This is a genomic window from Micromonospora sp. NPDC050187, from assembly GCF_044459745.1.
GTDB lineage: Bacteria > Actinomycetota > Actinomycetes > Mycobacteriales > Micromonosporaceae > Micromonospora.
This window is the reverse complement of record NZ_JBITJH010000009.1, coordinates 87951-287907: the sequence shown is the minus strand read 5'-3', so window position 1 is coordinate 287907 and position 199957 is coordinate 87951. Positions and strand designations below refer to the sequence as shown.

177 protein-coding genes, 2 tRNA genes and 4 pseudogenes (1 of these 183 running past the window's edge) are annotated in these 199957 nt (G+C 73.1%); 119 read left to right on the top strand and 64 right to left on the bottom strand.

What is annotated here, in order from left to right:
- Window positions 1-417: 417 nt before the first annotated feature.
- From ACIBJE_RS17290 to ACIBJE_RS17280, 3 genes are all read left to right on the top strand, one after another.
- Window positions 418-927, top strand: coding sequence for a hypothetical protein (locus tag ACIBJE_RS17290; RefSeq protein ID WP_396749272.1), 510 nt, complete (start codon window positions 418-420; stop codon window positions 925-927).
- Between the two features lie 125 nt (window positions 928-1052).
- A complete protein-coding gene (locus ACIBJE_RS17285) occupies window positions 1053-2459 on the top strand; it encodes a class II 3-deoxy-7-phosphoheptulonate synthase (RefSeq protein ID WP_396749243.1) in 1407 nt (468 codons plus the stop codon).
- A gap of 146 nt (window positions 2460-2605) precedes the next feature.
- The gene (locus tag ACIBJE_RS17280; protein WP_396749241.1) at window positions 2606-3628 is read left to right on the top strand and encodes a threonine aldolase family protein; all 1023 of its coding nucleotides are present in this window, start codon (window positions 2606-2608) and stop codon (window positions 3626-3628) included.
- Window positions 3629-3734: 106 nt separating this feature from the next.
- Here the strand turns inward: ACIBJE_RS17280 and ACIBJE_RS17275 are convergent, their stop codons facing one another.
- Window positions 3735-4598: a deoxyribonuclease IV gene (locus ACIBJE_RS17275; protein WP_396749239.1), complete on the bottom strand. Its 864-nt coding sequence runs from the start codon at window positions 4596-4598 to the stop codon at window positions 3735-3737.
- A complete protein-coding gene (pknB, locus tag ACIBJE_RS17270; RefSeq protein ID WP_396749237.1) occupies window positions 4599-6605 on the bottom strand; it encodes a Stk1 family PASTA domain-containing Ser/Thr kinase in 2007 nt (668 codons plus the stop codon).
- Window positions 6606-6737: 132 nt separating this feature from the next.
- Here pknB and ACIBJE_RS17265 point away from each other — a divergent pair, with 132 nt between their 5' ends.
- The 3 genes from ACIBJE_RS17265 to ACIBJE_RS17255 are packed head-to-tail and all read left to right on the top strand — an operon-like array spanning window position 6738 to window position 7890.
- The gene (locus tag ACIBJE_RS17265; protein WP_396749234.1) at window positions 6738-7118 is read left to right on the top strand and encodes an Rv2175c family DNA-binding protein; all 381 of its coding nucleotides are present in this window, start codon (window positions 6738-6740) and stop codon (window positions 7116-7118) included.
- Window positions 7119-7120: 2 nt separating this feature from the next.
- On the top strand, window positions 7121-7534 hold the full coding sequence (locus ACIBJE_RS17260) for a lycopene cyclase domain-containing protein (RefSeq protein ID WP_396749231.1): 414 nt from the start codon (window positions 7121-7123) through the stop codon (window positions 7532-7534).
- On the top strand, window positions 7531-7890 hold the full coding sequence (locus ACIBJE_RS17255) for a lycopene cyclase domain-containing protein (protein WP_396749229.1): 360 nt from the start codon (window positions 7531-7533) through the stop codon (window positions 7888-7890). Before ACIBJE_RS17260 ends, ACIBJE_RS17255 begins: the two co-directional genes overlap by 4 nt.
- Before the next feature lie 14 nt (window positions 7891-7904).
- Here ACIBJE_RS17255 and ACIBJE_RS17250 read toward each other — a convergent pair whose 3' ends face one another.
- Window positions 7905-8987, bottom strand: coding sequence for a polyprenyl synthetase family protein (locus tag ACIBJE_RS17250; protein WP_396749226.1), 1083 nt, complete (start codon window positions 8985-8987; stop codon window positions 7905-7907).
- Window positions 8984-10375 (bottom strand): helix-turn-helix domain-containing protein, encoded by a 1392-nt coding sequence (locus ACIBJE_RS17245; protein ID WP_396749223.1) that lies wholly within the window; start codon window positions 10373-10375, stop codon window positions 8984-8986. The genes ACIBJE_RS17250 and ACIBJE_RS17245 overlap by 4 nt, the downstream gene beginning before the upstream one ends.
- 363 nt (window positions 10376-10738) lie before the next feature.
- Here ACIBJE_RS17245 and metF point away from each other — a divergent pair, with 363 nt between their 5' ends.
- Together metF and ACIBJE_RS17235 are read left to right on the top strand one after the other, a co-directional pair.
- Complete coding sequence (metF, locus tag ACIBJE_RS17240; RefSeq protein WP_396749221.1) at window positions 10739-11656, top strand: methylenetetrahydrofolate reductase [NAD(P)H]; 918 nt, start codon at window positions 10739-10741, stop codon at window positions 11654-11656.
- A gap of 140 nt (window positions 11657-11796) precedes the next feature.
- Entirely contained in the window at window positions 11797-12510 is a 714-nt protein-coding gene (locus ACIBJE_RS17235; RefSeq protein WP_396749218.1) for a CDP-alcohol phosphatidyltransferase family protein, read from the top strand.
- Between the two features lie 144 nt (window positions 12511-12654).
- On the opposite strand, the gene ACIBJE_RS17230 is transcribed toward ACIBJE_RS17235, so the two are convergent.
- The 7 genes and pseudogenes from ACIBJE_RS17230 to ACIBJE_RS17200 form a co-directional block, all read right to left on the bottom strand.
- Window positions 12655-14142 carry a phytoene desaturase family protein gene (locus ACIBJE_RS17230; RefSeq protein WP_396749216.1) on the bottom strand — a complete coding sequence of 496 codons (1488 nt, stop codon included), beginning with the start codon at window positions 14140-14142 and terminating at the stop codon, window positions 12655-12657.
- A gap of 13 nt (window positions 14143-14155) precedes the next feature.
- A complete protein-coding gene (locus ACIBJE_RS17225; RefSeq protein ID WP_396749213.1) occupies window positions 14156-15295 on the bottom strand; it encodes a glycosyltransferase in 1140 nt (379 codons plus the stop codon).
- Window positions 15292-16224, bottom strand: coding sequence for a carotenoid biosynthesis protein (locus ACIBJE_RS17220; protein ID WP_396749211.1), 933 nt, complete (start codon window positions 16222-16224; stop codon window positions 15292-15294). Before ACIBJE_RS17220 ends, ACIBJE_RS17225 begins: the two co-directional genes overlap by 4 nt.
- 68 nt (window positions 16225-16292) lie before the next feature.
- Window positions 16293-16847: pseudogene (locus tag ACIBJE_RS17215) on the bottom strand (GNAT family N-acetyltransferase); the annotation flags it as partial.
- Complete coding sequence (locus tag ACIBJE_RS17210; protein ID WP_396749209.1) at window positions 16844-17590, bottom strand: monooxygenase; 747 nt, start codon at window positions 17588-17590, stop codon at window positions 16844-16846. The gene ACIBJE_RS17210 and the pseudogene ACIBJE_RS17215, both read right to left, overlap by 4 nt.
- Window positions 17587-18075, bottom strand: a complete 489-nt coding sequence (locus ACIBJE_RS17205; protein WP_396749207.1) for a YbaK/EbsC family protein — start codon at window positions 18073-18075, stop codon at window positions 17587-17589. Before ACIBJE_RS17205 ends, ACIBJE_RS17210 begins: the two co-directional genes overlap by 4 nt.
- A 162-nt stretch (window positions 18076-18237) precedes the next feature.
- Window positions 18238-19248: an EamA family transporter gene (locus tag ACIBJE_RS17200; protein ID WP_396749204.1), complete on the bottom strand. Its 1011-nt coding sequence runs from the start codon at window positions 19246-19248 to the stop codon at window positions 18238-18240.
- 423 nt (window positions 19249-19671) lie between these two features.
- Here ACIBJE_RS17200 and ACIBJE_RS17195 point away from each other — a divergent pair, with 423 nt between their 5' ends.
- The 7 genes and pseudogenes from ACIBJE_RS17195 (at window position 19672) to ACIBJE_RS17165 (ending at window position 27558) form a co-directional block, all read left to right on the top strand.
- The gene (locus ACIBJE_RS17195) at window positions 19672-20115 is read left to right on the top strand and encodes an SAV_6107 family HEPN domain-containing protein (protein WP_396749202.1); all 444 of its coding nucleotides are present in this window, start codon (window positions 19672-19674) and stop codon (window positions 20113-20115) included.
- Between the two features lie 73 nt (window positions 20116-20188).
- Window positions 20189-20929 (top strand): hypothetical protein, encoded by a 741-nt coding sequence (locus ACIBJE_RS17190; RefSeq protein ID WP_396749199.1) that lies wholly within the window; start codon window positions 20189-20191, stop codon window positions 20927-20929.
- A gap of 149 nt (window positions 20930-21078) precedes the next feature.
- A pseudogene (locus ACIBJE_RS17185) lies at window positions 21079-22311 on the top strand (DNA polymerase Y family protein); the annotation flags it as partial.
- Between the two features lie 159 nt (window positions 22312-22470).
- A pseudogene (locus ACIBJE_RS17180) lies at window positions 22471-22809 on the top strand (DNA polymerase Y family protein); the annotation flags it as partial.
- 63 nt (window positions 22810-22872) lie between these two features.
- Window positions 22873-26235: an error-prone DNA polymerase gene (locus tag ACIBJE_RS17175; RefSeq protein ID WP_396749196.1), complete on the top strand. Its 3363-nt coding sequence runs from the start codon at window positions 22873-22875 to the stop codon at window positions 26233-26235.
- Between the two features lie 74 nt (window positions 26236-26309).
- Window positions 26310-26525 carry a hypothetical protein gene (locus tag ACIBJE_RS17170; RefSeq protein WP_396749194.1) on the top strand — a complete coding sequence of 72 codons (216 nt, stop codon included), beginning with the start codon at window positions 26310-26312 and terminating at the stop codon, window positions 26523-26525.
- Window positions 26526-27309: 784 nt separating this feature from the next.
- Window positions 27310-27558 carry a hypothetical protein gene (locus ACIBJE_RS17165; protein WP_396749192.1) on the top strand — a complete coding sequence of 83 codons (249 nt, stop codon included), beginning with the start codon at window positions 27310-27312 and terminating at the stop codon, window positions 27556-27558.
- Window positions 27559-28022: 464 nt separating this feature from the next.
- Here ACIBJE_RS17165 and ACIBJE_RS17160 read toward each other — a convergent pair whose 3' ends face one another.
- On the bottom strand, window positions 28023-28742 hold the full coding sequence (locus ACIBJE_RS17160; RefSeq protein ID WP_396749190.1) for a sulfite exporter TauE/SafE family protein: 720 nt from the start codon (window positions 28740-28742) through the stop codon (window positions 28023-28025).
- 174 nt (window positions 28743-28916) lie between these two features.
- Here ACIBJE_RS17160 and ACIBJE_RS17155 point away from each other — a divergent pair, with 174 nt between their 5' ends.
- The 5 genes from ACIBJE_RS17155 (at window position 28917) to ACIBJE_RS17135 (ending at window position 33028) form a co-directional block, all read left to right on the top strand.
- Window positions 28917-29093 carry a hypothetical protein gene (locus ACIBJE_RS17155; protein ID WP_377662208.1) on the top strand — a complete coding sequence of 59 codons (177 nt, stop codon included), beginning with the start codon at window positions 28917-28919 and terminating at the stop codon, window positions 29091-29093.
- A 176-nt stretch (window positions 29094-29269) separates the two neighbouring features.
- Window positions 29270-30052, top strand: coding sequence for a class I SAM-dependent methyltransferase (locus ACIBJE_RS17150; RefSeq protein WP_396749188.1), 783 nt, complete (start codon window positions 29270-29272; stop codon window positions 30050-30052).
- On the top strand, window positions 30049-31224 hold the full coding sequence (locus ACIBJE_RS17145) for an alkaline phosphatase family protein (RefSeq protein ID WP_396749186.1): 1176 nt from the start codon (window positions 30049-30051) through the stop codon (window positions 31222-31224). Before ACIBJE_RS17150 ends, ACIBJE_RS17145 begins: the two co-directional genes overlap by 4 nt.
- A gap of 30 nt (window positions 31225-31254) precedes the next feature.
- A complete protein-coding gene (locus ACIBJE_RS17140; protein WP_396749183.1) occupies window positions 31255-32514 on the top strand; it encodes a DNA polymerase IV in 1260 nt (419 codons plus the stop codon).
- Window positions 32515-32629: 115 nt separating this feature from the next.
- On the top strand, window positions 32630-33028 hold the full coding sequence (locus ACIBJE_RS17135) for a DUF3040 domain-containing protein (RefSeq protein WP_396749181.1): 399 nt from the start codon (window positions 32630-32632) through the stop codon (window positions 33026-33028).
- Between the two features lie 213 nt (window positions 33029-33241).
- On the opposite strand, the gene ACIBJE_RS17130 is transcribed toward ACIBJE_RS17135, so the two are convergent.
- The 3 genes from ACIBJE_RS17130 to ACIBJE_RS17120 are packed head-to-tail and all read right to left on the bottom strand — an operon-like array spanning window position 33242 to window position 38080.
- Entirely contained in the window at window positions 33242-35716 is a 2475-nt protein-coding gene (locus ACIBJE_RS17130) for a DUF3488 and DUF4129 domain-containing transglutaminase family protein (RefSeq protein WP_396749179.1), read from the bottom strand.
- A gap of 10 nt (window positions 35717-35726) precedes the next feature.
- The gene (locus ACIBJE_RS17125; protein WP_396749270.1) at window positions 35727-37025 is read right to left on the bottom strand and encodes a DUF58 domain-containing protein; all 1299 of its coding nucleotides are present in this window, start codon (window positions 37023-37025) and stop codon (window positions 35727-35729) included.
- Between the two features lie 2 nt (window positions 37026-37027).
- Window positions 37028-38080 carry an AAA family ATPase gene (locus ACIBJE_RS17120; protein WP_396749177.1) on the bottom strand — a complete coding sequence of 351 codons (1053 nt, stop codon included), beginning with the start codon at window positions 38078-38080 and terminating at the stop codon, window positions 37028-37030.
- 564 nt (window positions 38081-38644) lie between these two features.
- Here ACIBJE_RS17120 and leuS point away from each other — a divergent pair.
- Together leuS and ACIBJE_RS17110 are read left to right on the top strand one after the other, a co-directional pair.
- Window positions 38645-41479, top strand: a complete 2835-nt coding sequence (gene leuS, locus ACIBJE_RS17115) for a leucine--tRNA ligase (RefSeq protein WP_396749175.1) — start codon at window positions 38645-38647, stop codon at window positions 41477-41479.
- Window positions 41480-41646: 167 nt separating this feature from the next.
- Window positions 41647-42030: a hypothetical protein gene (locus ACIBJE_RS17110; protein ID WP_396749173.1), complete on the top strand. Its 384-nt coding sequence runs from the start codon at window positions 41647-41649 to the stop codon at window positions 42028-42030.
- Between the two features lie 61 nt (window positions 42031-42091).
- Here the strand turns inward: ACIBJE_RS17110 and ACIBJE_RS17105 are convergent, their stop codons facing one another.
- From ACIBJE_RS17105 to ACIBJE_RS17070, 8 genes are all read right to left on the bottom strand, one after another.
- Window positions 42092-42646 carry a gluconokinase gene (locus ACIBJE_RS17105; protein ID WP_396749171.1) on the bottom strand — a complete coding sequence of 185 codons (555 nt, stop codon included), beginning with the start codon at window positions 42644-42646 and terminating at the stop codon, window positions 42092-42094.
- Window positions 42636-43865, bottom strand: a complete 1230-nt coding sequence (manD, locus tag ACIBJE_RS17100; protein WP_396749168.1) for a D-mannonate dehydratase ManD — start codon at window positions 43863-43865, stop codon at window positions 42636-42638. The genes ACIBJE_RS17105 and manD overlap by 11 nt, the downstream gene beginning before the upstream one ends.
- A 35-nt stretch (window positions 43866-43900) precedes the next feature.
- Window positions 43901-44854 (bottom strand): sugar kinase, encoded by a 954-nt coding sequence (locus tag ACIBJE_RS17095; RefSeq protein ID WP_396749165.1) that lies wholly within the window; start codon window positions 44852-44854, stop codon window positions 43901-43903.
- Window positions 44851-45489, bottom strand: a complete 639-nt coding sequence (locus tag ACIBJE_RS17090) for a bifunctional 4-hydroxy-2-oxoglutarate aldolase/2-dehydro-3-deoxy-phosphogluconate aldolase (protein ID WP_396749162.1) — start codon at window positions 45487-45489, stop codon at window positions 44851-44853. The genes ACIBJE_RS17095 and ACIBJE_RS17090 overlap by 4 nt, the downstream gene beginning before the upstream one ends.
- A 4-nt stretch (window positions 45490-45493) precedes the next feature.
- Window positions 45494-46642, bottom strand: coding sequence for a galactonate dehydratase (gene dgoD, locus ACIBJE_RS17085; RefSeq protein WP_396749160.1), 1149 nt, complete (start codon window positions 46640-46642; stop codon window positions 45494-45496).
- 7 nt (window positions 46643-46649) lie between these two features.
- On the bottom strand, window positions 46650-47465 hold the full coding sequence (locus tag ACIBJE_RS17080; RefSeq protein ID WP_396749158.1) for a carbohydrate ABC transporter permease: 816 nt from the start codon (window positions 47463-47465) through the stop codon (window positions 46650-46652).
- Window positions 47462-48259, bottom strand: a complete 798-nt coding sequence (locus ACIBJE_RS17075) for a carbohydrate ABC transporter permease (protein WP_396749156.1) — start codon at window positions 48257-48259, stop codon at window positions 47462-47464. Before ACIBJE_RS17075 ends, ACIBJE_RS17080 begins: the two co-directional genes overlap by 4 nt.
- A gap of 231 nt (window positions 48260-48490) precedes the next feature.
- Complete coding sequence (locus ACIBJE_RS17070; protein WP_396749154.1) at window positions 48491-49777, bottom strand: ABC transporter substrate-binding protein; 1287 nt, start codon at window positions 49775-49777, stop codon at window positions 48491-48493.
- 168 nt (window positions 49778-49945) lie between these two features.
- Here ACIBJE_RS17070 and ACIBJE_RS17065 point away from each other — a divergent pair, with 168 nt between their 5' ends.
- On the top strand, window positions 49946-50707 hold the full coding sequence (locus ACIBJE_RS17065; RefSeq protein WP_396749151.1) for a FadR/GntR family transcriptional regulator: 762 nt from the start codon (window positions 49946-49948) through the stop codon (window positions 50705-50707).
- Between the two features lie 98 nt (window positions 50708-50805).
- Here the strand turns inward: ACIBJE_RS17065 and ACIBJE_RS17060 are convergent, their stop codons facing one another.
- Both ACIBJE_RS17060 and ACIBJE_RS17055 read right to left on the bottom strand, forming a co-directional pair.
- Complete coding sequence (locus ACIBJE_RS17060; RefSeq protein WP_396749148.1) at window positions 50806-51696, bottom strand: ABC transporter permease; 891 nt, start codon at window positions 51694-51696, stop codon at window positions 50806-50808.
- Window positions 51693-52607, bottom strand: a complete 915-nt coding sequence (locus tag ACIBJE_RS17055; protein WP_396749145.1) for an ABC transporter ATP-binding protein — start codon at window positions 52605-52607, stop codon at window positions 51693-51695. Before ACIBJE_RS17055 ends, ACIBJE_RS17060 begins: the two co-directional genes overlap by 4 nt.
- Before the next feature lie 133 nt (window positions 52608-52740).
- Here ACIBJE_RS17055 and ACIBJE_RS17050 point away from each other — a divergent pair, with 133 nt between their 5' ends.
- Both ACIBJE_RS17050 and ACIBJE_RS17045 read left to right on the top strand, forming a co-directional pair.
- Window positions 52741-53922, top strand: coding sequence for a sensor histidine kinase (locus ACIBJE_RS17050; RefSeq protein ID WP_396749143.1), 1182 nt, complete (start codon window positions 52741-52743; stop codon window positions 53920-53922).
- Window positions 53919-54611: a response regulator gene (locus ACIBJE_RS17045; protein WP_396749142.1), complete on the top strand. Its 693-nt coding sequence runs from the start codon at window positions 53919-53921 to the stop codon at window positions 54609-54611. Before ACIBJE_RS17050 ends, ACIBJE_RS17045 begins: the two co-directional genes overlap by 4 nt.
- A 45-nt stretch (window positions 54612-54656) precedes the next feature.
- On the opposite strand, the gene ACIBJE_RS17040 is transcribed toward ACIBJE_RS17045, so the two are convergent.
- The 3 genes from ACIBJE_RS17040 to ACIBJE_RS17030 are packed head-to-tail and all read right to left on the bottom strand — an operon-like array spanning window position 54657 to window position 57314.
- Entirely contained in the window at window positions 54657-55361 is a 705-nt protein-coding gene (locus ACIBJE_RS17040; protein ID WP_396749140.1) for a TVP38/TMEM64 family protein, read from the bottom strand.
- Entirely contained in the window at window positions 55358-56077 is a 720-nt protein-coding gene (locus ACIBJE_RS17035; protein ID WP_396749138.1) for a type 1 glutamine amidotransferase, read from the bottom strand. Before ACIBJE_RS17035 ends, ACIBJE_RS17040 begins: the two co-directional genes overlap by 4 nt.
- Window positions 56067-57314: a MurT ligase domain-containing protein gene (locus tag ACIBJE_RS17030; RefSeq protein ID WP_396749268.1), complete on the bottom strand. Its 1248-nt coding sequence runs from the start codon at window positions 57312-57314 to the stop codon at window positions 56067-56069. The genes ACIBJE_RS17035 and ACIBJE_RS17030 overlap by 11 nt, the downstream gene beginning before the upstream one ends.
- 419 nt (window positions 57315-57733) lie before the next feature.
- Between ACIBJE_RS17030 and mraZ the strand changes: the two genes are divergently transcribed.
- From mraZ to ACIBJE_RS16905, 25 genes are all read left to right on the top strand, one after another.
- Window positions 57734-58165, top strand: coding sequence for a division/cell wall cluster transcriptional repressor MraZ (mraZ, locus tag ACIBJE_RS17025; protein ID WP_396749135.1), 432 nt, complete (start codon window positions 57734-57736; stop codon window positions 58163-58165).
- A gap of 207 nt (window positions 58166-58372) precedes the next feature.
- Window positions 58373-59485: a 16S rRNA (cytosine(1402)-N(4))-methyltransferase RsmH gene (rsmH, locus tag ACIBJE_RS17020; RefSeq protein ID WP_396749132.1), complete on the top strand. Its 1113-nt coding sequence runs from the start codon at window positions 58373-58375 to the stop codon at window positions 59483-59485.
- Entirely contained in the window at window positions 59482-60090 is a 609-nt protein-coding gene (locus ACIBJE_RS17015; RefSeq protein WP_396749130.1) for a hypothetical protein, read from the top strand. Before rsmH ends, ACIBJE_RS17015 begins: the two co-directional genes overlap by 4 nt.
- Before the next feature lie 3 nt (window positions 60091-60093).
- Complete coding sequence (locus tag ACIBJE_RS17010; RefSeq protein WP_396749128.1) at window positions 60094-62373, top strand: penicillin-binding transpeptidase domain-containing protein; 2280 nt, start codon at window positions 60094-60096, stop codon at window positions 62371-62373.
- 118 nt (window positions 62374-62491) lie between these two features.
- Window positions 62492-64009, top strand: a complete 1518-nt coding sequence (locus ACIBJE_RS17005; protein WP_396749126.1) for a UDP-N-acetylmuramoyl-L-alanyl-D-glutamate--2,6-diaminopimelate ligase — start codon at window positions 62492-62494, stop codon at window positions 64007-64009.
- Entirely contained in the window at window positions 64006-65403 is a 1398-nt protein-coding gene (gene murF, locus ACIBJE_RS17000) for a UDP-N-acetylmuramoyl-tripeptide--D-alanyl-D-alanine ligase (protein ID WP_396749124.1), read from the top strand. The genes ACIBJE_RS17005 and murF overlap by 4 nt, the downstream gene beginning before the upstream one ends.
- Entirely contained in the window at window positions 65400-66524 is a 1125-nt protein-coding gene (gene mraY, locus ACIBJE_RS16995; RefSeq protein WP_396749121.1) for a phospho-N-acetylmuramoyl-pentapeptide-transferase, read from the top strand. Before murF ends, mraY begins: the two co-directional genes overlap by 4 nt.
- A 266-nt stretch (window positions 66525-66790) precedes the next feature.
- On the top strand, window positions 66791-68203 hold the full coding sequence (locus ACIBJE_RS16990; RefSeq protein WP_396749266.1) for an FtsW/RodA/SpoVE family cell cycle protein: 1413 nt from the start codon (window positions 66791-66793) through the stop codon (window positions 68201-68203).
- A complete protein-coding gene (gene murG / locus ACIBJE_RS16985) occupies window positions 68203-69309 on the top strand; it encodes an undecaprenyldiphospho-muramoylpentapeptide beta-N-acetylglucosaminyltransferase (RefSeq protein ID WP_396749119.1) in 1107 nt (368 codons plus the stop codon). The genes ACIBJE_RS16990 and murG overlap by 1 nt, the downstream gene beginning before the upstream one ends.
- A 112-nt stretch (window positions 69310-69421) precedes the next feature.
- The gene (gene murC, locus ACIBJE_RS16980; protein WP_396749117.1) at window positions 69422-70969 is read left to right on the top strand and encodes a UDP-N-acetylmuramate--L-alanine ligase; all 1548 of its coding nucleotides are present in this window, start codon (window positions 69422-69424) and stop codon (window positions 70967-70969) included.
- A complete protein-coding gene (locus ACIBJE_RS16975; protein WP_396749114.1) occupies window positions 70966-71781 on the top strand; it encodes a cell division protein FtsQ/DivIB in 816 nt (271 codons plus the stop codon). Before murC ends, ACIBJE_RS16975 begins: the two co-directional genes overlap by 4 nt.
- A gap of 241 nt (window positions 71782-72022) precedes the next feature.
- Window positions 72023-73138 carry a cell division protein FtsZ gene (gene ftsZ, locus ACIBJE_RS16970; RefSeq protein ID WP_396749111.1) on the top strand — a complete coding sequence of 372 codons (1116 nt, stop codon included), beginning with the start codon at window positions 72023-72025 and terminating at the stop codon, window positions 73136-73138.
- 9 nt (window positions 73139-73147) lie between these two features.
- Entirely contained in the window at window positions 73148-73894 is a 747-nt protein-coding gene (locus ACIBJE_RS16965) for a YggS family pyridoxal phosphate-dependent enzyme (RefSeq protein ID WP_396749108.1), read from the top strand.
- Between the two features lie 185 nt (window positions 73895-74079).
- Window positions 74080-74790 (top strand): cell division protein SepF, encoded by a 711-nt coding sequence (locus ACIBJE_RS16960; RefSeq protein ID WP_396749105.1) that lies wholly within the window; start codon window positions 74080-74082, stop codon window positions 74788-74790.
- A gap of 29 nt (window positions 74791-74819) precedes the next feature.
- Window positions 74820-75119, top strand: a complete 300-nt coding sequence (locus ACIBJE_RS16955) for a YggT family protein (RefSeq protein ID WP_145836246.1) — start codon at window positions 74820-74822, stop codon at window positions 75117-75119.
- A 52-nt stretch (window positions 75120-75171) separates the two neighbouring features.
- Entirely contained in the window at window positions 75172-75972 is an 801-nt protein-coding gene (locus ACIBJE_RS16950) for a DivIVA domain-containing protein (protein ID WP_396749103.1), read from the top strand.
- A 48-nt stretch (window positions 75973-76020) separates the two neighbouring features.
- Window positions 76021-76662: a hypothetical protein gene (locus ACIBJE_RS16945; protein WP_396749101.1), complete on the top strand. Its 642-nt coding sequence runs from the start codon at window positions 76021-76023 to the stop codon at window positions 76660-76662.
- A 9-nt stretch (window positions 76663-76671) separates the two neighbouring features.
- The gene (locus ACIBJE_RS16940) at window positions 76672-76977 is read left to right on the top strand and encodes a DUF167 domain-containing protein (RefSeq protein ID WP_396749099.1); all 306 of its coding nucleotides are present in this window, start codon (window positions 76672-76674) and stop codon (window positions 76975-76977) included.
- Between the two features lie 22 nt (window positions 76978-76999).
- Window positions 77000-78502, top strand: a complete 1503-nt coding sequence (locus ACIBJE_RS16935) for a potassium/proton antiporter (protein WP_396749097.1) — start codon at window positions 77000-77002, stop codon at window positions 78500-78502.
- A gap of 221 nt (window positions 78503-78723) precedes the next feature.
- Window positions 78724-79140 carry a TraR/DksA family transcriptional regulator gene (locus ACIBJE_RS16930; RefSeq protein WP_396749095.1) on the top strand — a complete coding sequence of 139 codons (417 nt, stop codon included), beginning with the start codon at window positions 78724-78726 and terminating at the stop codon, window positions 79138-79140.
- Window positions 79141-79206: 66 nt separating this feature from the next.
- Entirely contained in the window at window positions 79207-79884 is a 678-nt protein-coding gene (gene lspA / locus ACIBJE_RS16925; protein WP_396749093.1) for a signal peptidase II, read from the top strand.
- Window positions 79881-80822: an RluA family pseudouridine synthase gene (locus tag ACIBJE_RS16920; RefSeq protein WP_396749090.1), complete on the top strand. Its 942-nt coding sequence runs from the start codon at window positions 79881-79883 to the stop codon at window positions 80820-80822. Before lspA ends, ACIBJE_RS16920 begins: the two co-directional genes overlap by 4 nt.
- Before the next feature lie 54 nt (window positions 80823-80876).
- Window positions 80877-81887 carry a hypothetical protein gene (locus ACIBJE_RS16915; RefSeq protein ID WP_396749088.1) on the top strand — a complete coding sequence of 337 codons (1011 nt, stop codon included), beginning with the start codon at window positions 80877-80879 and terminating at the stop codon, window positions 81885-81887.
- A 75-nt stretch (window positions 81888-81962) separates the two neighbouring features.
- Complete coding sequence (locus ACIBJE_RS16910) at window positions 81963-83690, top strand: AAA family ATPase (RefSeq protein WP_396749085.1); 1728 nt, start codon at window positions 81963-81965, stop codon at window positions 83688-83690.
- A gap of 56 nt (window positions 83691-83746) precedes the next feature.
- The gene (locus ACIBJE_RS16905) at window positions 83747-84649 is read left to right on the top strand and encodes a DUF2567 domain-containing protein (RefSeq protein WP_396749082.1); all 903 of its coding nucleotides are present in this window, start codon (window positions 83747-83749) and stop codon (window positions 84647-84649) included.
- Here the strand turns inward: ACIBJE_RS16905 and ACIBJE_RS16900 are convergent.
- Window positions 84564-85259, bottom strand: coding sequence for an LON peptidase substrate-binding domain-containing protein (locus ACIBJE_RS16900; protein ID WP_396749080.1), 696 nt, complete (start codon window positions 85257-85259; stop codon window positions 84564-84566). The two genes, ACIBJE_RS16905 and ACIBJE_RS16900, sit on opposite strands and share 86 nt — an antisense overlap.
- A 103-nt stretch (window positions 85260-85362) precedes the next feature.
- On the opposite strand from ACIBJE_RS16900, the gene hisD reads away from it, so the two are divergent.
- The 11 genes from hisD (at window position 85363) to hisF (ending at window position 93414) form a co-directional block, all read left to right on the top strand.
- Complete coding sequence (gene hisD / locus ACIBJE_RS16895; RefSeq protein ID WP_396749078.1) at window positions 85363-86688, top strand: histidinol dehydrogenase; 1326 nt, start codon at window positions 85363-85365, stop codon at window positions 86686-86688.
- A 14-nt stretch (window positions 86689-86702) separates the two neighbouring features.
- Window positions 86703-87812 (top strand): histidinol-phosphate transaminase, encoded by a 1110-nt coding sequence (locus ACIBJE_RS16890; RefSeq protein WP_396749264.1) that lies wholly within the window; start codon window positions 86703-86705, stop codon window positions 87810-87812.
- A 46-nt stretch (window positions 87813-87858) separates the two neighbouring features.
- The gene (gene hisB / locus ACIBJE_RS16885; RefSeq protein ID WP_088982917.1) at window positions 87859-88470 is read left to right on the top strand and encodes an imidazoleglycerol-phosphate dehydratase HisB; all 612 of its coding nucleotides are present in this window, start codon (window positions 87859-87861) and stop codon (window positions 88468-88470) included.
- The gene (locus tag ACIBJE_RS16880) at window positions 88460-88666 is read left to right on the top strand and encodes a hypothetical protein (protein WP_396749274.1); all 207 of its coding nucleotides are present in this window, start codon (window positions 88460-88462) and stop codon (window positions 88664-88666) included. The genes hisB and ACIBJE_RS16880 overlap by 11 nt, the downstream gene beginning before the upstream one ends.
- Complete coding sequence (gene hisH, locus ACIBJE_RS16875) at window positions 88663-89283, top strand: imidazole glycerol phosphate synthase subunit HisH (protein WP_396749075.1); 621 nt, start codon at window positions 88663-88665, stop codon at window positions 89281-89283. Before ACIBJE_RS16880 ends, hisH begins: the two co-directional genes overlap by 4 nt.
- Before the next feature lie 58 nt (window positions 89284-89341).
- Complete coding sequence (locus ACIBJE_RS16870) at window positions 89342-89668, top strand: hypothetical protein (RefSeq protein WP_396749073.1); 327 nt, start codon at window positions 89342-89344, stop codon at window positions 89666-89668.
- Window positions 89669-89683: 15 nt separating this feature from the next.
- Entirely contained in the window at window positions 89684-90409 is a 726-nt protein-coding gene (priA, locus tag ACIBJE_RS16865) for a bifunctional 1-(5-phosphoribosyl)-5-((5-phosphoribosylamino)methylideneamino)imidazole-4-carboxamide isomerase/phosphoribosylanthranilate isomerase PriA (protein WP_396749071.1), read from the top strand.
- A gap of 87 nt (window positions 90410-90496) precedes the next feature.
- A complete protein-coding gene (locus ACIBJE_RS16860; protein WP_396749069.1) occupies window positions 90497-90943 on the top strand; it encodes a MarR family winged helix-turn-helix transcriptional regulator in 447 nt (148 codons plus the stop codon).
- Between the two features lie 5 nt (window positions 90944-90948).
- Entirely contained in the window at window positions 90949-91374 is a 426-nt protein-coding gene (locus ACIBJE_RS16855) for an organic hydroperoxide resistance protein (RefSeq protein WP_396749067.1), read from the top strand.
- The gene (locus tag ACIBJE_RS16850; RefSeq protein WP_396749064.1) at window positions 91371-92369 is read left to right on the top strand and encodes an NADP-dependent oxidoreductase; all 999 of its coding nucleotides are present in this window, start codon (window positions 91371-91373) and stop codon (window positions 92367-92369) included. Before ACIBJE_RS16855 ends, ACIBJE_RS16850 begins: the two co-directional genes overlap by 4 nt.
- Before the next feature lie 238 nt (window positions 92370-92607).
- Window positions 92608-93414, top strand: coding sequence for an imidazole glycerol phosphate synthase subunit HisF (gene hisF, locus ACIBJE_RS16845; RefSeq protein ID WP_396749061.1), 807 nt, complete (start codon window positions 92608-92610; stop codon window positions 93412-93414).
- Window positions 93415-93586: 172 nt separating this feature from the next.
- On the opposite strand, the gene ACIBJE_RS16840 is transcribed toward hisF, so the two are convergent.
- Both ACIBJE_RS16840 and ACIBJE_RS16835 read right to left on the bottom strand, forming a co-directional pair.
- Window positions 93587-94057: a hypothetical protein gene (locus tag ACIBJE_RS16840; RefSeq protein ID WP_396749058.1), complete on the bottom strand. Its 471-nt coding sequence runs from the start codon at window positions 94055-94057 to the stop codon at window positions 93587-93589.
- A 67-nt stretch (window positions 94058-94124) separates the two neighbouring features.
- Entirely contained in the window at window positions 94125-94769 is a 645-nt protein-coding gene (locus ACIBJE_RS16835) for a YitT family protein (RefSeq protein ID WP_396749055.1), read from the bottom strand.
- Between the two features lie 60 nt (window positions 94770-94829).
- Between ACIBJE_RS16835 and ACIBJE_RS16830 the strand changes: the two genes are divergently transcribed.
- Window positions 94830-96284, top strand: a complete 1455-nt coding sequence (locus ACIBJE_RS16830; protein ID WP_396749052.1) for a PLP-dependent aminotransferase family protein — start codon at window positions 94830-94832, stop codon at window positions 96282-96284.
- A 139-nt stretch (window positions 96285-96423) separates the two neighbouring features.
- Here the strand turns inward: ACIBJE_RS16830 and ACIBJE_RS16825 are convergent, their stop codons facing one another.
- The 3 genes from ACIBJE_RS16825 to ACIBJE_RS16815 form a co-directional block, all read right to left on the bottom strand.
- Entirely contained in the window at window positions 96424-98250 is a 1827-nt protein-coding gene (locus tag ACIBJE_RS16825; RefSeq protein WP_396749049.1) for an AMP-dependent synthetase/ligase, read from the bottom strand.
- 129 nt (window positions 98251-98379) lie between these two features.
- Window positions 98380-99330 (bottom strand): terpene synthase, encoded by a 951-nt coding sequence (locus tag ACIBJE_RS16820; RefSeq protein WP_396749047.1) that lies wholly within the window; start codon window positions 99328-99330, stop codon window positions 98380-98382.
- A gap of 160 nt (window positions 99331-99490) precedes the next feature.
- Window positions 99491-100120, bottom strand: coding sequence for a TIGR03085 family metal-binding protein (locus tag ACIBJE_RS16815; RefSeq protein ID WP_396749045.1), 630 nt, complete (start codon window positions 100118-100120; stop codon window positions 99491-99493).
- 155 nt (window positions 100121-100275) lie between these two features.
- On the opposite strand from ACIBJE_RS16815, the gene ACIBJE_RS16810 reads away from it, so the two are divergent.
- The 3 genes from ACIBJE_RS16810 (at window position 100276) to ACIBJE_RS16800 (ending at window position 104930) form a co-directional block, all read left to right on the top strand.
- Complete coding sequence (locus tag ACIBJE_RS16810; RefSeq protein WP_396749043.1) at window positions 100276-102162, top strand: ABC transporter ATP-binding protein; 1887 nt, start codon at window positions 100276-100278, stop codon at window positions 102160-102162.
- Window positions 102163-102357: 195 nt separating this feature from the next.
- A complete protein-coding gene (locus tag ACIBJE_RS16805; protein WP_396749261.1) occupies window positions 102358-104085 on the top strand; it encodes an ABC transporter ATP-binding protein in 1728 nt (575 codons plus the stop codon).
- Between the two features lie 89 nt (window positions 104086-104174).
- Entirely contained in the window at window positions 104175-104930 is a 756-nt protein-coding gene (locus tag ACIBJE_RS16800; RefSeq protein ID WP_396749041.1) for a DUF2470 domain-containing protein, read from the top strand.
- 104 nt (window positions 104931-105034) lie between these two features.
- On the opposite strand, the gene ACIBJE_RS16795 is transcribed toward ACIBJE_RS16800, so the two are convergent.
- From ACIBJE_RS16795 to ACIBJE_RS16785, 3 genes are read right to left on the bottom strand one after another with little or no spacing between them, the layout of a single operon-like run.
- The gene (locus ACIBJE_RS16795; RefSeq protein ID WP_396749039.1) at window positions 105035-105643 is read right to left on the bottom strand and encodes a TetR family transcriptional regulator; all 609 of its coding nucleotides are present in this window, start codon (window positions 105641-105643) and stop codon (window positions 105035-105037) included.
- 18 nt (window positions 105644-105661) lie between these two features.
- A complete protein-coding gene (locus tag ACIBJE_RS16790) occupies window positions 105662-106417 on the bottom strand; it encodes an ABC transporter permease (RefSeq protein ID WP_396749037.1) in 756 nt (251 codons plus the stop codon).
- The gene (locus tag ACIBJE_RS16785; protein WP_396749035.1) at window positions 106414-107151 is read right to left on the bottom strand and encodes an ABC transporter ATP-binding protein; all 738 of its coding nucleotides are present in this window, start codon (window positions 107149-107151) and stop codon (window positions 106414-106416) included. Before ACIBJE_RS16785 ends, ACIBJE_RS16790 begins: the two co-directional genes overlap by 4 nt.
- 204 nt (window positions 107152-107355) lie before the next feature.
- On the opposite strand from ACIBJE_RS16785, the pseudogene hisI reads away from it, so the two are divergent.
- The 3 genes and pseudogenes from hisI to ACIBJE_RS16770 all read left to right on the top strand — a co-directional run.
- Window positions 107356-107775, top strand: a pseudogene (gene hisI / locus ACIBJE_RS16780) (phosphoribosyl-AMP cyclohydrolase); the annotation flags it as partial.
- 101 nt (window positions 107776-107876) lie between these two features.
- Window positions 107877-109430, top strand: a complete 1554-nt coding sequence (locus tag ACIBJE_RS16775) for an anthranilate synthase component I (RefSeq protein WP_396749032.1) — start codon at window positions 107877-107879, stop codon at window positions 109428-109430.
- A 114-nt stretch (window positions 109431-109544) separates the two neighbouring features.
- A complete protein-coding gene (locus tag ACIBJE_RS16770) occupies window positions 109545-110150 on the top strand; it encodes a Trp biosynthesis-associated membrane protein (RefSeq protein ID WP_396749030.1) in 606 nt (201 codons plus the stop codon).
- Here the strand turns inward: ACIBJE_RS16770 and ACIBJE_RS16765 are convergent.
- Entirely contained in the window at window positions 110143-110406 is a 264-nt protein-coding gene (locus ACIBJE_RS16765) for a hypothetical protein (RefSeq protein ID WP_145836219.1), read from the bottom strand. The two genes, ACIBJE_RS16770 and ACIBJE_RS16765, sit on opposite strands and share 8 nt — an antisense overlap.
- 509 nt (window positions 110407-110915) lie before the next feature.
- On the opposite strand from ACIBJE_RS16765, the gene trpC reads away from it, so the two are divergent.
- Genes trpC through trpA form a run of 3 tightly spaced genes read left to right on the top strand, consistent with a single transcriptional unit; the run spans window position 110916 to window position 113800 of the window.
- A complete protein-coding gene (trpC, locus tag ACIBJE_RS16760; protein WP_396749259.1) occupies window positions 110916-111719 on the top strand; it encodes an indole-3-glycerol phosphate synthase TrpC in 804 nt (267 codons plus the stop codon).
- A gap of 46 nt (window positions 111720-111765) precedes the next feature.
- Window positions 111766-113001: a tryptophan synthase subunit beta gene (gene trpB / locus ACIBJE_RS16755; RefSeq protein ID WP_396749028.1), complete on the top strand. Its 1236-nt coding sequence runs from the start codon at window positions 111766-111768 to the stop codon at window positions 112999-113001.
- A gap of 1 nt (window position 113002) precedes the next feature.
- Entirely contained in the window at window positions 113003-113800 is a 798-nt protein-coding gene (gene trpA / locus ACIBJE_RS16750) for a tryptophan synthase subunit alpha (RefSeq protein ID WP_396749026.1), read from the top strand.
- Window positions 113801-114076: 276 nt separating this feature from the next.
- Here trpA and ACIBJE_RS16745 read toward each other — a convergent pair whose 3' ends face one another.
- Entirely contained in the window at window positions 114077-114667 is a 591-nt protein-coding gene (locus tag ACIBJE_RS16745) for an NUDIX hydrolase (protein WP_396749024.1), read from the bottom strand.
- 102 nt (window positions 114668-114769) lie between these two features.
- Here ACIBJE_RS16745 and lgt point away from each other — a divergent pair, with 102 nt between their 5' ends.
- Window positions 114770-115900, top strand: coding sequence for a prolipoprotein diacylglyceryl transferase (lgt, locus tag ACIBJE_RS16740; RefSeq protein WP_396749022.1), 1131 nt, complete (start codon window positions 114770-114772; stop codon window positions 115898-115900).
- A 13-nt stretch (window positions 115901-115913) separates the two neighbouring features.
- Window positions 115914-117110, top strand: a complete 1197-nt coding sequence (locus tag ACIBJE_RS16735) for an FAD-dependent oxidoreductase (protein ID WP_396749256.1) — start codon at window positions 115914-115916, stop codon at window positions 117108-117110.
- 102 nt (window positions 117111-117212) lie between these two features.
- Here ACIBJE_RS16735 and ACIBJE_RS16730 read toward each other — a convergent pair whose 3' ends face one another.
- On the bottom strand, window positions 117213-118058 hold the full coding sequence (locus ACIBJE_RS16730; RefSeq protein ID WP_396749020.1) for a GNAT family N-acetyltransferase: 846 nt from the start codon (window positions 118056-118058) through the stop codon (window positions 117213-117215).
- A 145-nt stretch (window positions 118059-118203) separates the two neighbouring features.
- On the opposite strand from ACIBJE_RS16730, the gene gltB reads away from it, so the two are divergent.
- The 7 genes from gltB to ACIBJE_RS16695 all read left to right on the top strand — a co-directional run bounded on the left by gltB (window position 118204) and on the right by ACIBJE_RS16695 (window position 131906).
- Window positions 118204-122895: a glutamate synthase large subunit gene (gene gltB, locus ACIBJE_RS16725; protein ID WP_396749018.1), complete on the top strand. Its 4692-nt coding sequence runs from the start codon at window positions 118204-118206 to the stop codon at window positions 122893-122895.
- Window positions 122888-124363 carry a glutamate synthase subunit beta gene (locus ACIBJE_RS16720; protein WP_396749016.1) on the top strand — a complete coding sequence of 492 codons (1476 nt, stop codon included), beginning with the start codon at window positions 122888-122890 and terminating at the stop codon, window positions 124361-124363. Before gltB ends, ACIBJE_RS16720 begins: the two co-directional genes overlap by 8 nt.
- 167 nt (window positions 124364-124530) lie before the next feature.
- Window positions 124531-124905, top strand: a complete 375-nt coding sequence (locus ACIBJE_RS16715) for a hypothetical protein (RefSeq protein ID WP_396749014.1) — start codon at window positions 124531-124533, stop codon at window positions 124903-124905.
- Entirely contained in the window at window positions 124902-127496 is a 2595-nt protein-coding gene (locus ACIBJE_RS16710; RefSeq protein WP_396749011.1) for an ATP-binding protein, read from the top strand. Before ACIBJE_RS16715 ends, ACIBJE_RS16710 begins: the two co-directional genes overlap by 4 nt.
- Window positions 127497-127651: 155 nt before the next feature.
- On the top strand, window positions 127652-128449 hold the full coding sequence (locus ACIBJE_RS16705) for an SGNH/GDSL hydrolase family protein (RefSeq protein ID WP_396749008.1): 798 nt from the start codon (window positions 127652-127654) through the stop codon (window positions 128447-128449).
- 116 nt (window positions 128450-128565) lie between these two features.
- Window positions 128566-131115, top strand: a complete 2550-nt coding sequence (locus ACIBJE_RS16700) for an FtsK/SpoIIIE domain-containing protein (RefSeq protein WP_396749005.1) — start codon at window positions 128566-128568, stop codon at window positions 131113-131115.
- Window positions 131112-131906 carry a hypothetical protein gene (locus ACIBJE_RS16695; protein WP_396749002.1) on the top strand — a complete coding sequence of 265 codons (795 nt, stop codon included), beginning with the start codon at window positions 131112-131114 and terminating at the stop codon, window positions 131904-131906. Before ACIBJE_RS16700 ends, ACIBJE_RS16695 begins: the two co-directional genes overlap by 4 nt.
- Before the next feature lie 449 nt (window positions 131907-132355).
- On the opposite strand, the gene ACIBJE_RS16690 is transcribed toward ACIBJE_RS16695, so the two are convergent.
- Both ACIBJE_RS16690 and ACIBJE_RS16685 read right to left on the bottom strand, forming a co-directional pair.
- Window positions 132356-133150 (bottom strand): hypothetical protein, encoded by a 795-nt coding sequence (locus ACIBJE_RS16690; protein WP_396749000.1) that lies wholly within the window; start codon window positions 133148-133150, stop codon window positions 132356-132358.
- Window positions 133147-133326 carry a hypothetical protein gene (locus tag ACIBJE_RS16685; RefSeq protein WP_396748998.1) on the bottom strand — a complete coding sequence of 60 codons (180 nt, stop codon included), beginning with the start codon at window positions 133324-133326 and terminating at the stop codon, window positions 133147-133149. Before ACIBJE_RS16685 ends, ACIBJE_RS16690 begins: the two co-directional genes overlap by 4 nt.
- A gap of 269 nt (window positions 133327-133595) precedes the next feature.
- Here ACIBJE_RS16685 and ACIBJE_RS16680 point away from each other — a divergent pair, with 269 nt between their 5' ends.
- The 3 genes from ACIBJE_RS16680 to ACIBJE_RS16670 all read left to right on the top strand — a co-directional run bounded on the left by ACIBJE_RS16680 (window position 133596) and on the right by ACIBJE_RS16670 (window position 135195).
- Entirely contained in the window at window positions 133596-133841 is a 246-nt protein-coding gene (locus ACIBJE_RS16680; protein WP_088982951.1) for a winged helix-turn-helix domain-containing protein, read from the top strand.
- 350 nt (window positions 133842-134191) lie between these two features.
- Window positions 134192-134440, top strand: coding sequence for a DUF6244 family protein (locus ACIBJE_RS16675; RefSeq protein WP_088982953.1), 249 nt, complete (start codon window positions 134192-134194; stop codon window positions 134438-134440).
- 311 nt (window positions 134441-134751) lie between these two features.
- Window positions 134752-135195: a hypothetical protein gene (locus ACIBJE_RS16670; RefSeq protein WP_396748995.1), complete on the top strand. Its 444-nt coding sequence runs from the start codon at window positions 134752-134754 to the stop codon at window positions 135193-135195.
- A gap of 435 nt (window positions 135196-135630) precedes the next feature.
- Here the strand turns inward: ACIBJE_RS16670 and ACIBJE_RS16665 are convergent, their stop codons facing one another.
- Window positions 135631-137790: a hypothetical protein gene (locus ACIBJE_RS16665; RefSeq protein WP_396748993.1), complete on the bottom strand. Its 2160-nt coding sequence runs from the start codon at window positions 137788-137790 to the stop codon at window positions 135631-135633.
- 46 nt (window positions 137791-137836) lie between these two features.
- Window positions 137837-137968 (bottom strand) — tRNA-OTHER (locus tag ACIBJE_RS16660).
- Between the two features lie 187 nt (window positions 137969-138155).
- Between ACIBJE_RS16660 and ACIBJE_RS16655 the strand changes: the two genes are divergently transcribed.
- On the top strand, window positions 138156-138470 hold the full coding sequence (locus tag ACIBJE_RS16655) for a hypothetical protein (RefSeq protein WP_143740299.1): 315 nt from the start codon (window positions 138156-138158) through the stop codon (window positions 138468-138470).
- Window positions 138471-138542: 72 nt separating this feature from the next.
- On the opposite strand, the gene ACIBJE_RS16650 is transcribed toward ACIBJE_RS16655, so the two are convergent.
- Entirely contained in the window at window positions 138543-138731 is a 189-nt protein-coding gene (locus ACIBJE_RS16650; RefSeq protein ID WP_088982964.1) for a hypothetical protein, read from the bottom strand.
- 309 nt (window positions 138732-139040) lie between these two features.
- On the opposite strand from ACIBJE_RS16650, the gene ACIBJE_RS16645 reads away from it, so the two are divergent.
- From ACIBJE_RS16645 to ACIBJE_RS16625, 5 genes are all read left to right on the top strand, one after another.
- Window positions 139041-139475, top strand: coding sequence for a hypothetical protein (locus ACIBJE_RS16645; protein WP_396748991.1), 435 nt, complete (start codon window positions 139041-139043; stop codon window positions 139473-139475).
- Window positions 139476-139679: 204 nt separating this feature from the next.
- The gene (locus ACIBJE_RS16640) at window positions 139680-140501 is read left to right on the top strand and encodes a TerC family protein (protein WP_396748989.1); all 822 of its coding nucleotides are present in this window, start codon (window positions 139680-139682) and stop codon (window positions 140499-140501) included.
- Window position 140502: 1 nt separating this feature from the next.
- Window positions 140503-141045, top strand: a complete 543-nt coding sequence (locus ACIBJE_RS16635; RefSeq protein WP_396748987.1) for a dihydrofolate reductase family protein — start codon at window positions 140503-140505, stop codon at window positions 141043-141045.
- A 194-nt stretch (window positions 141046-141239) separates the two neighbouring features.
- Window positions 141240-142085, top strand: a complete 846-nt coding sequence (locus ACIBJE_RS16630; protein ID WP_396748985.1) for a lipase family alpha/beta hydrolase — start codon at window positions 141240-141242, stop codon at window positions 142083-142085.
- Window positions 142086-142251: 166 nt separating this feature from the next.
- Window positions 142252-142818 carry a hypothetical protein gene (locus ACIBJE_RS16625; RefSeq protein ID WP_396748983.1) on the top strand — a complete coding sequence of 189 codons (567 nt, stop codon included), beginning with the start codon at window positions 142252-142254 and terminating at the stop codon, window positions 142816-142818.
- A gap of 91 nt (window positions 142819-142909) precedes the next feature.
- On the opposite strand, the gene ACIBJE_RS16620 is transcribed toward ACIBJE_RS16625, so the two are convergent.
- Entirely contained in the window at window positions 142910-144505 is a 1596-nt protein-coding gene (locus tag ACIBJE_RS16620) for a GMC family oxidoreductase (RefSeq protein WP_396748980.1), read from the bottom strand.
- A 322-nt stretch (window positions 144506-144827) separates the two neighbouring features.
- Between ACIBJE_RS16620 and pyk the strand changes: the two genes are divergently transcribed.
- Genes pyk through ACIBJE_RS16605 form a run of 3 tightly spaced genes read left to right on the top strand, consistent with a single transcriptional unit; the run spans window position 144828 to window position 147670 of the window.
- On the top strand, window positions 144828-146276 hold the full coding sequence (gene pyk, locus ACIBJE_RS16615) for a pyruvate kinase (protein WP_396748978.1): 1449 nt from the start codon (window positions 144828-144830) through the stop codon (window positions 146274-146276).
- Window positions 146273-147151: an acyl-CoA thioesterase gene (locus ACIBJE_RS16610; protein WP_396748975.1), complete on the top strand. Its 879-nt coding sequence runs from the start codon at window positions 146273-146275 to the stop codon at window positions 147149-147151. The genes pyk and ACIBJE_RS16610 overlap by 4 nt, the downstream gene beginning before the upstream one ends.
- A 51-nt stretch (window positions 147152-147202) precedes the next feature.
- Entirely contained in the window at window positions 147203-147670 is a 468-nt protein-coding gene (locus tag ACIBJE_RS16605; protein ID WP_396748972.1) for an RrF2 family transcriptional regulator, read from the top strand.
- A 166-nt stretch (window positions 147671-147836) separates the two neighbouring features.
- Here ACIBJE_RS16605 and ACIBJE_RS16600 read toward each other — a convergent pair whose 3' ends face one another.
- Window positions 147837-149285 (bottom strand): pyridoxal-dependent decarboxylase, encoded by a 1449-nt coding sequence (locus tag ACIBJE_RS16600; RefSeq protein WP_396748970.1) that lies wholly within the window; start codon window positions 149283-149285, stop codon window positions 147837-147839.
- Window positions 149286-149695: 410 nt separating this feature from the next.
- Here ACIBJE_RS16600 and ACIBJE_RS16595 point away from each other — a divergent pair, with 410 nt between their 5' ends.
- Window positions 149696-151933 carry a cellulose binding domain-containing protein gene (locus ACIBJE_RS16595; RefSeq protein ID WP_396748968.1) on the top strand — a complete coding sequence of 746 codons (2238 nt, stop codon included), beginning with the start codon at window positions 149696-149698 and terminating at the stop codon, window positions 151931-151933.
- 102 nt (window positions 151934-152035) lie between these two features.
- On the opposite strand, the gene ACIBJE_RS16590 is transcribed toward ACIBJE_RS16595, so the two are convergent.
- Both ACIBJE_RS16590 and ACIBJE_RS16585 read right to left on the bottom strand, forming a co-directional pair.
- Entirely contained in the window at window positions 152036-153046 is a 1011-nt protein-coding gene (locus tag ACIBJE_RS16590; RefSeq protein ID WP_396748965.1) for an LLM class flavin-dependent oxidoreductase, read from the bottom strand.
- A 132-nt stretch (window positions 153047-153178) separates the two neighbouring features.
- On the bottom strand, window positions 153179-153658 hold the full coding sequence (locus tag ACIBJE_RS16585; RefSeq protein WP_396748963.1) for an Lrp/AsnC family transcriptional regulator: 480 nt from the start codon (window positions 153656-153658) through the stop codon (window positions 153179-153181).
- 83 nt (window positions 153659-153741) lie between these two features.
- Between ACIBJE_RS16585 and ACIBJE_RS16580 the strand changes: the two genes are divergently transcribed.
- The 3 genes from ACIBJE_RS16580 to ACIBJE_RS16570 all read left to right on the top strand — a co-directional run bounded on the left by ACIBJE_RS16580 (window position 153742) and on the right by ACIBJE_RS16570 (window position 156683).
- Complete coding sequence (locus ACIBJE_RS16580; RefSeq protein ID WP_396748961.1) at window positions 153742-154932, top strand: trans-sulfuration enzyme family protein; 1191 nt, start codon at window positions 153742-153744, stop codon at window positions 154930-154932.
- A 170-nt stretch (window positions 154933-155102) separates the two neighbouring features.
- Window positions 155103-155444: a YciI family protein gene (locus ACIBJE_RS16575; RefSeq protein WP_396748959.1), complete on the top strand. Its 342-nt coding sequence runs from the start codon at window positions 155103-155105 to the stop codon at window positions 155442-155444.
- A gap of 21 nt (window positions 155445-155465) precedes the next feature.
- Window positions 155466-156683 (top strand): RNA polymerase sigma factor, encoded by a 1218-nt coding sequence (locus ACIBJE_RS16570; RefSeq protein ID WP_396748957.1) that lies wholly within the window; start codon window positions 155466-155468, stop codon window positions 156681-156683.
- Window positions 156684-156744: 61 nt separating this feature from the next.
- Here ACIBJE_RS16570 and ACIBJE_RS16565 read toward each other — a convergent pair whose 3' ends face one another.
- Together ACIBJE_RS16565 and ACIBJE_RS16560 are read right to left on the bottom strand one after the other, a co-directional pair.
- Window positions 156745-157380: a transcriptional regulator gene (locus tag ACIBJE_RS16565; RefSeq protein WP_396748955.1), complete on the bottom strand. Its 636-nt coding sequence runs from the start codon at window positions 157378-157380 to the stop codon at window positions 156745-156747.
- 147 nt (window positions 157381-157527) lie between these two features.
- A tRNA-Leu gene (locus ACIBJE_RS16560) sits at window positions 157528-157600 on the bottom strand.
- Between the two features lie 96 nt (window positions 157601-157696).
- Here ACIBJE_RS16560 and ACIBJE_RS16555 point away from each other — a divergent pair.
- From ACIBJE_RS16555 to polA, 11 genes are all read left to right on the top strand, one after another.
- Complete coding sequence (locus tag ACIBJE_RS16555; protein WP_396748952.1) at window positions 157697-158317, top strand: ANTAR domain-containing response regulator; 621 nt, start codon at window positions 157697-157699, stop codon at window positions 158315-158317.
- Between the two features lie 54 nt (window positions 158318-158371).
- Complete coding sequence (locus ACIBJE_RS16550) at window positions 158372-159556, top strand: hypothetical protein (protein WP_396748950.1); 1185 nt, start codon at window positions 158372-158374, stop codon at window positions 159554-159556.
- Window positions 159557-159817: 261 nt separating this feature from the next.
- Window positions 159818-160978, top strand: coding sequence for a branched-chain amino acid ABC transporter substrate-binding protein (locus tag ACIBJE_RS16545; protein ID WP_396748948.1), 1161 nt, complete (start codon window positions 159818-159820; stop codon window positions 160976-160978).
- Between the two features lie 105 nt (window positions 160979-161083).
- On the top strand, window positions 161084-162034 hold the full coding sequence (locus ACIBJE_RS16540) for a branched-chain amino acid ABC transporter permease (protein ID WP_396748946.1): 951 nt from the start codon (window positions 161084-161086) through the stop codon (window positions 162032-162034).
- A complete protein-coding gene (locus ACIBJE_RS16535) occupies window positions 162031-163140 on the top strand; it encodes a branched-chain amino acid ABC transporter permease (RefSeq protein ID WP_396748944.1) in 1110 nt (369 codons plus the stop codon). Before ACIBJE_RS16540 ends, ACIBJE_RS16535 begins: the two co-directional genes overlap by 4 nt.
- Window positions 163133-163978, top strand: coding sequence for an ABC transporter ATP-binding protein (locus ACIBJE_RS16530; protein ID WP_396748942.1), 846 nt, complete (start codon window positions 163133-163135; stop codon window positions 163976-163978). The genes ACIBJE_RS16535 and ACIBJE_RS16530 overlap by 8 nt, the downstream gene beginning before the upstream one ends.
- Window positions 163968-164678: an ABC transporter ATP-binding protein gene (locus ACIBJE_RS16525; RefSeq protein ID WP_088982987.1), complete on the top strand. Its 711-nt coding sequence runs from the start codon at window positions 163968-163970 to the stop codon at window positions 164676-164678. The genes ACIBJE_RS16530 and ACIBJE_RS16525 overlap by 11 nt, the downstream gene beginning before the upstream one ends.
- Before the next feature lie 37 nt (window positions 164679-164715).
- Window positions 164716-165624, top strand: a complete 909-nt coding sequence (locus ACIBJE_RS16520) for an ABC transporter substrate-binding protein (protein WP_396748940.1) — start codon at window positions 164716-164718, stop codon at window positions 165622-165624.
- Window positions 165625-165626: 2 nt separating this feature from the next.
- A complete protein-coding gene (locus tag ACIBJE_RS16515) occupies window positions 165627-166610 on the top strand; it encodes an amino acid ABC transporter permease (RefSeq protein WP_396748938.1) in 984 nt (327 codons plus the stop codon).
- Window positions 166611-166674: 64 nt separating this feature from the next.
- A complete protein-coding gene (locus ACIBJE_RS16510; RefSeq protein WP_396749253.1) occupies window positions 166675-167427 on the top strand; it encodes an amino acid ABC transporter ATP-binding protein in 753 nt (250 codons plus the stop codon).
- 134 nt (window positions 167428-167561) lie between these two features.
- Window positions 167562-170261: a DNA polymerase I gene (gene polA / locus ACIBJE_RS16505; RefSeq protein ID WP_396748935.1), complete on the top strand. Its 2700-nt coding sequence runs from the start codon at window positions 167562-167564 to the stop codon at window positions 170259-170261.
- Between the two features lie 441 nt (window positions 170262-170702).
- Here polA and ACIBJE_RS16500 read toward each other — a convergent pair whose 3' ends face one another.
- The 4 genes from ACIBJE_RS16500 to ACIBJE_RS16485 all read right to left on the bottom strand — a co-directional run bounded on the left by ACIBJE_RS16500 (window position 170703) and on the right by ACIBJE_RS16485 (window position 172511).
- Complete coding sequence (locus ACIBJE_RS16500; RefSeq protein ID WP_396748933.1) at window positions 170703-171134, bottom strand: DUF3140 domain-containing protein; 432 nt, start codon at window positions 171132-171134, stop codon at window positions 170703-170705.
- Window positions 171121-171339 carry a DUF2945 domain-containing protein gene (locus ACIBJE_RS16495; RefSeq protein WP_088982992.1) on the bottom strand — a complete coding sequence of 73 codons (219 nt, stop codon included), beginning with the start codon at window positions 171337-171339 and terminating at the stop codon, window positions 171121-171123. The genes ACIBJE_RS16500 and ACIBJE_RS16495 overlap by 14 nt, the downstream gene beginning before the upstream one ends.
- Before the next feature lie 46 nt (window positions 171340-171385).
- Window positions 171386-171631, bottom strand: a complete 246-nt coding sequence (locus ACIBJE_RS16490; protein WP_396748931.1) for a hypothetical protein — start codon at window positions 171629-171631, stop codon at window positions 171386-171388.
- A gap of 73 nt (window positions 171632-171704) precedes the next feature.
- A complete protein-coding gene (locus ACIBJE_RS16485) occupies window positions 171705-172511 on the bottom strand; it encodes a class I SAM-dependent methyltransferase (protein WP_396748929.1) in 807 nt (268 codons plus the stop codon).
- A gap of 347 nt (window positions 172512-172858) precedes the next feature.
- On the opposite strand from ACIBJE_RS16485, the gene rpsA reads away from it, so the two are divergent.
- On the top strand, window positions 172859-174349 hold the full coding sequence (gene rpsA / locus ACIBJE_RS16480; RefSeq protein WP_396748927.1) for a 30S ribosomal protein S1: 1491 nt from the start codon (window positions 172859-172861) through the stop codon (window positions 174347-174349).
- A 111-nt stretch (window positions 174350-174460) separates the two neighbouring features.
- Window positions 174461-175639, top strand: a complete 1179-nt coding sequence (gene coaE, locus ACIBJE_RS16475) for a dephospho-CoA kinase (protein WP_396748924.1) — start codon at window positions 174461-174463, stop codon at window positions 175637-175639.
- Between the two features lie 36 nt (window positions 175640-175675).
- Here the strand turns inward: coaE and ACIBJE_RS16470 are convergent, their stop codons facing one another.
- Window positions 175676-177220, bottom strand: a complete 1545-nt coding sequence (locus ACIBJE_RS16470) for a hypothetical protein (protein WP_396748922.1) — start codon at window positions 177218-177220, stop codon at window positions 175676-175678.
- A 300-nt stretch (window positions 177221-177520) separates the two neighbouring features.
- On the opposite strand from ACIBJE_RS16470, the gene uvrB reads away from it, so the two are divergent.
- Together uvrB and ACIBJE_RS16460 are read left to right on the top strand one after the other, a co-directional pair.
- Window positions 177521-179629, top strand: coding sequence for an excinuclease ABC subunit UvrB (gene uvrB, locus ACIBJE_RS16465; RefSeq protein ID WP_396748920.1), 2109 nt, complete (start codon window positions 177521-177523; stop codon window positions 179627-179629).
- Between the two features lie 129 nt (window positions 179630-179758).
- Window positions 179759-180625 carry a helix-turn-helix domain-containing protein gene (locus tag ACIBJE_RS16460; RefSeq protein ID WP_396748917.1) on the top strand — a complete coding sequence of 289 codons (867 nt, stop codon included), beginning with the start codon at window positions 179759-179761 and terminating at the stop codon, window positions 180623-180625.
- A gap of 33 nt (window positions 180626-180658) precedes the next feature.
- Here the strand turns inward: ACIBJE_RS16460 and ACIBJE_RS16455 are convergent, their stop codons facing one another.
- Both ACIBJE_RS16455 and ACIBJE_RS16450 read right to left on the bottom strand, forming a co-directional pair.
- Window positions 180659-181420 carry an SDR family oxidoreductase gene (locus tag ACIBJE_RS16455; protein WP_396748915.1) on the bottom strand — a complete coding sequence of 254 codons (762 nt, stop codon included), beginning with the start codon at window positions 181418-181420 and terminating at the stop codon, window positions 180659-180661.
- Between the two features lie 93 nt (window positions 181421-181513).
- The gene (locus ACIBJE_RS16450; protein ID WP_088983001.1) at window positions 181514-181807 is read right to left on the bottom strand and encodes an antibiotic biosynthesis monooxygenase; all 294 of its coding nucleotides are present in this window, start codon (window positions 181805-181807) and stop codon (window positions 181514-181516) included.
- A 541-nt stretch (window positions 181808-182348) separates the two neighbouring features.
- On the opposite strand from ACIBJE_RS16450, the gene ACIBJE_RS16445 reads away from it, so the two are divergent.
- The 3 genes from ACIBJE_RS16445 to ACIBJE_RS16435 all read left to right on the top strand — a co-directional run bounded on the left by ACIBJE_RS16445 (window position 182349) and on the right by ACIBJE_RS16435 (window position 186745).
- Window positions 182349-183347: a TerC family protein gene (locus tag ACIBJE_RS16445; RefSeq protein WP_396748912.1), complete on the top strand. Its 999-nt coding sequence runs from the start codon at window positions 182349-182351 to the stop codon at window positions 183345-183347.
- A 333-nt stretch (window positions 183348-183680) separates the two neighbouring features.
- Window positions 183681-184100 carry a hypothetical protein gene (locus ACIBJE_RS16440; RefSeq protein WP_396748910.1) on the top strand — a complete coding sequence of 140 codons (420 nt, stop codon included), beginning with the start codon at window positions 183681-183683 and terminating at the stop codon, window positions 184098-184100.
- 35 nt (window positions 184101-184135) lie between these two features.
- A complete protein-coding gene (locus tag ACIBJE_RS16435) occupies window positions 184136-186745 on the top strand; it encodes a tetratricopeptide repeat protein (protein ID WP_396748907.1) in 2610 nt (869 codons plus the stop codon).
- A 99-nt stretch (window positions 186746-186844) separates the two neighbouring features.
- Here ACIBJE_RS16435 and ACIBJE_RS16430 read toward each other — a convergent pair whose 3' ends face one another.
- Together ACIBJE_RS16430 and ACIBJE_RS16425 are read right to left on the bottom strand one after the other, a co-directional pair.
- Window positions 186845-187807 (bottom strand): NlpC/P60 family protein, encoded by a 963-nt coding sequence (locus tag ACIBJE_RS16430; RefSeq protein WP_396748906.1) that lies wholly within the window; start codon window positions 187805-187807, stop codon window positions 186845-186847.
- A 60-nt stretch (window positions 187808-187867) separates the two neighbouring features.
- Window positions 187868-188965, bottom strand: coding sequence for a mandelate racemase/muconate lactonizing enzyme family protein (locus tag ACIBJE_RS16425; protein WP_396748903.1), 1098 nt, complete (start codon window positions 188963-188965; stop codon window positions 187868-187870).
- Between the two features lie 42 nt (window positions 188966-189007).
- Here ACIBJE_RS16425 and ACIBJE_RS16420 point away from each other — a divergent pair, with 42 nt between their 5' ends.
- Entirely contained in the window at window positions 189008-189805 is a 798-nt protein-coding gene (locus ACIBJE_RS16420) for a tyrosine-protein phosphatase (RefSeq protein WP_396748901.1), read from the top strand.
- Here the strand turns inward: ACIBJE_RS16420 and ACIBJE_RS16415 are convergent.
- The 3 genes from ACIBJE_RS16415 to typA all read right to left on the bottom strand — a co-directional run bounded on the left by ACIBJE_RS16415 (window position 189774) and on the right by typA (window position 193292).
- Window positions 189774-190451 (bottom strand): lysoplasmalogenase, encoded by a 678-nt coding sequence (locus ACIBJE_RS16415; protein ID WP_396748899.1) that lies wholly within the window; start codon window positions 190449-190451, stop codon window positions 189774-189776. The two genes, ACIBJE_RS16420 and ACIBJE_RS16415, sit on opposite strands and share 32 nt — an antisense overlap.
- A 63-nt stretch (window positions 190452-190514) precedes the next feature.
- Window positions 190515-191360 (bottom strand): serine hydrolase, encoded by an 846-nt coding sequence (locus tag ACIBJE_RS16410; protein ID WP_396748897.1) that lies wholly within the window; start codon window positions 191358-191360, stop codon window positions 190515-190517.
- A gap of 63 nt (window positions 191361-191423) precedes the next feature.
- Window positions 191424-193292, bottom strand: coding sequence for a translational GTPase TypA (gene typA, locus ACIBJE_RS16405; RefSeq protein WP_396748895.1), 1869 nt, complete (start codon window positions 193290-193292; stop codon window positions 191424-191426).
- A gap of 134 nt (window positions 193293-193426) precedes the next feature.
- Here typA and ACIBJE_RS16400 point away from each other — a divergent pair, with 134 nt between their 5' ends.
- The 3 genes from ACIBJE_RS16400 (at window position 193427) to ACIBJE_RS16390 (ending at window position 197467) form a co-directional block, all read left to right on the top strand.
- Window positions 193427-194902, top strand: a complete 1476-nt coding sequence (locus ACIBJE_RS16400; RefSeq protein ID WP_396748892.1) for a DedA family protein — start codon at window positions 193427-193429, stop codon at window positions 194900-194902.
- Window positions 194903-194949: 47 nt separating this feature from the next.
- The gene (locus ACIBJE_RS16395; RefSeq protein ID WP_396748890.1) at window positions 194950-195825 is read left to right on the top strand and encodes a lytic transglycosylase domain-containing protein; all 876 of its coding nucleotides are present in this window, start codon (window positions 194950-194952) and stop codon (window positions 195823-195825) included.
- Window positions 195826-195991: 166 nt separating this feature from the next.
- Window positions 195992-197467 carry an alkaline phosphatase PhoX gene (locus ACIBJE_RS16390; protein WP_396748888.1) on the top strand — a complete coding sequence of 492 codons (1476 nt, stop codon included), beginning with the start codon at window positions 195992-195994 and terminating at the stop codon, window positions 197465-197467.
- Between the two features lie 55 nt (window positions 197468-197522).
- On the opposite strand, the gene ACIBJE_RS16385 is transcribed toward ACIBJE_RS16390, so the two are convergent.
- A complete protein-coding gene (locus ACIBJE_RS16385; protein WP_396748886.1) occupies window positions 197523-199649 on the bottom strand; it encodes an MMPL family transporter in 2127 nt (708 codons plus the stop codon).
- Window positions 199650-199787: 138 nt separating this feature from the next.
- Here ACIBJE_RS16385 and ACIBJE_RS16380 point away from each other — a divergent pair, with 138 nt between their 5' ends.
- A protein-coding gene (locus tag ACIBJE_RS16380) for a MarR family winged helix-turn-helix transcriptional regulator (protein ID WP_396748883.1) crosses the window boundary here: on the top strand, window positions 199788-199957 show its start. The gene runs 346 nt beyond the window's last position; the window shows 170 of its 516 coding nt (coding positions 1-170); it begins with the start codon at window positions 199788-199790; its stop codon lies beyond the right edge, outside the window.

Below are 199957 nucleotides of genomic sequence, written 5' to 3'. Positions count from 1 at the left end.
GGGGGGTTTGTTGGCCAAACGCCCCCCCCCCCCCCCCCGGTGTTGCGCTGTGGCCCCCCCCCGGCCCCCGGCGGGGGCCCCCCCCCCCCCCCCGGGGGGGGGGGGGGGGGGGGGCCCCCCCCCCCCCCCCCCCCCCACGCCGTTCTGGTGGTTGGCCCGCCGCGTCGGGTGTTTGCAGGGGTCCCCTGTTCCGCAAAACGCGGTAACAGGGGCCCCTGCTACCACGCGGAGGAGGCGCCGAAGCGGCCGGCCGGTGGCGACGGCGGGGACGCTGGGTCGTTGATCCATCAGGTGCTCCGGCCGGCGACGGGCGGAGGCGGCCGAACACCCGAGTCGGCGGTGACGTCGCCATGCAGGAGGGTCGATGTGACAGACTCGCGGCTCGGTCGGCTCGACGTGGCGTGCGAGGAGGCTCTGATGGCGGTGAAGCGGGGGGCGCTGCCCCTGGCGGTCGTACTGGCCGCGCTGACGTTCGCCCTGTCCGGCTGCGGGATGGGCGACGACGAGCCGGCCGACAAGCCGGACCGCGCCCCCGCCGAGGAGGCGGCCACCCGGTCCCGGGAGCGGGTGCAGGCGTATCTCGACGCGATGGTCGCGAAGGACGTGGCCGCCGGGCGCAGCCAGTTCTGCGCCACCGCGCACGCGGCCTTCGACGCCGCCGCGACCAGCCCGAACGGCGACTTCGCGGAGCACTTCACCGTCCCGGCCGCGACCGTCACCGACGTCCGGCCCGGGGCGCGCGGGCAGGAGGTCAGCACCTCCGTGACGGTCTCTGTGGGCGGACAGTCGACCACCCGCGCGCTGCTGTTCACGGTGACCCGCAGTGGCGCCGACTGGTGTATCGCCGACGAGGTCCCGGGCGACCCGACGGCCCCGAGCGCCCCGTCGACGCCGACTGTGGCGCCGAGCCCGTCGTCCGCGCCGTAAGACTCTTCGGGTCCGCCCGCGCGTGCCCCTGAGCACGGCGGGCGGGTCGTCGGGGCGGCTCCCAACCACCGGAACCCGCCCCCTCGGCGGGGACCCTTCGCCGTCGTCGCCGTAGGCTTTCGGGCATGCGCCATGAGTGGCATCAGCTGACCCACCCCGCCGTCGGTGGCCCCGGACTCCAGACCAGTCGCCCGACCGCGGACTCCGCCGAGGACGCCGCGCTCGGTCTGGACAACTGGCGGAGCCTCCCGCGCGCCCAGACCCCGCCGTGGCCCGACCCGGCGGCGGTCGCCGAGGTCTGCACGGTGCTCGACACCGTCCCGTCGGTCGTCGCCCCGTACGAGGTCGACCAGCTGCGCCACCGGCTGGCGCTGGTCTGCGAGGGGCGGGCGTTCCTGCTCCAGGGGGGCGACTGCGCGGAGACCTTCGCCGACAACACCGAGAGCCACCTGCTCGCCAACGCCCGCACCCTGCTCCAGATGGCGATCGTGCTGACCTACGGCGCGTCCCTGCCGGTGGTCAAGGTCGCCCGCGTCGCCGGGCAGTACACCAAGCCCCGGTCGTTGCCGACCGACGCGCGTGGCCTGCCGGCCTACCGCGGCGACATGATCAACTCGCTGGAGGCGACGCCGGAGGCCCGGGTCGCCGACCCGCAGCGCATGATCCGGGCGTACGCGAACTCGGCCGCCGCCATGAACATGCTCCGGGCGTACCTGGCCGGCGGGCTGGCCGACCTGCACGCGGTGCACGACTGGAACAAGGACTTCGTCAAGCACTCCCCGGCCGGTGAGCGCTACGAGGCGATCGCCCGGGAGATCGACCGGGCGCTGGCCTTCATCCGCGCCTGCGGGATGACCGACGAGGAGGCGCTGCGCACCGTCACGCTCTACTGCTCCCACGAGGCCCTCGCCCTGGAGTACGACCGGGCGCTGACCCGGGTCTCCGACAACCGGGCGTACGGGCTCTCCGGCCACTTCCTCTGGATCGGCGAGCGGACCCGGCAGATCGACGGCGCGCACGTCGACTTCATCTCCCGCATCGCCAACCCGATCGGCGTCAAGCTCGGCCCCACCACCACGCCGGACGAGGCGCTGGAACTCTGCGAGAAGCTCAACCCGGAGAACGTCCCCGGCCGGCTCACCCTGATCAGCCGGATGGGCAACCACAAGGTCCGGGACGCGCTGCCGCCGATCGTCGCCAAGGTCGACGCCGCCGGGGCGAAGGTGGTCTGGCAGTGCGACCCGATGCACGGCAACACGCACGAGTCCTCCAACGGCTACAAGACCCGGCACTTCGACCGGATCGTCGACGAGGTTCTCGGCTACTTCGAGGTGCACCGCAACCTGGGCACCCACCCCGGCGGGCTGCACGTCGAGCTGACCGGTGAGGACGTCACCGAGTGCCTCGGCGGTGCGCAGAACATCGCCGACCTCGACCTGCCCGGCCGGTACGAGACCGCCTGCGACCCGCGACTGAACACCCAGCAGTCGCTGGAGCTGGCCTTCCTGGTGGCGGAGATGCTGCGTGGCTGACGCGAGGAGTGAGCTTGCGAGCCCCGCAGTCGGCAGCGGAAGGGGGGCACGGTGGCTGACGCGAGGAGTGAGCTTGCGAGCCCCGCAGCCAGCAGCCGAAAGGGGACACGGTGGCTGACCACCGAGTGCGAGACGCGAGCGAGGACATGACAGTCGACCTGCGCTCGGACACCGTCACCCGGCCCACCGCCGGGATGCGGGAGGCGATGGCCACCGCCGACGTCGGCGACGACGTCTACGGCGAGGACCCGACCGTCAACGCGCTGGAGGCCGAGGTCGCCGCGCTCTTCGGGCACGAGGCGGCGCTCTTCGCCCCCAGCGGGTCGATGGCCAACCAGATCGCCCTGCAACTGGTGGTGCCCCCCGGTAACGAGCTGCTCTGCGACGCGGACGCGCACGTGGTCACGTACGAGATCGGCGCGGCGGCGGCGTACGGCGGCATCTCGTCGCGGACCTGGCCGGCGGTCGGCGGGGACGTCGACCCGGACGTGGTCGCCGCGATGGTCCGCCCGGACGGCTACTGGGCGGTGCCCACCCGGGCCATCGCCGTGGAGCAGACCCACAACCGGGGCGGCGGCGGGGTGGTTCCGCTGGACACCCTGCGCGCGCTGCGCCGGATCGCCGACGACGCCGGGGTGGCCCTGCACTGTGACGGCGCCCGGATCTGGCACGCGCACGTCGCCGACGGGGTGCCCCTGGCCGAGTACGGCGCACTCTTCGACACCCTGTCGGTCTGCCTCTCCAAGGGGCTCGGCGCGCCGGTCGGTTCGTTGGTGATCGGCAGCGCGGAGCAGATCGAGCGGGCCCGCTACCTCCGTAAGCGGATGGGCGGCGGCATGCGGCAGGCCGGCATCCTGGCCGCCGCCGGCCGGTACGCGCTGGCCCACCACGTGCCGCGGCTCGCCGAGGACCACGCGAAGGCCGCCCGGCTGGCCGAGGCGATCGCCCCGTTCGGGCTGCTCGCCGCCACGGTCCGCACCAACATCGTGCCGCTGGACCTGACCAAGGTGTCGCTGGACGCGCACGCGCTGGCCGCCGCCGCCCGTGCCGAGGGGGTGCTGGTGTCGGTGCTCGGGCCGCGTGTCGCCCGCCTGGTCACCCACATGGACGTCGACGACGCCGGCATCGACCGCGCCATCGCCGTGCTGACCCGGATCCTGGCCGGCTGACCCGGGCGGCGTCTGGCCCTGGCCCGTCCAGTGCGAGCGGGTGGGTCGTGAACTGCCACGCGACGGACGACTCGTGGCCGGCTGCGGTGGAGTGGGGCCGGCGGCCTCAGGGACGCAGGCGGCGGAGGGTGGCGATGTCGGCGGCGTGGCCGACGTGCTTCTCGGTCGGGGTCTCCACCACGACCGGGACGCCGGTGGTGGCGGGGTGCGCCATCAGCTCGGCGAACGCCGGCTCGCCGATGGTGCCCTTGCCGATGTTCTCGTGCCGGTCCCGGGTCGAGCCGCAGAGGTCCTTCGAGTCGTTGGCGTGCACCAGCCGCAGCCGGTCCGCCCCGACGGTGGCCACCAACGTGTCGAGGGTCGCGGTCATCCCGCCCTCGGCGGCCAGGTCGTGCCCGGCCGCCCAGGCGTGACAGGTGTCGAAGCAGACCCCGAGCCAGGGATGCCGGTCCACCGCGTCCAGGTACGGCCCGAGCTGCTCCACCCGTGACGCCAGTGACCGGCCGCCCCCGGCGCTCGGTTCGACCAGCAGCATCGGTCCACCGGCCGCCCCGGCGGCGTCGAGCAGCGGCAGCAGCGACTCGCGTACCTGTCGCATGGCGGCCGCGTCGTGGGCGGGGTCCACCGAACTGCCGGCGTGGAACACCACCCCCCGGGCGCCGATCGCCCGGCCCCGCCGCAGCGCGTGGTCCAGGGTCTCCATCGACCGGGCCACCGTCGCCGGGGTGGGGGAGCCGAGGTTGACCAGCAGCGACGCGTGGATGAAGACCGGGATGTTCCGGGCCGCGCAGCCCTCGAGGAAGAGGGCGTCCTGGACCGGGTCACCGGGTGGCAGCGCCCAGCCCCGCGAGTTGGAGACGTAGACCTGCACCACCTCGGAGCCGGCGGCGTCGGCGTACGGCAGGGCCGCCTTCGCCAACCCACCGGAGGTGGGCGTGTGTGATCCGACGGGCCGGTCGGTGCCGGCCATCTAGAAGCATCCGATGGTGACCGGGGTGCCCGGGGCGACCTGCGAGTTCTCGGGCGGGTTCTGGAATCGGACCACGCCGTTGGGGTTGAACTGCACCACCACCGGGAAGCCCTGGCTCTCCAGCACCTGCTTGCCCTGGGGGCAGGGCATGTCCACCACCCGGGGTACGGCCACCGGGGCCGGCCCCTTGCTGATCTCCAGCTTGACGTCGGTGCCCTTCTCCACGCCGGCGCCGTCGACGGGCGACTGCCCGATCACCTCGTCCTTCGGGCGGTCCGAGTCGCGGTAGGTCTCCACCGGCACCAGGCCGAGCTGCTGGAGTGCCCCCCGGGCGTCGGTGACGCTCTTGCCGACCAGGTTCGGCACGGTGATCGGGGCACGTCCCCGACTCAGCACCACGGTGACCTTGGTGCCGACGTTGACCTCGGCGCCCACCTTCGGGTCGGTGTCCAGCACCACCCCGGCCGGCAGGTTGTCGTCGTAGCGGGCCTTGCCCTTGACCACCTCCAGGCCCAGGTGGCGCAGGTCCGCCTCGGCGAGTTCGTACTCCTTGCCCACCACGTCCGGCACCGGGAAACGATCCGGCCCGAGGGAGAGGGTGAGGGTGATGGTGCCGCCCCTGAGGATCCGGTCGGTCGACGCCGGATCCTGCGTGAGGACGCTGTCGCGGGGCACCTTCGCGTCGTACCTCGGGTCGGCGTAGGTGAGGGAGAGCCCGGCGCGGGACGCCTCCGCCTCCGCCTCGGCCTTGGTCAGGCTGACCAGCTCGGGAGCGGCCGTGTACCGCCCGATGCCGAACCACCAGCCACCGCCGGCGAGGAGCAGCGCGACCACCACCACGGCGGCGATCAGCGGCAGCCGGCCCGACGTGGCCTCCGACAGCTGCCGGCGCAGCCGGGTCCACGGGTTGTCCTCCTCGGGCACGGCCCGACGCCGGTGCGGTCGGTCCGGCGCGGTGGTGTCCCGCGACCGGCGGCCGGTCTTCGGCTCGGGCAGTCGGGCCCAGGAGGGCCGCTCGGCTGGGCGGATCGGCGCGACGGCCATGGTGGGCTGGGCGACGGCCGGGAGGACGTCGTCGGTGACCCGGCGCAGCACGGCGGTGTGCGCGTTGCTGCCGAGGTCCTCCCGGGCCATCTGCACCTCGGCCAGGAACGCCCCGGCGTCCGTCGGACGGGCCCCCGGCTCGCGGCGGGTGGCCCGGGCGACCAGTTCGTCGAGCACCTTCGGCGTCCCCGGTACCAGGGTGGACGGGGCCGGCACGTCCCGGTCCACGTGCTGCCAGGCGACGTCGACCGGGCGGTCGCCGTCGTACGGCACCCGACCGGTGAGCATCTCGAACAGCACGATGCCGGCCGAGTAGACGTCGGTCCGCGGGTCCGCGTGCCCGTCGGTGACCAGCTCCGGCGCGACGTACGCGACGGTCGCCATCAGCTGGTTGCCCTGCTCCTCGCTGCCGCTCGCCTCGACCGCGCGGGCCAGGCCGAAGTCGGCCACCTTCACCACGCTGTCGACCAGGTTCGCCGCGCCGCCGGTGGGGGCCTCGGCGACCAGCACGTTCTCCGGTTTCACGTCCCGGTGCACCAGACCGGCGCGGTGTGCCGCGGCGATCGCCGCGAGCATCTGCTCGGTGATGGCCAGCGCCTCGTCCGGGTTGAGCCGGCGGCGCTCGGCCAGCACGTCCCGCAGGGTCCGGCCCCGGACGTACTCCATCACCAGGTAGGGCAGGCCACGGTGGGTGCCCTGGTCGTACACGGCGACCACGTTGGGGTGGGTGAGCCGGGCGATGGTCTTGGCCTCGTCGGTGAACCGCTCGACGAAGCCCGCCAGGGGGGACCGGGGGTCCGGCGCCTGGGTGGGATGAATGATCTTGACGGCGACCGTGCGCTCGAGACGTTCGTCCGTGGCGGTGTACACGGTCGCCATGCCGCCCCGGGCGACGCGACCGCGAATGCGGTAGCGCCCCTCGATCAGCGAGCCCAGCAACGTGTCGGCGACCTGTGTGTCCATCGGGGGGCAGTCTATGTCTCCGGGAGGCGACGGCAGAACAGGATGCCACAGTGCCGCCGGATCGTCACCTGACGCACCCTTCGTCGCCAGTCCCGTTGGCCGGTGGACGGCACGACGTGGCAGGGTGATCGGGTGAGTGAATCCGTACCCGCCGACCGGGCCGTTCCGGGCCCCGGTCCCGCCGCCGACGACGCCTGGCTGAACCTGCCCGACGTCGCCGAACGCCTCGACGTGTCGATCAGCAAGGTCCACCAGATGATCCGTGACCGGGAACTGGTCGCGGTCCGCCGGGACGGCATCCGGAAGATCCCCGTCGACCTGGTCGCCAACAAGACCGTGCTCAAGCACCTGCCCGGGGTGCTCAACCTGCTCGCCGACGCCGGCTACGACGACGACGCCGCGCTGCGCTGGCTGTACGAGCCGGACGACACCCTGCCGGGCACCCCCGCCGTGGCCCTCGGCGGTGACCTGGCCCGCGAGGTCAAGCGGCGGGCCCAGGCACTCGGGTTCTGACCGTGCGGCAGTTCGCCTACCTCGGGGTGCTGGCCGGGTGCCTGGTCTGCGCGCTCTGGCTGGAGCCGGTGTTCCGGGTCAACGTGCTGCGCCGCTGGCGTCGGCTGCTGCTGACCCTGGTGCCGGTGGTGCTGATCTTCGCGCTCTGGGACCTCGCGGCGATCGCCGCCGGGCACTGGACCTTCGATCCGGAACAGACCACCGGAGTGCTCCTCCCCGGCGAACTGCCCCTGGACGAACTGCTCTTCTTCGTCGTCGTACCGATCTGCACGATCCTCGGCTTCGAGGCGGTACGCGCGGTCAACCGTTGGCCGGCGGGGGACGAACCCGCCGGCCCGCCGGTCGAATCGGCCCGGGGCGCGGACGGCGCGGCGTCGCCCGCCCGGGTGCCGCCGGGCCGGGGGGAACGGACATGACGTACACCGTCGCCGCCCTGCTCGGCGCGGTCTGCGCGGCCGTGGCCGACCTGTACGTGCTGCGGACCCGGCTGCTGCTACGGCCGGTCTTCTGGGCCACCTACCCCATCATCGTGTTCTTCCAGCTCATCTCCAACGGCATCCTGACCGGCCGGAACATCGTCCGGTACGACCCGGACACGATCATCGGCGTCCGGCTGGCGTACGCGCCGGTGGAGGACCTGGTCTTCGGCTTCGCGCTGGTCCTGCTGACCCTGTCGGTGTGGGTCTGGCTCGGTCGCCGGGGCGTGCAGCGCACCCCGACCGCCGGCGAAGGCAGCCGGCTGCTCCGCCTCCTCCGTCGCCCCCGCCCCTGACCGGAGCCGGTGGGTCAGTCGGCGCGGCGGGTGGCCGCGATGGCGAGGTCGACCAGGGCCTGGCGGGCCTCGGTCTCCAGGTCGACGGTGGCGAGCGCGGCCAGCGCGGTCTCGGTGAGGGCGGCGATCCGCTCCTCGGTACGCGCCAACGCTCCGCTGGCGGTGATCACCTCGCGGAGCCGGGCCACCCCGTCCTCGTCCAGCCCGGGATCGCCGAGATGCCGGTCGACCAGCGTCCGCCCCGCGTCGTCCGTCCCCGCGACAGCCGCCGCCACCAGGTACGTCCGCTTCCCCTCGCGCAGGTCGTCGCCGGCCGGCTTGCCGGTCTGCGCCGGATCACCGAACACCCCGAGCACGTCGTCGCGGAGCTGGAACGCCTCGCCCAGCGGGAGCCCGTACGCCGCGTAGGCCGCCTCGACCTCCGTGGTCGCCCCGGCGAGGGCGGCGCCGAGCAGCAGCGGCCGCTCGACGGTGTACTTGGCCGACTTGTATCGGGCCACCTTCCCGGCCCGCTCCAGCGAGGTGTCCCCGGTGGCCTGGGTCAGCACGTCCAGGTACTGCCCGACGGTGACCTCGGTACGCATCTCGTCGAAGACCGGCCGGGCCCGGGCCAGGGTCCGCGCGTCCAGGCCGGCGCCGTGCAGCATCTCGTCGGACCAGACCAGGCAGAGGTCGCCCAGGAGGATCGCGGCGGCGTCGCCGAAGCCCTCCGCGTCCCCGGTCCACCCGGCGGCGCGGTGCCGGGAGGCGAACCGCCGGTGCACCGCCGGCTCGCCCCGCCGGGTGTCCGACCGGTCCATCAGGTCGTCGTGGATCAGCGCGCTGGCCTGGACGAACTCCAGCGCGGCGAGGGTGGCGACCACCTGGTCGGAATCCACCCCTCCGGCGCCCCGGTAACCCCAGTAGGCGAACGCGGGCCGTAGCCGCTTGCCGCCCCGCAGCACGAACTCCTCGACCGCCTCGGCGACCGGTGCCAGCGCCTCGTCGACCCCGGTCAGCCAGCCGCGCTGGTTGGCCAGGAATCCGGTCAGGGCCTTGTCGACGCGTTGACGCAGGCCGGCACGGTCGACAGGGGATACGGGAGCTGCGTGGGTCACGCCACGACGCTAGCCGGTCGCCGTCGACGACCGCGCACCACCGGGGGTGTGACGCGCCGGGGAAGGTACGGACGAGCGGCCGTGACCAGCGCCGCGTGCCGGCGTACGGCGGGTTCCGCCCGGTGCGGGGCCAGCCGGCGTCCCACCTCGATGAGGTGACCCGCCGCCCGGACGGACCCGGCCCGGACGGCGGCGAGCAGGGCGTCACCGGCCACCGCGCAGGCCTGCTCGACCTCGCCGAGATCGAGGTAGGCGCGGGCCAGCCAGCCCCCGTAGACCGCGGTGGCGCGCGGCTGCCCGGGGCGGCAGCCGGCGCGCAGCAGCGGCTCGGCGCGCAGCGGTCGGCCGAGCACGGCCAGCGTCCGGCCGGTCATCGCGGCCAGTTCCGCCGGGTCGAGCCAGTAGAGCCAGGGCGGTTCCCGGAGCGGGTCGTGCCGGTCGGCGACGCGTCGGGCGGCGGTGAGCGCCTGCCCGGCGGTGACGTGCCGGCCGTCGAGCGCGGCGGCCAGCGCCGTCCGGTGCAGCAGCACCGCCCGCAGCCCGGCCGGGGCGCCCGGCCCGGCCCCGGTGTACGCGGCGCGGGCCAGCAGCAGCGCGCCGGACGGATCACCGACCCCGGCGAGCAGGTGGCTCGCCGAGCCGAGCACGTGCCCGGCCAGCACCCGGTCACCGGCCGCCGTGGCGGCCCGCAACCCCAGCCGGTACGCGGTCAGTCCACCGGCCGGATCACCGGCGTCGGCGGCGAGCCACCCGGCGAGCTGTGCCGCCTCGGCCAGCACCGGCAGCAGCCGGCGCCGCCCGGACGGGCCGGCCAGTCGGACGGCCCGGGCCACCCGCCCCAGCCGGGACGCGCCCAGCCCGGCCAGGTCCGCGCCGCCGGACAGGTCGTCGAGCCGGCGCAGCCCGTCCAGCCATTCCGCCGGGTCGTCCCGCCACCGCGTCGGGTCGTCCGGTGCCGCGCGATCCCCGCACGGAGCGGGGAGGCGCGTGGCCCCGCCGACGATCGGCAGGCCGGCGGTCGGTGGACCGGGCGGCAGCAGCGACCCGTCCGGGTCGGCCAGCCACCGCTGGGCCAGGGCCAACAGCGCCCGTCGCGCCCGGGATCCGTCCGTCACCGGATACGCGTCGGCGCGGCGGCTCGCCACGGCGGCCCCGGACAGCCGCTCCCGGGGGACCTCCAGCACGAGGGCGAGCCAGCCGAGCCAGAACTCCCCGGGTATGCGTGCCTGCCGCTCCCAGCGGGAGACCTCGTGCCGGCTGAGCGTGGCGACCCCGGCGGCGGCGCAGAGCCGGGCGGCGAGCTGGGCCTGACTCCAGCCACGGGCCAGCCGCAGCCGGGCGAGCAGGGGCCCGGACAGCTCCGGGCCGGGCGGCGTGGGCGGGATCATGGGGCCTCCGGAGGGTCGCGGCGGCTCCCGGCGGCCGGGAGACCCGGACCGGTGCGCCGTCGATCGGACTGCGGACCCCCGCACGGCTGGCGACCGACCCCCACCGGCTCACCGCGCTGCCCCACTGCCTACCCGAGGGGTACGACGATTCCGCAGCGGGAGGATCCGCTTCCTCGACCGGGGCCCGGCGTTCCTCGACCGAAGCAACGGCGTTCCTCGACCGAAGCAACGGCGTTCCTCGACCGGAGAGCGGTAGGGCCTCGACCGGGAGACCGGCGTTCCTCGACCGGGAGACCGGCGGGCCTCGACCGGTCCGCACATCGGCGGGCCGCCGGGAACGCCCCCGCCCGGTAGAGTCGTGGAGTGGCGCTCGGTCTTCCCTCGGTCCTTCCCAGCTCCCAGCCGTCGATCGGGGAGCTGATCCGCGACTGCCAGCCGACCTTCTCGTTCGAGTTCTTCCCGCCCAAGACCCCGGCCGGCGAGACTCTGCTCTGGCAGGCGATCCGCGAGCTGGAGTCGCTGCGTCCCTCGTTCGTCTCGATCACCTACGGCGCGGGCGGTTCGACGCGGGACACCACCGTGGCGGTCACCGAACGGATCGCCACCGAAACCACCCTGCTTCCGATGGCGCACCTGACCGCGGTCAACCACTCCGTCGCCGAGCTGCGGCACGTGATCGGGCGGCTGGCCGGGGTGGGAGTACGCAACGTGCTGGCGGTGCGGGGCGACCCGCCCGGAGACCCCACCGGGGAGTGGGTCCCGCACCCCGAGGGAGTGCACTACGCCGAGGACCTGGTGCGGCTGGTCCGCGACTCCGGAGACTTCAGCGTCGGGGTCGCCGCCTTCCCGTACCGGCATCCCCGCTCGCCGGACGTCGTCTCCGACACCGAGCACTTCGTCCGTAAGTGCCGGGCGGGGGCCGACTTCGCGATCACGCAGATGTTCTTCGACGCCGACGACTACCTCCGGCTGCGCGACCGGGTGGCGGCCGTGGGTTGCGACACCCCGATCCTGCCGGGGGTGATGCCGGTCACCCAGCTCGCCACCATCGCGCGGTCCGAGCAGCTCTCCGGCGCGCCCTTCCCGCCCGCGCTCGCCGAGCGGTTCGAGCGGGTCGGTGACGACCCGGAGGCGGTCCGTCGGCTCGGCATCGAGCAGGCCAGCGAGATGTGCCGACGGCTGCTGGACGAGGGCGTTCCGGGAATTCACTTCATCACCCTGAACCGCTCCACCGCCACCCGGGAGGTCTGGCGGAACCTCCAGGTCGGCGCGCGGGTGTGACGGGGGGACCATCCGTCACCTCGTTGCCGTGCCGGGTGTCGGGAGCGGTGCGTGGGTGTGCCGGGCCCCGCGTGTCTCGGCGCGGCCCACGACTGGGTTCCGCCGCCGCGACACCCGACGTGCCCTCCTACGGTTGATCCGTGGTGGGCACTCCGCTGAGATGGGACGACTACGCGACCGCCTGGGCCCGACTGCACGGGGGCTTCGACCCCCGGTCGGCCGCTCCGGTGGTCCGAGGCTGGCTGCGTTTCGCGTACCACGTCGGTTACCTGCTGGGCCGGCTGCGGGTCACCCCGACGGCGGTCACCGTCGCCGGGGTGCTGCTCTGCTTCTGCGTGCCGCTGCTCGCCGTGCGCCCCTCCGACGGCCCGTTCCTCGCTGCGCTCTTCGTCCTGCTCGCCGCGGTGGCCGACAGCGTGGACGGCGCGGTGGCGGTGGTGACCGGCCGTAGCACCCGCCTCGGCTACGTCTACGACTCGCTGGCCGACCGGCTCGGTGAGATCGCCTGGCTGTTGGCGTTCTGGCTGGTCGGGGCACCGGGTGCGCTGGTGGTGGCCGGTGGCGCGCTCTCCTGGTTGCACGAGTACGTCCGTGCCCGCGCCATCGCCGCCGGCATGCGCGAGATCGGCGCGGTGACGGTGGGGGAGCGGCCGACCCGGGTCAGCGTCGCGTTGGTCGGATTGCTGGTGGCCGGGCTGGCCGGGCTGATCCGGCCGGAGCTGGTCGCCGGCACGATCACCCTGGCCACCGCCGTCTGGGTGCTGCTCGCCGGGTTCGGGCTGGGACAGCTGCTCTCCGCCGTCCGCCGAGCCCTGCTCGCCGCCGACGCTCCCACGCCGGCCCGGACCCGCTGAGGCCGTCCGCCCGTCGGGTGGTGGGGTGGGGTGGTTGCAGGGGACCCTTCCTCATCAAGAAGCGGTGACAGGGGACCCCTGCTACCAAAGCTGCTACCAACAAAGCGCTAGCAGCAAACCACCTACCAGCAGAGCGCTACCACCTCAGGCGGGGCCGATCCGGTCGGCGACGATGCGGGCGGAAAGAGTCACCATGGGCAGGCCGCCGCCCGGGTGGGTGGAGCCGCCGACCAGGTGCACGCCGTGCGCCGGGGCACGGTTGGCCGGGCGCAGCAGTCCGCCGGCCGTGCCGTAGATCGCGCCGCCCGGTGCCCCGGTGGCGCTGTCCAGGTCGGCCGGGGTGCGGATCTCGCGGAACAGCAGCCGGTCCCGTACGTCGACCCCCCGCTCGGCGAGCACGTCCAGGACCCGGTCCGCGTACGCCTCGGCGAGCCCCGGCCGACGCCAGTCGACGGCGGACGCGGCGGTGCCGTGCCGGGCCGCGTTGACCAGCACGAACCACGCCTCGTGGTCGGCCGGGCGGACCAGCGGGTCGTCGGCCACGGTGACGAAGACCGTCGGGTCGACCGCCGGCCGGGCCCGGACACCGCGTCCCGGATCGCCGAAGACCGCGTCGAACTCGGCGTCGTTGTCGTGGGGGAAGAACACGTTGTGGTGCGCCAGGCCGGTCGGCCCGCGTACTCCGAGCAGCAGCACGAACCCGGCCAGGCTGCGGTCGGCGAGCCCGGCCAGCCGGCCGGGGCTGGGCAGCAGGTCCCGGTAGACGGTCAGCGCGTCGACGTTGGCCACCACCACGTCGGCGGGGACCGGCGTGGCGATCCCGCGCAGGCGTACCCCGTGGACCCGGCCGCCGGCCGCGTCGATCCGGGTGACCGCGGCGCCGGTCTGCACGACCACGCCGAGATCCAGGCAGCGCGACAGCAGCGCGTCGGCGAGCGTGCCCAGCCCGCCGCGCAGGTACCAGCCGCCGAAGGCCAGCTCGGCGTAGGGGACGGCGACCAGCGCGGCCGGGGCCCGGCGCGGGTCGGCGCCGGTGTAGGTGGCGTACCGGTCGAGCAGCATCCGCATCCGGCGGTCGCCCAGGTGGCGGCGGCCCAGTCCGCGCAGCGTGCGGCCCGGCGCGATCGCAGCCAGGTCGCCCAGCCGCCAGGCCAGCGCCGCCAGGTCGCGGGGGGAGTCGACCGGCCGGCGCAGGATGTCCCGCCAGGACGCCTCCCACACCCGCCCGGCGCGTCGCCACAGGCCCCGCCAGTCGGCCGCCGACCGATCCCCGAACGCCGCCCCGATCCGCTCGGTGAACTCCACCGGGTCGGCGCAGGAGTCGAGGACGGTCCGCCCCTCGTCGGGGAAGACGTGCCGGACGATCGGGTCCAGCGGGACGAGGTCCAGGTACTCGTCGAGCTTCGCCCCGGTCGCCTCGAACAGCTCGGTGAAGACCTCGGGAAGGGTGAGCAGGCTGGGGCCGGTGTCGAAGTGGAACGACCCGGCGGGTGTGTCGTGCGTGTACCGGCCGAGCTTCCCGCCGACCGTGTCGGCCCGCTCGAAGACGGTCACCTCGTGCCCCACGGCGGCCAACCGGGCGGCGGCGGCCAGTCCACCCACCCCGGCACCGACGACCACAACCCGAGCCATGTGTCGCGCCCTCCTAGCCGACCGGACGCCCGCGCCAGGAGAGGCGGCGTCGCTTCCGCAGATGGTACGACCGGACGGTCAGCCAACCGAGGACCACGACCGACACGGGGTGGGCGAGCGCGTCGGGCCACCACCGGCCCCCGGTCGACCGGGCGCTGACCACCCGTCCGGTGACGCCGAGGAGATAGCCGGCTCCCGCCAGCGCGGCGACCGTCGGCGCGCCGACCAGCAGCGCGGCCACGACCAGCAGCGGCGGCGCCATGTAGAGCAGACCGAGCAGGGCCACCACGGCCGCCGCCGCGCCCGGGTGGCCGAACGTCGCCCAGAGCGACTTGGTGTAGCCGTCACGCAGTTGCGGCCAGGTGTCGTACATCCGGCAGTCGGCCAGCCGGGAGCCGTCGGCGAGGGCGATCCGGCCCCCGGCCCGCTTGACCGCGCGGGCCAGCTCGATGTCCTCCAGCACCCGGTCCCGTACGGCCGCGTGCCCGCCGGCGGCGGTGTAGCCGGCCCGGTCCACCACCAGGAACTGCCCGCCCGCCGCCGCCAGCGACGGCCGGGGCGAGCGTTCCATCGCGCGCAGCGGCAGGAAGGTCAGCCACAGCCACTGCAACAGCGGCTGGACCAGCCGGTCGCCCACCGTCGTCACCAGGATCCTCGGGTACGGCGACAGCAGCGTCACCCGCGCGGCCCGCAGTTCGGTGACGGCCGCCGCCACCGCGTCCGGGGCGAGCACGACGTCGGCGTCGACGAAGACCAGCGCGGTGGCCGCCGGGTCGGCCCGCCGGGCGAGCTGGTGGCAGGCGTGCGGCTTGCCCAGCCAGCCCGGCGGCGGCGCGACCCCGGTCAGCAGGGTGACCCGGGGGTCGCCGTCGACCACGCCGCGCACCACCTCGGCGGTGCCGTCGGCGGAGCCGTCGTCGAGCACCACGATCCGCATCCCCGGCACGCCCCGCTGGGCGAGCAGCGCCCGCAGGCACGGGGTGACCCGGCCGGCCTCGTCCCGCAGTGGCAGCAGCACCGCCACCGGCTCGCCGACCACGGCCGGCCGGTCGGCGGGGCGGCGCAGCCAGCGGGTGGCGTTGACCAGGGTGTGCCCGGTCAGCGCGGCGAGCACGGCCAGCAGGACCAGCACGGCGACGACCGGAACGGTCATGCGGTGGCGTCCACCCACCGGGCGGCGGATCCGTCCTTCCGGCCGGCCGGTGGCCGCTGCCGCCGGTGGCCCCGGGTGAGCGTGACCGCCAGCGGCACCGCCGCCACCGCCATGCCGGCCGCACCCCACAGCGCCGAGGCGGGCAGTCCGAGGAAGACCGCGTGGGCCAGCACGCTGGAGAAGTACGTCCACAGGTACAGCGCGTACATCGGGTGGTCCGCCGGGCCGGTCCGGTCGGCCGGCGCTCCGGCCAGCGGCCGCAGCAGCGTCATCATCAGCACCCCGAACAGCAGCCAGCCGAGGTAGTTGCTGGCCGGGATGCCGGGCAGGCCGGGCAGGGCCGGGGTGGCGTCCCGCCAGCGCCAGTACCCCTCGGCGACCATCTGCGGGTCGAGGAAGAGATCCCAGGTGGCCAGGCCGACGGCGGCCAGCGCGATCCGCCGTACGCCGGGCCGGACCAGGCGCACCGCAGCGAGCCACGCCGGCCAGGCCATCCAGGTCCAGGCCAGCGGAATGATCAGGGGCACCCCGGCGAGCTTTGGCCCGAGTTCGCCGGAGTAGTCGTAGCTGCCGAACGGGAAGCCGGTGGTCACGCCGAGCGCCTCGATGGCGAAGCCGCCGCCGGTGGCGACCGCGACCAGTGCCGCCGCCGTCCGGGGACCCCGGGTGAGCAGCGCGTGGCCGACCGAGAGGAGGTAGCCGAGGACGACCGTGGCCACGGTCAGCGCCGCCCGGGTCCCCCCGCCGGTCAGCGGGTAGCCGATCTGGGCGAGGACGAGGACGCCGAGCAGCACCCAGGTCAGCCGGGGCGGCCGGGTTCCCTCGCCGGCACCCCGTCCCGGCCGGAGGCTGGCGACGGGCCGGCCGTCGGGCGCGACGGGTGCGGACCGGTCGCTGGCCATGGCGGGTGGGGGCCGGTCACCGGTCATGACGGGTGGGGCCGGTCGCGGGGCGCGACGGGTGCGGGCGCGACGGCCGGGCCGGCGGCTGCCGGGGAACCGGAGGGGGTCGGCGGCGGAAGGGGGAGGGGCCGGCCGAGCACGCCGAACGCGCGTTCGTCGCCGGGGAAGTGGAAGTTCCGCAGGACGTCGACGAAGCCGAACCGGCGGTAGAGCCGCCAGGCGCGGGAGCGTTCCTCGTCGGCCTCCGGGGTGGACAGCAGCGTGCTGCTCCCCTCGGCCATGGTGAGCAGCGCGCGCAGCTGCCCCGCGCCGAGGCCGTGCCCCTGCGCCGGGGGCCGGACGTGCAGTTCGACGACCTCGAAGCAGTGGGTCAGCCAGATCCCACGCCGGGTCGGGTCCAGCGCCCGGCTGACCTGGTCGTGCCACCACTGTCCGGGTACGCCGAGGTAGCCGTACCCGAAGCCGGCCAGGTGGCCCTCGGTGGTCAGGCTGGCCACCGCGCGGAAGCCCGGCCGGCGGACGTGGGTGGCGATGTAGCCGCGCCGGGACTCCAGCAGGTCAGGCCGGTACCCCATCGCCTCGCCGTAGACGGCGACCACGTCGTCCAGCCGCCGGACGAGATCGTCCGGGGTCCACCGCACCAACCTCATGCGCGTCCGCCCTCCACCGTCTCCGTGTCGTCGTCACCGGTCCAGTCCAGCACCGCCCGGTCACCCACCACGGCACGCACCTCGAACCGGGCGAACAGTTCCTCCGCGTACCAGCCCTCGGTGGGGGTGCGGGTGATCGCGGCCCGGTGCTCCGGGTGACGGTACGCGAACTCGACCAGGCTCGCCGGGTCCCGCCACACGCTGACCGTGCCCTGCCAGCCCAGCGGTGCCTCCCCGACGCCGAACCGGGCGAGCAGGCCGGGGGCGTGGCGCAGCGCGGCGGCCACCGGGGGGACCGCCCGCCAGAAGGTGGCGGCCCGCCGGGGGCGCAGTCGGGCGCGGGTCAGCGCCAGCACCGGCCCGGTCACCCGACCGCCGGCCGGGTCGCCGAACGGTTGCCGGCCGGACCACGCGCCCCGGCTGGTCACCGGACACAGGTCGAGCCGGACGGCCGCGCGGGCGAGCCGGGCCCAGGACCGGCCGACCGGGGACTCGTCGAACCCGGCCGCCGCCTCCGCCGAGGCCCAGACGGTCAGCGCGGCCCAGCGGGTTGGATCGACGTCGTTCGGGCCGAACCCGGTACCCGTCCCGGTGCCGAGCAGCTTGGCGAAGCGCACCCCCTCGGTGGCGCGCAGCCGGCGCGGGCCGAACGCCATCCGGGGCAGCACCCGGGGCAGGTCGGTCCGACCCACCCGCCAGACGTGCAGGGTGACCAGCTCGGGGACGGGTTCCGGCCGGCTCACGCCACTCCGGCCGGGATGCCGGCGGTGATCCGCAGCAGCTCCGCGTACGTGGTGGGGAAGACCGCCCGGGGCACCCCGCCGGCGGCCCAGACCTCGGCGTGCCCGGCCAGCGTGGTGTCGACCAGGGTGCGCAGCGGGGCGGGGTGCCCGAGCGGGGCGACCCCGCCGATGACCTGCCCGGTGTGTTCCCGGACGAACTCCGGGGTGGCCCGGCGCAGCCGGGCGGCCCCGACCGACGCGGCCACCCGGGGTACGTCCACCCGGTGCGCGCCCGAGGTGAGCACCAGCAGTGGCGCACCGTCGGCGTCGAAGACCAGCGAGTTGACGATCGCGCCCACCGGCACACCGAGCGCCTCCGCCGCCGCAGCGGCGGTGTGCACGGCCTCGGGCAGCAGGCGGACGGTGGCGGGTCCGCCGGAACCGTCGCGCGCCGTCGCGGCGTCGAGCGCGGCCTGCACCGCCCGCACCTTGGGGTGTGGCTGCATGCTGGTCATTCTCCCCGGTACGCCACCGCCCGTCCCACCGGCCACGCCAGACCGACCCCCACCCCCACCCCCACCCCCACCCGCCGTCCCGCCCGTTGATCAAGAAGTTCGCGTCATCCGGAGCCGGGAAGCCTGACGTGAACTTCTTGATCAACGCCGCTGTCAGGTGTGGTGGCCGGGGCCGGCCGGGCCGGTGGTGACCACGGCGACCACGTCCGGTGGGCCGGGCTGGTCGGTCTTCGCCGGTGGGGGCGGTCCACCCGGGGCGACCCGGGCCGTCTCGGCCAGCGCGACCCCGACCAGCACCAGCAGGCCCCCGCCGAGCTGGGCGGCGTTGAGCGCCTCGGTCGCGCCGAGGGTCACCCAGGCGACCGCCGAGGCGATCACCGGTTCGACCATGCCGATGATCCCGACGCTGGTCGCCGGGAGGTGCCGCATCGCCCCGGCCACCAGCAGGTACGGCACCACCGAACCGAGCACCACCACGTATCCGAGCAGCAGCACGACCGGTACGCCCCGGCTGGTGCCGGCCAGTGGCGTCCAGTCGCCGACCCCGGTGACCGCCCGGGTGAGCAGGCCGGCGACGGCGGCCGCGCCGAACGCCCAGGTGCAGAGCGAGACGGTGTCGCGTCCCTCGACACCGCGTGCGCCGAGCACGTAGTAGATGGCGAGGAAGAACGCGGCTCCGAGACCGGCCAGCACCCCGAGTCCGTCCAGCGAGAACTCGCCCCAGATCTCGGCGACGCAGGCCAGCCCGACCAGGCTCAGTGCCAGGCCGGACCAGAGCCGGGGCCGGACCGGGTGTCGCTGGCCGAACCGGGCCCAGAGGGCCACCAGCAGTGGGGCGGAGTACTCGAAGAGCAGCCCGATGCCGACCGGCAGCCGGGAGATGGCGACGAAGTAGAGCATCGGCACCAGGAAGAAGCCGGTCAGTCCGTACCCGACCAGCAGCGGGACCTGCCCGGCGGTGACCCGTAGCCGCCGGACGCCGGGGCGGACCAGCACGCTCAGTGCCAGCAGGACGGTGAACGCGCCGGCCGCGCGGAGCAGGGTGAGCTGGGGTGCGTCGATGCCGGTGCGGAGCACCAGCTTGGAGACGGTGCCGTTGACGGCAAAGAGGATGCCCGAGGCGAGCACCATCACGACACCCAGAGCGGGGCGGGGGTTGATCACGCCTGCGAGGTTACCGATTCCGGGTCGTGCCACACGTTGCGTTTTCCCCGGCGGAAGGGTGTACTGTCAGCAGTGGTTAGAACGGGTGTTCGATTGAGTCGGGCGCCGGTTCCCACCACCCGGGAGGGGTGTTTCGCGGCGCTGCTCCCGGGACGGTGCGGTGACGCGGACCGCACCGGGCACCGGGCAGTCGCGAGCCCGGTCCCGTCAAGGCAGGATCGCCGTCCGCCGCCCACGACCCCCGGGCGGCGGACGGCGAACCCGCCGGTCAAGCCGGCCGGGTGTGGTGTGGGGAAGCGTCCACACCCGGCCGGCCGCACCCGGTGCGTCTTCCTCCGCACCACCCCAGACCCGGGCCCCGCTGCCGGACGGATTCGTCTCCGCCGGTGACGTGGCCGCCTCGGCGACGCGGAGGAGACAGTCATGCCGTCCCACCCGGCACCCACGGTGCCCACGCACGTGCTGCCGCACCGCACCCCGGCCCAGCTTCTCGCCGTGGCCCGTCGTGGACTGGCCGAGGCCGCGCAGACCCGCCCCGACGGCCTGCGCTACGCCGCCGCCCACCTGGCGGCGCTGCGCGCGGCGGCGGCCCTGCTGGCCGCCCGGGCCCGTCCCGCACCCGCCCGGCGCAACCGGATCACCAGCGTCTGGGTCCTGCTCGCCGGGGTCGCCCCCGAGTTGGGCGAGTGGGCCACCTTCTTCGCCGCCGGTGCCGGTAAGCGGGCCGCCGCCGAGGCCGGCATCCCCCGGGTGGTGACCGCCCGCGAGGCCGACGACCTGCTCCGCGCCGCCGAACAGTTCGTCCTGGTGGTGGAGACGGCGCTCGGCCTGGCGCACCAGCCGGCCCTGGAGGGGCTCGCCGCCTGACCCGGTCCGCCATCCGACCCGGTCCGCCTGCCACACACCACTGATCCAGTACGACACGACGGGGGGCTTGTCCATGGCGGGCCGGATGGTGCTCGGTTCCGCCGCGCTGGCCGGTCTGGTCCGGCCGGCCAGCGCGCCCGACCCGGCGGACGCCCAGCGGGTGCTGCCGGTCCTGCCCGAACTCACCGGGCTGCTGCCCAACCGGGGTCTGCGCCGGGGCAGCACGGTCTCGGTCGCCACCGGGCAGCCCCGGCGAAGCGGTGGGACGTCCCTGATGCTGGCGCTGCTCGCCGAGGCGTCCCGGTCCGGCTCGTGGTGCGCCGTGGTCGGGGTGCCGACCTTCGGCGCGGTGGCGGCGGCCGAGGCGGGTATCGCCCTGGACCGGCTCGCCCTGGTGCCGCATCCCGGTCCGGAGTGGGCCACCGTCGTCGCCGCCCTGATCGACGGCGTCGACGTGGTGGTCACCGCGGTCCCCGCCGCAGTCTCCGCCTCGGTCGCCGGTCGGCTGGCCGCCCGGGCCCGGCAGCGCGGCAGCGTCCTCGTCCCGTACGGCCGGTGGGCGGGAGCCGACGTCACGTTGCAGGTGGTCCGGGGGGTCTGGGAGGGGATCGGGCCGGGGCGGGGCCGGCTCCGCCGGCGGGAGGTGACCGTCTCGGCACGGGGCCGGGGCGCGGCGGCCCGGCCGAAGGAGATCACCGTCTGGCTGCCCGGCGACGGCCGTACCCGGGTCGTGCCCCGCTCTGCCACCACCCGCCCGGCCGCGTCCGCGACGGTGCCCCGACGGGGCCCGTTGACCCTGGTCGGGTCGGCGTGACCCCGGCGTCCCGTCGCCCCACCCCCGCAGTGGCCGGGGCCGCCGGTCAGCGGGCCACCGATCCGTCCCGTGCTGTCGGTCAGCGGGCCGTCGATCCGTCCCGTGCCGTCGGCCAGCCGGCCGTCGACCCGTCCCGCGCCACCCGGACCCTGCTGCTCTGGTGCCCGGACTGGCCGGTGATCGCCGCCGAGATCGTCGAGGGGGTGCCCGCGACCGGGCCGGTCGTCGTCCTGCACGCCAACCGGGTGGTCGCCTGCTCGGAACGCGCCCGCGCCGACGGGATCCGGCGCGGTCTGCGTAAACGGGAGGCACAGGGGCGCTGCCCCGGGCTGACCGTCGTCGAGTACGACCCGGCCCGGGACACCCGTGCGTTCGAGCCGGTGGTCGCCGCCGTCGAGGACCTGGTCGCCGGGGTGGAGGTGGTCCGACCCGGGGCCTGCGCGGTGGCCGCCCGGGGACCCACCCGGTATCTCGGCGGTGAGGAGGCAGCGGCCGAGCGGATCATCGAACACGTCGCCCAGACGTGCGCGGTGGAGAGCCAGGTCGGTATCGCCGACGGGGCGTTCGCCGCCGGGCTGGCCGCCCGTACCGGGCAGGTCGTGCCGCCCGGCGGCACACCGGGTTTCCTGGCCGACCTGCCGGTCGAGGCGCTCGGCCGGCCGGCCCTGGCCGACCTGCTGCGCCGGCTCGGCATCCGGACGCTGGGCGACTTCGCCGCGCTGCCCGCCGGGGACGTGCTGGCCCGCTTCGGCTTCGACGCGGCGCTGGCCCACCGCCTCGCCGCCGGGCGGGACCACCGTCCGCTCGCCGTCCGGGTGCCCCCGGCCGAGCTGACCGTCAGCGCCGACTACGACGAGCCGCTCGACCGGGTGGACGCCGCCGCGTTCGCCGCCCGGGCACTGGCCGAACGGCTGCACGACCGGCTGGCCGCGCACGGCCTGGCCTGCACCCGGCTCGGGGTCGAGGCGGTCACCGCGCACGGCCAGGAACTGCACCGGGTCTGGCGGCACGACGGCCTGCTCACCGCCACGGCCATCGCCGACCGGCTCCGCTGGCAACTCGACGGGTGGCTCTCCGGCGCCCCGGGCCGGCCGGGCCGCCCGACCGCCGGGATCATCCGGCTGCGGCTGGTTCCGGACGGGGTTCTCGCCCAGGTCGGGTTGCAGCCCGGCCTCTGGGGCGCTACCGGCGAGGAACGCGAGCGGGCGCACCGGGCCCTGAGCCGGGTGCAGGGCCTGCTCGGCCCGGAGTCGGTGGTGACCGCGGTGCTCGGCGGTGGGCGTTCCCCGGCCGACCAGGTCCGTCTGGTGCCGTGGGGCGACGAACGCCTTCCCGCGCGTCCCGGTGAGCCGGGCTGGCCGGCGGCCGACCGGTCGCCGGGTTCCGGTTCCGGCGGGTCGGCGGCTTCCGGGCCGGTCGGTACGGCGGATCCCGGTGGTGCGTCGGTGTCCGGCTCCGGACCGGCGTCGGACCGGACGGTGCCGACGCCCGGCCCGGGTGGTCGGGTGCGACGACGGTCGGGCACGGGTGGCCGGACGACGCGCCCGGAGCTGCCGCCGTGGCCGGGGCGACTCCCGCCGCCCGCGCCGGCCGTGGTGCTGCCCGCCCCGCTCGCCGCGACCGTGCACGACGCCACCGGCGAGCCGGTCGGGGTCAGCGCCCGGCTCCAACTGACCGCCGCGCCGGCCCGGGTGGCCGTCGGTTCCGCCCCGCCGGTGGAGATCGTCGGCTGGGCCGGGCCGTGGCCGGTCGACGAGCGGTGGTGGGCCCCGGCCGAGGCGCGGCGCGCGGCCCGTTTCCAGCTCCTCCTCGCCGACGGTGCCGCCCTTCTGCTGGCGGTCGAGGCCGGCCAGTGGCTGGTGGAGGCGATCTATGACTGAGCGCGGGACCGGAGTTCGGCCTTCCGGTCCCCGCCAGGATCTCCACCGGGCCGGAGTGGTCCGGTGAGTTTCCACAATCCGAAGCTGCCCTGGTCGGAGCTGGAGCGGGTGCTCTCCGGGCGGTCTGGCGGCGACGGCCGCCCCGGGGAGCGGCACCTGCATGTGGTGGACCCGCTCGCCGTCGACGGCGACGGCGGGGACGCCCCCGCCTGGACCCGGAAGCGTTCGCACTACGAGGCGCCCGAGCTGCCCCGCCCCGACGGCGTGGTGCCCTACGCGGAACTGCACGCGCACACCAACTTCAGCTTCCTCGACGGGGCCAGCCACCCGGAGGAACTGGCCGAGGAGGCGGCCCGGCTCGGGCTCACCGCACTCGCCGTCACCGACCACGACGGCTTCTACGGGGTGGTCCGCTTCGCCGAGGCGGCCCGTGCCCTGCGGCTGCCCACCGTCGTCGGCGCGGAACTCTCCCTCGACCTGCCCGGCCCGCAGAACGGCGAACCGGATCCGCTCGGCCGTCACCTGCTGCTGCTCGCGCACGGCCCCGAGGGGTACGCCCGGCTCGCCACCACCATCTCCCGGGCCCAGCTGCGCGGTGGCGAGAAGGGCCGCCCGGTCTACGGCACGCTGGAGGAGGTCGCCGAGGGGCTGCGTGACCACGTGCTGGTGCTCACCGGCTGCCGCAAGGGGCACGTGCCGGCGGCCCTGCTCACCGAGGGCGTCGACGCCGCCGCCCGGGAGCTGGACCGGCTGACCGCCCTGTTCGGCCCGGAGACCGTCGCGGTGGAGCTGACCGACCACGGGCACCCGGTCGACGCCGACCGCAACGACGCCCTCGCCGAGCTGGCCGCCGTCGCCGGCCTGCCGACGGTCGCCACCAACAACGTGCACTACGCGACGCCGGGACGGCGTCGGCTGGCCACCGCGCTCGCCGCCGTACGGGCGAGACGCAGCCTGGACGAGATCGACGGGTGGCTGCCCGCCGCCGGCACCGCGCACCTGCGCAGCGGAGCCGAGATGGCCGCCCGGTTCGCCGCCTACCCGGGGGCGGTGGCGCGGGCCGCCGAGTTCGGCCGGGAACTCGCCTTCGACCTCCAGCTCGTCGCGCCGCAGCTGCCGGCGTACCCGGTGCCGGCCGGGCACACCGAGATGAGCTGGCTGCGCCACCTCACCGAGCAGGGCGCGCGGGAGCGCTACGGGCCGCGCGCGGCGCACCCCGAGGCGTACGCGCAGATCGACCACGAGCTGGGCATGATCGAGAATCTCGGCTTCCCCGGCTACTTCCTGGTGGTCTACGACATCGTCACGTTCTGCCGGGAGCAGGACATCTACTGCCAGGGGCGGGGCTCGGCGGCCAACTCGGCGGTCTGCTACGCGCTACGGATCACCAACGTGGACGCCGTCCGGCACCGGCTGCTCTTCGAACGTTTCCTCGCCCCGGAACGCGACGGCCCGCCCGACATCGACGTGGACATCGAGTCCGACCGCCGGGAGGAGGTCATCCAGCACGTCTACACCCGCTACGGCCGGGAGCACACCGCCCAGGTCGCCAACGTCATCTCGTACCGGCCCCGGTCGGCGGTGCGGGACGTGGCGAAGGCGTTCGGTTTCTCCCCCGGTCAGCAGGACGCCTGGAGCAAGCAGATCGACCGGTGGGGGTCGGTCGCCGCCGTCGACGCCGAGGGCATCCCCGAGCAGGTGGTGGCGTACGCCAACGAACTCCAGACCTTCCCGAGGCACCTGGGCATCCACTCCGGCGGCATGGTGATCTGCGACCGGCCGGTGATCGAGGTCTGCCCGGTGGAGTGGGGGCGGATGCCCGGCCGCAGCGTCCTCCAGTGGGACAAGGACGACTGCGCGGCCGTCGGCCTGGTCAAGTTCGACCTGCTCGGCCTCGGCATGCTCTCCGCCCTGCACTACGGGTACGACATGATCGGCATGAGCCTGGACCTGGGCGACATGTCACTGGACGACCCCGAGGTCTACGACATGCTCTGCCGGGCCGACTCGGTCGGGGTGTTCCAGGTGGAGAGCCGCGCCCAGATGGCCACCCTGCCCCGGCTGAAACCGACCTGCTTCTACGACCTGGTGGTCGAGGTGGCACTGATCCGTCCCGGCCCGATCCAGGGCGGCTCGGTGCACCCGTACATCCGGCGCAAGAACGGCCAGGAGCCGGTGACCTACCCGCACCCGCTGATGCGCAACGCGTTGGAGAAGACCCTCGGCGTGCCGCTGTTCCAGGAGCAGTTGATGCAGCTCGCCATCGACCTGGCCGGCTTCGACGCGGCCGGGGCCGACCAGTTGCGCCGGGCGATGGGGGCGAAACGCTCGGCGGAGCGGATGGCCCGGATCGCCGACCGGCTCTACGCCGGCATGGCCGAGCGCGGCATCACCGGCGAGCTGGCCGACGACGTCTACCGCAAGCTCTCCGCCTTCGCCAGCTACGGCTTCCCGGAGAGCCACGCGATGAGCTTCGCCTACCTGGTGTACGCCAGCTCGTGGCTCAAGCGCTACCACCCGGCCCCGTTCCTGGCCGCCCTGCTCAACGCCCAGCCGATGGGCTTCTACTCGCCGCAGACCCTGGTCGAGGACGCCCGCCGGCACGGCGTCGAGGTGCGCCGCCCGGACGTCAACGCCAGCGGCGCGAAGGCCACCCTGGAGTCCACCCCGCAGACCCGGTGGGGGAGCGGACCGGGGGAGCCCCCGCACGCCTGGGGGCTGGGCGGCCCGGCGGTCCGGCTGGGCCTGTCGAGCGTACGTACCCTCGGCGACGGGGTGGCCGAGCGGATCGAGGCCGAACGCGCGCACGGACCGTACCGGGACATGCCGGATCTGGCCCGGCGGGTCGGTCTCACCGCCGCGCACCTGGAGGCCCTGGCCACCGCGGACGCCTTCGCCGGTTTCGGGCTGAGCCGGCGGGAGGCGCTCTGGGCGGCCGGCGCGGCGGCCCAGGAGCGGCCCGACCGGCTGCCCGGCACGGTGACCGGCGTGACCGCGCCCACCCTGCCCGGCATGGACGCGGTGGACCGCCTGGTCGCCGACGTCTGGGCGACCGGCCTCTCCCCGGAGAGCCACCCGGCCCGCTTCCTCCGGGACCGGCTGGACGCGCTCGGCGCGGTGCCGGTCGCCCGGCTCGGCCGGGTCGAACCGGGCCGGCGGATCCGGGTCGGCGGCATCGTCACCCACCGGCAGCGTCCCGCCACGGCTGGCGGGGTGACCTTCCTCAATCTGGAGGACGAGACCGGCATGCTCAATGTGAGCTGCTCACCTGGGCTCTGGCAGTGCTACCGGCGGGTGGCGAAGACGAGCAACGCCCTGGTGGTGCGGGGCATCCTGCACCGGCACGAGGGGGTCACCAGCCTGACCGCCGATCGCCTCGACCCGATCGACGCCCCGGTCACCCCCGCCTCCCGCGACTTCCGCTGACCCAGCACCCCGCCGACTGAGGGCGGAGGACGTGTCGACCGGCACGACAACGGGCATCGGCAAGGAGTCCCCCGTTGAACGTCAAACAGCCCTGGTACTACTACGCGATCCTCCAACACCTCGCCGTCTGTCTCGCGGCGGTAGCCCTCATCGTCGGCGTGTTGCTCACCCTGCCCGAGCCGAGCGAGCCCAAGGCCATCCATTGGCGACCGGCCATGGCTGACGAGCGGCGGGCGTACGAGGTCAAGCAACTGTTCGACCTCATGGAAGCGCAGAGGTTGCAGGGGTAGTCATGCCCAAGATTGATCACAGTATGTGCGACCATCCCCGTACCCAGAAGGCCCGTGCACTGTGCCGTCGAGCAAGGGCCAGGCTGCCTCCCCGGCTAAGCGCAAGGCATCCATTGCCGATGAGGCGGTGTGGGCTGAAGACGGGCCGGTAGTGCTTGAAGACCTCAGCGACCCCGACGTACGCGCCAAGGTCCGGCGCATTGCGGCAGAGCAAGAAGCCCGGCTAGAGGTGCGGTTGCTCGCCGCTGGCCTCCAGATCACGCAGCAGACGGCTTCGCGGGCGATCCGGTGGCCGGAACCTTCGGACGAAGACGAGGCCGTCACCGAGACACCTCGACGCGCCGACAAGAAAGCTACCGATCGGGGTGGAAGGGGTGGACGTCTCAAGGGTGAGCAGAACCACCAGGCCAACTCACCACGCATACACACCCCGGTTTCGTCATTATGGTGCGCCCCATATCGGGCAAATCGAATCATAGTTAAGTTGCCCGGTGAGCGCGAAGCCAGGGCCGTTCAAGTGCCACTAGCCTTTAACCGCTCTGTCTAGGTTGGATCGGGAGACGGAATGACAGGATTATTGGTCCTCTGCCTGGTGCTCTGCGGGGCCGGCCTCTTCGTGCTTACTCTTGTCCAGATTGTCCGCGCTGTTCGGCAGCTACACGAGGACGATGCAGGGCCCTTGCCCTGGGGTGGCCAGGGCAAGCCCGGCGGAGGCGGCTCGCCGCCAGATGGGGGTAGCCCGGCGACTGATGCGCCACCCCCACTTCACCGAGGTGTTCCCGTCGTGGTCGGCGACGTTTGGCGGGCGCCCTTCGGCTTCAGCGACAAGCCCGGCCAGAAGGTAAGACCTTGCCTCATCATGGAAGTCGCGAGCGGCAGTGTTCGCGTCGCGAAAATCACATCAACCAATCTGGATCACCGTTGGCGCTGTGAGCGCATCGTGGTTCCGGGATACAAGAAGACCAGCTGGGTCAATTTCGATGAACAGCGATGGATGCCTATCTCGGACTTGCAGGAGCCGTGTAAGGCGTGACCTCGCGCGCCCTGCTGCTGCCAAGGACGGAGCGGCGGAGTCAAGCCAGATGTGCGCGGGTCCCTCCACCGCGCCTTCCTGCCCGCACCGCAGGCGCTCCTGGCGTTAGAAGTGCTTAGCTGCGCGCTGCGAAAACAGTTCCCGTGCCTTGATAGTGAGAACTATTGCGGCCTGAACTCCGGAGTAAAGCAGCGGTGTGGGCGCGGTGACCCGGTAAGCGCTGACGCCGGACTTAAGCGGGCGCACCATCTTCAGGTCGAACAGGGGAATGATCCGAGCGCATCAAGGTCTTCGTTCTGCCGACCAATACCCAGCTTGCGACCCTCTCGGTCGTCGCTGATGCGTCGGTATTTCGCTGCACGTCAAGGGATCATCCGGGGGCCGTAACGGGGGTGCTCGTTATCATGCAACACGTCTTCACTCCACCCTCAGCCTTGCAGTCACCGAGAGCCGACGGTGTCGGCTCAGGCGGCGACGGCGGCGAGGGCCGCGCCCGCGCTGCCGAGCAGTCCGACCAGGACGATCCGGCGGAACACCGCCGGGGCGATCCGGTCGAACACCAGGTTCCCCAGCCACCAGCCGAGCGGCACGGCGGGCAGCGCCGCCAGGCTCAGCCGCAGCACCTCGGCATCGATCCGGCCGGCCAGGGCGAACCCGGCCAGCGCGATCAGCCCGGCACCGGAGAAGACCGCCGCCAGGGTGGCCCGGAAGGTGCGCGGGTCGTAGCCGAGGGAGTGGAAGGCGGCGACCAGCGGCGGACCGTTCGTGCCGGTGGCGGCGGTGAGCACCCCGACCAGGACGCCGACCGCGCCGATGCCGGCTGCCCCGGTGCGCAGCCGGGCGCTCGACCAGACCAGTGCGACGCAGCCGAGCACGACGACCGCGATCAGCGCGCTGAGCAGCCGTTCCGGGAGGGTCACCAGGACCAGCAGGCCGATCGGCACGCCGACCAGGGCGGCGGCGGTGAGCGCGCCGGTCACCCGCCACCGCACGTATCGGCGGTCCCGGACGGTGGCGACCACGGTCAGCCCGATGTCGGTCAGCGCGGTCACCACCACCGCGGTACGCGGGTCGATGACCGTGGCCAGCAGCGGGACGGTCACCAGGGCGAACCCGAAGCCGCTCACCGACTGGGCGAAGGCGCCGAGCAGCACGATGCCGAAGGCGGCGATCAACAGAAGCACCCGCAGAGCGTGACGCATCGACATACGGCGAGCAACGGGCGCGGCTGGAGAGCAGCTCAGCGGCGAAGAACACACCCGGCGGATGTTTCAGGGCAGACCCGGTGGAGAACATCCCCACCGCTCTTTGTGATCATGCTTAATCAGCAACTTTCGTCTACCACAGGGGGATCAATGATGATTCGCCAGTCGGCACAGGCCGTGGCGAACGCCCGACGGACCCGCCTCGGCGCGGGCTGGGTGCCCAGCCACCACGCCGAACCGCGTGAGTACCCGGTCACCGCCGGCCCGGTCGCCAACGACCGGCGGGCGCAGGTCGTCGACGACGAGATCGGGGCGACGGAGTCCTGCTGACCCACCCGCCCGGGTGGTAGGAGGGGTCCCCTGTTCACGTTTTCTGTCGAACAGGGGACCCCTGCACACACCGTAGGGGCGGCGCAGGGCGGCGCCTGCACGCACCCGACGCGGCGGTGCAGCAGTGGCGGAGGGGGTTCCTGCGTACGCCGTCCGGCGGCACTAGGCTCGACCGGGTGGAGCAGACACGAGGCCGGTTCACCGGGCCGCCGCTGACCCCCCGTACCGCCGTCATCTGGTCGGTGCTCCGGGCCGAGCTGGACCGTCGTGGCGACGAGGAGCTGACCGTGCTCGACGTCGGCGGCGGCACCGGCGGGTTCGCCGTGCCCCTGGCCCAGGCCGGGCACCGGGTGACCGTGGTCGACGCCAGCCCGGACGCGCTCGCCGCGCTGACCCGGCGGGCCGCCGACGCCGGCGCGGGCGACCGGGTGCACGCGGTGCAGGGTGACGGCGACGCGCTCGCCGGCCTGGTCGAGCCGGCCAGCGTCGACCTGGTGCTCTGCCACGCCGTCCTGGAGGTGGTGGACGATCCGGCGCCGGTGGTGGCGTCGCTGGCCGCCGCTTTGCGTCCGGGCGGCGCGGCCAGCGTGCTGGTCGCCGGGCGGGCCGCCGCGGTGCTCGGCCGGGCGATGAACGGCCACCTCACGGCCGCCGCGACCCTCGCCGCCGACCCGTGCGGCAGCACCGGCCCCCGGGACACCCTGCGCCGACGCTACGACGCCGACACCGCCGCCGCGCTCCTGCGCGCCGCCGGGCTCGCCGTCGAGGAGATCCACGGGGTACGCGTCCTCGCCGACCTGCTCCCGGCGGCGGTCGCGGACGGTCAGCCGGCCGCCCTGCTGGAACTGGAACGGGCCCTGGCGGCGCAGCCGCCCTACCGGGACCTCGCCGCCCAGCTGCACCTCTTCGCCCGCCGGCCGGCCACCCCGCCCGACCGACCCGTCCGGCCCCGGGCATGACCGGAGCGCAGAGTCCGGACGTGACCGGACCGCTGGACCCGGTGGTTCCCCGCTACGGTGCCGGCAGCCTCGCCGACGTGCTGCCCAGCGCGTTGGCCGTGCTCGGTGTGCCCGGCAGCCCCGACCCGCTGGGCCTCACCGCCGACCTCGACGGGATCCGCCGGGTGGCCGTGCTGCTCGTCGACGGGCTCGGCTGGTACCAGATCCCCACCGCGCGCCCGTACGCCCCGACCCTGTTCGGGTTCTACTCCCTGCTCGGCCGGCGGCTCACCGCCGGCTTCCCGTCGACCACCCCGGTCAGCCTGGTGAGCCTGGGCACCGGGGCGGCGCCCGGCGCGCACGGGGTGCTCGGCTTCCGGGTCCGGCTGCCGGAGACCGACCGGCTGCTCAGCCACATCGAGTGGGGCCGGGAGCCGGAGCCACGGCACTGGCAGCCGGTCCCCACCCAGCTCGAACGGGCCCGCGCGGCCGGGGTGGCCGTGACCGTCGTCAGCCGCCCCGAGTACGACGGCAGCGGCCTGACCGTGGCCGCGAACCGGGGCGGCGACTACCGGGGCGCGGCCGGCGCGGACGCGGTCGCCACCGAGATGCTGGCCGCGCTCACCGCCGGGGACGGGCCCACCCTGGTCTCCGGCTACCACCCCGACCTGGACCGGCAGGGCCACCTGCACGGGGTGGACTCGCCGCCCTGGCGGATCGCCGCCGCCGAGGTCGACCGGCTGCTGGCCCGCCTGGTCGACGGTCTGCCCGGCGACGCCGCCCTGCTGGTCACTGCCGACCACGGGCAGCTGAACGTACCCGAGGACCGTCGCGTCGACCTGGACGCCGATCCCCGGCTGCTGGCCGGGGTGCGGGTGGTGGCCGGCGAGCCGAGGGTCCGCTACCTGCACGTGGCGCCCGGCGCGGTCCCCGACGTGGTGGACACCTGGTCGGCGGTGCTCGGCGACGCGGCCCGGGTGCTGACCCGCGACGCGGCGGTGGCGACCGGCTGGTTCGGGCCGGTGCCGGAGTCCCACCTCCAGCGGATCGGCGACGTGGTGGCGGTCTGCCGGGACACCTGGGCGATCGTGGCCACCCGCTCGGAGCACCCGATGGAGTCGCGGCTGGTCGGCTACCACGGCTCGGACACCGCCACCGAGATGACCATCCCGTTGCTGGTGGTCCGCGGCTGAGGCGTCGTACCCGCCGGTTAACCTGCGGGGATGGGGCGTAGCCAGTCGTTGCCGCGCGGCGGTGATCCGCGTTTCGGCCCGGACGCCGACGACACCGACTGCCCGATCCTGCACGTCGACATGGACGCCTTCTTCGCCTCGGTGGAGGTCCGCCGCCGTCCCGAGCTGCGCGGTCGGCCGGTGGTGGTCGGCGGCGTCGGTCCGCGCGGGGTGGTCAGCTCCGCCAGCTACCCCGCCCGGCGGTACGGCGTCCGCAGCGCCATGCCCACCGCGCGGGCCCGGTCCCTCTGCCCGAACGCGGTCTTCCTCCCGCCGGACTTCCCGGCCTACTCGGCGGCCTCCCGGGCGGTGATGCGGATCTTCCGGGACGTCACCCCGCTGGTCGAGCCGCTCTCCCTGGACGAGGCGTTCCTCGACGTGGCCGGCGCGCGACGCCTCTTCGGCCGTCCCGCCGAGATCGCCCGGCTGATCCGCGCCCGGGTCGTCGATGAGCAGGGGCTCACCTGCTCGGTGGGGGTGGCGCCGACGAAGTTCGTGGCCAAGCTGGGCTCCACCCGGGCCAAGCCGGACGGGATGCTCGTCGTCCCCGCCGCCCGGGTGCTGGAGTTCCTCCACCCGCTGCCGGTGGACGCGCTGTGGGGCGTCGGCGAGCGCTCCGCCGCGACCCTGCGCCGGCTCGGCCTGGCCACCATCGGCGACCTCGCCGAGGCTCCGGCGGGCATGCTGCGCCGGGCGGTGGGGGAGGCCGCCGCGGCGCACCTGCGCGAGCTGGCGCACGGGCGGGACCCGCGCCGGGTCAGCCCCGAGCAGGTGGAGAAGTCGATCGGCGCGGAGACCACCTTCGACACCGACGTCGACGATCCCCGGCAGATCCGCCGGGCCCTGCTCGCCCTCGCCGAGAAGGCGGGTGCCCGGCTGCGCCGGGCCGGTCAGGTGGGGCGGACGGTGTCCCTCAAGGTCCGGCTGGCCGATTTCACCCTGGTGAGCCGGTCCCGCACCCTGGGCGCGCCGACCGACGTCACCCGGGAGATCTTCGACACGGTCTGGGCGTTGTATGCCGCTCTCGACCCGGCGCAACCGGTCCGGTTGGTGGGCGTACGGATCGAGGGGCTCAGTGCCGTCGAGGCCACTCCGCAACAACTCGCCCTGGGTGCGCCCGAACACGGGTGGCGTGAGGCGGAAGCGGCGGCGGACGCCGCCGCTGCCCGTTTCGGGCGGTCCGTCATAGGTCCGGCCAGTCTTCTGGAGACCCGTGATCGGCGCCGACGGGAAAATCCGTCCCACCCATAGGTCGTCCCGCTTTCCGACGCGCGAGGGCCCTCGTAGACTTGCGGGTAAGCAGCCGGTTGGCTGCCACGGTCTGTCGGTCCGAACGGGCCGACCAACGTGACCGGGGAGGAGTGCCGTGCCGCTCTCGGAGCACGAGCAGCGGCTGTTCGAGCAGATCGAGCGGTCGCTTGCCGAGGACCCCAAATTCGCCTCGGCCGTGCGCGCCAGCGACCCGCGTTTCCATACGCGGCGTCGTCTGCTCGTCGCTGCCGGCGTGATCATCGCTGGCCTGGCCCTCGTGGTCTACGGCGCGGTGATCAAGACCCCGCCGCTCGCGGTGGCGGGTTTCGTCGTGATGCTGGCGTCAGCGGCGTTCGCGGTGCAGTCGCATCGCCGGGCGCAGTCGCCCGACCTGCACGTGGTCGGCGGCACCACCAGTCGACGGCGTCCCCGGGCGGGGCGCACCGGCCGCCGGTCGTCGCTCCTCGACCGGCTCGAGGACCGGTGGCGGCAGCGCCCGGAGGGGCACCGCTGACCATCGGCTGACGGGGTGGGGCCAGCGGCGTCCCGCCCCACGTCGTATCACCGTGCCCAGAGTCGCCGGCAGCACCCTGCCGGGGACCCCTGGGCTCCTCGTCGGTGCCGCTTCCGCATCTGGGCGGCTCTCCTGAAACGAGGCGGGGGCGTATCGCCCGACGCCCGGTCGGCCAGTGATGGGCCGACCGGGCGTCGCTTGCCGTAGCCCGGGTCAGCGGGCCGGTCGGCCCGCCAGGAGCCGTCGGGGGTTCCACCGCAGCAGTCGGGTCCGGACCCGACCGGTCGCCGCCACCAGCCGGGACGAGGTGTCGGTGACGGTCGTGCGCCAGCGCAGCAGCACCGACGGCGGCAGGGTCGCCGCGACGAACCGGGTACGCCGGTCGGCCCGTGCGCCGAGCGCGTGCCGGACCGTCCCGAGCGCCGGGTGCAGCTCGCCGCCCACCATCGGGTCCCGCGCGTAGCGGGCCCGTTCCTCGGCCCGCCCGAGGAGGCGGACCGCCGTGGCGGCCGGCTCGTCCGCGGTGAGGGTCTCCCGAACCAGCCGGTCGGCGGTGGCCCGGGGGGTCTCCGTCCGGTCCACCCGGACCCGGTAGTCGACCAGGGTGTCGAGCAACTCGTCCCAGGCGGCGTGCGCCCGGGCGCGGGCGCTGTCGGCGTCCGCTCCGATCACCACCGGACGACCGGTCCCGCCGGCCGACCCACCGGCCGCGTCGACCGCCGTGGCGACCGGCGCGGCGGCCGGGGCGGTTCCGCGTCGGCGACGCAGCGTCATCCGGCGCAACGCCGGCACGGCCAGCAGCACCAGCAGCGCCAGGGCGGCGGCCACCCACCACGGCCAGACCGGCGCCTGTTCCGTCGGGGTGCCCGTGGTCGGGACCAGCCCCTCCTCGATGTTCCGGTCGGCCTGGTCCGGCCCGGTCGGCCCGGCCGACGGGTCGGTCTCGCCCGGCGCAACCGGGGCACCGGCCGACGGGGTGACCGGGTCGGGCGCGTCAGTGTCCGGGGCCCAGTCCGAGCGGGCGTTGCCCGGCACCCCGTACGCCGGGGTGGCGTCGAACGGCACCCAGCCGATGCCGCCGAAGTAGACCTCGGTCCAGGCGTGCAGGTTCCGGTTGGTCAGGACGTAGGTGTCCCCGTCCCGGCTGGTGCCGTTGGTGAACCCGAACGCCACCCGGGCCGGGATGCCGGCCGCCCGGACCAGCCAGGCCATCGCGGCGGCGTACTGCTGGCAGAAGCCGGCCTTGTTGTTGAGGAAGTCGACGATGTCCCGGCCGCTGGTGCCCCCCTCGGTGCTCAGCGAGTAGCGGAACCCGTTGCGGGCGGAGAAGTGGTCGTAGATCGACCGGACCCGGTCGTAGTCCGTGTCCCGCCCGGTGACCAGCTCCTCGACCAGGGCGTCCACCTCGGGTGCCGGCGGCGTGTCGGTGAACCGCTGCACCATCGGGTCCGACGCGGACAACGACGGGGACTGGCGCAGCAGCTCCGGTGTGTAGAGGGAGCGGACGTAGTCGAACTCGTACCGCTTACCGCGGGAGTTCTCCCGGTTGGAGAAGACGATCTGGAGGTTCGGGTCGTACAGCCAGTTGCCGTTGAGGCCCTCGGCGCGGACCGGTTCGGCGTACACCGGCATCAACGGCATGTTCAGGTCACGGGTGGTCTCGACGGTGGCCCGGTACCGCTCCTGCTGGACCTGGGGCGTCACCCCCTCCGCGGGGTCGGGCAGGTTGCGGGTGACCGCCCGGCCGGACGGGTTACGCACCCGGAAACCGTCCGGCCGCAGGTCGTCGGCGACCCCGAAGCGTAGGTAGAACGGGTTGGGCTCGGTGGTGGTGACCTTGACCAGGTCGGCCACCTCGGACTGGTTGAGCTCGCCGCTGAGCGCGGCGAACAGGTCCACCCGGCCAGGACTGCCCCCGACCCCGGCCCGCCCGTTGCCGTCGCCGTTGCCCGACTGGAGACTGTCCAGCAGTCCACCGGTCATCCCGGGCACCGCCAGCGGCGCGAGCACCGCGAGCACCACCCCGACCACGGCCAGCCGACGCCCGGCGCTGGCCAGCGGGGATGCCTCCCAGACGTCGACGTCCCGGCCGTCACCGGTGAACCGACGGCCGAACCGACGCACCCGGTCGATGTTGTCGCTGACCAGCAGCCAGAGGTAGCCGGCCGCACCGATCACGAAGGGCACCGGCGGGACGCTCTCGACGTAGACCGCGACCGGCACCGAGTAGATGGCGAGCATGGGCAGGCCGGCCAGCGCGGGCCGGCGCAGACCCACGGCGAGCAGGTCGACCACCACGGCCACCCCGCCCACCCCGAGCACGGTGATGAAGAGCAGCGGGTCGGTGTCCGGCACCTTCACCCCGTACGAGCGCATGTCCTGCACCGAGCCGCCGACCAGCTCGCCGAAGTGGGCGATGGTGCCCGGCGTGGGCAGCACGGCGGCCAGCTCGCTGCCGCTGGGGAACATCCAGGTCAGGGCGATCAGCAGCCCGGCGGACATGCCGAGCGCCTGACCCCACAGTGGTGCCCGGACCAGCCGCAGCAGCGCGGCGACCCCGGCGACCACCGCCACCGCGATGGCCGACTGCACCAGCCACGTCCAGCGTTGGAAGATCGCCGACAGCGGCGCGGCGGCGAGTAGCGTCGCGGCTGCCGCCACCAGGCCGAGCCCACGGTTCGCGATCACTCGTCCCCCCTCACTTCACGCCACCGGCCACGGTCTCGGCCAGCGCGGCGCGCATCGCGAACCCCTGCGAGCCGCGGGCCGCCTGCGGCCAGAGCGCCGGAAGCTGGCTGCCGTGTTCCACCCCGATCACCCGCCACCCGCTCTGCAACAGGGCGAGCGCGGCGGCACCGTGGGCCTGCTGCGCGTCCGCGCGGGCCCGCTCCGGCAGGTTGAGCCAACCGGCGCTGTCCAGCAGGAAGGCCACGCAGGTGGCGCCGTTGCCGCGCAACGCGGCCAGCAACTGCGCCTCGGCGGTGCTGAGCGAGCCGAGCAGCGCGATGATCAGCCCGCCGTCGGCGCGCTGGCGGACCCGCTCCACCAGGGTGGTGAGCTCGCCCCGCTGCTCCAGCCGGACCTCGGCGAGATGGTCGAGGAGCACGCCGTCACCGGCGGCCTCGGCCGCGTCGACGTCGGCGCCGGAGCCGGTCACCAGGCGCAGCTTGTAGCCGGCCTGGCGCAGGTGCACGGTGATGCTCGCGGCGGCCGACACGGCCCACTCGAAGCTCGCCGTCGGCCCCTCGCCCCGGTGCCCGTACGCGCGGGTGTCCAGCACCACCGTCGCCCGGCTCTCCCACGGCTGCTCCTCGCGCCGCACCATCAGCTCCCCGGTGCGCGCGGTCGACTTCCAGTGCACCCGGCGCAGGTCGTCGCCCATCCGGTACTCGCGGGTCGCCGCGTCGTCCTCGCCGTGCACCGCCACCGAACGGGCCCGGCTGTCGCCGCTGCCGGCGTACTCACCGGGGAGCCGGATCGACGGCAGCGGCGTGACCTGCGGGATCACCGTGAGCCGGTCGGTGCTGGGGAAGGCCCGGCTCAGCTCGCAGAGGCCGAACGGGTCGGTCATCCGCACCCCGAGCGGCCCCACCGCGTACCGGCCGCGCACGTCGGCGCGGACGGTGTACGCGACCGAACTGGCCTGGAACGCGCCGAGCCGCTCCAGCACCACCCGGGGACGGCTGCCCAGCGCGTACGGCAGCCGGTCCTCCAGCAGCAGCGTGCCGGTGGGCAGGCGGGACATGTTCTGCAACCGCAGCACCACCCGGGAGCTGGCCCCGACCGGTGCCCGGTGCGGGTCCAGCGACCGGACGCAGGCGAGCTTGTAGCGGCTGCGCCCGACGTACGCGGCGGCGAGCAGCGGCAGCACGGCCAGCAGCACCGCGACCCGGAGCAGGTCCCGCTCCCCGAGCAGCAGCGCCGAGATCGCGGCGGCCACGGCGGCGGCCAGGAAGGACCGGCCACGGGTGGTGAGCCCGCGCAGCCCGTCTCGCACGGTCACCGCCTCCGCGGCTCGTACGCGGAGCGACCGTTCCCGCCGGCCGGCCGGGTGTCGTACGAGGAGCGTTTGCGGTCCTGCGGCACGTTGAGCCGGTGCACCAGGTCGGAGACGATCGCGTCGGTGGTGCGCCGGGCGAGCTGCGCCTCGGCGGTCGGGATGATCCGGTGCGCCAGCACCGGCACCGCCAGAGCCTGGAGGTCGTCGGGGAGGACGTAGTCGCGCCCCTCCAACGCGGCGACCGCGCGGGCGGTGCGCAGCAGTTGCAGGGTCGCCCGGGGGGACGCGCCGAGCCGCAGCTCGGGGGCCTCCCGGGTAGCGGTGACCAGGTCGATGGCGTACTGCTTGACCGCGTCCGCGACGTGCACCTCGCGGACCGTGGCGATGAGCTGCCGCACGGTCGCCGCGTCGGAGACCGCCCGCAGGTCGTGCAGCGGGTCGACCGCGCCGTGTCCGTCGAGCATGGCCAGCTCGGCCTCCGGGCCGGGGTAGCCCATGGCGATCCGCGCGGTGAACCGGTCGCGCTGCGCCTCGGGGAGCGGGTACGTCCCCTCCATCTCGATCGGGTTCTGCGTCGCGATCACCATGAACGGCGTCTGGAGCTGGTAGGTGACGCCATCGACGGTGACCTGCCGCTCCTCCATGCACTCCAGCAGCGCCGACTGGGTCTTCGGCGAGGCCCGGTTGATCTCGTCGCCGACGACCAGGTTGGCGAAGACGGCACCCGGACGGAACTCGAAGTCGTGGGTCTCCTGGTTGTAGACGCTCACCCCGGTGACGTCGCTGGGGAGCAGGTCGGGGGTGAACTGGATACGTCGTACCGAGCAGTCGATGGAACGGGCCAACGCCTTGGCGAGCTTGGTCTTGCCGACCCCGGGGACGTCCTCGATCAGCAGGTGCCCCTCGGCCAGCAGCACCGCGAGCGCGAGCCGCACGGTGGCTGTCTTACCCTCGATGACCTGCTCGATGTTGGCGACGATGGCTTCACTGGCGGCGCGGAACTCGTCGTGCGGCAGGACGCCGCCCACCTCGTCCCAGGTCTGTTGTGTCAACGGGCCTCCCTCTCGTCGCCTGGACGGCAGCTCTGTATAGAGCACCTGGACCCGCCGTGGGGTTCGCGCGTCGAGCCTCTGATGCCGCAGGAATCACTGATATCTCAGGCTAACCATGTTTCCCGCCCACGCCGAACGCCGCAGGTAGACGGTCGGTTACGTACCGAATAACCGTCCGACGGGGGATCTGCCTGGTTGCCGGACGAACCGCCCGCCCGCGCGGGCATGCCGCCGTCCCGCCCGCGTCCCGCCCGGTGGAAGCCCCCGACACGCTCCGGCCGCCAGGCGGTACACTCCCGGTCATGGCCGGTTTCGTGCTGCTCCTTACCGGGCCGTGCTGATGCGCTGAACGCGCGACGGCACGGCTGCCCCTCCTGCGCGAGGGGCTTTTTTGTGCCCACGGGCCGACCACCGCGAACACCGACCCGGCGCCCGTCCCCGCGACGGAGCGTCACCAGGACGGCGTCCCCACCGGACGCCGACGAGGACGGCGTCCCCACCGGGGCGTCACCAGCACGGCCGAGGCGTCGGCCCCGGCGGCCACGAGCGAAGCGAGGACACGCGATGACTGAGGCAGCCGCGAGCGACATCCCCCCGTTCCGGTACACCGCAGCGCTGGCCGGTGAGATCGAGCGGCGCTGGCAGGACACCTGGGAGCGGGAGGGGACGTTCCGCGCCCCGAACCCGACCGGCCCGCTGGCCGACCCCGGGCACCCCCGGGCCGGCGCGGAGAAGCTCTACGTGCTGGACATGTTCCCCTACCCGTCCGGCGCGGGCCTGCACGTCGGCCACCCGCTGGGCTACATCGGGACCGACTGCTACGCCCGCTACCAGCGGATGGCCGGGCGCAACGTGCTGCACGCGATGGGCTTCGACGCGTTCGGCCTGCCCGCCGAGCAGTACGCGGTGCAGACCGGCACCCACCCGCGTACCACCACCGAGGCGAACATCGAGCGGTACAAGGCGCAACTGCGCCGGCTGGGCCTGGCTCACGACGACCGGCGCTCGGTGGCCACCATCGACACCGGGTTCTACCGCTGGACCCAGTGGATCTTCCTGCAGGTCTTCAACTCCTGGTACGACACCGAGGCGCGCAGGGCCCGCCCGGTCGCCGACCTGGTCGCCGAGTTCGCCGCCGGCACCCGGCCCACCCCGGACGGCCGCCCCTGGGCGGAACTGACCGCCGTCGAACAGCGCCGCATCGTCGACGACCACCGCCTGGCGTACGTCTCGGAGGCCCCGGTCAACTGGTGCCCGGGGCTGGGCACCGTGCTGGCCAACGAGGAGGTCACCGCCGACGGGCGCTCGGAGCGGGGCAACTTCCCGGTCTTCAAGCGCAACCTGAAGCAGTGGATGATGCGGATCACCGCGTACGCCGACCGGCTGGTCGACGACCTGGACGCGCTGGACTGGCCGGAGCCGATCAAGCTGATGCAGCGCAACTGGATCGGCCGCTCCACCGGCGCGCACATCGACTTCCCGACCCCGGCCGCCCCGGTGCGGGTCTTCACGACCCGTCCGGACACCGTCTTCGGGGCCACCTACATGGTGCTGGCCCCCGAGCACGAGCTGGTCGACGCGCTGGTGCCGGCGGCCTGGCCGGCGGGGACGAAGGAGGTCTGGACCGGCGGGCACGCCAGCCCGCGTGCGGCGGTCGAGGCGTACCGGAAGGCGGCGGCGGCCCGGACCGACGTGGAGCGGCAGGCCGAGACGAAGGAGAAGACCGGCGTCTTCGTCGGCGCGTACGCCACCAACCCGGTCACCGGCGGGCGGATCCCGGTCTTCATCGCCGACTACGTGCTGGCCGGCTACGGCACCGGCGCGATCATGGCGGTGCCGGCGCAGGACGAGCGGGACTGGGACTTCGCCGAGGCCTTCGACCTGCCGATCGTCCGGACCGTGCAGCCGCCGGAGGGCTTCGACGGCAAGGCGTACACCGGGGACGGGCCGGCGGTCAACAGCGCCGCGCCCGACCGCGGCCTGGACCTGGACGGCCTGGGGGTCGCCGAGGCCAAGGCCCGGATCGTCGAGTGGCTGGAGGCGAACGGGCACGGCACCGGCGCGGTCACCTACCGGCTGCGCGACTGGCTGTTCAGCCGGCAGCGCTACTGGGGCGAGCCCTTCCCGATCGTCTACGACTCCACCGGCGCCGCCGTCGCGCTGCCCGAGTCGATGCTGCCGGTCGAGCTGCCCGAGGTGGACGACTTCTCCCCGAAGACGTTCGCGCCGGACGACGCCGCCTCGAACCCGGAGACCCCGCTGTCGCGCCGCCGCGACTGGGTCGAGGTCGAGCTGGACCTGGGTGACGGTCCCCAGCGGTACACCCGGGAGACCAACGTGATGCCGCAGTGGGCCGGCTCCTGCTGGTACGAGCTGCGCTACGTGGACCCGACCAACACCGAACGGTTCGTCGACGCGGAGAACGAGCGGTACTGGACGGGCCCGCGTGGCGAGGGCGACTGCGGCGGCACCGACCTGTACGTGGGCGGTCAGGAGCACGCCGTGCTGCACCTGCTGTACGCCCGCTTCTGGCACAAGGTGCTGTACGACCTGGGCCACGTCTCGTCCTTCGAGCCGTTCCGCAAGCTGTTCAACCAGGGCATGATCCAGGCGTACGCCTTCACCGACGACCGGGGCGTGTACGTCCCCGCCGAGGAGGTCGTCGAGGTCGACGGCCGGTTCTTCCACGGCGAGGCGGAGGTGCGCCGGGAGTACGGCAAGATGGGCAAGTCGCTGAAGAACGTGGTCACCCCGGACGACATGTGCGCGGCGTACGGCGCGGACACCTTCCGGGTGTACGAGATGTCGATGGGTCCGCTGGAGGTGTCCCGGCCCTGGGAGACCCGGGCGGTGGTCGGCTCGTACCGGTTCCTGCAGCGGGTCTGGCGGACGGTGGTCGACGAGTCCACCGGTGCGCTGCGGGTCACCGACGACCCGGCCGACGAGGCCACCCGCCGGCTGCTGCACAAGGTGATCGACGGGGTCCGCGCCGACATGGAGGGGATCCGGTTCAACACCGCGATCGCCAAGCTGATCGAGCTGACCAACGGGCTGACCCGGCTGACCGCCACGCCGCGCGAGGTGGCCGAGCCGCTGCTGCTGATGCTGGCTCCGTTCGCCCCGCACGTCGCCGAGGAGCTGTGGCAGCGGCTGGGCCACACCGGTTCGCTGGCGTACGTGGACTTCCCGACCGCCGACCCGGCCCTGCTGGTGGCCGAGACGGTCACCTACCCGGTGCAGATCAACGGCAAGGTCCGGGGCCGCGTCGAGGTGCCCGCCGACGCCTCGGAGGATGCGGTCCGGGCGGCGGCCCTGGAGGCGGTGGCCGCCTCGCTGGCCGGCAAGGAGCCCCGCAAGGTCATCGTGGTCAAGGGGCGCATGGTGAGCGTGGTCGCCTGACCCGGGTCCGGGAAGGGGACGGCCGGTCCGCCGGTGCCGGCCCCTTCCCGTCCGCGTGGGCGACGGCAGCGGATCGGACGGTGCCGGGCCCGGCGCGCCCGGCCGGCGTTTGACCGCCGGGGCCGGGGGAAGACCCTGCGCCCAGGGCAGCTTCCCGAGGAGCGACGATGGCGGACGCAGGACGGGCCAGGAAGGCAACCGGGGCATCCAAGGCCCCGATGAAACGGGCGACGGCGGCGAAGAAGGTGGCCACGGCCACGAAGCGCGCCGCCGGGGCGACCGCGGCCAAGTCTCCGGGTGGGAAGCCGACGCCGACGACCGCCCGCGTCGCCCGGAAGAAGGCCACCTCCGCCACGGCGGCGCCCACCCGCGGCCAGAAGGCACCGGCCACGATCGCGCCAGCGAAGAAGACGCCCCGGAAGGCGGCGGTGAAGAAGGCGGCGGCGAAGAAGACCGCCCCCGCCTCCACGACCGCGAGGACGCCGGCCCGCAGGGCCACGACCATGGAGTCGTTCGGCAGCCGGCGGTCGCCCCGCGCGAGTAGCCGCTGAACCGACCGGCGTGGCCGGCGCGGCGGCCCGCCGTGGGGCGGGCACCGCGACCGGGCCACGGCTACCCGTCGACGTCGACGTCGGTCGACAGGCCGAGCCCGGCGAGCGCCGCCGAGACGAGTTCGTGCGGGGTCAGCGACACGTCGAGCACCAGCACCGACTCGTCCGGATGGTGCCGTTCCAGGGTGGCCAGTTGGGACTCCAGCAGGCTCGTCGGCATGAAGTGCCCGGCCCGCCGGGACATCCGCTCCCGGATCACCTCGGCCGACCCGTCGAGGTGGACGAACTCGACGTTCGGCGGCCCCTGCCGGAGCACGTCGCGATAGGACCGCCTCAGCGCCGAGCAGGCCAGCACGGTCGACACGCCGGCGGCGGCGCGGTCGGCCATCCACCCGGCCAGGTCGCGCAGCCAGGGCAGGCGTGCCGCGTCGTCGAGCGGCACGCCGGCCCGCATCTGGGCCACGTTGGACGGCAGGTGGAAGTCGTCGGCCTCGGCGAAGGCGAAACCGGCCCGGGCGGCGATGCCCCGGGCCACGGTCGTCTTGCCGGCCCCGGACACCCCCATCACGACCACGTGCCGGGTCGGGGGCGGGCCGCCCGGACCGTCACCAGTCATGGACCGTCCCGTCCTTGAGGCGGTTGAACGGCAGGTAGGCCGGCACGTACGGGAACTTCGCGGCGGTGGCCTCGTCGAGCTCCACCCCGATTCCGGGCTGTTCACCCGGGTGCAGGTAGCCGTCGGTGAAGGTGAACGACTGCCGGAACACCTCGTTGGTGAGCGGCCCGTGCTGCATGTACTCCTGGATGCCGAAGTTGTGGATGGCGAGGTCCAGGTGCAGCGCGGCGGCCATGCCGACCGGCGAGATGTCGGTCGGACCGTGGATACCGGACTTGATCTGGTACTGGGCGGCGAAGTCGAGCAGCTTGCGCATGGCCGTGATGCCGCCGGTGTGGGTGACGGCGGACCGGACGTAGTCGATCAGCTGCTCGCGGATGAGGGTCTGGTAGTCCCACACGGTGTTGAAGACCTCGCCGATGGCGAGTGGTGTGGTGGTGTGCTGCCGGACCAGCCGCAGCGCCTCCTGGTTCTCCGCCGGGGTGCAGTCCTCCAACCAGAACAGGTCGTACGGTTCGAGGGCCTTGCCCAGTTTCGCGGCCTGGATCGGGGTCATCCGGTGGTGACCGTCGTGCAGCAGCGGCAGTTCCGGACCGAACTCGTTGCGGACCGCCTCGAACACACCGGGCAGGTGGCGCATGTACGAGCGGGTGTCCCAGTCCTCCTCGGCGGGCAGCGGGGTGCGTTGGGCCGGTTCGTAGTCGTACCGCGTGCCACCGGTGCTGGGCTGCGAGGCGACCCCGTACACGGCGTTGATGCCGGGCACCGAGGTCTGGACGCGGATCGACCGGAAGCCGAGTTCGAGGTGCCGACGGATCGAGTCGAACAGCTCCGGCAGGTCCCGGCCGGAGGCGTGCCCGTAGGCCATGATGCCGGTCCGGGACGCCCCGCCCAGCAGTTGGTACAGCGGCATGCCGGCGGCCTTGGCCTTGATGTCCCACAGGGCGACGTCCACCGCGGCGATGGCGGCCATGGTGACCGGCCCGCGCCGCCAGTAGGCCGAGCGGTACAGGAACTGCCAGGTGTCCTCGATGCGGTGCGGGTCGCGGCCGATCAGCAGCGGGGCGACGTGGTCCTTGAGGTACGAGGCGACGGAGAGTTCCCGTCCGTTGAGGGTGCCGTCGCCCAGACCGGTGACGCCGTCGTCGGTGGTGATCTTCAGGGTGACGAAGTTGCGGTCGGGGCTGGAGACGATGACGTCAGCTGCGACGATCTTCACGGGATGCCTTTCTTCCTTGAGGGGTGGTCGGGCGGCTAACGGATGACGCTTCCCGCCTCGTGGCCGTCCAGGAGGGACAGTTCGGCGCGACGCGGCAGCCCCTCCCAGTCGCCCGGACCGGAGACCGCGAAGGCGCCGAGGGTGGCCGCGCGGCGCAGGCGACCGGGCAGGTCGAGCCCGTCGAACCAGCCGGACAGGTAACCGGCGGTGAACGCGTCCCCGGCGCCGACGGTGTCGACGGCGGTCACGGTCAGCGCTCCGGCGTGCCGGACGCCGTCCGGGGTGTGCGCGCGGGCGCCGTCGGCGCCCAGCTTGACCAGCACCGTGTGCACGCCCCGCCGGAACAGGTCCGCCACGACGGTGGACTCGTCGGCCCCCGGCTCACCGAGGAGGTCCAGCTCGTCGGCGGAGGCGACGACGATGGAGACGTGGCCCGCCAGCGGGGTGAGCACCTCACGGGCGGTGTCGCGGGACCAGAGCCGGGCGCGGTAGTTGACGTCGAGGCACACCGGGATTCCCGAGTTCGCGGCGGTCTCGGCCGCCCACCGGGTCGCCGCGCGGGCGGTGTCGGAGAGCGCCGGGGTGATTCCGGTCAGATGCAACAGCCGCGCTCCGGCGGCCAGTGGCGCCCGCAGGTCGTCGACGCGCAGCGCGGACCCGGCCGATCCGGCCCGGTGGTACTGCGCCCGGATCAGGTCGGCGGTGCGCCGCTCCAGCACCATCAGACCGGTCGGCCGGTCGGGGTCGCGGGTCACCCCGTCGACACCGACGCCCTCGGCGCGCAACTGCCGCAGCACGTACTCGCCGAACTCGTCGGTGCCGACCCGGCCGACCCAGGCGGTCCGGTGGCCCAGCCGGGCCACCCCCACCGCCACGTTGGACTCCGCGCCGGCCAGGTGTGTGGTCAGCGATCCCCCGACGGCGAGCGGTCCGGTCGAGCGCAGTGAGACCAGGGCCTCGCCGAGGGTGAGCAGATCCGGCGCGCTCATGCTCCGGCCGATTCCCGGACGGTGGCGAGGTAGGTGCGCGCCCGCATCCGCAGGGCGGCCAGGTCACCGCCGGACGCGGCGTCGCCGACCAGCGGCCCGCCGACGCCGACCGCGATCGCGCCGGCCCCGAGGTAGCCGGGCACGTCGGCCAGGCCGACGCCGCCGACCGCGACGAACGGGATGTCCGGGAACGGGTCGCGCACCGCCCGGAGGTACGCCGGCCCGCCGACCGACGCCGGGAACAGCTTGACCGCCGATGCCCCCATCCGCATCGCGGTGTACGCCTCGGTCGGGGTGAGCGCCCCGGCGGCGACCGGGAGGCCCCGGCGCGCCGCCTCGGCGATCGACTCGACCACGGCCGGCGTCACCACGAACTGCGCTCCCGCGTCGGCCACGTCGGCCACGTCGGCGGCGGTGAGCACCGTGCCCGCGCCGACCAGAGCCCCGGCGGGGGCGACCGCGCGTAGCGCCGCGACGGCCCGGACCGCGTCCGGTGTGGTGAGGGCGACCTCGACGAGGCGTACGCCCTCCTCCAGCAGGGCGGTGCCGGCGGCGATCGCACCGGCGGTGTCGGTGCCCCGGATCACCGCGAGGAGACGGGCGGCGGCGAGTTCGGCGCCGAGATTGACGGTCATCTGATCACCATTCCGCGTAGGAGCCGTCGACGTGCCGCCACGTGGGGCTGCGCCAGGCGTGCCCACGCTTGTCGGCCGTCCGTACGGCGTGTTCGTCGATCTCGATGCCGAGGCCGGGCCCGGTGAGCCGCTCGACGTACCCGTCGACGAACGTCAGCGGAGTCTTGTCGAGGCAGTAGTCGAGCACCTCGGCGCCGAGGTTGTAGTGGATGCCGATGCTCTGTTCCTGGATCAGGTAGTTCGGCGTGGCGAAGCCGACCTGCAGGCAGGCGGCGAGCGCGATCGGCCCGAGCGGGCAGTGCGGAGCGAGCTGTACGTCGTACACCTCGGCCAACGCCGCGATCTTGCGTACCTCGGTGATGCCACCGGCGTGCGAGAGGTCCGGCTGGGCGACCGCGATGCCGGCCTGGAGCACGGGGAGGAACTCCTGCCGGTTGTAGAGCCGCTCACCCGTCGACACCGGCGTGGTGGTGGACCGGACGAACTCGCCGATGAGGTGCGAGTTCTCCGGCACCACCGGTTCCTCCAGGAAGAACGGCCGGTACGGTTCGAGCAGCGGGGCGACCCGGCGGGCGGTGGCGAGGGTGAACCGGCCGTGGAAGTCGACCGCTACGTCCCGCTCGTCGCCGAGCACCTCGCGGGCGGCGGCCACCCGCTGGACCACCCCGTCGAGTTCGGCGACCGAGGCGACCGCGCTCATCCGGCCGGACGCGTTCATCTTCACCGCGGTCAGACCCGTCTCGATCGCGGCGCTGATCTGGTCGCGGACCTCGTTCGGCTCGTCGCCGCCGACCCAGCCGTAGACCCGGATCCGGTCCCGGACCGGACCGCCGAGCAACTGGTGCACCGGTGCCCCGTACCGCTTGCCGGCGATGTCCCACAGCGCCTGGTCGAGCCCGGCCACGGCGCTGGCCAGGATCGGCCCGCCCCGGTAGAACGAGCCCTTGGTCATGACCTGCCAGTGGTCCTCGATGCGCAGCGCGTCCCGGCCGACCAGCAGTTCGCTGAGCTGCTCGACGGCGGTGCGCACGGTCTCGGACCGGCCCTCGCAGGTCGCCTCGCCCCAGCCGACGATGCCGGAGGAGGTCTCGACCCGCACGAACAGCCACCGCGGCGCGACCAGGAAGGTCTCCACCCGTGCGATCTTCGTCATGGTGTCCTCAGCCCTTCGTGGCGCCGGCGGTGAGGCCGGAGACGACGTATTTCTGCACGAACAGGGCGATCAGCATGATCGGCAGGGTGACCACGGTGGCCGCCGCCATCAGGCCGCCCCAGTCGATGCTGGCGTAGCCGACGAAGTCGAAGATCGCCACCGGGAGTGTCTTGGTGTCGGCGCCGGAGAGTACGAGGGCGAACATGAAGTTGTTCCAGGAGAAGATGAAGGACAGGATGCCCGCCGTGGCGATGCCGGGCACCGACAGCGGCAGGGTGATCCGCCGGAACGCGCCGATGTGGGTCAGCCCGTCGACGAGCGCCGCCTCCTCGAGTTCGGTCGGCAGGCCGTCGAAGTAGCCCATCATGATGTAGACGATCAGCGGCAGTGACACGAACATGTGACTGAGGACCAGCACGGTGAACCCGCCGACCATCTGCAGGTTCGAGAAGACGTAGTACCAGGGCACCAGCAGCGAGACGCCGGGGATGACCCGCGCCATGAGCACGACCAGCGCGGACTTCTTCATGTTGAACCGGCTCATCGAGTACGCGGCGGGCACCCCGAGCAGGAGCGAGAGCACGGTGGCGGCGAACGCCACCCAGAGGCTGTTGCCGATGAACTGGACGTAGTTCGCCTGCTGGAGCACGTTGGTGTAGTTGTCCAGCGTGGGGGAGAAGACGAACGCCTTGTCGGTGTCGTAGATGTCGACGTTCGTCTTGAACGACGCGGCGATCATCCAGATCAGCGGCGCCATCAGCGACAGCACCACCAGGGTGAGCGCCGCCGTCCGGAAGGTCCTGTACGGCCTGCGCAGCTTCATCGGTCCAGCCCCTTCTTGCGGTAGGTCAGGGCCCACATCACCCCGATGATGATCAGGAAGAAGATGATGAGGACTGTCGATGAGACGCCGTACTCGTTGTAGTCGAAGCTCAGGCCGTAGGCGTACACGTTGAGGGTCTCCACCTCGTGGAAGGAGCCGCCCCCGCGTCCCTTGGTGGCGTAGAGGATGTCGAAGGTCTTCAGCGCGTCGATGCCGCGCAGCAGGATCGCGACGATCACGGTGGGCATCAGCAGCGGCAGCGTGACGTGCCGGAACCGCTGCCAGGTGCTGGCGCCGTCGATGAGCGCCGCCTCCTGCGGCTCGTCGGAGAGCGACGTCAGGCCGGCGAGCAGGATCAGCACCACCATCGGGGTCCACTGCCAGATGTCGATGAACATCGTCGTCGGCAGGGCCGAGCCCTGACCGGCCAGCCAGGGCTGGGGGCCGACCCCGAACCAGCCGAGCACCTGGTTCGCCATGCCGATGTTGGGATCGAAGATCAGCCGCCACATCATGCCGACCGCGACCGGGGTGGCCACCAGCGGCAGGAGGATCGCGACCCGGACCCACTTCTCGCCCCGGAACGGTCGCCACAGCAGCAGCGCGATCGCCATGCCGAGCACGACCTCGAAGAAGAGCACGACCCCGGTGAAGGCGGCCGTACGCCACACCGCCGGCCAGAACCGGTCGGTGTCGCCGAGTACGTCGAGGTAGTTCTGGAAGCCGATGAACTCGGACTCGGCGCGTACGGAACCCTCGGCGTCGGTCAGGCTGAGGTATCCGGTCCACGCCACCGGGAATACGATCAGAACGGCGACGAACGCCATCGCGGGTGCCGCGAAAAGCCACTTGCGGTGCTCGTTTGCCCAGCGCGACCAGGCCGACGTCTCCGGGGACGCCGAATGGCTCTCGGGCGATCTGGTGACTGGTGTGGTGACGGCTGACATGAGGTCTCCCGGTGGGTCAGGGCCAGGTCCCGGCGCTCGGGTGGCGGGGCCGGGCGGCCCCGCCACCTGCGCTTCGGGCTACTTCGCCTCGTCGTCGAGGAACTTCTGGAACGCCTCGTTGGCCGCGTCCGCCGAGGCGGCCGGGTCCTTGCCGGTGATCGCGTCGACGATCGGCTGACCGACGATCTCCCGCGCCTGGGCGACCTTCACCACCAGCGGGCGGTCGTGTCCGATGCCGTTGGCGGTGCTGACCGTGGTGGCCTCGGCGAGGTCCTTCGGGTAGGTCGCCGTGCCCTCCGGGTTCGCCCACACCGAGGTACGGGCGCTGGGCACGCCGGCCTTCTGCTGCGCCAGCGCCTGCTCCTTGCCGGCCGCCCACTGGATGAACTTCCAGGCGTTGTCCTTGTTCTCCGAGGCGTCGTTGACGCCGAGCGCCCAGGAGGGGATGTTGTACGGCTTGGAGCCGGCCGGCCCGGCCGGGAAGGCCGCGAAGCCGACCGTGTCCGAGACCTTCGACTTGGCCGGGTCGGTGGCGTTCTTGTAGAGCGAGTTGGCCTCGGTGTAGAACGCCGCCTTGCCCTGGGTGAAGATCGCCATCGCCTCGGACCAGCTCATGTCGGTGCTGATGTTCTCCGGGCCGTGCTCCCGCAGCAGCCCGCCGTAGTAGGCGTACGCCTGCTTGGCCTGCTCGGTGTTGACCGAGGCATTGCCGCTGGCGTCGACGAAGTCGCCGCCGAAGCTGTAGAGGAAGCTGGAGAACTGGGTGACGGCGGCGGCCTTGCCGGTGCGGGACACGAAGCCCGCCACGCCCGGGTTGTCCGCCTCGACCTTCGCCGCCTGCGCCTTGAGCTCGTCGAGGGTCTTCGGCGGGGCGGTGAAGCCGGACTTCTCCAGCAGGTCCTTGCGGTAGTAGAGGACCTCCTGCTCGGTGATGATCGGCACGCCGACCACCTTGTCCTCGTACGTGGTCGCCTGCACCGGTCCGGACTGGAAGTCACCGACCTCGAACGCGCTGTCCGACTTGCTCTTCTCGGTCAGGTCGGCGAGGTACCTGTTCTTGGCGAACAGCTTCCCCTCCTGCAGCGGCCGGTACATCATCACGTCCAGGTCCTTGGACCCCGCGTTCAGCTTGACGTTGTACTGGTCGGAGAGCTGGTCCTCACCGAGCTGGGTGACCTCCACCTTCAGGCCCGACTGCTTCTCGAACTCCGGCAGGGCCTTCCTGATGTTCTCGCTCCACACGTGGTTCACCAGCGTCACGCGCACGGTGTTCGACGCTGCGGCGTCGTCCCCGCCGCCGCAGGCGGTCAGGCCGAGGGTGACGGCCACCGCCAGGGTGGTGCCGATGACTGATCGACGTCTCACGTCCATCTCTCCTTTGCCGTGGCCGTTACCGGGGCCGCATGCCGGGGGGGGGCGTGTCCGTCGTCTCGACGGTCGCCACCTGGCGTTTTACGTCCGCTTAACATCGGGATGCTAGGCGGAAAAAGCAGATTTATTCAAGGGGTTGACCCAACTGATATGCTCCAAACCGTGGAACCGTCCTCTCCAGGGGTTGCAGTCGCCCTCGTCGCCCCGGTCGAGGCTGGTTTGCACGCCCAGGTCCTCGACCACCTCGGCACGGCCATCTGCGGTGGCGAACTGCGGCCCGGGATGGTCCTCAACATCGACGAGCTGGTCGACCGGTACGCGGTGTCCCGATCGGTCGTCCGCGAGGTGCTGCGGGTGCTCGCCTCGATCGGGTTCATCGAGACCCGTCGCCGCGTCGGGGTCATGATCCGGCCGAGCGGCGCCTGGAACGTCTTCGATCCGCAGGTGATCCGCTGGCGGCTCGCCTCGTCCGGTCGCATCGCCCAGCTTCGCTCGATCACCGAGCTGCGCACCGCCGTCGAGCCGCATGCCGCCCTGCTCGCCGCCGAACGGGTCGGTCACGACGAGGCGAGCGACCTCGTCGGGCTCGCGGCCAAGATGTGGGCCGCCGGCAAGGCCGGGGACGAGGAGCGCTTCCTCGAACTGGACATCGACTTCCACCGGCGGATCCTGGTGGCCTCCGGCAACGAGATGTTCGTCCGGCTACAGGACCTGGTCGCGGAGGTGCTGACCGGCCGCCATCAGCACCACCTCATGCCGCACCATCCGCACGAGCAGGCCCTCCAGTTGCACGCGGAGGTGGCCCAGGCGATCCAGCGACGCGACGGCGAACGTGCCCGCCGGGCCATGGTGCAGCTCATGGAGCAGGCCTTCGGTGAGATGAGTTCGATCTGGGAGCAGACCGGCGAGCCTGAAGGCCGCTGACCGCCGCCGGAGAGCCCCGGTACGGCTCCGCCTCGTCGATCGTGGCGGTGGGCCGCACCGGGGCGTGAGACCGCCGGTCGCCGTCCTGACCCGGTCGGTCAGGGCTCGCGCCGGCGGACCACCAGCACCGTGACCAGGGTGGCCAGCACCGCCCAGCCGGCGTACGTGGCCCACGCGCCACCGACCGTGGCCCGGTGGGCGACCTCCACCCAGGGCGGCGCGTCGCCGCGCTCGATCAGGCGCTGCCAGGCGGGCACCGGCATGGAGTGCCGGAGCAGGGCGGTCCAGCGTTCGTCGTCGTCGACCACGGTCGGCAGCAGGAGCAGGACGGTCGCGGCGGTGACGATCGCGGGCGCGGTGTGGCGCACCAGCGCGCCGAGCCCGGCGCCGACGAGGGTGCAGAGCGGGACCAGCAGCGCGGACGCGACGATCGCCCGCAGCGCGCCCGGCTCGGTGACCGACATGCCACCCCGTCCGGTCAGGATCGCCTGGGAGACGCCGAAGGCGGTCGCCGAGCCGAGCAGCCCCAGGACCGTGGTGGCGGCGGTCAGCACGACGAGCTTCGCGGCGGCCACGGACCCCCGCGCCGGGACCGCCGCGAAGGTCGTCCGGAACAGCCCGGAGGCGTACTCGCCGCCGACCGCGACCGCGCCGAGGCTGCTCGCAGCGAGCACCACGAAGAGCTGCGTCTGCTGGGGGAACGCGTCCCACAAGGGGTTCAGCACGTCCCGGCGGTCGGCCGGCCAGTCCGCCCAATGGCGGCGCGTGTCGAGACTGGCGTGGACGGCGAAGCCGACCGTGGCGAGCAGGATCAGCCCGAAGGCGCCCCAGGTCGACCGGAGCGACCAGAGCTTGATCCATTCGGCGGCGACCAGGTCCCGGAAGCGGACCGCTCCGGTCGCCGTGGCCGGGTGGGTGTCGCCGCGGCCCCGAGCGGCGTCGACGCCACCCTGGCCGGCGTCGGTGGCCCGGTGGTCGGCGGCGGTCATCGGGCCACCTGCCCGGCGCGGTGCTCGACGCTGGTCGCGGTCAACGCCATGAACGCCTGTTCCAGCGAGGGGGTACGGGTCACCAGCTCGTGCACCGGGATCCGGTGGGCGGCGGCGAGGTCGCCGACCCGTGCCGCGCTCAGGCCGGTCACCGTGACCGTCCCGTCGTCCTCGGCCCGAACCAGGCCCCCCTCGGCGGTCAGCCGGGCGGTGAGCGTGGTCTCCTGCGGGGTGCGGACGGACACGGTGGTCCGGCCGCTCGCCGCGGCGAAGTCGGCGAGGCTCTGGTCGGCGAGGAGCCGTCCCCGGCCGATGACGACGAGCCGGTCGACGCAGTGCTCCATCTCGCTCATCAGGTGGCTGGAGACGAAGACCGTCCGTCCCTGACCGGCCAGTTCCCGGAACAGGCCGCGCACCCAGCGCACCCCCTCCGGGTCCAGCCCGTTGAACGGTTCGTCGAACAGCACCACCGGCGGGTCACCGAGGAGCGCGGCGGCGATTCCGAGCCGCTGCCGCATACCGAGTGAGAATCCGCCGACCCGGCGCCGGGCCACCCCGGCGAGACCCACCTCGCGCAGCGTCGCGTCGACCCGGGAGCGCGGAATGCCGTTGCTGCGGGCCAGGGCCCGCAGGTGTGCCTCGGCGCTGCGTCCGCCCTGGACGTCGGCGGCGTCGAGGAGCGCGCCGACGTGGCGCAGCCCGCGCGGCCGGTCCCGGAACCGGACACCGTCCACCGTGACGGTGCCGCTGGTCGGCGGGGTCAGACCGAGGATCATGCGGAGCGTGGTGGACTTGCCGGCCCCGTTGGGGCCGAGGAACCCGGTCACGTGACCGGGGCGCACGGTGAGGGTCAGGTCGTGGACGGCCGTCGTGCGGCCGTACCGTCTGGTCAGCGAGGTCAGTCGGATCACGTGGTCCAGGCTGTCGGGCCGCCCCCGCCGGGTCGTCGTGCCGGCGGCCACATCCGACCGCCGGCGGTACGCCCCGGGGCGTACGCCCACGGGCCGATGTCCACCCGGTTCCGGCCTGGCTACCGTGTGCGGCATGCCTGCCGCCCTACCGCCGCGCCGCCTGCCGGCCCTCCTGTCGTCGGTGCTGCCCTGGGTGGGCGTCGCCGCGCAGCCCGTCGTCGTGCTCTACGCCCCCGTGGCGGAGGCCGGCGGCGGCGGGCTCGGCTTCGGCGGCTGGTGGATCCCGCTGCGCTACCTGCTGCCGGCCCTGGTGGTCGCCCTTCCCGCCGGCCTGCTGCCGCGCCGCCCCCTGGTGGCCCTCGGGCTGATGCTGGCCGGAGCGACCGTGGTCACCGCGACGGTCAACTCCGGCGAGGACAGCTACCTCTCCGACATCTGGTACCTGCAGTTCCTCGTGGTGGACGTGACGGTGGGGGTGGTCGCCGCGAGCCGTTCCCGCCGGCTCGCCCTGCCGGCCACCGCGCTGGTGCTCGTGGCGCAGGTCGTCGTGGCCTTCGTCAACCCCGGCGGGGACCCGGTGAACCGCGCAGTCCTCTCGGTCCTGGCGGTCGTCACCTCCGCCACGGTGGGCAGTTCGGTACGCGCCCGACGCCGTTACGCCGCCACCCTGCGGTCGCATGCCGCCGCCGAGGCGGTCACCGCCGAGCGGCTGCGCATCGCCCGGGAACTGCACGACATGGTGGCCCACAGCATCGGGGTCATCGCCATCCAGGCCGGCGTGGGCGCCCGGGTCATCGACACCCAGCCGGCGCAGGCGCGGGCCGCGCTGCGGACCATCGAGGCCACCAGCCGGGACACCCTCGCCGGACTCCGGCGTACGCTCGGCGCGCTGCGTCGCCCGGAGTCCGCGTCGTCGCTCGACCCGACGCCCGGCCTGGACGACCTGGACCGGCTGGTCGCCGCCGGGGCGGACGCCGGGGTCCGGGTCGAGCTGCGCCGGGTCGGGCGGGCCGAACCCGTTCCGGACGACATCGGCCTCGCCGTGTTCCGCATCGTGCAGGAGGCGGTCACCAACGTGGTGCGGCACGCCGGCACCGACACCTGCCGGGTGGTGGTCGAGCAGCGCCCGGACGAGGTGGGCGTGGAGGTGGTGGACGGCGGTCGGGGTGGGCCGGTCGGTGGTGAGGGGCACGGCATCGTCGGCATGCGGGAGCGGGTCGCGTTGCTGGGCGGCCGGTTCACCGCGGCTCCCCGTCCCGACGGCGGCTTCCGGGTCGCCGTACGGCTGCCCCTGCCGGCGGCGGTGACGCGGTGACCGCGCCGGGGGAGACCGCCGGGACCGGGTCCGGTCGGATCCGGGTGCTGCTCGTCGACGACCAGCCGCTGGTCCGCGCCGGCCTGCGGGTGCTCATCACCGACGCGGCCGACATCGAGGTCGTCGGCGAGGCGGGCACGGGCGCGGACGCCGTCCGACTGGCCGGTGACGTGCGGCCCGACGTGGTGCTGATGGACCTGCGGATGCCCGGGATGGACGGCATCCGGGCCACTGCGGCGATCACCGCGCAGGGCGGGCCGAGCCGGGTCCTCGTCCTCACCACCTTCGACGACGACGACCACGTGCACGCCGCGCTGCGGGCCGGGGCGAGCGGCTTCCTGGTCAAGGACATGGCCCTCGACGACATCCTCGCCGCGATCCGGGTGGTGGCCGCCGGAGACGCCCTGCTCGCGCCGGGCGTCACCCGCCGGCTGGTCGCCGAGTTCGCCCGACGTGCCGCGCCGGCCGCCCGCCCCCGGCCCCTCGACGGGGTGACCGGGCGGGAACGGGAGGTGCTGACCCTGGTCGGTCGGGGCCTGTCCAACGGCGAGATCGCCGCCGAACTGGTGATCAGCGTGGCCACCGCGAAAGCGCACGTCGGACGCCTGCTCACCAAGCTCGGCGCCCGGGACCGCGTGCACCTGGTCATCGCCGCCTACGACGCCGGACTGGTGACTCCGGCGGGCTGACCCGCGACGCCGGAGCTGGTCGGTCGACCACCCCGACGGAGCCGGTCACCCCGGTGGGCTGACCACCCCGACGTCGGTGCGGCGGCGCCGTCGTTCCGCCCGCCACCAGGTGTGACCGAGCGCGACGGTGGCGACCAGGCCGAGCCCGGCGGGGGCAACGGTCAGCCAGTTCACCTCGTCGGGGGTGCTTACCGCCGCGCCGAGGGCCGCGTAGCCGAAGGCGGTGGGCGCGGAGGCGAGCACGCTGCCGACCAGGAACGGCAGCAGTCGCGCGCCGGTGGTGCCGTAGCCGTAACTGACCAGCCCGAACCCGGAGATCGGCAGCAGCCGGACGGTCATCACGCCGAGCACGCTCTGCCGGGCGAACCAGCCGTCCAACCGGGCGAGCCGGCCCCGGACCCGTTCGGCGACGAACTCCCGGCCGAGGGTCCGACCGACCGCGAAGCCGAGCGCCGCCGCGAGCAGGGCTGCGCCGAGGGCGTACGCGGCCCCTTCGAGGGCACCGAAGAGCGCCCCCGAGGCCAGCGTGACGAAGGTCCGGGGCACCAACGCGACCAGCAGCACCGCGCCACCGACGACGGCGGCCACCGGGGCGGCCCCGCCGAGGCGGTCGGCGTGCGCCGGCAGTTCGGCCAGCTCCGGCCGGGGCACCAGCACCAGCACCAGCGCGAGACACCCCAGCAGGAGCAGCAGGGCCGCGAAACGGACGGCCGACCGCTGCGCGAGCAGCCGCCGGGCCGCCGGGATCATGGCCGGGCGGTGGCCACCGCGGCCTGGCGCTCGGCGCGCAACCGGTCGGGCCAGGTGTCGTTCAGCGGAGGGAGCTGGTGCGCCCCGGTGGCCCACTTCAGCAGCAGGTCGGCCAGGGCCGGGTTGCGGGCCAGCGCCGGACCGTGGGAGTAGGTGCCGAGCAGCTTGCCCCGCCAGGCCCCCTCGGTCTGGCCGTCGTTGCCCACCCCGGCGGTGACCCGGGCCAGCGGCGCGACGCCCGGCCCCAGGTGGGTACGCCCGCCGTGGTTCTCGAAGCCGCTCAGCGGGGGCAGACCCAGCCGGGGGTCGACGTCCCCGGCGAGCTCACCGACGGCCCGCGACGGGCCCCGGTCGGACTGCAGGTCGAGCAGGCCCAGTCCCTGGCAGCGGGTGCCCTTGGCGAAGAACGAGGTGCCGAGCAGTTGGTAGCCGGCGCAGACGCCGAAGACCACCGAACCCTGGGCGACCGCCTGGTGCAGCCCGCCGTCGGCGAGTAGCCGCTGCGCGCCGAGCGCCTGCGGGCCGTCCTCGCCGCCGCCGATGAGGTAGATGTCGGCGGCCGTGGGCAGCCGCTGGTCGGAGCGGACCTCCAGCACCTCGACCGGCATTCCGCGCTGCTGCGCCCGGCGGGCCAGGATCAGCACGTTCCCCCGGTCGCCGTAGGTGGAGAGCAGGTCGGGGTAGATCCAGACGATGCGCAGGCTCTCAGTTGACACGGTCCAACTCCGCTCGGATGTCCTGGAACGCGGTGTAATTGGCGATGACCTCCAGGCGGCCCGGCGGGACGCTGCGGATCGCCTCGTCGAACGACCGGACGTGCTGGAACGGCACGTCGTTGACGTCGAGACGGACGGCCAGGTCGAAGGCCCGGTCGCCGGTGATCAGCACCTGCCGGCCGCGCAGCGGGGCGAAGTCGACGTCGAACAGCCAGGAGGTGTCCAGGCCGTCGGGGTCACGGGCGTTGATGGAGAGCAGTGTCGGGGCGTGGTCGGCCATGTCGAAGGCCTCCAGCCAGCTCGCCGGGTTCTTCGCCAGCAGCAGCCGGATGTTGCGCCCGTCCCGGTCGACCTGCGCGTACCGGCCGGCGACCGAGGTGACCCCGGAGAGCCGGGAGACCGCGTCGACCGGGCGGACGCCGAACTCGGCGGCGACGGCGAGCGCGGTGGCCGCGTTGCCGAGGTTGACCCGGCCGGGCAGTTGGAGGACGACCTTGTGCCACGCGCCGGTCGGGTCGACCACGCCGTCGTCCTCGACGAGCCAGTGCGGCTGGGGGCGGCGCAGCGGGCAGCCGGAGCACCACCACTGCTCGCCGGAGCGTTGGATGGACGAGCCGCACTCGGGGCAGACCCAGGAGTCGTCGTGCCACCGCTGGCCGGCGCTGAACCAGGTCACCGCGGGCGGGGTGAGCCGGTGGTCGTGGCTGGCCGGTGGGGTGGCCGCCCAGACCACCATCGGGTCGTCGGCGTTGGCGATCACGCGCAGCTCCGGGTGGCGCACCAGCGCGGCCCGCCAGAGCTGCGCCATCATGGCGACCTCCTTGGCCCGGTCGAGCTGGTCGCGGGAGAGGTTGAGCAGGGCCACCACGTGCGGCTCGGTGGCCTCCATGACCTGGGCCAGGTAGTGCTCGTCCACCTCGAGCACCGCGTACGGGGTGCTGCCGGCCTTGGCCAGCGCGGAGGTGTGGCCGGTGGGCATGTTCGCCCCGAAGGAGTTGGTGGCGACGGTGCCGAGCACGCCGACCGCCGCGGTGGTGAGCCGGGTGGTGGTGGTCTTGCCGTTGGTGCCGGAGATCAGGGCGATCGCCCGCCCCGACGAGAGGTGGGCCAGCAGGTCGGGGTCGATCTTCAGGCCGATCCAACCGCCGATCACCGAGCCGTCCCCACGGCCCGCGGCCCGCGACAGTGCCGCGGCCGTACGCGACACGGAGCTGGCCACCTTTGCCCGTAGGGGCATCTTCGCGTCCGTCACGCGAGCGAGGTTACCGGACCGGTCGCTCCGTCAGATCGCCGCCGACGGCGAACCGTTCGGGCGGGGGGCTCCACCTGCCGGGGTGGCCGGTCGGCCGGGCGGGCGCGCGGCACCCGCCGCCCGGGGGCGGCCGGTGCGCCGGCCGGGTGGATCTTGATCCACCGGATGGAGTCGATCTATGTCGGAAAACGGACGCCGGCTGGGAGGCCTTCCGACACTCCACTCCGCTCCACCCCCTCTGACGTGCGGTTTTGTCGTCCGGCGCGGCGCGCCGAAGGGTCGTTTCCGGTTGCAGGTGGAGGGAAGTGGAGTAGAGTGGAGCGCAATGGTGAGGCCGGGAGGGCCCACCGGCCCGGGGGGTCAGCGGCGCCGCGAACGCCGCCGAAGGGCGAGGGGGTTGGGCCGTGTTCCTCGGCACCCACACTCCACGCCTCGACGACAAAGGCCGGTTGATTCTCCCGGCGAGGTTCCGGGACGGACTGGCGGGGGGTGTCGTGATAACCAAAGGGCAGGAGCACTGCCTCTACGCCTTCCCGACGCCCGAGTTCCAGCGCATCGCCGACCAGTTGCGTCAGCAGCCGATGACGCACAAGGCCGCGCGGGCGTACAGCCGGGTCTTCTTCGCCAGTGCCCACGACGAGGTTCCCGACAAGCAGGGGCGGGTCACCGTCCCCGCCCACCTCCGTGCCTACGCCGGTCTTGACCGCGACCTCGCGGTGATCGGCGCGCACACCCGGGTGGAGATCTGGGACCGGGTCGCCTGGGAAACCTACCTCGCGGAGAGCGAGGAGGGGTTCTCCGACATCTCCGAGGGGGTGTTGCCCGGCGGTCTGTAGGGCGTGACGACGCCCGACGTACTGCGAGATCTCCAGCCGCTTCGCGTTCCTGGCGCCCCTTCCCCGGTGCCAGGGGCACGATCCGGTCTCCTCGAGCCGCGGTCGGGGAGCGGGCGGGAGCGGATGGGGATCTGGCGGTACGACGGGGTGTCGTGACGACGACGCAGACAACACGAGAGAGAAGGTCCGGTACCAGTGGGGGTCGACATGGGGGAGCTACGCGGCACGCACGTGCCGGTACTGCTCGAGCGGTGTCTTGAGCTACTGGCCCCCGCGCTGGACCGGCCCGGGGCCACGGTCCACGTCGACGCCACGCTGGGTCTGGCCGGACACGCCGAGGCGGTGCTCGAGGCGCATCCCCGGACCACCCTGGTCGGTCTCGACCGGGACACCGAGGCCCTGGCGCACGCCAGGGCCCGGCTGGCCCGGTTCGCCGACCGGATCCACCTGGTGCACGCCGTCTACGACGAACTGCCCGAGGTGCTCGACCGGCTGGGTGTCCCGGCCGTCGACGGCATCCTCTTCGACCTCGGGGTCTCCTCGCTGCAACTGGACGAACCCGACCGAGGGTTCGCCTACGCGCGGGACGCCCCGTTGGACATGCGGATGGACCAGACCCGGGGCACGACCGCGGAGGAGGTGGTCAACACCTACTCCCATCCGGACCTGGCCCGTGTCCTGCGGACCTACGGCGAGGAGCGCTTCGCCGGCCGGATCGCCTCGGCGATCCTCCGGGAACGGCAGCGGGCGCGGATCACCTCGACGGCACGGCTGGCGCAACTGGTCCAGGAGGCCATTCCGGCGCCGGCCCGACGAACCGGCGGTCACCCCGCAAAGAGAACGTTTCAGGCTTTACGGATCGAGGTAAACAGGGAACTGGCAGCGCTGGAGACGGCGCTGCCGGCCGCGCTCGACGCACTGACCGTGGGTGGCCGCATGGTGGTCCTGTCCTACCACTCGCTGGAGGACCGGCTCACCAAGGCGGCGCTCGCCGAGCGGACCCGACGTCAGGGTCCGGTCGACCTCCCGGTCGAACTGCCCGGCACCGGCCCGACGTTCCGGCTGCTCAGCCGGGGCGCCGAGCTGCCCGGGGAGACGGAGGTCACGGCGAACCCACGGGCCGCGTCGGTGCGGCTGCGTGCCGCGGAGCGGATCGACCCCGACGCGGAACGCCCAGGCGGTGCCGAACGCGAACGGTGCCGCCGGCGGGTCAGGGCGATGCACCAGGGGGTGGGGTTGCCGAAGGGTTCCACAGTGGACCTGCGGGCGACCCCGGACGACGGCACGACGACGGACGACGAAGAGGGGGAGGGATCATGAACGTCAACAAGCGCGACCGCCGGGACCTTTCCGGCGCGGGGCAGCGTACACCGCGGTCGGGGGGCCGGACCGCGGCGGCGCGGACCGCGTCGGTGGGCACCGGCGTGACCGGACCGGACCGGGCCCGGCGACAGGGTGAGAACCGCGCCCGGGGGGCGCGCGAGTTCCCGACCCAGGGCAGTGCCGCGCTGCAACCGGCGGAGCGGAGCACCGGCTCCACCCGGTCGACCGCGCCGCGACTGCGGGTCGCGCCGCCGCCGCCGGTCTCCGTGCCGCGGGCGCCCTTCGTGGGGCTGGTCCTGGTCCTGGTGGTCGGCGGGGTGCTCGGCATCCTGCTGGTCAACACCAAGATCAACGAGAACGCCTTCCGGCTGGAGAAGCTCCAGCAGCAGCAGGCCAAGCTCGACGTCGACGAGCAGCAGCTGAAGAAGCGGATCGCCGAGCACGAGGCGCCGGGCAACCTGACCGCCGAGGCCCGCAAGCTGGGCCTGGTCGAGTCGGACGATCCGGCCTTCATCCAGCTGCCGGACGGACGGATGATCGGCGTGCCCCGCCCGGCGGGTGGCCAGCCGGCCATCACCAGCCAGCAGGGCGCGGGAGACTGACCCGTGGCCCCGAGACCAGAGGAACCGCGCCGGGACGCCACAGGCTCCCGGCGCGGTTCGTCGCGTGCCGCCGGGAACCGGGGTGGCGAGCCGCGTGAGCCGGGCGTCGGCGGGATCTCCGACGCCCGGTCGTACACGCCTCGGGGCCGCACCGTCCGGGAAAGCCGCGAGGAGCGCGCCGGAGCCGCGCGGGGGACCGGCCGGGACGACCGCGGCGCCCGCCAGTCGGGGCTGCCGGGTCGCAGCGAGCGTGAGGAACGCACCGCCGCCGCCCGCCGCACCACCGGCGCTGACCAGCGCCGCAACCCGCGTGGCACACGTTCCGCCGACCCGTTCCGCCCGGCCCTCCAGGTGGTCGACGGGGGCCGGACCGGGGCCGGGCGTACCGGTCGCCGGGCCGCGCCGGCCGCCCGTACCACCGTGATCCGCACCGTCGACCCGGCCGGCACCCGGGGTCCGGGCGCCGAGGAGGCCACGCCGCCCCGTCGCCGTACCCCACGGCCGGCGACCGCCGCGCGACGGCCCGTCCGCAAGCCGCGCCGTCCGCCGCTGCTCGCCGACCCGCGCCGACGGCTGCGGCTCGGCACCGTCCTCACCCTCGCCCTGTTCGCCGTCATCGGCATCCGCCTGGTCGCGCTCCAGGCCGTGGAGGCTCCCGCGTACGCCGGCGGCGGCGTCGCCGACCGGCTGCGCAAGGTGACCCTGCCGGCGGCGCGCGGCGCGATCTACGACCGGGACGGCAACCCGCTGGCGCACAGCGTCGAGGCCCGGTACATCTTCGCCGACCCGACCCGAGTCAAGGACGTCCCGGCCACCGCCAAGGCCCTCTCCCCACTGCTCGGCATCCCCGCCTCCAAACTGGCCGAGCGCATGGCGCCGCGCGTCCGTGACGACGGCAAGGAGTCCGAGTTCGAATACCTCGCCCGGGGCGTCAGCATCGACACCGCCAATAAGATCATGGAGCTGGAACTGCGCGGCATCGGCGCGCACCGGGACGAGCGCCGCGAGGTGCCCGGGGGCGACCTGGGGGCGAACCTGATCGGCTTCACCAGCCAGGACATGGTCGGGCTGGAGGGGCTGGAGGCGCGCTACGACGATCTGCTCGGCGGCGAGGACGGCAAACGGATCTTCGAGGTCGGCGCGGGCGACCTGAACGCGCCGATCCCCGGCGGCCGCAGCGAGACCACCGAGGCGCAGCCGGGCAGCTCGGTCAGGCTCACCATCGACCGGGACCTCCAGTACCGGACGCAGGAGATCCTCAGCGACCAGGTGGCGAAGGTCAGCGGCAGCACCGGCGCGGCGGTCGTCATGGAGATCCCGTCCGGCGAGATCCTCTCCCAGGCCAGCCACCCCACCTACAACGCCGCCGACCCGACCAAGAGCAAGCCCACCGACCGGGAGGACGCCGCCACCAGCTTCGTGGTCGACCCCGGCTCGGTGCACAAGGCGATCACCTTCGGCGCGGCGCTCCAGGAGGGCGTGATCACGCCGCAGACGACGTTCCCGGTGCCGAACTCCATCCTCAGGGGGGACACCTGGTTCTCCGACACCCACCGCGCCAACGGCCAGCGGATGAGCCTGCCGGGGATGATGGCCTACTCCTCCAACGTCGGCACCATCACGATCGCCGACCGGCTCGGCAAGGAGAAGCTGTACGAGTACCAGCAGCGCTTCGGGCTGGGCAAGCGGACCGAGGTGGGCATGCCCGGCGAGGCGCCCGGCCGGCTGCTGCCGCCGTCGGAGTGGAGCGACTCGTCGTACGGGTCGGTGCCGATCGGGCACAGCGTGGACGCCACCCCGTTGCAGATGGCCGCCGTGTACGCGGCGATCGCCAACAACGGCACCTGGGTCCAGCCCCGCCTGGTCAAGGAGACCATCGACCCGGACGGCAGGCGCACCCCGACCAAGCCGCCGGTCACCCGGTCGGTGCTCAGCCCGGAGAACGCCGCGGCGCTGCGTACCATCCTGGAGGCGGTGACCACCGTCGAGGACGCCACCGGCGTCACCGCCGCCATCCCCGGCTACCGCGTCGCCGGCAAGACCGGCACCGGCTGGCGACTGGTCGACGGGAAGAAGCAGCCCGGCGAGGTCGCCTCGTTCATCGGGATGGCCCCGGCGGAGAACCCGCGCTACGTGATCGCCGTCTTCGTGCACACCCCCGGCGGTGGCGGTGGCGCGATCGCCGGTCCCGCCTTTCGCGACATGATGGGGTTCACCCTGCGTCACTACAAGGTGCCCCCGACCGGCGATAAGCGACCGGAGTTCACGGTCTATCCGCGCTGACCAGGCAGACCGGGACATCATCGGTGAGTGGGGACGAACCACCGGGGCGGCTGTGCGGCCCCCGCCGACCGACCGGGTAGGGTCTGACGCCGTGCCCGGCAATCCACGCCCTCGTACCGTGATCGGAATCCGGCTCGGCGCGCTCGCCGCGCGACTCGGTGTCGAGCCGCCGGCGCAGGCCGCGGACGTGCCGGTGACCGGGGTGACCCACGCCAGCCAGGAGGTTCGCCCCGGCGACCTGTACGCCGCGCTGCCCGGCGCCCGCCGGCACGGCGCGGAGTTCGCCGCCGGTGCGGCGGCGGCCGGGGCGGTGGCCGCGCTGACCGACGAGGCCGGGCGGGCGGCGGTGGCCGCCGCCGGACTGCCGGCGCTGGTCGTCGCCGACCCGCGCGACGCGCTCGGCCCGCTCGCCTCCGCCGTCTACGGCGACCCGACCGAGGGGCTCACCGTCATCGGGGTGACCGGTACCGCCGGCAAGACCTCCACCGCCTACCTGGTCGAGTCCGGGCTGCGCGCCGCCGGACACACCACCGGCCTGATCGGCACCGTGGAGACCCGCCTCGGCGACCTGGTGGTGGACAGCGTGCGGACCACCCCGGAGGCCACCGACCTGCACGCCATGCTCGCCGCCGCCCGGGAACGCGGGGTGACCGCGGTGGTCATGGAGGTGTCCAGCCACGCGCTGGCCATGGGGCGGGTCGGCGGTGTCCGGTTCACCGTCGGCGGGTACACCAACTTCGGCTCCGACCACCTGGACTTCCACACCGACACCGCCGACTACTTCGCCGCGAAGGCCCGACTCTTCGACGGTCGCTGCGCGACCGAGGTGCTCAACCTCGACGACCCGGCGCTGCGTCCGCTGTTCACGCCGGCCACGGTCAGCTACTCGGCGGCCGGCGACCCGACCGCCACCTGGTGGGCCTCGGACGTCGACGAGGCCGGCTACGCCCAGCGGTTCACCGCGCACGGCCCGGACGGGCTGACCGTTCCCGCCGGGGTGGCGCTGCCCGGCCGGCACAACGTCGCCAACGCCCTGCTCGCCCTCGCCAGCCTGGTGTCGGTCGGGGTGGACCCGCGCACCGCCGCCGCCGGGGTGGCCGACTGCCCGGGCGTGCCGGGGCGGCTGGAACTGGTCCGGGCGCCCGGCCCGGTGAAGGGCGTGGTCGACTACGCGCACAAGCCGGACGCGATCGTCGCGGCCCTGGCCGCCCTGCGTGAGCTGACCGTCGACGGCGGCCGGCTGATCTGCGTCATCGGGGCCGGCGGGGACCGGGACCGGGGTAAACGCCCGGTGATGGGGGCAGCCGCCGCGCAGGGGGCCGACGTGGTCCTGGTGACCGACGACAACCCCCGCACCGAGGATCCGGCGGCGATCCGGGCCGAGGTCCGGGCCGGTGCCGAGACGGCGGCCGGCGCGCCCGCCGCCCGGCCGGTGACCGTTCGCGACGTGGCCGGCCGGCGTGCCGCCATCGACGAGGCGGTCCGGACGGCCGGTCCGGGGGACGTGGTGGCCGTGCTCGGCAAGGGCCACGAACGCGGTCAGGAGGTCGGCGGCGAGGTGTTGCCGTTCGACGACCGGACGGAACTGGCGGACGCGCTGCGCGCCCGCTTCGGCGACCGGGTGGAGCAGCCATGATCGCGCTGACGCTGGCCGAACTCGCCACCGCCGTCGACGGGCGGCTGGTCGGCGCCGACCCGACCGCCACGGTGCGCGGCCCGGTCGAGTTCGACTCCCGCAAGGTCCGCCCCGGCGGGCTCTTCGTCGCCTTCGACGGGGAGAAGGTCGACGGGCACGACTACGCGGCCCGGGCGGTCGCCGACGGCGCGGTCGCCGTCCTGGGCACCCGGGAGGTTCCCGGCGTGCCGATGGTGCTGGTCGCCGACGCGCTCGCCGCGATGGGCCGGCTCGCCCGTGCCGTGGTGGACCGGCTGCCGGAGCTGACCGTCGTCGGCATCACCGGCTCCTCCGGCAAGACCACCACCAAGGACCTGATCGCCCAGCTCACCGTCCGGCTCGGCCCGACGGTGGCCCCGCCCGGGTCGTTCAACAACGAGCTGGGTCACCCGTACACGGCGTTGCAGGCCGGGCCGGAGACCCGGTTCCTGGTGCTGGAGAAGGGCGCGCGGGGGGTGGGGCACGTCCGCTACCTCTGCGACGTGGTGCCGCCCCGGATCTCGGTGGTGCTCAACGTCGGGGTGGCGCACATCGGGGAGTTCGGCTCCCGGGAGACGATCGCCCTGGCCAAGGGGGAACTGGTCGAGGCGCTGCCGGTCGACGGGCTCGCCGTGCTCAACGCCGACGACCCGCTGGTCGCGGCGATGGCGGACCGCACCCGGGGCCGGGTGGTCCGCTACGGCGAGGCGGTCGACGCGGACGTGCGCGCCGCCGACGTGACGCTGGACGAGCGTGGGCGTCCCTCGTACACCCTGGTCACGCCGGAGGGAAGCGTCCCGGTGCGGCTCGGGCTGACCGGTCGCCACCAGGTCTCCAACTCGCTGGCCGCCGCGGCGGTGGCCCGGGAACTGGGCATGCCCCTGACCGAGCTGGCCGAGGCGCTCGGTGGGCTGGGGCTGGTCTCGACCCGGCGGATGGACGTCTTCGACCGCCCCGACGGGGTGACGGTGATCGACGACTCGTACAACGCCAACCCGGCGTCGATGGCGGTCGCGCTGCGCGCGCTGGCCGGCATGCGCCGGGACGGGCGGACGATCGCGGTGCTCGGCTACATGGCCGAACTGGGCCCGTTCGAGGTCGACGGGCACCGGGAGGTCGGCCGGCTCGCGGCCGAACTGGGTGTCGACCGGCTGCTCGTGGTGGACGCGGCGGCGGCACCGATCCAAGCAGGCGCGACAGCGGTAGGAAACTGGGGAGGAGAATCGGTGCTGCTCACCGATCAGGCAGCGGCCGTCGAGGTGCTGCGCAGTGAGCTACGGCCAGGGGACGTGGTCCTGGTCAAGGGCTCCCGGTACCGCACCTGGGAGGTAGCCGACGCGTTGCGCGTCGACACCGGGGGTGGGGACGCCTCATGAGGGCCGTCATCGTGGCCATCGGGGTGGCCTTCCTCGTGTCGCTCCTCACCACCCCGATCGCGATCAAGGTGTTCACCCGGCTCAAGGCCGGCCAGCCGATCCGATCCATCGGGCTCGCCAGCAACCAGGGCAAGAAGGGCACGCCCACGATGGGCGGCGTGGTGTTCATCGTCGCCACGGTCATCGCGTACGTCGCCGGGCACCTCGCCCTGACCACCCTGCCGGACCAGCAGATCGCCCAGGTCGAACCGACCATCACCGCGCTGGTGCTGCTGGGGCTGATGGTCTTCTCCGGCGCGGTCGGCTTCGTCGACGACTTCGTCAAGGTCCGCAAGCGCAACAGCGGCGGCATCAGCGCGCGGGCAAAGCTGATCGGCCAGATCCTGGTGGGCGCGGTCTTCGGGGTGGTGGCGCTCTACTTCCCCAGCAGCATGACCGACGCGAGCGGCGCGATCACCAACGTCGAGACCGTCGGCAGCACCACCCTGAGCTTCATCCGGGACATCCCGGCGCTGGAGGTCGGCAAGGTCGCCTCGGTGGTCATCTTCATCTTCGTGGTGATGGCGGCCACCAACGGCGTCAACCTCACCGACGGTCTGGACGGTCTCGCCACCGGCGCGTCGGTGATGGTCCTGGCCGCCTACGCGCTGATCGCGTTCTGGCAGTACCGGCACTGGTGCGCCGACCCGAACTACACCGAGGACTACTGCTACACCGTCCGGGACCCGCTGGAGATCGCGCTGATCGCCGGCGCGGCGGCCGGGGCGTGTGTCGGCTTCCTCTGGTGGAACACCTCGCCGGCCCGGATCTTCATGGGTGACACCGGCGCGCTCGGCCTGGGCGGGCTGATCGCCGGCATGGCGATGTCCACCCGTACCGTGCTGCTGCTGCCGATCATCGGTGGGCTGTTCGTGATCATCACCATGTCGGTGGTCATCCAGATCATCTCCTTCAAGACCACCGGTAAACGGGTGTTCCGGATGTCCCCGCTCCAGCACCACTTCGAGTTGGCCGGCTGGAGCGAGGTCAACATCGTGGTCCGTTTCTGGATTATCGCCGGGATCGGGGTGGCCATCGCGCTCGGCCTCTTCTACAGCGAGTTCCTCGCCAACGTCGGCTGACGCCCGTCGGGCCCGTCGGGTGGTAGCAGGGGACCCTTGTTACGCGAAAAGCAGTAGCAGGGGACCCCTGCAACCACCCGGGCGACAACCCGACACGCCGAGAGTCGGGGGTTCCGCGCGAAGCGGGCGACGCCAGCGGCGATGATGGGCGGGTGGGGGAGGACCGAGGAAACACCAGGACGGTCGACGGGCAGCTGCGGGGAGCCGCCGCGGGGCGTACCGCCGACCCGCCCGCGCCGCTGCGCGGCCTGGACGCCGCCGGTGGGCTGGCGGCGCTGCGCGGCCTGCTCGCCCGACCGCTGGCCTCCTACTACCTGCTGATCTCCAGCGCCGGCCTGCTGCTGGTCATCGGGTTGACCATGGTCTTCTCCGCGACCAGCGTGAAGGCGTACGCCGAGGAGGGGAACGCCTTCGCCGCGCTCACCAAGCAGGCGATCTTCGCGGTGATCGGCATCGTCGCCTTCTGGGCCTGCCAACGGCTGCCGGCCCGCACCTTCCGGGTGCTCGGCGGGCCGGTGCTCGGCTTGTCGGTGGCGCTGCTGGTGCTGCTCAACCTGTTGCTGGTCTACGGCAGGCTGTTCGACACCGCGTCGAAGATCGGTCCGTTCGAGGCGGAGCTGCTCTGGCTCTACCTGGGACCGATCGGGTTGCAGCCCTCCGAGTTGGCCAAGTTCGCCATGGTGCTCTGGGGCGCCGACGTGGTGGCCCGCAAGGGCGTCCGGCTGGGCTGGTGGAAGGAGTTGGCGACTCCGCTCTTCCCGGTGGTCGGGCTGCTCTTCGTCCTGGTCGGCTACAACGACCTGGGCACCATGCTCTGCCTGTTGGCCCTGGTGATCGGCCTGCTCTGGGCGGCCGGGGTCCGCAAGCGGGTCTTCGCCGTGCTCTCCGTGGTCGGCCTGATCGGGGTCGGCCTGCTGGTGGCGGTCGCCTCGCTCGGCGCCGGCTCCGGCGAGCGGGGCGAGGAGAACTACCGCCTCGCCCGGCTGACCATGTTCATCGACCCGCCGCCGCCCGACGAGTGCAAGATCGATGGCTGCTACCAGATCGCGCAGGCCCGCTACGCCATCGACCTGGGTGGCTGGTTCGGCACCGGGCTCGGCCAGAGCCGGACCAAGTGGGACTGGTTGCCCGCCGCCAACAACGACTTCATCTTCGCGGTCATCGCCGAGGAGCTCGGGGTGGTCGGCTGCGTCGTGGTGCTGGTGCTCTTCGCGGTGCTCGCGTACACCGGGCTGCGCATCGCCCGGCGGGTCGAGGACCCGTTCCGGCGGCTCGCCGCCGCCGCCGTCACCACCTGGCTGGTCAGCCAGGCGGTGATCAACATCGGTGGGGTGGTGGGGCTGCTGCCGATCACCGGCCTGCCGCTGCCGTTCATCTCCGACGGCGGCAGCGCCCTGGTGGTCACCCTCGCCGCGATCGGGATGCTCGCCTCCTTCGCCCGTGCCGAGCCGGACGCCGCGCGGGCCCTGCACGCCCGTCCGCCCGCCCGATGGGTCCGACTAGTGTGGGCCCCGTTGCCGCCGCTTCCCGGCCGGCGGCGCCGGCCGGCGACGCCTCCGGCCGACCGTGGGTCCGTACCCCGGGCGCGGACGCGGCGGAAGGACGACGACGAGACCGCGCCGCGCGGTGGCCGGGGCACCCGGACCCGCGCCGGGTCGGCCAGTGAGAGGAGACGCTGATGGGTCCGCTGCGTTCGGTGGTGCTCTGCGGAGGGGGCACCGGGGGACACATCTACCCGCTGCTCGCCTTCGCCGACTGCCTCCGCCGGCACGACCCGAACGTCCGGATCACCTGCCTGGGCACACCGAAGGGCCTGGAGAACGAGCTGATCCCGCCGCACGGCTACGATCTGCGCACGATCCCCGCCTACCAGCTGCCGCGCTCGGTCAACATGAACCTGGTCCGTACCCCCGGTCGGATGTGGACCGCGGCCCGCGCCGCCGGAGCGGTGATCGACGAGGTACGCGCCGACGTGGTCGTCGGCTTCGGCGGATACGTCTCGGTGCCCGGTTACCTCGCCGCCTGGCGGCGGGACCTGCCGATCGTCATCCACGAGGTCAACGTGCCGCCAGGGGTGGCGAACCGGCTCGGCATGAGGTTCACCCGGCACGTGGCGGTGGGCTTCCCGCACCAGCCGCAGCAGGCCGAGGCGCTGCGGGAGGCCCGGGTGGTCGGGGTGCCGCTGCGGCGCGGCATCGCCGGACTGGACCGGGTCGCGTACCGCAACGCCGCCCGGGCCCGGTTCGGGCTCCGTCCCGACCTGCCGGTGCTCTTCGTCGCGGGTGGCTCGCAGGGGGCCCGCTCGATCAACCTGGCGGTCTCCGGGGCGGCGAAGGAGCTGGCCCGCTACGGCGTGCAGGTGCTGCACGTGATCGGCGCCCGCAACGAGCCGGTGCCGGTCCCCTCCGACCTGCCGGTGCCGTACGTCACCTTGCCCTACCTGTCCGAGATGGAGCTGGGCTACGCCGCCGCCGACCTGATGCTCGGCCGGGGCGGCGCGATGACCTGCGCCGAGGTGGCCGCGATCGGCCTGCCCACCATCTACGTGCCGTACCCGCACAGCAACCAGGAACAGAAGCGCAACGCGCTGCCCGTGGTCGAGGCCGGCGGCGGGCTGCTGGTGGACGACGCCGAGCTCACCCCGGACTGGGTCGAGCGGACGGTCATCCCGCTGATCCGCGACCCGCACCGACTCGCCGCGATGGGCGCCGCCGCCGCCAACTACGGCCGGCGCGACGGCGACGAGGCGCTGCTCCGATTCGTCTACGAGGCGGTGGCCCGGTGAGCCGGGCGACCACCATGGGCCTGGTGGGCCGGGCGGCCCTCGTGGACATGGTGAGCCGGGCGAATACCACAGGTCCGGTGACCCGGGCCGCCGCGACGGGAAGGTACCTCCCATGAACACCGCGCAGTTCTCCCCGGCCGGCACACTGACCGCCGAGGACCTGGGCACCATCCATCTGATCGGCGTGGGCGGGGTCGGCATGAGCGGCCTCGCCCGGCTCTTCCTCACCCGGGGCATCCGCACCACCGGCAGCGAACTGCGGGAGTGGCCCTCGCTGGCCGGCCTGCGCGCGCTGGGCGGCACCATCCACATGACCCACGAGCCGACCAACCTCGACGGTGTGGACACCGTCGTCTACTCGTCGGCCATCCCGGCGGACCACCTGGAGATGGTGGAGGCCCGGCGGCGCGGCCTGCGGGTGCTGCACCGTTCCGAGGCGCTCGCGGCGGCGATGACCGGCCGGCGGGCGGTGGCCATCGCCGGCACCCACGGCAAGACCACCACCACCTCGATGGCGACCATGGTGCTCCAGCAGGCCGGGGAGGATCCGTCCTTCGTCATCGGCGGGGAGATCTCCGAGGTGGGCTCCGGTGCGCACCACGGCACCGGGCAGTACTTCGTGGTGGAGGCCGACGAGAGCGACCGGTCGTTCCTGATCTACCGGCCGTTCGTCTCGGTGATCACCAACATCGAGCCTGACCACCTCAACACCTACGGTGACTTCGCCACGCTGAAGGAGGCCTTCGCCGAGTTCGCCCGGCTCACCGACCCGGCGGGTTTCATCGTCACCTGCGCCGACGACCCGGCCACCCGGGACCTGGCCGCGACGCTGCGGGCCGAGGGCCGCCGGGTGTACACGTACGGCGAGTCGCCCGACGCCGACCTGCGGCTGACCGGCATGTCGTCGTCGGCCCGGGGGGTCCGCTACCTGGCCGAGGTGGACGGACGCGGGCTCGGCGAGATCCGCCTGCCGGTGCCCGGCCGCCACATGGGACTCAACAGCGCCGCCGCGGTGCTCACCGCGTACCTGCTGGACCTGCCGCTGACCGCCAGCACGGACGCGCTCGCGGCCTTCCCCGGCGTACGGCGGCGGTTCGAACGCAAGGGCGTCGCCGACGGCGTCCTGGTCTACGACGAGTACGCCTACCACCCGACCTCGATCACCCTGGCGCTGCGGACGCTGCGCGAGGTGGCCGGGGAGGGCCGGCTGATCGTGGTGTTCCAGCCCTACCGGCTCTACCGCACCCGTGACCTCCAGGCGGAGATCGCCGAGGGGCTGGCCGTCGCCGACGAGGTGGTCCTGCTGGAGGTCTTCGGCCCCGGTGAGCTGCGCCAGCCGGGGGAGGGGTCGGCCGCCCTGGTCGAGGCGATCGACCTGCCGGCCGAGCGGAAGGTCTTCGTCGACTCGTGGGACGAGGCGCCGGTGGAGGTGGCCCGGCGGGCCCGACCCGGCGACGTGGTGGTCACCATGGGCGCGCCGCCGATCTCGCTGATGGGCGACCAGCTCCTCGACGCGCTGCTGGCCCGGACCGGCGATCCCGGCGCGGCCGGCCCGACGGTCTCCGAGGCCCCGGTCGGCACCACCACCGCCCCGGTGACCGACGCCGTCGGGGACGCCCCGGCCGCCGGTCCGGACGGCACGTCGCCCACGGCCGGATGAGTCCCGGCCCGGCGCGGGGACGGACGGCCGGCACGGAGCCCGGCGGACGGCGCGGACCGGTCCGCCGGTGGCAGCTGGTCCGGGCCGGCACCGACGCGGTGCCACCGTCGACCCGCCGGTTCATGCAACGGGCCCGGCAGCGCCGGCTGCGCGCCGCACTGCCGTGGGCGGTGGCGGGCGGGGTGCTGGTGCTGGCCATGCTGGTCGCCTGGGTGCTGCTCGGCACCGGCCTGTTCGGGGTGCGCGAGGTGCGGGTGGTCGGGGCCGAACTGGTCACCCCGGTGCAGGTCCGGCAGGCGGCGGCGGTGCCGGACGGCGTCCCGCTGGCCCGGGTCGACCTGGCGGCCATGTCGGACCGGATCGGCGAGCTGCCACCGGTGGAACGGGCCACGGTGACCCGGGACTGGCCGGGTGCGCTGGTGGTGCGGGTGGTGGAGCGGACGCCGGTGGCGGTGATCCCCCAGGGCGAGCGGTTCGTGGTGGTGGACCGGTTCGGGGTGGCGTTCCGGACGGAACCGAGGCGCCCGGAGGGCCTGCCGCTGGCCCGGGTGGCCCGCCCCGGCCCGGACGACCCGGAGACCCGGGCGGCGCTGGACGTGCTCGCCGTGCTCACTCCGCAGCTGCGCGAAGCGCTGGTGGACGTCACGGTGGAGGGGCTGGCCCGGATCACGGTCCGGCTCTCCGAAGGGCGGACGGTCGTCTGGGGCGACGCGACCCGGGGCGAGGACAAGGCCCGGGTGGCGACCACTCTGCTCGGTCGGGATGCCGACACCATCGACGTCAGCGCCCCCGACGTGGTGACCTTTCGGTGAACTGGGAGGCCGGAGAGGGTGAGCCTGCCCGCTCTCCACGGCGACACGCCGGTCAGGTCCTTGGCTCATCGCGCGGGGACGCTTACGTTGCCCGGAAGAGGATCAATAGTTGACATAACTGTAAGCCTCTAGTAGAGGGTGAAGGTTAGCCCTTCGTCTTCACGGGTGATAGTTGACGTCGACGGCGATCCGGGGCGAGCCGTCGGTCGGCGTGGCCAATCTCGAAGGGAAAGGACCGGAGATGACACCTCCGCACAACTACCTGGCGGTCATCAAGGTCGTCGGCATCGGGGGCGGCGGGGTCAACGCCGTCAACCGGATGATCGAGGTTGGGCTCAAGGGCGTCGAGTTCATCGCGATCAACACCGATGCGCAGGCGCTGCTGATGAGTGACGCCGACGTCAAGCTCGACGTCGGCCGGGAGCTGACCCGGGGGCTCGGCGCGGGCGCCAACCCCGACGTGGGCAAGAACGCCGCCGAGGACCACCGCGACGAGATCGAGGAGGTGCTCAAGGGCGCCGACATGGTCTTCGTGACCTGCGGCGAGGGCGGCGGCACCGGCACCGGCGGCGCGCCCGTGGTGGCCAACATCGCCCGCAAGCTGGGTGCGCTGACCATCGGTGTGGTAACCCGGCCGTTCTCCTTCGAGGGCAAGCGGCGGCAGGTGCAGGCCGAGGCCGGTATAGAGGAACTGCGCAACCAGTGCGACACGCTGATCGTCATCCCGAACGACCGGCTGCTGGCCCTCGGTGACCGGGGTATCAGCATGATGGACGCCTTCCGCCAGGCGGACCAGGTGCTCCTCTCCGGTGTCCAGGGCATCACCGACCTGATCACCACGCCCGGTCTGATCAACCTGGACTTCGCCGACGTCAAGAGCGTGATGAGCGGCGCGGGTAGCGCGCTGATGGGCATCGGCAGCGCCCGGGGCGAGAACCGCGCGGTCGAGGCGGCCGAGGCGGCCATCTCCAGCCCGCTGCTGGAGCAGAGCATGGACGGGGCGCGCGGCGTGCTGCTCTCCATCGCCGGCGGCTCCGACCTGGGCCTGTTCGAGATCAACGACGCGGCCCAGCTGGTCACCGACGCGGCCCACCCGGACGCGAACATCATCTTCGGCGCGGTCATCGACGACGCGCTCGGCGACGAGGTGCGGGTGACCGTGATCGCCGCCGGCTTCGACGGTGGTACGCCGGCCTACAAAGCGGTCGAGTCGGGACGCAAGTCCAACCAGAACCAGCCGACCACCCCGCCCGCGCCGACCCCGCAGCAGGCCACGATGCCCCCGTCCAGCCAGTCGCCGCGTCGGGTGCTCTTCGACGACGTCGACGTGCCCGACTTCCTCAAGAACGGGTCCTGAGACGCGCCCATGACCGAACGAACCACCCCGGTACGCCCCGACCGCCGCGCCGAACTCGCCGCCGGGTTGGCCCGCGTCCGGGCGAGGATCGCCGAGGCCTGTGCCGCCGCCGGGCGGAACCGCGCCGAGGTGACGATGATCGCGGTGACCAAGACCTACCCGGCCGGTGACGTGCTCGCGCTGGCCGGGCTCGGTGTCGTGGACGTGGGGGAGAACCGCGACCAGGAGGCGTCCGCCAAGGCCGCCGAGGTGGCGGCGGCCGGGGCGCACCCCCGGTGGCACTTCATCGGGCAGCTCCAGCGCAACAAGTGCCGGTCGGTGGTCCGTTACGCCGACGTGGTCCACTCGGTGGACAGCGTCCGGCTGGCCGACGCGCTCGGTGCCGCGGCCGGGTCGGAACGGGACCGGCCGTTGGACACGTTGGTGCAGGTCAGCATCGACGGGGACCCGGCCCGGGGTGGGGTGCTGCCGGACTCCGCCGACCCGGACCGGGGCCTGCTCCGGGTGGCCGGGGCGGTGGCCGGGGCCGCGCCGCTGCGACTGGCCGGGCTGATGGCGGTGGCGCCGCTGGGGTGGGAGCCGGAGCGGGCGTTCGCCCGGCTCGCCGAGGTGGCCGAGGGATTCCGGGCCGTCCATCCGGGAGCCACCGCGCTCTCCGCCGGCATGAGTGGCGACCTGGAGGTCGCGATCGGATACGGCGCGACACATGTCCGCGTCGGCAGCGCATTGCTCGGAATGCGTCCCACGCTGCGGTAGCCTTCGCGGGAAGGCAAATTACATCGGTGTTGTTTGGGCCGGCGTCCCAGGCCGGGGGTCAGGCGGACGACCGCGAATCGTCCGCTGCGGTTGCCGGCCCGGTCCGGTGGGCAAAGGGGAGTCCCACACGCGACACGCGACACGGGCACGGGGGCGTGCCGCACGGCGGACGGAAGGGCGCGGCGATGGGTGCACTGCGCAAGGCGGGGGTCTGGCTCGGTCTCGTCGAGGAGGACGACGAGCGGGGCTACGACGACGGTGGCTACGAGAAGGGTGGCTACCGCGAGTCGCGGTACCGGCAGAGCCGGTACGCCGAGGAGTTCGCCGACGACGATGACGACGACACCGACGACCCGCCGGCCCCCCGGCCGCGCGCGGGCGAGCGGAGCCGGCTGACCGAGCGGGCGACCGCCCGTACGGAGAGTGACCGAGCCGACGCCGACCGGCTGGAGCGTGCCGATCGGTCGGAGCGTGCGGAGCGGGCCAGTGTCCGCTCGATCACCCGGTCCGGCGGTGGGGGCGAGACCTCCGGCGTGGCGTACCACACCCGGGACAATCTCGCCCTGGCGCCCCAGACGCAGCCCCGGGAACGGACCGTGGTCGCCGAGGAGGAGCAGCGTTACCAGATCACGACGCTGCACCCGACGACCTACCGCGAGGCCCGGACCATCGGCGAGCACTTCCGGGACGGCGTTCCGGTGATCATCAACCTCACCGAGATGGACGAGGCGGATGCCCGCCGTCTGGTGGACTTCGCCGCCGGTCTGGCGTTCGGGCTGCGGGGTACGATCGAGCGCGTGACCAACCGGGTGTTCCTGCTCTCGCCGGCCAATGTCCAGGTCACCGCGGAGGACAAGGCCAAGATCGCTGAGGGTGGCTTTTTCAGCCTGGGTTAACACCCCCCGACCGAGGGACGTCGCCTACCGTGTTGTCGATCCTGCTCCAGGTGCTGTATCTGATCCTGTACGTCTTCCTGCTCCTCCTCCTGGCCCGCTTCGTGCTCAGCGCCGTCCTTCAGTACGGTCGCCGCTGGCAGCCCGGTCGGGGAGCGTCGGCGGGACTGGAATCCGTGTGGAGCGTCACTGATCCGCCTCTCAAGGCGTTGAGGCGGGTGATCCCTCCGCTGCGGATTGGTACCGTGAGCATCGACCTGGCTTCCCTTGTGCTCCTGGTTATCCTGTTCGTGCTGATGGAGTTCGTGTTAAGGCGGCTGATCCTCGGGTGAACACCCGGTGACCCAGCCCGCTACGCGGCCGCAACTGACCCGAGGAGTTTCGATGCCGCTGACCCCGGCCGACGTCCACAACGTCGCCTTCAAAAAGCCGCCGATCGGCAAGCGGGGGTATGACGAGGAGGAGGTTGACGCTTTCCTGGACGAGGTCGAGCGCGAGCTGGCCCGTCTGATCGAGGAGAACAACGAGCTCCGCGCCCAGGTGGAGCGCGGTGGTCGTGGTGCCGCCCCGGCCGGCCCCGGTGCCGACCCCCGGCTCGCCGCCGAGCTGAACGACGTGAAGGCCCAGCTCGACCGGATCCAGCGGGACAAGGCCGCCGCCGAGCAGGCCGCCCGCGCGATGCAGGCCGAGCTGGAGCAGGTCCGCTCCCAGGGTGCCCCGGCCGCTGGCGGGGACGGCGAGCAGCAGGCGCTGCGGGTGCTGATGATGGCCCAGCGCACCGCCGACGACCACCTCTCCGACGCCCGCCGCGAGGCCGACCAGCTCCTCTCCGAGGCCCGGACGAAGGCTGAGGAGGTCACCCGCGAGGCTCGCAACAAGGCCGACGCGTTGGAGCGGGACGCCCGCCAGCGGCACCAGGAGGCGATGGGCGGACTGGACGCCAAGCGCACCTCCCTGCAGAAGCACATCGAGGAGCTCAAGCAGTTCGAGCGCGAGTACCGCACCCGGCTCAAGGCCTACCTGGAGAGCCAGCTGCGTGACCTCGGGGCCCGGGGCCAGGACCTGGAGGCGGACATCACCCGCACCGAGGGTGGCCGCAGCGTCGGCAACGGTGGCCTGGCCGCCGCCGGCCTCGGCGGGTCGTACAGCGGGGGCCGCTCCAACGCCCTCGAAGCCGGCCACTGAGCCCGGCGCCCAGCTGACCCGGATCGGACGACGCGACGGGGGTGAGCCGTGATAGTCGGTAGTCTCCTGCTCATCTTCGTCGCCGTCGTGCTCCTGGTGGCTGGCCTCGTCAGCGGATCCAGCGTCCTGCTGGTCGCCTCCATCGGGGCCAGCCTCCTGGCTGCTGTGGCTCTCGTGGTGGGTGCCCGCCAGGTGGCCACCGCACGCGCCGCGGCGGATCCGGCAGGCTCGACCGACCGTCGGCGTGAGCCGGCGGCGGCCGGAGCGACAGCGACCGACTCCCGGCGGACCGCCGGGCAGACCGTACCGGCCCAGTTCGCCCCCGCGACGGACGGCACCGGTGGCAGCGGGTGGCGGCAACCGCCCGGGTCACCGGTGGCCGGACGGGAGCAGCCGCCGGACCCGTCCGGTTCGTCGGTCCCCGAGACGCGGGACGACGACCCGGAATCGGCGGACGACGAGCCCGCCGTGCAACAGGTCTCCCCGACCGACGCGGCCCGGGTGGCCCGGCTCGACACCGAGGTCCTGGTGGTCGACGGCCGGCCCCGCTACCACGTCGCCGACTGCCCGCACCTGCTCGGCCGGGAACCCGAGCCACTGCCCGCCTCCGAGGCGGTCGAGTTGGGTTTCACCCCCTGTGCGGACTGCACGCCGGACACCGTCCTGCTCGCCGACCCTCGTCCGTCCTGACCGGTCGCCGTGGCCGGGGAGGAGACGCTGACCGTCGCGGTGCGGGTCAAGCCCGGGGCGTCCCGCGCGCGGGTGGGTGGGCGGTTCGACGGTCCACACGGTCCGGCCCTGGTCATCGCGGTGAACGCCCCCGCAGTGGACGGCCGGGCGACCGAGGCGGCCCGGAAGGCGCTGGCCCAGGCGCTCGGCGTACGACCGGCGGTGGTGTCACTGCGCGCCGGCGCGGCGAGCCGCGACAAGCTCTTCCTGGTGGCGCGCGCCGAACCGGCCGTGTCCGCGCTGCTGTCCCGGCTGCGCGACGGACCGGACGGGTGACGGCCCTCCAGGGCGGACGTTCGTGACGCACGACCTGGACGTCGCGCTGTTGGTCGGCGCGGCGGTCCTGCTGGTCGCCATCGGGGCAGTCCGGTTCTCCTCCCGACTGGGTGTGCCGAGCCTCCTGGTCTACCTGGCGCTCGGCATGGTGATCGGCCGGTCCGGCCTGGGCATCCGGTTCGACGACGCCGAGCTGACCCGGATGCTCGGCTTCTGCGCGCTCATCGTGATCATCGCGGAGGGTGGACTCACCGCCCGGTGGAGCACCCTGCGTCCGGTGCTCGGGCTGGCCACCGCGCTCTCCACGGTGGGAGTGCTGGTGAGCATCCTGGTGGTGGGGATCGCCGTCCACCTGCTGCTCGGCCTGGACTGGCGGCTCGCGCTCCTCTACGGCGCGGTGCTCTCCTCGACCGACGCGGCGGCGGTCTTCGCCACCCTGCGCCGGCTGCGCCTGCCGCCGCGCCTGGTGGCCACTCTGGAGGCCGAGTCGGGGATGAACGACGCCCCGGCGGTGCTGCTGGTGGTGCTGCTGTCCCGGGGCTTCCCGCTGCCCCACCCGTGGTGGTACGAGTTGCTCCTGGTCGGCTACGAGCTGACCGTCGGGGCGGCGGTGGGCTTCGCGGCGGGACACCTCGGCCGCCTGGCGCTGCGCCGGGCCGCGCTGCCCTCGGCGGGGCTCTACCCGATCGCGGTGGTGGGGTTCACCGTGCTGGCGTACGCGGTCGGGGCGTCGGTGCACGCCTCGGGGTTCCTCGCCGTCTACGTGGCCGGGGTGCTGCTCGGCAACGCCCGGCTGCCGCACCGGCAGGCGATCCTCGGTTTCGCCGACGGACTGGCCTGGCTGGCCCAGATCGGCCTCTTCGTGCTGCTCGGGCTCCTGGTGACCCCGGCCCGGTTGGACGAGGCGATCCTGCCGGCCGTGGTGGCGGGTCTGGCGCTGCTCTTCCTGGCCCGGCCGCTCAGCGTGGCCGCCGCGGCGCTGCCGTTCCGGTTCGGAGTACGGGAGCAGGCCTTCCTCTCCTGGGCCGGGCTACGGGGCGCGGTGCCGATCGTGCTCGCCACCATTCCGCTCTCCGCGCGGGTGCCCGGTGCGGACCGGCTCTTCGACTCGGTCTTCGTGCTCGTGGTGATCTTCACGCTGGTGCAGGCCGGGACACTGGCCCCGGTCGCGCGCCGGCTGCGGGTGACCGCGCCGGCCGAGCCGGCGGAGATCCGGGTCGAGACGGCCCCGTTGGAGCGGATGCGGGCGGACCTGCTCCAGTTGGAGGTGCCGGCCGGCTCCCGGCTGGCCGGGGTGCACGTCGACGAGTTGCGGCTGCCGCTCGGAGCGTCGGTGACCCTGGTGCTGCGGGACGGCACCGGTTTCGTGCCCGGCCCCGACACCCGGCTGAAGGTCGGGGACAGCCTGTTGATCGTGGCGACGGCCGAGGTGCGGGACGAGACGGAGCGGCGGCTGCGGGCGGTCAGCCGGCGGGGCCGGTTGGCCCGGTGGTTCGGCGAAACCGGCGACGATGGCGGCGATTGACCTGCTATCGTCCTTTTGCTCCGATTGAGGATTGTTCGGGGATGAAATACGGGATATCGGTGCGGCACGTTGTCGGACGCCTGTACGTTCCGTATTCTTGCGAATCTCTGGAGTGCGCGACCGCTGTCGCGCGCCCCTTTTGTTCATGGGGGACGCCATCGTCGGCGACCCCCGTCCAGGCACCGGGAACCGCCGCGGGTGCCGCAGCCGAGGGAGTGACGATGGCGAAGCCAGACACCAGGACCGCCGGCCGGAAGTCGACGGCGAAGTCCTCCCGCAGCGCCGCCGAGACCGAGAAGATCCGGGCGGCTCTGGCGGCACGGCGTGACGAGTTGCGCGCCGAGTACGATCAGACCCTGAGCGAGATCACCGAACTCCAGCGCGACCGGTTGACCGACTCGGCCGGCGACGATCCGGCCGACACCGGCTCCCGGACCTTCGAGCGGGAGCAGGAGATTTCTCTCGCCAACAGCATCCTGGAGCGGATCACGCAGGTCGAGCGGGCACTGGAGCGGCTCGACGAGGGCGGTTACGGCTGGTGCGAGCGGTGCGGCAACCCGATCCCGGTGGAGCGGCTCGCCGCCTTCCCGTCGGCCACCCTCTGCGTGACCTGCAAGCAGCTGGAGGAGCGGCGCTGAGGCGTGCTCCCCGGCGACCGGGTCGAGGTCGGTGAGCGATCACCGCAGAGCGTCGATGGGGAGCACATGACGGCAGCAGGGCCGGACGGGCCCGGAACCGCCGAGCCGGGCGGTGGCGGGCCCGGACGCCGCGCGATCGTGGTCCTCGCCGGCACCGCCGGGCTCGCCTTCCTGGCCGACCTGTCCACCAAGCACCTCGCGCTGGCCACACTGGACGACCGTGACCCGGTCCGCCTGCTCGGTGGGACGGTCTACCTCACCATCACCCGCAACAGCGGTGCCGCGTTCGGCCTCGGTGCCGACCACACGTGGGTCTTCTCGCTGATCACCATCGCGGTGGTCGGCTGGATCGGCTGGATGGCGCTGCGGCTGCGGTCGGTGCCCTGGGGGCTCTCGCTCGGCTTGGTGCTCGGTGGCGCGTTCGGTAACCTCGCCGACCGGATCTTCCGGGCACCGGGGCACTTCGTGGGCCACGTGGTCGACATGGTGAGCCTCTTCGACCCGTACGGCCGGGTGTGGCCGGTGTTCAACCTCGCCGACAGCGCGCTGGTCTGCGGGGTGGCGCTGGCCGTCGTGCTCGAACTCACCGGCCGGCAGCGCGACGGCACCCGGCTCCGCGCGGGCGACCCCGCGCCGGCCGCCGGAAGCCCGAAGGAGACGACCGACGGTTCCGCGCGGCGGGAGACGACCCCGACCGAGGACCGCCGGGAGAGCACCGACGTCGAGTTGGGGGAGCGGGCATGACGACTGCGTACGGTGGCGGTGACCAGCGGTCCCTGCCGGTTCCCGACGGCCTCGACGGCATGCGGCTGGACCAGGCCGTGGCCCGGCTGTTCGGGCTTTCCCGTACCGCCGCCGCGGCCCTGGTCGACGCGGGCGACGCGCTGGTCGACGGGGTGGTCCGGGCCAACTCGCACAAGGTCAAGGCGGGCTCCTGGCTGGAGGTGACCCTGCCCGCGCCGGCCGCCGCGCCGACCGTGGTGCCGCAGGCGGTGCCGGGGCTGCGCGTGGTCTACGCCGACGACGACATCGTGGTGGTGGACAAGCCGGTGGGGGTGGCCGCCCATCCCAGCCCAGGCTGGACCGGTCCGACCGTGATCGGCGGGCTCGCCGGGATCGGTCACCGGATCTCCACCAGCGGCGCGGCCGAGCGGCAGGGGGTGGTGCACCGGCTGGACGTGGGCACCACCGGGATCATGGTGGTGGCCAAGAGCGAGCAGGCGTACACCGCGCTGAAGCGGGCCTTCAAGTACCGCGAGGTCGACAAGCAGTACCACGCGGTGGTGCAGGGGCACCTCGACCCGCTGAGCGGCACCGTCGACGCCCCGATCGACCGGCACCCGCACCACGACTACCGCTGGGCGGTGGTCTCCGGCGGTAAGCCGAGCGTCACCCACTACGACACCATCGAAGCGTTCCCGGCGGCCAGCCTGGTCGACGTCCGGCTGGAGACCGGCCGGACCCACCAGATCCGGGTGCACTTCTCGACGCTGCGCCATCCCTGCGTGGGCGACCTAACCTACGGCGCCGACCCCACGTTGTCGGCCCGCCTCGGCCTGTCCCGGCAGTGGCTGCACGCCCGCGCGTTGAGCTTCCTGCACCCCCGAACGGGGGACGAGGTCCGCTTCGTCAGCGACTACCCTGACGACCTGGATCGCGCGCTGGGACGCCTGCGCGACTGACGTGCCGGCCACGGGCGGTCCACCGGTAACCCATCCGACGAGGGGCGGTCACCCGTGCGTGCCGGTGAGCTGTTGCGCCGACTGGACCAGCGGTTCCTGCCGCCGCTGGTCCGGGCCCTGACCGGCCGGGACAGTCCCCGGCCGCGGCTGTTGGGCTGGGTCGCGCTCGTCTCGGTGGGCGCGGTCCTGCTCACCGCGGTCTGGGCCACCGGCCGCCCGCCGGTCGGCGACCGGACGGTGGGGGAGGTGACCCGGGTCGGGGTGGGCGAGGGCGACTCGATCCCCGGCTACCTCCGCTCCGCCGGTGACGAACTCGCCGCGCTGCCCGACCCGGCTCCGTCGGCGCCCGCCGGGTCGACCTGGGCGCTGGTGTCCCTGGCGGAGTACCTGCCGCCCGAGCGGCTCGCCCCGGTGCTCGGGGACGTCCCGGTCTCCGCGGTCTTCGGACGGGTGCCGCTGCCCGGCCGGCAGACTCAGATCGTGCGTATTCCGGCACTACGCGTGCCCGAGGACGTGCGTGCCGGCATGGTCGAGCTCGCCGACCGCAAGGACCGGGAAGCGGCCGACTACCGGGCCCGCGGCGCGGAGTTGACCGGCGACGGGCCGCGTGAGCGGGAGTTGCGCCAGCTCTACGACAGTGGAGCGGAGGTGGCGGCGGTCGAGGCGGCGGCGTACCGGGCCGGCTGCTCCTGCGTGTACGCGGCGGTCGTCCGGGCCGAGCCGGCCCGGCTGCGGACGGTGGCGGCCCGCCCGGGCGTCCGGGCGGTGGACCCGGCACCGGAGATCGAGCGGCTGGACCGGACGGTCTTCACCCCGCCCCTGCCCGAGCAGGAGGACCTGGTCCGCCCGCCCGCCGACGAGCGGCTGCCGACCGCGCCGCCGTCCCCGACCACCGGCCGCCCCGCACCCATCGCGACGCCGGGAGGTACCGTGACCAGCGCCCCGGCTTCGACCGCGCCGACCAGTCCGGCCGGTTCGGGCGGGGCGACCACGCCTGGGTCGGAGCGGTCCGGGGCCGACACGTCCCGGCCGATCGACGGGCACGATTCCGAACCGACGCCGTGAGACCGGCGACGGGGAGGTGCGCGTACCGGTGTGGTCCGAATAGGGTTGGCTTCGTAGCCTGTCAGGCGGAGATCGATGGCGCTGGGAGGGCGAGCCTTGGACGGCACCGAGACCGGTTGGGGTCGGTCAGCCGAACCAGCACCGCGTTGGCGCACGCTGCTCGACCGGGCCCGGCTCGGTGGCCGCGGCAGCGGGGAGCAGGTCGAGGCCGACCGGGAGGTGGACGAACCGTTCCTGCCGCCGGCACCGGACCCACTGCCCCGACGGGGTGGCGGCAACGGTTACGCCGGGCGGGCGCGGGCGGTCGAGCCGGTGTACGGCGGGGAGTACCGGTCGGAGCCGGGGTATCCGGCGGAGCCCGTTCACCCGGTCGAGTCGGCGTACCGTGCCGACCCCGGCTACCGGTCCGAGCCCGGGTATCGCGCGGAACCGGTCTACCAGGGCGGAACGACCTATCCGGCCGAGTCGCCCTACCTCGCCGAGCCCGGCTATCGCGCCGACGCCGAGCCCGGCTACCACGCCGACGCCGAGCCCGGCTATCGCGCGGGTTCCGGCTACCGGTCCGACGACGGCTACCAGGCCCCGCAGGCCTACCGGCAGCCCGAACCGGCATACCCTGTCGAGCCGGCGTATCCGGCTGAGCCGGCGTACCCCGTCGAGCCGGCTTACCCGGCGGAACCGGCCTATCCGGCCGAGCCGGGCTACCGGGCGGAGCCGGCCTACCCCACCGAACGGACCTACCAGCCCGAGCCGGCCCCAGCGGTCGAGCCGGGGTACCGCGCGGAGCCCTCCCCGCCGGTGCAGTCCCGCTACGCGCTGCTGGAGCAGTACCGGCACAACCCCTACCCCGCCGAGGGCCGCTACCCGGCGCTGGAGAGCGGCCACCGCCCGCCGGAGCCCGCGTACCCGCCGCCGGTGGCCCGGGCGGCGGTGCCGGCGGTCGTCGACCGGGGTTACCCGGCCCGGCTGGAGTGGCGCCCGCAGACCGTCGAGAGCGAGCAGGAGCGGGCCGCGGCGATCCTGCGCCGCGACTTCGGCACCCCGCGGGTGCTCGCCTTCGCCAACCCGAAGGGTGGGGTGCACAAGACCACCGCCACCGTGCTGGCCGCCGCGACCGTGGGCAGCGTGCGCGGGCGTGGCGTGCTGGCGTGGGACGACAACGAGCTGCGCGGCACCCTCGGGCTGCGCGCCGGCAGCGCCCGGCACGCCCGGACCATCCGGCACCTCATCGCCGACCTGGCCTCGATCGAGATCAGCCAGGGCCCCGACCTGGTGGAACAGCTCGACGACTACCTGCGGCACGCGTCCGACGGCTCGTACGACGTCCTGGCCGGGGAGGAGAGTCCCCGCTTCGCCCAGAAGCTCGACAAGTACACCGTCCAGCGGGTGCTCGACCTGCTCCGCCGCACCCACGACGTGATCTGCGTGGACACCGGCAACAACGTGGAGAGCCCCAACTGGCGGGCGGTCATGCACGCCGCCGACCAGCTCGTGCTGACCACCGTTCCCCGGGAGGACGCGGCGTTCAGTGCGGACTGGATGCTGGACCTGCTGCACGAGGTCGGGATGGGCGAGCTGGCCGACAACGCCATCACCCTGCTCTCCTGTCCCAACCCGGACCGTTCCCCGCTCCTGGACGACCTGCAACGGCACTTCGCCACCCGCACCCGGGCGGTCGCCGTGGTGCCGTACGACCCGGCCCTGGAGACCGGCTCGTCGATCGAGTACCACCAGCTCCAGCCGGCGACCCGCGAGGCGTGGCTGCGCGCCGCTGCGGCGATGCTGGAGCCCTTCGCCCGGTGACCTCGTGGTCGGCCACCGGCGTGCCACCACGTCGGGCTGCCTGAGAGGATCACCGGGTGAGCCCGGCCGTCCCCGATCCCGACCGCCCCGTCGACCCCGCCGACGCGGCGCACCCTCCGCCTGCCGGCGCCGCCGGCTCGCCGGCCGCCGCGCCACCCGCTGGCGCCAGCGGAGCGGCCGGGGCCGACGTGCCGGCCGACCCCGGCGGACAGCACGACCCCGGCGGACCGGACGACCCCGACGTGCCGGCCGACCCCGACGGACCGGACGGCACCGGCGGACAGCACGGCACCGGCGTGGCACCCGACCCCGACGGGACGGACGGCACGCCCGTGCGGCGGGTGCTGACCCGGACGGCCGGCACGATCGGGCTGCTGACCCTGCTGGGTGTTCCCCTCGGGCTGCTCTGGGCCGCTCTCGCCCCGGGCACACCGGTGATCAAGACTTCCGACGGGGCGGTCTACGCCGAGGCCCAACCGGAGCAGCCGATCGCGGCAGACGGCTGGTTCAGCCTCCTCGGGCTCGGGTTCGGGGTGCTCGTGGCACTCGGCCTGTGGTTCCTGCTGCGCCGGCACCGGGGCCCGCTGGGGCTGCTCGCGGGCGTCCTGGGCAGCCTGGGCGCGGCCGTGGTGGCCTGGCAGCTGGGCCGGCGGATCGGGCTGGAGAAGTTCCAGCGGCTGTTGGTCGAGGCACCCGCCGGGCGGCACTTCGACAAGCCGGCCGACCTGCGTGCGGGCGGCGTCGACCAGCTGCTCGGCGTGCTGCCGGTGCCGCACGGCAACCTGCTGCTGCCGGCGTTCGCCGTCGCCGTGACGTACACCCTGCTGGCCGGCTGGTCGCGGTGGCCGTCGCTGCGTCCGGAGCCGGACCAGGTCAGTTGGGTGCCGGCGGGGACGCCAGCTCCCGCAGCGGCACCGGAACCGCCCGCACCTGACGCAGCAGAGCCGCCTCGCGGTTGAGCAGCCGCAGCTCGGCGCGGAGCCGGCCGGCGGTGTCGTCGATCGCGAGCAGCCGCTGACGATCGGCCACGGTCAGCGCGGCGGTCGCCGCGACCAGGTGGGAGAGCACCGTCGGGTCGTCGGGCAACTGCTCGGCGATCGCCTCCGGGTCGGGCCGGATCAGCGTGAGGTACTGCCGGAAGACCGCGATCACCCGGGCGGCGAGCAGGCCGGTGCTCTCGTCGGCCTCCTCCGGTTCGGGCAGCCACTCCACGTCGGCGGTGAGGTACGGCGCGGCGTGTTCGTCGATCCCGGCCAGCCGGAACCGTCGTCGGCCCACGGTCACCACGTCGAAACCGCCGTCGGCCAGCTCGGTGATCTGCCGTAGCTCCGCCGTGCAGCCCACCTCGTGCAGCGTCATCCCGGCCAGCCCCGGCGGTGACCCGCCGGGCGGGGCCACCTCGGAGCCCCGCTCGATCGCCACCACCCCGAACTCCCGGGGCGTGCCCTCGGGGCGGGCGACCAGGTGACGGATCAGCGCGCGGTACCGTTCCTCGAAGATGTGCAGCGGCAGCACCAGCCCGGGGAAGAGCACCGTCTGGAGTGGGAACACCGGCAGCCGTGCGGTCACGCCGTCGAGGGTAGCCCGATCCGGTGGGGCGTGGCTCGCCTCACCGTCCCGGCGTTCGGACGCCTCACCGGCGTCCCGCGCACGGCCGCCTAGACTCGCAGGTGTGCTGAATCGGATCGACCTGCGGGGGAGCGACACCGACCCGCGCCGCCTGCTGCCCCGTGCCCGACTCGACGTCTCCGTGGCGGTCGAGCGGATCCGCCCGCTCGTCGAGGCGGTGCGGGAGCATGGTTACCCGGCGATCCGGGAGGCGAGTGAACGCTTCGACGGGGTGGCCCCGGATCGGCTGCGGGTGCCGGCCGAGGCCATCGCCGCCGCCGAGGGGACGCTCGACCCGGCCGTGCGCGCCGCGCTGCTGGAGTCGATCGCTCGGGCCCGGCGGGTCCACGACGACCAGCGACGCACCGACCACGTCACCCGGGTGGTGCCCGGCGGTACGGTCACCGAACGCTGGGTGCCGGTCGACCGGGTCGGTCTCTACGTCCCCGGCGGCCTGGCGATGTACCCGTCCACCGTGGTGATGAACGTGGTCCCGGCCCAGGCCGCCGGGGTCCGCTCGCTGGTCGTGGCGAGCCCGCCGCAGCAGGACAACGGCGGCCTGCCCGACGCGCGGGTGCTGGCCGCCTGCGCGCTGCTCGGCGTCGACGAGGTGTACGCCGTCGGCGGCGCCCAGGCGGTGGCGATGCTGGCGTACGGGTCGACCACCGACGCCGACGGGGCGACCCGCTGCGCGCCGGTCGACATGATCACCGGGCCGGGCAACATCTGGGTCACCGCCGCGAAGCGGTTGCTGCGCGGGGTGGTCGGCATCGACGCCGAGGCCGGCCCGACCGAGATCGCCATCCTCGCCGACGACACCGCCGACCCGACGCACGTCGCCGCCGACCTGGTCAGTCAGGCCGAGCACGACCCGCTGGCGGCGAGCGTCCTGGTCACCTGTTCGGTGGCGCTGGCCGACGCCGTGGACCGCGAGCTGACCCGCCAGGTGGCCGCCACCAAGCACGTCGAGCGGGTCACCACCGCGCTGACCGGTGAGCAGAGCGGAATCGTCCTCGTCGACGACCTCGAAGCCGGGCTGCGGGTGGTCGACGCGTACGCCGCCGAGCACCTGGAGATCCAGACCGCCGACGCCCGCGAGTGGGCGTTGCGGGTGCGCAACGCCGGGGCGGTCTTCGTCGGCGCCTGGTCGCCGGTGTCGCTCGGCGACTACTGCGCCGGCTCCAACCACGTGCTGCCCACCGGTGGCTGTGCCCGGCACTCCTCCGGCTTGTCCGTGCAGTCCTTCCTGCGCGGTATCCACCTGGTGGAGTACACCGAGGAGGCGCTGCGCGAGGTGGCCGGGCACGTGGTCACCCTGGCGACCGTGGAGGACCTGCCCGCGCACGGCCAGGCGGTGCGGGCCCGCTTCCCCGGGGAGGCCCTGTCGTGACCGCCCCCGACGACCTGCCGGTCGGCACCGCGCCGGCCGCCGCGCCGACCCCGGTCAGCCTGGACGACCTGCCGATCCGCGACGACCTGCGCGGCCTGCGCCCGTACGGCGCGCCGCAGCTCGACGTGGCGGTGCGGCTGAACACCAACGAGAACTCCTACCCGGTGCCGGAGCCGGTGGTCGAGGCGATCGGCAAGGCCCTCACCGCCGAGTTGCGTGACCTCAACCGCTACCCGGACCGGGACGCGGTGGCGCTCCGCGCCGACCTGGCCGGCTACCTGGGGCACGGGCTCACCGTCGACGGGGTCTGGGCGGCCAACGGCTCCAACGAGATCCAGCAGCAACTGCTCCAGGCCTTCGGCGGCCCGGGGCGGCTGGCGCTGGGCTTCACCCCCGCGTACTCCATGCACCCGCTGCTGGCGCTGGGCACCGGCACCGCGTGGCAGCCGGCCCGGCGCGGCGCGGACTTCGGGCTGACCGTGGACGACGCGGTGGCCCAGGTCCGCGAGCACCGCCCGGACGTGGTCTTCCTCTGCTCGCCGAACAACCCGACCGGCACCGCGCTCGACCCGGAGGTGGTGTCCGCCGTCCTGGACGTCGCGTCCGGCATGGTGGTGGTCGACGAGGCGTACGCCGAGTTCGCCCGACCGGGCACGGTCAGCGCGCTCGCCGTGCTCCCCGGCCACCCGCGCCTGGTGGTGACCCGGACGATGAGCAAGGCGTTCGGGTTCGCCGGCGGACGCCTCGGCTACCTGGCCGCCGACCCGGCCGTGGTGGCGGCGGTGCAGTTGGTGCGGCTGCCGTATCATCTCTCCGCGCTGACCCAGGCCGCCGCCCGCGCGGCGCTGGCCCACCGGGACGCCCTGCTCGGCACCGTGGCGGCGATCATGGCCCAGCGGGACCGGATCGTCGCGACGCTGCGCGATCGGGGGCTGCGGGTCGCCGACAGCGACGCGAACTTCGTGCTGTTCGAGGTCGGCGGGGACCAGTCCGTGGCGTGGCGGGCGTTGCTCGACCGGGGGGTGCTGGTGCGCGACGTCGGCCTGGCCGGCTGGCTGCGGGTCACCGCCGGGACCCCGGCCGAGACCGACGCCTTCCTGGCCGCGATGGAGGACGTCCGGTGAGGACAGTGTTGCGAGCCCCGCAGTCGCGAACGAAAGGTAATCCCGCATGAGCCGGACCGCCCGGGTGGAGCGGACCACCAAGGAGACCAGGGTGCTCGTCGAGATCGACCTCGACGGCACCGGCGCGGCGGAGATCAGCACCGGCGTCGGCTTCTACGACCACATGCTGCACCAGATCGCCCGGCACGGCGGCTTCGACCTCACCGTCCGGACGGTCGGCGACCTGGAGATCGACGCCCACCACACCATGGAGGACACCGCGCTCGCCCTGGGCAGCGCGTTCGACCAGGCGCTGGGGGACAAGGCCGGCATCCGGCGGTACGGTTCGGCGACCGTTCCGATGGACGAGGTGCTGGTCCGCGCCGCGGTCGACCTCTCCGGCCGGCCGTACGTGGTGCACGACGAGCCGCTGCTCACCCCGTACATCGGGCCGGTCTACCCGACCAGCATGACCCGGCACATCTGGGAGTCGTTCGGGCAGGCCGCCCGGATCACCCTGCACGTGGACGTGCTCCGGGCGGCCCGTCCCGGCGGCCACCCGGACGCGCACCACGTGGTGGAGGCGCAGTTCAAGGCGGTCTCCCGGGCGTTGCGCGAGGCCACCGCGATCGATCCTCGCTCGGCCGGCGTGGTGCCGAGCACCAAGGGTGCGCTGTGACCTCCGGGACGGGGCGCCGCTGATGGGCGCGGTGCTGCCCTCGCTGCTGTTGATCCTCGCCGGCCTCCTGGTCGGCGGGGCGGTCTCCCTGCACCGGCAGGGCGCCTCCCGGGGCGTGGTCGTGGTGACCGCCCTGCTCGCGCTGCTCGCCACCGCCGGGGGCGTGCTCTGGCTGATCCCGGAGGTGACGTCGTGAGCCGCGTCGTGGTGCTCGACTACGGGTCGGGCAACCTGCGGTCCGCCGAGCGGGCGTTGCAACGGGCCGGTGCCGACGTGACGGTCACCGACGACCTGGCCGCCGCGGCCGCCGCGGACGGGCTGGTGGTGCCGGGGGTAGGGGCCTTCGCCGCCTGTATGGCCGGGATCGAGGCGCTCGGCGCCGGCCCGGTGATCGCCGACCGGGTCGCCGCCGGGCGGCCGGTGCTCGGCATCTGCGTCGGCATGCAGGTGCTCTTCTCCCATGGCGAGGAGCACGGGGTGGTGACCAGGGGGCTGGGCCTGCTGCCGGGCGGGGTGACCCGGCTGGCCGCCACGCGGCTGCCGCACATGGGCTGGAACACGCTGCGGCCGCCGGCCGGCTCGACGCTGTTCGCCGGGCTGCCCGAGGGGGGACGGTTCTACTTCGTCCACTCGTACGCCGTCGCCGACGTGGCCGCGCTGACCGCCGCCGGGGCCGTGGTGACCACCGCGCGCCACGGGCAGGACTTCGTCGCCGCCGTGGAACGGGGCCCGCTCTCGGCCGCCCAGTTCCATCCGGAGAAGTCGGCCGACACCGGCGCCCTGCTGCTGCGCAACTGGTTGGCCGCGCTGTGACCGGCCGCCGTGGCGGCGCACCGGGCGGCACCGTCACCCGGGGTCGGCGGGCGGGCCGGTGAGCAAGGAACGGGCCCGACTGCGGGCCGTCCGGGAGGCCGAACGCGAGCGGGAGAAGGCCGTCCGGGCCCGGACGGTGGCCCGCCGGGAACGCCGCCGGGCCCTCCTGCGCGGGCTGCGGCCGGGCTGGCGGCGTCGGCACACCGGCCGTCTCCTGGCCCGTCGGAGCCGGGCCGAGCGCGCCGGCATCGTGGTGCTGACCCTGGCCGTGCTGGCGTCGATCTGGACGCTGGTGCCGGATCCCGCGCTGCGGGTGCTGCTGATGGTGCTGCTCCTGCTCGTACTCCCGGCGATCGTGGTGATCGCCCTGGACCGTCGTACCTGATCCGAGGAGAACACGTTGAGTCTGACCCTGCTGCCCGCCGTGGACGTCGCCGACGGGCAGGCCGTCCGTCTCGTGCAGGGCGCCGCCGGTAGCGAGACCACCTACGGCGACCCGCTGGAGGCGGCGCTGGCCTGGCAGCACGACGGCGCGGAGTGGATCCACCTGGTGGACCTCGACGCGGCCTTCGGCCGGGGGTCGAACGCCGGGCTCCTCGCCGAGGTGGTGCGTCGGCTGGACGTCAAGGTGGAACTCTCCGGCGGCATCCGCGACGACGCCTCGCTGCGCGCCGCGCTGGCCACCGGGGCGGCCCGGGTGAACATCGGCACCGCCGCGCTGGAGGACCCCGAGTGGTGCGACCGGATCTGCGGCGATTACGGCGACCGGGTGGCGATCGGGCTGGACGTGCGCGGTCGTACCCTCGCCGCCCGGGGCTGGACCCGCGACGGCGGTGACCTCTACGAGGTGCTGGAGCGGCTGGACAAGGCCGGGGCGTCCCGGTACGTGGTGACCGACATCACCAAGGACGGCACCATGCGCGGGCCGAACCTGGACCTGCTGCGCGAGGTCTGCGCCCGTACCGACGCCCCGGTGATCGCCTCCGGCGGCGTCTCCACCCTGGACGACCTGCGGGCCCTGGCCACCCTGGAACCGGTCGGGGTGGAGGGGGTCATCGCCGGCAAGGCGCTGTACGCCGGCGCGTTCACGGTGGCCGAGGCGCTGCGGGTGCTCGCCGACGCCTGACCCGGCACCCGGCCCGGCGCGTGCCGGGCCGGGTACTCGCCGCCCGATTCGGTTGTGCGCAATCGAATTGCGGGCTACCTTTTCCGGGTGGACGACGACCTGACCCTGCGCCGACAGGTGTGCTTCGCGCTCTACGCCGCCTCCCGGGCGGTCACCGACGTCTACCGGCCGATCCTCGACGGGCTGGGGCTGACCTACCCGCAGTACCTGGTGCTGCTGGTGCTCTGGGAACGCGGCGACGCCGCCCCGACCGTCTCCGAACTCGGCACCGCCCTGCGACTCGACTCCGGCACCCTCTCCCCGCTGCTCAAACGGCTGGAGGGGGCCGGGCTGGTGGTCCGCCGTCGGGCGGCCCGCGACGAACGGCGGGTGGAGGTCGAGCTGACCGACGCCGGCCGCGCGCTGCGGGAGCCGGCCTGCGACGTGCCGCACCGGGTCGCCGCGTCCACCGGTCTCACCCTCGACGAGCTGGTCGCGCTCCGCGACACCCTCACCCGGGTGACCGAGACCATCCACCGACACAAGGGAGACTGACCACCATGCAGGTGCTCTACACCGCCGCCGCGCACGCCACCGGCGACGGCCGCGACGGCCACGTCCGCACCTCCGACGGCACGGTCGACCTCGACCTGGCCGTCCCCAAGGAGATGGGTGGCGCCGGCGGCGCGGCCAACCCCGAGCAGCTCTTCGCGGCCGGGTACGCCGCCTGCTTCCACTCGGCGCTGCGCCTGGTCGCCCGGAAGGCCCGGGCCGACGTCAGCGGCTCGGTCGTGGACGCCGAGGTCGGCATCGGCCCGAACGGCGACGGCGGATTCACCCTCACCGTCGCCCTGGTGGTCGACCTGCCGTCGGTGCCGCGTACCGCCGCCGAGGAACTCGTCGCCCAGGCCCACCAGGTGTGCCCGTACTCCAACGCCACCCGGGGCAACATCGAGACCACCCTGACCGTGCGGGACGCCGCATGACGACCAACCGGGAGATCCACCTCGCGTCCCGGCCCGACGGCTGGCCCACCCCGGAGAACTTCCGCCTGGTCGCCGCGCCCGTCCCGACCGCCGGTGACGGTCAGCTCGTGGTGCGCAACCTGGTCATGTCGGTCGACCCGTACATGCGCGGGCGGATGAACGACGTGAAGTCCTACGTCCCGCCGTTCCGGCTCGACGCCCCGCTCGACGGAGGCGCGGTCGGCGAGGTGGTGCAGAGCCGGGCCGAGGGCTTCGCCCCCGGTGACGTGGTGCTGCACGGCCTCGGCTGGCGGGAGTACGCCCGGCTCGACGCCGGCTCCGCCCGCAAGGTCGACCCGACGCTCGCGCCGGTCAACGCGTACCTGAGCGTGCTCGGGATGACGGGTCTGACCGCGTACGCCGGCCTGCTGGAGGTCGCCGGCATGCGCGAGGGCGAGACGGTCTTCGTCTCCGCCGCCGCCGGTGCGGTGGGCAGCCTGGTCGGGCAGATCGCGAAGCTGCGGGGCGCGGCGCGGGTGATCGGCAGCGCCGGCTCACCCGCCAAGGTCGAGCGCCTGCGCACGCTCGGCTTCGACGCCGCCTTCGACTATCACGACGGCCCGGTACGCGACCAGCTCCGCGCCGCCGCGCCGGACGGGATCGACGTGTACTTCGACAACGTCGGCGGCGACCATCTGGAGGCGGCGATCGCCGCGCTGCGCCCGCACGGCCGGGCAGCGATCTGCGGCATGATCGCCCAGTACAACGCCACCGAGCCGCCGGCCGCCCCGCGCAACCTGGCCCTGGTGATCGGCAAGCAGCTCACCCTGCGCGGCTTCCTCGTCAACTCGTACGGCCACCTGCGCGAGCAGTTCGTGCGGGAGGCGTCCGGCTGGCTGCGCGAGGGCCGGCTGCACCAGGACGAGACCGTGGTCGACGGCATCGAGAACGCCCCGGCCGCCTTCCTCGGTCTGCTGCGCGGCGAGAACCTCGGCAAGATGCTCGTCCGCCTGTGAACTCCGCCACCTCGCCTGCGATGGGTGGGGTGGGGTGAGGTGGTAGCAGGGGACCCTTGTTACCGCTTTTTGCGTAGCAGGGGACCCCTGCAGGCACCTCGGGGCGCCAGCAGCAGGGCGCCCGCAGGCACCCGGGCGGCGGCGTCGTGGTGCTGAGCGAGTCGTTGCCGGGGTGGCGTGCGGTCCGGGCCGCTGGACGTCGGCGGGCGGGTGCCCGAGCGGGCGGTAGGCTCGCGACATGACGGTGGCGGTACGGGTCATTCCCTGTCTGGACGTGGACGCCGGACGCGTGGTCAAGGGCGTCAACTTCGTCGACCTGCGGGACGCCGGCGACCCGGTCGAGCTGGCCGCGGCGTACGACCGGGCCGGCGCGGACGAGCTCACCTTCCTCGACGTGACCGCCTCCTCCGACGACCGGGGCACCATGCTCGACGTGGTCCGCCGGACCGCCGAGTCGGTCTTCATCCCGCTCACCGTCGGCGGGGGCGTCCGCCGGGTCACCGACGTGGACGTGCTGCTCCGGGCGGGCGCGGACAAGGTCGGCGTGAACACCGCCGCCATCGCCCGCCCCGAGCTGATCGCCGAGATCGCCGAGCGGTTCGGCCGGCAGGTGCTCGTGCTCTCCCTCGACGTGCGGCGGGCACCGGCCGGCACCACCGGCAGCGGATTCGAGGTGACCACCCACGGCGGCCGGCGTGGCACCGGCCTGGACGCGGTGGAGTGGGCGCACCGGGTGGCCGGGCTTGGCGCGGGCGAGATCCTGCTCAACTCGATGGACGCCGACGGCACGAAGGCCGGCTTCGACCTGGAGCTGATCCGTGAGGTGCGGGCGGTCGTCGACGTACCGGTGATCGCCTCCGGCGGGGCCGGGGCGGTGGCCCACTTTCCGCCGGCCGTGGCGGCGGGTGCCGACGCGGTGCTCGCGGCCAGCGTCTTCCACTTCGGCGAGCTGAGCATCGGCGACGTGAAGGACGCCCTGCACACCGCCGGGCACCCGGTCCGACTGCCCGTGGCCGCGCCGGCCGTGGTGCCCGCCGAGGCCTGACGCCCAGCCACCGGGGGCGGGCGCACGGCAGAACGTCAGTCTGCTGTGCGGCCGGGCCGCCGGGCCGGGGAGTCCTCTCGGCGTCGGCGGTCAGCGCGGACACGTCTCGGGTCCGTCGGGCGCCACCGGCTGTCGGGTCACTCGATGGCGCGGATCCCGCCCGACCTGCCGGTCAGCTCCGGTCGCGGTCCGGACCGCCGCCCTCCGGCGAGCGGCGCGGGGTCGGAATCGACCGCTTGACGTACTCGTGGACCGCGGCGGCGTGCTCCTCCTCCGGCAGCACCCAGTCGGCGTGCCCCGGCGCGTGTCGCCGGCTCAGCGCGGTCTGTACCGTGTCGACGGCGGTGGAGAGTCCGGCCGGCGGCCGGGTGCGCCAGAGCTGCTCACCCTCGGGCGTGATCCGGAACCAGCCGTCGGTGACGCTCACCAGTCCCGCGCCGGCCAGGCGACGCACCGCCGTCTCCACCTCGTGCCGCTGCGGAATCGCCTGGTTGAGGTGGTCGGCGGTGGAGAGCACGTCGGTGAGGCGGACCCCCTCCGGCCGTCGACTCGACGGGGCCCGGCGGTGCCGTCCGGCGCCGCTGGCGATCACCAGTGCCACGAAGATCCAGGCGTCCGACCAACGCCATCCCTCAGCCCCCATGGGGAAATGATGCCGGCTGAGTGGCCCGGAGTAAAACATCCGCTTCCGCGCTCGCGGGACGCCCAGCTCAGACCGGTTCGGCCAACGGTCGCACCGGCGAGTCGGCCGGGGCGACGGTGACCAGTGGCAGGAACGCCTGGGTCAGCGGGCCGATACCCAGCGCGTAGGCGACCGTCCCGACCCCGACCGTGCCGCCCAGCAGCCAGCCCAGCGCGAGCACGGTCACCTCGATGACCGTCCGGACCAGGCGGACCGACCGGCCCGGGTGGCGGGCGACGTACCCGGTCATCAGCCCGTCGCGCGGCCCGGGGCCGAACCGCGCGCCGAGGTAGAGCGCGGTGGCCAGGCCGTTGAGCAGGACACCGGCGACGAGCAGCGCCCCCCGGGCGGCGATCGGGCGTACGTCGGGCAGCAGCGCGAGGCCGGCGTCGATCACCAGGCCGACGACGAGGACGTTGCTCACCGTGCCGAGGCCGGGACGTTGCCGCAGCGGCACCCAGAGCAGCAGCACCAGGATTCCGGCGAGGATGGTGACGGTGCCGAAGGAGAGCCCGGTACGCCGGGCCACGCCCTGGTGGAGGACGTTCCACGGGTCCAGGCCGAGGCTCGACTCGATCATGAACGCCATGCTGACGCCGTAGAGCGCCAGTCCGGCGTAGAGCTGGACCAGGCGTCGAGGCAGGCGGTCACGGAGGTTGCCAGTCAGGGCCATGCATGCCAACCTAAGGGCCAATATCGGGGTTGTGAGAGAGCCAATCGGGAGGGAGTGGCCATGACCAGCCAGGTGCGCGGGGGGCAACTGGCCCGTCTGCTCGGCCAGTGGCATGCCCTGCCGGGCCGTCGCCGCTCTCCGGACTACGCCGCTCTCGCCGCCGCCGTTCGCGGCCTGCTCGCCGACGGCCGGCTGCCGCTGGGGGTACGCCTACCGGCCGAGCGGGAACTCGCCGAGGCGCTGCGGATCAGCCGGACCACGGTCACCGCCGCCTACCGCGAGTTGCGCGAGAGTGGGCACCTGACCAGTCGGCGCGGGGCGGGGAGCTGGACCATGCTCCCCGGTGGCCACCGGGTGGCCAGCTCCGGCCTGTGGACGCCGCAGGACGACCTGGACATGATCGACCTCGGCATCGCCGCGCTGGCCGCCCCGCCGGAGCTGATCCCGGCTACCCGGGCCGCCACCGAGGACCTGCCGCGCTACCTGGGCAGCGCCGGCTACCACCCGACCGGGATCATCGAGCTGCGGGAGGCGATCGCCCGGTCGTACGCCGAGCGCGGCCTGCCCACCAGCCCCGAGCAGATCATGGTCACCAACGGCACCCAGCACGCGCTGGACCTGGTGCTGCGGCTGGCGCTCGCCCCGGCCAGCAGCGTGCTCGTGGAGTCGCCGACCTATCCCAACGCGCTGGCCGCCCTCGCCGCGCGACGGGCCCGGATCGCCACCCACGGGCTCGCGGTCGACGCCGGCTGGGACGCGGAGCTGCTGCTCGGCAGCATCCGTCAGTCCCGGCCCCGGCTGGCCTACCTGATCCCCGACTTCCAGAATCCGACCGGCCATCTCATGCCGGCCGAGCTGCGCGAGCGGGTGGTCGGGGCGGCCCACGCGGCCGGCACCGACCTGGTGGTCGACGAGTCCTTCGTCGACCTGCCGCTGGACGGCACGCCCCTGCCCCCGCCCACCGCCACCTTCGACCGGCACTCGCGGGTGATCACCATCGGGGGGATGAGCAAACCGTACTGGGGTGGCCTGCGCATCGGCTGGGTCCGTGCCTCCGCCCCGCAGGTGCAGCGGCTCGCCGCCGCCCGGATCGGGGTGGACATGTCCAGCCCGGTGCTGGACCAGCTCGTCGCGGTCCACCTGCTCGCCGAGGCGTCGACGATCGTGACCGCCCGCCGAACGCAGCTGGCCCGCCAGCGGGACGCGCTGCTGGCCGCGCTGGCCGAGCGGTTGCCCCAGTGGCGGGTCGCCGTGCCGCGTGGTGGGGTGACCCTCTGGGCGGAGCTGGACGGGCCGGTCTCCAGCGCCCTCGCCCGGGCCGCCGAGGAGGTCGGCGTACGCCTCGCGCCCGGCCCCCGGTTCGGGCTGGACGGCACGCTGGAGCGCTTCCTGCGGCTGCCGTTCACCCTGCCCGCCGCCGACCTGGTCGACGCGGTGCACCGGATCGCCGCGGTCCGGTACGACCTGGACCGGGCCGGCCGACCGCAGTGGCGCGAGCCCTCCGTCATCGCCTGACCCCACCGCCGAACCCGGCAGAACGCTGACCCCACCGCCGAACCCGGCAGAACGCTGACCCCACCGCCGAACCCGGCAGAACACGGACCGGCCCCTGGGACGGCCCCACGAGGTGGGGCCGTCCCAGGGGCCGGGTGGGTCAGATCTCGGCGAGCGCGCCGTCGTACATCTTCTCGATCTCGGTGGCGAAGTTGGTCTCCACCCCGCGCCGCTTGATCTTCAGCGACGGGGTGATCTCGCCGTCCTCGATGGTCAGGTCGCGCGGCAGGATGGTGACCTTCTTGATGGTCTCCCAGCGGTTGAGCTTGCTGTTCAGCTCCGCGACGTATCCCTCGACCATCTCCTTCGCCTGCGGCGAGGTGACGATCGCGGTGTAGTCGCGGCCCTCCAGCGGACCGCCCGCGGCCCAGCCCTTGATCGCGTCCGGGTCGAGGGTGACCAGCATCGTGCAGAAGTTGCGGGCCTGGCCGATCACGATCGCCTGCGAGGTGTACGGGCAGATCGCCTTGAACATGCCCTCGATGAGCGACGGCGCGACGTACTTGCCGCCGGAGGTCTTGACCAGGTCCTTCTTCCGGTCGGTGATCTTCAGGTAGCCGTCGGCGTCGAGGGTGCCGATGTCACCGGTGCGGAAGAAGCCGTCCTCGGTAAACGCGGCGGCGGTCTCCTCGGGCAGGTTGTGGTAGCCGCGCATCACCGGCCGGCCCCGGAGCAGGATCTCCCCGTCGGTGTCGATCCGGCACTCCAGGTCGCCCATGGCCTGGCCGACGGTGCCGATCCGCAGCCCGTCCGGCCGGTTCACGAAGTTGCCGGCGCTGCTCTCGGTCAGCCCGTACCCCTCGGAGATCGGCAGGTTCGCCGCGGCGAAGAAGGTGGCGATGTCCGGGCTCAGCGGCGCGGAACCGGACACCAGCACCCGGATCCGGCCGCCGAGCCGATCCTGGATCTTGCTGAAGACCAGCTTCTCGGCCAGCCGGTGGCGCAACCGGAGCCCGCCCGGGACCGGCTTGCCCGCCTGCTCCAGGGCGACCTTCTCCTTGCCGACCCGGACCGCCCAGGCGAAGATCTTCGCCTTCACGCCGCCGGCGTCGCGCGCGGTGGTGACCGACTTGTTGTAGACCTTCTCGAAGACCCGGGGCGCGCCGCACATCAGCGTCGGGCGGACCACGGAGAGCATGTCGACCAGCTTGTCCACCCGGCCGTCGACGTAGGTCGGCAGGCCGACGTGGGTCGCCCCGCAGAGCAGGGTCTTGCCGAACGAGTGGGACAGCGGGAGCCAGAGGTACTGGAGGTCGTCGCTGCGCAGCAGCCCGACGTCGGCCTGCGCCACGCCCTCCCAGCACCAGCCGCCGTGCAGCAGCTCGACGCCCTTGGGTCGGCCGGTGGTGCCCGAGGTGTAGATCAGCGTGGCCAGGTGGTCCGGTCCGAGTCGCTCGACGATCCCGTCGACCAGGCCCGGCTCGGCGGCCAGCGCCCGCGCTCCCCGCTCCTCCAGTTCGGCGAGGGTGAGCTGGGGGACGGCCGCGTCCGGGTCGGCGGTGCCGTCGAAGAGGACCACGTGGGTCAGCGCCGGCAGGTCCGCCCCGGCGACCTTGGCGGCCTGGGTGGGGTTCTCGGCGAAGAGCACCCGCGAGCCGGAGTCGGCGACGATGTAGCAGGTGTCCTCCGGCTCGGTGGTCGGGTAGACCGTGGTGGTCGCCCCGCCCGCGCACATCACGCCGAGGTCGGCGACGACCCACTCCAGCCGGGTGTTGGCCAGGATCGCCACCCGGTCCTCCAGCCCGATGCCGAGACCGTGCAGGCCGGCAGCGACCGCCTTGGCCCGGTGCCCCACCTGTTCCCAGGTCAGCCAGACCGGTCCCGAGTCGTCGGGGGCGGGGTGGGCGAAGGCGGGGCGGTCCGGGGTGGCCGCCACACGCTTGAGGAACATGTCCGGGATCGAACGGTACGGTACATCGAGAGCCATCGCTGCAGCCGCCTTCAGGGGGTGGTGACGTGATCGTGGTCACGCTGGGTCTGCGGTTACCGAAGGGTATTGCGTACACCGGGTCATCGGCTAGCCCCGGCCCCCCGGCGCCGCCGTGTCCCGGGGCGATCAGTTGTACCGGGCGGCGTTGAGCGACCAGTCCCAGGTGGCCCTGATCCAGCCCCGCCGGGCCGCCACGAACCGGTGGGTGGCCGGGTCGGCCGTGCGCAGCAGCGCGGTCTCCCGCTCCGTGTACGTCGCGAGCGTCCGGTTGAACAGGTCCGCCGCCGCCAGCAGGGCGGCCTGCTCGGGGCCCTTCTCCTCCCCGGCGATGGCGGCGACCAAATTGTGCCCGTCGCCGGTCAGGCGGTACTCCTTGCCGTAGGAGAAGACGTCGTTGCACCAGCACACCAGGTCCGCGGCGAGGGTCTCCAGGGCGGCCAGGGCCGGGTCGGTCCGTTCGTCCGGCGGCGGTCCGTCGTACGCCAGGTCGGTGAGGGTGAAGCTCGGGTGGACCGCGCCGGTGTGCCGGCGCATCTGCACGTACTCGGCGACGCCGGGCACCCGCTGGTGCTCCCGGTTGGCCGCCTCCCAGAGCAGCGCCAGGAGGTACTCCCGCAGTTGACCGGTGAAGGTGAGCAGCACAGCCGGGCGGGCGTGCGCGCGGACCCGCCGGCACAGGTCGTGCAGCGCGGCCCCGCGCGGGCCGGCGGTGCCGATCAGCGCCGACGGCGCCGAGTCGCCGCGCAGGTCGAGGACGTCGAGCAGGCCCGCCACGGTGGGGGCCAACCGGGTCGGCGTTTCGCCCAGCCCGTCCTCGTCGCAGGCGTCGTCCACCGCGAAGAGCCAGGTGATCAGATCGGTCAGCAGGCGGAGCCGCTCCACCGACGCCTCCGGGCAGGCCCGACCGGCCAGTTCGGCGGCAGCGGCCCCGGCCAGCCGTCGTCGACTCTCGGCGGACCCGGTCAGGCCGAGCCGTTCCGCCCAGTCGGCGCTGTCTGCGGCGACCTGCGCGACCGCCGGGTGGCACCGGCCCGGGAACGGTGGTTCCCGTAGCGTAGAAAGCGCGAAACTCCGCATGCCACCCCCTGCCACACCGTCCCGGGCGGGGCGGACCGACAAATCCGTGCGGGGGCAAGATATCGGACTTGTTCTTTCCGTTCGCCCCCGCCCCGGTCGACGGCTGTCCCGTCCCTGCCCGGCGGCCGTGCGCGCCGTCGCCGGTCCGCCTCGGGGCGGATCAGAGGCCCAGGTTGGCGGTGCGCAGCCGCTCCACGGTCGCCGTCGCCCCGTCGAGCTGCACCCGGGCCGCGCGTTGCCGGCCGGACAGGAAGAGAGTCAGCTCGCCGGGGGCCCCGACCAGCCGGAGCGCCTCCCCGCCGCGCCCGCAGCGCACCTCTCCGTAATCCGGGGCCTGGACGAGCAGGCTCGCCGGGAACCGGCGCAGGGCGAGGCGGGCCAGCGGGGAGACCCGCTTCCAGAGCGCGCCGTGCAGCCCGGCCGGCAGGTCGCGGGGCTGCCAACCGGGGGCGGCCCGCCGGACGTCCTCGTGGTGGATGAAGAACTCCATGGTGTTGACCAGTTCGTCGGTCAGCGGGTTGCTCAACGGGCTCCACACCGGCGGCCGGCGCACCTGCGCCACCAGTTCGGCCCAGGGCCGCGCCGCGAAACGCAGCCGCACCCGTTCGGCGTACCCGCGTAGCGGCGGCAGCAGGATCCCGCCCGCCGCGTCCGGCCGGCGCTCCCGGACCACCAGGTGGGCGGCGAGGTCCCGGGCCACCCAGCCCTCGTTCAGGGTGGGCGCGTCGGGGCCGAGGGCCAGCATGAGGTCGGCGAGCGCCTGGCGCTCCGATCGGGCGTACCGCGGCATTCCCCGATGGTAGGCCGCGCCCCGCCGAACGGCCCGTCGTGGCACGGCACGCCACTCGTGCCACAGCGGACAAATCCGAACCCGGGTCGCCGGGCGGGACACCGACCGGTAAGGATGAGGGAGATAATTGCGGCTTACGGCGGGGGAAGTAGAGCGTGTCGAGCAGGACGAGTACGGCCGTGCTCGCCCGGGGCCTTCGGGTCCTCGGGCGGGCCGTTCGGGAACAACCACGGATCTTCACGGTCGCGGTCGCCGGCAGCGTGCTCTTCGGCGCGATGGTGATCGGCAGCGCGTACGTGATCGGCGCGGTGGTGGGCGACGTGGTGGTGCCCTCGATCGCCAGCGGCTCGGTGGAGACCGGCGTGCTGGCGCTGGCCGCCGCCGCCCTCTTCGGGATCAGCCTGCTGCGGGTGGTCGGCATCTTCGGGCGTCGGCTCGGTGCCGGCTACATGCAGTACCGCCTCCAGGCGTCCTACCGCCGCCGGGTGACCCGACGCTATCTGGACCTGCCGTTGTCCTGGCACCAGCGGCACGCCACCGGCACCCTGCTCTCCAACGCCAACTCCGACGTGGAGGCCGCCTGGTACCCGATCGCGCCGCTGCCCTTCGCGGTCGGCACGCTGGTGATGGTGGCCGGGGCGATCGTCACGCTCTTCGTCACCGACTGGGCGTTCGCCCTGGTCGGGGTGGCCGTCTTCCCCGCCCTGTTCACGCTCAACGTGGTCTACTCCCGGCGGATGGCCCCCCGCCAGGCCCGCGCCCAGCAGTTGCGGGCCGAGGTCAGCGGCATCGCCCACGAGAGCTTCGACGGCGCGCTGGTGGTCAAGACGATGGGCCGGGAGGCGCAGGAGACCCACCGGTTCGCCACCCGCGCGGCGGAACTGCGCGACGCGCTGATCGCCGTCGGCCGGCTGCGCGGCCTGTTCGACCCGCTGCTGGAGACCCTGCCCAGCATCGGCACCCTCGCCGTGCTGGTGGTCGGCGCGATCCGGCTGCGCCAGGACGCGATCACCGTCGCCGAACTCATCAGCGTCGCGTTCCTGTTCACCGTGCTGGCGGTGCCGGTGCGGGCCATCGGCTGGGTCCTCGCCGAGCTGCCGCGCAGCGTGGCCGGCTGGGACCGGGTGCAGCAGGTGCTCCGCGCCACCGGCGAGATGGCCTACGGGGACCGGGTCCTCGACCACACCGGCGGCGGTCCGGCCACCCTCGCCTTCGCCGACGTCTCCTTCCGGTACGAACCGGCCGAGGCGCACCTGCCCGGGGCCGAGGTGCTCGGCGCGGTCACCTTCACCGTGCCCGCCGGGCGCACCGTCGCCCTGGTCGGTCCGACCGGGTCCGGCAAGTCGACCATCGCCGCCCTGGCGGTGCGTCTGGTCGACCCGGACGCGGGCACCGTCACCCTCGACGGGGTCGACCTGCGGGAGTTGACCGCCGCGTCGCTGGCCGGCAACGTCGCGCTGGTCGCCCAGGTGCCGTTCGTCTTCGACGACACGGTGCGCGGCAACGTCACCCTGGACCGGCCGGACATCGGTGACGACGACGTCTGGGCGGCGCTGCGGCTGGCCGAGGCGGACGGTTTCGTCGCGGCCCTGCCCGACGGGCTGGACACCCGGGTCGGTGAGCGGGGCACCTCGCTCTCCGGCGGGCAGCGGCAGCGTCTCACCCTGGCCCGCGCGCTCGCCGGCCGACCCCGGCTGCTGGTGCTCGACGACGCGACCAGCGCGGTCGACCCCCGGGTCGAGTCGGCCATCCTGGCCGGGCTGCGCTCCTCGGCGACCGGTGGGACGGGTGCGGGCACCTCGATCCTGGTGGTGGCGTACCGACGCGCCACCATCGCCCTGGCCGACGAGGTCATCTACGTCGAGCAGGGCCGGGTGGTGGCCCGGGGCACACACGCCGAACTGCTCGCCACCGTGCCCGGCTACGTGGACCTGGTCACCGCGTACGAGCAGGCGGAGGCCGAACGCGAGCAGGCCCGTACGTACCAGGACCCGGCGGTGGTCCCGGTGACCACGGGCCTCGAAGTGGAGATGGACCGGTGAGCGCGAGGAGTGAGCTTGCGAGCCCCGCAGTCGGGAACGGAGGGCGGGCGCGGTGAGCGCGAGGAGTGAGCTTGCGAGTCCCGCAGTCGCGAACGAGAGGCTGACCCGGTGAGCGCGGTCGTGGTGGAGGAGAAGGTGGAACCGGTGGGCGGGTCGGGACAGCCGCCGGAGCGGACCGAGACGGCCTGGCGCACCATGCGCCGGGGCCTGGCGCTCTCCCCGGAACTGCGGGTGGGGCTGGCCGGCACGCTGGCTCTGGCGCTGGTCTTCATGGTCGGCCGGGCCGCCGTGCCGGTGGCGGTGCAGCAGGGCATCGACCGGGGTCTGGTCGGCGGGATCGACCTGGGCACGGTCGGGACGGTGGTCGCCCTGACCGCCGCGACGCTGGTGGTGACCACGGTCTGTGGCTACCTGATGATGCGCCGGCTGTTCACGGTCAGCGAGACGGCGTTGGCCAACGTCCGGACCCGGGCGTTCCGGCACGTGCACGACCTGTCGATGCTGCACCAGCAGTCCGAGCGGCGCGGTTCGCTGGTGTCCCGGGTGACCAGCGACGTCGACCAGATCACCCAGTTCCTGCAGTGGGGCGGGGTGATCCTCATGATCAACCTCGGCCAGCTCGTGGTCACCACGATCGTCATGCTCGTCTACTCCTGGCAGCTGACCCTGGTGGTCTTCGCCGCCTTCCTGCCGGCCGTGCTGGTGATCCGGGCCCTCCAGCGCCGGCTGGGCGCGGCGTACGGGGTGGTCCGGCAGCGGCTGGGGGCGATGCTCGGCGCGGTCGCGGAGAGCGTGGTCGGCGCGCCGGTCATCCGGGCGTACGGGATCGCCGGGCGGACCTCCCGGCGGCTGGACGAGGCGATCGACGACCACCGGCGGGCCCAGCAGCGGGCCATCCGGTTCAGCATCCTGGGCAGCTCGGTCGGGGAGCTGGCGGCCGGTGTCGCCCTGGCCGGCGTGGTCGTGGTCGGGGTGAGCCTCGGCGCGGACCGTACGCTCTCGGTCGGCCAGATCACCGCCTTCCTGTTCCTGGTGACCCTGTTCATCCAGCCGGTGCAGATCGCCACCGAGGTGCTCAACGAGGCCCAGAACGCGATCGCCGGCTGGCGGCGGGTGCTGGACGTGCTGGACCTGAGCCCGGACGTGGCCGACCCGGGGGAGCAGGGGCGCCAGCTGCCGCCGGGTCCCCTGGACGTCCGGTTCGCGCGGGTGGGCTTCGCGTACCCGGGTGGGCCGCCGGTGCTGCACGACATCGACCTGGAGATCCCGGCGAAGACCCGGGTGGCGGTGGTCGGCGAGACCGGCAGCGGCAAGACCACCTTCGCCAAGCTGCTCACCCGGCTGATGGATCCGACCACCGGCACCGTGCTGCTCTCCGGCGTGCCGCTGGAGCAGGTGCGGTTCGACTCGCTGCGCAGCCGGGTGGTCATGGTGCCGCAGGACGGATTCCTCTTCGACGCGACGGTGGGGGAGAACGTCCGCTTCGCCAGGCCGGAGCTCACCGACGAGCAGATCGTCGCGGCCTTCACCGAGCTGGGGCTGGTCGACTGGTTGGAGGGGCTGCCGTCCGGGCTGGACACTCCGGTCGGGGAGCGGGGCGAGGCGCTCAGCGTGGGGGAGCGGCAGCTGGTCGCGCTCGCCCGCGCGTACGTCGCCGACCCGGACCTGCTGGTGCTGGACGAGGCGACCAGCGCGGTCGACCCGGCCACCGAGGTGCGCCTCCAGAAGACCCTGGACGCGGTGACCCGGGGCCGGACCACCCTTGCCATCGCGCACCGGCTCTCCACCGCGCAGGCGGCCGACGAGGTGATCGTGGTGGACCGGGGCCGGGTGGTGCAGCGTGGCCCGCACGACGAACTGATCCGGGACCCGGGCTCGGTGTACGGGCTGCTCTACGCCTCGTGGCTGGAGCAGACCCGGTGATCCGGAAGCTGGGTGATCCGCTGGACGCCCGTGTCCGGGTGCTCTAACCTCCTGGGTTAGGTTAGCCTAACCTACGGAAAGGGGCGGTCATGCGACCGAGCAGCGCCGAAACGGTCCGGACCCTGGTCGCCGGCCGCCTCCCCGGGCTGGTGCACCTGGCGCACCGCCCGGGGCCGTATCAGGTCCGGCACGTCACCGACCCCGACGGTCGGGTGTTGATGCTCGTGCCGGTGGTCAGCGACCTGGCCGCCGCGCTGCGCCCCACCGGGGCCGCCCGGGACGACGCCGCGGTGGTGCTCGACGTGCTGGACCTGCCCCCGGCGGCGGGTGCGCCGTCGCTGGGCCGGGCCTGGGTCTCCGGGTGGGCGGCCCGGCTGGACGGGGCGGACGCCCGCGACGCCGCAGTCGACTTCGCCACCGTGGAGCCGACCGGCGACCTGCTCGACGTCGGCACCCGGTTCCGGCTGTACCGCTTCGAGGTGGCCGAGGCCCGCCTGGACATCGCCGGGGAGGTGTGGCGCGTCCCGCGCGACGAGTACGCCGCCGCCGACCCGGATCCGCTGCACCCGGTCGAGGGCGCGCTCCTGGCCGACCTCGCCGAGCACCACGGCGACCAGATCGCCGCCTACCTGCGCCGACAGCTCGGCCGGCTCGGCGAGCGGGCCGGCGCGCCGCCCCGGATCGTCCGCGTCGACCGGTACGGCCTGGTGGTGTCCCTGGGTGGGCCCGGCGCGCGGCAACGGGCCCGGTTGTCGTTCCCCCGGCCGGTCGCCGACCACGCCGACCTGGCCCGGCTGCTGCACCCGGTGCTCTGCCGGCACCGGGCGTCGGCCCGACCGGCCTGACCCCGCCCCTGGGCGCGGCCCGGGTGGTAGCAGGGGTCCCCTCTCACCGCTTTTTGCCGAGCAGGGGTCCCCTGCAAACACCCGGGCCCAAAGGGCCGACCGGGTCAGCCGGGGAAGACCTCGTCCAGCGGCCCGGTCAGGTATCGCTGCACGCCGGGGCCCACTGCGGCGACCAGGGTCTCCGGCGGCGCGGAGGCCAGCGGCTCCAGCCGGACGACGTACCGCATCAGCACCAGCCCGCCCATCTGGGCGGCGACCAGCGCGCCACGCAGCGGCCGCTCGGCCGGGTCGGCGTCGAGGTGCTGGAGCACCCGGCGCAGCACCTGGGTGACCAGGAACTCCCGCAGCAGCCGGGCGGTCCACTCGGTGGTCACCGCCGAGCGCAGCAGCGCCACCCCGGCCATCCCGGCCGGTGAGTCCCAGACCGCGAGGAAACCCCGGACCAGCCTTTCACCGATGCCCTGCGGATCGCCGTCGAGCACGCCGGGCAGCAGCCGTCCCGGGTCGATCGGGGCGTTCATCGCGGCCAGGAAGAGCTTGTCCTTGCTGCCGAAGTAGTGGTGGACCAGAGCCGGGTCGACCCCGGCCGCGCCGGCGATCGCCCGGATCGACGCCGCGTCGAACCCCCGTGCGGCGAACGCCGTCCGGGCCGCGTCGAGGATCGCCTCCCGGGTGTCCGGGTTGCCCGGTCGTCGTCCGGTCCGTCCGCTCATCGCCGCCTCTCGCCGTCGTCAACCGCTGCGTCGGCGCAGCGTGGCCGCGGCGAGCACCAGGGCCAGCAGCGCCGACGCGGCCACCACCGCCAGGTCCCGCCACATCGTGGCGGTGGGCTCGGCGTGCGCGCCGATCTCCCGCAACGCCTCGACCGCGTACGACAGGGGCAGCGCGTCGCTGACCGCCCGGAGCCAGCCGGCCATCTGCTCCCGTGGGACGAAGAGCCCGCAGAGCAGGAGCTGGGGGGCCACCACGACCGGCATGAACTGTACGGCCTGGAACTCGGTGCGGGCGAAGGCGCTGCACAGCAGCCCCAGCGCCATGCCGAGCAGGGCGGTGACCACGGCGATGACGACGACCAGCCCGCCACTGCCGGCGGTGTCCAGGTCGAGCAGCCCGTACGCCACCGCGCCACTCACCACCGCCTGCACCGTGGCGGCCAGCCCGAAGGCCAGGGCGTACCCGAGGAGCAGGTCGAGCTTGCCCAGCGGGGTGGTGAGCAGCCGTTCCAGGGTGCCGGTGGTGCGTTCGCGCAGCATCGCGATGCTGGTCACCAGGAACATCACCATGAAGGGGAAGAACCCGAGCATGACCAGGGCGACCCGGTCGAAGGTGGACGGTTGCCCGGGTGGGGTGGGCTGCTCGGCGTACATGAAGTGGACCAGCGCGAGCAGTGCGCCGGGGACCACGACCAGCAGGGCGATCGTGCGTGGGTCGTGGCGGAGCTGGCGCAGCACCCGCCCGGCGGTGGCCGCCACGATGCGGGGGTTCACGACTGCTCCCGTCCGGCGCGACCCGCCTCGGTCGCCCGGATCAGGCGCAGGAACGCCTCGTCCAGGTCCGTCACGCCGGCCGCCGCGCGCACCCCGTCGGGGGTGTCGTCGGCGAGCAACCTGCCCTGCCGGATCAGCAGCAGCCGGTCGCAGCGGGCGGCCTCGTCCATCACGTGGCTGGAGACCAACAGGGTGGTGCCGGCGGCGGCCATCTCGTGGAACCGGGCCCAGAGGTCGGCCCGGAGCACCGGGTCCTGCCCGACGGTGGGCTCGTCGAGCACGACCAGCTCCGGTCGGCCGACCAGGACGCAGGCCAGGGAGACCCGGCTGCGCTGCCCGCCGGAGAGGGACCCGGCCAGTTGACCGGCGGCCTCGGCGAGCCCGACCTCGGCCGTCGCGCGGTCGGCGTCGGCCCGGTCGCGCCCGTGCACCGCAGCGAAGTACCGCACGTTCTCCCGGACCGTCAGGTCGGCATAGACGCTCGGCGCCTGGGTCAGGTACCCGACCCGCTGGCGCAGGGCCGGTGTCCCGGCCGGGTGGCCGAGCACCGTCACCGTCCCGGAGCTGACCGTCTGCACCCCGACCACCGCGCGCATCAGGGTGGTCTTGCCGCTGCCGCTCGGGCCGAGCAGCCCGGTCACCGTGCCGCGTGGCACGGTGCAGCTCACGCCGTCCAGCACCCGGTGTCCGCCCCGGTCGACCACGAGGCCGTCCAGGGTGATCGCACTGTCCATGCGAGTCTCCCTCGAATTCATCACCCGTTGAACTCAACGCTAGTTGACTTCCGGTCGGGGCACAACGGTCCGTCCCCGCCCGTCGTCGGGGACCGTTTCCGATCAGCGGTGGTCCCGATGCCGGGACGCCCTGTCGGCCGGTGTCGTCCGGCGAAGCGGGACGGGGCTGGGACGTCCGCGCCGCGTGCGGGACAATGGGTGACTGTGCCCGTACCTGACGCGCCGGTGACCGGCGTTCCCGCCAGCCCGACCCGCCCGGCCCCCACCGGGCCGGTCCGTCCGTCCCGGCTCGACCCGGCCGTCGCGGCCCGACTGCGCCGTGGCGCCGACGGCCTGGTCGCCGCCGTGGTCCGTCAGCACGACTCCGGCGAGGTGCTGATGGTCGCCTGGATGGACGACGAGGCGCTGCACCGCACGCTGACCACCGGTCGGGCCACCTACTGGTCCCGCAGTCGCCAGGAGTACTGGGTCAAGGGCGCCACCTCCGGTCACCACCAGTACGTCCGCTCGGTCGCCCTGGACTGCGACGGCGACGCGCTGCTGGTCAGCGTCGACCAGGTCGGCCCGGCCTGCCACACCGGCCGGCGCAGCTGCTTCTCGGAGGACCTGCCGGTGGTGACCGGCCGACCGGCGGAACCGCCGGTCGTGACCGGCCGCCCCGGGGATCCGCCGACCGGCGACCCGGCCGGGGAACCGTCGGTCACCGACGGTGGGGCGGGTGCGGCATGACCGACGGCACGGTGAGCCCTGACCTGGCCGCCTTCACCGAACTGGCGGCCCGCTGGCGGGTCGTCCCGGTCATCCGACGGCTGTTGGCCGACGGCGAGACCCCGGTCGGGGTCTACCGCAAGCTCGCCGGTGGTCCGGGCACCTTCCTGCTCGAATCCGCCGAGCAGGGAGTCGGCTCGGCCGGGCTGGCCTGGTCCCGGTACAGCTTCATCGGCGTCCGCAGCAGCGCCACCCTGGTCGAGCGGAACGGCGAGGCCACCTGGCTCGGACGGCCCCCCGCCGGCCTGCCCACCGGGGGCGACCCGGCCCGGGTGCTGCGCGACACGGTGGCCGCGCTGGCCGGGCCGGCGTTCGACCCGACCAGCGGTATGCCCCCGCTGACCGGCGGCATGGTCGGCTACCTCGGGTACGACCTGATCCGCCGCATCGAGCGGCTGCCCAGCCTCAGCGAGGACGACCTCGGCGTGCCCGAACTGGGCATGATGCTCGCGACCGACCTGGTGGTCCTGGACCACTACGAGGGTTCGGCGATCCTCATCGCCAACGCGGTCCTGCCGCCGGCGGACGAGCCCGACCGCGCCGCCGAGGTGGCCGCCGCCTACCACCACGCGATCGGCCGTCTGGACGCGATGACCTCGGCGCTCTCCCGGCCGAACGCACCGATGATCTCCACGGTCGACCGCCCGCCGGTCGGCGCGGTGACCTGCCGGACGGCCGAGGGGAACTACCCGAAGGCGGTGGAGGCGGCCAAGGAGGCGATCCGGGCCGGGGAGTGCTTCCAGATCGTGCTGGCGCAACGCTTCGAGCGGCGCACCGACGCCGACCCGCTGGACGTCTACCGGGTGCTGCGCACCACCAACCCCAGCCCGTACATGTACCTGCTCCGCTTCGACGACTTCGACATCGTCGGCTCCTCGCCGGAGGCGCACCTGAAGGTCACCGGCGCCGACGACGGGCAGCGCCGCGCGCTGCTGCACCCGATCGCCGGCACCCGGCCCCGGGGCGTCGACCCGGAGCACGACGCCCGGCTCGCCACCGAACTGCTGGCCGACCCGAAGGAACGGGCCGAGCACGTCATGCTGGTCGACCTGGGCCGCAACGACCTGGGCCGGGTGTGCCGGCCGGGCACGGTCGAGGTGCCCGAGTTCGCCACCATCGAGCGGTACAGCCACGTCATGCACATCGTCTCGACCGTGGTCGGCACGCTCCGCTCCGACGCCACCGCGTTCGACGCGCTCGCCGCCACCTTCCCCGCCGGCACCCTCTCCGGCGCGCCGAAGGTCCGGGCGATGGAGATCATCGAGGAGTTGGAGCCGGTCCGCCGGGGCCTCTACGGCGGCACGGTCGGTTACTTCGGCTTCGGTGGTGACCTGGACATGGCCATCGCGATCCGTACCGCGTTGATCCGGGACGGCTGGGCGTACGTGCAGGCTGGCGCGGGGATCGTGGCCGATTCTGATCCCGCCGCCGAGGACCGGGAGACCCGGGCCAAGGCCGCCGCGGTGCTCGCCGCCATCGCCGCCGCCGAGACCCTCCGGCCGGCCCGGTGAGCGCGAGGAGTGCAGCGGAGCGGAGCCCCGCAGTCGCGAACGAAAGGTGGCCCCGGTGAGCGCGAGGAGTGCAGCGGAGCGGAGCCCCGCAGTCGCGAACGAAAGGTGGCCCCGGTGAGCGGCACGACCGGCCCGTCGGCCGGTGGCGGGAGCCCGTCGTCGGCCGGGCGGCGCGAACTGGCGTACGCGGTGCTGCTCTGCCTGGCCGGAGCGGGCCTGGCGGTCTGGGCGGCGACCCGGACCTGGTCGGTCGAGGTGACCCCGCGACCAATGCCGCTGCCGGCGCTGCGGGAGGAGCGGTCCGGGGCCGCCCTGCTGCCCTGGCTGCCCGCGCTGGCCGTGGTCGCGCTGGCCGGCGCGGGAGCCGTGCTCGCCACCCGGCGCGGGCTGCGTCGCGTGGTCGGGCTGGTGATCCTGGTGCTCGGCACGGCCGTGGCGGTGGGCGGCGGGTACGCCCTGACCGCCGGATTCGCCGGTGAGGTCAGCCGGCAGTGGCCGGCGCTCTGTCTGCTCGGTGGCGTGCTCGCGGCGGCCGGCGGGGCCTGGACGGCCCTGCGGGGAGCCGCGTGGCCTGCCATGGGTGCCCGCTACGAGCGCCCGGCCCGTGGCGGTGCCGCCACCTCCGGTGGGCCGGCGGCCCCCGGCGCGGCGGTGTCGCCGCGGGGCACCGCCGACGCGTGGGACGCGCTGGACCGGGGCGAGGACCCGACGATCAGCTGACCGGCTGCCGCTGGTCGGCGCGGGCGGCGGCCCGGGTGGCCGCGAGTTCCTCCACCAGGCGGTGCAGTTCGGCGCGACGGTCGGCGCGGGCCCGGTCCGCGCAGACCGCCTCCCAGGCGTTGCCCCGGGCGGTGCGCATCCGCTCCTCGCCGACGACCGCCCGCTCCAGGGTGTGCACCACGCCGACGGCGAGCGAGGCGACGGTCCGGGAGATCGTGGTGAGTCCGATGGTCGATGCCGGCTGGCCAGTACTCATGATCACTCCGCAACGGATCCGTTGGTTCGGTGGGGCGAACCCGCCTGTCGAGTCTGCCCGACGCTGATGCTGTCGGCTTCACGTTTCGACGTGATGACCGCCGCATCAACACTCCGTGGGGACGAACACCGTGGTCAGGGTCGTTCGTCCTTGACCTACGTCACACCGGGCTTCAACGGGCCGGACCGCCCACCGGGGCGGGACGCCTCGCGCGGACAACGACCGGCGGTGGTGTCATGATGATGAGGATGATCGATGACTCGGTGACGGCGGGCGGTGGGGACGATCGCGGTGGTCGACCCGACCGGTTGCGCTGTGTGTTTTTCCGCTCACCGGAAGTCGGTCATTATGCCCCAGCCCATCTCGTGAGGCGCGCCATACCCCCCCACCTGGGGTTCAGCGCCGCCACCTAGCATCGGCCCATGACACCCGGAGAGGGGAGTCCGTTGGTGACTGCTGAGCATGCGCACGCGGAGGGGGACGAGGCCGGTCCGGCGGCGCCCGCCAGCGTGCTCGACGAGATCCTGGCCGGCGTACGCGAGGACGTCGCCCGACGGCAGGAGCAGATTCCGCTGGAGCGGATCCGCGAACTCGCCGCCGCCGCACCGCCACCGCTGGACGCGTACGCGGCCCTGCGGCGGCCCGGCGTCGCGGTGATCGCCGAGGTGAAACGGTCCTCACCGTCGCGCGGACAGCTCGCCGAGATCGCCAACCCCGCCGACCTGGCCGGCGAGTACGCCGCCGGCGGCGCCCGGGCGATCAGCGTGCTGACCGAGGGACGGTGGTTCGGCGGGTCGCTGGACGACCTGGCCGCCGTCCGGGCCGCGGTGAAGATCCCGGTGCTGCGCAAGGACTTCGTGGTCTCCAGCTACCAGGTGCACGAGGCCCGGGCGCACGGGGCCGACCTGGTGCTGCTGATCGTCGCCGCGCTGGAGCAGAACGCCCTGGTCGGGCTCCTGGAGCGGATCGAGTCCCTCGGCATGACCGCGCTCGTCGAGGTGCACGACGAGGAGGAGGCCGACCGGGCCCTGGAGGCCGGTGCCCAGGTGATCGGGGTCAACGCCCGTGACCTGCGGACCCTGGAGGTCGACCGGTCGGTGTTCGAGCGGATCGCGCCGGGCCTGCCCAGCAACGTCGTGAAGATCGCCGAGTCCGGCGTGCGCGGCCCGCACGACCTCATCCGGTACGCCTCGGCCGGGGCGGACGCCGTCCTGGTCGGCGAGGGCCTGGTCACCCAGAAGAGCCCCCGCGAGGCGGTGTCGGAACTGGTCAACGCCGGCAACCACCCGGCCACCCCGCGTCCGGCGCGCTGAGGCGCACCGGCCCCGCCCGCTCCCGCCAGCACCGAGAGGACCACCGATGAGCGCCAACGCGCAGGCCGGCGCGGCCGGCCTGCTCCCCGACCCGGCCGGCCACTTCGGCCGGTACGGTGGCCGGTTCGTCCCCGAGGCGCTCGTCGCCGCGCTCGACGAGCTGGACGCGGCGTACCGGTACGCGATGACCGACGAGACGTTCCTCGCCGAGTTCGACGCGTTGCTGCGGGACTACGCCGGAACTCCGTCCCGGCTCTACACGGCGAACCGGTTCTCCGCCAAGGTCGGCGCGCGGGTGCTGCTCAAGCGGGAGGACCTCAACCACACCGGGGCGCACAAGGTGCGCAACGTGCTCGGTCAGGCGCTGCTCACCCGGCGGATGGGCAAGACCCGGGTGATCGCCGAGACCGGGGCCGGGCAGCACGGCGTGGCCACCGCCACCGCCGCCGCCCTGTTCGACCTGGAGTGCGTCGTCTACATGGGTGAGGTCGACACCGAGCGGCAGGCGTTGAACGTGGCCCGGATGCGGATGCTCGGCGCCACCGTCGTCCCGGTCACCAACGGCTCGCGCACCCTGAAGGACGCGATGAACGAGGCGATGCGCGACTGGGTCGCCCACGTCGACGACACCCACTACCTGATCGGGACCGCTGCCGGGCCGCACCCGTTCCCGGCGATGGTCCGGGACTTCGTCAAGGGCATCGGCGAGGAGGCCCGGCAGCAGTGCCTGGACCTCACCGGCGCGCTGCCCGACGCGGTCGCCGCCTGTGTCGGTGGCGGCTCCAACGCCGTCGGTATCTTCCACGCCTTCGTCGGTGACCCCGACGTCCGGCTGTACGGCTTCGAGGCCGGCGGCGACGGCGTCGAGACCGGCCGGCACGCCGCCAGCATCACCGGCGGGTCGTCCGGGGTGCTGCACGGCACCCGCACCTACGTCCTCCAGGACGACGACGGGCAGACCATCGAGTCCCACTCGATCTCCGCCGGCCTGGACTACCCGGGTGTCGGGCCGGAGCACGCCTGGCTGCACGACAGCGGCCGGGCGACGTACGAGCCGGTCACCGACGACGAGGCGATGGCCGCGTTCGAGCTGCTCTGCCGTACCGAGGGGATCATCCCGGCGATCGAGAGCGCGCACGCCCTGGCCGGCGCGATGAAGATCGCCCCCCGCCTCGCCGACGAGCTGGGCCGGGAGCCGGTCATCGTGGTCAACCTCTCCGGTCGGGGCGACAAGGACGTCCACACCGCCGGCGGGTACTTCGGCATCCTCGACAAGGAGTGACATGAGCCGGATCGGGGTCGCCTTCGACAAGGCCCGCGCCGAGGGCCGGGCGCTGCTGGTCGGCTGCATGCCGGCCGGCTTCCCCACGGTCGAGGGGAGCATCGCCGCGATGACCGCCATGGTCGAGGCGGGCGTCGACGTCATCGAGGTGGAGATCCCGTACTCCGACCCGGTGATGGACGGGCCGGTGATCCAGAAGGCCAGCGACATCGCCCTCGCCGGTGGCGTCCGTACCCGGGACACGCTGCGGATCGTCGAGGCGGTCGCGGCCACCGGCGCGCCGGTGGTGACGATGACCTACTGGAACCCGATCGAGCAGTACGGCGTCGACGCCTTCGCCCGGGACCTCGCCGCCGCCGGCGGCACCGGCCTGGTCACGCCCGACCTGATCCCGGACGAGGCCGACGAGTGGCTCGCCGCTTCGGACGCGCACGGCCTGGACCGCACGTTCCTGGTCTCGCCCTCGTCCACCGACGCGCGGCTGGCGATGACCGTCGCCCACTGCCGGGGCTTCGTCTACGCCACCGCCGTCATGGGCGTCACCGGCGCGCGGGCCCAGACCTCCGACGCCGCGCCGACCCTGGTCGCCCGGGTGCGTGCGGTCACCGACCTCCCGGTCGGGGTCGGGCTCGGCGTGGGCACCGGCGCGCAGGCCGGCACGGTCGGCGGGTACGCCGACGGCGTGATCGTGGGCAGCGCGCTGATCCGGTGCCTGCTCGACGCTCCCGACCAGGCCACCGGCCTGACCGCGCTGCGCACCCTCTCCGCCGAACTGGCCGAGGGCGTCCGGAACCGCTGACCGGCCCACCGGCTCGGCCGTCGCTGGCCGGGGTGTGGGCCGCCGCCCTCCGGGCGGAGGTGTCACCCCGGGGACGCTTCAGAGCTGCCCCGTCTGTGCGGGCAGCTCCAAAGCGTGCGTCGGGCGGTACCTCCACACCCGCCGACCTGACGGAACGTGACGACGGCGACCGGCGGCGGGGCGGGTCCGGGCGGGCACCGACCTCGGCGGCCGAGCGGGTTCCGGCGACGGGGCGACAGGGACGCCCGGACCGAGACCGCCACGAGGGGCGGAGACTCAGGCGGCGTCCGCCGGATCCGCCGGATCGCCGGCCGTCGCGGCCCGCCGGGTCGGCCCGGCTCCGCGGGTGGCCGGTGCCGGCTCCCCGGGACGGGCGGTGGGCAGTCCGGGGTGGGCCCTGGGCACCCCGGCCCCGGCGCGCGGTCGTACCTCGCGGAGCACGCCGGAACGGCCGGCCGTCGCGTCGGCCACGGCCCACCGGGTGACCGGGGTGACGGGCTCGGGCAACCGGCAGGGATCGTGCCAGGACAACCGGCAGCCCCCGCCCGGTACGCCGGCCGGGGCGGTGCCCCGGACCCGGGCCCGGAGCACGTGCACCAGGACGTCCGGCCGTGGACCGGCCCGCCCGGCCGGCGGCGCGTCGGGTGCCGCCGGCAGGTGGTAGATCCCGACCAGGTCCACGAGTTCGACGGTCAGGCCGGTCTCGGCGTACACGTCACGTACCACCGCCTGGCCGGGGCTCTCGTCCGGCCGGGACCGCCCGCCCGGCAGCGCCCACCGTGCCGCCCGCCGGCCCTGCCGGCAGAGCAGCACCCGCCCGGCGTCGTCGGTGACGACTGCGGCGACCGCCCAGGTGAGCGACCTCATGGACAAACAGCCTACGGCCACCCAAACCAGAAGTCATCCGGTGGCGACTGACACCGGACCGGGATGTCACCGACACGGGTCTCAGCGGTAGCGTGTGCACCCGTGACTCTCGCCTCGCTGACACCCCAGGCGGCCCTGCCCAGCCCCAGCACCGCCGTCTGGCAGCTCGGTCCGGTCCCGATCCGGGCGTACGCGCTGTGCATCGTCGCCGGAATCGTGGTGGCCTGCCTGGTCACCGAGTACCGGCTGCGTCGCCGGGGGGTGGCCCCGGGCGCGGTGCTGGACATCGCGGTCTGGGCCGTGCCGGCCGGCATCATCGGCGCGCGGATCTACCACGTGATCACCTCTCCCGGGAAGTACTTCGGCACCGGCGGTGACCCGCTGGCGGCCTTCGCCATCTGGGAGGGCGGCCTCGGCATCTGGGGAGCCGTCGCCGGTGGTGCGGTCGGCGCGTGGCTCGCCGCCCGGCAGCTCGGCATCCCGTTCGCCGTGGTGGCCGACGCCCTCGCTCCCGGATTGCCGCTGGCCCAGGCGGTGGGCCGGCTCGGCAACTGGTTCAACAACGAGCTCTACGGTGGCCAGACCACCCTGCCCTGGGGGCTGGAGATCCACCGGATGGACCCGGACAACCCCGGCCAGGCGCTCCGCGACGGGGCCGGCCAGCCGATCGTCGAACCGGGTCTCTACCACCCCACCTTCGCCTACGAGGCGCTCTGGAACGTGGGTGTCGCCCTGCTGGTCCTCGCCGTCGACCGGCGGTTCCGGCTGGGCCGGGGCCGGGCCTTCGCGCTCTACGTGATGGGCTACACCGCCGGCCGGTTCTGGATCGAGCTGATGCGCACCGACGACGCCACCGAGATCCTCGGCGTCCGGCTCAACGTCTGGACCTCGGCGCTGGTCTTCCTCGGAGCCCTGGTCTACTTCCTCCGCGTCCGTGGACCCCGCGAGTACGTGGTGCCGATCCCGGCCGACGCGCCGGTGCCGGCCACCGGCGGCGGGGACGTCTCCCAGCGCGACCTGTCCCGCACCGAGACCAGCCCCGACCTGGCCGCCCCGCGCGGCTACCGGGTGGTCGGCGAGGAGCAGTTCCGGGCGTACCGGGAGACCGGCACGGTGCCCGACGGACCCGTCGGGGAGGACGGCCCCGCGCCGGAGCCGGACGCCGGTCGCGACGGTGCCGACAACTCCCAGGACGTCGACACCGGTCCGCGTTCCATCGACCGCGACAGCTGAGGCGACCATGGCAGTGCGGAGCGCCGTGGTGGTGGGCGCCGGCATCGGCGGCCTGGCGGTCGCCGGTGCGCTGGCCCGCTCCGGCTGGCAGGTCACCCTCCTGGAGCAGGCCGACCGGGTACGCCCCGAGCCGACCGCCGTGATGCTCTGGCCCAACGGTGTCCGGGCGCTGCGTGCCCTCGGCCTCGGTGCCGGCCTCGACGCCGTCGCCACCCCGCTGCCCGACGGGGGCATCCGTCGGCCGGACGGGCACTGGCTGGTGCAGCCCCGACCCGCTCCGCCGGAGCGGATGCCGGTCGTGGTGCACCAGGAGGATCTGCACGACGCCCTCGTCGCCGGTCTCGGAGACCGGGTGGACCTGCGGACCGGGGTGACCGTCCGCACGGTGCGGACCGGTGGGAACGGGCGTCCCTCGGTCGGCGACGGTCACCACCAGCACGAGGCGGACCTGATCGTCGCGGCGGACGGCGTGGAGAGCGTGATCCGTCGCCAGCTCGCTCCCGAGGCCGGGGTGGTCGCCTCCGGCAGTGCCACCTGGCGGGCGGTGATCCCCTGGTACCGCGCGCCCCGGATCCCCGCCGACCAGCCGCTGGGTGGGGAGATCCTCGGGGCGGGCTACCGGTTCGTCTCCGCGTCCCTGGGGGAGCGGGGCTCCGCCGGGGGGACCGCCCGGGGCGGCGTGTACTGGGTGGCCACCGCGGCCGGTGCGCCCCGACCGGAGTCGGCGGAGACACAGCTCGCCCTGCTCCGCCGTTGGTTCGCCGGCTGGCCCGCGCCGGTCGACGCGTTGCTCGCCGCCACCGAGCCCGCCGACCTGGTGCAGCAGGAGGTCCGCGAGCTGCGCCCGCTGCCCCGTCAGTACGCCTTCCGCTCGGGCCCCGGCGGGGTGGTGCTGCTCGGCGACGCCGCGCACGCCATGCCGCCGCACCTCGGGCAGGGCGCCTGCCTGGCCTTCGAGGACGCGGCGACCCTCCAGTCCCTGCTCCGCGAGACCCGGCTGCCGGACGCCGTGACCGGGTACGACCGCACGCGGCGACCGCGCGTGGCCGGCGTGGTCCGGCAGACCCGCCGGATGTCGGCGGTGCTGCAGACCCGGGGGCGTCTCGCCCTGCGCGCGCGGGACGCCGCGCTCGGTCCGATCACCACCCGGCTGCTGGGCCGCGCCGCCTCCTCGGCCGCCCAGTGGCGCCCGCCCGCCTCGTCGGCCTGACCGCCCGACGCGCTCGGGGAGGTCGGCGTCGGCACTTCCGGGAAGCCGGACGGTAGCCCCCCGGGGAGCGCGAACACCAGCGCACCCGGCGGACGGGCCGGCTCAGGGCAGCAGGGCGGCGGGCTCGGCGATGCAGGCGGTGCCGATCCGGCGGAAACCGACCCGGACGTAGACCCGGGCGATCTCCTCGCTGCCGGCGGAGAGGAAGACCAGGTCGGTGCCGGCCTCCCGGAGCGCGTGGGCGAGGGCTGCGGTCACCGCCGCGCCGAGGCCCCGGCCCCGGGCCACCGGCAGGGTGGCGACTCCGGCGATCTCGGCCACGTCGTCGACGCGCATCGCCATCCCGCAGGCCAGTGCTCCGTCGGTGGGCGTACCGGCGAGGGCCGAGATGCGCCGGCCGTCGGCCGTCCGGGACGCCTCCTCCTCGATCGCGGCGAGATCCAGTTCGTCCAGCGCGGCGTCCCGCTCGGCCGGGCCGGCGTCACCCCGGGCGGTGCCGGGCGTGCTGAAGCCGACCGCGGCCACCGCCCGGCGCACAGCCACCTGGGCGGCGAAGTCCGCTACCGCCGGATCCAGCAGCCGGACCGGTACGTCGGTGAGCTCGGCCGGATCCGGACACGCCGCCGGATCGAGGACCAGCAGCGGGGCCTCCAGCACGGCGAGTCCCGCCGAGCGGGCCACCGCCAGCAGATCCGGGGTCGTCTCGTGGACCCACTCGAACGCCTCCGGCAACCCCAGTTCCCGCTGCCGCTCCCGGACGTCGTCGATGTCGGCGACCGACGGCGGTCGGGAGGCGTCGCGTCGGGGACGTGCGTAAAACGGCCATCCGGCACCCTCCCGGACGAAAAGCACCAGCCCGCCGAACTCCTCGGCACGGGCCGCGTCGCGGGGTACCGCGTCGTAGAAGCGTTCCAACCGGTCGAACAACTCAGCGGGTACGTGATCCACCGCGCGAGACTACACGTCCCAGATGTTGGAAGTGTGATCAATCCTTACTGGTCTTGCGTGTCGAGCCCTAACGTAGACTCAATAGACCCCTGAGGGCCGACGTCGTCCCGACATGATCCACACCTGAGCGACGACAGGAGGCCCGGTGGCCTTTCCGTACCCTCCCCACCCGCAGTCCGCCCCGTCCGCCGGCCCGCGCCCGAGTGCCGGAGCGGCGCCCGCCCAGGGCCTCTACGATCCGGCGAACGAGCACGACGCCTGCGGTGTGGCCTTCGTGGCGGACCTGTACGGGCGACGTTCCCACGAGGTCGTCGCGAACGGTCTCGGCGCGCTGTGCCGGCTCGACCACCGGGGTGCCCGGGGCGCGGAGCCCAACACCGGTGACGGCGCGGGCATCATGATCCAGGTGCCGGACGTGTTCCTCCGCGCCGTGGTCGACTTCCCCCTCCCGCCCGCCGGCCAGTACGCCACCGGTCTGGTCTTCCTCCCCGTGGACGACGCCGACGAGGCCCGCGCCCGCCGGGTGCTGGAGAAGTACGCCCTGGTCGAGGGGGCCGAGGTGCTCGGCTGGCGGGACGTGCCGGTCGACCCGAGCGACCTCGGCGAGACCGCCCTGGCCGCGATGCCCCGGGTCCGGCAGATCTTCCTCGCCGCGACCCGCCTCACCGGCTCCCCGGACGGCCCGGCCGGCACCCCGCTGACCGGCCTCGACCTGGACCGGGTGGCGTTCTGCGTCCGCAAGCAGACCGAGCGGGAGACCGCCGAGCGGGGCGTGCCGGCGTACTTCCCGTCGCTGTCCGGGCGCACCATGGTCTACAAGGGCATGCTCACCCCCGACCAGCTCCCGGCGTACTTCCCGGACCTGCGTGACGCGCGGGTGACCAGCGCGATCGCCCTGGTGCATTCGCGGTTCTCCACCAACACCTTCCCGTCCTGGCCGCTGGCGCACCCGTACCGGTTCATCGCCCACAACGGCGAGATCAACACGATCCGCGGCAACCGGAACTGGATGCAGGCCCGCGAGGCGTTGCTGCGGACGCCGAACCTGCCGGGCAACATCCGCCGGCTGTTCCCGATCTGCACCCCGGCCGCCTCCGACTCGGCCAACTTCGACGAGGTGCTGGAACTGCTGCACCTGGCCGGGCGGAGCCTGCCGCACGCGGTGCTGATGATGATCCCCGAGGCCTGGGAGAACGACCCGGACATGCGCGCCGACGAGCGCGCCTTCTACCGGTTCCACGCCAGTCTGATGGAGCCCTGGGACGGCCCGGCCTCGGTGGCCTTCACCGACGGCTCGGTCGTCGGCGCGGTGCTGGACCGCAACGGCCTGCGGCCGGGCCGCTGGTGGCGCACCGCCGACGGCCTCGTGGTGCTGGGCAGCGAGGCGGGCGTGCTCGACCTCGACCCGGCCCGGGTGGTCGCCAAGGGGCGGCTCCAGCCCGGGAGGATGTTCCTGGTCGACACCGTCGCCGGCCGGATCGTGCAGGACGACGAGATCAAGGCCGAGCTGGCCGCCGCCCAGCCGTACGCCGACTGGCTGCACGCCGGGCTGATCGAGCTGGACGAGCTGCCCGCCCGGGAACACACCGTCTACACCCACGACTCGGTCCGCCGCCGGCAGCAGACCTTCGGCTACACCGAGGAGGAGCTGAAGATCCTCCTCGCGCCGATGGCCCGGTCCGGCGCGGAGCCGATCGGCTCGATGGGCACTGACACCCCGATCTCCCCGCTCTCCACCCGACCGCGGCTGCTCTACGACTACTTCCACCAGCTCTTCGCGCAGGTCACCAACCCGCCCCTGGACGCCATCCGGGAGGAACTGGTCACCAGCCTCCAGACCACCATCGGCCCGGAGAGCAACCTGCTCGACCCGGGGCCGGCGAGCTGCCGGCAGGTCGTCCTGCCGTACCCGGTGATCGACAACGACGAGCTGGCCAAGCTCCTCTCCATCGACGAGGACGGCGACCTGCCCGGCTTCAAGGCGGTCCGGGTCTCCGGGCTCTACCGGCTCCGGGACGGCGGGGCGGGCATCAAGGCCCGCCTGACCGAGATCTGCCGGCACGTCTCCGAGGCGATCGAGGACGGCGTGCGCATCCTGGTCCTGTCCGACCGGGACTCCAACGCCGACCTGGCCCCGATCCCGTCGCTGCTGCTCACCGCCGCCGTGCACCAGCACCTGGTGCGGGAGCAGACCCGCACTCAGGTGGCCCTGGTGGTGGAGTCCGGCGACTGCCGGGAGGTGCACCACGCGGCCGTGCTGATCGGGTACGGCGCGGCGGCGGTCAACCCGTACCTCGCCTTCGAGTCCGTCGAGGACATGATCACCACCGGGGCGCTGCCCGGCGTGGCACCCGCCACGGCGGTGCGCAACTACGTCAAGGCGCTCGGCAAGGGCGTCCTGAAGATCATGTCGAAGATGGGCATCTCCACCGTCTCGTCGTACTGCGGCGCGCAGGTCTTCGAGGCCGTCGGGCTGGACACCCAGCTCGTCCAGCGCTACTTCCGGGGCACCCCGAGCACGATCAGCGGCATCGGGCTGGACGGCATCCACACCGAGGTCGCCGCCCGGCACGCGCTGGCCTGGCCCGCCCCGGGCACCCCCGCCTCACCCCGGCTGGAGGTCGGCGGCGAGTACCAGTGGCGGCGCGAGGGTGAGCTGCACCTGTTCAACCCGGAGACGGTCTTCCTGCTCCAGCACGCCACCCGCAGCCGGCAGTACGACATCTTCCGCGAGTACACCGGCAAGGTCGACGCGCTCGCCGCGCACTCCGGCTCGTTGCGTGGCCTGTTCACCCTGCGCAGCGGCGTCCGGCCGCCGGTGCCGATCGAGGAGGTCGAGCCGGCCAGCGAGATCGTCAAGCGCTTCGCCACCGGCGCGATGTCGTACGGGTCGATCTCGGCGGAGGCGCACGAGACCCTCGCGGTGGCGATGAACCGCCTCGGCGGCAAGTCCAACACCGGTGAGGGCGGCGAGGACCCCGACCGCCTCCACGACCCGGAACGCCGTTCGGCGGTCAAGCAGATCGCCAGCGGCCGGTTCGGCGTGACCAGCGAATACCTGGTCAACGCCGACGACCTCCAGATCAAGATGGCCCAGGGCGCGAAGCCCGGCGAGGGCGGTCAACTGCCCGGCAACAAGGTGTGGCCGTGGATCGCCCGGACCCGGCACGCCACCCCGGGCGTGGGCCTGATCTCCCCGCCGCCGCACCACGACATCTACTCGATCGAGGACCTCGCCCAGCTCGTGCACGACCTGAAGTGCGTCAACCCGGCCGCCCGGGTGCACGTCAAGCTGGTCAGCGAGGTCGGCGTCGGCACCGTCGCGGCGGGCGTCGCCAAGCTCAAGGCCGACGTCATCCTGATCTCCGGCCACGACGGCGGCACCGGCGCGTCCCCGCTGAACTCGCTCAAGCACGCCGGCACCCCCTGGGAGCTGGGCCTGGCCGAGGCGCAGCAGACGCTGCTGATCAACAAACTCCGCGACCGGGTCACCGTGCAGGTCGACGGCCAGCTCAAGACCGGCCGGGACGTGCTGGTCGCGGCGCTGCTCGGCGCCGAGGAGTTCGGCTTCGCCACCGCGCCGCTGATCGTCGCCGGCTGCGTGATGATGCGCGTCTGTCACCTGGACACCTGCCCGGTGGGCATCGCCACCCAGAATCCGGTGCTGCGCGAGCGCTTCACCGGCCGCCCGGAGTTCGTGGAGAATTTCTTCCTCTTCCTCGCCGAGGAGGTGCGGGGCTACCTCGCCGAGCTGGGCCTGCGCAGCATCGAGGAGGCGATCGGGCAGGTCGAGCTGCTCGACGTCGCCCCGGCGGTGGAGCACTGGAAGGCCAAGGGGCTCGACCTGGGCCGCGTCCTGCACCTGCCGGAGCTGCCCGAGGGCGCGGCGCGGCGCGGTGTCCGGGCCCAGGACCACGGGCTCGACCTGGCCCTGGACAACGAGCTGATCCGGCTGGCCGGGCCCGCGCTGCGCGACGGCACCCCGGTCCGGGTCGAGGTGGCGGTGCGCAACGAGCACCGCAGCGTCGGCGCGATGCTCGGTGGCGAGGTGACCCGCCGCTTCGGCGGGGCCGGGCTGCCCGACGACACGATCGAGTTCGTGCTGCGCGGTACGGCCGGCCAGTCGTTCGGCGCGTTCCTGCCGTCCGGGGTGACCCTGCGGCTGCACGGCGACGCCAACGACTACGTCGGCAAGGGCCTCTCCGGTGGGCGGATCGTCGTCACCCCGGACCAGGCCGCCCCGTTCGCCGCCGCGCACGCCGCGTCCGGCGCACGCGCCGAGGACCAGATCATCGCCGGCAACACCATCCTCTACGGCGCCACCGCGGGCGAGGTGTTCCTGCGCGGCCGGGTGGGGGAGCGGTTCGCGGTCCGTAACTCCGGCGCGACGGCGGTCGTCGAGGGCGTCGGCGACCACGGCTGCGAGTACATGACCGGCGGTACGGTGGTCGTCCTCGGTCCCACCGGCCGTAACTTCGCCGCCGGCATGTCCGGTGGCCTCGCCTTCGTGCACGAGCTGGACCGCCGCCGGGTCAACACCGAGCTGGTGGACCTCGCGCCCCTGCGCGACGAGGAGCGTGAGCTGCTGCACGACCTGGTCCGCCGGCACGTCGCCGAGACCGGCTCGACGGTCGCCGAGGAGCTGCTCAAGCGCTGGCCGGAGGCGGTGGAGGAGTTCACCGCGGTGGTCCCCCGGGACTACCGGCGGGTGCTGGACATCATGCGGGCCGCCGAAGCCGCCGGCCGCGACGTCGACGATGCGGTGATGACCGCGCTGTCCGCGCCGGCCGTGCCGGTGGCCCGGACGGTGGCGGCCCAGGAGGTGGCTCGTGCCTGACCCGAACGGTTTCCTGCGCTACCCGAGGCGGATGCCGGAGCGCCGCCCGGTGCCGGTGCGGATCAGCGACTGGCGGGAGGTGTACCCGCCCGCCGGGGAGGACCTCGTGCGTGAGCAGGCCACCCGCTGCATGGACTGCGGCGTCCCGTTCTGCCACGACGGCTGCCCGCTGGGCAACCGCATCCCGGACTGGAACGACCTGGTCCGCACCGGGGACTGGGCGGTGGCGGTGGAGTCGCTGCACGCCACCAACAACTTCCCCGAGTTCACCGGCCGGCTCTGCCCCGCGCCCTGCGAGGCGGCCTGCGTGCTCGGCATCGGCGACGACCCGGTGACCATCAAGCAGGTCGAGGTGGAGATCGCCAACGCCGCCTTCGACCGGGGTCTGGTCACCCCGGCGGCACCGGTCGCGCCGACCGGCCGCCGGGTCGCCGTGGTCGGTTCCGGCCCCGCCGGCCTGGCCGCCGCCCAGCAACTGGTCCGCGCCGGTCACGCGGTCACGGTGTACGAGCGCGACGACGCCGTCGGCGGCCTGCTCCGGTACGGCATCCCCGACTTCAAGCTGGAGAAGGAGCACGTCGACCGGCGGCTGGCCCAGCTCACCGCCGAGGGGGTCCAGTTCCGCACCGGCGTCAACGTGGGCGTGGACGTCACCGCCGAGCAGCTCCGCGCCGAGTACGACGCGGTGCTGCTGGCCTGCGGCGCGCTCGCCGGCCGGGACACCCCGCAGACCCCCGGGCGTGGGCTGCGCGGCGTCCACCAGGCGATGGAGCACCTGGTCGGCGCGAACCGGGTGGTCGCCGGCCGGGACGCGGCGACGCCGATCGACGCCGCCGGGAAGCACGTGGTGATCATCGGTGGTGGCGACACCGCCGCGGACTGCCTCGGGGTGGCGCACCGGCAGGGCGCGCTCGGCGTACACCAGCTCGACCTGTACCCGGAGCCGCCGCACACCCGCGACGCCGCGCGCGACCCGTGGCCGACCTGGCCGTGGCTGTTGCGCGACTACCCGGCGCACGAGGAGGGCGGCGAGCGGGTCTTCGCGGTCGCCGTGCAGGAGTTCGTCGACGACGGCACCGGTCAGGTCCGGGCGGTCCGGATCGCCGAGGTGACCGTGCAGAAGCGCGACGGCCAGCGGATCGTCACGCCGGTGCCCGGTTCGGAGCGGGAACTCCCGGCCGACCTGGTGCTCCTGGCGATCGGCTTCGAGGGCACCGAGGAGCAGCCGCTGCTCGCCCAGTTCGGGGTGGAGCGCAACGCCCGGGGCGCGGTCGACGCCCGCCCCGACTGGCAGACCGGGGTGGATGGGGTCTTCGTCGCCGGGGACATGCACCGGGGCGCGTCCCTGATCGTCTGGGCGATCGCCGAGGGCCGGGCCGCCGCCGCCGCGATCCACAGCTACCTCGGCGGCACGGGCACCCTGCCCGCGCCGGTGACCTCCTCCACCCGGCCACTCGCCGCGCGCTGACCGGTCTGCGGTACGGCCGGCCGCACCATCCGGTGCCGCCGGCCGTTTCCGTTCGCGGGGATCGGCCTTGCGCCGGTACGGCATGTCGCGGGCATCCCTGGCCATGACGGCCTTGGTGCCGGCGCTTTAAGGGCCGCCGGGTGGCCCTGCGGGTCGACAATGGACCGATGAGGGTACGCGGTGGGAAGCGGTGGCTGGCGGGTGCGGCGGTCGGGCTGGCGGTCTGTGCCCTGGGTGCGGTTTTGCTGGTGCGGGCGGGGTTGGAGAACGCCGACCGGTGGGCCAGCGTGGTCGGGGTGTTCCTGAACCTTGCCGGGGTGGTCGTCGCCACCTACAGCACGGTGCAGGCCCGCCGCCTCGCCAGCACACCCACTACGCCCACCACACCCGCCACGCCTCCTCGGGTCGGCGCGGACGTGGACAACCGGATCAGCGGGGGGCGGTTCACCGGCCCGGTGGTGATGGGCCGGGACATCCAGGGTGTCGTCCTCTCCCCGCCCGGCGTCACTCGGTCCGACGACGCGGAGGGACCGCTCCGGTGAGCGGGGCATCGGGCGGCGAGCCGGGCGTGTCGAACCGGATCACCGGTGGGGTGTTCTTCAACGCGGTGGTCATGGGCCGCGACATCCAGGTGACCCTGCCGGCGGAGATCCGTCCCGCGTTGACCGGGCTGCCCCGCCCGGCGGCGGTGTTCACCGGCCGCGAGGAGCAGGTCGAGGCTCTGCTGGCGGGCCTGTCCCCGGACGGTGCGGGCGGCCCGCTGCTGGTGTCGGCGGTGGCCGGGATGGCGGGGGTCGGCAAGACCGAACTCGTGGTCCAGACCGCCCACCGGGCACTACGTGAGCCGGGCTGGTTCCCGGGCGGAGTGCTGTTCGTGGACATGTCCGGCTACGACCCGGACCGGCGGTTGTCCGCCGCCGACGCACTGCTGAGCTGGTTGCAGGCCATCGGTATCCCCGGCGAGCACATCCCCGCCGGTGTGCAGGACCGGGCCCGGTTGTGGCGCAGTGTCCTGGACGCCTACACCGGCCGGGACCGCCGTCTGCTGCTCATCGTCGACAACGCCTCCAGCGAGGACCAGGTCACCCCGCTGCTGCCGGCCGACCCGGCGATCGCGGTGCTGGTCACCTCCCGGCATACCCTGGACATCGACGCCCGCCTGCACGATCTCGACGTCCTCGACCAAGCCCCGGCCGTCGCCCTGGTCCGCGAGGTCATCGCCCAGCGGCGCGGCGCGGACGATCCGCGCCTGCACGCGCCGAACCAGCACATGAGCCGCCTAGCCGACCTGTGCGCGGGGCTGCCCCTGGCGCTACGGGTGGTCACCGCCCTGCTGGCCGACCGTACCCACCTGCGACCCGACGCCCTGGCCGACCGGCTCCGTGACGACCAGGCCCGCCTCGACGGGCTGTCCCGCCAGCAGGTCGCGGTACGGGCCGCGTTCGACCTGTCCTATCGGCACCTCACCGACGACCAAGCCCTGCTGTACCGGCTCCTGCCGGTCAACCCCGGTCCCGACATCGCCACCGCCACCACCGCCGCCCTGGCCGACCTCCCCACCGACCGGGTCGCGGTGCTGCTGGAGGACCTGCACCGCGCGCACCTGGTCGACGAACCGGCCGCCGACCGGTGGCGCATGCACGACCTCGTCCGCCTGCACGCCGCCGACCAGCCACCCACCAGCCCTGACGAGACCCCCACCGCCAGGCACCGACTGTTCACCCACTATCTGCACACCACCCGAGCTGCGGAGACCCACCTCACTCCGACCGGCCCGACCGACACGGCCCGGTTCCCCGACCGGCAGGACGCCCTGCGCTGGCTCGACGCCGAACACGGCAACCTGATCAGCGTCTGCACCAGCGCCCCCACCCACGACCTGCCGCACATCACCACCGACCTCGCGTTCGTGCTCGGCAGCTACCTGCATGTCCGCCGCCACTTCACCGACTGGATCACCATCTCCACCATCAGGCGGGACATCTGCCGGCAGACCGGTGACCGGCACGGCGAGGGCGCGGCGTGGAACAGCCTCGGCTCCGCTCTGCGGCAGGTGCGTCGCTTCGACGAGGCCATCACCGCCTACACGACCGCCCGTGACATCTTCCAGCAGCTCGGTGAGCGGCGCGGGGAAGGCCAGGCATGGAACAACCTCGGCAACGCGTTGAGCGAGGTGCGCCGGTTCGACGAGGCCGTCGACGCCTACACGACCTTCCGTGACATCTGTCTCCAGCTCGGTGACCGGAACGGCGAGGGCACGGCGTGGAACAACCTCGGCAACACCTTCCGGCAGGTACGTCGGTTCGACGAAGCCATCACCGCCCACACCAACGACCTGACGATCTGTCTCCAGCTCGGCAACCGCCACGGCGAAGCTCAGGCATGGAACAACCTCGGCCGCGTCCTGGTCGAGGTGCGTCGGTTCGACGAGGCCGCCGTCACCCACACCATGGCCCGGGACATCTACCACCAGCTGGACGACCGGCACGGCGAGGGGACGGCGTGGGGCAACGTCGGCATCGCCCTCTACGAACTGCGTCGGTTCGCCGAGGCCGTCGTCGCCCACACCATGGCCCGCGACATCTTCCACCAGCTCGGCGACCGGCACGGTGAGGGCACGGCGTGGGCCGACCTCGGCAACGCCCTGGCCGGGGTGCGCCGGTTCGACGAGGCGATCACCGCCCACACCACGGCCCGCGACATCTTCCAGCAGCTCGGTGACCGGCACCGGGAAGGCCTGGCGTGGAACAACCTCGGCAACGCGCTGAGCGAGGTGCGCCGGTTCGACGAGGCCGTCGACGCTTTCACTGCGGCCCGCGACATCTACCGTCAACTCGACGACCGCCACAGCGAAGGTACGGCGTGGGGCAATCTCGGCGTGGCCCTTTATTGCTTGTATCGATTCGACGAGGCCATCACCGCTTACACCACCGCCCTCGAGATGCTGCACCCTCTCGGTGACCGCCACCGGGAAGGCATGGCGTGGAAGAACCTCGGTAACGCCCTTGATCAGGTACGCCGGTTCGATGAGGCGCGTATCTGCCGGCAGCGGGCGGTTGACGCCTTCGTCGAGGCCGGCGACGCCGAGAGCGCCGCACTGGTGCGAACGGCCCTCGACGAACGGCGATCGTGAGCCAGGAATGCCCCGACATGGTGCGGGCCGCGTTCGGGCCACTCGACACACTTCCATGCTTCTCGATGTTTCGATAACATTACCGCCTGGTAACCCGGACCCAGGCCACGCGCGCGGCTGAAGGTTCCACCACCCCCACACGTGGAGGACCGTCCATGCCCCACCGCCCGTTGGCCCGTGCCGTCACCGCGTTGGCCGCGCTGGTCGCCACCACCCTCGCCGTCCTGCTCGTCCCCGGCACCGCCCAGGCCGCCGCGATCCACTACGTCGCGCTCGGCGACTCCTACTCCTCCGGCGTCGGCGCCGGGTCGTACGACCCGAACACCTGCCTGCGCAGCTCGAAGTCGTACACATCGCTCTGGGCCCAGCAGCACGCCGTCGCCAGCTACAAGTTCCCGGCCTGCGGCGGCGCGAAGACCGACGACGTGCTCAACGAGCAGGTCGGATCGCTGGACGCCACCACCACCCTGGTCACCATCACCATCGGCGGCAACGACGCCGGCTTCTCCAGCATCCTGGAGAACTGCCGGTTCGGCAGCGAGTCGGACTGCACCAACCGGGTGAACGAGGCGAAGACCTTCGCCACCACCGTGCTCCCCGGCCGACTCGACACCACGTACGCGGAGATCCGCAACCGCGCCCCGAACGCCCGACTGATCGTGCTCGGCTACCCGCGTCTCTTCGAGACCGGCTCGTGCGGCCTGCTCGGGATGAGCAAGTCCAAGCGGGTCATCCTCAACGAGGCCGCCGACCTGCTCGCCCAGGTCACCGCGGACCGGGCCGCGGCGGCCGGAGCGACCTTCTCCGACACCCGCTCCTACTTCGCCGGGCACGGCGTCTGCGCCAGCACCCCCTGGATCAAGGACGTCACCGGGCTGATCGAGGCCTACCACCCGAACGCCGACGGGTACCGCCTCGGCTACCTGCCCGCCCTGAACGCCGTCACCGGCTGACCCCGAACTCCCCACCACCACCGATCCGACAGCCGACGGTCCATACCGGACTGTCGGCTGTCGGGCGCCTCCGCTACCGTTGCGCGGTACGACGGACGGTGATCAGGAGGTGACGGATGGCGCGGATCACGTCGGCGTACCGCCAGGCGGTCACGGCCCACCGGGAAGCCCGTGAGCGGCTCGGCCGGCTCACCCGGGCCCTCGCCGAGCGTCCCGCCCCGGCCGGCGGGGAGGCCGCCGACCTGGTCGCCCGGCTCGCCCGGGTCGGCGCGGCCCTGGCCACCCCGACCCCCGGTGCGACCCCGCTGACCGCCGGGCCGGTCCCGGTCCGGGTCGGTGAGGCCTCCACGGTGGACGGTAACTTCCCCGTGGTCGTACCGCTCGGCAGCGGCCGGCACCTGGCGGTCGGGACCGACGCCCGCGATCCCCGGGTCGCCGCCCTGCTGCGCGCCCTGGTGCTCCGGCTGGTCGCCACCGCACCACCGGGCACCGTCCGGGTCGTCGCCCTCGACCCCGCCACGTTCGGGGCGACCTTCCTACCGCTGCGACCACTGGTCGACGCCGGGGTGCTCGACCCGCCCGCCACCACCGAACCCGAGATCGCCGGCCTCCTCGACACGGTCGAACGGCACGCCCGCCTCGCCCAGCAGGCCGGCCCGGACGCCGACCTGCCCACCCTGGTCGTGGTCGGCGCGGCACCACCCCAGCCCCGGGAACTCGCCCGGCTCGCCGCCCTGACCCACGCCGGCCCGACCGCCGCGCTCTGCGTGCTGCTCGCCGGGCACCCACCCCGGGCCGCCGGGCCGCCACCACCACCGTTGGCCGCCGCCACCCGGATCACCCTCACCGACCGGTACGCCCACGTCGGCGACCCGCCCGGCCTGCCGTACAGCCCGGACGGGACCGGACTGGCCGCCCCGGTGCTGCTCGACGGCGACCCGGCACCGGCCACCGTCGCGGCGCTCGCCGAACACCTCGCCACCGCCACCCGCCAGGACGCCGAACTCCGCTTCGCCGACCTGCTCCCGGCCAACCACTGGGCCGAATCGGCCCGCGCCGGCCTGCGTACCGTGATCGGCCGGGCCGGGCGTACCCCGGTCACCGTGGCGTTCGACGACGCCACCCCGCACTGGCTGGTCGGCGGACGGACCGGGGCCGGCAAGACGGTCTTCCTCCTCGACGTCCTCTACGGCCTGGCCACCCGCTACTCCCCGGCGGAACTGCACCTGTACCTCCTCGACTTCAAGGAGGGGGTCAGCTTCACCGAGTTCGTCCCCACCGGGCGGGACCCGTCCTGGCTGCCGCACGCCCGCGCGGTCGGCATCGAGTCCGACCGCGAGTACGGCGTCGCCGTGCTCCGGGAACTCCGCCGCGAACTGGGTCGCCGAGCCGGCGCGCTGAAACGGTACGGCGTCACCAAACTCGCCGATCTGCCCCGGGACACGCCGGCACCCCGGGTCGTGGCGGTGGTCGACGAGTTCCACGTCCTGCTGGCCGGCAACGACAGTCTCGCCCGGGAGGCGGTCACTCTGCTGGAGGAGCTGGCCCGCAAGGGCCGCTCGTACGGGGTGCACCTGGTGCTGGCCAGCCAGAGCACCGCCGGCATCGAGGCCCTCTACGGCAAGGCCGACGCGATCTTCGGGCAGTTCCCGCTCCGGGTGGCCCTGCCCGGTGGTTCCGGGGTGCTCGACCCGCTCAACCCGGCCGCCGACGCGCTGACGATCGGCACGGCGGTGCTGAACACCGCCGCCGGGGCCGCCGGCCCGGACACCGTCGTCCGCTTCCCCGACGCGCACGCCGACGCCGCCGACCTGGCCCGACTGCGTCACCAGCTCTGGCAGGCCCGGCCCGCCGGGAACCACTCGCCGGCCGTGTTCCGGGGGTACGAGGCCGCGCACGTCGAGGACGATCCGGTCTTCGCCGGGCTACGGCCCGGCGTCCGGCGTCCGGCCGCACTGGTCGGCCGGGCGGTCGACGTGACCGGTAGCACCGCCGCCGTCCCGTTGGACGCCACCCCCGGCCGGCACCTGGCCGTGGTGGGCACCTCGGTGGCCGGTGCCCACGTGCTCCGGGCCGCCGCGTGGAGCCTCGCCCGGCAGCACGCGCCGGGCACCGCCCGGTTCCTGCTCGCCCCGCTGGTCGCCGCCGCCGACCCGGTCGCCGACGACCTCGCCGCCGCGCTGACCGACGCCGGGCACCCGGTCGACCAGCTCGACGCCACCGGGTTGCGCGGACACGTCGGCCAGCTCGCCACCGCACCGGCCGCACCGCCGACCGGGCGGACGTACCTGGTGGTGTTCGGGGTGGACGCGGCCGGCGCGGTGCTCGGCCTCTCCGACCCGGCCACCTTCCGCAGCGGGTACGACGACCTGCGCGCCCTGCTGCGGCACGCCCCCGGTCACGGGGTGCACCTGCTCGGCTGGTGGCGTGGGCTGCGCCGGCTCGCCGACGACCTCGGTGGCACGCAGAACCGGGACGACGTGGCCTGCCTGGTGGCGCTGAACGTGCCCGGCGCGGAGCTGGGGCTGCACCTCGGGGTGACCGACCTGGCGTACACCCCACGGGCGAACCGAGCCCTGCTGGTGGACCGGCACGAACACCGCACCCAGTTGATCGTGCCGTTCGTCGGGGCGGGACACGAGCCGGACGAGGAGGGGTTGAGGTGAGCGGCTTCGAGGACTACGCGGCCCTGGCCCGGCACCTCACCGAGCAACGCCGGGCCGCCGACCGGCGTACCGACGCCGAAACCGGACGGCGACGGCGTTGGCAGGCCGACGTCGACCAGCTCGACCAGCGGCTCACCGCCCAACAGGAGTGGCTGGCCGGGCTCGGCGCGGCGATCGGTGCACCCTTCCGCACGGCCGACCCGGCCGGACCGCCGGAGGACCGGGAGCCGACGACGGACGGGACGACGTACCAGGAACTGCCGGTCGGCCCGCCCCGCCCGGCCCTGCCGACCAACGATCCTGCCCGGACCGGGGCCCTCCGGACCGTCGACCCGGGTTCGCCGCCTCCGCCCGGTCCGGCCGCCCCGCCGCCCCCGCTCGACCCGGCCGAGGAACTGGCCCAGGTCCGATCCCGCGCCGACGAGGCCGACCGGTACGGCCGGCAGGTCGAGGCGTGGGCCGGGCAGCCCCGACTCCTGCCAAGCCGGTCACCGCTGCTCCGGGCGATCGTCGTCTACCTCGGTAGCGCCGTCGTCGGGGCGCTCGCGGTGGCCGTCCTGGTGCTCGTTGCCAACGCCGGCTGGATCGACTCGGCCACCCTCGCCATCTGGACCGGTGCCGGCATCCCCGCGCTCACCTTCTTCGCCGGGTTCCTGCTGCTCGGCCGGTACGGCCGACCGGCCGTCGGTGGCGCATCCCCGCCCCGGCACCTGAACACCGGCTTCGTGATCTGCTTCCTGCTGCTGCCCGCCGTCTCCTGCGGCTACCTGCTTCTCGCCCGGGGCGGCTGACCCGGCGGTGTCGGCCGGCTCGACGCCGTCCGTCGGCTCGCCTTCGGCGGTGGTCCAGGCGGCGGTGAGCAGGTCGTCCAGGTCGGCCGAGGTCATCCCCTCGTCCTCCAGGAGCCCGAGCAGCAGCAGCGTACGGGCGGTCAGCGTGGCCGCGTCGTCCGGCGGGGCCGGGCACTCGCCGAGCGCCGCCCGGATCAGCGCCTCGGCCACCGTCGGGTCCACGTCCAGGCCGGTCACGTCGTACCGCTCCCGCGCCGAGGCGACGAACCGGATCACCGCCGCCCGGTCCGCATCGGGCGCGAACCGCCGCCGGGCGGCCACCAGCAACGCCCCGGCCAGCAGGTCCGCGTACCGTCGCCACTCCGGATCGGCGAAACCGCGTACCCGCCGGTCGTGCCGATCCACCCGCCCGTGCACCAGACTCCGCAGGGCCGTTCGCACGCTCTCCGTCACCGTCGCCACTCCCTGATCACCTCGTTGCGTACCCTCGTCCAGCGGCCGGGGCGCTCCCGGCGACGCCGGGCCCGTACCAGATGGACCGCCGCCCGGACCCCGGCGGCGATCTCCGCCGGGTCGGCGCCCGTGCTGCCCCATGCGGGTGGTGCCGGCTCCGGCACGCCGGCCAGCCGTGCCGTGTACCGGTCGATGGTTCGTGCGCCCACCGCCAGCCGCGCGGCGACCAGGTCGAGCCGCGCGGACGCCGCCGCGAACCGCCGGGCCGCGACCAGGCCGTCCACCCGTCCGGTACGCCGCAGCCGGTCCTCGGCCGCGCCGAGCCGGTGCCGCACCCGGGCGGCGAGCGCGGCGGCCCGGTCCGCGTCGGCGCGAGCCAACCGCAGCCCGGCCAGCAAACTCGTGGAGCCGGCCGGCGTGTCCGGATCGGCCCGCGCCTCGGCCAGCCCCGCGTAGACCAGCCCGAGCGCCCGCCAGCACTCGGTCACCGCCTCCCGCCACGGCTGCCGCCGGGTGGGCGACCCGGCTCCGTGCAGGTGCGCGCCGGCCCGGTCGTTCGCCGCGATCAACGCCAGCCAGGTGGTCCGCAGGTCGTCGACCAGGTCGTCGGTGAGCCGCACGCTGGCATAGTGGGCGAGCCGGCCCTGCGCGGCCCGCCACTCGTCACACGGGCCGGGCCGCCCGCAGGCGCGGCACACCCCGGTGTACGCGACGGTCCGGTGTGCGGTGAGCACCCGGCGCGCGTCGGTGACCCGCTCGTGCGCGTACGTGGTGAAGTGGCCCCGGTTCACCGGGTGCCGCCGCTGGTCGCGCCCTTGATCATTCGGGCGAAGCGGACCTCCGGGCAGGGATGGTCCGCGCCGCAGGCACAGACCAGGCGGGTCACGGTACGGATGGGATGGGCGAAAAGGATGTCGTCGGCGTCCTCGACGTCCTGCGCGGACGCGAAGTCGGACAGGTGCTCCACGGGTACGTCTCCCGTCTGCTCCTTGCGCGATGGGTGGGGTCGGTCTGGGTCTCGGTGTTGGCGTCGGTGGCGGGGCTGCGTGCGGGCAGGCCCCGGCACGCCCGGCCGGCCAGGGGGAGCGGCCGACCGGGCGCTTACTGCGGTGGGGAAGGACCAACTCCGGGGTTGCAGACCTGGGAGCCAGCCGAGGGTGAGCATATATAACAGGTCATACAAGCGCAAGCGGGCGAACTTGGTATCGCTTGCTATGTAAAGCTCTGCGTGATCGAATGGCGGTGCAGACCTGGGAGACACCAATGCCCGCCAAAGCCAAGTGGGCGCTGATTGCCGACGGCATCCGCGCTCAGATCCAGTCCGGTGACCTTGCGCCGGGAGACAAGTTGCCGTCGACCTCGCAGCTGTGCGAACAGCACGGCGTGTCCGCGATCGTCGTCCGCCAGGCGATCAATGCCCTCAAGATCGAGGGATTGGTCGAGGGAGTAAGCGGCGTCGGGGTGTTCGTCGCCGAGCGTTAGGCGCGGTCGGTTGCTCTGCCGGCTGACGCCCTGCTGTCCTCCTTGATCGTGGTGGCAAAGCGCCCCTATGGGGGCCGTTTCCCACCACGATCGATCGCGCGCCTCCACTGTTGCCCCTCACTCGCTTTGATCCACTCCGTTTCGTCGATGTCGCGGCGTCGTCGAGCGTGCGATGCCCCCGGATTGGCGAAACGGAGTGGATCAGTGGGGTCGGTGCGTCGTGGATTTGTCTCGGGGTGGCTTGTCCGTGGTTGATCTCATACGCTGCGTGGTGGTCCGCGCTGGTGCGGTGGCGTGGCCGCTCAACTCGGCTGACCCTGGGGGAGGGGTGTGTGAGTAGCGCTGCGGAAATGATCGCGAAGTTGAGTGCGGCGTCGCAGAAGTTGGAGGAGTCGCGGGCCAAGACGGCGGGTGCCGCCCAGGACGTCGCCGAGGCGCGGGCTCTCGTGGCGAGTGCGTTGGAGGGCGTGGGTGCTGGTCCGCTGGTCGGCGTGATTGACGCCTACCGGCAGGCGTTGATGCAGGCCGCGCAGGGCAGCGAGCCGGCCCGGCAGCATGTCCAGGAGACGATCGCGAAGATCCACGCGCTGGGAAACTGACCGGGGTGGTGGCAGCACCACCCGCCAACCACCCATTGTGTTGAGGCCGGCTGCACCCAACAGCACGTTGGCAGCAGCCCGGCGCCGAGACGCCGACGCCCAGGATGATGAGCGTCCTCGAACACGTCGAGAACGTGTCAGCGCTGAGGCGATTGGCTTCTGGGCTTCGGCGGGGGCAGCATCATGGGCAACCGTCTCTGAGTTCATGCCGGTCATGGCGAAGGCGATCGCGGGAACGATCTTCGCGACGGCGGCAAGCGTTAGTGCAGGTAGAACGTGGTTGGCGAAGCGGCGAGAACGGAGAAGTCAGAGTGAAGGTGGACAGTAACGCCGAAGCGGTCATGCGAACCGCGATCCATGCTGCCGTGAAACGGGACTTCACCGAGCTCGACAAGCGTTTGAGTGGCTTCGAGGGCGACGCAGCAGTGCAGGCCACGTTGGAGCTGACTCTGACGGTGATCGGCTTTCTGATGATCGATATTCATGGTGCTCGTCCTACTGAAGCGCAGGTTTCCGCAGTTGCGAGACAGGTAGCGGACGCCGAGTCTTGGGCCAGCCCGACCTCGGAGGAGGTTGAGGCGTTCCTCGGCAGGCTGATGCAGGGAGAGCCCCTAGCGCCTGCGGTCCCGGTGGAGAACATTTTGGTTCTTAGTTTTGTGGTGGCAGCCAACCTTCTATCTTCGTGTCGCCGCGATGACGAGAAGTGGTGGGACTACCTTGACCGTGTCGAGGATGCGATCGAGGCGACGAGGTAGGGGCGCGCGGCTGCCGATGTGATTGACAGTTAGGTGCAGGACCGGCCCGCGCGCCCTCTTCCAGTGGCCACCGGCGCGGGAGAACCTTCACCGCTGTCAGCGCCAGCTACCGACTGCTCAAGTGCGCGTGGACCGGTCGGATCCTGCGCCGGGAGCACCTGGACGACTTCGTGAAGTGCTATCGGCCGGGGGAGGACCGCGCCAACCGGCAGGAGACCGAGCGCCCAGGAGATCGTGGAGGACCTCCAAGCCGCCCTCCGCGAGTTCACCGCCATCGCCGAAGCTCTGGCGGCTCGCACGTCGGGGACGGACGGCTGAGCCGGCGAGGGCCGAGGAGAGCGCGGGTGCTGAATGCCAGATCCCCCGCAGTGGCGGAGGTTTCCGAATCGAACGGAATAGAAGGAAGCGCCCGCATGGCCTCGGCCCTCGCCGACTCTACCCAGGGATCAACTCACTGAGTCGGTCGAGAGTGTACGTCTCCGACCCGGCCGGCAGGCCCTCCGGTGCCTCGATGCCGACGTAGGTGACCGGCTCGTCCGGCAGCCGTCCGTCCCACATGGTCACCTCCGCCTTCGTGCGCCACCGGTCGACCAGGTAGGCCATCGTGAGGTACCGCCGCTCCACCAGTGCCCGTACCCGGTCGGCCGTGGTGAAGGTGTTGCCCTCCACCCGGTTGAACGACGGCATGCCCGGCAGGTAGAGGTGCAGCCACACCGCCTGCCAGCCATGCTCGTTCCGGGCGAACACCATCGGCAGCGCGACCCGGCCCTGGCCGCGCAGGTGCGAACGCGCCCGCACGGTCCGGGCGTCGAACGGTGCGCCGCGCTGGTCCCGGGTACGCGTCTGGTACCCGAACATCGACTCGGCGACCTCGTCGAACGACTCGCCCGCGTAGATGTTGACCTGCGGAACCACGTACCGCCCACGGACGGTCAGCGGCACGTCGATGAATTCGGTCGCGCCGTTCTTCGCATCGGTGATGTCACCGGAGTGCACCACGCCGTCGTGGCGGTAGTTCGTCCAGGACACCTGGCCCGCACTGTGGAACCCGTCGTCGAGCAGCAGCACCGACAGGTCGTAGTCGGTGCGCCGGCTGCTCTGCCGCCAGTAGGTGAAGAAGCGCAGCAGCTCGCCGGAGACCGACGCCCGCGAACCCCTCGGCAGCACCGCGAAACCGCCCTCGGCCGCCTTGCCGGTCAGCGGCAGGGCGACGTCGAGCACCTCCGGGTCCACCAGCAGCGGTCGCTCCGGTTCCGGCAGCCGGGCGGCGACCTCGGCGTCGAGCAGTGCCGACAGCTCGGCCACCAGCTCCGCCGGCAGCGGCGGCCGTTCGTCGGGTCCGACCCACGAGTTGCGCGACCGGCTGGCGTACATCCGGACGGACGCGGGTGTCAGCCGGTTGTCGACATGTTCGCGCAGGGAGAGGAGCACCCGGCCCGACGCCGAGCCGAGCGCGCCCGTGACGGCGTCGACCACGGTGGTGCGCTCCGCCGCCGACGCCAGCCGCAGCAGCCGGTCGGCGGACCGCAGGAGCAGGCCCGGGGCGGCCGACAACACCGACGCGGCCGGGGCGACGGCCCCGGAGCGGATCGCGGCCTCCGCGCGACCGGCGAGGTTGGGTACCCGCCGCTCGCCACGGGCGACCGCGAACACCCGCTGCGCGTGCGGCCACTGGGCGTACTCGTGCGGGTGCAGCCGTTCCCCGAGCCGCTTCCACCGCTCCGCGTAGCGCGCGACGTCCCCGAGCTTCGCCGGGCTGGCCGCGACGACCTGGTCCAGCGCGGCCAGCAGCATCCGCCGCTCCGGGCGTCGGAAGGCACGGAACCGGGTGGGGGTCCCGAGCGAGGGGTCCCCGTCGGAGACCTGGCAGGCAAGGCGCAGCACGTCGGTCGTGGTGTCCACGGCGACCAGCGGCCGGCCGAGGACGAGCCGGATCCCGTTGAGCACGGCCCGGTTCTCCCGTACCGGGATCTCGGCCGGCTGGGGGCCGTCCGCGCAGGCGACCGCGAGTTCGCCGAGGATCGCCAGGTCCGCCTCGCCGTGCGGCGTGACGCTGCCGGCCAGCGCCAGGTAGAGCCGGGTCGCCTCCACCTCGGCGGTATCGCCGAGCCGCAGCAGGGTCACCCGGTCGCCGGCTGCGGCCACCAGGTCGTCGTGCGCGGCCAGCAGCTCGGCGTAGGTGTGCTGGTAGGTGCCGTAACCCGGCAGGTCGAGCAGGTTCACCCCGCCCGAGGTCACGGCCTCCCGCAGCTGCGCCTCGGTCGCCGTGCCCCCACCGGTGAGTACGGCCGCCCGGAGCCGGTCGGTCCAGAACTCGACGGTGTCCGGCACGTCGTCCGGGAAGCCGATGAAGTAGGCATTGTGCTGGACGTGGTCACCCACCAGCTCGCGTACCGCCGTCACAACCGTGACGGCGAGGTCCATCGCCGGGCCGGGAGCCAGCGCGCCGACGTGCTCCAGCAGGGCCCGCGACGCCGAGAACCCGACGTCGAGCAGTGCCGTGTCCAGTTGCCGGGCCACCGGCGTGCCGTCGCCGGCCGCGCCGGTGCTGACCGGTACGCGCAGCGTCTTCTGGATGATCAGCTTCTCGAGCACGTGGCCCCCCCCGAACGACTCCGGCCGTTGCCCCGCAGCGGCAGAGTGGGTCGCCGGGGACTCGAACCCCGAACCTTCCGATCCAACAAGGAGAAGAAGGAAGCGCCTCCATGACCGCAGGAGCGGAGAACGGACGCGCTACTCAGTCGGATGCTCTATCCAGTTGAGCTAACGACCCAGGTGTCGATCATCGCACCGGTCGGGTCGGCCTGGCTATCGCGTAATCGCCGCCCGGGGACATCCGCCGCCCGACTGCTGGCCGTACGGGGGCAGGCGGACGAGCTGCTCGCCGAGGTCGGAGACAGCCGCGGGCGGTGGCTGAGGCACAATTCACGCCGAGCTGAAACAGTCGAGAAAGGACAGTAGTGAGAAACGGTCTCCTGCGCGTACTGATGGTGATGAGCCTGGTGCTCGCCAGTGGCGCGGCGGTCGCCTCGCCCGCGTCGGCCAGCGAGGACCCCACCGGCGTCATCTGCGTCCTCAACCAGAACACGTGGCTGCGCGCCTCGGAGCACGGCACCGTGCTGCGTACGCTGACCGCCGGACGCGGGTTCCGGTCGCACGGCATCGGCAGCGACACCGGCTCGGGCGTCATGTGGATCTACGGGCACGGGGCCGAAGCACCCTGGCAGGACGGCTGGGTTCCCCAGAGCAACCTTTCCGGTTGCTACCAACCGTAGGACGCCGAGCAACGGACCGGTCAGGGGTCGACGAGGACGAGCCAGTCCTTGTCGACCCGGCGGGCGGTTGCGTCACCTGATCGGCGAGCCGCCGTCCACCGGGATGGTGTGGCCGTGGATGAAGGACGCGTCGTCGCTCGCGGCGTTTGCCAGGGAGAGGTCGGAGACGACGACCTTCGCCCCCTCCCAGGCGAGCTCCACGCACATGGATCGACCGAGGCCGGAACCCACCTGCTCGGGGCGGTATCCACCTCCCGTCACGAGTGCGACCTTGTCCTTCAGTCCGCGTACACCCGTTCCCCACTGTCTCGGTGGGGGAACTGTTCCGAACCGACCAGCACGAAACGTTTCGGCTGGTCAGGGCCGTTCCGTCGAAGCCGTCTCTGCACGGTAACCGCTCACGCCGTCCGGGATGGCCGGGATGGTCCGTCCGCACGCCCTTCGGGTGCCACGCAGACCGCCGGCGACCCCGTGCCGTTGGTCGGGTGACGCCCGATTGTCAATCTTGGACAGCTACCGTTCGGAGGGGACGGTAACTGTCCAAGATTGACGGTGGGAGCGGAGGCGGGCGTGGGTGGATCCGGTGGTGGGGGGCGGTCCGGCGGGGAGTTGGCCGGGTTCCGGATCGGCCACGTGCCGGCCGGGGTCGGTGACCTGGTGTCGGACTTCGCCACCGAGTGGGACGACGTCCGGTTCGCCTCCCGGGTGTGGGAGCGGGAGACCGCCGAGGGTGCCCGGGTCGACCTGCGGGTGCACGTCCTGCGCGGCGAGCGCCTCGCCACCCTCGCCGACCTGCGTGACTTCCTCGCCGAATACCACGAGCGCGACCCCGCCGAGTGGGCGCTGACCGAGTTCCGCCACGGCGAGCTGCCCGGCCTGGTCGGTGCGACGGAGGCGTTCTGGCTGGTCACGCCCGGTGTCGCGGTCGACGTCCTGCTCGACGCGGCGGTCGGTGGCCAGCCGGACCTGCTGGCCGTCGCCACGGGGGTCGATCCGCTCACCTGACGTGAACAAACGGGTGGCGCTGCCCGGAGTGGCGCGCCGTCCGTCGTCGACGTCGTGGTCCGGTCGGTTGACGTCGATCCACCCGGGGTACAGGGGGCCGGCACGGTGTCGGGCCGCGCCGTGCAGACGTAGCCCGACACCGCATGACAGGATCCGCCTGGACCGGGCGGACGACCCGGCGGTGATCAGGAAGTCGAGGGTGAGATGGAGTTTCTGGCCAGCCCCGAGCTGTGGATCGCGTTCGCGACCCTGCTCCTGCTGGAGATCGTGCTCGGTATCGACAACGTGGTGTTCATTTCGATCCTGTCCGGCCGGCTGCCCGAGCACCAGCAGGCCCGGGCGCGGACCATCGGGCTCTCTCTGGCGTTGATCACCCGACTCATCCTGTTGGCCTCGTTGTCCTGGGTGATCGGCCTGACCGCGCCGCTGTTCACCGTCCTCGGCCAGGAGATATCCGGACGGGACCTGATCCTGCTGGTCGGTGGTCTGTTCCTGCTCGGCAAGGCGACGTACGAGATCCACGAGCACCTGGAGGGCGCCGACCACGCCCGGTCGGGCAAGGCCGCCTCGTTCGGCGCGGTCATCGCGCAGATCCTCGTCCTGGACATCGTCTTCTCGCTCGACTCGGTGATCACCGCGGTCGGCATGGTCGACGAGCTGATCGTCATGGTGGCGGCGGTGATCATCGCGATGATCATCATGCTGGTCTCGGCCGGCGCGGTCAGCAACTTCGTGAACCGGCACCCGACGGTCAAGATGCTGGCCCTGTCGTTCCTGCTGCTGATCGGGGCCAGCCTGATCGCCGAGGGCTTCGACCAGCACATCCCGAAGGGCTACGTGTACGGTCCGATCGCCTTCTCGATCTTCGTGGAGTTCCTCAACCTGCGGGTCCGGTCCAAGCAGAAGCGCGAGGACGGGAAGCCGGTGCACCTGCACCCGACGTACGTCAAGAACGGGCAGGCCGCCGCCACCCCGACGGCGGTCCCGCAGGCCCGTACGGCGACCGATCCGGCCCCGAAGGGCTGACGTGGCGAAGCTGCTGTACTCGGCGTCGATGTCGACGGACGGGTTCATCGCCGGGGTGGGCGGTGACATGTCCTGGCTGACCCCGTACCTCGGCCCGAACCCGACGGTGGACGACGTCGCCGCGCGTACCGGCGCGTTGCTCGTCGGCCGGCGGACCTTCGGCGGCGACGACCCGTACCGCGATCTGCCGGGGGAGGGGGAGGCGTTCGGCGGCGGCTGGGAGGGGCCGCAGTTCGTGCTCACCCACCATCCGCCGGCCGACCCGGTGCCCGGCGTCACCTTCGTCACCGACCCGGCGACGGCCGTCGCGCGGGCGCGGGAGGCGGCCGGCGACGGGTACGTCAACGTCCTCGGCGCGGACGTCGCCCGGCAGTGCCTCGCCGCCGGCCTGCTGGACGAGGTGCTGGTCTCCGTCACGCCCGTGCTGCTCGGTGACGGGGTGCGGCTGTTCGACCACCCGGGCGGCTCGACCGTCCGGCTCGAACCGATCAGCGTCACCGAGGCTCCGCCGGTCACCAACCTGTGGATGCGCGTGGTGCGCTGAGCGGTCGCGTTACGACGAAGGGGTCGCCCCGGATCGGGGCGACCCCTTCGTGCTGCCCGGAGACTTCCTCATTACCCGCTCGTAACTTTTCATTGACGGCTGCGAATTGATGCGGGCATCATGTGTCCACGATCGATCGGACGCCCCGCCCGCCTCCCGCCACCACCGGGACCACCCCCACGGAGGGCGCAGCCATGCTGCTCCGAAAGATCCTCGTCACCGCCACGGCCGCCGCCGCGATCCTGCTGCCGGCCACCGCCGCCACCGCCGCCCCCGCGCCGACACGTGACGCGGCACCCGCCCCGATATCCGCCGGGGCCGGAGCGGCGACCACCAACACCACCGTGAGCAGCACCGCCTCCAGCGGCGTCGGCGCGTCCGCCACCAATCCGGTGATCGTCGTCGGCGGCCTCTCCGGGGTCGCCATCGCCTACGAGCCGCTCGCCGCCCGACTGCGTGGCGACGGTCACCGGGTCAGCATCTACCAGCTTCCCGGCCTCGGGCTCGGGGACATCGCCGCCTCCGCCCGCTCCTTCAGCGGGTACGTCGCCCAGGTGCGTGCCGCCACCGGCGCGGCCCGGGTCGACCTGGTCGCCCACTCGGAGGGCGGCCTCGTCTCCCGCTACTACCTCAAGTATCTGGGCGGCACCGGCTCGGTCGGCCGGCTGATCACCCTCGGCAGCCCGCACTACGGCACCTACATCGCCGACATCGCGAAGTTCCTCGGCCTCGGCGACTGCATCGGCATCGTGGCCTGCCAGCAGATGACCATCGGGTCGGCGTTCCTCAACGACCTGAACGCCGGAGACGACACGCCGGGCCCGGTCCGCTACACCACCATCCGGACCCTCCAGGACGAACTGGTCCGTCCCACCCAGAACGCGACCCTCGCCGACGGGGCCACCAACGTGTTGATCCAGACCCCCTGCCCGCTACGGATCGTCGGGCACCTCGGACTGGTGCTCGACGGCACCACGTACACCGTCATCCAGGACGCGCTCGCCGACCGGGCGATCACCCCGAACTGCTTCGCGGTCTGACCCGCAGGTCTGTCGGCCGGTACCCGCCGGCCGGCTGTCGCATCACCGTCAGCAGGCCCCGCCGAGGCGGGAGAACCGTACCCTCCTCGTAGCGAATCCGGCGTCGGAGTCGAGCCGGCGGCCACACCGCCGAGCCGAGCCGGCAACCCCTTCACGGAGGTGACCCATGTCCCCCCAGGTCCTGTTCGCTTCCCGTCCCCGCCGTCGCCCACCCACCCTGCTCCTGATCCTCGGGCTGGTCCTCGGGCTGGCCGTCCCCACGCTGGTGGCGGCCCCCGCGTCCGCCGGACCCGGCGTACTGTCCTCCCCGTTCTGCTCGTCGAACGGGTTCTACGAGCCGAACCCCGCCAACCCGTCGATCGGTACGACCTGGACGTTCATCGGATCCCGGAGCAACGAGGGCCTCACCTACCGGTACTGGATGGCGCAGCAGCCGAGCGGGTCGTCCGTCCTGTACTACCGCAACAGCCTGGTGGCCACCTGCAACTGGGCCAACGGCCTGGTCTCCAGCACGACGCTCACCGCGACCGGTGCCTCCGGCACCCCCCAGTGCACCAGCAGCTCCGACATAACGTCGCCGATCTCGTCGGTCACCGAGCGGTACGTCGGGCAACGCTGGGTCCCCACCCAGGGAATCACCCCGACCGCCACGTTCCGCTACTGGCATTGGGAGTGGTACTCCTACGTGACCCTGACCTGGAAGTACAGCTCCAGCCACGTGGTGCGGTGCTGAGCGCCCGTCCGCCCGCCCGGGTCGGCAGGTAGCTGACCCGGGCGGGCGGACGGGGCACGCCACGGAGCGCCGCCGGCGTGGAGAGTCCGGTTCAGACGCGGGCGCCCAGGATCACGTCGGCGGCGCGCCAGGCCAGCGCGGCCACCGGGCCGTTGATCCAGCCCGACACCAGCACCGGTAGCACCGAGGCGTCCACCACCCGTAGGCCGTCCACCCCGCGCACCCTCAGGTCCGCGTCGACCACGTCGGCGTCGTCCGGGCCCATCGCGCAGGTGCCGACGGCGTGGTAGCCGCAGTAGCCGTGCGACAGTGCCGCGTCGAGGATCTCCCGCTCACCGCGGACGGCCGGGCCGGGCAGCGTTTCGGTCACGATCCGCCGGGCGATCGGCCCGGTCGCGAAGAACTCCCGCATCCGGCGGAACGTCGCCACCGCCACCGACCGGTCGTACGGGTCGGTGAGGTAGCGCATGACGATCCGGGGCGGGGTCGCCGGGGCCGGGCCGGTGATCTCCAGGCTGCCCTCGCTCTCCGGTCGGGTCACCCCGCCGAGGCACATCAGCCCGGCCTCCCGTTCCAGCTCCAGCGCCCGGCCCGGCCGGGGCGGGGCAGCCGAGAACGGGGCCATCAGCAGGTGCGCGTCCGGCCGGTCCTGCTCCGGCGTCGAGCGCAGGTAGGCGGCCACGTCGTGCACCGGCAGGGCGAGCGGTCCCCGTTTGGCGACCAGCCAGCGCATCGCCGCCAGCGACTGCCCGAGGACGTTGTTGAGCAGGGGGTTGTACCCGATCTGGCCGGCCAGCCGGTACTGGAGGGCCATCATCCGGTGCTCCCGCATCCCGGCGCCGACCCGGGGCCGGTCTTCCAGCACGGCCACCCCGGCGGCCCGTAGCGTGTCGGCCGGCCCGATCCCGGAGAGCTGGAGCAGCTGTGGGCTGGCGATCGCGCCGGCCGCGAGGATCACCTCGGCGCGGGCGTACAGGTCGACGCTGCGCCCGGCCCGGTGCACCCGTACCCCGACCGCCCGACCCGCCGTCACCAGCACCCGCTGGGTCACCGTCCGCACCAGCACGGTCAGGTTCGGCCGGTCGCGCACCGGGTGCAGGAAGGCGTGGGCGGCGCTGACCCGCTGGCCGTCCCGGATCGTCGCCGTGGTGTAGCCGATCCGTTCGTCGTCGCCGTCGTTGAGGTCGTCGGTGCGGCGCAGCCCCTGCCGAACCCCGGCGTCGATCATCTCCTCGCAGAGTTCGTTCGTGCCGACCGCCGTGGACAGGCGCAGCGGGCCGTCGGCGCCGGCACCCGCCGCGCGGTAGGGGCTGTCCTCGATCCGCTGGAACACCGGGCGCATCGCGTCCCAGCCCCAGCCGGGGTTGCCCCGGCCGGCCAGGGCGTCCCAGTCGGCCGGGGCGCCCCGGCCGTAGATCATGCCGTTGATCGAGCTGGAGCCCCCGACCAGCCGCCCCCGCTGCCACACCTCGCGCTGCCCGGTGGGAGTGGTGGCGGGGTAGTGCCAGGCCGTGTTCCGGTCGTCCATCAGCTTGGAGAAGCCCTTCGGGATCCGGACGAAGAGGCTGCTGTCCCAGCCACCGGCCTCGACCACCAGCACCCGGGTCGCCGGGTCCGCGCTGAGCCGGTGCGCCAGCACGCAGCCCGCCGTGCCCGCGCCGACCACGATGTAGTCGAACTCTTCCACACTGGACCCCCGGTCCTGATCGATGGATCAGACGGTAGCCGGTCGGTCGCTCACCCGGCGGCGGGGGGTCGGTCACCGTCCGTCATCGGTCCGGGCCGGGGGTGGCGATCCGGACACCGATCCCGCCGGGCCGAGGGACGAGCCAGCGAAGGGCGGCGGCGAGGAGTACGATTCCGGGCGCGCGGTCGCCGATGCCCGCCACCTCAACGTCCCGGTGCGGCGTCGCCCACCGGCCAGACGCGCCCCGCGCGTCGTTGGAGAACTGTTCCGCATTCTGCAAGAGGGTCGGCCCCGAGCCCGGCCCGGGGGAGAGACTAGCCTGATGGGCGTGACACGCCGCGCGAAGATCGTCTGTACTCTCGGTCCCGCCACCGCCTCGCCGGAACGCATCCGCGGGCTGGTCGAGGCGGGCATGAACGTGGCGAGGCTGAACTTCAGCCACGGCAGCCACGCCGACCACGAGGCCGTCTACCGGCTGGTCCGCGAGGCCGCCGAGGCGTCGGGCCGTCCGGTCGCCGTCCTGGCCGACCTCCAGGGCCCGAAGATCCGCCTCGGCCGGTTCGCCGACGGGCCGCACGAGTGGCGCACCGGAGACTCGGTGGTGATCACCGGCGACGACGTGCTCGGCACCAAGGACCGCGTCTCCTGCACCTACCGCAAGCTGCCGCAGGAGGTGAAGCCGGGCGACCGGCTGCTGATCGACGACGGCCGGGTCGCCGTCGAGGTCACCGACGTCACCGGCAACGACATCCGCTGCCTGGTCACCGAGGGCGGCCCGGTCTCCAACAACAAGGGCGTCTCGCTGCCGAACGTGGCGGTCAGCGTGCCGGCCCTGTCGGAGAAGGACGCCGAGGACCTCCGCTTCGCCCTCGGCCTCGGGGTCGACATGATCGCGCTCTCCTTCGTCCGCTCGGCCGAGGACATCAAGCTCGTCCACGCGATCATGAGCGAGGTCGGCGTGCAGCGGCCGGTGCTGGCCAAGGTCGAGAAGCCCGAGGCGGTCGACCACCTTGAGGCGATCGTGCTGGCCTTCGACGGTGTCATGGTCGCCCGTGGCGACCTCGGCGTCGAGCTGCCGCTGGACCAGGTCCCGCTGGTGCAGAAGCGGGCGGTGCAGCTCTGCCGGGAGAACGCCAAGCCGGTCATCGTGGCCACCCAGATGCTCGACTCGATGATCGAGAACTCGCGGCCGACCCGGGCCGAGGCGTCCGACGTCGCCAACGCCGTGCTCGACGGCGCGGACGCGGTGATGCTCTCCGGCGAGACCAGCGTCGGCAAGTACCCGGTGCTGACCGTCAGCACCATGGCGAAGATCGTCACCACCACCGAGGCCGGCTCGTTCGCAGTGCCCCGGCTCCAGCACGACCCGCGTACCCACGGCGGCGCGCTGACCTCGGCGGCGTCCTCGATCGCCCGGGCCATCGGCGCGAAGGCGCTGGTCGCCTTCTCGCAGACCGGTGACACCGTGAAGCGGCTCTCCCGGCTGCACTGCGACCTGCCGCTGCTCGCGTTCACCCCGGTCCCCGAGGTCTACCGGCAGCTCGCCCTCTCCTGGGGCGTGCAGACCTTCCTGATGCCGTTCGTCGAGCACACCGACGACATGTTCCGCCAGGTCGACCAGGCGCTGCTCGGCCTCAACCGGGCCAACCCGGGCGACTACGTGGTGATCGTCGCCGGCAGCCCGCCCGGCACGCCCGGCTCCACCAACACGCTGCGGGTGCACCAGCTCGGCTCGCTCGTGGACGCGGCCTCGGCGCGGGCGTTGCAGTGACCGACGTCCTGACCGGCCAGGCCGCCGTCGACCAACTGCTGGAGGTCCTCGACCTCGCGCCGACCGGCGCGACGACCTTCCGGGGGATCAGCCCCCCGGTCGGTCCGCAGCGGGTGTACGGCGGCCAGGTCGCCGGTCAGGCCCTGGTGGCCGCCGGCCGCACGGTCGACCCGGAGCGGTTCGTGCACTCGCTGCACGGCTACTTCGTCCGCCCCGGCGACCCGAGCGAGCCGATCGAGTACCAGGTGGAGAACGTCCGTGACGGACGTTCCTTCTCGGTCCGCCGGTCGGTGGCCTACCAGCACGAAAAGCCGATCTTCTTCATGTCGGCCTCGTTCCAGCACCGGGAGGAGGGGCTGGACCACCAGGCCCCCACCCCGCCGGACGTGCCCGGCCCCGACGGCGTCCCCACCATGACCGACCGGCTCGCCCGCTACCCCGAGCGGCTCGGCATCTGGGCGATGATCCCCCGCCCGATCGACGTGCGCTACGTCGGCGAGCCCGGCTGGGTGCGCCCCGGTGACCGGCCCCCGGACCCGCACCAGCGCGTCTGGATGCGCATCGACGGCAAGCTCCCCGACGACCCGCTGCTGCACGCCTGCGCCCTGACGTACGCCTCCGACCTGACCCTGCTCGACTCGGTGCTGTCGGTGCACGGTGAGGTCTGGGGGCCCGGCGGCGTGGTCGGGGCCAGCCTCGACCACGCGCTCTGGTTCCACCGACCCTTCCGGGCCGACGAGTGGTTCCTCTACGACTGCTGGAGCCCGTCGGCCTCCGGTGGCCGGGGACTGGCCACCGGTCGGATGTTCACCACCGACGGCGGGCACATCGCCAGCGCGGTACAGGAGGGGCTGCTGCGCCGGGTCGAGGGGTGACCAGCCGGGGCGACCGGCGAGCCGCTCCGACTGGCCGGTAACCTCTCCGACATGCGCCTCTCCGCCCGGGTCGACTACGCGTTGCGCGCGACCGCCGAACTCGCATCGGTCGCCGGGGACGCCACCGGACGGACCCGACCGGTCACCGCCGAACAGATCGCCCGGGCGCAGGACATCCCGCCGAAGTTCCTGGAGAGCATCCTGCTGCAACTGCGCCGGGGCGGCGTCGTGCACGCCCAGCGCGGCCCGGAGGGCGGCTACTGGCTAGCCCGGCCGGCGGCCGAGATCTCCCTCGCCGAGGTGATCCGGGTGATCGACGGTCCGCTGGCACACGTCCGGGGGCAGCGCCCGGAACAGGTCGGGTACCACGGTGCGGCGCGGTCGTTGCAGGAGGTGTGGATCGCCCTGCGCGCCAGCGAGCGGGAGATCCTCGAACTGGTCACCATCGCCGACGTGGCCACCGGGACCCTGCCCGAGCGGATCAACCAGCTCGCCGCCGACCCCAGCGCCTGGAGCTGAACCGCACCTCTGCGCGCCCCGTTCGTGCGGGCAGCTCCACAGCGTCCCCCGGTGTGCCACACCTGCGGCGACGGCGCGGCGGGCGGCCACCGGATGACCCGCTCCTCGCTCAGCCTGTCCCGCTCAGCCCTGGCCGGCGGCCGGCCCCGTCCGGCGGGCCGCGCGTTCACCGTGCCGGGGTGTCTCCGGCGAGCAGGCTGTCCGCCGTGGCACGGAGCAGATCCCAGGCATCGTCGACGTGCTCCTGGCGGGTCTGCGGGGAGCCGACCGCTAGGCGCAGCGTGTACCGGCCCCCGACCCGGGTGTGCGTGAGGTACACCCGACCGGTGGCGTTGACCCGCTCCAGCAGCGCGGCGTTCGCCTCGTCCCCGGCCCGTAGCCGGAAACAGACCAGCGAGAACGGGTGCGGTGCGGTCAGCTCGAACCGGTCGTCGGCGCGGACCCGGTCGGCGAACCGGGCGGCCAGCGCCACCCCGGAACGGATGTGCGCCCGCAGTCCCTCGACGCCGTAGAAGCGGAGCACGAACCAGAGCTTCAACGCCCGGAACCGGCGGCCGAGCGGCACCTGCCAGTCCCGGTAGTCGATCACCGCCCCGGACTCGGTGGCGGCGTTGCGCAGGTACTCCGGCAGCACGGTCAGCGCCTCGACCAGCTCCGCCGCGTCGGCCACCCAGAAGGCGTCGCAGTCGAAGCCGGTGAGCAGCCACTTGTGCGGGTCGAAACAGTACGAGTCGGCGTACTCCAGACCCGCGTGCGACCAGCGCAGCTCCGGGCAGACCGCCGCCGCTCCCGCGTACGCCGCGTCCACGTGCAGCCAGACACCGTACTCGGCGCAGATGGCGCCGATCTCCGGCAGTGGGTCCACGGCGGCCGTGGAGGTGGTCCCGATCGTCGCCACCACGATCGCCGGCACCTCGCCGGCGGCCAGGTCGGCCTCGATCGCGGCACGCAAGGCCGCCGGGCGCATGGCCTGCGTCGCCGGGTCCACCTCGACCGGACGCACCCCCTCGTCGCCCAGGCCGGCGATCCGGGCCGCCTTCTCGATGGAGGAGTGCCCCTGGGTGGAGGTGTACGCGCGGTAGCGGCGGTCGACGCCGACGGCCCGCCACCGGCCCTTACCGGCCCGGTGCAGCGCCGCCAGGGTGGCGACCAGGGTCGCCGAGGAGGCCGAGTCCTGGATCACCCCGCCACCCCGGCCGGACGAGTGGAACCGCTCCGGCAGGCCGAGCAGCCCGGCCAGCCAGTCGAGCATCCGGGTCTCCAGCTCGGTGCACGCCGGCCCGGTGGCCCAGAGCATGCCCTGCACGCCGAGCCCCGAGCTGACCAGGTCGCCCAGGACGCTCGGGCCGCTGGTGTTGGCGGGGAAGTACGCGAAGAAGCCGGGATGCTGCCAGTGGGTGAGGTTCGGGGCGACCACCGTGTCGAGGTCGGCGAGCACCGCCTCGATCGGCTCGCCGACCGTCGGAGGCGCGGCGGGCAGCGCGGCGGCGACCGTTCCCGGTGGGTTCTGCGAGGTCACCGGTCGCGCGTCGAGCGACGACCAGTAGTCGGCGATCCAGTCCACCACCGCGTGACCGGCGCGGCGGAACTCCTCGGGGTCCATGTGAGCTGCCACCCGACGAGTCGACCAACAATCCGGACCGGAGGCAAGGGTGTGTGACGTGCCCCAACGGCAGGCACCGGGCCGCAGCCGCGGAATCCGCACAGCTCCGGCCCGGTGCACCACACCGCAGCACCCCCGACCCGTCCCGACCGGGGATGCCCTACCACCACCGGAACCAACGTTAGGCGACCCCCGCCATCCGTGGGTGAAGCCGGTGTGAAGATCGTGTTTCGGGCAGCTTGCCCCGCTTGGCAGCCGGGTGTTGTGCCGCACGGTGTGGTCTTCTATCGTCCATCGTGCGTGGAGCCTCCCCTCCCGGCCGGGTTCCTCCTCGGCCGGACCGCAGCGCGGCAGGCCACCGTCGACCGGGCAAGGCCGACGGCGACGCCACCGTGCGCTCCGACCTCCCCGAGAGGCCCCGCATGACGCGTACCCGGACGACCCGCACCGCCCTGCTCGCCGCCACCGCCGCCGGTGCCCTCGCCGCCGGCACCCTGACCACCGTGGTCGCCTCGGCAGCCGCCGCCGGCTGCCGGGTCGACTACCGCGTGACCAACCAGTGGGGTGGCGGCTTCGGCGCCGACGTCGCCGTCACCAACCTCGGCGACCCGGTCACCGGCTGGACCCTCACCTGGTCCTTCACCGCCGGCCAGCAGGTGACCCAGGCGTGGAACGCCACGGTCACCCAGTCCGGCGACCGGGCCACCGCCCGTGACGTCGGCTACAACGCCGCGATCGGCACCGGCGGCACCGCGACCTTCGGCTTCAACGCCTCGTGGAACGACGCCGGCAACCCGGCCCCGGCGAGCTTCGCGCTGAACGGCACGACCTGCACCGGCGCCACCACCCCCACCACCGCGCCCGGGACGACACCCCCGCCCACGACACCGCCACCCACCACGCCCCCGGCCGGGGCCAAGCAGGTGGAGGACCTCGACCGGGGGTTGATCAGCGTCCGCTCCGGCAACGGGAACCTCGTCTCCTGGCGGCTGCTCGGCACCGAGACCTCCGGGGTGGCGTTCAACCTCTACCGCGGCGCCACGAAGGTGAACGGCGCGCCGATCACCGGCGCCACCAACCACCTCGACAGCGGGGCCGCCGCCGGGGCCTCGTACACCGTGCGGGCCGTGGTGAACGGCACCGAGCAGGCCGCGTCCGCACCCGCGCTCCAGTTCGCCAACGGTCACCTCGACGTGCCGATCCAGCCGCCGGCCGGTGGCACGACCCCCACGGGTGAGGCCTACACGTACGCCGCGAACGACGCCTCCGTCGGTGACCTCGACGGCGACGGTCGCTACGAGATCGTGCTCAAGTGGGACCCGTCCAACGCCAAGGACAATTCGCAGAGCGGCTACACCGGCCCGGTGTTCGTCGACGCGTACACCCTCACCGGCACCCGGCTGTGGCGCATCGACCTCGGCCGTAACATCCGGGCCGGCGCCCACTACACCCAGTTCCAGGTGTACGACTACGACGGCGACGGCCGCGCCGAGATCGCCATGAAGACCGCCGACGGCACCCGCTCCGGCACCGGCCAGGTCGTCGGGTCCTCCTCCGCCGACCACCGCAACTCCAGCGGCTACGTCCTCGCCGGCCCCGAGTACCTGACCATGTTCGACGGCCGTACCGGCGCGGTCCTCTCCACCGTCAACTACGACCCGCCGCGCGGGAACGTCTCCTCCTGGGGCGACAACTACGGCAACCGGGTCGACCGGTTCCTCGCCGGCACCGCCTACCTCGACGGCCAGCGTCCATCGCTGATCATGGCGCGGGGCTACTACACCCGCGCGGTCATCGCCGCCTGGGACTTCCGTAACGGCACCCTCACCAGGCGGTGGACGTTCGACTCCAACGCCAGCGGCAACGGTGCCGCGCACGGCCAGGGCAACCACAACCTCTCCGTCGCCGACGTCGACGCCGACGGCCGCCAGGAGATCGTCTACGGCGCGGCCACCATCGACGACAACGGCCGGCTGCTCCACTCCACCGGCTACGGTCACGGGGACGCCCTGCACGTCGGTGACCTCGACCCGGCCCGCGCCGGCCTGGAGGTCTTCAAGGTCGACGAGGACGCCAGCAAGCCCAGCTCGTACTTCGCCGACGCCCGTACCGGTCAGATCATCTGGTCCACCCCGGCGTCCGGCGACAACGGCCGGGGCGTCTCCGGCGACATCTGGGCCGGCAGCCCCGGAGCCGAGTCCTGGTCGTCGGCCGCCAGCGGGATCGCCAACACCCGGGGGCAGAACGTCGGACGCAAACCGTCCTCGGCGAACTTCCTCGCCTGGTGGGACGGCGACCCGGTCCGCGAGCTCCTCGACGCCACCCGGATCGACAAGTACGGCACCAGCGGCGACACCCGGCTGCTCACCGGTAGCGGCGTCGCCGCCAACAACGGCACCAAGTCCACCCCGGCACTGTCCGGCGACATCCTCGGCGACTGGCGCGAGGAGGTCGTCTGGCGAACCAGTGACAACACCGCGCTGCGCATCTACAGCACCCCGACGCCGACCGGCACGCGGATCCACACCCTGATGCACGACCCGCAGTACCGGACCGCCGTCGCCTGGCAGAACACCGCCTACAACCAGCCGCCGCACCCGAGCTTCTTCATCGGCGACGGCATGACCACCCCGCCAGCCCCGAACGTCTACCCGCGCTGACCCGCCCTCCCGGTGTCCCGCCCGCCCCGTCCGGGCGGCGGGACACCGGGGGAGCCGCCCGGTCGGTCCGGTGGCCCACCCGTTCCCCGGGAGGGCGTCGGGTCAGTCCGCGCGCCGCAGGCCGCCGGCCACCTGCTCCGCGATCAGCTCGAACGAGCGCACCCGGTCCGCGACGTCGTACACCAGCGTGGTCAGCATCAGCTCGTCGGCGCGGGTCCGCTCCAGCAGCGCGCCGAGCTGCCGGCGTACCGTCTCCGGAGACCCCTGCGCCTGGCCCTCCCCGCGCTGCGCGACGAACTCCCGCTCCATCGGGGTGTACGGGTACGCCGCCGCCTCGTCCGGGCTGACCAGGGGTTCCGGCCGCCCGGAGCGGAGCTTCAGGAACGACAGCGCGGCCGGGGCGGCCAGCCACCGGGCCCGCTCGTCGGTCTCCGCGCAGACCGCGTTCACCGCCACCATCGCGTACGGCCGGTCCAGCCACCGCGACGGCCGGAAGTTGCGTCGGTACAGCTCCAGCGCCGGCTCGGTGTTCGCCGCGCTGAAGTGGTGCGCGAACGAGAACGGCAACCCGAGCGCCCCGGCCAGCTGCGCGCTGAACCCGCTCGACCCCAGCAGCCAGATCGCCGGCTGCTCACCCTGACCCGGCGTCGCCACGATCGGGCCCGGTCGTTCCCCGCTGAAGTAGTTCATCAGGTCGGCCAGTTCCCGGGGGAACCCCTCCGCCGACAACCCCTCCATGGTCCGCCGCAACGCCAACGCGGTCCGCTGGTCGGTGCCCGGCGCCCGGCCGATCCCCAGGTCGATGCGGCCCGGATGCAGCGCCTCCAGGGTGCCGAACTGCTCGGCCACCACCAGCGGCGCGTGGTTGGGCAGCATCACCCCACCCGAGCCCAGCCGGATCGTCGAGGTGTGCGCCGCCAGGTGCGCGATCAGCACCGCCGGCGCCGAACTGGCGATCGCCGGCATGTTGTGGTGCTCGGCCACCCAGAACCGGTGGAAGCCCAGCTCCTCGGCCCGCCGGGCCAACTCGGTGGTGTGTCGCAGCGCCGCCCCGGCGGACGTCCCCGCCGCGACCGGAGCAAGATCAAGAACAGACAACGGTACGTCGATCACACGCCTGACCAACCCGGTTCGCCCCCGCCTTGTTCCTGCAAGGGCCCCCTGTTGCCGCTTTTTGCCGAGCAAGGGTCCCCTGCTGCCACCTCGGCCCCAGCCTGCCACCCGTTCCGTGCGACCGCTGCCGTCTCAGCCCAGCCCGCGTACCTGTTCGAAGATCAGGCTCGTGTGCGTGTGCTGCACCGCCGGATCCACCGCCAGGTGATCCAGCACGAAGTCCCGCAACGCGTCCCCCGACGCCGCCCGCACATGCAGCACGTAGTCGTCCACCCCCGCCACGTGGAACACCGACACCACCCCCGGCAGCCGCACCGACCGGGCCCGGAACGCGTCCACCGCGGCCCGCTCGTGCGCGGTCAACCGCACCGACACCAGAGCCTGCAACGGCAGCCCCACCGCCGCCGGATCCACGTCCGCGTGGAACCCCCGGATCGCCCCACACTCCCGCAAGGCCCGGACCCGGCTCAGGCATGTCGACGGCGCCACCCCCACCCGCTCGGCGAGCGCGTTGTTCGGGATCCGCCCGTCCCCGGCCAGCACGGCGAGAATCGCCCGGTCGGTGTCGTCGAGGGCGGCGAAGCGCCGTACATCATTCGGTGCGACTGGCATCCATACATGATCCACCGAACATCCGTCGACAGGCGTGCAGCGACACAGAATCTTCTACGGATCTCTTGCCTGTCGTCACCGGGATGTTCGAGGCTTCCGCCATGCCCTCCCTGGACACCCGGGCCGTGCACGCCGGCCGCGACGATCTCACCGGCCTCGGCGTCCACGTCCCACCCATCGACCTCTCCACCACCAACCCGCTGCCCTCGGTGGACAGCGGTGGCGAGGCCTACGAGACCCTCGCCACCGGCGAACCTCTCCCACCCGGCGGCAACGCCGTCTACCAGCGCCTCTGGAACCCCACCGTCGCCCGCTTCGAGACCGCCCTCGCCGAACTCGAAGGCACCACCGACGCCGTCGCCTTCGCCAGCGGCATGGCCGCCCTCACCGCCACCGTGCTCGCCGCCACCCGCGACGGGAAACGTCACCTCGTCGCCGTCCGGCCCCTCTACGGCGGGACCGACCACGTGCTCGCCGGCGGCCTGCTCGGCACCGAGGTCACCTGGGCCCGTCCCGACCAGGTCGCCGCCGCCGTACGTCCGGACACCGCCCTGGTCGTCGTCGAGACCCCCGCCAACCCCACCCTCGACCTCGTCGACATCGCCGCCCTCGCCACCGCCGCCGGCGGTGTCCCGCTGCTGGTCGACAACACCGTCGCCACCCCCGTGCTCCAGCAGCCCGTCCGGCACGGGGCGGCCCTCGTGCTGCACAGCGCCACCAAGAGCATCGGCGGGCACGGCGACGTCCTCGCCGGTGTCGTCGCCTGTGACCGCGGCTGGGCGGCCCGGCTGCGCCAGGTCCGTGCCCTCACCGGCGCCGTCCTGCACCCGCTCGGCGCGTACCTGCTGCACCGGGGACTCCAGACCCTCCCGCTGAGGGTCCGCGCCCAGCAGGCCGGCGCGGAGAAGCTCGCGGCCTGGCTCGCCGCCCACCCCCACGTCGCCCGCGTCCACCACCCCAGCCTCGACGACCCCGCCGGGCTCGTCGGCCGGCAACTGCGCGGCACCGGCAGCCTGCTCGCCTTCGAGGTACGCGGCGGCGCGCCCGCCGCCTCCGCCGTCGCTGCGGCCTGCCGGCTGATCACCCACGCCGTCTCCCTCGGCGGCGTCGACACCCTGATCCAGCACCCGGCGTCGCTCACCCACCGCCCGGTCGACGGCCCGGCCAAGCCGCCCGCCGGGCTGCTCCGCCTCTCCGTCGGTCTCGAGGACCCGGAGGACCTGCGCGCCGACCTCGCCCAGGCGCTCGACTCGGTCGACGGCCGAAAATTCTGAAGCGGCGGTGGTAGTGGGACGCCCCTCCCGTTCGTCACCCACCTGACGGAACCCTCGTTGTCCCGGACCGGCGAACCCCGTTCGTCACCGGTGCCGACGAAGACCGAGAGGAGAGCGACCATGGACCCGGTCACCACGAGCGCCACCGACACCGCGAGGAGAATCGCCCGATGAGGTACCTGATGCTGGTCTGCACCGACCCGGACCACCAGCCCGGCCCGGACGACGCCGTCCCGGACGTCGAGGACTGGGTCACCGAGATGGACGGTAAAGGCGTCCGGCTGATGGGCAGCCGGACCCGGCCGGCCAGCGACGCCACCACCGTCCGGGTCCGTGACCGCCAGGTGCTGCTCACCGACGGTCCGTACGCCGAGACCAAGGACCAGATCGCCGGCTTCGACATCATCGAGTGCGCCGACCTCGACGAGGCCGTCGAGGTGGCGTCCCGGCACCCGATGGCGTGGCGAGGGAAAATCGAACTCCGCCCGTTCTGGACCGACGACGAGGACTGACCACGGAAACGGACGACGCCGGTGCCGGCTGAGTTGACCGAACGCATCGCCGGCATCTACGCCGACGCGTGGAGCCGGATCGTGTCCACCATGATCCGGCTCACCGGCGGCGACTGGCACCTGGCCGAGGAGTGCGCCCAGGACGCGTTCACCCAGGCCCTGCGGAAATGGCCGGAATCCGGCATACCCGACCAGCCGCTGGCCTGGCTGACCACCACCGCCCGAAATCGCGCGATCGACCGGATGCGCCGCGCGTCGACCGAGGCCGCGAAACTACGGGAGCTGGCCGCGACAGGCCCGGAGCCGCCGCCCTACCGCAGCGACAGCGACATCCCGGACGAACGCCTGGAACTCGTCTTCACCTGCTGCCACCCGTCGCTGAACCTCGACGCCCAGGTGGCGCTGACCCTGCGCAGCCTGACCGGCATGAGCACCGCCGAGATAGCCCGGGCGTTCCTGGTGCCGGAACGCACCATGGGCCAGCGCCTCTTCCGCGCCAAACAGAAGATCGCTCACGCCCGCGTCCCGTTCCGGGTGCCGCCGGCGCACCTGCTCCCGGATCGGCTGCCTGCCGTCCTTCACGTGCTCTACCTGCTGTTCAACGCCGGCTACGGCGACCCGGAGAAGGCCCGGCTGAGTCGGGAGGCCATCCGGCTCGCCCGAGTGCTGACCGCCGCGCTGCCCGACGAACCCGAGGCGCTCGGCGTGCTCGCCCTGATGCTGCTGCACGACGCCCGGCGGGATTCCCGTACCGACGCCGCCGGTGGCCTGGTCACCCTGGCCGACCAGGACCGCTCGCGCTGGGACCGGGAACGGATCGCCGAGGGCGTCGCCCTCTGCGAACGCGCCCTGCGCCACCGGCGCGCCGGACCGTTCCAGCTCCAGGCGGCCATCGCGGCGTGCCACGCCACCGCGCCGGTCGCGGCCGACACCGACTGGCCACAGATCGTCGGGCTGTACGACCACCTCGCCCGCGTCGCCCCGAGCGTGATCGTGGACCTGAACCGGGCCGTCGCGGTCGGCATGGCCGACGGGCCGGATGTGGCGCTGCCCCTGGTCGACGCGATCGCCGCCACCGGGCAGCTCGACGGTTACCACCTACTGCACGCCACCCGCGCCGACCTGCTGCGCCGCGCCGGCCGGACCGTGGAGGCGGCGGACAGTTACCGGGTGGCGCTCGACCTGGCCCCCACCGACGCCGAGCGCCGGTTCCTGCGCGGCCGGCTGGGCCTCTGCTGACAGCTGTGGCTCCGCTGCAGCGGGGCGCGAGCGGCCCCGCCCGGTCGGCGTGCCGACCCGGTCAGGACTTCGGGCCGACGTACCGGTCGAGCAGGGCGACCGCCGCCCGCCGGGCCACCGACAACGAGTTGCGGCGGTTCATCCGCCAGGCCACGCCGAGCAGGTCCAGCGCGTCCTGGCAGAGGCCCATGATGTCGGCCGACTCGTTGGCGAACAGGTACCGGGGATAGACGTACTCCCGCCCGCAGGCGGTCACCCGGTTGGTCACCCGGCAGCCGTCGGAGTGGAACAGGCCCCGGACGAAGTCCCCGGCGTGCGCCGCGACGATCTCCCGCTGCCAGTCGGCGAGCACGATCGGCCGCTCGTGCTTGCGACCCGGCCCGTGCTGTGGCAGCAGACACGTCCAGTGCCTGCCACTGCTCTCGACCGAGACGCAACCCTGCTTGGGAATCCGTTGCACCCGCGCGGCGAGCACGGCGAGCATCGCCCGCTCGCAGGCGGCGATCAGGCCGGGATAGGCGTCGGAGCAGGCGATACGGAGGACCGGGGTCCTCGTCGACGTCACGAGATGCCCGTCGCCGAGGTAGAGACCCAGCAGATAGGCGTAGGCGTCCGGGGCCGCCGGAGGGCGCGGGGCGGGCGAGCAGCGGAAACAGCGCAGGGCTGTGCCGAACACGGCCGGTTCGGGTCGATCCACGCACCAGTGCCAGACGGTGCTGTAGGGGAGCGAGAGGTCCCGCGCGACCGATCGGATGGTGTGCCCGCGGGAGCGGAGTTCGCGGACGCGGGCACGTGTCTCAGAAGAGTGCACGCCGTTACTATCGAACGGGCGTACGACAGGTTGTGCCCCCGGTGGGATTCGAACCCACACTGTATGGATTTTGAGTCCATCGTCTCTGCCGTTGGACTACAGGGGCCTTCCTTGGTTCGGCCCCATGAGAGTACCCACTACGCTAATGGCTGCGACACCCGGCCAGGCGGGTGTCGGGTTCAGACTGGTGGGAGTTGGACTGGTGGCCGAGACGCAGACGGATGCCGAGCGCAGGCGCGTGCTGATCGCCGAGGATGAGGCGCTGATCCGACTCGATCTGGCCGAGATGCTCGTCGAGGAGGGCTACGAGGTGGTGGGGGAGGCCGGCGACGGCGAGACCGCCGTCCGGCTCGCCGAGGAGCTCAAGCCCGACCTCGTCATCCTCGACATCAAGATGCCGATCATGGACGGTCTGGCCGCGGCCGAGCGGATCGCCGGGGCCCGGATCGCGCCGGTGATCATCCTCACCGCGTTCAGCCAGCGGGACCTGGTCGAGCGGGCCCGGGCGGCCGGCGCGATGGCGTACCTCGTGAAGCCCTTCCAGAAGAGCGACCTCGTGCCGGCGGTGGAGATCGCCCTCTCCCGCTACTCGGAGATCGCCGCGCTGGAGGCCGAGGTCGCCGGGCTGACCGATCGCTTGGAGATCCGCAAGACGGTGGAGCGCGCCAAGGGCGCGCTGATGAGCACGTACAACATGAGCGAGCCGCAGGCCTTCAAGTGGATCCAGCGCACGGCGATGGACCACCGGATGACCATGAAGGAGGTCGCCGAGCGGATCCTGACGGAGACCTCGGGTGGTGAGGCGGCGCCGTCCCCGTCGTGACCGTGGCGGTGTCGGGGCCGCCCCGGCGGGGGCCGGACCGATAGCATCTCGTCCATGTCTCGCCGGCGCGCGGTGGCGCTGCTCGCTCTGGTCGCCGTGCTGCTGTCCGGCTGCGGGCGGTCGCCGGGCCGGGAGGCCGACGTCGCCGTCCGGCCGCTGGCGCTGGCCTGGCAGCCGCTGACCCTGCCCGCGCCGTCGGGGCCGCCCGGTCGTCTGCTGGTACGCGACGCGGTCGCCTGCGTCGACCGGTGGTACGTGGTGGGTGCGGTCGCCGACGCGGCCGGCGACACCCGGCCGGCGGCGTGGTCCAGTCCGGACGGTGTGACCTGGACGGCCATGCGGTTGCTGCCGATGTCGCACTACGGCCGGCAGCACGTGCTGTACTCGGTGGCCTGCCGGGACGGCCGGGTCGCCCTGGTGGGGGCGAAGAGCGGCGGCGCGCACGGCAATCCGCGGACGGCCACCTGGCGGCAGTCGCCGGACGGGGCGCTGACCGAGGTGGCCGCCCCGTTCGAACTGTTCGGCGGGCCCCGGGCGGTGAACGTGGCCCGGATCGCGGCCGGCCCGTCGGGCTGGCTGATCGCGGGCAGCCGCCGGGACGGCGCGGCGGTCTGGTCGTCGGCCGACGCCGACCGGTTCGCGCTGCGTGAGGGGGTGGCCGAGCTGGCCGGCGACGATCGTGGTCGTACCTCCGCCCACGACGCGGTGGCCGGGCCCTCCGTCGGCTGGTTCGTCGCCGGCTCCCTCCTGCCCACCGGTGGGACTTCTCTGCTGCCGGTTGCCTGGACCTCCTCCGACGGGGTGACGTGGCGTCGGTGGCTGCTGCCCGCCGGGTCCGGCGACGGTGGTCAGGCGCAGCGGGTGACCCGGGTGGGCGCGGCCGTGGTGGTGGCCGGCTCCCGCGGCGACGGGTTCGGCGCGTGGCGGTGGGACGGGGCGGGCTGGCGCGAGGCGGGCGCGTTCGGCGCGGCGGCGGGGCCCGGGGTGGCCTGGGTGGACGGGCTGACCGTGGCCGGGGGGCAGGTGGTCGTGGTGGCCGGGGACGGCGGCGGGCACGGAATGTGGATCTCGCCGGACGCGGGCGACTCGTGGCGGCCGGTGGGATTGCCGGCGGTGGTGCCCGACGGCGGCGACTCGGCGGTGGCCGTGGCGGGTGCCGGTGACCGGGTCGTCCTGGTGGCCGACGACGGCGGTTCGTCCCGGGTCTGGTCCGCGCGGATCGGCGACGTCGGCCGGTAGCTCCCCAGGTCGGCGGGTCGCTCCGGCACACAGGTCGGGAGTGGCACGCGATACGTGAAACGGCCACTCTTACAGTTATCGTCTTTGATTTACCACGGTCTGTAACGGTTCGGTCAACGACAACTGCCGGGTCTTACGTCACAGCTCAGCGTGGGATAACGTCCCGCCCCAGACCGGCGACGACGGTCTGGTTCGTCCGCCCCCGCAAGAGCCAGTTTGAAGCGGGTGGTTCGGGCCATGGGACTGAGGAGGGTTCGGGCCTTGAGGCAGAAGCTCGCACGCGTGATCGGCGGCGTGGCCATGATGGCGCTCGTCGCAGGTGGTGCCGCGTGCTCCAGCGGTAGCGACGACGCCGCGTCCGGTGGGGACGCGTGCGGCAACAAGATCGCGTTCTTCGGCGCGTTGACCGGTAGCTCCGCCGCGCTCGGCATCAACGAGAACAACGGCGTGAAGCTCGCCGTCGAGCAGTACAACAAGGCGAACGCCGACTGCAAGGTCGAGCTCGTTCCCCTCGACTCCCAGGGCAGCCCGGACCAGGCGCCTGGTCTGGCGCAGAAGGCCATCGACGACGAGAAGCTCCTCGGCATCGTCGGCCCGGCCTACTCGGGTGAGTCGGAGGCCGCCGGCCCGCTGTTCAACGAGGCCGGTCTGGTCACCATCACCCCGTCGGCCACCAACCCGACGCTGGCGAAGCAGAACTGGAAGACCTTCTTCCGCGCGGTCGGCAACGACCTGAGCCAGGGCCCGGCGGCCGGCAACTACATCAAGAACGTCATCAAGGCCGAGAAGGTCTACGTCATCGACGACCAGTCGGCGTACGGCGCGGGCCTGGCCGACGAGGTCAAGAAGGTCCTCGGCGCGGCGGTCGTCGGCTCGGACAAGGTCCAGGGCGAGGGCAAGCAGGTCGACTTCTCGGCCGTGGTCACCAAGGTCAAGGCCGCCGGTGTGCAGGCGATCTTCTACGGTGGCTACTACCAGGAGGCCGGCCTGATCCGTAAGCAGCTCACCGCTGCCGGGGTCACCGCGCCGCTGGTGGCCGGCGACGGCGTGAACGACGCCGCCTACATCACCTCGGCCGGTCAGGCCGCCGCCGAGGGCACCATTCTCACCTGCCCGTGCCAGCCGGCCACCGAGGCGCGGGGCAACTTCATCGCGGACTACAAGGCGCTCAACGGCACCGACCCGGGCACCTACAGCGACACCGCCTACGACGCGGCGAACATCCTGCTCGCCGGCATCAAGGCGGGCAAGACCACTCGTCCGGCGCTGCTGGAGTTCGTGAAGGGCTACAGCGGCGAGGGCGTCGCGGCGAGCTACAAGTTCGTCGAGGGCGGCGAGCTCGACCCGGCGCAGGTGAAGGTCTGGGCGTTCAAGGTCACGGGCGGCAAGGTCGTCCCGGACCAGGAGGTCCCGAAGTCCTGACGGCCGGTCGCTGCTACAGCGGTTGATTCGTGATCGCGGGTGCGGCCGGGAGCTCGCTCCCGGCCGCACCCGAACTGTTTCCAGACCTGATGGAGCGTCCCTCCCTTGGACTTCGACGGCCTGTTCTCCAACTTCGGAGAACTCACCACGACCGGCCTGACGCAGGGCGCTATCTACGCCCTGGTCGCGCTGGGGTACACGCTGGTCTACGGCGTGCTGAGACTCATCAACTTCGCCCACTCCGAGGTGTTCATCGCCGGTGCCTTCGCGGCGCTGTGGACGTGGGGCGCGTTCGGCCTCAACCAGGACTCGGTGGTGACCGGGTTCGGCTCGATCGTGTTCTACCTGCTGGTGGCATTGCTGGCAGCGGCGGCGGCCTCGGCGCTGACCGCCACGGTGATCGAGCGGGTCGCCTACCGACCGCTCCGTCAGCGTAACGCCCCGCCGCTGGCATTCCTCATCACCGCCATCGGCGCGTCGATCGCGATCGCCGAGGCGTTCGGCATCTACACCCGCCGGCTCCCGCAGGGCATCCCGATCATCGTCAAGAACGACACGGTCTTCTCCATCGCCGGGGTGCCGATCACCAAGGTGCAGATCCTGACCGTCGTCGCCGCGCTGGCGATGATGATCGCTCTGGACTTCTTCATCAACCGGAGCCGGATCGGCCGCGGTATCCGGGCGGTGGCCCAGGACCCGAACACCGCCGCTCTGATGGGCGTCAACAAGGACCGGATCATCCTGATGGTCTTCATCGTCGGCGGTGCGATGGCCGGTGCCGCCGGCCTGCTCTACGACGTGCGGATCGGGAACTTGACCTACAGCGTCGGCTTCCTTCTCGGGCTCAAGGCGTTCACCGCCGCCGTGCTCGGCGGGATCGGCAACCTGCGCGGCGCGCTCGTCGGTGGTCTGCTGCTGGGAGTGGTGGAGAACTACGCCTCGGGCCTGTTCGGCTCGGAGTGGAAGGACTTCGCGGCGTTCGCCGTCCTGGTGGTGCTGCTGATGTTCCGGCCGACCGGCCTGTTGGGCGAATCGCTGGGGAGGGCACGGGCATGACGACCGTTCTGGAGCGGGTGCGCTCCGGCCGTCAGGCGGCCGGGGAACGTTGGCGGGACATGCCGCGCTGGGTGCGCTGGGCGGTCCTGGCCGCGGTGATCGTGTTCTTCTACGCGTTGCCGAACAAGGAGTTCTACCAGTACCTCGGGCCGATCCCGACCACCGGATCGAACTTCACCCAGGTGCTCTTCACCGTCTCGATCTACGTGCTGCTCGCCGTCGGTCTGAACATCGTGGTCGGCTTCGCCGGTCTGCTGGACCTCGGCTACTTCGGCTTCTTCGCCGTCGGCGCGTACACGGTGGCGGTGCTGACGTCGCCGGGCAGCGACCTGAAGACGCTCTGGCCGTGGCTGCTGGCGGTGCCGTTCGCGATCGGCCTGACGATGATCTCCGGCGTCATGCTCGGCACCCCCACCCTGCGACTGCGCGGCGACTATCTGGCGATCGTGACCCTCGGCTTCGCCGAGATGATCCGGATCTCCGCGGTCAGCTCGGAGTTCCTCAAGGGGCAGCGGGGCTTCAACCAGATCCCGCACCCGCCGGGACAGTACGCCGACGGCCGGCCGTTCTTCGGCGTGCTGGACGCCCGGCCGTACTACTGGCTGGTGCTGACCCTGATCATCCTGGTGGTCATCGGGGTGCGGAACCTGGAGCGCAGCCGCGTCGGCCGCGCCTGGGTGTCCATCCGGGAGGACGAGGACGCCGCCCAGCTGATGGGTGTGCCGACGTTCAAGTTCAAGCTGTGGGCGTTCGCCGCAGGCGCGGCCATCGCCGGCCTGGCCGGGGCGCTGTTCGCCGGTAAGCAGAACTTCGTCAACTCGCAGAACTTCGAACTGCTCAACTCGATCATCATCCTGGCGGCGGTGATCTTCGGCGGCTCGGGGAACATCTTCGGCGCGATCGTCGGCGGCGGCCTGGTCGCGTACATGATCGAGCGGTTCCGCGGCATCGAGCTGTTCGGTGTCGAGCTGTACGAGTACCGGTTCCTCTTCTTCGGTCTGGTCCTCGTCATCATGATGATCTTCCGGCCGGAGGGTCTGATCCCGAACCGACGACGAGCGGCGGAGTTCAAGGATCGCCGCAAGGAGGTGACCGTCGGTGAGTGAGACCGAGCAGAAGCCGGTCGTACCGGCGCAGGCGACCGCGCCGGCCGCCGAGACGCTGCCGAACCGCGAGCCGCTGCTGGAGGTCGACAACGTCACGCTCCGCTTCGGTGGCGTGGTGGCGCTGGACAAGGTCGACTTCACCCTCTACAAGGGTGAGATCCTCGGCCTGATCGGCCCCAACGGCGCGGGCAAGACCACCTGCTTCAACGCCATGACCGGTATCTACCAGCCGACCGAGGGGCAGATCCGGTTCCGGGGCGAGAAGATCAGCGGCAAGAAGCGACACCAGATCACCCAGATGGGCATGGCGCGGACGTTCCAGAACATCCGCCTGTTCCCGGAGATGACCGCCCTGGAGAACGTGCAGGTCGGCGCGGACGCGCATCACAAGACCAGTGTGATCTCGGCGCTGTTCCGGCTGCCCCGGCACCGCCGGGAGGAGCGCGAGGGCCGGGAGAAGGCCGAGCGGCTGCTGGAGTTCGTCGGCATCCCGCACCGGCTGCACGAGTACGCCCGCAACCTCTCCTACGGTGAGCAGCGGCGGTTGGAGATCGCCCGGGCGCTGGCCACCGACCCGGTGCTGCTCTGCCTGGACGAGCCGGCCGCCGGCTTCAACCCGGCGGAGAAGGAGGAGCTGCTCCAGCTCATCCGGCAGGTCCGGGACAAGGGCGTGACCGTGCTGCTGATCGAGCACGACATGCGGCTGGTCATGGGCGTCACCGACCGGATCGTGGTGCTGGAGTTCGGGAAGAAGATCGCCGAGGGGCTCCCCGTCGAGGTGCGGGAGAACCCGAAGGTGATCGCGGCGTACCTGGGGGTGCCGGACGATGCTGCTTGAGATCGAGGACATGAGCCTGCTCTACGGGCGGATCAAGGCGCTGCACGGCATCAGCCTGACCGTCGACGAGGGCGAGGTCGTCGCGCTGATCGGCGCCAACGGCGCCGGCAAGACGACCACCATGCGGGCCATCTCGGGCATCCGGCCGATCGCGTCCGGGCGGATCCGGTTCGCCGGCGAGGACATCTCCAAGCTCCGGGCCGACCTGCGGGTGCGGCGGGGGCTGTGCCAGGCGCCGGAGGGCCGGGGCATCTTCCCGGGCATGACGGTGCTGGACAACCTGGACATGGGCGCGTACACCCGCCGGGACCGGGCCGGCATCGCGCAGGACCTCAACCGGGTGCTGGAGCTGTTCCCGCGCCTGGCCGAGCGGCGCAAGCAGGCCGGCGGCACGCTCTCCGGCGGTGAGCAGCAGATGCTGGCCGTGGGGCGGGCGCTGATGAGCCGGCCGAAGCTGCTGCTGCTGGACGAGCCGTCGATGGGTCTGGCCCCGATGCTGATCCAGCAGATCTTCTCGATCATCACGGAGATCAACCAGCAGGGCACCACCATCCTGCTCGTGGAGCAGAACGCGCAGCAGGCCCTGGCCCGGGCGCACCGTGCGTACGTGCTGGAGACCGGCCGGATCGTCAAGAGCGGTACCGGCACCGAACTCCTGCACGACCCGGCCGTCAAAGAGGCGTACCTCGGCGTGGCCTGACCGGCCCGTCACCCCTCATTTTCCAAGGAGCCCACACATGTTCAGGACCAACGGAGGCCGCCGCGCGCTGCTCGGCGCCGCCGGCGCGGTGCTGCTCACCCTCCCGCTCGCCGCGTGCGGCGAGAAGGAGGAGACCGGGAACGAGCCCGGTTCCGGTCCCTCGGTCACCGCGTCGGCCGACGCGGCGCTGGCTGCCAAGGTGCCGGACGCCATCAAGGCCGACGGTGTGATCAAGGTCGGTACCGACTCCACGTACGCCCCGGCGGAGTACCTCGACACCGACGGCAAGACGGTGATCGGCTTCGACATCGACCTGTTCAACGCGGTGGCCCAGAAGCTCGGCCTCAAGGCCGAGTACGAGTCCGCTCCGTTCGACTCGATCCTGCCCGCGGTCTCCTCCGGCAAGTACGAGATCGGTGTCTCGTCCTTCACCATCAACGCGGACCGGGTGAAGAGCGTGCACATGATCAGCTACTACTCGGCGGGCACCCAGTGGCTGGCCAAGTCGGGCACCACGCTCGACATCGAGAACGCCTGCGGCAAGAAGGTCGCGGTGCAGACCGGCGCGGTGCAGGTCGACGACCTCAACGCCCGGTCGAAGAAGTGCACCGACGCCGGCAAGCCGGCGATCACCATCGACCAGTACCAGAACCAGAGCGACGCGACCGCCGCCGTGGTCAGCGGCAAGAACGACGCGATGCTCGCCGACTCGCCCGCCGTGGCGTACGCGGTGAAGCAGAGCAACGGCCAGCTCCAGCTCGTCGGGGACATCTACGAGTCGGCCCCGTACGGCTACGCGGTCAACAAGGAGCAGCAGGCCTTCGCCGAGGTGCTGAAGGAGGCCGTGCAGGCGGTCATCGCCGACGGCACGTACGAGGCGGCCCTGAAGAAGTGGGGCGTCGAGGGCGGCGGCATCAAGACCTCGGCCCTGAACCCGACCAGCTGACCATGTCGGTCGGAACAGAACCAACCGAACGGGCACGGCCGGAACCCATCCGCGCCGTGCCCGTGCGGCGTCCCGGACGGTGGATCGCGGTCTTCGTCATCGGGGTGCTGGTGGCCATGTTCGTGCACCTGCTGGTGACGAACAAGGCGTTCAACTGGTCGTTCATGGTGGACGAGATGTTCCGCCCGGCGATCATCGAGGGTCTGCGGGGGACCATCGCGCTGACCGTGTTGGCGATGCTGATCGGCGTGGTGCTGGGCATCGTCGTCGCGATCATGCGGCTGTCGGAGAACCCGATCCTGCGCGGCGTCTCCTGGGTCTACACCTGGTTCTTCCGGGCGGTGCCCCGGCTGGTGCTGGCGATCCTCTTCGGCAACCTGGGCATCCTCTGGTCCCGGATCGAGGTCGGGCTCCCCTTCGACCGGCAGCTCGGCGCGCTCTTCGGCGTGGACGACTTCGAGGCGCGGCTCTTCGGCTTCTCCGCCGTCGACATCCTCACCGGTTTCGTCGCCGGCATGCTGGCGCTCGGCCTCTCCGAGGCGGCGTACATGGCGGAGATCGTCCGGGCCGGTATCCAGTCCGTCGACGAGGGGCAGACCGAGGCCGCTCAGGCGCTCGGCCTGCGCCGGTCGCAGATCCTGCGCCGGATCGTGCTGCCCCAGGCGATGCGGGTGATCATCCCGCCGACCGGCAACGAGACCATCGCGATGCTCAAGGACACCTCCCTGGTGGCCTTCGTGCCGGTCTCCACCGAGCTGTTCTTCCAGCTCCGGGGCGTCGGCACCCGGACCTTCCAGGTCTTCCCGATGTACGTGGCGGCGTGCCTGTGGTACCTGCTGCTCACCAGCGTGCTGCTGGTCGGGCAGTACTACCTGGAACGGCACTTCTCCCGGGGCGTCGGCCGCAGCGCGCGGGCGAAGACCAGACTGCGCGGGATGACCGCCGAGACCGGCGGCCGGACCGGGGAGGTGGTGAAGGGTGACTGAGGCGACCGCGAAGCAGTCCGACGGCGACGCCGTCCAGACGTCTGCCGGTACGGGGACCGACCTGATGGTCCGGGCCGAGCAGGTGCACAAGTCGTTCGGGTCGGTCGAGGTGCTCAAGGGCATCGACCTGGAGGTGCGGTCGGGCGAGGTGTGCTGCCTGCTCGGGCCGTCGGGCTCCGGGAAGTCCACCTTCCTGCGCTGCATCAACCACCTGGAGAAGATCAACGCCGGCCGGATCTGGGTGGACGGCGAGCTGATCGGCTACCGGGAACGCGGCGGCAAGCTGCACGAGATGCGGGAGAAGGAGGTCGCCGCCCAGCGCCAGGCCATCGGCATGGTGTTCCAGCGGTTCAACCTCTTCCCCCACATGACCGTCCTGGAGAACGTCGTCGAGGCGCCGGTGCTGCTCGGCCGGGAGAAGAAGGCGGCGGCCCGGGAGCGTGCCGCCGCGCTGCTGGACCGGGTCGGGCTCAGCGACAAGCTCGGCAACTACCCGGGCCAGCTCTCCGGCGGCCAGCAGCAGCGGGTCGCCATCGCCCGGGCGTTGGCCATGCGGCCGAAGCTGATGCTCTTCGACGAGCCGACCAGCGCGCTCGACCCGGAGCTGGTCGGCGAGGTGCTCGACGTGATGAAGGACCTCGCCCGCGACGGCATGACGATGATCGTGGTGACCCACGAGATCGGCTTCGCCCGGGAGGTCGGCGACTCGCTGATCTTTATGGACGGCGGGGTCGTGGTCGAGTCCGGTCCACCCCGGGAGGTGCTGGCCAACCCCCGGCACAGCCGCACGCGGGACTTCCTGGCCCGGGTGCTGTGACGCGGGTGCCGCGGCGGGAACCTCCCGTCGCGGCACCCGCACACCGCGGCGGGAACCGGCCGCCGCGGCGCCCGCAGCGCACGGCGGGCCGGTCGCACCGGGCGCTGTCGGGGGTACGGACTAGAGTCGCCTGCGTGACAGCTACGACCCCGCGCCTGCTCCTCGTCGACGGCCACTCCCTGGCCTACCGGGCCTTCTTCGCCCTGCCGGTGGAGAACTTCTCCACCACGACCGGGCAGCCGACAAACGCGGTCTACGGCTTCACCTCGATGCTGATCAACGTGCTCCGCGACGAGCGGCCCACCCACCTCGCGGTCGCCTTCGACGTCTCCCGCCGGTCCTTCCGCACCGAGAAGTACGCCGAGTACAAGGCCGGTCGCAGCGAGACCCCGGCCGACTTCGTCGGCCAGGTCAGCCTGGTCAAGGAGGTCCTCGCCGCGCTGCGGGTCCCGGTGGTGGAGAAGGAGGGGTACGAGGCCGACGACGTCATCGCCACCCTCGCCTGCCAGGCCCGTGACCAGGGCATGTCGGTGCTGATCTCCAGCGGTGACCGGGACGCCTTCCAACTCGTCGACGACAAGATCACCGTGCTCTACCCCCGTAAGGGCGTCTCCGACCTGGCCCGGATGGACGCCGACGCGGTCGAGGCGAAGTACGGCGTCCGTCCCGAGCGCTACCGCGACCTCGCCGCGCTGGTCGGCGAGACCAGCGACAACCTCCCCGGCGTGCCCGGCGTCGGCCCGAAGACCGCCGCCAAGTGGATCAACCTGTACGGCGGGGTGGAGGGGGTCGTCGCGCAGGCCGACCAGATCAAGGGCAAGGCCGGCGACAGCCTGCGGGAGCGGCTCGCCGACGTGCTCCGCAACTACGACCTGAACCGCCTGGTCGCCGACCTCGACCTGCCGCTGCGGGCCGAGGACACCCGCTGGACCGGCTGGGACCGGGAGGCGGTGCACCAGGTCTTCGACACGCTCCAGTTCCGCATCCTGCGGGACCGGCTCTACCAGTACCTGGAGGCGGTCGAGCCGGAGGCCGAGGCCGGCTTCGAGCTGACCGGCGAGGTGCTCACCGAGCCGGGTGCCCTGGCGGGGTGGCTGGCCGACCACGCGCCGGTCGACGTCCCGGTCGGCGTGGCGGTCAAGCTCGACACCGGCCCGAACCGCCGGCACACCGCCTCGGTCGTCGGGCTGGCCCTGGCGACCGGGGCCGGCGCGGCGGCCTGGTGCGACCCGGCCCGCCTGACGCCGGCGGACGAGTCGGCGCTGGCCGGCTGGCTCGGTGCCGCGGACCGGCCCAAGATGCTGCACGACAGCAAGCCGGCGGTGCTGGCGCTGGCCGCGCACGGCTGGGAACTCGCCGGCATCCACCGGGACACCCAGATCGCCGCGTACCTGGCCCGCCCCGACCAGCGTTCGTACGACCTGACCGACCTGGCGCTGCGCTACCTGCACCGGGAGCTGCGGGTGGACGCCCCGGAGACCGGCCAGCTCACCCTGGAGGGGTTCGGCGACGACGGCGAGGCCGAACAGAACCTCATGCTCCAGGCGCGGGCCACCCTGGACCTGGCCGACGCGATCGACGCCGAGCTGTCCCGCGACGGCGAGCAGTCCGCCCGGCTGATGGCCGGGGTGGAGCTGCCGCTGATGCGGGTGCTGGCCGCGATGGAGCGGGTCGGCATCGCCGCCGACACCGATTACCTGCACGAGCTGGAGGCGCACTTCGCCGGCGAGGTGAAGGGGGCCGCGCAGGCCGCGTACGCCGAGATCGGGCGGGAGTTCAACCTCGGCTCGCCGAAGCAGCTCCAGGAGATCCTCTTCGGGGAGCTGGGCCTGCCCAAGACAAAGAAGATCAAGACCGGGTACACCACCGACGCGGACGCCCTCGGCTGGCTCTACGCGCAGACCCAGCACCCGGTCCTGGAGCACCTGCTGCGGCACCGGGACGTCGCCAAGCTCAAGTCGACCGTCGACGGGCTGCTCAAGTCGGTCTCCGACGACGACCGCATCCACACCACCTTCAACCAGACGGTGGCCGCGACCGGCCGGCTCTCCTCCACCGAGCCCAACCTGCAGAACATTCCGATCCGCACCGAGGAGGGCCGGCGGATCCGCCGGGCGTTCGTGGTCGGCGAGGGCTACGACTGCCTGCTCACCGCCGACTACAGCCAGATCGAGATGCGGATCATGGCGCATCTGTCCTCGGACGAGAAGCTGATCGACGCGTTCAACTCCGGGGCCGACTTCCACGCCGTCACCGCCTCGTCGGTGTTCGGCGTGCCGGTCGAGGAGGTCACCGCCGACCAGCGGCGCAAGATCAAGGCGATGAACTACGGCCTGGCGTACGGGCTCAGCGCGTTCGGCCTCTCCCAGCAGCTCGGCATCACCGCCGAGGAGGCCCGGAGCCTGATGGACGACTACTTCGCCGGGTTCGGTGGCGTCCGCGACTACCTGCGCACGGTGGTCGACAAGGCCCGCCAGGACGGCTACACCTCCACCGTCCTGGGGCGTCGTCGCTACCTGCCCGACCTGGTCAGCGACAACCGGCAGCGCCGGGAGATGGCCGAGCGGATGGCGCTCAACGCCCCGATCCAGGGTTCGGCGGCCGACATCATCAAGCTCGCCATGCTGCACGTCGACACGGCGCTGCGGGACGCCGGACTGCGCTCGCGGATGCTGTTGCAGGTGCACGACGAACTGGTCTTCGAGGTGGCGCCGGGGGAGCGGGAGACGCTGGAGGCGCTGGTGCGGCGGGAGATGGGCGGGGCGTACCCGCTCTCGGTGCCGCTGGAGGTGTCCGTGGGCGACGGGCGGGACTGGAACAGCGCCGGCCACTGACGGGCCTTCCCGGCGACAGGCCGCTGCCGCCCCGTCGATCATGGAGTTGGGGCACCGCCCAAACCTCGCAATCGTCACCAGTCAGGCGCCACGGCTCCATGATCGACGGAGTGTTGGCACCGCGAGCCGTCGGGCATGCGCCGGTCGGCGGGGTGGGGTGGCTTGGTTCGGCGCGGTGGAGGTCCCGGGCAGCCCGACCCGCTCCGGGCGGGCAAGCTTGATCCCTGCGCGGGTCGGGCTGCCCGGAACCCCTGACGTGGTCCGGGTCGCGTCCTGACCTGGGCGGGTCGTGACCGCGGCCGGTCTCGGCGGGCTTCGCGGTGCCGGTTCACGCCGCCCGCGTACGGCACCCGGATGACCATGCGCACCGGCGGGGGCGGGCGGCACCCCGGGCCGGTTGGACGTGGCTTCCGGGGGCCGGGGTGCGCCGTGGCCCGGTGGCTAGCGGGCCGGGCCCCGGCGGGACTTGGGCGGGGCGCCGTGTCGCTCCAGGGCGCGGCGGGACGGGCCGCCGGGCGGCGGCAGCGGTGCCTTGAGCGGGTCATGGCCCCAGTTCATCAGGGAGTATCGCCACTTCGTGTCGCGGACGTCCCCGGACGGACGCTGGGCCATGTGCCGGTGGACGTAGCCGACGACCTTGCGCATGTGCTTGAAGTCGGCGGCGGACAGTTCCGCACGTTTGCGGCGCAGCAGGTCGACGATCCGCCGGCCCGACTCGTGCCCGACCGTCTCCCCGCTCTGCTTGCCCTTGCTGCGCCAGCCGACATGCTGGGACTCCTCGGTCTCCAGCCACCTCGACAGCTCGCCGGGCTTCATGTTCACCGCCTCGGTGAACTCCCGGTAGGTGTCCCGTTCCTGCTCATCGTTCTTCATGGCGCAACGCCTCCGGCTTGTGCGCGACGTCCCGGCCCGAGTCGTCGTTGCGGATGCGGTACTGCGGATGCTCCGGGGAGGCGTTCACCGCGTGCCCCCGCACGTGCGTCCGGTCGGTCAGCTTCTCCTTGACCACGCCGTGGGCCCGGCCGCTGTGGCTGGCCCAGGAGACGTGGTCGCCCTCGCGGAACTCCCTGTCGGCCATGCCCGCCGGGTACCCGGCGCCGATGCGTGGAAACCGGTCGCCGGCGTCAGGGGGCGATCTCGGCGACCGGTAGCTTGATGTCGAACGGCTCGGTCAGCTCGACCAGCTCCGCGCTCTCGGCGGCGGCGTACTCGCCCGGCTTGGCGAACCCGTCGACGCGGCGGGTGCCCGGGGAGACCACCTCGACGGCGAGGACGACGTCCTGGGGGTGTAGCAGGGACTGGTCGGCGGTGATGCCGATCCGGTGCTGCAGCACGTCCGGCTGGCGGCTGGTGTTGGTGTTCAGGGCCACGGGACGGGGCCGGCGCTCACACGGATCAGCCTGACGTCGGATCCCGGGCGTCGGACGGACAGCGGGTGCGACGTCAGGTCGTGGGCTTCTCGGCGACGAAGACGGCGGTGCCCGGGAAGAGTCGACCGCGCAGCGGGCTCCACTGGCCCCAGATCCCCTCGTGTCCCGCCGGCCACTCCGGTTCGACCAGGTCGACCAGGCGGAACCCGGCCCCGACCAGCTCCCGGATCCGGTCGCCGAGGGTGCGGTGCTGCTCGACGTAGGTGGCGACGCCGTGCTCGTCCTGCTCGACGTAGGGGGAGCGGTCGAAGTAGGAGTGGACGGCGGTCAGCCCGCCTTCCCCCGGGTCGTCCAGGAAGATCCAGCGCATCGGGTGGGTGACCGAGAAGACCCACCGCCCGCCGGGACGCAGCACCCGGGCCACCTCGCGCATCACCGCCGCCGAGTCGGCCACGAACGGGATCGCGCCGAACGCCGTGCAGACCGTGTCGAAGGCCGCGTCGGCGAAGGGGAGGGCCAGCGCGTCGGCCTGCACCAGCGGGACGCGTACCCCGCTGCGGTCGGCGGCCCGGGCGGCGTGCCGCAGCATGCCGGCGGAGAGATCCAGGGCGACCGGCGTGGCCCCCTGGGCGGCCAGCCACCGGGCGGCGGCCGCGGCCCCGCAGCCGAGTTCCAGGATCCGCCGGCCGGCGAGGTCGCCGAGCAGTCGGGCGTCGGCCTCGCGTAGGCCCTCCGGGCACCAGACGAAGTCCACCTCACCGAGGAAGTGGCCGTGTTCGGCCTGGTAGTCGTCGGCGTCGGCGTCCCACCAGCGGCGGTTGGCCCGGCGCGCCTCGGCGTCGCCGACCCGGCGGCGCAGCACCCGGTTGTCGTCGTCCACGCGACCACGCTAGGCCCCGCCCGCCCGGCGGCCGTCGGCGGTGCCGGCAGACGGTTGTGACGCCTGTTACACGAGTGGGGGATTGCGGGCGATTCTTCGGCTTTCGCAGCTGACGCGCCCCGCAGGAGGTGGGAGGGCTTGCACGCTGTGGTAATGCACCCGGTAGGCTAGAGGATGCGCTCGCGGATCGTGTGTCTCGGCAGGGAGCAGGCGCGCGGTCAACGGAGCCACATCATGATCTCATTTGGCGATCGTTCGGTGTGCCCGGAGGCGGATCCGCTGGCGCGAACAGGTCACTGCGATACAAGCCTGCTGTGACAAACCATCCGACCGGAGCAACCGCCCACATGACGAGCAGCATCGAGGCCCCCTCGAGCGCCACCCGGGTCACCCACGACGATCTCGGTTCCGAGGAAGCTTTCCTCGCCGCGATCGACGAGACCATCAAGTACTTCAACGACGGCGACATTGTCGAAGGCACCGTCGTCAAGGTCGATCGGGACGAGGTCCTGCTCGACATCGGCTACAAGACCGAGGGTGTCATCCCCTCTCGGGAGTTGTCGATCAAGCACGACGTGGACCCGGCCGAGGTGGTGTCGGTTGGTGACCACATCGAGGCCCTCGTCCTCCAGAAGGAGGACAAGGAGGGGCGTCTGATCCTCTCGAAGAAGCGGGCGCAGTACGAGCGGGCCTGGGGCACGATCGAGAAGATCAAGGACGAGGACGGGGTCGTCCGCGGCTCGGTCATCGAGGTGGTCAAGGGCGGCCTCATCCTCGACATCGGGCTGCGTGGCTTCCTGCCCGCCTCCCTGGTCGAGATGCGTCGGGTGCGCGACCTCCAGCCGTACGTCGGCCGGGAGCTCGAGGCCAAGATCATCGAGCTGGACAAGAACCGCAACAACGTGGTCCTGTCCCGCCGGGCCTGGCTCGAGCAGACCCAGTCCGAGGTGCGTACGGAGTTCCTCAACAAGCTCCAGAAGGGGCAGGTCCGCAAGGGCGTCGTCTCCTCGATCGTCAACTTCGGCGCGTTCGTCGACCTCGGCGGCGTGGACGGTCTGGTGCACGTCTCCGAGCTGTCCTGGAAGCACATCGACCACCCGTCCGAGGTCGTCGAGGTGGGCCAGGAGGTCGAGGTCGAGGTCCTGGACGTCGACCTGGACCGCGAGCGGGTCTCGCTGTCGCTGAAGGCGACCCAGGAGGACCCGTGGCGTCAGTTCGCCCGCACCCACGCGATCCAGCAGATCGTGCCGGGTAAGGTCACCAAGCTGGTGCCGTTCGGTGCGTTCGTCCGGGTGGACGACGGCATCGAGGGCCTGGTCCACATCTCCGAGCTGGCCGAGCGCCACGTGGAGATCCCGGAGCAGGTCGTCCAGGTTGGCTCCGAGGTCATGGTCAAGGTCATCGACATCGACCTCGAGCGGCGGCGGATCTCGCTCTCGCTCAAGCAGGCCAACGAGGGCTTCGTCGAGGGCGAGGAGCACTTCGACCCGACCCTCTACGGCATGGCCGCGACCTACGACAACGAGGGCAACTACATCTACCCGGAGGGCTTCGACCCGGAGACGGGCGAGTGGCTCGAGGGGTACGACAAGCAGCGCGAGACCTGGGAGAACCAGTACGCCGAGGCCCGTCAGCGTTGGGAGGCGCACACCAAGCAGGTGCAGAACTCCCGCGCCGCCGACGCCGAGGCCGCTGCCAACCCGACCCCCGTGGTCACCGGCGGCACCACCTCCTCGACCAGCCCGGCCCCGAGCCGGCAGACCGAGGAGCCGTCCGGCACCCTGGCCACCGACGAGGCGCTCGCCGCACTGCGGGAGAAGCTCGCCGGCGGCAAGTGACCCACAGGTAGCACCCGAAGGCCCCGTCCCCGGCTCCCCACGGTGGACGGGGCCTTCCCCTGTCCGGACCCTCGGGTTGGCAGGGCGGGGCCGATCGGGTTCACTGGTGCGGTGTTGAGGGTGGGGCTGACCGGAGGCATCGGTTCCGGTAAGAGCGCGGTGGCGGCGCGTTTCGCGCGACTCGGCGCGGTGGTCGTGGATTCGGACCGGATCGCCCGGGAGGTGGTCGCCCCCGGAAGCGGGGGGCTCGCGGAGATCGTCGCCACCTTCGGCACGGGGGTGCTCGCCCCCGACGGTTCTCTCGACCGGCCGGCCCTGGGAGCACTGGTCTTCGGCGACCAGGCGGCACGCCGTCGGCTGGAGGCGATCACCCACCCCCGGGTGCGGGCCCGGTCCGCCGAGCTGGCCGCCGCCGCGCCGCCGGACGCGGTCGTGGTCAACGACGTACCGCTGCTGGTCGAGGTCGGGCTGGCCCCGACGTACCACCTGGTGGTGGTGGTGCAGACGGCGCCGGAGATCCGGTTGGCCCGGCTCGAGCGGGACCGGGGGATGAGCCGGGCCGAGGCCGAGCGGCGGATCGCCGCGCAGGCCGACGACGCCCGCCGCCGGGCCGCCGCCGACGTGGTGCTCACCAACGACGCCACCCTCGACGACCTGCACGCCTCGGTCGACGCGCTCTGGCACGAGCGGCTCCTGCCGTACGAGGAGAACGTGCGCGAGCAGCGGGTGGTACGGACGCGACGGGTCCGGCTCGCCGATCCGGACCCGACCTGGCCGCAGCAGTACGAACGGCTCGCCGCCCGGATCCGACACGCGCTGACCCCCGACGTACGGATCGACCACATCGGCTCGACCTCGGTCCCGGGACTGCCCGCCAAGGACGTCATCGACGTCCAGCTCACCGTGTCCTCGCTCGACGATGCGGACGGCGTGCTCGCCGAACGGCTCGCCGACGCCGGGTTCCCGCGCTTCCCCGGCCAGTGGTGGGACAGCCCCCGTCCCCCCGGCGGGGAGTCCTGGCCGAAGCGGTTGCACGGCAGCTCCGACCCCGGCCGGCCGGTCCACCTGCACGTCCGGGAGGCCGGTTCACCGGGCTGGCGGTACGCACTGCTGATGCGTGACCACCTCCGCGCGGACCCGGAGCAGCGGGCGGCCTACCTGGCGATGAAACGCGCCGTGGCGGCGACGACCCCGGACAACGTCGGGTACGCGTTGGCCAAGGAACCGTGGTTCGACGAGGAGCAGGTCCACGCCGAGGAGTGGGCCGCCCGTACCGGCTGGCGCCCCTGACGCCGACGGCCGGTGTCCACCGGAGTCGTGGCGGGGTCAGCGGGCCGACGACCGGGGAACCGGGACCGGGGCCGGGGGCAGCCGGGGCACCGGCGCCTGCACCAGGTCGAGTTGGGCCCACGCGCCGACCGCGGCCCGCAGTTCCAGCCGACGCAGCACACCGGACCGGTCGAGCCAGTACCGCAGCGTGTGACCTCCGGCGCGTACCTCGACGACGTCCACCGGCCGCTTGCCGGCGCTGTCCCGGCGCAGCCAGATGGCGCGGGCCGGGTCCGGCGGCTCCCGGCCGGCCCGCAGCGCCGATCCGACCAGCCGGTCCAGCTCACCCGGACCGCTCCGGGCCCGCTCCCAGCGCGCGTCGCGGGGCGGCGGCAGCGGTGGCCGGGCGTCCGGGGCCTCGTCCCCGGCCGGCACCCGCGTCCGGGTCACGCCCGACCGGTCGTGGCGGGCCACGGTCCGCTGCTCCGGCGCGTCGAGGTCGGTCGTGGCGAGGTACGCGACCTGCCCACGCCAGTCCAGCCAGCCGCCGCCGCGCAGGTTCGCGCCGGTGCCGGTGGGGACGGCCAGGACGAGCGCGGTACCGCCGAGGGCCCGGTTCCGGGCGGGCATCCGGGCCAGCCGATCCGCCTCCTGTCGGGTCAGGTCCCGGGGCAGCCCGGGGGTGCCGCCGAGGGCGGCCACCGGGTGCAGCGGCGGGCGGTGCGACCGGTCCAGGTCCAGCGTCACCGGTACGGCGCCGGGCAGCCGGGCCGTCAGCCGGTGCAACCGGGCCTCCCGGTCCACCCAGTAACGCCACCCGTCGTCGGACGGGGGGTGCACGGGCGTGCTGCCGGCCGGGGGTGGGGCGGGTGTGCCGCTGGCGGGGGCGTCGGTCGGGGCCGGCGTCGCACCGGCGGTACGGAACACGTCGACCGGCGTGCGGTTGACGGTGTCCCGGGCGACCCAGCGGGCATCCCGCAACCGGGTGACCGGGTCGGGCCGGTCGGCCGACAGCGCGAAGAGCAGGTCGAGGAGGGCGGCCAGTGCGGGACGGTCCGGCAGGTCACGGATCCGCCAGTTGTCGGCCGGGGGCATGAGCGGTGGGACGGCCGGGGTGAGCACGGCCGCCGGGTCGGGACGGACCACCACGACGCCGGGGGTCGCCTGCACCAGGCCCCGGAGCGGACCCGCCCCCGGACCGCCGACGTCGAGGTAGACCAGCGGCCGGGTCCAGTCGACCCAGCCGACCGCCTCGACGCGGTCGCCGCCCCGGCCGACGGTGGCCCGCAGCCGGGCCCGTCCGTCCCGATAGTTGGTGACCCGGACGGCGGCCAGCCGCTCGGCCTCGGCGACGGTGAGCGCACGGGCCGGGTCCGGCGGGTCGGGTCGCCAGCTGAGCAAGCCGGCGACCAGGGCCGTGGCGGTGAGGAGGGCCACCGCGCCGAGCCCGATCAGGAGGGTATGCCGCCGGCGGGCCCGGTCGCCGCGAACCGGGGCCCGGGGCGCCGCCCGGGCGGTGTCGTCCCGGTCGCCGGGAACGTCCGGAACCGCGTCGCCCGAGGCGGGCGCGGGTCCGGACCCCCGGTCGGGCGATGTCTCCACGAGTGGTTGAACGCCCCCGACCGGGCTGGGGTGACGAGCAGGGGCGCTCGCGGCGGCCGGTCTGCGCGCTCGGCGCGACCGCATCGGGGGCGCACGCCGGTCGACCCGGGTGCCGCAGCCCCTGCGCCGGGCGGGTCGGCCGACGAGGGCCGGGCCCCGGCCCGGTCGGCCGCCGCGAGCGGCCTACGGTGCACACCTTAGCGTGGTGAGATGTAGCCCACAATGAGAATATCGAAGCTGGTCAGGGCGGCTCCCGTGGTTCGGGTCGGAGTGTCACACCGGCGGCGTACCGTGGGGGTCATGGCGCTCGACATCCCCCGTCTCGACGGACGTTTCCAGGTCGTCAGCGAGTTCCAGCCGGCCGGCGACCAGCCCGCCGCCATCGACGATCTGGAGCGGCGCGTCCGCCGGGGCGACCGGAACACGGTCCTGCTCGGCGCGACCGGCACCGGCAAGAGCGCCACCACGGCCTGGCTGGTCGAGCGGCTGCAACGGCCGACCCTGGTCCTCGCCCCCAACAAGACCCTCTGCGCCCAGTTGGCCAAGGAGTTCAGCGAGCTGCTCCCGCACAACGCGGTGGAGTACTTCGTCTCCTACTACGACTACTACCAGCCCGAGGCGTACATTCCCCAGACCGACACCTACATCGAGAAGGACTCCTCGATCAACGAGGAGGTCGAGCGGCTGCGCCACTCCGCGACGATGTCCCTGCTCACCCGGCGGGACGTGATCGTGGTGGCCACGGTCTCGGCGATCTACGGCCTGGGCACCCCGGAGGAGTACCTCGACCGGGCCGTCCGGGTCAAGGTCGGGCAGGAGCTGGACCGCGACCAGTTGCTGCGTCGCCTGGTCGACATCCAGTACACCCGCAACGACATGGCCTTCCAGCGCGGCACGTTCCGGGTCCGGGGCGACACCCTGGAGATCATTCCGGCGTACGAGGAGATGGCGCTGCGGATCGAGCTCTTCGGCGACGAGGTGGAGAAGCTCTACTACCTCAACCCGCTCACCGGTGACGTGGTGCGCGAGGTCGACCACCTGCTGATCTTCCCGGCCACCCACTACGCCGCCGGTCCGGAACGGATGGAGCGGGCGATCCGTGACATCGAGACCGAGCTGGCCGAGCGTCTCGCCGAGCTGGACCGGCAGGGCAAGCTGCTGGAGGCGCAGCGGCTGCGGATGCGCACCACCTACGACATCGAGATGATGCGGCAGGTGGGCTTCTGCTCCGGCATCGAGAACTACTCCATGCACATCGACGGCCGGCTGCCGGGGAGCCCGCCGCACTGCCTGCTCGACTACTTCCCCGACGACTTCCTCACCGTCGTCGACGAGTCCCACGTGACGATCCCGCAGATCGGCGGCATGTACGAGGGCGACGCCTCGCGCAAGCGGATGCTGATCGACCACGGCTTCCGGCTGCCCAGCGCAGCCGACAACCGGCCACTGCGCTTCGACGAGTTCCTGGAGCGGGTGGGCCAGATGGTCTTCCTCTCCGCCACCCCTGGCCCCTGGGAACTGGAGCAGGCGCAGGGCGAGTACGTCGAGCAGGTGATCCGCCCGACCGGCCTGGTCGACCCGGAGGTCGTCGTCAAGCCCACCAAGGGGCAGATCGACGACCTGATGCACGAGATCCGGCTGCGTACCGAGCGCGACGAGCGGGTGCTGGTCACCACCTTGACCAAGAAGATGGCCGAGGACCTCTCCGACTACCTCCTGGAGAACGGCATCCGGGTGCGCTACCTGCACTCCGAGGTCGACACGCTGCGCCGGGTGGAGCTGCTGCGGGAGCTGCGCAAGGGCGAGTACGACGTGCTGGTCGGGATCAACCTGCTCCGGGAGGGCCTCGACCTGCCCGAGGTGTCCCTGGTGGCGATCCTCGACGCCGACAAGGAGGGCTTCCTGCGCAGCGGCCGGTCGCTGATCCAGACCATCGGTCGGGCGGCCCGGAACGTCTCCGGACAGGTGCACATGTACGCCGACAAGGTCACCCCGTCGATGGCCGAGGCGATCGACGAGACCAACCGGCGGCGGGACAAGCAGATCGCGCACAACGAGGCCCACGGGATCAGTCCCGAGCCGCTGCGCAAGAAGATCCACGACATCCTGGACGACATCTACCGCGAGGCGGAGGACACCGAGACCGACAACCGTGTCGGTGGCGCGGTGCGGCAGCTCTCCCGGGGCAAGGCCCCGGTCAAGGAGACCCGGAGCCGGGCGCGGGCGACCGCCGGCCCGTCCCGGGAGGGCATGGCCCGCGCCGACCTCGCCCAGCTCATCCAGGAACTCAACGACCAGATGCTCGCCGCCGCCCGGGAGTTGCAGTTCGAGCTGGCCGCCCGGATCCGTGACGAGGTCGCCGAGCTCAAGAAGGAACTGCGGGGCATGGACGCGGCCGGGGTGAAGTGACCTCCCGGTGACGGGCACGCCGGCCGGTTGACCGGCAGCGACGCACCCCGGCCACCCGTTGTTGCTCTCTGTGAGCGGGGTATTGCGTTGGGTGGTAACCCCCCGTAGTCTCCGACGGTGGGAGGCCGGATGCCGCTGCCAACGAGTCCCGTTATCCGCCGGGCGCGCCTGGGCGCGGAGCTGCGCCAGCTCCGTCGCCAGGCGGCGCTCACCCTCGAACAGGTCTGCGAAAGGCTCGGCTGGGCCTCCACCTCCAAACTGTCCCGCATCGAGCTGGGGCAGAGCCGTCCCGACCTGGCCGACGTCTTCGACCTGCTCGACGTCTACGAGGTTCCGGTCGCGCAACGGGAGGCGCTCATCGTCATCGCCCGGGACGCCGCGACCAACCGGAGCTGGTGGAAGGCCCTCGGCGAGATGGGGGACCGGCAACGCACCTACGCCGAGCTGGAGGCGGGCGCGGCCACCATCTTCGAATACCAGCCCGCCGTGGTGCCGGGGCTGCTCCAGACCCGGGCGTACGCGCGGTTGCGGGTGGCCGCCGGCCGGCTCCTCGATCCGGGGATCGACGTGGAGGCGGACACCCGGGCCCGGGCGGCCCGGCAGGACGTGCTGCAGCGCGCGGACGCCCCCCGGTACACCGCGGTGCTCGACGAGGCCGTGCTCACCGGGGCCGGCGTTCCCGCCCCGGTATGGCGGGAGCAGGTGCGGCACCTGGTGGCGACGGCCCGTCGGGCGAACGTGACGATCCGGGTCCTGCCCCGGGGCGTCCCGGTGGCCGGGAGCGTGATGCACCCGCTGACGCCGTTCTCCTGTTACGCCTTCCCGGACCCGGCCGATCCCCGCACGGTGGTGCTGGAGGCGCTCACCACCGACCTGCGGCTGACCGCCGAGCCGGACGTCCGCCGCTACGAGCAGCTCGCCGGTTGGCTGCTCGACGCGGCCCTGTCCGCCGCCGACACGATTGAGCTCTGCACGGGGCAGGTCACCGAGGAGTGAGCCCGGCGGCCCGGAGGGCCGTTCCGGCGTCGGTCAGGCGTACCGGTGGAAGCCGCCCTCGGAGTCGATGACCTGGCCGGTGATCCACCGGGCCTCGGGTGAGCAGAGGAAGGCCACCAGCCGTGCCGCGTCCGCCGGAGTGCCCCAGCGCCCGCCGGGGAAGTGGTGGGCCACGGCGGCGTGCACCTCGGGTGGCGCGTAGCCGGTGTCGGTGGGGCCGGGGTTCACGCAGTTGACGGTGATTCCTCGGGGCATCAGCAGCGGCGCGAGCTGGACGGTGAGGTTCTCCACCGCAGCCTTGCTCACCGCGTACGCCAGCTCGTCCGGCATCGGACCGAGCCGCTGCCCGCTGGAGAAGAGCAGCAGCCGACCGCCGTGGCCGGCGGTGAACGCGGCGGCGAAGGCCTCGGCCAGCAGCAGGGTGGCCCGGACGTTGACCAGCAGGTGCCGGTCGATCTCGCCCGCGTCCAGGGTGCCGAGCGGGGTGCGGGTGGAGTAGGCGTGCACCGCCACCACCGCGTCCAGCCGGCCGTACCGCCGGACCGCCTCGGCCACCAGGTCGGCCGGTGCGGCCGGATCCAGCAGGTCGGCGGTGACGTACTGGCCGCGCCCGCCCAGTTCGGTGAGGAGGGTCGGTACGCCCTGCGGGTCGCCGCCGTACGGTTGGGCGTCGTCGTAGCCGGGCAGGCCGGTGAGCAGCAGCCGGTGACCGGCCGCCGCGAGGGTCCGGGCGACCGCCGTGCCGATGCCGACGCCCCGGCTGACCCCGGTCACCAGGGCCACCCGATCGGTCATGCCGTCAGCCAACCACAGGCGCCGGACGGGCGCGACCGGGTTCCACCCCGCGCCCGTGGTCCCGGCCGCTGCCCCGGTGTCCCGACGTCGTCGTCAGGCGGGTACGTCGACGAAGTGCTCGACCCGGGGCGGACCGGCGAAGTGCGGCCCGATCAGGGCCCGCCACCGTTCGAACCGCTCGGTGCCCCGGAACTCGCGTTCGTGGGCCTCGACGGAGTCCCACTCGACGAGCAGCACGAACCGCGACGGCGACTCGATCCCGCGGGTCATCCGCACCGAGCGGCAGCCGGGAGTGCCGGCGAGGATCGGGTGACCCTGGGCGTACGCGGCGGCGAACGCGTCCTCGTGTCCGGGCAGTACGTCGATGAGCGCGACCTCAAGCACCATGCCCCGCAGCCTGCCATGCCGGTGGCCGACGCCGGGCGCGGGTGGGGGTTCGTCCCACGCGCCGGGCGGGGGTCAGCGGGTGCGCTCGGCTTCCGGCGGGCCGGACCGCACGAGCGTCCACAAACGACACCTAGCCTCCTAGGATGCCCTGCGCGGTGTGTCGCTCCGTACCCACGCGCGGTCAACCACGCCGAGCGGCCGGAACGCCGCACGCCGCAGTTCGGGAGTGACGAACCGGTGACAGGCAAGAGAACGTGACGTGGTCGGCATTCGCCGCCTCGGGAGGTGCGCGGGGAGGCGTGCATGGTGAACAATGACCGCCGAGGAGGGGAGTATCCCTCACGATGGTGTCGTCAGCACGGTCGAACGTCCCCCGACGGTCGACCCGGCACCATCGGTCATCGATCCGTTCGCGGAGCGGTGGCGGGAGAGACCTCCGACAGTCACCAGAGTCAGCATCGCCGGCACACCGAGCCTTGGGCTTTTCCTGTTCCACGGGTTGCGGTGTGCCGGTCGCTGCGTGCCTGCCGGAGGATAAGCTGTGAACGTGTCCGGACTGGTCTGGGCCGTGACCCTGATCGCGCTGACCGCGATCCTGGTCTTCGACCTGTTGGTCATCGGCCGTCGCCCCCATGAACCCAGCGTCCGCGAGTCCAGCCTCTGGGTCGGATTCTACGTCGGCCTGGCCCTGCTCTTCGGCGTCGGTCTCTGGTTCTTCGGCGGCGGCAAGGTCGCGGGCGAGTTCTACACCGGCTGGCTCACCGAGTACAGCCTCTCGGTGGACAACCTCTTCGTCTTCGTGATCATCATGGCCCGGTTCGCGGTGCCCCGGCAGTACCAGCAGAAGGTGCTGTTGATCGGCATCGTGCTGGCGCTGATCATGCGAGGCGCCTTCATCGCGGCCGGCGCGGCGTTGATCTCGCAGTTCACCTGGGTGTTCTACATCTTCGGCGCGTTCCTCATCTACACGGCGGTCAACCTCGCCCGGCAGGGCGAGCCCGACGAGGACGAGTTCACCGAGAACGTGCTGATCCGGTGGAGCCGACGGGCACTGCCCATCTCCCAGGGCTACGACGGCGCGAAGATGACCACGCGGGCGTACGGCAAGCGGCTCTTCACCCCGATGCTGATCGTCATGATCGCGATCGGCACCACCGACCTGATCTTCGCGCTCGACTCGATCCCGGCCATCTTCGGCATCACCCAGGAGCCGTACCTGGTCTTCACCGCGAACGTCTTCGCGTTGATGGGGCTCCGGCAGCTCTACTTCCTCCTCGGTGGTCTGCTCAACCGCCTGATCTACCTGAGCACCGGCCTGGCCGTGGTGCTCGGCTTCATCGGCGTCAAGCTGGTGCTCGAGGCGCTCGCCGAGAACAACCTTCCGTTCCTCAACGGCGGCGAGCACGTCGGGTGGGCCCCGCACATTCCGATCTGGCTCTCGCTGACGGTCATCCTCGGCACGCTCGCCGTGGCGACGGTTGCCAGCCTGGTCAAGTCCTCCCGGGACCGCCGCCGCGAGCTGCTCGCCGTCAAGCACTGACCGTTCACGCACCGTTCGGGGAGTCCGCCGGATCCGGCGGACTCCCCGAACGTCTGCCTGCTGCGCAGCCGGCCGGCGTATCCCGGCCCCGGGTCAGGCAGTACGGGCGGCATCCCCATTCGGTAACCGGTACGCACCGTCCTGGTGCTCGTCGACGTCGTGCCCGTCAGCAGGGCGGCCGCCCTGCGGATGTACAGGATTCCGCGCCGCATCCGGAGCCCGACATCCCGGCCGGCGCTCCTGGCCGATGCGGCGGGCAGAGCCCTTGGTCTGACTGCGGGCCGTGGCACCTCTGATACTGAGGGTGTGGCTCGTATGGGTGATGATGGGTCGATGGGTCGACTGCGGGTGGTCATGGCGGCCGTGCTGTTCGGGGTGGGGGCGACCGGGATCGTGGTCGTGCTGGCCGGGCAGGGGGTGGACCGGGCGGAGAAGTGGGTGTCCCTGGTCGTGGGGCCCATGTCCGTGGCCCTTACCGCAGCGGGGCTCGGGGTGGGCTGGCTCACCTGGCGCCAGAGCCGCTCGGGGGCGGGTATGCGGCCGGTGGACGCCAGCGGGCCTGGGGCGGTGGCGATCGGCGGTGACAGCCACGGCGTGACAGAGGCCAACGTGTCGGATGTGTCGGCCGTCTCGCCGATTCCTCCACCGGCTGGAGGTGGGGTGAGGGCTGCTGGTGCGGGGTCGGTGGCGATCGGCGGCAGTAGCACTGCGTCGATCCGCACCACCGTCACCGGCGGGGGTGGCACCGCGTGATCTTCCGTTCTCGAAAGCCCGACCGTCCCGGGCCGGTGAACGCTTCAGCTCCGGGCTCCATCGCCATCGGTGGCGACGCTCACGGGCCGGTCAGCGCGACGGTTCACGTCCATCAGCCGCTGTGGCAGGTGACCTGGCCGCACCAGGTTGGGGTGGTGCCGCTGTTGGCGCACTGTCGGCAGGAACGCCCCGCCGATCAGGCCCTCGACGCCGCCGTGGCGGCAGGAGAGGGTGTGGTGGTGTGTCAGGTGGCAGCCGGGCTCGGTGGGGTCGGCAAGACCCAACTTGCCGTCGCCCTGGCTCGCCGGCTGTGGGATTGCGGTGAGTTGGATCTGCTGGTGTGGGTGTCGGCGACGTCCCGGCCGGCGGTGGTCACCGCCTACGCCCAGGCCGCCGCCGACGTCGTCGGCGTCGACGACACCGACCCGGAGCAGGCCGCCGTCCGGTTCCTGGCCTGGCTGGCGGCTACCCCACGACGCTGGCTGATCGTTCTGGACGACGTGACCGATGCCAACGACCTGCAAGGTCTGTGGCCGGCGGCGACCGGGTCGGGACGGACAGTGGTTACCACCCGCAGTATGGACAGTGCGCTGGCCGCAGGCCGGCACCGCATCGACGTCGGCGTGTTCACCCCGGCCGAGTCGATGAACTATCTGGCCGCGAAGCTCGCCGGCGATTCGATCCGGTTGGAGCAGGCCGCCGACCTGGCCGACGACCTCGGGCACCTGCCCTTGGCGTTGGCGCAGGCCGCCGCGTACATCCTCGACCGTACGAGCATGACCTGCGCCAGCTACCGCCGCCGCCTCGCCGACCGGCGGCGGCAGTTGGTCGCCCTGGCTCCCCGGGTGCTGCCGGACGACTACCCCTATCCGGTCGCGGTGACCTGGTCGCTGTCCATCGACCGTGCCGATACTTTTGCCCCAGAAGGTCTGGCCCGGCCGGTGCTGGAACTGGCCGCCCTGCTCAACCCCAACGGCATCCCCACCGAGGTGTTCACCACCCCCGCCGTCCTGACCCACCTGGGCGCCCGCACCGGCGGACCGATCGCGGCCGACGACGTCACCGACGCCCTCGACAACCTCGCCCGACTCAGCCTCGCCACCACCGATCCCGAAACCGGTACCGTCCGGGTCCACGGGCTCCTGCAACGCGCGGTCCGCGAAGCCACCCCCTCCGCCCACGCCGCGCAGCTGGCGGTCACTGCCGCCGACGCACTGCGCAGCATCTGGCCCGACATCGAACGCGGCCGGGACCACGCCCAAGCCCTACGCGCCAACACCACCGCCCTGCACACTCACAGCGACCCACTGCTGTGGAACGCCGTTCGCGGCGTCCACCCCGTCCTGTTCGCCGCCGGCCGCAGTCTCGGGAGAACCGGCCAGCTCGCCGCCGCCATCGCCTACTTCCACACGCTGAACATCACCGCGACCCACCACCTCGGCCCCGATCACCCCGGCACCCTCACCACCCGCAACAACCTTGCCTACTGGCGTGGTGAGGCCGGGGATCCGGGCGGTGCGGCCGCTGCTTTCGAGGATTTGCTCACCGACTGCCTGCGGGTGCTGGGCCCCGACCATCCCGACACCCTGGCCACCCGCAGCAACATCGCTCGCTGGCGCGGTGAGGCCGGGGATCCGGGCGGTGCGGCCGCTGCTTCCAAGGACCTGCTCACCGACTGCCTGCGGGTGCTCGGTCCCGACCATCCCGACACCCTGGCCACCCGCAGCAACATCGCTTCCTGGCGCGGTGAGGCCGGGGATCCGGGCGGCGCGGCCGCCGCTTTCGAGGAACTCCTCACCGACCGCCTGCGGGTGCTGGGCCCCGACCATCCCGACACCCTCAACACCCGCAGCAACATCGCTTCCTGGCGCAGCGAGGCCGGGGATCCGGGCGGCGCGGCCGCCGCTTTCGAGGAACTCCTCACCGACTTCCTGCGGATGCTCGGCCCCGACCATCCCGACACCCTCATCATCCGCAACAACATCGCCCACTGTCTCGGTCAGGCCGGGGACCCGACCGGCGCCGTCACCGCCTACCGGGAACTCCTCACCGACCAACTGCGGGTGCTCGGCCCCGACCACCCCCGTGCTCTCACCACCCGCAACAACATCGCCTACTGTCTCGGTCAGGCCGGGGACCCGACCGGCGCCGTCACCGCCTACCGGGAACTCCTCACCGACCAACTGCGGGTGCTGGGCCCCGACCATCCCGACACCCTCAACACCCGCAGCAACATCGCTCGCTGGCGCAGCGAGGCCGGGGATCCGACTGGCGCCGCCGCTGCTTCCAGGGACCTTCTCACCGACTGCCTGCGGGTGCTCGGCCCCGACCATCCCAACACCCTCATCGCCCGCAACAACATCGCCTACTGTCTCGGTCAGGCCGGGGACCTGACCGGCGCCGCCGCCGCCTTCGAGGAACTCCTCACCGACCAACTGCGGGTGCTCGGCCCCGACCACCCCGGTACTCTCATCACCCGCAACAACGTGGCCCACTGCCTTGGTGAGGCCGGGGACCCAGCGGGCGCTGCCGCGGCTCTCGACGAACTCCTCGCTGACTGCCTGCGGGTGCTCGGCCCCAACCATCTGAACACTGTCACTGTCCACGGCAACCTTGCCCGCTGGCGGGGGCGTGGCAGGTCGTGATGTGCCGGGCAGGCCCGGTCCCGCCGGTATCCCGGGGACTGGAGCGCGTCAGCTATTCAGGGCGGCGGGGAACTCCGCACCGGGCCGAGCGTCCCTGGGTCATGACCGCTCGCGGCGGGGTGTGTCCGACGGTCCGGGTGTGACGCGGTGGACGCCGACCAGGGTGGCGGTGCGGTCGTCGGGGAGGCGTTCCTCCAGCACCCGGCGGCGCTGGTAGCAGGCGTGCACCATGCGGCGGTCGTCGCCGGGTCGTGGGGCGGCGCTGACGATGCCGACGTGGTGGATGCCCCGGCCCGGCCGGGCGAAGAAGTACAGGTCGCCGGGGCGTTCGGTGCCGAGTTCCACGGGGGTGGTCGCGGCGGCCTGGTCCCCGGCGTCGCGGGGCAGCCACACCCCGAACCGTCGCCAGGCCAGGTGCACCAGGCCGGAGCAGTCGATGCCGGCGGGGGACGTGCCGCCCCAGATGTAGACGACGTCGCGGAGCCGATCGGCGACGGCGAGCGCCTCGTCGGGGGCCGGAGGGCGGGTCGGTAGGGGAGCGGTGTGCCGGTCGGGGAGCCAGAGCGGTTCGGGGTGGCCGGGAGCGCGCACCGGTCGCCAGCCGTCGACGGCCGGCCCGGTGGGGGTGAGCCGGGTGCCGAGGGCGACGCCGGGCAGCCGGACGTCGCCGTGGGGCGTGGCGTGCAGGGCGGTGACGGTGGCGTCGACGACCAGCGGATGGGTGGGGGTCGGTGGGCCGGTGGGCGCGGTGGCGAGCTGGCCGGTGGGCAGCCAGCCGGGGTAGCCGCGTGGGTCGAGGCCGGCGGCGGCCTGTTCGACGGCGACGACCCGCACCCAGCCGGGCGGGCCCACCTCGGTGACCAGGACCTCCTCGCCGAGCAGGAGTTGGCTCAGGACGCAGTCGCCGACCTGCTGGTCGGTGTCCATGCCGGCGATCCAGGCGGCGGTGTCGACGTGCGCCCCGAGTGCGGGGGTGTCGATCGGGCGGACCGCTTCGGGGCGGGTCCAGAGGGTCGCCACGGCGACCCGGACGACGGCCCGCTGGCCGGCTCGCAGTTCCACGTGCACTCCCAGGCGTCGGGCGGTCGTCTGCGGTGACCTTATGAAAGATTCCAACAGTCATCAACCATGCTGCTGAATCTTTGCTTCATCGATGCCTTTGATGCCGAGACCGGGGGCGTCGGGGAGCACCACGGTGGCGCCGTCGTACCGCATGCCGCCGCGTACCGGCGACCAGGCCAGCCACCAGGCGGCGTCGAGGTCGGCCACGACGGTGGTGCCGTACGCGGCGACCAGGCTGGCGGCGGCGCCGACGCCGATCTGGCTCTCCATCATCGACCCGACGAGGGTGCCGACGCCGTGCGCGGCGGCCAGGTCGAGCAGGGTACGGGCCGGGCGCAGCCCGCCGGCCTTGGCGAGCTTGACGTTGACCAGGTCGGCGGCGCGGCGGCGGATCACCTCGACCAGGTCACGGGGCCCGAAGACGGACTCGTCGGCGAGGATCGGCAGGTCCACCCGGTCGCTGACCCAGGCCATCCCGTCCAGGTCCCATTGGGCGACGGGCTGTTCGACCAGTTCGACGTCGAGGCCGGCGTCCTCGATGCCACGGATGACCCGGACCGCCTCGCGGGGCGTCCAGCCCTGGTTGGCGTCGAGACGGATCCGCACCCGGGGGCCCACCGCCGCGCGGACGGCGCGGACCCGGTCCAGGTCGCCGGCGGCGTCGGTGCCCACCTTGAGCTTGAGCACGGTGAACCCGTCGGCCGCGCGCTGCCGGGCGGTGGCGGCCAGGTCGACCGCGTCCCCGGCGGAGACGGTGACGTCGGTGGGGACGTGTCGGCTGGTGCCGCCGAGCAGCCGCACCAGGGGCACGCCGAGCCGGCGGGCGGCGAGGTCGTGCAGGGCGGTGTCGACGGCGGCCTTGGCCGCCTCGTTGCCGGCGACGGCGCGTTGGATCTCGGCGCAGCGGGCGTTGAGGTCGTCGGCGTCGCGTCCGGCGACCAGTGGGCCGAGGACCTCGTGGACGCAGGCGCGGGAGCCGTCGATGGATGCGCCGGTGACCTGCCAGACCTGCGGGGCCTCACCGAACCCGGAGCGCCCCTCGTCGTCGACGATCTCGACCACGAGGGTCTCGACGGTGGTGGTGCGGCGCAGGGCGGTGACGAAGGGGGTGTGTAAGGGGGCGGAAAGCCGGTGGGTGCGTACCGCAGCGATCGTCATTGCGGCAATCTATACAGACGGACGCGCGGCAGGGGAGGCCGGATGAGGGTGCGGGACTGGGAGTTGGTGGGCGCGCCGAACGCGCGGGACCTGGGTGGCCTGGTGGGCGCGGACGGGCGGCGGGTGCGGGCGGGTCGGCTGATCCGTACCCCGGCGTTGGGGCGGCTGACCGACGAGGACCTGCCGGTGCTGGCGAAGCTCGCCCCGGCGTGTGTGGTCGACCTGCGGTACGCCGCCGAGATCGCGGAGGCCCCGCCGGACCGGCTGCCCGGTGAGCCGACGGTGGTGCACCTGCCGGTGCACGACCCGGCGCACCCGGTCTTCACCTACGTCTCGGCGCTGCTGCTCGGACACGACCTGGACGCGTACGGGGAACTGGCGGAGCAGGGCACCCCGGCGGCGATGGCGGCGATCTACCGGTGGTTCGTGACGGGGGAGTCGGCGCGGAGCGGGTTCGCCGCGGCGCTGCGGCTGGCCGCCGACCCGGCGAACCTGCCCCTGGTGTTCCACTGTTCGGCGGGCAAGGACCGCACGGGCTGGTTGGCGGCGGTGCTGTTGACCGTGCTGGGGGTGGACGAGGCGGCGATCCGCGCCGACTACCTGCGGCACAACGAGTTGACGGTGAGCCTGCGGGAGGTGCTGCTGGAGGCGATGCGGCGGCGCCGGCCGGAGCTGGACGCGGACGCGGTGCGTCCGGTGCTCGAGGTGCGGCCGGAGTACCTGGACGCCGGGTACGACGAGGTGGCACGGGTGCACGGGTCGTTCGGGGCGTATCTGCGCGACGGCCTGGGGGTGACCGACGAGCTGGTCAGCGCGTTGCGGGCGAACCTGTTGGAGTGAGCCGGGCGACGAGGCCGGTGACGATGAGCGCCTGACCGAGGCAGTAGGTGCTCATCACCCACACCCCGTGGCCGGGCAGGTGGCCGACGTCGGCCGTGCCGGTGGCGATGATCAGGTCGGACAGGAGGAAGAGCGCGCCGCCGAGGGCGACGCGGGGGCCGTGCCCGGCGGCGGTGGCGGCCATGGTGGCCAGCGCGATGGCGTACCCGGCGACGGGCACGGCGAGTCCGGCGTCGGTGAGGCCGGGCCACATCCAGGCCAGGGCGGCGGTGGTGGCGACGGCGTACCCGAGCGGGATGGCGACCAGTGGCGGGCGGAGCAGCTTCCGGGCGGCGCCGTGGCGGGTGAACGCGGTGATGTAGCACAGGTGCGCGCCGAGGAAGAGCGACATGCCGGTGAGGAACGCGGGGGTGCCGTCGACGAGGAGTGCGATGTCGCCGCCGGTGGAGAAGGCGAGCGCGGCGAGGAGCAGTCGGTCCGGTCGCCGGCCGTGGGCGGCGGCGACCCACCAGAGGTACGCGGCGAGCGCCGGGATCAGCAGCGGTTTGGTGAGCAGGACGCCGAGGCGGTGGTCGGTGGCGACGGCGACGAGGTTCGCCGTCGTCAGGACGGCGAAGACGAGCAGCGGCAGCCGGTGGTGGCGCACGGGGGCTCCTGGTGGGGGTGGGGAGCGGGTGGATGGCCGCCGGGTCCGTCGTCGGTACCCGGGTCAGGGGGCCGGGCGTAGGTCGTGGCGGGCGGCCCAGACGTGGGCGGAGACGTCGGCGAGCAGCCGGCAGGCGTCCGGGTCGGTGAGGTCGGTGGTGGTGCAGACGGCGAGCACGTACGGGGGCGCGTCGTGGGGGAGGACCACGCCGACGCCGTGCCGGACGCCGGTGACCCAGCCGTTCTTGTGGGCGATGGGCACCCCGGCGGGGAGTCCGGCGGGGAGGTCCTCGCGGAACTGCTGGGCGCACAGCACGTCGAGCATGGTGGCGCAGCTGGCCGGGGTGGCGAGGGGGCCGGGGCGGGTGGCGCCGGCGGCGAGCGCGCCGAGCAGGCCGGCGAGGTCGGCGGCGCTGACCAGGTTGGTGATGCCGGCGGCGCGGGCGGTGTAGTCCTCGATGCCCCGCCCGGTGACGCTGTGCCGGGCACCGGCGAGGGCCCAGACCTCGGCGACGGCGGGGAGGCCGACGTGGCCGAGGAGGATGTTGGTGGCGAGGTTGCTGGAGCGGACGATCATGCGTTCGGCGAGCCAGCGCAGCGTGGCGGTGCGGTCGAGGCGGTCCCAGACGGCGTCGTCGTTGTCGTAGTGCGGGGTGAGGGAGAACCGCGGCCCGTCGGGGTGGGCGGACGGGAAGTCGTTGTGCACCGGCACCGGGGTGTCCGGGTCGAGGGTGCCGGCCTCGGCGGCCCGGTAGAGAGCGGCGAGCACGGCGACCTTCATGGTGCTGGCCGCGTAGTGCGGGGTGTGTTCGGCGTGGGTCCAGGTGGGGGCGGCGTCGAGGCGGCCGGCGTACGCCGAGACGGTGCCGGGCACAGCGGCCAGGCGGGCGTCGAGCTCGTCCCAGGTCATGGCGGTGACCGTAGCCGATCGCCCGGGGTCGCGGGGGCCCGTGCGGCCCCCGCGACCGGTGGTTCAGTTGGCGTGCTTGCGGCGGGCGGTGGCGCGGGCCCGCTGGGTCTGGTCGAGGACGACCTTGCGGATCCGCACGGCCACCGGGGTCACCTCGACGCACTCGTCCTCGCGGCAGAACTCCAGGGCCTGCTCCAGGGAGAGCTTGCGCGGCGGGATGAGCTTCTCGGTCTCGTCGGCGGTCGACGAGCGCATGTTGGTGAGCTTCTTCTCCTTGGTGATGTTGACGTCCATGTCGTCGGAGCGGGAGTTCTCGCCGACGATCATGCCCTCGTACACCTCGGTGCCCGGCTCGACGAAGAGCTGGCCGCGCTCCTGGAGGTTGGTCATGGCGAACGCGGTGACCGAGCCGGAGCGGTCGGCGACCAGGGAGCCGTTGTTGCGGGTACGCAGCTCGCCGAACCACGGCTCGTAGGACTCGAAGACGTGGTGCAGGATGCCGGTGCCGCGGGTCTCGGTGAGGAACTCGGTGCGGAAGCCGATCAGGCCCCGGGCGGGCACGAGCCACTCCATCCGGATCCAGCCGGTCCCGTGGTTGACCAGCTGCTCCATCCGGCCCTTCCGGGTGGCCAGGAGCTGGGTGATCGCGCCGAGGTAGTCGTCGGGCGCGTCGATGGTGAGCCGCTCGACCGGCTCGCAGGTCTTCCCGTCGATCTCCCGGGTGACCACCTGCGGCTTGCCGACGGTGAGTTCGTAGTTCTCCCGGCGCATCTGCTCGACCAGGATGGCCAGGGCCAGTTCCCCACGGCCCTGCACCTCCCAGGCGTCGGGGCGCTCGGTGGGCAGCACCCGCAGGGACACGTTGCCGACGAGTTCCTTGTCGAGGCGGTCCTTGACCATGCGGGCGGTGACCTTGGCGCCCTTGACCCGACCGACCATCGGAGAGGTGTTGGTGCCGATGGTCATCGAGATGGCCGGCTCGTCCACGGTGATCAGCGGCAGCGGGCGGGCGTCCTCGGCGTCGGCGAGGGTCTCACCGATCATGATCTCGGGGATGCCGGCGACCGCGATGATGTCGCCCGGCCCGGCGCTGTCGGCGGACTTGCGCTCCAGGCCCTCGGTCATCAGCAGCTCGGAGATGCGGACCTTGGCGATGGTGCCGTCGGTGCGGCACCAGGAGACGGTCTGGCCCTTGGCGATGGTGCCCTGCCGGACCCGGCAGAGCGCGAGCCGGCCGAGGAACGGGGAGGCGTCGAGGTTGGTGACGTGGGCCTGCAGCGGGGCGTCCTCGTCGTAGGCGGGCGGCGGGATGGTGTCGAGCAGGGTGCGGAACAGCGGTTCGAGGCTGGTGCTGTCCTCGGGGACGGCGCCGTCGGCGGGCTGGGTCAGCGAGGCGATGCCGTCGCGGGCGCAGGCGTAGACGATCGGGAAGTCGATCTGCTCCTCGTCGGCGTCGAGGTCGAGGAAGAGCTCGTAGGTGTCGTCCACGACGTCCTTGATCCGGGCGTCCGGACGGTCCACCTTGTTGATCACCAGGATGATGGGCATCCGGGCCTTCAGTGCCTTGCGCAGCACGAAGCGGGTTTGCGGCAGCGGGCCCTCGCTGGCGTCGACGAGCAGCACCACCCCGTCGACCATGGTGAGTCCGCGTTCCACCTCGCCGCCGAAATCGGCGTGGCCGGGGGTGTCGATGATGTTGATGGTGACCGGGTCGGAGCCGTCCGCCGGGAGATACCGCACGCCGGTGTTCTTGGCGAGGATGGTGATGCCCTTTTCCCGTTCCAGGTCCATCGAGTCCATCACCCGCTCGGTCGTCTCGCCGCGGGCGCCGTAGGCGCCGGCCTGCCGCAACATGGCGTCGACCAGCGTGGTCTTGCCGTGGTCGACGTGGGCGATGATGGCGACGTTGCGGAGGTCGGTGCGAAGCTGCATTCCTCCATCCTCCCGTCCGCCGGGATCAGGGGCGGCGTCGGGGTCACCCCGGAGCGGGCCCCGATCTCCGGTGAAACTCCTGTCACACTGGGTGCCGATGCTGGCATGCTGACCGACGTGTGTCGGGGGCTTGAGTGCACGATTTGGTGAACCTGCTGGAACACCTGCCGGCCGAGCTGATCTACCTGGTCGCGGCGTTGATCGTCGCGGGGGAGACAGCGCTGCTCATCGGTCTGGTCGCGCCGGGCGAGGCGACGCTGCTGCTGGTGGGCTTCCTCTCGTTCACCGGCACCCTGCGCCTGGGCCCGGCGATGCTGGTCATGATCACCGCGGCGGTGCTGGGGGACACCCTCGCCTACCGCTCGGGTCGCCGGTACGGCCCCCGGCTGCGTGCCTCCCGCTGGGGGGCCCGGGTCGGGCCGCAGCGGTGGGGGCGCGCCGACGCGATGCTGGGGCGGCTGGGCGGTCGGGGGGTGTTCGCGGCCCGCTGGGTGGCGTTCGCCCGCACCCTGGTGCCCCGCCTGGCGGGTGCGGCGGGGCTGCCGTACCGCCGGTTCCTGCCGTGGAACGTCGGCGGCGTGGTCACCTGGGTGGGTGGCTCGGTGCTGGTCGGGTACCTGGCCGGCGAGTCGTACGAGACGGTCTCGGCGTACCTGGGGCGGGCCACCGGGGCGGTGCTGGTGCTGGCCGGGTGCGTGCTGGTGATCGTGCTGGCCGGCCGGTGGCTGGGGCGGAACCCGGACCCGGCGCGGGCGCTGTTCGAACGGGCGTTGGCGGTGCCGCCGCTGAGCTGGGTGACCCGCCGGTACGGCATCCTGCTGTTCCTGCTCGGCACCCGGATCGGCGCCACCTGGGCGCTGCTGCTGAACGTGACGGCCGGGTTGGCGCTGCTGTTCGGCGCCGGGCTGGTGATCGCCTGGCTGCTCGGCGCGGTGGTCCGGCACAGTGGCCTGGCCTCGGTGGACGCGGCGATCGCGCAGTGGTTCGCGTCCCGGCGCACCCTGGGGGCGGTGGACGTCACCCTGACCGTGGTGTCGGCGTTCCGAGGGCCGGTGCTGATCGTGGTGGTGGCCCTGGTCGCCGGGGTGCTGGCCTGGCGGCGGCGGACCTACCGGGCGGACCTGCTCGGGCTGCTCGGGACGGTGGGGGCGTTCGTGCCGCCGGTGGTGCTGGCGGTGGTGGCCGATCTCACCGCGCCGTCGGAGACGTTGCTGTTCCCCACCCAGATCGCGGTGGTCTCGGCCGGGTTCTGCACCCTGGCCTGGCTGCTGGCCCGGGGGGCCCGGTGGCCGGTGGCGGTGGCCTGGTGGACGGGCGCGGCGGTCGGCATCGCCGGCATCGGGCTGGCCCGGCTGTACCTGGGGCTGAGTTCGGCCAGCGGGGCGGTCAGCTCGGCCCTGCTGGGGGTGCTCTGGACGGTGGTCTTCGTGGTCGCCTGGGCCACCCACGACCGTGCCCAGCGCGCCGAGGCCCTGCCGCCCGCCCCCCGTCCGCCCGAGCCGGCCGACGCGGCCGGTGTCGACGCGCCGCCCGGCGAGGACTGCGCCGTCGCGTCGCCGCCCACCGGCGGGGACGACAGCGGGCCGCTCGCGTACGGGGCGTCCGGGTGACCTGATCCCTGCTAGGGTGCGGCCTCGACACGGGGGAGGGGTGGGGCATGCGCGTGCTCACGGGGCGGATCGGTGCGGCGGTGCTCGCCGGGGTGCTCCTGGCCACCCCGCTGACCGGCTGCGGTGGTCAACGGGACACCGCCACCGAATCGGCCGCCGGTGCCGCCGAGATGCCGGTGGACCTGCCCGTCGTGGAGTCGTCCACACCGGACGTGTCGCCCTCGGCGGTCGAGTCGATGGGGCGGGGCCCGTCGGCGACGCCGAGCCGCTCCGGCACGCCGTCACCGACGGCGAAACCCACCGCGAAGCGCACCGCCGGGCCACGGGCCACGCCGAAGCCACCGACCGAGACGAGGGTGCCGCCACCGCCGCCGAAGCCCGCCGCGAGCGGATGTCAGCCGTCCTACTCCGGCACCCAGGCCAGCCGGGCGCAGGTGAAGGCGGCGCTGACCGACGCGGCGGCGCGCACGTACTGGCCGACGTCGGCGCCGGACATCCGGATCCCGCTGAACCTGGTCAAGGCGACCGCCTGGCAGGAGAGCGGCTGGCAGTCGAACATCGTCGCCTGCGACGGCGGCATCGGGCTGATGCAGGTCATGCCGGGCACCGCGGACTGGATGAACCAGCGCTTCGGCCAGTCGTACGACGTCCGCGACCACCGGGACAACGCCTACCTGGGCGCCACGTACCTGGCCTGGCTGACCAAGTACATCGGTGACATGTACTTCGACGCCGACTACCGGCTCGACGCCGGCCTGTGCACCGCCGAACTGGACTCCTGCCTGCTCAACGCGGTCATCGCGGCGTACAACTACGGGCACCACGCGGTCGCCCGGGAGGGCGAGCCGCTGACCGTGCCCAACCCCCGGTACGTGCGCAACGTGCGGGCGCTGATGACCGGGTGCGTCTGCCTGGACTACTGAGGTTCGGGCGGACGGACTGGGGATATCCGGGCGGACGGTCTTTTGAGGCCGAGGTGGACGTGCGGTGAACGCCCGGTGTCCGGGAGGTTGCCAACATCGATCGGCATGACGAGGATCACGGTGGCGGTCACGCCCGTGGCCGGCCCGGCGACGAAGGAGTCCCCTCATGTCCGACGTGAACCGGCGTGGCCTGCTACGCGGTGCGGCCGCAGTGGCCGGCGGCGCGGTCCTCGGTGGTCCGTTCCTCGGTTTCGCGGCCCGTGAGGCCGCCGGTGCGGCCGGCCGCCGGCCCCGACCCCGGCCGGCCCTCGAACCGGTGCCCGACCTGCGGGACGGCAAGGTGCGTCTCTGGCTGCCCGACGGGTTCCGGTACCGGTCCTTCCACGACACCGAGTTCCCGGTGACCCTCGACGACGGCACCGCGCTGCCCGGCCGGCACGACGGCATGGGCGCCTTCCCGGGACCCGGTGGCACCGTGCGGCTGGTTCGCAACCACGAGATCGGCGGCCCCGTCCCGGCCTTCGGTGACCCCGCCGAGGCGTACGACCCGATGGCGCCCGGCGGCACCACCACCGTCGAGGTGACCCGGTTCGGTGAGGTCCGGCGCTCCTGGACCAGCCTGAACGGCACCCTGATGAACTGCTCCGGCGGGCAGATGCCGTGGGGCAGCTGGATCACCTGCGAGGAGACCGTCAACGGGCCGGACGTCGGCCCCGACTACACGGGTGCGCCGAACGTGTCGCTGACCAAGCGGCACGGCTTCGTCTTCGAGGTTCCCGCCGACGGGCGTGGCGACCGGCGGCCGGTCACCGCCGCCGGCCGGTTCTGCCACGAGTCGGTGGCGTACGACCCGCGCGGCGGGCACCTCTACCTGACCGAGGACAACTTCGGCTACGCGTCCGGCTTCTACCGGTACACCCCACCGAAGGACCCGATGCGGATCGGCCGGCTGGCCGACGGTGGCCGGTTGCAGATGCTGGCGGTGCGCGGGCGACCCAACCGGAACCTGGCCGCCGCGCAGCGGCGGCACGCGACCTACCGGGTGGAGTGGGTCGACGTCGACGACCCGGCGCCGTCGTTCCCGTACACGCCGGGGCAGCCCGCGCCGACCCCCAACGACACCGCGCTCACCCATGTCGCGCGGCAGGGCTGGGAGCAGGGTGCGGCGTACTTCTCCCGGCTGGAGGGGGCGGTGTACGACGACGGGGTCGTCTACTTCACCGCCACCCAGGGCGGTGGCCCGGCGGAGACCTCCGTCGGGCCGATCGCCGACGGCTTCGGCAACGGGCACGGCCAGGTGTGGGCGTACGACTGCCGGTCGCAGGTGCTGCGCCTCGTGTACGAGTCGCCCGGCCCGGACGTGCTGGACTTCCCGGACAACATCACCACCAGCCCGCGCGGCACGCTGGTGGTCTGCGAGGACAACACGTCGGACAACTTCATCCGGGGGCTGACCCCGCGGGGGGACCTGTTCGACATCGCGCTCAACCGGCTGACCAGCAGCACCGGCGCGGACCGCTCCAACGACGAGTTCGCCGGGTCGACGTTCAGCCCGGACGGGCACACCCTGTTCGTCAACATCCAGGCCAGCCGGGGGATGACCTTCGCGATCTGGGGTGACTGGGCCCGGATCGGGGTCTGAACCGGCACGGCGGTGACCGGCGAGAATCCGGTCACCGCCGTGGTCGTGGCCCAGGTCAGTCCCGGGCGGTCACCGCCTCCCGCGCGTCGGCGCTGTCGGCGGCCGGTTCGGGGCTGATCCGTCCCGGCCACCAGAACCGGTCGCCGAGCAGGAACGCCAGCGCCGGCACCAGGACCGTACGGACCAGCAGCGTGTCGAGCAGGACACCGATGCAGACGATGATGCCGATCTGGGTGAGCAGGATCAGCGGCAGCACGCCGAGGACGGCGAAGACCGCGGCGAGCAGCACGCCTGCGCTGGTGATGACCCCGCCGGTGACGCGCAGGGCGGAGAGCATCCCGTCCCGGGTGCCCATCCGGCGGGCGTCCTCCCGGGCCCGGGTGACCAGGAAGATGTTGTAGTCCACCCCGAGGGCCACCAGGAACACGAACGCGAGCAGCAGGACCCCGCTGTCCAGCGCCGGGAACCCGAGCACGTGGTCGAAGAGCAGCCACGCCGCGCCGAGGCTGGCGAAGAACGACGCCACCACGGTCAGCACCAGCAGCACCGGGGCGAGCAGGCCACGGAGCAGCACCACCAGGACCCCGAGGACCAGCAGCAGGATGATCGGCAGGATGAGTCGCTGGTCGCGGCTGTCGGCCTGGTCGGAGTCGTAGGTGGCGGCGACGGTGCCGCCGACCAGCGCGCCGGAGAACTCCCCGACGCCGTCGAGGGCCGGCGGGGCGGAGCCCGGTACGGCGGCGACCGCGTCGCGCAGCGCCTCGACGGCGCGGTCGGAGGCGGCGGTGCCGGGTTCGGCCTCCAGCACCACGTCGACCTGGGCGACGGTCTGCCCGGCGTCGGCCGGGCGGGCCGAGGAGACGCCCGGTACGGCCGCGGCGGCCTCGGTGACCGCCGGCACCGCGGCGGGTGAGGTGAGCACGGCGACGGGCTGGGTGGAGCCGGCCGGGAAGGCCTCGGCGAGGGTCTTCGCTCCGGCGACCGCCTCCGGTTCCACCCGGAACTGCTCGGTCTCGGCCAGGCCGGTGCGGATGCCGAGCCCGCCGAACGCCAGGCCGGCGAGCAGCAGGGTGGCCAGCGCGGTGACCGGCAGCGGTCGGCGCAGCACCCCCTTGCCGAGCCGGCCCCACAGCCGGCCCTCGCGGGCCTCGCCACCCACCCGGGGCACGAACGGCCAGAAGAGTCCCCGGCCGAAGATCAGCAGCGCGGCGGGCAGGACGAACAGCGCGGAGAGCATGGCGAACACCACACCGGTGGCGCAGGCCACGGCGAGCGCCCGGTTGGTCTCCTGCTCGGACAGCAGCAGGGTGAGCACCCCGAGCACCACCGTGCTGCCGCTGGCCAGGATCGGCTCGGCGGTACGGCGCAGCGCGGCCCGCATCGCCACGAACCGGTCGGACTCGCGGCGCAGTTCCTCCCGGTAGCGGGCGATCAGCAGCAGGGCGTAGTTGGTGGCCGCGCCGAACACCAGCACGCTGGCGATACCGGTGACCTCGCCGCTGTTCAGGTTGATGCCGACCGCCGGGACGATGGTCTCGATGGCCCGCAGGGTGATCTGTTCGGTGGCGGCCACCACGGCCAGCGGCACCAACCACAGGAACGGGCTGCGGTAGGTGATGAGCAGCAGCACCGCCACCACACCGGCGGTGACCGCGAGCAGGGTGACGTCCGCGCCCTCGAAGACCTGACCCAGGTCGGCGGCGAACGCGGGCGCACCGGTGACCTCGGCCCGCAGCGGGTCGGGGAGGCCGCCGAGGCTGTCCCGCAGGTCGCCGACGCGCTCGCCGACGGCCTCCGGCCCGTCGGCGGTGGACATCGGCACCACGAGCAGGGCCACCGTGCCGTCCGGGGACACCTGCGGCGGCGGGATCCGACCGCCGGCGGCGAACCGGCCCAGGTCGCCGGTGGCGGCGGTGACGCGGTCCCGGTCGGATCCGGTGAGCGGACCGCCGTCGTCGCGACTGACCACCACGATCGCGGCCTGGACGTCGCGGGACGGCAGTTGCTCCTGGAGCCGCTCGACCTGCGTGGACTCCCACTCGACGGACAGGCCGGTGTGGGAGACGGGGTCGGGGTTGTCGGGCTGGGGGAGGCCGAAGACGGCCCCCGCGATCACGATCGCGGCCGCCACGGTGAGCCACGCGGCCAGTCGGCTGCGGGCGACGCGGGTGAAGACGGACATCGGGATGCCTCACGGTCTCTGTTCGGGGTAAATTCTCAACAGCCAAGTATCTTGATGGCCGAGATTATCGACTGGTGAGTTATGCTGCAACCGGGACAACGACAAGGGGAGACGCGACGCAACGTGGCAGGTCACGGCATGTACCGGCGACGCGACACCCGACGCGAACACATGGTCGCCGAGATCATCAACGACCTCCGGCGGTACGCGGTGGACGCCCAGCACGTCGCCCACGCCTTCGCCGGCCTGCACGGCCTCGGCGGCACCGACCTTCAGGCACTGATCGCCGTGATGGATGCCGAGCTGCG

Bases quoted from the DNA above. Each gene is read 5' to 3' on its own strand.
- ACIBJE_RS17080 (WP_396749158.1), bottom strand. From the start codon at position 47,465: ATGAAGCTGCGCAGGCCGTACAGGACCTTCCGGACGGCGGCGCTCACC.
- ACIBJE_RS16765 (WP_145836219.1), bottom strand. From the start codon at position 110,406: ATGAGTACTGGCCAGCCGGCATCGACCATCGGACTCACCACGATCTCC.
- ACIBJE_RS17105 (WP_396749171.1), bottom strand. From the start codon at position 42,646: ATGACTGGTGACGGTCCGGGCGGCCCGCCCCCGACCCGGCACGTGGTC.
- murF (WP_396749124.1), top strand. From the start codon at position 64,006: ATGATCGCGCTGACGCTGGCCGAACTCGCCACCGCCGTCGACGGGCGG.
- ACIBJE_RS17225 (WP_396749213.1), bottom strand. From the start codon at position 15,295: ATGACCGTTCCGGTCGTCGCCGTGCTGGTCCTGCTGGCCGTGCTCGCC.
- ACIBJE_RS16410 (WP_396748897.1), bottom strand. From the start codon at position 191,360: ATGACCTGGGACGAGCTCGACGCCCGCCTGGCCGCTGTGCCCGGCACC.
- ACIBJE_RS16855 (WP_396749067.1), top strand. From the start codon at position 90,949: ATGCAGGTGCTCTACACCGCCGCCGCGCACGCCACCGGCGACGGCCGC.
- pyk (WP_396748978.1), top strand. From the start codon at position 144,828: ATGGGCGTGACACGCCGCGCGAAGATCGTCTGTACTCTCGGTCCCGCC.
- ACIBJE_RS16585 (WP_396748963.1), bottom strand. From the start codon at position 153,658: ATGCCAGTCGCACCGAATGATGTACGGCGCTTCGCCGCCCTCGACGAC.
- ACIBJE_RS16680 (WP_088982951.1), top strand. From the start codon at position 133,596: ATGGCGGTGCAGACCTGGGAGACACCAATGCCCGCCAAAGCCAAGTGG.
- ACIBJE_RS17060 (WP_396749148.1), bottom strand. From the start codon at position 51,696: ATGACCGCCGCCGACCACCGGGCCACCGACGCCGGCCAGGGTGGCGTC.
- dgoD (WP_396749160.1), bottom strand. From the start codon at position 46,642: ATGACGAAGATCGCACGGGTGGAGACCTTCCTGGTCGCGCCGCGGTGG.
- ACIBJE_RS16840 (WP_396749058.1), bottom strand. From the start codon at position 94,057: ATGGGGGCTGAGGGATGGCGTTGGTCGGACGCCTGGATCTTCGTGGCA.
- ACIBJE_RS16425 (WP_396748903.1), bottom strand. From the start codon at position 188,965: ATGACGATCGCTGCGGTACGCACCCACCGGCTTTCCGCCCCCTTACAC.
- ACIBJE_RS17110 (WP_396749173.1), top strand. From the start codon at position 41,647: ATGGCGGACGCAGGACGGGCCAGGAAGGCAACCGGGGCATCCAAGGCC.
- ACIBJE_RS16715 (WP_396749014.1), top strand. From the start codon at position 124,531: ATGAGGGTACGCGGTGGGAAGCGGTGGCTGGCGGGTGCGGCGGTCGGG.
- ACIBJE_RS16385 (WP_396748886.1), bottom strand. From the start codon at position 199,649: ATGTCCGTCTTCACCCGCGTCGCCCGCAGCCGACTGGCCGCGTGGCTC.
- ACIBJE_RS17015 (WP_396749130.1), top strand. From the start codon at position 59,482: ATGAACGTCAACAAGCGCGACCGCCGGGACCTTTCCGGCGCGGGGCAG.
- ACIBJE_RS16595 (WP_396748968.1), top strand. From the start codon at position 149,696: ATGACGCGTACCCGGACGACCCGCACCGCCCTGCTCGCCGCCACCGCC.
- ACIBJE_RS16630 (WP_396748985.1), top strand. From the start codon at position 141,240: ATGCTGCTCCGAAAGATCCTCGTCACCGCCACGGCCGCCGCCGCGATC.
- ACIBJE_RS16495 (WP_088982992.1), bottom strand. From the start codon at position 171,339: ATGGCCGACAGGGAGTTCCGCGAGGGCGACCACGTCTCCTGGGCCAGC.
- ACIBJE_RS17220 (WP_396749211.1), bottom strand. From the start codon at position 16,224: ATGACCGGTGACCGGCCCCCACCCGCCATGGCCAGCGACCGGTCCGCA.
- ACIBJE_RS17040 (WP_396749140.1), bottom strand. From the start codon at position 55,361: ATGATCCCGGCGGCCCGGCGGCTGCTCGCGCAGCGGTCGGCCGTCCGT.
- ACIBJE_RS16450 (WP_088983001.1), bottom strand. From the start codon at position 181,807: ATGGTGCTTGAGGTCGCGCTCATCGACGTACTGCCCGGACACGAGGAC.
- ACIBJE_RS17275 (WP_396749239.1), bottom strand. From the start codon at position 4,598: ATGGCCGGCACCGACCGGCCCGTCGGATCACACACGCCCACCTCCGGT.
- ACIBJE_RS16815 (WP_396749045.1), bottom strand. From the start codon at position 100,120: ATGCCGCGGTACGCCCGATCGGAGCGCCAGGCGCTCGCCGACCTCATG.
- ACIBJE_RS16420 (WP_396748901.1), top strand. From the start codon at position 189,008: ATGAGGGTGCGGGACTGGGAGTTGGTGGGCGCGCCGAACGCGCGGGAC.
- leuS (WP_396749175.1), top strand. From the start codon at position 38,645: ATGACTGAGGCAGCCGCGAGCGACATCCCCCCGTTCCGGTACACCGCA.
- ACIBJE_RS17255 (WP_396749229.1), top strand. From the start codon at position 7,531: ATGACGTACACCGTCGCCGCCCTGCTCGGCGCGGTCTGCGCGGCCGTG.
- ACIBJE_RS17245 (WP_396749223.1), bottom strand. From the start codon at position 10,375: ATGATCCCGCCCACGCCGCCCGGCCCGGAGCTGTCCGGGCCCCTGCTC.
- ACIBJE_RS16515 (WP_396748938.1), top strand. From the start codon at position 165,627: ATGTCGGTCGGAACAGAACCAACCGAACGGGCACGGCCGGAACCCATC.
- ACIBJE_RS17290 (WP_396749272.1), top strand. From the start codon at position 418: ATGGCGGTGAAGCGGGGGGCGCTGCCCCTGGCGGTCGTACTGGCCGCG.
- ACIBJE_RS16805 (WP_396749261.1), top strand. From the start codon at position 102,358: ATGCGCCGGGGCCTGGCGCTCTCCCCGGAACTGCGGGTGGGGCTGGCC.
- ACIBJE_RS16910 (WP_396749085.1), top strand. From the start codon at position 81,963: ATGGCGCTGGGAGGGCGAGCCTTGGACGGCACCGAGACCGGTTGGGGT.
- rsmH (WP_396749132.1), top strand. From the start codon at position 58,373: ATGGGGGAGCTACGCGGCACGCACGTGCCGGTACTGCTCGAGCGGTGT.
- murC (WP_396749117.1), top strand. From the start codon at position 69,422: ATGAACACCGCGCAGTTCTCCCCGGCCGGCACACTGACCGCCGAGGAC.
- ACIBJE_RS16785 (WP_396749035.1), bottom strand. From the start codon at position 107,151: ATGGACAGTGCGATCACCCTGGACGGCCTCGTGGTCGACCGGGGCGGA.
- lspA (WP_396749093.1), top strand. From the start codon at position 79,207: ATGACGGCAGCAGGGCCGGACGGGCCCGGAACCGCCGAGCCGGGCGGT.
- ACIBJE_RS16455 (WP_396748915.1), bottom strand. From the start codon at position 181,420: ATGACCGATCGGGTGGCCCTGGTGACCGGGGTCAGCCGGGGCGTCGGC.
- ACIBJE_RS16675 (WP_088982953.1), top strand. From the start codon at position 134,192: ATGATCGCGAAGTTGAGTGCGGCGTCGCAGAAGTTGGAGGAGTCGCGG.
- ACIBJE_RS16795 (WP_396749039.1), bottom strand. From the start codon at position 105,643: ATGAGCGGACGGACCGGACGACGACCGGGCAACCCGGACACCCGGGAG.
- ACIBJE_RS16835 (WP_396749055.1), bottom strand. From the start codon at position 94,769: ATGGCCCTGACTGGCAACCTCCGTGACCGCCTGCCTCGACGCCTGGTC.
- ACIBJE_RS16830 (WP_396749052.1), top strand. From the start codon at position 94,830: ATGACCAGCCAGGTGCGCGGGGGGCAACTGGCCCGTCTGCTCGGCCAG.
- ACIBJE_RS17155 (WP_377662208.1), top strand. From the start codon at position 28,917: ATGATTCGCCAGTCGGCACAGGCCGTGGCGAACGCCCGACGGACCCGC.
- ACIBJE_RS16705 (WP_396749008.1), top strand. From the start codon at position 127,652: ATGCCCCACCGCCCGTTGGCCCGTGCCGTCACCGCGTTGGCCGCGCTG.
- ACIBJE_RS17230 (WP_396749216.1), bottom strand. From the start codon at position 14,142: ATGGCTCGGGTTGTGGTCGTCGGTGCCGGGGTGGGTGGACTGGCCGCC.
- ACIBJE_RS17095 (WP_396749165.1), bottom strand. From the start codon at position 44,854: ATGAGCGCGCCGGATCTGCTCACCCTCGGCGAGGCCCTGGTCTCACTG.
- rpsA (WP_396748927.1), top strand. From the start codon at position 172,859: ATGACGAGCAGCATCGAGGCCCCCTCGAGCGCCACCCGGGTCACCCAC.
- ACIBJE_RS17285 (WP_396749243.1), top strand. From the start codon at position 1,053: ATGCGCCATGAGTGGCATCAGCTGACCCACCCCGCCGTCGGTGGCCCC.
- ACIBJE_RS16745 (WP_396749024.1), bottom strand. From the start codon at position 114,667: ATGAGGTCGCTCACCTGGGCGGTCGCCGCAGTCGTCACCGACGACGCC.
- ACIBJE_RS16575 (WP_396748959.1), top strand. From the start codon at position 155,103: ATGAGGTACCTGATGCTGGTCTGCACCGACCCGGACCACCAGCCCGGC.
- ACIBJE_RS17280 (WP_396749241.1), top strand. From the start codon at position 2,606: ATGACAGTCGACCTGCGCTCGGACACCGTCACCCGGCCCACCGCCGGG.
- trpB (WP_396749028.1), top strand. From the start codon at position 111,766: ATGAGCGCCAACGCGCAGGCCGGCGCGGCCGGCCTGCTCCCCGACCCG.
- ACIBJE_RS16825 (WP_396749049.1), bottom strand. From the start codon at position 98,250: ATGGCTCTCGATGTACCGTACCGTTCGATCCCGGACATGTTCCTCAAG.
- ACIBJE_RS16525 (WP_088982987.1), top strand. From the start codon at position 163,968: ATGCTGCTTGAGATCGAGGACATGAGCCTGCTCTACGGGCGGATCAAG.
- ACIBJE_RS16700 (WP_396749005.1), top strand. From the start codon at position 128,566: ATGGCGCGGATCACGTCGGCGTACCGCCAGGCGGTCACGGCCCACCGG.
- ACIBJE_RS16510 (WP_396749253.1), top strand. From the start codon at position 166,675: ATGGTCCGGGCCGAGCAGGTGCACAAGTCGTTCGGGTCGGTCGAGGTG.
- mraY (WP_396749121.1), top strand. From the start codon at position 65,400: ATGAGGGCCGTCATCGTGGCCATCGGGGTGGCCTTCCTCGTGTCGCTC.
- ACIBJE_RS17050 (WP_396749143.1), top strand. From the start codon at position 52,741: ATGCCTGCCGCCCTACCGCCGCGCCGCCTGCCGGCCCTCCTGTCGTCG.
- ACIBJE_RS17190 (WP_396749199.1), top strand. From the start codon at position 20,189: ATGGCGGGCCGGATGGTGCTCGGTTCCGCCGCGCTGGCCGGTCTGGTC.
- uvrB (WP_396748920.1), top strand. From the start codon at position 177,521: ATGGCGCTCGACATCCCCCGTCTCGACGGACGTTTCCAGGTCGTCAGC.
- ACIBJE_RS17205 (WP_396749207.1), bottom strand. From the start codon at position 18,075: ATGCAGCCACACCCCAAGGTGCGGGCGGTGCAGGCCGCGCTCGACGCC.
- murG (WP_396749119.1), top strand. From the start codon at position 68,203: ATGGGTCCGCTGCGTTCGGTGGTGCTCTGCGGAGGGGGCACCGGGGGA.
- ACIBJE_RS16440 (WP_396748910.1), top strand. From the start codon at position 183,681: ATGGGTCGACTGCGGGTGGTCATGGCGGCCGTGCTGTTCGGGGTGGGG.
- ACIBJE_RS16390 (WP_396748888.1), top strand. From the start codon at position 195,992: ATGTCCGACGTGAACCGGCGTGGCCTGCTACGCGGTGCGGCCGCAGTG.
- ACIBJE_RS16550 (WP_396748950.1), top strand. From the start codon at position 158,372: ATGTCTCGCCGGCGCGCGGTGGCGCTGCTCGCTCTGGTCGCCGTGCTG.
- ACIBJE_RS16920 (WP_396749090.1), top strand. From the start codon at position 79,881: ATGACGACTGCGTACGGTGGCGGTGACCAGCGGTCCCTGCCGGTTCCC.
- ACIBJE_RS17140 (WP_396749183.1), top strand. From the start codon at position 31,255: ATGGGGCGTAGCCAGTCGTTGCCGCGCGGCGGTGATCCGCGTTTCGGC.
- pknB (WP_396749237.1), bottom strand. From the start codon at position 6,605: ATGGACACACAGGTCGCCGACACGTTGCTGGGCTCGCTGATCGAGGGG.
- ACIBJE_RS16930 (WP_396749095.1), top strand. From the start codon at position 78,724: ATGGCGAAGCCAGACACCAGGACCGCCGGCCGGAAGTCGACGGCGAAG.
- trpA (WP_396749026.1), top strand. From the start codon at position 113,003: ATGAGCCGGATCGGGGTCGCCTTCGACAAGGCCCGCGCCGAGGGCCGG.
- ACIBJE_RS16965 (WP_396749108.1), top strand. From the start codon at position 73,148: ATGACCGAACGAACCACCCCGGTACGCCCCGACCGCCGCGCCGAACTC.
- ACIBJE_RS16950 (WP_396749103.1), top strand. From the start codon at position 75,172: ATGCCGCTGACCCCGGCCGACGTCCACAACGTCGCCTTCAAAAAGCCG.
- ACIBJE_RS16775 (WP_396749032.1), top strand. From the start codon at position 107,877: ATGACCGACGGCACGGTGAGCCCTGACCTGGCCGCCTTCACCGAACTG.
- ACIBJE_RS16520 (WP_396748940.1), top strand. From the start codon at position 164,716: ATGTTCAGGACCAACGGAGGCCGCCGCGCGCTGCTCGGCGCCGCCGGC.
- ACIBJE_RS17030 (WP_396749268.1), bottom strand. From the start codon at position 57,314: ATGCCCCTACGGGCAAAGGTGGCCAGCTCCGTGTCGCGTACGGCCGCG.
- ACIBJE_RS16975 (WP_396749114.1), top strand. From the start codon at position 70,966: ATGAGTCCCGGCCCGGCGCGGGGACGGACGGCCGGCACGGAGCCCGGC.
- ACIBJE_RS16535 (WP_396748944.1), top strand. From the start codon at position 162,031: ATGACGACCGTTCTGGAGCGGGTGCGCTCCGGCCGTCAGGCGGCCGGG.
- ACIBJE_RS16605 (WP_396748972.1), top strand. From the start codon at position 147,203: ATGCGCCTCTCCGCCCGGGTCGACTACGCGTTGCGCGCGACCGCCGAA.
- typA (WP_396748895.1), bottom strand. From the start codon at position 193,292: ATGCAGCTTCGCACCGACCTCCGCAACGTCGCCATCATCGCCCACGTC.
- ACIBJE_RS16500 (WP_396748933.1), bottom strand. From the start codon at position 171,134: ATGAAGAACGATGAGCAGGAACGGGACACCTACCGGGAGTTCACCGAG.
- ACIBJE_RS16800 (WP_396749041.1), top strand. From the start codon at position 104,175: ATGCGACCGAGCAGCGCCGAAACGGTCCGGACCCTGGTCGCCGGCCGC.
- hisF (WP_396749061.1), top strand. From the start codon at position 92,608: ATGACGGTGGCGGTACGGGTCATTCCCTGTCTGGACGTGGACGCCGGA.
- ACIBJE_RS16820 (WP_396749047.1), bottom strand. From the start codon at position 99,330: ATGCGGAGTTTCGCGCTTTCTACGCTACGGGAACCACCGTTCCCGGGC.
- ACIBJE_RS16850 (WP_396749064.1), top strand. From the start codon at position 91,371: ATGACGACCAACCGGGAGATCCACCTCGCGTCCCGGCCCGACGGCTGG.
- ACIBJE_RS16460 (WP_396748917.1), top strand. From the start codon at position 179,759: ATGCCGCTGCCAACGAGTCCCGTTATCCGCCGGGCGCGCCTGGGCGCG.
- ACIBJE_RS17145 (WP_396749186.1), top strand. From the start codon at position 30,049: ATGACCGGAGCGCAGAGTCCGGACGTGACCGGACCGCTGGACCCGGTG.
- ACIBJE_RS16960 (WP_396749105.1), top strand. From the start codon at position 74,080: ATGGGTGCACTGCGCAAGGCGGGGGTCTGGCTCGGTCTCGTCGAGGAG.
- ACIBJE_RS16640 (WP_396748989.1), top strand. From the start codon at position 139,680: ATGGAGTTTCTGGCCAGCCCCGAGCTGTGGATCGCGTTCGCGACCCTG.
- ACIBJE_RS16580 (WP_396748961.1), top strand. From the start codon at position 153,742: ATGTTCGAGGCTTCCGCCATGCCCTCCCTGGACACCCGGGCCGTGCAC.
- hisB (WP_088982917.1), top strand. From the start codon at position 87,859: ATGAGCCGGACCGCCCGGGTGGAGCGGACCACCAAGGAGACCAGGGTG.
- ACIBJE_RS17090 (WP_396749162.1), bottom strand. From the start codon at position 45,489: ATGACCGTCAATCTCGGCGCCGAACTCGCCGCCGCCCGTCTCCTCGCG.
- ACIBJE_RS17195 (WP_396749202.1), top strand. From the start codon at position 19,672: ATGCCGTCCCACCCGGCACCCACGGTGCCCACGCACGTGCTGCCGCAC.
- ACIBJE_RS16395 (WP_396748890.1), top strand. From the start codon at position 194,950: ATGCGCGTGCTCACGGGGCGGATCGGTGCGGCGGTGCTCGCCGGGGTG.
- ACIBJE_RS16625 (WP_396748983.1), top strand. From the start codon at position 142,252: ATGTCCCCCCAGGTCCTGTTCGCTTCCCGTCCCCGCCGTCGCCCACCC.
- ftsZ (WP_396749111.1), top strand. From the start codon at position 72,023: ATGACACCTCCGCACAACTACCTGGCGGTCATCAAGGTCGTCGGCATC.